The following is a 230,686-nucleotide window of genomic DNA, read 5'->3' as shown; positions in this document are numbered from 1 at the left end:
CCCCGGATCCCATATCGGGGGCAGGAATATCTTTATCAGGCCCTATAATATCGTCGAAGTACTGTACGTATTTCTTACATATTAAGTTCAGTTCCTTCACTGTATAATCACGGGGATTGATTTCCAATCCGCCTTTCCCACCTCCGAAAGGTACTTCATGCAGGGCGTTCTTAAGAGTCATCAGTTTAGAAAAGTCGGAGACCTCATCTTCCGTGACACTCGGGTGGAAACGGATGCCGCCTTTATAAGGTCCGAGTACATCATTGTGCTGGACGCGAAACGCAGGTATTCTCTCTACGGTTCCGTCTTCCATCGTCACCCTGAGGAACGACTTATGTATATGGTTCGGCGTTGTTAAAATAGAAACGAGAGACTCATAAGCCTGCTCCCTCGTCTGAGCTTTCAGATCGGGAAGAAACTCTTTATCATCCATAATAGCTTTCAGTGAATTCTCTATGATTGTACTCTGTTTATCCAAGTTCATCTCCTCCTTCTTTCATACTTCTTCCCTACTTTTCCATTAGAAAACCACCCTGCGAAATTTTATCTAGTCTTTCCTGATTTTTTTTGATACTCTTTAAGAAGAGATTGGAAATTTGTTACGTAAAATTGCAGCAGAGGTGAACATACAATGACTGAACTATTAATACTGGGCGGAGGATATGGAGGGTTCAAAGTTCTTTATGATGCTTTGGAAAACGGCATTCCGGATGATGTGCATATCACGATGGTAAACCGGAACCCTTACCACGCCATGAAAACGGAATATTATGCTATAGCCGCCGGAACGACGTCCGACAGAAGCGTTCGTGTTGATTTTCCTATCCATGAAAAGATTTCCTATATTTTTGACGAGGCCACCAGGATAGACGCGGAAGAGGACCGGGTCTTTCTTGCCGGACGGGAAGAGCCGCTCGCTTTCGATCAGCTGGTAATAGCTCTTGGGTGTGAGGACAACTACCACGGAATCGAAGGAGCCGAAGAATTCACTGAAAGTGTGCAGACGATGTCCAGCGCCCGTCATGCCGGGTACAAAATCAACGATCTGAAAGCCTACGGTAACGTGACTATTGTAGGAGCAGGTCTCAGCGGAATCGAAGTGGCCGCAGAGACGAGGGAGAGCCGCCCCGATTTGAATATCCGCCTGCTTGACCGCGGGAACACGGTCCTTAAAGCGTTCGATGAAAAGATCCAGAAACACGTAGCAGACTGGTTCAGAGAAAATGAAGTGAACGTCATTCATGAAGCCAAAGTCGAATATGTAGAAAAAGACGGCGTCTGTAACAACGGTATCTGTTACATGAATGATGTTACAGTGTGGACAGCCGGCGTACTTCCACATCACCTTGCCCGGGAACTCCCATTCAAAAAAGACCGGGAGGAGAAACTGATCGCTAATGACTTCTATCAGATTCCCGAGAAGACGAACATTTATGTGGTAGGCGACTGCGTTTCGTCGGAGCTTTCTCCGAGCGGACAACTCGCCGGCGAGCAGGGAGAACGGATCGCCGAGGTTCTTAAGTATGTATGGCGCGGCCAGCAACCCAAAAAACCGAGCTCGATCAAATTAAAAGGTACCCTCGGCTCCCTCGGTAAAAGTGATGGTTTCGGTAACATGATGAACCAGCCGCTAACAGGGAAGATTCCACGTATTGCGAAGTCCGGAGTGCTATGGCTTCACAAACGTCATTAATACCCTATTATTAAAAAAGAAGTGAATCGGCTGTTATCAGCTGATTCACTTCTTTTCGTACAGATTGCTTCTCATTTCTTCACAATCGCTTCCATCTCCACTTTTGCCCCTTTTGGTAACTTAGCTGCTTCTATTGCAGCCCGCGCAGGGTAAGGTTCACTCAGAAATCCGGCATAAATTTCGTTGACTGTCTGGAAATCATCCATGGAATCCAGGAAGATTCCCATTTTCACGATGTCCGTATATTCTTTCCCGGCTTCTTCGAGAATGGCACCTATGTTTCTCATTACCTGTTTCGTCTGTTCTTCCACACTATCAGCCACGAACTGCTGCGTTTCCGGATCAAGACCGATCTGCCCGGAAATGAATATAAGGTCTCCCGCGTCCACTGCCTGAGAGTAAGGACCTACTGCTTTAGGAGCCTTGTCTGTTTCGATTACTTTCGTCATACTGAATCCTCCTTTGAATGTGTGACGTCTCTCCAAGGATACAATCATCTAAAAAAAAGCACAAGCCGCGGAGGCTTGTGCGATTAATCTTCGTCCTTTATGACAGGGTCTGCAGGAACAGGTTCGCTCAGAAACTGCTGAATCTGCTGCTGATATTGCTCCAGTTGCTCCCAGTACAGATTGAACTGATCCGCATTAACAAGGAACTGTTCCCCGTCATGGACTGCCCTTATCTTTCCTGATACAATGCATGAATATACATAATCTTCCGGAAGCTCCAGATACCGGGCCGTCTCTTCAATTGTACGGTACATGGAAATCCACTCCTTAATGGATAAATGTATATCTCTTTTTATAATTATAACATAGCAGAATCATGGTTGGCTCGTCTTTACTATTTTATTCTGCTCAAAAGTGATGTTGGCGGAACGTTCTTCCATGCGCTGAAGGGCTTCCTTCTCGTCAGGAGCCGGCATGATCCGGTCGTTACGGATCTGCATCGGTATGAAAGAAGGGTGGATCTCATCCTCTTTCAGCCGGACTTTCAAATACCCGGTATAAGCTGTTTCCCCGTCCACGTAATCCGGGAAAAGAAAGTTTCCTAAGGAATAGGCGATAAAACCATCTTTATAATATTCGAACCCTTGCAGAACGTGAGGGTGATGCCCGACGATCACATCCGCTCCCGCATCTATAAGACGATGTGCAATCTGCTGTTCTCCGGGCTGGAATTGGGTCTGACGTTCATCTCCCCAATGCATCTGCACAATGACGTGGTCACTCGAAGCTTCTGCTTTTTTAATTATTCTTTCCATTCTTTCCACCTGATAACCGCTTGCAATACCCGGGCGGTCCTCTTCTGCATACCAGCTCACTTTGGGTAAAACTGCGGAGAAAGCCAGAAAGTGGATGCTCCTCCCCTCCTTCTCTGTTTTCCATCCACGATAGGCTTCTTCTTTGTTACGGCCCGCACCGATAAAAGGAATCTCTCTTTTTTCCAATGCGTGCAAGGTGTCTTCAAGACCGGTGATACCGTAATCCAGAGTGTGATTATTAGCCAGTGATACAGCGTCGATTCCCGCCTTCTTCAGACCGTCGAGTGCTTTGTCCTCCGAACGGAAATTGTATATCTTATCTTCCCGCACTCCTCTGGTCGTAATAGGGGTTTCCAGGTTAACGAAAGTAATATCGTCACTCTGAAACTCTTCATTTACGTAGTGGAAAGGGTAAGCATACCCCTCGTCCGCGACCGTCTGTTTCGTAGACTTTTCAAAAAGCACGTCTCCGGTGAAAGTAAGATCCACTTCCTCATTGAAAGTTCCGTCTTTCACAGACTCTCTCCCCACATTTTCTTTCGTTTCCTCTGCACTGTTACCTTCTGTCTTATTCTCATCATTCTTCTTTCTATCTTTCCCCGCATCTGCTGCGTTCTTTTCCAGATCTCCGGCTTTAATATCCTCAGGAGCGGACTCGTATATAACAAAGAACAAAACTGAGCCAAAAACAAGTATCATAATCATAGTCAATGTAACCAACAGCTTCGCCATACAGTATTGTGCTCCTTTTTTATATTTGTTTTTATTATGTCACTACTCCTGAAGAAATACTACTTACTTTTCGCATATTCCCCCTCCTTTTTTCGTATATAAGAAAGGATCCGGACATCAATGTCCGGATCCTTTCGTGAACCATTCTGCGTTAAGACCGATGTCACTCGAGAAGGTACTCAAGCTCACTTATATTTTCATGGTTTCCTGTCACAATCAGCCGGTCTTCGAGCTGTAATTCCGTGTCCCCATGAGGAATAATCGATTCGTTACCCCGGTAAATTCTTACGATGATCGTATCACCGAAGAATGGGAAGTCCCGAAGCTTCATACCATGAAACTCCTGATTTGTAAGCGGTACTTCCATCAGTCCTTCTTCTCTTGTCGCGAAAATATCAGCGATGTACGGAGAGGCGATCATCGCTTTCATCATTGCCCGGGAAGAAAAGATAGTAGAAAACACGTTTATCCCTTTCTCTTTCAGCATAGCCTGATTGGTCGGCGCTTCCACTTTAGTGATGATATTCTCGATTTCCGAATCCGCAGCCTCGAGCGCAATATTCGTATTCAGTTCATCATCATTTGTGGAGATTACGAGTACTTCCGAATCAAATACGCCGTGGCTCTGAAGTTCCTCTATCGCATAACTTTCCAGTTTTTCCACAGTAAAATCAGGCGATCCCGGAAGTTCCCCACTGTGATTGGGACGAGCGTGATAAAGGTAGACCTCATATCCCTCTTCTGCAAATTCTTTCGTTAAAGGCATGGTGATCTGATTGGCACCGATGATTTTCAAACGCTTCTTCTCTTCTGCATTTTGGGCAATCGGAAAGAATTGCTTAAAAAGCACAGGAGTGAAAATACAGGCTATAATGGCAAGCAATATTAAGGAAGAAGCCATCTCCCCGTCAATCACCCCTATCCTTTCTCCTATTTTTGCAGCTGCTATTACGAGCGACAGGGTGGAAGTAAGCAGGAATCCGGAGCCTGCCACCGTCCGCCAGTCGTACCATTTCTTCAGCACAACCACCGGGATGAGCTTGGATAGCAGGAGACCGAGGAACAGCAGCGGAATAAGCAGGACGACGGATGGATTACTGAAAAGACCCCAGATGTCCAGTTCCACTCCAATCATTACGAAGAAAATAGGAATTAGAAAACCGTATCCGAAGGAATCAAGCTGCTGGACCATTTCTTTATTAGGCGAAAGCAGGGAAACAAGGACCCCGGCCAGAAAAGCGCCCAGAATGTTTTCTGCTCCAAGAGACTCGGAAAGTCCGACAAGGATCATTATCAGAGTAAAGACAGCTCTCATTCCAATTTGAACCGTACCCGTCGAAAGAGTCTCGAAAAATGTCTGATTCTTGAAGAATTTGCCCAGGAAATAAAGGCCGATGCCTGCCACAAAAAGCAGGAGCAGCAGCCACATGTTTCCACCCTTTTCATAGAAGGATACGAAAACTGCCAAAAGAATCATCGTGACAAGATCAGCAATTACAGCTACAAGCAGTATAATCTGACCGATTGTAGATCTCATGAGCTCTGATTCTTTCAGCGTAGGCACTACAATGCCGAGAGATATAGTGGAAATGACGAGCGTCATAAAGAAAGCATTTTCTACAAGACCTGCCAGGGAAAGAGCAAGAGAAATAAGGTAAGATAAAACCAGAATAAATATGAATATAATGACAGCCACGCCGAAACGGTGGGGTTCCGGCTTACCGTTCATCAGTTTTTTCCTTTTTCCCGATTTAAAAATGGAAAAGTCTATTTCCAGACCGCTCAGAAACATCAGGAATATAAATCCGAGCGTGGATAGTATATCCAGCCATTCGTTCGGTTCTATCAGATTGAAGCCGCTTTGTCCGATGATGAGTCCCACAATAATTTCCGCCACTACGACCGGCAGAAAATGGAGGTGGAACCTTTTAAGTAAAATCGGAGTTAAAAAAGCAGCTACGAGGACGACAATCAGTGAGGTAACAGAAATGTGATCTTCCATAAAAAACTGCCCCTTTCTTCTATATTACACAGAAAGCCCTCCTATTATCGTCGGTGATTACCTTAACGTCAAGAACTTTTTACCAACGGGAATCATTCAAAATAATAAGGAAAATGAAAACGGCAGCCGGCATTGAAAGGATGAGCGCAATACGGGCATTCCGTCTGTTCTTTATACACCTCCACAGCCATCTCCTTCCTGCAGTTCCCACAGTAGATACCTGACTCCCCCTGTCGTTCGGAAGGCCAGACCTCCACCTCATGTTCAGTCATTTCCTCGTGACATTTGATACAGGCGTAATATTCCCCGCAGCAGTAAAATTTTATCGCAACGACATCTTCGTAATTGTGATAATGGCGACACCTCGTTTTATCATCCAGCCGGATTCCGTGTATATCCATAAGTCCAGACCCCCTTCGATTTCTTTCTATTGTAACAATCGCAGCTTACATATAATATTAAATTATACTGTACATAGGAAGGAGCAATAAATAATGTCTTATTTCCCCGCGAAGGACAAAGGTCCGGACCGCTCTCTCGGAATTTTAAAAGACGGGTATAACTTCGCCCGGAAACGTCTGCAGAAACAGCACCTGGACGTATATGAAACGAAACTGCTGGGCGAAAGAGCTGCACTCCTTGGTGGCGAAAAAGGAGCAGAACTCTTTTATGATAACGATAAAATGAAACGGGGCGGCGCTATGCCCGCTTTCATACTGAAAACCCTGTTCGGGGAAAACGGAATCCAGACGATGGACGGCAATCCTTTCGAACACAGAAAGAGGCTGTTCCTTTCTCTCATGACCCCGGAAGCGCTTGATCGACTCTTCCAAATTACTGCAGAGTACTGGGAACGTGCTTCAGAATTCTGGGAAAAGAAACGGAAAGTCGTTTTGTACAATGAGATGCTCACTCTTCTAATGAAAATTTCCTGCGAATGGGCGGGCGTCCCGCTTAAGGATAAAGAAGTTAAAAAGAGAGCCGATGATTTCGCGCTCATGATCGACGGGTTCGGCTCTATCGGCCCTAAACATCTTCAAAGCAGAAAAGCACGGCAGCGTTCCGAACAGTGGTTTGAAAACCTTATACTCGACGTCCGGGAAGGTAAGCTTGAAGCTCAGGAAGGCACTGCAATTTTTGAAATGGCGATGCACCGTGATCTCAACGGCAACCACCTGGATGCACGAATGGCCGCTATTGAATTGCTGAACATCGTGCGTCCGACGGTGGCTGTCAGTAAATTCATCACTTTTGGCGCCCTGGCTATGGAAGAATTTCCGGAAGAGAAAGAAAAGGTCGCCGCCAGTGAAGATTACCTGTACTATTTCGCTCAGGAAGTGCGGCGCTTCTATCCATTCGTTCCTTACCTGCCGGCACGTACGAAAAAAGAATTTGCGTGGCAGGGATATAACTTCTCCGAAGGGCAGCTCGTGCTCATAGACGTTTACGGTAATAATCACGACCCGCGCATCTGGGAAGAGCCGGAAACTTTCAATCCGGAACGCTTCCGCAATTGGAACGGAGGACTATTCGATCTGATTCCTCAGGGAGGCGGCGATTACGAGAAGAACCACCGCTGTCCCGGAGAATGGTCGACTCTTGAAATTCTGAAAGCCAGTTTCCAGTATATAGCCCGGCATCTGGACTACAAACTTCCGAAACAGGATTTAAGTTACAGTCTGAATAAGATGCCTGCTTTACCGAAAGACGGCTTTATTATGAAAAGCATAAAGAAAAAATGAGACTTTTCTCAGCCCTGTCCGTTTGTTAAACAATTCAGCTTAAACTGACAAAAATAAAAGCGTCGACCTTTCGCGGTCGACGCTTTTTCAATTCTTCACTTTTTCATAATTCCCTGATTGATAGCCATTTCCTTCGCTACACGCGGGGCAAGCCAAATCATAGGAAGCAGAAGGAACGAAACGGGTACTGCGGTAACTACGATGAAGTTCTGCAGTGCTCCTACTCCGCCGTTACCGATGATAAGGAGTATTGCTGCAACAGTTCCCATGAGGAGAGACCAGAATATGCGCACCCATGGCTTCGGATCTCCTTCACCGGTCACAGCCATCGCAATTGTATACGACATCGAGTCACTCGTCGTAACAACAAACAGAATAGTCAGTATGAGAAACAGCGGTGATATGATGACTGCCAGCGGAAACTGTTCCGTGATAGCAAACATCGCTGCCGCGTTACCTGCTTCTGCGAGAGGACCGGAAATAACACCCGGGTTTTCCAGTTCAAAGTGGATCCCGGAACCTCCGAGTACTGTGAACCAGAAAGCGGATATGACCGGAGCCAGCACAGATATGGACAAAATGATCTGGCGGATGGACCGTCCTCTTGAAATACGGCTGACCAGAATCGCCATCATCGGGCCATAACCGATGAACCATCCCCAGAAGAACACAGTCCACGCACCGAGCCATCCTCTATCATCACGGTAGGTCGACATCTCCAGGAATTGCTGAAGATAGTGACCGAACCCTGCTACATACTGGTTGATGATAAACAGACCGGGACCGAAAATAAGAACAAAAAATATCAGTCCAATAGCCAGTCGAACGTTAAAGTTACTAAGCTTCTGAATACCTTTATACAGTCCGGTGACGGCTGAAATGGTAGAGATGAGAACTACGGCACCAATAACTCCGAGCTGCGAATAGAAGTTGTTCGGTATATTGAATATAGTCTGCAGACCATAGCTTGCCTGTGTTCCGAGGAAGCCGATCGGACCGATCGTACCTGCTGCAACTGCAATAATGGAGAAAGCATCTACAATCGTCGCGAACCACCCTGTACGTATTTTTTCCCCGAAAATCGGATAGAGAAGCGTCCGCGGTTTAAGAGGCATACCTTTCTGATAATGACCATACATCATCACTACTGCACTTACCGTACCGAGGATCGCCCATGCCAGAAAGCCCCAGTGCATGAAACTCTGAGCCAGAGCCGGAGCGATTGCTTCCCTCGTACCTGCATCAAGATCCCCCTGGGAAGGCGGGACAGTCAAAAAGTGGGTAATCGGTTCGGCAGCCGCCCAGAATACGCCACCTCCGGCGAGAAGAGTCGCCATAATAATGGATAACCATTTGTACAAACCTAATTCAGGTTCATCAAGGTTCCCCATTTTCACGTTTCCATATTTGGAAAGCGCAAGGTACAGCCCGACTATAAATGTAGCAAGCATAAGAAACTGCCAAAAAGCACCAAAATATTTAGCAGCCCAAGCGAATCCTGTGTTTACAAATTCGGTCACACTGTTAATATCGATAATTGCAAATATCACGAATAAGAGGAGTGCCCCTCCGCTTATACCAAATACGGGCCAGTCAACGCGACCCTGTTTATTCTGTAGCATAACAAACTCCTTTTGAGGTTTATTTTTTTACACAATTAAATATGCTACCACTACCTTAATTACGTGTAAAGCGGAAAAATCGAAGTATCTCCTACTTCTGTAAATCCTGCTTTATTTTTTCCCTGTCTGCCCTAATTGCTTTATAAAAAGCGTAAACCATCAGAAGCATAATCACGGAAAACGGAAGAGCGGCTATAATAAGGGCATTTTGTAATGCCTGCAGTCCCCCTGTATAAAGCAGTACAGCTGCAACGGTCGACTGGGCGATTCCCCAGGCGAACTTAACCGTCTTCGGAGGGTTCAGTGAGCCATTGGTCGTCTGCATACCAAGCACGAAAGTTGCCGAATCTGCAGAAGTGATAAAGAAAGTACCGATTAAAAGCATAGCGATGATAGACATAACGATCCCCAGCGGAAACTCATTGAATACTCCGAAAAGAACCTGAGTATCTGCAAGGCTTGCTACTTCGGAACCGTTCTGCTGAGTCTGGATCCCTGTAGCTCCGAATACCGTAAACCACAAAAAGCTTACAAGGGAAGGGATGAGGAGCACACCGCTCAAAAATTCGCGGATGGTACGTCCCTTGGAGACCCGGGCAATGAATATACCGACAAAAGGCGCCCAAGCTATCCACCACGCCCAGAAGAAGACGGTCCAGTCCATGACCCAGGCGCGCTCCTCTTCACTGTTCGGAGCCAGACGCAGGCTTTCGTAAGCGAAATTCTGTATATATGCTCCCAGAGAATCGATGAATGTATTTGCAATGTAAACGGTGGGCCCCACTATAATCATGATGCCGAAGAGCAGAGCAGCCAGCACCATGTTGGCATTACTTAAAAGCTTAATCCCCTTGCTGAGCCCGGTATAGGCGGAAATCATGAACAGGACAGTTACCACTGCAATAATGATCAGCTGCAGGGAAAAGCTTTCGTCCCACTGCAGAAGATATGTAAGACCCCCGTTGATTTGGGCAGCGCCGAAACCGAGCGTCGTGGCAACCCCTACTATCGTTGCAAAAACGGCAACAACATCAATCGCTTTCCCCCAGGGACCGTACATTTTATCACCGAATATCGGTTCCAGAGTGGCACTGATGAGACCGGGCTTCCCGTGACGGAATTTAAAGTACGCAAGTACAAGAGCCACTATCGCATATATCCCCCAGGCATGCACTCCGTAATGAAAAAAAGAAAGGCGCATAGCGTCACGAAGCGCTTCCCTCGTGCCGGGTTCTGCCAGTGGGGGTGTGTTTATGTAATGTGATACCGGGGATGCTGCCCCGTAGAATACAAGACCGATTCCCATACCCGCGCTGAACAGCATGGAAAACCACGTCGGATAACTATAGTCAGGCCGGTCTTCAGCGCTCCCAAGCCTTATCTTTCCGTAAGGACTGAAAATGAGATAAATACAGAAAACTACGAAAAACGTAACTATGAGCAAGTAATACCAGCCGAAATTCGATGATATGTAGCTCATTATAGTTCCGGTAGTCGCTTCAAAGTTACCCGGAGCGAAAATTCCCCATACGGAAGCTGCGATAGTAATGGCTAATGTTATCCAAAAAACTTCTGTCAATTTTTTCATGATGTCCTCCTTTGAATTGTACATATAAAAGTTATATACCCATCGCTCATTCCAATAAACAGTTTAGCAAAACTCTTATGTTTCATGAAACCCTTTTCCGGCTATGAGAATAAGAGCATTTATTAAGGAGGAATAACCGATGGAAAAATTCCAGTCACTGGTGCTCGAAGAAGATAAAAACCTGCATCTCCGCTCTCGGACGGAAGACGACCTTTCCGAAGGGGATGTCACGATAGAAGTAGCCTATTCCAGTATCAATTATAAAGATGCCCTTGTAGGGAACCAGAATCAGATAGTAAAACACTATCCCCTCGTTCCGGGCATCGACCTTTCCGGAACTGTAATAGAATCCAGGGACGGTTCTTTCAAAAAAGGACAGGAAGTCATCGTTACAAGCTACGACCTCGGCACCGGACACGACGGAGGGTTCAGCCAGATTGCGAGAGTACCGAAAGAATGGGTGGTACCTCTTCCTGAAAATATGAGTTTAAAAGAAGCGATGATTCTCGGAACTGCGGGTCTTACCGCCGCTTTGTCCATTCAGAGACTTGAAGATAACGGGCTCACTCCGGAAAAGGGTGAAGTTCTCGTTGCCGGTGCAACCGGCGGTGTCGGAAGTGTCGCCGTAAATATTCTTGCCCAGAATGGTTACAGTGTTACGGCAGCTACCGGAAAAGATTCCGAGCATGACTATCTGAAAAAACTGGGAGCGTCCTCTATCATTCACAGAGATGAAATCATGGATACGGACGGTACCCCTACACGGAAAAAACGCTGGGCCGGTGCGGTTGACCCGGTAGGTGGCAATACCCTTCAGTATATTTTGAGCACGCTTGAAAACAGCGGTTCCGTCTCCACCAGCGGACTTGTAGGCGGCATCCAGATTTCCACCACTGTCCTGCCCTTTATCGGCCGGGGGATAAACTGGCTCGGCATCGATTCCGTCACCTGCCCTATGCACGAACGTAAAAAAGTATGGCAGAAACTTGCGGATGAATGGAAACCTTCCATGCTTCAGGAGGATATGCTGAACGAAGTCAGCCTCGAAGAAGTACCGGGCGTCCTTGATAAAATTCTGCGTGGTGAAGTTCGCGGAAGAACCATTGTAAAACTCTGAGCCGCCTGTACGTGCAGGACACCAGATGATTGTAAACGCAACGAAAACAACCCCGGCGCTGCCGGGGTTGTTTCATTCAGATTCTGCGTACGTCTGTATACCTTTATGCCACGTTTCCGTAACTTTAATATCTTTCAGCCGGCCTGGCGGGCTCTCGAGTGGATGCTGGTCCAGCAAAACGAAATCCGCCTGATACCCCGGGCTCACTTTCCCTTTTCGATATTCTTTGAATTCAAGGTAGGCAGGAGCATGGCCCATTCCATAAAAACTTTCATCCACTGTCAATTTCTCCCCGGGCATCCATCCGCCCTCGGGCTGATCTTCCAGGTCCTGCCGTGTAACAGCCGTTCCTACTGTTACCATAGGATTGATCGAACCGATAGGCAAATCCGAGCTTAAAGTAAGCGGGATCCCTGCTTTCTTCATACTCTTGTAGGGATCCGAAAAAGGTACAAGCTCTTCCGGTACCCATTTCTCTTTCTTATCCCATTCTCCGAGAAGAAAAGAAGGCTGCGTCTCCACGTAGGCATGGCTGGCAGAAATGCGCTCAATCAAGTCCGGCGCCAGAGTCTGGGCATGTATGAGCCGGTGACGCAAATCTTTCGTACAGGCTTCTTCCTGCTCCAAAGCTGTCACTGCCTGTTCCACAGCCCGGTCCCCGATCGCATGCATCGCTACCTGCATCTGGTTTTGTGCGGCGTAGCGTACCATCTCGTTCACTTCTTTTTGATTGTAAATGAGCGGACCGCTTTTTGACGGTTCATCCGGGTACGGGTTTCTCATCGAAGCAGTATGAAGCCGCTGGGTTCCATCGAGAAACAGTTTAACAGCCCCCACCGTTACGCTAGCGGTACCATCTCCTGTGCGCATCGTTTCTTTTTCAACAAATTCCGTAATATCATCTTTGTGAAAAACATAATGGTGAAGCTGCACATCAATCGGCAGGTTCCCTTCCTGCTCCAGATCGGTGTACGCCTCATAAAGCCTCGCAAAACTACCGATAAAACTGCGGTCGTCCGTATGTACACTCGTTATACCATAGCTGCTCAGACGGGGAAGGGCCGCTTTAATAGCATTTTTAGCCTCTTCCTTATCACGTCCCCAGAACCTGTGATTGATGAAATGAACCGCAGTGTCTTTAAAACGTCCATTCATCTGCCCTGAAGTATCTCTCTCCTTAAAGGATTCAGGTATGCGGGAAAACTCCTTTTCTTCCTTTAAGAGGTCCAGAGCATTTTCACTGATGACACACTCATGTCCGTCCTCATGAATAAGATAAATGTAGGCATTCACCTGGATATCGTTTAAATCTTTTGCTGTCAACGGGCGTTCCAGATCCTCAAATCCGGCGTCATTGAAACCTTTACCGAATATCCATTGCCCTTCTTCAAGCACCCCGTAATGTTTTTGTATCATCTCTTTCATCTCCTTGAAACTGTCCGCCTCCCGGAGATCCAGCTCTTTCACCAGCAATCCGTACCTCAGCAGATGCATATGTGAATCATTGAATCCCGGCGCAAGCACCCTGCTTTCCCCGTCGATGACCGGCCCCTCTCCCTGGTAAGGACTCGGGTACACTGCTTTAATGTATTCTCCTTCGAATTCCACTGCGTACAGTTCTTCCGGCTTTTCTTCACCGGACGGCTGGTAAATCCGCACATTATCTATAATCATTTTTGTGACTCCTTTTAATAAATTTCCTGCATCCGTCTCCGGATGCAGGAACATCATTACTGTTTGTCATTTTTGTACTGCATATACACAACCTGTGTCACAAGGAAATCTTCTACGCCGTGTTTGCCGTCGGTACCGCCAAGCCCCGACTGACGCATTCCGGCATGATAACCCTGCACAGCTTCGAAATTCTCGCGGTTTACATACGTCTCTCCGAAACGAAGCTCGTTAGCCACGCGCATCGCCTGGTTGACGTCGTCGGTGTATACCGAGGAGGACAGACCATATTCGGTGTCATTTCCTTTTTCAATCGCTTCATCAAGTGTTTTGTATGTCGAAATTGGAATAACCGGACCGAATATTTCTTCCGTCATGATTTCCGATTCATGGGAAATATCGGTCAGAATGGTCGGTTTAAAGAAATAACCGGAATCAAGATCCGCTCTTTCTCCTCCTGTAACAACAGTAGCACCATCAGCGACAGCATTGTTCACCATTTCTTCGACTTCTTCCAGGCGTTCTTTGCTGACAAGAGGGCCGACGTCCACTTCTTTATCTTCTTTCGGATTTCCTATTTTCATACCTTCAAAGGACTCTTTCAATTTCTCAATAAGCTCTTCTTTTTTACTTTCGTGTACGTAGACACGCTCTGCGTTCGTACAGGCCTGCCCGTTGTTTGCAAGCCGGGACGTAACGATACTTTCCGCTGCTATATCGAGGTCGGCTTTATCCGTGACGATAGCCGGTGCTTTCCCTCCGAGTTCCAGATTCACTTTCGTAATATTCTGCGCTGCCGCTTCCATCACTTTTGTGCCGGCGGGGACGCTTCCGGTCATCGTGATCATCTCAACGTCTTTGTGGGAAGCCATAGCGTTTCCGAGTTCGGATCCTGTGCCGGTAATGAAGTTATAAACCCCTTTAGGAATATCTTCCATCTTATCGATGATTTTTGTGAATTCGGCAGCCGTATTCGGGGTCTGCTGACTAGGCTTCAGAACGATTGTACAGCCGGTTACGAGAGCAGTGGCAACTTTACGTGCCAGAATGAATACCGGGAAGTTCCATGGTACGATACCGCCCACGACTCCTATCGGTTTCTTATAAACGAAGATGTTCTCGTTCTCTCTGTCACTCGGTACAATTTCACCTTCTATGCGTCTTGCCCACTCGGACATATAGCGGAAGTAATCAATAGCCAGGTCCACTTCCCCGCTGGCCAGTCCGTAGTCTTTCCCCTGTTCTTCCTGCAGGAGATCAATGAACGTATCGCGGTTGGCTTCGATTTCGTCCCCGAGACGACGGACGATTTTTCCTCTTTCAACATTCGGTGTGAGCTCCCAGCCTTTTTGAGCCTGTTTCGCTGCTTCCACCGCTTTATTCACGTCCTCTTCGGTACCTCTTGGAGTTTTGGAAATAATCTTACCCGTAGCCGGGTTTTCGATCTCTATCCAATCATCTCCACTGGACTCTGTGTATTCACCATTAATGTATAACTTGTGTTCAATCACTTTATCATCCTCCTGTAGTTGTACAGAGAATGTTCCACTAACTGTACACCTTTAAACAAATGATCCGGATAAGAAAAAACGCAGCCCTGACTTATAGGCTGCGACTGTTCCCTTATGAAATTCACCTCACCTGACTATTTTTTTGACTGAGTTCTTCAGACTGTTGAACGGGTGCAGGATCAGTAAAGCCGCTAAAGGAGAGCGGGAAAATAACTTTATGTTGAACAATTTAACAAAAGTATAATGCTGCATGTGGTGGTACTTTTTCCAGAACGAAAAATCAAGATACTCAGATGTCTGCCAGCCCGGAATGCTTTCATTCAGGTACCTTTCCATTTCCATGAATTCACGTTTTCTTTCGGAAAATGATACATCTCTTGAAGAGTACATTCTGTTAAAAAGAAAAGTATTGATTAAAAGAGGTTCCAGCCCCTTTCTTACTTCTCCACCTTCTCTGAAGTAATCCACAAGGCAGTTACATGCTATATACATATGATCGTAAAGTTTCTCGTTTTTACTTACATTCGTCTCGTGACTCAAATCATATACATACAAGGGAGTATTTAAATAATTAACGTGGTCAGCTTCGTGAAGTACTTTAGGTATAGTCGCATGATCCTCGAATCTGAATTTCTTTTCCGGAAAACGGATGACGTCGAAAAGTTTTCTTCTGAAAATTTTGTTGCATGGAAAGTGATCAGTGAGCATCAATTCCCTGTAATCCAAATACTTAAGTTTTAAAGCGACATTTTTCATTTCAGTTCGCGATTTTTTTACAGTGTAATCAAAAATCAGAATGTCCCATTCATTCGTGTCGAGAATTCCTTTCACTTTCCGGCGGGCACCCTCCACTAACAGATCATCCGAATCGACAAACCAGACATATTCCGTCACTGCATGGTCAAGACCCAGATTTCTTGCTACACCCTGCCCCTGATTTTCCTGATGCAGAATGATAAAACGGGTATCTTCCTTATAGGTTTCCATCAAGTATTCGTAAGTCCCGTCGCTTCCCCCGTCATCCACAATAATCACTTTATCCCCTTTTACCGTCTCGGGAAGTAAAGTATGCAGACATTTTTTCAGCAGGTCCACATTGTTAAAAGTGGGGATAATGTAAGAAATATCAGCCACCTGATCACCTTCTTTGTAGTTTTCCACTTCATTTTTGATTTCTTTCGTCGGGTCATGAAGATGTAAAGAGATAAAATCGCTGCCATATTCCCTGCGTCCTGATTTCTATGATGTTCCTTTAAGTATATGGTACCCCTCCCGCAATAACAAGACGAAAAAATGAGCGTATGCAGAAGGTTGCATACGCTTAAGAAAGTGCGTTCAGATATCTGTGATAGTAGGAGTCCACGTTGTTAACGAGGAGCAGTTCCATATAGAGATGGGCTTTCATATTGAAATCCTGGAAATCTATGGACGTAAGCTCCTGAATCTGTTTAATCCGGTAGTTCAGCGTATTCGGATGGATATACAACTCGCTTGCCGTCTGTTTCCCTTTCGTATTGTTGGCGAGGTACATTTCAAGCGTACGCAGCAGGTCTGTCTGTTTTTCCCTGTCGTTTTTGATCAGTTTCAAAAGATCTCCACTGTAATAATCGTCGGCACTATTCTTTTCGTAAAGAGCAGCAAGATAGCGATACGTGCCCATCTTCGAGAATTCCCGCGGCATCGTCTCCGGACGGGGCTTAAGAAAACTTGCAACTTCAATCACTTCGAGTGACTCCAGGAAACTTTTCCGTATTTCCCGGAGGGTGTCATACTCTTTTCCGACACCTATCAGAAAACAATAAAATTCCTCTTCTCCGACTTCCGTCTTCACTCTCGAAATAAAAGTGCGGGCTTTACGTAAAGACTCCCCTTCCGATTCTGCTTCCATCAGCAGAACCAGCTGATATTCCGATTTCAGAAAGTACATACGATATTCCTGCTTATACGTCCGCACGATCCGCTCGAGGTAATCCAGCATATACCGGTACCTGCTTTCCGTTACGGAAAAAACTATGACAGAAGCGCGTTCCGGCAGGGAAATTTTGACGAGAGCGGCATCTTTCTTCAGCTGACTTTCAGAAGAATACTCGTGATTGAGCAATTTCCACAATACTTCATCTTTCCGGTTATCTTTTTCGCTCGTCGTTTTATGAAGATCATAGATCATCTTACCGATATAAGGAGTGATGTCGCGGAGAAATTCCATGTCCTCCTCTTCCATCCAGTCGTCCGATTCCTGTATCCACACATATCCTACCGTCTGCCCCATATGCTTTGCTGCAATGACTACCCGCTGTCGGAACCCTATATCTTCGATCGGATGAACGCGAACCGGATGACTGGTACGCTCCAGACGCTGCACGATCCCCTCTTTTTTCAGATGATCTATAATAAACACCGGGCATTTCTTCGATAGTATAGTCTTCTGCTGTGTCTGATCGAATCCATCGAAGGAGGAACTGTAGGATACAAGTTCAAAACTCTTATTTTCGATAATTACAGGCTTCTTCAGCTTCGTACTGATGATTTCGGTTGCCTTGTGAATATCTTCCACCTGCATCAGAAGTTCTTTCCATTCCATTTATTTCTATCCTTTCCCGAACAAGGTTTCGCTCGGTATCATTATACCTATTTTCAAGTGTCAGAAACAAGAAAAGTGCTGATTGTTCAGGAAAATTCCATTTGTCAAAAAATATATCATAAAAAAAGCACCACCCTTTTACAAGGATGGTACTTTCCTTAGTGATACTAGAACATTTCCGAAACTGTTTTAGCCTGCATATGCAGCATAATATAGTCAGGTCCACCGGCTTTAGAATCCGTACCGGACATTTTGAATCCGCCGAACGGCTGGTAGCCGACGATGGCGCCTGTGCAGTTACGGTTGAAGTAAAGGTTTCCGACGTGGAAGTCGTACTTCGCTTTTTCAAGATGAGCACGGTTATTGGAAATGACGGCACCTGTCAATCCGTATTCCGTATTATTCGCTATGTCGATAGCTTCATCGAAATCACGGGCTTTTGTGAAGCAGACGACAGGCCCAAAAATCTCTTCCTGCTGCATGCGGGAATCCGGAGCCAGGTCAGCGAAAATTGTAGGCTCGATGAAATACCCTTTAGAGTTGTCCCCTTTACCGCCTGTAACCAGTCGGCCTTCTTCTTTACCGATGTCGATGTAACTCATCACTTTGTCATAGGCGCTCTGATCCACTACAGGGCCCATGTAGACGTTATCTTCTGTAGCATTCCCTACGGTAAGTTTCTCTGTACGTTCTTTCACCATTTCCAGCACTTCATCATAGACATCTTCATGAACGACAGCACGGGAACCGGAAGAACATTTCTGTCCGGAGAAACCGTAGGCGGAAACGACGATAGCTTCGGCAGCCGTTTCAAGATCGGCTTCTTTATCCACGACCACCGTATCTTTACCACCCATTTCGGCAATAACCTGTTTCAGATGATTTTGGCCTTCCTGGACTTTTGAAGCACGTTCAATGATGCTCGTACCGACAGCACGGGAGCCTGTGAAGGAAATGAGACCGACTTTCGGGTGGTCCACAATCGCATTCCCTACTTCTCCACCGCTGCCCGGAATGAAGTTCAGAACACCTTTTGGAAGTCCGGCTTCTTCAAGCACTTCAACAAATTTGGCTGCGATTACTGCACTGTTGGAAGCAGGTTTCATAACTACAGTATTACCTGCAACCAGTGGTGCTACTGTCGTACCTGCCATAATAGCGAGCGCCAGGTTCCACGGTGGAATAACAGCTGTCACGCCGATAGGCTGATAAATATACTGATTGTGTTCGCCTTCGCGGCTTTCCACGTGTTTCCCTTTTTTCAGTTCTACAGCCTGGCGGGCATAATACTCAAGGAAATCAATCGCTTCTGCCGTGTCGGCATCCGCTTCTTTCCATGGTTTACCTACTTCATAAGCAAGATAGGAAGAAAATTCGTGCTTGCGGCGACGGATGATGGCAGCTGCACGGAAAAGAATTCCGGCACGTGCTTCCGGGTCCCATTTTCTCCAGTCTTCGAAAGCTTCCGATGCAGACTCCACCGCTTTTTCGGCAAGTTCTTTATTCGCTTTGGATACGACCCCTACCACTTCTTTCGTGTTCGCAGGGTTCGTCGATTCTATTTTTGCATCTGTACGGATACGCTCGCCGTCAATTAGAAGATCATGCTGCTTTCCGAGTTCCCCTTTTACATACTTAAGAGCCCCCTCGAAAGCTTCCTTGTTTTCTTTGACTGTAAAATCCGTAAATGGTTCGTGTTTGTATGGCGCTACCATGATACATTCCCCTTTCGATTTATATTATCGTGAAAAGATTCCTTTTACTGCAAAGGCTATATTTGCAGGGCGTTCTGCCAGACGTCTCATATAATAACCATACCATTCCATTCCGTATGGCATATAGACGCGCACAGTGTACCCTTCTTTCGCTAAATCATGCTGCAATTTATTTCTCATGCCGTAAAGCATTTGAAATTCGAAACGGTCTTTTGAAATACCGTGTTCCCTGGCCAGCTCTTTCGTGAAGTTGATGACTTCTTCATCATGACTCCCGACGGCTGTATAGTTGCCGTTAAGCATGTGTTTCTTGACCAGTTGTTTCAAGTTCTTATCTACCATATCTTTATCCTGGAATGCGACAGTTCCGGGCTCCTTGTAAGCACCTTTCACGAGTCGCACGTACGGATCGTATTTGTCCAGTTCGTCCAGATCTCTGTCCGACCGATATAGATAGGACTGGATGACGAGTCCGACGTTCGGATACTTCGCCCGCAGTTCTTTGAAGACATCTATAGTTGCCTGACATCGACCGGAGTCCTCCATATCGATCTGTAAAGTGATGCCGAGTTCCTGAGCTTTATCCAGAATTCGTTCCATATTCCGGATCACCAGTTCGCGGCTTATGTCTAGACCGAGTGATGTCAGCTTCACGGACATCTCACAGGCCAGGTTATGATCAAACATTGTCTGCACCGTTTCCACAGCTTCCCCGGCACGTTCTTTCGCTTCCTCTTCGGAATCCACGAATTCCCCGAGATGATCCACGGTTACTACTAACCCTTCATCATTCAGCTGTCTGATGACCGGAACTGCCTGAGAAAAAGTTTCTCCTCCGACCAGCTTATCGACACCGAATCGGGTTCCGTACTGTTTTGCCAAACGATCGAGTGTTTTATTATTTGATAGAAACAAGAAAAAATTCTTCGTGATGGCTTGCAAATTCAACACACCCTTTCTTTCCTTACCTCCCTGAACTCATGAAGAGTTAGTAGCAGATCTGTTTGAACTGTTAAGAAAATTATAATTCTTGAAAGCGCATTCCTCAACGTGTGCGGACCACAAACATCCGGTGGAGGTTTCATAGTTTAACCACAATAAAACGTATTATGCCGGGAAAGGACAACGGATTGTGAACTTTTTCAATTAATAAGGACAGTCGTTGACTGAAACGCTTATGATAAAATGAAAGAAAGCTGAAGGAGGCGGTAAATAATGGCCAGGTCAGAAGTAACAGGGAAAGGACACAGCAACAGAATAACGGATGTAGAGGGTGTTCTCGTAGGACATGAAACATTGAGCGAAGGATCTGTGCAGACCGGAGTTACAGCTGTACTCCCGCATGGAGGTAATGTATTCCGGGAAAAAGTCACTGCTGCTTCTCACGTAATAAACGGCTACGGGAAAACGTCCGGAATGATGCAGCTGGAGGAGCTTGGAGAACTTGAGACACCCCTTCTGCTAACCAATACATTGGGAGTCGGAAGTTGTTTGAATGCTCTTTTGGACCATGCTCTGGAAGAGAATGAAGAAATCGGGAGAACATCAGGAACAGTCAACCCTGTGGTCGGGGAGTGCAACGATATGTTTCTGAATGATATCAGAAGCAGAAGCATCACTACCGAACACGCCCGAAGAGCAATCCGCGCAGCCGGCAGAGAGTTCCGGGAAGGATCCGTCGGGGCCGGGCGCGGGATGCTGTGCTACTCCATGAAAGGAGGTATCGGCTCTTCCTCCCGTCTCATCTCAGTCGACAAGGTCACCTACACTCTCGGAGTTCTCGTTCTGACAAACTTCGGAGTAATGAGCGATTTGACGTTCCACGGGAAACAGATCGGGAAGTATTGGGCCGACAAAGTAAAAGCCGAACCCCATGAGGATAAAGGCTCCATTATGATAATCGTCGCAACGGACCTTCCTGTTACCCACAGACAACTTACGCGCATACTGAAACGATCCGTCACCGGACTCTCCCGGACAGGGTCATTTATCGGCAACGGAAGCGGGGATGTAGTCATCGGCTTTACGACCGCGAAGAATCAACCCCGTCTCCCAGATCATCTTCTGGACGGAGCGTTCCGTGCTGTCGGGGAAGCTGTGGAAGAAGCTATATTCCGTTCCCTGCAGGAAGCGGAACCGGTGACCGGAAGAAACGGTTTCCGCCCTCCGACCTGGAGTGAACTCATGGGGAAATATCCGATTTAATATTTACTGCCGGTCATCGAGTGACGCAGGTGATCACTGAAATCTTTTAATTGTGCAAGCGTGGCGATGTCTTCTTCATAAAGCGGGATCTCGACAAGGTGCTGGTTACGGAAAGTTTCCCGGAGCTCTTTCAGATGTTCTTTTTCCACTTCCCGGCGTTTTTGAAGAAAAGTGCCGTCAGCGTAATCCGGCAGCACTTTATTCACGAAAATATCGCGGATGTGAAAATGGTGCTGATGCAACTGTTTAATGGCCTGTTCGGTTTCAAGGATAGAGAGGCGTTCGGGGATCATGACGAATACGAAGTTCGTTTTCTCCTCGTCGAGAACGATTTCCCGTACAGCTTCAAACTTCTCCCGTCGTTCCTGGAGGACATCATAAATAGGATCTTCGACAGGCTCACCGTCATTGAGCAACTGTGTATAATTATCGTTCGTTTTTTTACGCTTCTCAAGCATCCCGTCAATCCATACAGTCATCATTTCGGGGAGGGTCAGCAGCCGAAGGGTATGGCCGGTCGGCGCTGTATCAAAAATGATATGATCGAATTGTTCGTTCTCCTCCAGGATAATTGCCGTAATCCGGTCGAAAAGAGCCGCTTCTTCCGCACCAGGCGAGGCACTCGCCATGTCAATCTGTCTGTGCACTTCTTCGACCATCTTTGATTTCACAAGCCCTTCCAGGTTTTTCTTGACCCCTTCGATATAGCGGGCGGATTCTTCATGGGCATCCACTTCCATCCCCCACAGGTTGTCGGTCAGTTTCTTCTTCTCGTGATTAAGCTTCGTATGGAAAATATCTCCGAGGTTGTGGGCAGGATCGGTGGACACGATAAGTGTTTTCTTTCCCTCTTCCGCTCTCACCAGAGCAAGAGCCGCACTCGTCGTCGACTTCCCGACTCCGCCTTTTCCACCGATAAATACAATTTTCTCTTTCATACATCATTCTCCTTCAGCAGCAGCGTATTCCCTCAAGGGGGGATTTTTCCATTCCCATCCGTAAATGCCAGTCGTGATACTTATCAATAATATACGGGTACAGTTCCAGAGTATAGTAGAACGCCGGGTTCGGTATACCAAGCATATCGGAATACAGAAGCAGCAGGAAAAGATCATCCTCGTCCCTTAATTCCCGGGCTATTTCCGTTCGATGCGGCATACTGAGCACTTCTTCGTAGTAATCCACGAGACGTTTGATCATCGATTTACGATCAGGCATAAAATTCTCCTTTCTTTGACTAGCAGAGTTTCGTGCATATCGACATCATTCCCTGATTCTTTGGTCCACACCTTTGTATCATCACTTGCAAATCAAAGAGGAGTCACAAAAGTATTGTGCTCCCCTTCTTTCTGTTATCGATCAGTTACTTTTTTCGACTTTACCTCCATCTTCTTTCATCAGAACAGAGATGGCAGTAATCGTTATCCATATGGCGAATACCATAATAAGAGCGCCGAACGTAAACAGAAGCCAGTCAGATCCTTCCACCCACGGTGCCCAGTCGGTGAGTACCTGAGAAATCATGGCCCAGAGGGTCATGAACATCAGGAAAATCATCGGAATCATCGCCGGCCAGTAATTTCGGCCGAGCCGCTTCAGCCATACGGAAATAAGTAACAGACTGATACCTGCAAGCAGCTGGTTCGACGTACCGAACAGCGGCCATAACAGATATCCTCCGGAACCGAAACCTTTCGGACCTTCCGGAATAAGTGTAAGAGCAGCACTGGAAACGACAGCGACTGTAGTAGCAACATGAGTCTTTGTCAGCGCCGGAACATTATATTCCGTACCCAGTTCGGAGATGATATAACGCATCAGACGCACCGATGAATCGAGTGTCGTAGCCGCAAAGCTTACAACGATTACCGATACGATGGTAGCTGCAGCCTGGGCAGGGATGCCAAGTCCGGTCGCCAGCTGGGCTGCGCCCTGAACGAAAACCCCGAGACCCGCTCCGCTTGCTTCCGCAAAGCCGCTGTACGTGTTTGTGAAATCTCCCGCTGTAGGAAAGAAAGTTACTACGGCTATGATGGAAATCAAAGCGAGCGCCCCTTCCCCTACAGCACCAAGATATCCGACGAACCGGGCATCCGTTTCTTTATCCAGCTGCTTGGATGAGGTGCCGGAAGACACAAGACCGTGGAAGCCGGAAATCGCCCCGCAGGCGATGGTTATAAACAGCAAAGGGAACCAGGATGTATCTGCCGTTCCGTTATTTACCGGCGCAGTGACCTCCGGGTTCGAAAACAGAAGACCCAGATAAAGGATGGCAAGTCCGACAACCAGCTGATGGGAGTTGATAAAATCCCTCGGCTGCAGAAGTTTCCATACCGGCATCGTCGAAGCTATATACACATAAACCATCAGGATAATGATCCAGACGAAGAAAGCCATAGATGTAGCCGAAGCTCCGAAAAGAGAAGTACTGCCTTCCCCGCCGAAATAGCTGACCAGGTCAATCTGCAGAGCCGGAACATAACTGGCGACGATGGCCGTCAGATACATAACCGCAAGAGCTGCCAGAGACGGCAGAAGCATACTTCCCTGCTTTTTGTATACCGTATAACCAATCCATATGGCCAGCGGTATCTGGATGAATACAGACAGCACCGCGGACGGATTTGTGATGAACAGGTTTGCTATAACCCAGGCGAATACAGCGTTGACCATGAGCACCAGGATAAGAATAATGAATAAAAACAGTATTTTGGCGCGTTGACCGATCAGCGTATTCGCGAGCGTCCCTACTGACTGCCCTTTATGCCGTACAGACAGAACGAGTGTACCGAAGTCATGGACACCTGCCGCAAAAACGGTACCGAGAAGCACCCACAAAAGAGCCGGAAGCCATCCCCAGTACACAGCGATAGCAGGGCCGAGAATCGGAGCAGCTCCCGCAACAGACGTGAAGTGATGTCCCCATAAAACCCACTTATTCGTCGGAACGAAGTCCACACCGTCTTTATATTTATGAGCCGGTGTCGTGTAGTTCGGGTCAAGTTTGTAAATCTTTTCTGCCAAGAATTTAGAATAATACCGATAACCAAGTGCCAGGACAATAATACCGAAAACCGCAAGCCAAATCCCGTTCATCAGCCTTCCCCCTTTAATCATCTTCCGCATCTTTATGTATTCGTTTTCAATATGGATTTAATTATACTACCTTTCCTGAAGAGCTTCAATCTATATTACTGATTTTTCTAAACATTCTTACATAATTTTTCAAACAGCAGACTATCCCCTTTTCCTCTGTTAAAAATATGGCAGAAACAACGAATTAACGATTCCGGCTCATAGGCAACAGAGGAATCTTCATGCTATAGTAGTAAAAGTAAATCAATGGAAAGAAGGATACATAATGAACAACCGTAAATTCTATACTGCCCTGCTCATCCTCGGTATTGTACTCGTGTCGTTTAACCTGCGGCCGGCCATCACTTCAGTCGGCCCCGTGATTGGTCTTATCAGGGAAGATCTGAGTCTTGCCAACTGGAGCGCGGGCCTTTTAACGACGTTACCTCTTGTCGCTTTCGCTTTCACTTCCCCGGTCACCCCGAGAATCAGCGCCAGATTCACAAATGAAATCGTACTGGTCGCCGGAACATTTCTGATATTCGCAGGGGTTGCTGTACGGCTGATTCCGAATACGGCTGTTTTGTTCGCAGGTACTCTGCTTGCAGGTATCGGTATCGCCGTCTGTAACGTTCTGCTGCCGGGAATAGTGAAAGAGAAATTTCCTGACAGAGTCGCTCTCATGACCGGAGTCTACGTTACAACAATGGGAGTATTTGCCTCGGTGGCTTCAGGCGTAAGCATTCCCGTAGCTACAGGACTCGGGTGGGGGTGGACGAATGCCCTGGCGATCTGGGCCGTACCCGCTTTTCTGGCAATGGTCCTGTGGATTTATCTGATTGGGAAAGAACGTAACACCCCACGTAACGGGGAATATTTCGAACTCGACCAGACCAATGTGTGGACGTCCCCGCTGGCATGGAAAATCGCATCATTCATGGGACTGCAGTCGTTTCTCTTCTACGTCACGGTAGCCTGGCTTCCCGAAATTCTGAATGCCGGGGGCGTCAGCATAGCAACTGCAGGATGGATGACTTCTGCCGCCCTTTTCATCGGACTACCTGCGAGCTTCATCGTTCCGGTTATAGCCGAGAAATTCAACGACCAGCGGAAAATGGTGCTTATCCTCGGCACTTTTTCTCTCGCCGGTTATTTTATTTTGTGGATCGGTAACTCTTTTGCTCTGTTGATGGTAAGTATTATATGCATCGGTATCGCCCTGAGCGGCAATTTTGCTCTCGCTCTCGCTTTTCTTGGCATGAGAACGAAGTCGGCCCGGCAGGCGGCAGCACTGTCCGGCATGGCGCAGGCTTTCGGTTATACGCTTGCAGCAGCCGGACCGATGCTCATCGGCCTTCTCTATGATCTGAGCAGCAGCTGGATGCTGCCTGTACTCACTCTTCTGCTCGTTTCTGCAGGAGTCATTCTTTTTGGTATGGAAGCGGGAAGAAACCGATACGTCGAAGAATCTTAACGAGAAGGGAGGGATGACGTTGTCTCTGCAGCAACCCTATACACCCAAGGACAAGAGTTTTTGGCAGATAACACTGAGCCTCACTCTTGCATCCTTTTTTATTTTTGCAAGTATGTATGCCGTCCAGCCGCTGTTTCCCGTCTATGTGGAAGAATTCAATATAAGTATCTCGGCAGCCAGTCTGTCACTTTCCCTGACAATCACCGGGCTGATTGTAGGACTGATCGTTCTCGGTTTCTTTTCGGACCGGCACGGGCGGACGTCGTTCATAAAAGCCTCCGTTGCCGGTGCGACTATTCCTTTTCTGATTATTCCATGGACAGATTCTTTTTTTCTGCTCATCTGTCTGCGGTTTATTCAGGGGGTGGCTCTCGCCGGACTCCCGGCCGCCGCTCTTGCCTATCTGCACGAAGAAATCGACAGCGGCAGTGTTCACGTAGCCACCGCTCTTTACATATCGAGCAACGCCCTCGGAGGGATGGTCGGACGGGTGATGGCAGGAACGATGACCGATTTCTTTTCCTGGCACACGTATTTTTATATGCTCGGGGGCCTTGGTACGGTTATGTTTCTGCTAATGCTCCGTCTTCTCCCCACCTCCCGTTTCTTTGAATCAAGCGAGCTTTCTTTCCGCCACGATCTGCATGGTTTCTCTTATCATCTGAGAAACCCTCGGCTGCTCCTTATTTTTGGTCTTGGAATCATTTTTCAGACGAGTTTCACCGGGGTATGGACTTACCTACCGTTCCATCTGCAGGAAGCCCCATTTTTCCTGTCGCTTGCAAGTATTTCTCTGTTTTATTTCGCTTATGGTCTTGGTGTTGTCGGCTCGCCTCTAGCTGGATGGCTCGCCGGACATTTTCCTCTGAGCAGCGTGCGGCTCACCGGGATTCTTGTACTCTGTATCGGTATTTCCCTTATGCTTTTCGACGCTGTATGGATTATTTCTATAGGCCTTGCCCTTCTCTGCCTTGGGTTCTTTACCGCACACTCCCTGACCGCCTCCTCTATCGGGGATCTCGTCACACATCACAAGGGCAGTGCCTCCAGCCTTTATCTTGTTTCTTACTATATAGGCGTCGTGACCGGAAGTTCAATGCTCGGCCCCCTTTACAATTCACAGGGGTGGCCGGGACTGATGATTTTTCTCGCCCTCCTTCCGCTCATCTATATCGTTATCGTACGAAGCACGGTAAAGATCGGAAATTAGCGGCATGACAAAAAGAAGAAGCATAGAGCGTACACTCCATGCTTCTTCTTTATTTACATCATCGTTATTTAATTTGGATTCTTGAGCATTTCCGGTACTTCGGTCAAATCGATGCCCCATGCCACAGGAAGCCAGAAATAAACGGCGAGGGTTACGATAATGACCCCTACAAAGTTCAAAGCGATACCGGCTTTGGCCATGTCCGGTATGCGGAGATATCCGGAACCGAATACGACGGCGTTCGGAGGAGTAGCCACCGGCAGCATAAATGCCGAAGAGGAAGCTACGCCGGCAGCGATCATAACAGCATAAGGGTGCACCCCGAGCGCTACCGCAAGTGACGCCATGATCGGATACATCATATTCGCCGTCGCCGTATTCGAAGTGATTTCGGTAAGGAAGATCACCATCACCGTCACGGCCAGCAGGACGACGAACAGATTGACGCCTTCAAGTATAGTAAGCTGATTCCCGAGCCACTCGGAGAGGCCCGATGCACTGAATCCTCCGGCGATAGCCAGTCCTCCGCCGAACAGAAGCAGAATGCCCCACGGCAGTTTCACTGCAGTGTCCCAGTCCAAAATCCTTCCTCCCTTTTCGTTCTTCGCGGGAATGAGGAACAGAATGACGGAAGCAGTAAGGGCAATGACAGCATCATTTATGTTTTCGTTCACGAACTCCTGCAGCAGGAAGGAACGGGTGATCCAGGAGAAAGCAGCCAGTATGAATACGACTAGGATCACTTTCTCCTCAAAGCCCGCTCTTCCTATCGCATCTTTCTCTTTCTTAATAACATCCCGGCCTCCCGGTAATGTTTTCAGCTTCAGCGGGTAGGCTACTTTAATCAGGTAAAACCACGCAATGAAAAGGAAGGTCCACGCTACCGGCACACCGAACAGCATCCAGCGTGCGAAGGATATTTCCACGCCGTATAAATCGCCGGCAATAGCAGCGAAAGCTGTGTTCGGAGGCGTCCCGATGAGAGTACTCACTCCCCCGATCGAAGCGGAGTAGGCAATACCGAGCATAAGTGCTTTCCCGAACCCGAAGTTCTCCTTCGATGTATCGATGGAGTCATCGTCTTTCAACTGTTCCGATACCTGGTAAATGATAGCGAGACCTATCGGCACCATCATCATGGCGGTCGCCGTATTGGAAATCCACATGGACAGAAAGCCTGTGGCTACCATAAACCCGAGTATAATCCGCTCCGTATTTGTTCCTATTACGAGAATAATACTTAGAGCGATCCGCTTGTGTAAGTTCCATTTTTCCATGGCGAGAGCTATCATGAACCCTCCCATGAATAAAAAGATCGTATCGTCCCCGTAGGAAGACGCCGTCTCGTCCATCCCGAGACCTCCGGTAAGCGGAAACAGAATGATTGGAAGGAGAGAAGTAAGCGGTATGGGAGCCGCTTCCGTCATCCACCAGCTCGCTACCCAGAGCGTACTTGCGAGTACCGCCTGGGCGTCATCCGACATGCCTTCAGGCTGGAAAAACAAAAGTGTAAGTACAAACAAAAGCGGGCCGATGATCAGACCAATCCATTGAACCTTTGAGTAACTTGGACCCCCATTATCGTCATCCGGCCTTGCACTTCGTTCTGAATCGGTCGCTTTCCCGGTGGAGGTGCCACTGTTATTCGGCTTAACGAAAAAACTGAGAAGTTCCTTGGCCTGGTCGTGCTTTTCCCACAGCCAGTTCCACGTTGCTGATATCATATATTGTCCTCCCATTCCTTTATGTATGCGTTATCATTTGACGATTATATCAGAAAGTTGCCTCTTTTTGTTCTTTTTTTTACTTTTAAGTAAAACATTCCCGGCGCTTTAAACAGGTAATCTTCTGCGAAAAGGAGTATAATAGAATTACAAATCTATAGTGAGGTGACTGTAATGAGCCGGATAGTGACCATGATCTTCATGACTGTGCTGCTCGTTTTCGGTTCTTTCTCTACTGTCTCTGCTGCAAGTTCCGCGTTCATTATGAAAGGGGACATTTCCTCAAAAACTGTAGCTCTCACTTTCGACGACGGTTCGGACGGTACCAACATCTCTTCCATTCTCAATGTCCTGGACAGGGAGAACGTCACCGCTACCTTCTTTTTGACCGGTTCCGGAGCGAAAAATCACCCCTCCTCCATACGGAGTATCACGCGTGCCGGTCATGAAATTGCCAACCATTCCTACTCCCATCCCGACTTCACTACTATTTCTTCTTCTCAGATGAGAAATGAACTTTCCCGTACGGAAAGTGCTGTTGAATCCATCACCGGCCAGTCTCTTTCTCCTATTTTCCGGGCCCCGTTCGGAGCCGTTAACAGCCGGGTTCTGAACACTGTTGGCAATGCCGGGTATACCCATACTATCCACTGGGATATCGACACTTTGGACTGGAAAGGCTACTCTTCTTCCCGGATATACGACCGTATTATGTCGAATGTCCAGCCCGGTTCTATCATTCTCATGCATACGGGTGCCGGGGCTTCCGGAACGACGAAAGCTATTTCCCGCGCCATCCCTGCTTTAAAACAGAAGGGATACAGTTTCACGACGGTCTCGCAACTGCTCGGCACGACGACAGCTTCCACCCACCGCGTGCAGGCAGGAGACACGCTCTACTCTCTGGCCAGAAGATACGGGACCACTGTGGATGCTCTGATGAAAAACAATAACATTTCGGATGCACGTATGCTTCGTATCGGTCAGGTTCTGCATCTCTCCGGTTCCGGAAACGGAACTGTGGACCCGCCTGCCTCTCAGACTTCCTATACGATAAAACGTGGCGACACGCTTTACAGTATTGCGAGAAGATATAACGTGTCGGTGTCAAACCTTGCTTCTCACAACAACATCTCCAACCCGGCTTATATCCGCACCGGTCAGGTACTGAAAATCCCGGGTACCGCTCAAGTATCCAAAACGCATACAGTCAAGTCAGGGGATACCATGTACCGGATCGCCCTGAACAACCGTGTCACTGTGTCCGCTCTTGCCGCCGCCAACTCCATCTCTTCGCCGTATATCATTTATCCGGGACAGGTGCTGAACATTCCGCGTTAAAAAATAAGTGTGTCCCCCGGTTCACGGGCGGCACACTGTACATATTCTTCATCCTTCAGTTTCCAGAAATTTTTCGACGGCATGAATGAGTCTCGGGTAATACGCGTTGCCGTGAGGTACAAAGTCGTTTTCTTTCAATACCCGCCCTCTCGCTGAATTCACTTCACCCTTATGCCCCTGAAACAGAGCTTTGAAATCCTCCCAGCGTATCCGGTCCATTTCCTTGACCTCTTCCTTCTGCAGGGAGAACTGGGAGAGAGAATGACTGCAGACATAAACATGTTCATGAGCGAATTCCCGGTCGATTCCGATCCACGTATCGAGTACCGCTATTTTTTCCAGGTTTTCATAAGGGATATCAAGACCTATTTCTTCCTTCACTTCCCTTACGCCGTCCGACACAGACTCTTCCGCTTCCAGATGTCCCGCTGCCGTGATGTCATAAAGACCGGGGTAATCCTTTTTTGATGGGCTTCTCCATTGAACGTATACATAGATATCACCTTCGCAGTAACTTAAAAGCCAGCAGTGAAAAACTTCATGCCACTCCCCGGAAGCGTGAGCCTTTTCTCTGTCCATTATTCCTTTGTATTCATAATCGTCCGTAAATACTTTTATGTATTCCATCGTTCTCTCCTCTTACGCTTATTAAACAATTGTTTTTAACTAAAGGCCGGCCGCTTACTGCTTAAAATAAACAGCCGGGCCTCCTCCCGCTACGCCCCTGGAGCTTTCATACTTATGTCGTTCTCCTCCAGAAACTTCCGGATGGAGCGGGTGAAATCCACCGCTTCGCTGTTGTCGCCGTGCACACATACAGAGTCCGCCTGTATGTCGATCGTCGTTCCGTCTCCGGTTCTCACCCTTTGGTGGAGCACCATATCACGGACCTGTTCTAGAGCCTGCTCTCTATCCGTAATTACTGCGCCCTTTTCCTTTCGCGGAGTAAGTGTACCGTCAGGCTGATACAGACGATCCGCAAACACTTCACTAACTACGGGAAGACCGGTATTCTTCCCGGCTTTTAACAGCTCACTTCCGGCGAGGCCGTAAAGCATCATGCCGCCGGCGTCCCGCACGGCTTCCGCTATCGCCTGTGCCAGTTCCGCGTCTTTGGCGGCCGTATTATAAAGAGCCCCGTGCGGCTTTACGTGCTGGAGGCGAGTACCTTCAGCTTCTGCGAATGCCCCCAGTGCTCCTGTCTGGTACAGCACGAAATCATAAGCGTCCTCGGGAGTTATATCCATCTTCCTTCTTCCGAACCCGGCCAGGTCCGGAAGTCCTGGGTGAGCTCCGACAGCCACATTTCTTTCTGCCGCCATACGCACCGTTTCTTTCATTAAGCGTGAATCTCCGGCGTGAAACCCGCAGGCTATGTTGGCCGAGGTCACATGATCCAGCACTTCCCGGTCTCTCCCTTTATTATACACTCCGAACCCTTCGCCCATATCGCAATTCAAATCGACAGCCATTCTGTTATCCCTCCATTATTTTTCGTTTGACGGATTGTTCACACAGGGCCAGCCGGTTTTCGACGGTCAATAACAGTTGCTCAGCCTCCGGGTGAGTGATCATACGGAAACTGACAGCCTCTCCCGGACGCAGCTGTGCTGCTTTCGAGCAGTCCACACTGATGATCTGGGCTATTTTCGGGTAACCGCCCGTCGTCTGCCGGTCGGCAAGCAGAATGATCGGTTCGCCATTCGACGGCACCTGGACGGTTCCGAATGTTACCGGTTCTGACAGAATGTCCTGTGGCTCCCGGAGCGTCAGCGTAACTCCGTCCAGTCTCACACCCATCCGGTCGGACTTGCTCCCGGCTTTGTACCTTTCTGTTTCAAAAGCTTCTTTACTTCCGGCATCAAATAATTCATAGTGCCTCCCCGGAAATGCACGCAGTTCTCCGGGACTACCTTCCCGAAAATGCCCGGGCCCGGGGACTCTCCAGGCCGGGTAAGTAAACCCTTTCTCTCTGGAGGACCGACTCAGCCAGTCTTTCACCTCTTCGTTCAGATGACTGGGTTCATTTACCGAAAGCACGTCTCCTTTTTCGAGTTTCCTTCCTTGGTGCCCACCGGCTTTCATACTCAGATAGGTAGAGAAGCTGCCGAGAAAGTTCTCTCCGACAAAACCTCCCGCTATCGCTACATACGTCCGGATTCCCCTGGCAGCGTTGGAAAAATGGAGAGTCTCCCCTCTATCTATATACACCGGTCGCCACATCGGTACACGTTCCCCGTTTATTTCCGGTTTCATATCCGCTCCGGTGATGGAGATAACGGCCGGTTCCTCAAACAGTAACACGTCTCCCTGAAGAGTCATCTCCAGTACAGCTGCGCCGGCCTCGTTTCCGACTGCAATATTGGCCAACCGGTAAGCGAATGTGTCCGCCGCGCCTCCCGGACTTGCCCCGTATTTCTGATAGCCTCTGCGGCCTGCGTCCTGTATTGTCGTCAAAAGACCCGCTTTCTGCACCTGTATCATTCTTCTCCCTCCAGACGGTTATATTCTTCAGGAGAGACAGGATAAAATTTCACCCGGTCCCCCGGCTGAACGTAGGAAGGAGATTCCCTGTCCGGATTGAACAGCTTAAAAGGTGTTCTGCCGATAAGCTGCCATCCTCCGGGAGACACTACCGGATACACTCCGGTCTGTGAACCGGCTATCCCGACTGAACCGGCCGGCAAGCTGGTTCTCGGAGAATCCTTACGGGAGGTCGCGATCCTTTCGTCCATACCTCCGAGAAAAGGAAACCCGGGAGCGAATCCAAGCATGTATACCAGATATTCGTTTTCGGAGTGAAGCTTTATGACTTCCTCTTCCGTCAGCCCGTTCTCCCCGGCTACTATAGAAAGATCCGGACCGAATTCGCCTCCGTAACAGACAGGGATCTCCACGGTGCGATGTTCGCTCTTTTCCCGTGGCTCCGTCGTGTCCACGACCTTCTTCAGCATCTCCGCCACCTGTTCATAAGGGGAAGAATACTCAGGGTAAAATGCCAGGGCATCATAATAGACGGCCAGTCCGGTATAAGAAGGTACGATTTCAGATAGCCAGGACCACTCATCTTTCTCCAGCCGGGCTGCGACTGCCTGCACGGACTCATGCGTGTCAGGATCGATTTCATCTCCTAAAGTAATGAACAGGGACTGGTCTCCAAGCGGTTCAATCGTATGTTTCATCGTGAGCTTCCTCTCCCTTCCCTATCATGCTCTCCGTTTTTGAAAAACTCCCGTACCGTTTTCCCAGAGCGCAAGAAGCATGGACAGTTTCGGGGAGAAGCGCGGCTTCGTCGCTTTCCCTTTCCCCATCCTGTGCAGCTGCTGACTGTACCACATCACTTCCATCATTCCGGCTTTGTCTACCGGGGGAATTCCGGTCTTAATGGAGGGGATCATAATGTCATCCATCTCCCCGTGTAAAATTTTACGCGGGATATCCGGATCGACCGCAAGGGGACGGGCCAGACCGATCATATCGGCAGAGCCCGAACGAACTGCTTCGATCATTCCCTCCTTCGTACGAAAGCCGCCGGTCACTGCTACCGGAAGGCGAGTCTGATTCTTTAAAGTATCGGCGTATTCCAGAAAGTAGGCTTCACGCTTCGATTTTTCCGACTGTTTCCCTGTCATTACCGCCTTCTCATAAGTGCCTCCGGAAATTTCAATGAGGTCTACACCCAGGTCTTCAAGAGTCCGTATTACGTAGACGGACTCCTCCTCTGTAAACCCGGCCTTCATGAAGTCGGCACTATTGATTTTCACTCCAATCGGGTAATCCTCACCGACTTCCGCCCGCACGGCGCGATAAATCTCTTTTAAGAAACGGGAGCGGTTCTCGATGGACCCTCCCCATTCGTCCTCCCTGATATTATGTCTCGGCGAGAGGAACTGACTGATGAGATAACCATGAGCAGCATGAATCTGTACTCCGGTGAATCCCGCTTCCTTCGCCAGAGCTGCTGTTCTTTTAAAACGATAGATAATTTCTTCGATACCTGCTTTAGTCAATGCCCGTGACGGGGCGAAAAATTTCTGGAAACCCGCCGGAAACGGAACAGCAGATGGAGCCTGTCCTTCTTTCACAAGCCCCCTCACTACCTGTTTCCCGGGATGATTGATCTGCATCCAGAACTCGTTCCCTTCTTTTTTCCCGGCTTTTGCCCAGCGGCGGAAAACGTCCATACTCCCTGAATCTTCCAGCACCACATTCCCCGGTTCCCCGAGCGCATCGCGTGTAACCATCACGTTTCCCGAGACTATAAGGCCGGCACCTCCTTCGGACCAGCGTTCATACAGTCTTATAAGATCTTCCGTAGGGGCGTTCAACCGGGAAGCCATACCTTCACTCATAGCCGACTTCATGAAGCGGTTCCTGATAGTAACTCCTCTGTTTTCAAGAAGCAGGGGCTCCTGTAAATAGTGGATCATGCGTTCCTCTCCTTCTTTCAGACGGATCGATTTTTTGATTCCTGATACATCTGGAAATATCTGTAGAAGTTATAAAGCAGCACTTTGATCACGGAATAGAGCGGTACAGCGATAACCATTCCTATGAATCCTCCGAGCGGAGCGGCTACGATAAGCAGAAAGATGATTGTCAGCGGGTGGATATGCAGACGTTCTCCAAGAACCACCGGGGCTACAATATTCCCTTCCAGCTGCTGCACAATTATCAGTGCGACAAGTACGTAAATGACCATTATCGGAGCCTGTGCCAGCGCCACAACAATCGCCGGTATTACACCCAGTATCGGTCCGAAGAACGGTATAATGGCCGTGACGACCACAAACAGACCGAGAATGAGAGCGTAATCAAGACCGATAATCAGATAACTGATATACATAAGAACCCCGTCCACGAAGGCGACGGTCGCCTGACCGATAATGTACGCGGCCACGGTGTCATCCAGTCTCCGGAACAGCCTGGTCGCTTCTTCCCTCTTTTCCCCGGAAAAAGGACTGGTAAGAAAAGGGACGAGTTTCCTTCCATCTTTCAAGAAGAAAAACAGAACAAAAGGAATAATGATAATCACAGTCGCTGCTCCTGCTACTGTTGAAAACGTTTCGGCAAAATGTTCACCTATATCCTGTCCAAGGCTGCTGGCGTATTTGCTGACCTGCTGTTTCAGGGAGTTCGTCGAGAGCATCCCCATGTCTTTACCTTCGAGGCCCTGCCTTGCTTCTTCCGCAGTTTTACTCAGCTGATCCGGCAGCTTCGAGATGTTCTTCGCCTGTTCCTCAATAGTGGATGCAAGCAGACTAACACCGGCTGCAAGCAATCCTCCGACTGCTGCGAACAGAATAAGAATGGAGGCGAGAAGCGGTATCGATAATTTCCTCGACAGCCATTCCACCACCGGTCTGGTAAGATAGAACAGAAACCCGGCGATCAGTATCGGATAAAACAGCGTCTGGAATAATGTAAGAAACGGACTGAATATGTTTAAAAGCTGCATAAAATAAATAGTGATCAACAATAAAATAAAAGCCGTAATGTATTTGAAATAAGGGTGTTTCCACCACATACGTATCACTCCTTCCTCTTAAATTTTCACTAAATTGTATTTCGTTAAACCGGAAAAGCCCGGCTTTTTCGCCGGGGTGTCCCGTACGGTTATAATTGTTCGCACCCGAACCGGGAAAAGAGTTGCAAGTTTCTCTGTCGGATGAGTTTTCTAAACGACTGAATAAGTGTAATATTCCTAAAGAGAGGTGAAAAAATATGCAAAGAATTTACTATGGAGAAGATATATACCAGTACGGGGAGCTCATGCTTCCGGAAACGCCCGCCCCTCACCCGGTGGTCGTCATTATACATGGAGGGTTCTGGAAGGCCGATTTCGATCTCGACCTCACCCGGGAAATAGCGATGGACCTGACCGCTGCCGGGTGGGCGACGTGGAACATCGAATACAACAGAATCGGTCAGGATGGTGGAGGATGGCCCGGAAGTTTCCGGGACGTAGCGGACGCTATGGACCACTTGAGTCACATGGAACATGAATACCACCTGGATCTGGATCGAATCGTAACACTCGGTCACTCCGCCGGAGGCCATTTCGCTCTCTGGCTCGCAGGCCGGCACAGGCTTACGGAGACGAGCGACCTTTACAAAGAAAACTTCCTGACACCTGGAGCTGCTGTCAGCCTTGCCGGTATCAGCGATTTGTCCATGATGCATATGATTCATGCTTTCCGTGACCAGGAACTCGCGAAACCTGCGGATAATCCGACTGCGGAACTTATGGGCGGAAGTCCTCTGGAAGTGCCGGAACGTTACCGGGAAGGTTCACCAAAAGAACTCCTTCCTCTTTCTACCGCACACATTCTCTTCCACGGATCCCTCGATGTGAACGTCCCCGTCGGTATGAGTGATGACTATTACGAATGGGCGGAAAACATCGGAGACCCTGTTAAATATATCAGGCTTACGGATACGGAACACTTTATGTTTACGGACCCCTCCACGAGAGCCTGGAAGAAAGTGAAAGAAGAAATGGAATTACTGTTGAAACACCTGTAAGGAGGGGATTCTATGGCAGAACTGCTGACGATTCTTCTGGACATTCTCCTCCCTGTCTTCATTATCATGGGAATCGGTTTTATACTTGAGAAAAAATTCGATCTGGATTTGAACACGTTGGCAAAATTGAATATATACTTTCTCGTTCCGGGTTTCATATTCGTAAAATTATATGAAACGGAATTCGCCCCGGGGAAATTTCTTGGCGTCATCGGCTTCATCGGCCTGTACGTATTGCTGCTTTTTGTCATTACGAGAGTATTCACCCGACTGCAGGGGATGGACGGAGCGAGGGCGACGACAGTATCCAACAGCGTCATCTTCTTCAACTCCGGCAATTACGGCGTGCCGGTGAATGACCTCGTTTTCAAAGGAGATCCATTCGCCATGTCGATTCAGGTCGTCGTTCTGACGATGCAGAACGTAATCACCTTTTCCTACGGCATCTTCGCTCTGCAGTCCATTCACATCGGGAAATGGAGATCGATGGCCGGATATTTCAAAATGCCCGTCCTCTATGCTCTTCTTGCAGGCATTCTTCTAAACGCCGGAAACATCGCCGTACCTTCCTTTCTCTGGGTACCATCCACCTACATAGCCGATGCGATGATAGCGATCGCTCTCGTCATGCTAGGGGCTCAGGTCGCAAAAATTAAATGGACCACAAATTTCTCTTCCGTCTATCCGAGTCTGTTCCTGCGTCTTCTCGCAGGACCGCTCCTCGCTCTTGGTATGATTTACGTATTCGGGCTTAATGGCGTGACAGCCCAGGCGCTTTTCATCGCTTCCGCCATGCCTACCGCCGTCAATAGTGCCGTCATCGCCCAGGAATACGAGAATTATCCCGAGTTCGCGGCCCAGATCGTCCTTTTGTCCACTCTCTGTTCAGCGGTGACGGTCACCTTCGTTATTTATGTGTCCCGGATTATCTGGGGATAAAAAAAGCAGGAAGAAGAACCGGGATATACGTTCTTCTTCCTGCTTTTTACGCATTAATGCTCAATTTTGGCGGACCACACGCCGAGGATCCCCCCCAATATAGCACCGCCCAGCACTTCCAGGGGCTGATGACCGAGAAGTTCTTTCAATTCTTTCTCTCTTTCCACGAATTCAAGACTCGGGATATCCTCCGATATTTTGGAGAAACTGTCTTCCAGTTCATTCACGAGTTTGGCGATTTCACCGGTGTGACGGCGTATGCCCTGAGCGTCATACATAACGATGACTCCAAAAACGACGGCCAAAGCCGTTTCTGTGTGCCGTGACCCTTTATTGGCAGCTATGTAGGAAGCTATAGAAGCCACTCCTGCCGAGTGCGAACTCGGCATCCCCCCGGTCGCAGCCACCTGTTTCACGTCCCATTCCCCGGTCTTTCTGTAGTACGTCCATATCTTTGCTGCCTGTGCAAGACCTATGGAACCGAGAGCCGTAATGATTCCTCTGTTCATATCTTCCATCGTTCTCAACTCCTTCCTTAGTCCCTGTTACCCTTAACGTCTTGCCGTTATGCTTTGAAAAGGATAATTTACTACGAAAATGAAACTTACTATGTAAGCCCTGCGTACAGATAATGAAAAAGGAGGGATGAAAATGAAACCCGTCACAAAAAAACGTACGTACGCCGTGCTTATCGACATTGCGTTCTCCGGTATCATCAATGCTGCAGCAGAGAATCTTCTCAGAAAAAAAGTGAAAAACGAAGCTTTCCTCACACTCGTTTTGCCGACACTCATTACCTGGGGGATGGAGTACGGGCAACTGAAGTACAGCGGACAGACGCTCGGCTATAAACTGATGGAACTGAGACTTGAAAGTGGAGACGGCTCTCCTCTCACTTCCGGTCAAATCCTCAAACGGATAGCTCACCGGGATTTCGCAAGCAGCGTTGCCTACATGAGAGACAGAAAGAACTTCTCGAGAGACGAGGGCAGGAGCCTTGCCCAGGACCGGTTCGCAGGAACGATCGTCACGACGAAAAGCACCTGAATCTTCAGGTGCTTCCTGTTTTTTAATACAATTTCCTTACCATACCTTCCACGGTCGGAGGATCCACCTCGTGATCCTTTTTTCCCCAACGGAAAAAAACGAAGACAAGCATCAGACCTCCAAGCACCTGCACAACTCTCGCGTATACGGACACCTCTGCCGGCACTCCGTACTCGTCCAGACCCATCGTGTAGAATCCCCACAGTGTCATGTGGACAATAAGGTACACGGCTGTCCTTGCGAACGTAAGGCGATAAAAACGCCGGAATCCTTTTTCAAAGAACATGCGGAAGAGACAGAGAGCCGTTCCGAACACAAGCAGGGATACAGGCATCGTAATCAGGAGGGAAAACTCCTGAAGCCATACATAATCAAACAGGACACCTGTACCAAAAAACAGGAAAAGGACGAGCAGTGTGTTCCGGTTAAAATGGTCCAGTTTCCTTATAAGGTAGTGGAACCAGTACTCTTTTCTGTTCACCCAAAGCACGAAGCCCGCAGGCAGAATAATCTGCAGAAATCCTTTGCCGATAATGCTTGCGAACAGCGAATAATGGCCGGCAGCACCGGCTGAGAATACGAAAAAGACCAGCAGGAGTAACATCTTCTTCATCCAATCCCTCCACGTTCATGGAATACAGAACAACGAAAAAGTCCACCTTTTAGTTACTTTAAATATATTCCTCTTCCCATACTCCGTCAACCGGATCCTTATTCTTACCACAGCCTTTAATTGTTGGAAAACAAAAAACCTCCCCTGTTCCCAGAGAAGGGTTCATGTAAGTGAAGTATAACGGGCTTGAACCGGATACGCTGAAAGAATATTCTCCCGTTTAAATGATCTAACCTGCTTCCTCCAATAGCAATACGCAAAAATGGTGTCTTTCCTTATAACGGTTATACGAACAAACCGCTGGGTTATCCTGCCTTCGCTATCTATATAGACTATTTCAACTTTTTGTTTATTAGAAAGAGCTCTTTCAAGAACTCCATCCATAGTTATCTCTCCCCTCTCAAAAACAGGAACGTTTGTTCTCATTATACCACCTAGGGGGCAAATTAAACAAAAATAAGCAGCCTAATCCAAATCGGAAAGACTGCTTATTTTTATGGTTCCGTTATTTGATTATCGCCTTATTAATAAAAGAAGATGAGGGGAACCTTTTCGCCGTTACCAAACTTCTCACCATAACAAAAACCCCTTGCATAGCAAGGGGTTACATAGTGGAGCATAGCGGACTCGAACCGCTGACCTCTTGTCTGCCAGACAAGCGCTCTCCCAACTGAGCTAATGCCCCGTAGTTAAAATCCGACAATAATCATTATAACCAAACCTTTTTCATTTAACAAGAGGGAATTTTTATTTTTTCATCAAAAAGGGACATATGTCCTTTATCATAATAGATAAATGTTATTTACTGTTATAAGATGAGAAGGAGGAACGTTTTATGAAAGGTATTCTGTTTGCAGTCATCGCAGGTTTAAGCATCACGATGCAGGGAGTTTTCAATTCCAGTATGAATCAGGTGATCAGCGGCTGGCACACGACGGTCATTGTTCACCTCGTAGGTTTCGTAATCGCACTCACATTCTATTTGACCAAAAGAGACGGAGATATACGCCGCCTCCCCTCCGTCCGACCTCTCTATATCACCGGCGGGACGTTCGGAGTAGTCGTCATCTTCTCGGAACTCTACGCTTTCAATGAGCTCGGGCCTGCCTCCGCTATAGCGATTCTTCTCGTAGCGCAGCTGCTTACTGCTTTCATCGTGGAGCTGAAAGGCTGGTTTGAAGAAAAGAAAGTCGCGGTGAAAGGGTATCAGCTTCTCGGTGTCGCCTTAATGATTACGGGCGTCGTTCTATTCAAACTGTAAAGGAGTGTCCATAGTGAGAAAACTGTCCGACCCTACCCTTTTCCGGGAGTACGCAACCGCATTCGACTTCGACAACATTTTTTCCTCCGCTTCTTTTGATGCGCTGGAACTGTACGAAATGAAGCAGGGAGAGGTGCTGTGGGAGAAGAATGATACGCTCGACCATCTTTATTTCCTCGTCGATGGAAAAATAAAAATCCACACCAGCTCAGCGGGAGGGAACGGTCTCATACTCCGCTTCAAAAATCCCCTGGCTGTCATCGGAGATGTCGAATACGTGAAAGGGACGGACGTGTTTCATACGGTAGAAGCTGTTACAGACGGGCACCTTATGAAGATCCCCTTCGCCAGGCTCAGACAGGAAGAAAAGGAAAACACAGCTTTTCTCCACTTTCTCCTGGAAGTCATCACCCACAAATTTTACACAGAAGCCCACGCTTCCACTCTTAACATGCTTTATAATACGGACGTGCGTCTGGCGAGCTATCTCTTAAGCCTTACCGATGACGGAAAAGGATCACTGTTCCATGAAGAGATGCGTCCGGAAACGTTGAAAGAGACAGCGGAAGTCATCGGTACCAGTTACCGCCACCTGAACAGGGTGCTTCGTGACTTCGAAGACGAAGGGATTCTTGAAAAACATAGAGGCATCATCAAAATCACTGATATCGATTTACTTCGCCAAAAAGCAGAAGGAAACATTTATGAATAAGGAGCTGTTTTTTTGATAGGTATATTTTTCTCCATTCTCGCCGGTGTCATGATCAGTACACAAAATATATTCAATACCCGAATGAGCGGTAAAATCGGCTCGTGGGGATCGACGACCGTCGTTCTCGGGCTCGGTCTCATCGCTTCGCTCATCGTATTTACGATTGTCGAGGATACTCCTCTTTTCGCTTTAAGCGGCATCAATCCGATTTTCCTTTTGAGCGGCGTATTCGGGGTGACGCTCGTCTACTGCCTGATGCGGGGTATGGCTATTCTCGGGCCGGCCTACACGGTATCGATCACGATGGTCTCTCAGCTTGCCGTCGCTTCCACCATCGATACGTTCGGGCTGTTTCATTTCGAACCGGTTCCGTTCACCTGGACGAAAGCTCTCGGTCTCTCCATCCTTATGGCAGGTATCCTCATCTTCAAGCTCGGGCACCGGATTCCCGTTCTTCACAGACAGGAGAAACCGAAAGAAACCTATGCACAGGAAGCGAAGTGACCTCACTACGCTTCCTGTTTTTCTTTAGAGAGAAGTCCGCGTTCCACGCAGGTTTCAAGCAGCAGTTCCTTATACCCTGCTTCTTCAAAGTGAATGACGATAAGCCCTTCTTTATATTCCATGACGGTGCCCCGCCCGAACGCCTGATGAACCACTTTCGTTCCCGGGTCCATCCCTTCGAGTGCCGAGGTATCCACACGGCTCGCAACTTCCCGGTGATTCGTTTTTTTCGTAGAGCCCGCAATGGTACGCACGTTGTGCAGAAAGGTGGATTCCTTCACCCGCTCTTTCCCGAGGTAGTGGTACGTCAACAGCTCGAGACGGACCCGGGCCCGGGTCATTCCGACGTAAAACAGGCGTGCCGCTTCTTCCATCGCTTCTCTCTCCCCGTCCCGGTAATCCTCAATGTCGTCATTCGAGGGAATGATGCCGTCGACGAGATCGATCATGTAAACGGCATCGAACTCAAGCCCTTTGGCACTGTGAAACGTCGTAAGCGTAAGGGAGCTCTCCCTCACGTGGGCGTTCTTCACAATCTCCTCGAGTTCTTTCAGACGGAAAGCGAAATCTTTCAGAGAATCACAGCTCTCGGCAATACGGATGAGTACATCGAGGGTACCGAAAAGCTGATCCGCCCGGAACCCGAACTTGTCCACCATCTTCCGTAACACACGGTCATAGCCGAGTTTTTCCCTGATCGTCACTATCGCCTCGTCGGGCCTCATATTGTTGATGTCATGGAAGGTCTGTTTCACTTTCGGAATCGATTTCTTCTGGTACTCCTGAACATCGAGCTGAAGCAGCTGATCGAACAGAGACCTCTTCGTGTTTCTTCCCTTCAACAGGTCCATCTGTTTTTTCGAAATATACGCATTGAATTTCGTATGGATTCTTTCCAGAATATCGATTCTGCTGTCGTTATAGGAGAAACGGAGAAAGTTCAGAACGTCCTCGACGATCCAGTGTCTGAAGAATTTAGCCTCCGAGTCTTTCATGTAGAAATCGATGCCGGCACGGTCCAGCTGATCGACGAGCGGGATCACGGAAGCGTGATTGCGGTAAAGCACCGCCGTCTCCTCTTTGCTTTTCTCCTGTATCTGCTGTACTACGTAGTCGAGCTGTTTCTCGTCATTCTGGAAAGCATGGATTTCCACGTCCTGCATGGATCCGTTCGGGGTAGTCATCTCTTTTTCGTAACGATCGATATTCCGCTTAATGAACCGGTTGGCTACGTGGACGATTTCTTCGGAGGAACGGTAATTCTCCGTCATCGTAAGGACGGTCGCTTCCGGATACGTCTCCTGAAACCGAAGAAGTTTATCGACTTCCGCTCCGCGCCACCCGAAAATTGACTGATCGTCATCCGCGACGAGACAGAGATTATTCGAAGGGGCCGCCAGCATCTCCACGATTTCATGCTGAACGATGGAATTGTCCTGACTTTCATCGGTGAGGACGTAATCGAACTGCTGCTGATAAACAGAAAGGACATCCGGGTTTTCTCTCAGTATTTCGTGACAGAACGTAAGCATATCGTCGAAATCGAGAAGAGTGACCTCCGCTTCCGACTGCTTGAACGATTCGTACGCCTGGAAGACTTCCGAGGCAGCTTTCGCCTGGCACGGTACCCGCTCCAGTTCTCTCCCCTCAAGCATCCGGTTCTTCACGAGACTGATGTAACTCATCAGATCCTCCATCTCCTCCTCAGTCGCCTGCGTCCCGTTCACATCTTCGTACACTTTTTTCAAAATGAATGTTTTCTGAAGAGGGAGACCGCCCGGCATCCGGCCTTTCTGCCCTCCCCCTTCAATCAGCTGGTAGGGGATGTTCTCTTTTCTCATGAACTCCCGCACTACTTTATAGGCGAAACTGTGGATGGTGGAAAACGGTACTTTCACACTACTCCAGCCGGAGAAATAGTCGTCGAAACGCCGGGACATATCGCGGGCGGAAGCTTTACTGAACGTAACTGCCATAATCCTTTCCGGTGCCACCTTCTTCTCGAACAACAGATAGGCGATCTTCATATTAAGCGTAGTCGTCTTCCCGGAACCCGGTGACGCCAGCAGAAGAAGAGGACCTTCCGTATGAAGGACCGCCTGCTTCTGGGCCCCATTCAATTCTATTCCTGTTTCTGTACTCATCCTGTTGAAAAATGTTTCAGACATACTGTTTCTCCTTTATTTTCTGCATTTGAAAAATGACTTCACCGACACTCACTATCGTCTATCATATCACGTCCGGAAAATGGAGATATACCACCGGCTCTGCTTCTTTCCCCTGTTCCTCTGTCCGTTTAGATTCCCATGGAGACGGGAAGGCAAAATGTAGTTGTCACCTTTATTCCAATAATAAAGTGCAATTTCTTGAAAAATAGACCGCCGATTATACGCAGAATCATTCCCTAAGGAGGAATATCATACTATGAGTAAAACGATTTTTATCACCGGAGCCGGTACGGGTCTTGGAAAAGGTACGGCTATCGGTCTTGCTAAAAAAGGACATCACGTCATTGCCGCCGTTGAAATTATGGCCCAGATTACGAGTCTCCGGGAAGAAGCCGAAGCAGCAGGTGTCACCCTCGAAGTGATCAAACTGGATATCACTAATGAACGGGATCAGCAGTTGATAGACGAGTACGACTATGACATTTTCGTCGCGAACGCGGCTATCGGCGAAGGTGGACCGATTGCCGAAATACCGGTCGACCGGGTCCGCGATATTTTTGAGACGAACGTATTCAGTACGCTTGAAAATGCCCAAATTGCTGCCAACAAATTCATGAAGAAAGAAAAAGGCAAAATCGTCTTCCTCAGCTCCGTCGCCGGTCTGGTAGGCATGCCTTACCTCGCCGCGTACGCTTCCTCAAAACACGCAATCGAAGCTTTTGCCAAGGCTATGAAAGCGGAACTTGAAGAATTCAACGTGCAGGTAGCTACCATCAACCCCGGTCCGTTCAACACCGGTTTCAACGACCGGATGTTTGAAGAGAAGTGGAAATGGTACAATCCTAACAAGAACCTGACTCCCGAGAAATCCATGAGTAACATGGAACAGCTGCTCGAGAACCAGTACGATCCCGAGGACATGATCACAAAAATGGTCGAAGTGATCGAAGCGGATCATCACGCTTTCCGTACGGCTTACCCGCAGGAGATCGAAGACCAGATGAAAGACGAAGAACAGAAAACCTGGGACGCACGTGTTTAAAACGTAGTTTTCCAGAGACTGGTGCCGAAGAATATTTTTCGGCTCCAGTTTTTTTATTCCCTTATCGGAGTTACTCCCATTTTCTCTTCTTTTTCTTTATTTAACTTCTCGGTCCGAATTTTTCTTTCCAGGAAGAGGAATCTCGGTTATGGTTAAATAAGTAAAACCTAGTCTTGTGCTGACAGGACTGCCTCTCCCAGCCGGAGACTTTAAATACAAAGGAGTTTGAGAAACGATTATGGCATACATATTACTGCTCGCCGGCTTCGGATTATTGATTAAGGGAGCCGATTTCTTCGTTGATGGATCTTCGAATATCGCCAGACTTCTCCGCGTTCCGCCTATCCTGATAGGACTTACGATTGTAGCGTTCGGCACAAGTTCCCCTGAGGCGACCGTCAGTATCATCGCCGCTTTACAGGGAAATGCTGAAGTGTCTCTCGGGAACGTTGTCGGCAGTAACATTTTCAACATTACGTTAGTTGTAGGTGCAGCAGCTTTTCTTTACCCGTTAGCGGTCGAAAGTTCGACGGTCAAAAAGGAGATACCGTTCACTTTGCTGGCCAGCGTAGCACTGCTGGTACTTATCAGTGACATGATACTGCAGGGATTTAATGATAACCTGCTTACACGCAGTGATGGTGTAATCTTCTTATTGTTCCTCTCCATTTTTATGTACTACGTCATCGAAATCGGTCTGAAAAGTCGGAAAGATACGAAACATGAGCCCCCGACGACAGGGATCAAATGGGGCAAAAATGTCGTTTTGACGTTAGTCGGTTTAGCAGCGATTATTTTCGGAGGAAACTTGGTGGTGAATAACGGCACAGAAATCGCCTACGCCCTCGGAATGAGTGAAACTTTGGTAGGATTGACTATCATTGCAATCGGGACCTCCCTGCCTGAGCTGGTCACGTCCATCTCTGCCGCACTGAAGAAAGAAAGCGGAATCGCCCTCGGGAACATTGTAGGGAGTAATATATTCAATATCTGGTTTGTACTCGGTACTTCCGCCGTGATTACGCCGTTACCTGTGGCCGGCAAAATTTTCACTGATGTCTTGATTATGATTGTACTTAGTGTGTTATTATTCTTATTTTCGAGGAGTGGATACACTGTCGGGAAGAGAGAAGGTCTTTTTCTTATACTGGTGTATGTCGCTTATTTTGTTTATATCATATTAAGGAACTAAAAAGCAGGCTCCCCTGCTTTTTAGTTTAATTTCCGGTCTTTCCGTTCTCTTGGGTCACCTTTTTCAAAAGATAGATTTGTCTTCCGCCATACCATCCAAATCCTAACATAACTAAAACATAACTTAACCAATGAAGAAATGTTTCGAGAGCGGGATACAGAAGGTAAGTTGACATCCCTATTATGACAAGCACCCATACTATCTTATTAACAATGTTCGCTTTCTCATTTTTAAACATAGAATTTCTCCTTATGAACAAGTGCTTACTTGTGATGTTAACATTCCTACAAGTGACGCAACACATCCATCATTCAAGTCGTTATGTCATAAAGATGGAGTTCTGCATAACAACTAAATCCAGCAGGAAACATAACAGTCTTAGAGGACTGGAGCAGCAATCACCTTTTTGAGGAAAATTATGTGAGAACCTTCTGTTTTCTATAGTTATAATATTTCTCCAACCATATATCTCACCACATCCTCTGATTCCAAACTAACTTTCCTTATTTCCGTCTATTCAAGTGAAAAAGATAAAGGAGCTTGTGTGTTTTTTATGCCAACTTTTCTGATACTCCAACAAATATTGTAGAGCCAAAAGAATAGAAAAAAGCTCAAGCCATATTTCAGCTTGAGCCAATTGGTATAATTCATTATTTTTTCACCAGCCACGTCACACATTCTATGTGATTCGTCTGCGGGAACTGATCCACCGGCTGTACTTCTTTCGTTTCATACCCGCCGTCTTCAAGAATGCGCAAGTCCCGGGCTAAGGTAGAAGGGTTACAGGAGACGTAGACGATCCGCTCCGGCTCCATCTCAAGCATTGAGGTAAGGAGGGCTTCCTCACACCCTTTTCTTGGTGGATCGACGACGATGACGTCCGGACGGAGCCCCTGACCGCGCCACCACGGCATCACTTCTTCCGCTTTCCCTTTATAAAATTCGACGTTATCGATGTAATTGAGACGGGCATTCTTCTTTGCATCTTTCACTGCTTCGCCGACGACTTCCACTCCGTACACTTTCTTCGCGGCTTTCGCCATAAACAGAGAAATGGTGCCGATACCGCAATAAGCGTCAACGACCGTTTCCCCGCCCCGCAGGTCCGCATACTCCAGTGCTTTGTCATACAGTGCTTTCGTCTGGGTGGGATTGACCTGATAAAACGATTGTGCGGAAATCATGAAGCGTATGTCTCCGATGGAATCATAAATATACTCATCTCCATACACGACAGTCGTCTCTTTTCCGAGAATGACATTCGTCTTTTCCCGGTTCACGTTGTGGACGATCGACTTCACTCCCGGGTACGCTTCTTTAATCTGTTCAATCAGTTCATCCTTATGTGGCAGTTCCTTCGTCCGGGTGATAAGGACGACCATAATATCACCGGTGACCTGGCCGGTCCGGACCATAATATGACGCAGTACCCCCCGGTGAGATTCTTCATCATAGGCTTCGATGCCGAGATCCGTCGCGATTTCACGGACGGCTGCCACCATTCCGTCGTTCGTTTCATCCTGGATCAGGCACGATTCCATATCAATGATGTTGTGACTCCGTTTCTGATAGAACCCGGTTTTCAATTCTCCGTTTTCTTTTTCGCCGACAGGAATCTGGATCTTATTCCGGTATCTCCACGGCTCCTCCATACCGATCGGTTTGTGGACAGGAACGTGTTCCAGATGACCGATTTTCTTCATGACGTTTTCGACCTGATTCTTTTTCATCGTAAGCTGACGGCTGTAGCTCATATGCTGAAGCTGGCAGCCGCCACACTGGTAATAGACGGGACACGGGGGCGTAACCCGGTCTAAGCTCTCTTCTTCCACATCCATAAGTTTTCCGAACCCGAAATTCTTTTTCACTTTGACCACTTTCACCCGGGCTTTCTCTCCCGGCAGGCCGTACGGGACGAATAGCGGATACCCGTCCACTTTTCCTACCCCGTCCCCTTCATGCGTCAAATCCTCGAACGTGACAGTGACGGTTTCGTTTTTCTTTACGGGCGGTGTCTGTTTCGGCATAATGATCCTCCTCTCTCTGTTTCAGTGATTTTCTGAAGATACAAGGCCATATACATAAGTAGAACTACGTTCGATACCATAGGGCTACTTATGTATATGAAGCCGTAAGGAAGCACCGTTTCATTTGCAGAAGCGGCTACTTCCCTTTAGCTTCAGGCATAAAAAACTCGATATGACGGTACAGGTTGGTGAACTCTCCCGGGAGCAGCCCCCCATATTCTCCGTCGATGTTCAACTGCATTTTCTCCTCTGTCTTCACACTGATTTTTGCGGCAGTCATGTGGAGAAATTTCGGATGATTAAGATGGGTCCCCTGGATGGCCATAGTTGCGAGACGGATGAATTCCGCGACGTTCATCTTTTCGATGATCATAAGATTGAACACGCCGTCATCCATTTTCGCTTCAGGCGCAAGCTTCTCCAGCCCCCCGACGGAATTCGTATTCGAAACGAGAAAGAGCATAATCTCCCCTTCATACACCTTGCCGTCGTAATCGATTTCGACATATGTCGGACGTATCGAAGGCAGCATTTCCATTCCTTTCAGGTAGTAAGCCAGCTGACCGAGCATCGTTTTCATCTTGCTCGGGACTTCATACGTCAGCTCGGTGATTTTACCGCCGCCGGCGATGTTGATGAAATACTTATTATTTACCCGCCCGATATCAAGAGCGGATACTTCATTACGCAGGATAACATCGAGTGCCTTATTGATATCGTTGCGGGGGATGCGGAGAGCACGCGCAAAATCATTCGTCGTTCCGGTCGGAATGATCCCGACTCTCGGACGATGCGGCTGTTCGGCCAGTCCCGCTATGACTTCATTAATCGTACCGTCGCCTCCGGCGGCCACTACGATATCAAACTTCCGTTCCGAAGCGATCCTTGCGGCTTTGATCGCGTCCCCGGCACAAGTCGTTGCGTGGGTGGAAGTTTCATAACCGTCCTGTTCGAGACGTTTCAAAATGTCCGGGAGCATCTTTCTGATCAATTCTCTTCCGGAGGTCGGATTGTATATGATTCGGGCCCGTTGCATCAAAATCTCCTCCATCTTATCGTTCGTATTTTCAGAGAGAAAAGCACGCATCCCCTGCGTGCCCTCCCTCCTTACCTTTTGCTGATTTCTTCAATCAGCAGTTCATTGACCATCTTCGGATTCGCCTGCCCTTTCGTTTCTTTCATAATCTGGCCGACGAGGAAACCGATAGCTTTGTCTTTCCCGTTCTTATAATCGGTGATCGACTGTTCGTTCTGATCAAGAATATTCGTTACGATATCACGAAGCTGCCCTTCGTCGGAAATCTGGACGAGACCGCGGTCTTTCACGATTTTCTCGGGGTCGCCGCCTTTTTCCACGAGATCCGGCAGGATTTTCTTCGCTATTTTGGAAGAAATTGTCTCTTCTTCCAGAAGTACGGTCAGTTTAGCCAGAGCATCCGGAGTGAGTTCCAGATCCTTCAGTTCTTTCTGCTGCTTGTTCATATACGCAGAAATATCTCCCATCAGCCAGTTGGAAGCCTGCTTGATGTCGCCGCCTTTTTCAAGAGTCTCTTCAAAAAAGTCGGAGAGTTCCTTGTTGTTCGTCAGAACGGCTGCATCGTATTCAGGGAGTCCGAGCTCTTCGATGTACCGTTTCTTACGCGCTTCCGGGAGTTCAGGAATTTCAGCTTTGATGCGTTCTTTCCACGCTTCATCGATGTAAAGAGGGACAAGGTCCGGTTCCGGGAAGTAACGGTAATCGTCCGACCCTTCTTTAATTCGCATAAGAATCGTTTCTTTCGTCTTCTCGTCGAAGCGGCGCGTCTCCTGAAGGATTTCTCCGCCCTGCTTCAGCACTTCTTCCTGACGTTTCTCCTCAAATTCAAGACCTTTCTGCACAAAGGAGAAGGAGTTGAGGTTCTTCAGCTCCGTTTTCACACCGAACTCTTCCTGTCCGACAGGCCGGAGGGAGAGGTTCGCATCACAACGGAGGGACCCCTCTTCCATCTTACAGTCGGAGACGCCAGTATACTGGATGATATTTTTAAGTGCTTCCAGATAAGCGTATGCCTCTTCCGGAGAGCGGATATCCGGTTCCGAAACGATTTCCACCAGTGGCGTACCCTGACGGTTATAGTCTACGAGCGAATATCCGTCGTCTTTATGGGTGAGCTTACCTGCGTCCTCCTCCATATGAAGACGAGTGATGCCGATGCGCTTCTTCTTCCCGTCCACTTCAATATCAATGTACCCGTTCTCTCCGATCGGCTGATCGAACTGGGAAATCTGATACGCTTTCGAGTTATCCGGATAAAAATAGTTTTTCCGGTCGAATTTCGTATGGGAAGCGATATCGCAGTTCAACGCAAGGGCAGCCTTCATCGAATAATTCACCGCTTCTTCGTTCAATACGGGCAGAACGCCCGGGTAACCGAGATCGATCGGGTTCACGTTCGAGTTCGGCTCATCTCCGAACATGTTCGGAGACGGGCTGAAAATTTTCGATTCTGTCTTCAGCTCGACGTGGACTTCAAGTCCAATGACTGTTTCGAAGTTCATTTTGTGTTTCCTCCTAACTCAGGACGCTGCTTATGGTAATTCGTCGCCTGTTCAAAAGCATGAGCTGCACGGTAGACCGTACTCTCATCGAAATGTTTCCCGATGATCTGCAGGCCGATCGGAAGCCCTTTCTCCGAAAAGCCGCATGGAATGGATATTCCCGGCACGCCTGCAAGGTTCACAGGAATCGTGAGGATGTCGTTCGCATACATCGTCAGAGGATTTTCCATCTGCTCTCCTACTTTAAAGGCAGGTGTCGGCGCGGTCGGTCCGATGACGACATCATATTCCTCGAAAATCTTGTCGAAATCGTTTTTGATCAGCGTACGTACCTGCTGGGCTTTTTTATAATACGCATCGTAATATCCGGAACTGAGGGCGAATGTTCCAAGCATAATCCGGCGCTTCACTTCGTCTCCGAAACCTTCGGAACGGGAGTTTTTGAACATATCGATCATCGTTTCCGCATTTTCGGAGCGGCGTCCGTACCGCACGCCGTCGAAGCGGGCCAGGTTGGCCGACGCTTCGGAGGACGCGATCAGGTAGTAGGTGGAGAGCGCATACTTCGAATGAGGAAGAGACACTTCCTCCCATTCTGCTCCGAGTTCTTCATACTTCCTGAGCGCCTGTCTGACGGAAGCTTTCACTTCCTCGTTGACCCCTTCCTGGAAATACTCCTTCGGTACAGCAATCTTCAAATCGCTGATATTTCCGGTCAGTGCTTCTGTATAAGCAGGGACTTCCACGTTTGCTGATGTGGAATCCATTTCGTCATGGCCGGCGATCGTTTCGAGCACGTAAGCATTATCTTCTACGCTTCTTGTAATAGGACCAATCTGGTCAAGCGAAGAAGCGAAGGCGATAAGTCCGAAGCGGGATACCCGGCCGTATGTCGGTTTCAGACCTACGACACCGCAGTAGGAAGCCGGCTGGCGGATCGATCCGCCGGTATCCGTTCCAAGAGAAAACGGCACTTCTCCGGCCGCAACAGCCGCTGCCGAACCGCCGCTCGAACCGCCCGGGACGTGATCGGTGTTCCACGGGTTACGCGTCGCCTGGAAGCTTGAGTTTTCGTTGGAGGATCCCATAGCGAACTCATCCATGTTCAATTTACCGATGGTTACCGCTTTTTCCTTCTGCAGTTTCCTGACAACCGTCGCATCATAAAGCGGATCATCAAGGTTGCTGAGAATCTGACTTGCAGCTGTTGTACGCAGTCCTTTCGTCACGATATTGTCCTTGATTCCGATCGGAAGACCGAAAAGACTTGCACCTTTGTCCCCTGCTTCATCCAGTTCCCTGGCAGCAGCACGGGCATTCTCTTCATCAAGCGTCAGAAACGCCTGAACTTCCCCGTCCACTTCTTCAATTCTGGCGTAGGATTCTTCCACCAGATCAGTGACTGTAATCTCATTATCATTCAGCTTCCGCGTAAGTTCTTTCAATGAATGTTCAAATAAAGACACGAATGGTCCCTCCTATTCCAAAATTGACGGTACTTTGAACTGACCGTCCTGCTGATCCGGTGCGTTTTTGAGCGCATCCTCTTTTTTGATCCACTCTTTCGGTTCGTCTTTTCTCATTACGTTTTTCAGATCGAGCACATGTGTCGTCGGTTCCACTCCTTCGGTATCCAGTTCGTTCAGCTGCTCGGCATAGGTGATGATGTCATCGAGCTGTTTTGTGAACATTTCTGCTTCTTCGTCCGTAACAACAAGGCGGGCCAGGTTCGCCACGTGTTTCACCTGATCTTCACTAATTCTGGACATAACCGTTCCTCCTCTATGGAAATAACATATTTCATTATCATATCAAACATTACTTTTGCATACCACACAACCTCCATAATAGCATAAACCCTCAAAAAATAGGAAGCATCAGCCAAAAGACAGACTTCCGCGCTCAGGGGGTCACTTATAGAATTATTCACAAAAAAACAGCATCTCCTTCTGAAACAGAAGAAGATGCTGCATCCTTATTTATCATTTTTTGACAGCTGCATCGAACTCGGCTTCCACTTCAGGTGAAGGCTTGCCGAACATACTGACGACGACGATCAGTATAGTACTGAGAAGGAACCCTGGTACGATTTCGTAAAGGTCGAAGATACCTCCGGAAAGGAAATCTCCCCATACGACCACCGTAACGGCTCCAGCTATAAGACCGGTAACAGCCCCTGCTGTCGTAACACCTCTCCAGAACAGGGAAAGCAGCATAATCGGACCGAATGCAGCACCGAAACCTGCCCACGCATAGGAAACGAGGTCCAGAACAGAGCTTTCCGGGTTCTGAGCGATCAGCACGGCAATAAGAGCAATGCCCGCAACGGCGAAACGACCGATCCATACGAGTTCTTTCTCACTCGCATTACGACGGAAGATCGCTTTGTAGAAGTCCTCTGCAAGCGCTGAAGACGACACGAGCAGTTGAGAGTCAATCGTACTCATAATCGCTGAAAGAATAGCAGCTAACAGAATACCCGAAATGACCGGGTGGAAAAGAATCTGGGAGAGGGAAATGAAAATCTTCTCTCCATCAGCCAGCACCTGCATGCCGCCCTCACTGTTCACGACAGCACCGATCGACTCAAGGGTCGCCTGATCGGCAGCGTTAATGTAGGCAAGACCGAACAGACCGGTGAATACCGCCCCGTACAGGCCTACGATCATCCAGCCCATACCGATGAAGCGGGCTTTCGGCACATCTTTAGCCGAACGGAGGGCCATGAAGCGCACCAGAATGTGGGGCTGACCGAAATAACCGAGACCCCAGGCGAGCGAGGAGATAATCGAGATAGCCCCTACGCCCTGCACCATATTTAAGTAAGACGGATCGATATTCCCTACAGCATCCACAGCGGAACTCCATCCGCCAAGTTCACTGACAGCTACGACCGGTACGGCGATAAGGGCGAGGAACATAAGAATCCCCTGCACAAAGTCCGTCCAGCTTACGGCGAGGAAACCGCCGAGGAACGTATAGGAAATGGTTACAATAGCACCGATCCATAGAGCTGCGGAGTAGCTCAGATCAAAGGACGATTCAAACAGTTTCGCTCCTCCGACCATTCCTGAAGAAGTATAGAAGGTAAAGAATAAAAGGATTACTATTGCGGATACGACACGCAGGATGCGTGATTTGTCGTGAAAACGGTTCTCAAGGTAATCGGGAATCGTAATGGAGTCGTTCGCAACTTCCGTGTAATTACGAAGACGTCTGGCAACAAACTGCCAGTTCAGATAGGCTCCGATCGAGAGACCTACAGCAAGCCATGCGCCTCCGAATCCTCCGGCGTACACGGCTCCCGGTAATCCGAGCAACAGCCAGCTGCTCATGTCAGATGCCCCGGCACTGAGTGCTGCTACTCCGGGTCCGAGCCGGCGTCCGCCCAATACATAGTCGGACAGGTTACTGGTAAGCCGGTAGGCCGCAAGACCGATTCCGAGCATACCTAAGAGATATACTATAAAAGTTATTAACGTCGCTGTATCCATCTCGGTTATTTACTCCCCTCTGTAAATAGTGTAATAAGTGACAAAATGATCAGAAGCGGCATAGGTACGAACATCCAGAACCACGTGCCCCCTGATAAACTGTGGGATGAAGCTGATAGTAATACATCAACCAATCCTTCCACCTCCAAATAAATAAATTATGCACCTGCTATACACCCTCTCGGTCCATCATTTTCTGTGAAAAAAGATGATACATAAAAAGATTGCTGAAAACAGGAGGATAATTAAGGGTACCCTCTGGAAATATCCTCCTGTTCATGATTGAAGCGAGAGGTTATATAGAACACAGGTGCAACTATATCATACTATAATATTACGAACATTACAAAAATTCCTACTAATTTCTCACTATGTATTTTTATTCACAATTTATGCACATACATCATATATAGTATGAAATTTTTGATAACTATTCACTATAATAAATAAAAAAAAGTTTCACTTACCTCTCAATTGAACTTTCCAGACAGAAAAAGACCGTCCTGTAAGCAGACGGCCTTCCTCTTAATCATATATATATACGTATGGGGTTTCTTCCCCTTTCTCTCTGACTATAAGACTTTCCTGGCGATTGAGGCTATTGATACGCACTTCTATCCCGTAGTGCTGCGGGAACATTTCTTTCACGAGACTGTGCACGTACTGCGTAAACCCGTCTATTTCGGCCTGGGAATTAAATTCGACGGGGATATCCATCTTCACCTTATTCAATTCACCATTTACATAGAACCCTTTTCCTATGACGCCTACAAAATCCGGGAAATAATCGGATATGCTCGTGCGAAACTCAGAAAAGATCTGGGAGTCATCGAAATGGTTTTCGGTAGCTTCCGTGGAAGGGAAGAGCACATAATTTTCATCGATGGATTTGAATTTACCGAGATTATCATCTTCTGTATAAGCCTTTGCTATGAAGTTACCGGGAACGCTCGAAGCATTCGTTTCTTCTTCATACAAGGCAAAAGCCACCGGCACGTCCGGGATGTCCTCAGACTTACGGAGGCGCTTCAGTATAGTCGATGCGTACTGTTTACCCTTTTTCTTCAGTTCCTTCGTAGTGTGGTTTTCGGTCTTCTCTTTTCCGTCCACCGTAAAGTTATATTCGGAACGAAGAGCGATTCCAATCGTGATTCCTTTTATCTCTACTGAGTCGTCATCGTTCCGGACCAGATAGTTCTGCTCCACGATGTTTGAAATATACCGCGGGGAATTGCGGAACTCTTTCTCTGTAGCAGACTCTTCGTCGAGTTCCGGGTTCAGCCCCTTGCCGTCTTCGCCGGTGGATCGGCCGAGCCATTCATAAAGGGTTTCGCTGTCCAGATATTGACCGAGCTGAAAGAAGTACTCGTCTGTCGGAAAATATTCTTTGGAGTGACGCTTTAACCCATTTTCGAACTCTGAAATATCCACCCGATTATTCATCTGGTTCGTCGTAACTCCACGACTGGCAGAAGTTTTGGGGGAGTTTTCATTAAGGACCACCCTGTACTCTCCCTCATCTTTCGTAAAGCCCGGGATGATCGCAGATTCCCCGTCCGATTCTTCCGTCGTTTCTTGAGTAACTTCATCAGTACGCTCATAAACGGGAGTGCAGCCTGTTGCAAACAGTAAAACAATCCCCATACCTATCAGCCATTTTTTCATTTTGCTCACTCCTGGTTCTGTAAAGCTTCAGCGAACTGACTCTCGCTCCAAATTTCCACACCCAGCTCTTCTGCTTTCGTGTACTTACTTCCGGCATCCTCCCCGGCAACAAGCAAGTCCGTATTTTTGCTTACGCTCCCCGTCACTTTCGCTCCAAGCTCTTCCACTCTCTTTTTCGCTTCGGATCTTGAGTAAATTTCCATTTTACCGGTCAGCACTACAGTTTTTCCGTTAAACGGAGAAGTAGCGGCTTCGGCAGATACTCTTCTTCCTTTGTATTCCATGTTAAGCCCCAGTTCCGATAATTCCCGCAGAAGAACCCTCACTTCCTCACGTTGAAAATAACTGTGAATGGACTCCGCCATCTTTTCCCCGATCTCCGGAATCGACTCCAGCTCCTCGGAAGAAGCCTTCTGCAGAGCCTGCATAGAGCCGAAATGGTTCGAGAGCGTAGTGGCGGCTTTCGTTCCTACGTACCGGACGCCGAGGCCGAATAACAGTTTCTCCATAGAATTCTCTTTTGACTGCTCAATGGCAGTAAGCAGGTTGTTGACCGATTTCTCTGCCATACGGTCAAGCTGAAGCAGTTCTTCTTTACGCAGCTTGTATATATCTGCAATGTTGTGGATCAGCTCTTCGCGGAACAGCTGGGTGATCACTTTCTCCCCGAGTCCTTCGATATCCATCGCATTCCGTGATACGAAATGAATGAGTGCTTCTCTCAACTGTGCCGGACAATTCGGATTGATGCAGCGGAGAGCCACTTCCTCCTCCAGACGTACAAGGTCGCTCCCGCACTCAGGACACGTCTTTGGCATAGTGAACGGTTCTTCATTTCCCGTGCGCTCTTCCTCAATCACCCGCAGCACTTCCGGAATAATATCTCCCGCCTTTTTTATAACCACTGTGTCCCCGATACGGATATCCCTTTCTTTAATGAGGTCCTCGTTATGGAGAGAGGCACGCTGGACGGTAGTGCCCGCTACGCGCACGGGTTCGAGAAGTGCCGTAGGCGTAACGACGCCGGTCCGTCCGACCGTCAGATGGATGTCTTTCATTCTGGTCACCACTTCTTCTGCAGGGAATTTATAAGCAGTCGCCCAGCGCGGACTTTTGGCAGTGAAGCCGAGTGTCTCCTGCTCGTCCAGCTGATCGACTTTTATGACGATACCGTCGATTTCGTAATCCAGACTGTTCCGGTTGTCCACCCAGCTCTTCACATAATCGATCACTTCCTCGATATCTTTGAGAGCACGCCACTCCGGGTTCGTCTTCAGCCCGAGTTCTTCAAGATATTCAAGACGGGCGCTGTGCGTATCTTTCAGATCGTCTTCCCACATCCCCACGCCGTAAAGAAAAATATCCAGATTCCGGCTGGCCGCTATCTTCGGGTCGAGTTGACGAAGGGAGCCGGCTGCTGCATTTCTCGGGTTTGCGAAAGGGGCTTCCTCCTTCTCCTCTTTCTCTTCATTCAGAGCGGAGAACGATTTCTTCGGCATGTACGCCTCTCCGCGAACTTCGATCGTCTCCGGATGGGATAGGCGGAGAGGTATGCTCCGGATTGTACGTAGATTCGAAGTGATATCCTCCCCCACTGTTCCGTCTCCGCGGGTAGCTCCGCGAACGAGAACTCCTTCTTCATACAAAAGGGAAACAGCGAGCCCGTCGATTTTCAGTTCACAGACGTAGGAAACTTCCCCCTCCGCTCCCTCACGGACTCTCCGGTCAAAATCCCGGAGCTCCTGTTCATTAAAAGCGTTCCCGAGGCTGAGCATCGGAATCTCATGCCGTACTTTTCTGAATGAGTCCAGCGGCTCTGCGCCGACCCGCTGCGTCGGAGAATCGGAAGTGATCAGTTCGGGATATTCTTCTTCGATTTCCGTTATCTCCCGCAGCTTTTTATCGTACTCGGCATCCGGAACCGTAGGCGCATCAAGCACGTAGTATTCATGGCTGTACTTCTCCAGAAGTTTCTTCAGTTGTTCATGACGCCGTGCCGCTGCTTCTTTTTCCATACATCGTCACCTCTTTCATACCTTGGTAATGGGAGCGAATTTCGCAAGGACACGCTTCACGCCTTCCGGTGCAGGAAATGCGATATCAAGCTCCATATCTTTTCCTTCACCCTGGACTCTGACGACCGTACCTTCGCCCCATTTTTTATGGTTTGCTTTATCCCCCGGTTTCCAGGAAGCATTTTCGGCTCCGGAAGCTCCGGTTGCTTTCTTGGCTTTTCTCTTCTCCACAGGCCGGTCCGACTGGATGGACTGTTTCTTATTCGCAAAAGGAAGAGGCTCTCTGTCTTCTTTTCCTTCAAGGAAATCTCCGGGAATTTCACTTATGAACCGGCTGACCGGATTCATGTTCGTCTTTCCGAACAGAGTACGCATCTTGGCATTTGTCATAAACAGTTTCTTCTCGGCACGCGTAATCCCTACGTAAGCGAGCCGTCTTTCTTCCTCCATTTCCTCTTCATCCATGATAGAGCGGCTGTGAGGGAAGATATTCTCTTCAAGGCCTATAAGAAAGACTACCGGAAACTCAAGACCTTTGGCTGAGTGGAGTGTCATCATCGTAACCGAATGCTCGTGCTCTTCCTCGTCCGCCTTATCGATATCGGCGATCAGTGCAAGATCCGTCAGAAAAGCTACAAGAGTCTTGTCTTCGCTGTACTGTTCAAAGTTCATCGTGACCGATTTGAACTCCTCGATGTTCTCGAGGCGCGACTGAGCTTCGAGAGTCTTATCCGTGCGAAGCATTTCCTCATACCCGGTTGTTTCCAGCACTTCATCCACGAGATCCGTAGCGGAAAGGAATTCCTGCTGCTTCGTCCAGTTATCTATCATCCTCCGGAAATTGACGACCGCTTTGGCAGCTTTGGCGCTTATACCGGTAAAGTCTGCTTCGGCAGCTGCATCAAAAAGCGAGATGTCGTGTGCAGCAGCATAACTCTGCAGTTTTTCGATACTCGTTTTGCCGATCCCGCGTTTCGGTTCATTGATCACACGTTCGAAACTGAGATCATCATTAGGATTGGAGATCAGACGCAGATAGGCAAGAAGGTCCTTGATTTCTTTACGATCATAGAATTTGGTCCCTCCGATCATCTGATAGGGGATATTCGCCTTCACAAATGTTTCCTCCACCGTACGGGACTGGGCGTTTGTACGGTACAGTATCGCCATGTCACTGTAGGTGAAACTGCCCTGCTTCACCAGATCCTCGATTTTATCTGCAATGAAAAAGCTTTCTTCTCTCTCTGTCCCGGCTTCGTGATAATGGATCTTTTCCCCTCCGTAGTTATCCGTCCAGAGCTTCTTCGGTTTCCGTCCGGTGTTGTGATCGATGACGTGGTTCGCGGCATCGAGAATCACTTCTGTGGACCGGTAGTTCTGTTCAAGGAGAATGGTGACAGCGTCCGGGTAATCCTCCTCAAAAGTCAGGATGTTCGTAATGTCCGCTCCGCGCCAGCGATAAATGGACTGGTCGGAGTCTCCGACGACGCAGAGGTTTTTGAATTTCTCCGCCAGTTTCTGCACCAGCTGATACTGGGCATGGTTGGTGTCCTGATACTCATCAACGTGTACGTACTGGAAGCGCCGCTGGTAATATTCGAGCACTTCCGGTACCTGCTCGAACAGCACCAGCGTTTTCATAATAAGATCATCGAAGTCGAGAGACTGGTTTTTAGAAAGTTTCTTCTGATAACCGCGGTAAATCTGGGCCACCTGTTCCTCACGATACCCGGAAACCCGACTTTCGTACATGTCCGGGCTCAGCAGTTCGTTTTTAGCATTACTGATTGCTCCGAGCATCGTCCTCGGGTTCCAGTTTTTCGGATCAAGATTAAGTTCCTTCAGCACCTGCTTGATCACTGTAAGCTGATCACTGGCATCGAGAATGGAGAAGTTCCTGTCCATACCGATGCGGTCTATATCTCTGCGCAGAATCCGCACGCACATGGAGTGGAACGTCGACATCCATATACTTTCCGCACCCGGTCCGACGAGCAGTTCCACCCTTTCCTTCATTTCACGGGCTGCTTTATTCGTGAAGGTTATCGCAAGAATATTCCAAGGGTTTACCCCTTTTTCCTGTATGAGATACGCAATACGGTGGGTAAGTACCCGGGTCTTCCCACTTCCTGCCCCGGCCATTACGAGAAGAGGGCCTTCCGTGTGAGCTACCGCTTTCTGCTGCGGTTCATTCATTCCTTTCAGCAACGCATGAATCGACTGCGTCATAAATCTATCATCCTTTCTTTTACTCAGGTACGGTCTGAAGCGCAGTTTCGAAATCTTCGTAGATTATATTACCGACGATCATCGTATCCACCATGCCCTGTATTTCTTCAGCTTCCTCTCTGGACTGGATGCCGCCTCCATAAAAAAACTGGGTACGGGATAATTCCTCTGACACTTTTCGGATCAGGGACGTATCCCCCTTCTTGCCGCTGTACTCCAGATAAAAAATCGGGAGCGGGAACAACTGCTCCACCAGGCGGGCGTAAGCGAGGATATCCTCTTCCGTCACCGGAAAACAGTTCGTCTTACGGAAAGCCTTCGCTTCTTCGTTCACTATACAGTAGCCTTCCGAGAAGATAAGCTGTTCTTCCACCATATCCCCGTACAGCTTCATCGCCTGATGCTGCATATCGAGCACCCAGGTTTTGTCTTTACTGTTCAGTACTGCGGGCACGAAATAATAATCGAACCCGGGGACTACCGCTTCCATGTCGGATATTTCAAGTACGAGCGGCACATCATACGGCTCGATCTGTTCGAACAGATTCCAGACGTTATCGAACGTCACCCCGTCTGTCCCGCCGACGATGACGGCATCGGTCCCCGACTCACAGACTCTGCGGATTTCTTCTTCCGTTATATCTTTATTCGGATCCAATTTAAACGCATGCTTCCAATTTTTCATTCGCTACACCTCTTTACTCCATTTTATTATTATACCAAAAAAAGCACGGAACCACAGTGGCAGCCTACGTATTTACCGGACCATTTTTCTAAAAGGAAGATTCGTTCCTGGTTATTATGTAACTTTCTGATCATGATTTCTCTGCCTTGAAGTCATGAAGATGACCCCGGCATCACGCCGGGGTCATTTTTCGATCCTATATTCGTCTTATAGTCCTTTATTTTGTTTTGTAACTTTGGACGCGGTCCAGTACTTCCGTGTACATATCATTTCCGTAATTCAGGGCGCGTTTCACCCTTGAAATAGTGGCAGTAGACGCTCCGCTATCCGTTTCGATTTTATGATACGTATGACCCTCTTCGAGCATGCGGGCTACTTCCAGACGCTGTGCCAGTGACTGTACTTCGTTCATCGTGGCGAGGTCATCAAAAAAGCGGTAGCACTCTTCGGTGTCCTGCAGGGAAAGAATGGCTTCGAACAGCTGATCGAGCGTCTTTCCTCTTAGTTTATCTATCTGCATTACTTTCATCCCTCCTCCGTTTGAATTTCTTTTACCATTTTAACGCATTATTGCAGGAAAGAGTACCTCTTTCTTTTTCACATCCATCAGCCCGCGCGGGGTAATCCGTACGTAAGGCAGGTGGGTTGAACTGAGAAAGAACAGGGTATATACCGGGTCCCCGAAGCAATAGCCGTACTCACAGAGTTTCTCTTTCAGCACGCTTTCCTGCTCCATCAGTTCCTCAAAAGGTTCCCTGGACATCATACCACCGTAAGCAAGCGGCATTTCAAACACGACTTTTTTATCGTGCACCAGCACAATACCTCCGCCTATTTCTTCCATACGCTCAAATGCCAGCACCATATCTTCTTTTGATTTCCCGAGCAGAATAATATCGCCGGTCGTCGAATAAGAACTTGAAAGGGCGCCAAGACTCGAAGTGAATCCTCGTAAAAGCGTATTGACCTTCCAGGTACCTTCCCTGTCCAGTAGTGTAAGGAACGCTTCATTGGTCGTCTCCGGCAGTTGTTCGACGGACGTGTTGGATTCGACAGCATATGGTTTCATAATAACATCATTCACCATATCCATTCCAACCGGCATCGAAAACTGGAGTTCTTCGATGTCCAGCGACCAGTCGAGAGAAAGAGGCACGATTTCCGCACTCGCCCAGTCAAGCTTCACTTTCGTGTGGACATCCTTTTCTCTCTTCTTCACCCATTCCCCTTTGGCAAGCACAGAGTGAGGAGAAGGCCGGTCTTTACTGTCAAGCAGGTTCACATGTGCGATATGGCCGGGCGCAAGAGCTCCAAGCCGCTCATCCAGTCCGAAATGCCGTGCCGGATAGATCGTTGCCATCAGGTACGCTTCTATCTCCGGTATGCCTGCTTTCAAAGCTATATCTATACAGTTATCTATGACGCCGTCTTTATAGAATCCCGGGGTCGACCCGTCCGTCGTATACATCAGCCGGTCGAAAGCCTGGAAGTCCTTCTCCACCAGCCCTTCCATTATCTGCGGAAGGTCCGGCCGGATCGAGGAGTGACGGACACCTGTCTCATAACCGAGTTCCACTCTCTTCACGACGTCATCAGCGGTCATACTTTCATGATCCCCGTCGAGCCCGAGAAGTTTCATTTTGGTGAGTGTGTTTTCCGATGCTCCCGGGAGATGACCTTCCACCCGTTTTCTCGCTTTTCTCACTTCCTGCATCCAGTGCAGAATCTGATCGTCTTTTCCATACAGAAGTTCCGGCCAGGCTGTCAGTTCGCCGCCCTGTACAACCGCATCATGAGTAAACCATTCAGGGAGCTGTTCCTCCAGCTTCTCCTGCTTTTCTTCCCGCAGCGTAGTCTGAAAATCGAAGCGTCCCCACCAGAACATGGAGACCGGCAGTTTCATACATTCCTCCAGTAAAGAAAACGCTTTCTTTTTGTCCGTTAAAAATAACCACATCAGATTATCATTGATAACTGTGGTAGTGCCTGTCCAGGCCGCATATTCCGCCAGCGACTGGGGATTGTAAAGCTGAAACGGGTGAGCGTGGGGCTCTATGTAACCGGGCACGGCATAATCTCCGTCACCTTCAATGATTTCCGTTCCCTCAAGATTCGGAGGCATCTTTGTTCCGACGTAAACGATACGATCTTCAAAAATCCATATGTTTCCTGTCATCCACTGTTTCAGAAATACGTTCAAATACGTTATATGTTTAAGCACCTTCGTAGGCGCCAGGTTTCCATCAATTACATCCGCGTGGTCGCGTAACTGCTTGTTCCTCCAGCGGAACCGTTGTTCGTTCACTGACATCGCCTCCTGCTATTTTTTTCATAATAACACACACTTCTCCTTATTTACTAAACGAAACGTGACAAAACACTGAAAATATAAAAGAGCAGGGCTTTTCCGAGGACATCGCGCTCCCGGGGAAGTTTTCGTTACTTTCAAACGCCTCCTCCGCTTACGAAAGGCACGATAATACGAAAATCGTTACCTTCACATTCATATATCCCTCCCCATCGTCACGATAACGGGAAAATCGTTACCTTCACGCGGAGATTACGGGGGTGAACGGCACGAAAAAAACCTCCACAACGTGTGGAGGCGATAATTTATATATGTTCCGCTATATCTTTCCGGTAATAAAAGCAGTCACTGGCATCAAACGGCTCCATAGCTTTCTGTACCGCCTGTCTGGCTTCCTTCAAATCAGCGCCTGTCGCTCCGGCCATCAGAACCCGTCCGCCATGTCCGCGGAAAATTTCTCCTTCTCTTGTAACGCCGGCATAGGTGAAATGACTGCCTTCACAACCGTGCCCTGGGAGCTTTTTGCCTTTTTCGTAAGTACCCGGATAGCCGGCAGAGGCGAGCACTACTCCGACAGAACACGAATCTTTCCACTCGAGGGACGGGTCCTTCCCTGCCGTAACGTCAGTAATTACCCGGGCCAGATCATTTTCAAGAAGAGGCAGGACGACCTGTGTCTCGGGATCACCGAACCGGGCGTTAAATTCAATCACTTTCACCCCGTCCGCCGTTTCTATCAGGCCCGCGTACAGAATCCCCTGGAACGGCCGGCCTTCCTCCACCATTGCGTCCGCTGCAGGCTGCAGTATCTGTCCGACAGCTTCCTGCACTTTCGCATCCGTCACACCGGGGACAGGCGAGAATGCGCCCATGCCTCCCGTGTTAGGACCTTCATCCCCGTCAAAAGCTTTCTTATGATCACGGGCCGGAAGCATCGGATAGACGCGGTCGCCTTCGACAAACGCCATGAGGGAAAATTCTTTCCCTTCCAGATACTCTTCGACCACCACTTCACGACCTGCTTCTCCGAACTCCTCATCTTCCAGCATGGAACGGACCGCTTCTTCCGCTTCCCGTACAGTCTCAGCTATGATGACACCTTTACCTGCTGCAAGACCGTCGGCTTTCACTACGATGGGCGCTCCCTGTTCCCTGATGTACCTGTGAGCTTCATCCACATCCGTAAAAGCTCCGTAAGCAGCCGTCGGTATGCCATGCTTGTTCATCAGCTGTTTGGCGAAATGTTTGCTTCCTTCGATAACGGCCGCCGACTGATCGGGGCCGAATACTTTCTGTCCTTTTTCCCTGAACACATCCACGATCCCCGCTGACAAAGGAGCTTCCGGGCCGATAATGGTCCAGTCGATATTCTCCTCTTCTGCGTAACGCGCCAGGCTTTCAAAATCCGTCTCCGGAATATCCACACGTTTTGCCTCTTCCATGCCGTCATTCCCCGGAGCTGCGTGTACTGTGTGCTGATGCCGGGCCAGTTTCTGGACAATACTGTGTTCCCTGCCGCCACTGCCTACGATTAAAAAGTTCATAGAAGCCTCCTTCACCTAGTGCTTGAAATGACGCATTCCGGTAAATACCATAGCTATTCCGTGTTCATTACAGGCATCGATGGAATCCTGATCCCTTTTCGAACCACCCGGCTGGATGATCGCCTTAATACCGGCCTTTGCCGCTGTCTCGACAGTATCCGGCATCGGAAAGAAGGCATCAGATGCCATCACTGCTCCCCGTGCCTTCTCGCCGGCCTGACCGAGCGCGATGGCTGCAGCACCGACGCGGTTCATCTGCCCCGCACCGACACCTAACGTCCGGTCCTCTCCGGCAATAACAATGGCATTTGATTTCACGTGTTTCACCACCTGCCACGACAGAAGCAGATCTTCCAGTTCCTTATCCGTCGGTGCCCGTTCCGTAACTGTACGGAGGTCCGTTACAGCCACTTTTCCTTCATCTTTATCCTGTACAAGCAGACCGCCCCGGACGCTCACCAGTTTCTCGCCGGTCGTTTCTGTAATGGAAGGGTCCACTTTGATGATCCGTACGTTTTTCTTTTTCGCCAGGATGCCGAACGCTTCTTCGTCGTACTCCGGAGCCATGATGATTTCAAGAAAAATGCCGGAGAGCTGTTCAGCCGTATCTTTATTTACTTTCCGGTTCAAAGCAACGATTCCTCCGAATATGGAAACGGGGTCTGCTTCATATGCTTTGGCAAAAGCTTGTGACAGGTCATCGGCCGTGCCGACGCCGCAAGGGTTCATATGTTTGACTGCAACCGCGGCAGGATTCGTGAATTCAGCCGCCACTTCGAGCGCCGCATTCGCATCCTGAATGTTATTGTAGGACAATTCCTTTCCGTGCAGCTGTTCAGCATACGCCAGTGATCCTCTGTCCTCTTTGACTTCCCTGTAGAAAGAAGCGGACTGGTGAGGATTCTCCCCGTACCTCAGACTCTGCACGTGTTCATACGTCTTCGTAATGGTCTCCGGAGCTTCCTCACCGCTGAGACCTGTGAAATATTCGGCGATCAGCGCATCATAGTGGGCCGTGTGACGGAACACTTTTGCAGCGAGACTGCGCCGGAATTCATAAGTAAGGTCTCCACGTTTCAGTCCTTCCACGATTTCATCGTAGTCCGCGGGATCCGTCACGACCGTTACGTTTTCAAAATTTTTGGCTGCTGAGCGGAGCATCGTCGGTCCGCCTATATCAACATTTTCAATCGCTTCTCTTTCCGTTACATCTTCTTTTGCGATCGTTTCTTTAAACGGATATAAATTCACGGCCACGAGGTCGATCGGTCCGAAACCAAGCTCCTGGAGCTGTTTCATATCTTCCCCGTTATCCCGTCTGGCCAGCAGACCGCTGTGCACGGCAGGATGCAGAGTTTTCACACGCCCGTCCATGATCTCGGGAAATTCCGTAATCTCCGAGATGGAGCGTACTTCTATCCCCGCCTCTTCTATCGTCCGTTTCGTTCCTCCGGTGGAAATGAGTTCATACCCGAGAGATATAAGTTCTTGTGCAAAATCACTCAGCCCCTGTTTATTTGAAACGCTCAAAAGCGCCCGCTTTGTCATACGATTTCTCTCCTTTCACGAGCCGTTCCACCACTTTCGGATAGAGAACGTGCTCGACCTTCTGTATTTTTCGTTCCACATCCCCGATTGTATCTTCCGCTTCAATCGCCACTTCTTCCTGCTCAAGGATCGGCCCGGTATCCATGCCCTCATCCACGATATGAACGGTCACGCCGGTGACAGCGACTCCCTGGTCAAAGGCCTGTTGGACGGCATGTTTGCCAGGAAACCTTGGCAGCAGGGATGGGTGGACATTTACGATTCTTCCTTCAAAAGGTGTAAGCAGAGTCGAACCGATCAGCCGCATATATCCGGCGAGGACGATCCATTCTATTCCATGTTCCCGGCAGGCTCCGAGAATCACTTGTTCGTAGCCCGCTTTTCCCTGAAAATCGGCAGGATGAAAAGAGAGGACTTCAATGCCGCGCGCTTCCGCTTTATGTACCACTTCCGCGGAAGGGCGGTCACTGACGAGCAGCGATACTTCTCCCCACGCCTCCTTGCGCTCCATCGAGGCAAGAAGTGCATCGAAATTCGTTCCGGTTCCGGAAGCGAATACAGCTATTTTCGTCATATAATTCCCACGTCCTCTCCGGCTGTGACTTCTCCGATAATGACAGCCCCGTCCACCGCACCGCAGGCCGCCCCTGCCTCTTCTTCAGAAAGGGCGATTACCATACCGATACCCATGTTGAAGGTGCTGTACATATCCTGATCACTAAGCTCCCCATATTCTTTAAGGAAAGAAAAAATCTCAGGAACAGAAAAAAGTGATGCGTTTATTTTAGCACCAAGACCGGGCGGAAGCATGCGCGGAATGTTTTCATAAAAACCGCCTCCCGTAATATGGGCGATGCCGTGCAGTTCCACCGCTTCTCTCAACTTCTGTATGTCTTTGACATAAATAGAAGTGGGGGTAAGCAGTACTTCCTTTAAAGGGGCCGGAAGAGTATAAGATTCTTCGAGAGAGAGATTATGCTGGTCCAGAATGCTGCGGACGAGCGAGAAGCCGTTGGAATGGACACCGGAGGACGGGAGTCCGATAAGTACGTCCCCCTCTTTCACTTTATCTCCGGTAAGAACGTCCTGTTTCCCGGCCATGCCGACTGTGAACCCGGCCAGGTCGTATTCCGATTGTTTGTACATCCCCGGCATTTCCGCCGTTTCGCCTCCGATGAGCGCACATCCCGCTTCCCGGCAGCCTGCAGCAATTCCCTGAACGATCGCTTCAATCACTTCGGGATCATTCTTTCCACACCCGATATAATCGAGAAACAGCAGAGGGTCCGCTCCCTGAGCCGCAATATCGTTCACACACATGGCTACGAGGTCCACTCCTACCGTATCGTGTTTTCCGGTTTCAAAGGCTAGCTTAAGCTTCGTCCCTACCCCGTCCGTTCCGGTGACGAGTACGGGTTCCTCATAACGGTGTCCGCTTATATCAAAGAGCCCCCCGAAAGAACCGAGCTCTCCCATAACCTCAGGACGATACGTGGAAGACACGTGCTTTTTCATTCTTGCTACTGCTTCGTAACCGGCTTCGACATCGACGCCGGCTTTCTTGTACGCTTCACTCATATCAGCTACTCCTTTTCATAAGGGGGTATCGTGGAAGGGAAGATTTCGGTCGGATAATTTCCCGTAAAACAGGCCTGACAGCTCCCGTGCTCAAGCGATTGTTCACCTTCATGAATTGATGACTCCAGCCCATCGGTACTAAGAAAATGCAGCGAGTCCGCTCCGATTTCCTCTTTCATTTCCTCCAAAGTACGGGTCGCAGCCAGTAACTCGCCGGAGGTCGACGTATCAATGCCGTAGTAGCACGGGTTTTTGATGGGCGGGGAGGCGATACGCACATGTACTTCGGTCGCTCCTGCATCTTTCAGCATCTGGACGATCCGCCGGCTTGTCGTTCCCCGGACAATGGAGTCATCGACCATTACGACCCGCTTCCCTTCGACGATACCGCGGACGGCCGACAGCTTCATTTTCACTCCCTGTTCCCGCAGTTCCTGGGAAGGCTGAATGAACGTCCGCCCGACATACCGGTTTTTGATCAGACCGAGCTCGTATGGAAGGGACGCTTCCTCGGCATAGCCGATAGCGGCAGAAATACTGGAATCAGGCACTCCGGTTACAACGTCCGCTTCCACAAAGGACTCCTCCGCAAGCTTCCGTCCCATCGTTTTTCGGGAGGCGTGGACGTTTTTGCCATCCAGATCACTGTCCGGTCTCGAGAAATATACGTATTCCATGGAACAGAGGGTGCGCTGAATTTTGGAGGTGAATCGTCTCGATTTCATTCCATCTTCATCAATTTTGATCAGTTCACCGGGTTTCACTTCCCGGACGTGGGTCGCCCCGATGACATCAAAGGCGCATGTCTCTGAGGAGACAATGTAGGCATCCCCCAGTTTTCCGATCGATAACGGCCTCAGTCCCCGCGGGTCCATAGCCACGTACATACAGGTTTCCGTAAGGATCGCCAGCGAATACGCTCCCTTTACCATGGACAGAGCCTGCGCAATCGCTTCTTCTTTGTATACGTTCCCGGCCCGCTGGATCAGGTGGGCGATCACTTCTGTATCCGACGTCGTCTGAAGGATACTTCCCTGTGCTTCCAGCTGATTCTTCAGCCCTTGAGCGTTTACGAGATTCCCGTTGTGAGCGAGAGCCATACTTTCCTTCTGTGTACGGAACAGAAGAGGCTGAATGTTTTCATATCCTCCGTCTCCGGCCGTCGCGTACCGTACGTGACCGACGCTCGCGTATCCGACCAGTTCCACCAGCTGATTCTCCGAGAATACTTCATTGACGAGACCGTGCCCTTTGACGGCATGCACATTTTCCCCGTCCGTCGTTACCACACCGGCTCCTTCCTGGCCCCGGTGCTGCAGGGCGTGAAGCCCGTAGTACGTAAGCTGGGCCGCTTCCGGATGTCCGAACACTCCGAACACTCCACATTCTTCGTTCAGCCCTCTGATTTCACCAGGCATGGAATAGCTCCTTTCCAATCCGCTTTCAGCGTTTGTATAGGTTCATCGATGATCGTGGCGCCGTTTTTGATAACATGGAACCTTCCGTGTGCCGCCGCTTTTCCGAGGAAACGGGCCTCCGGAATAAGTTCCTCTATTTCGGTCTGCTTCTCCCGTCTGATTGATATAAGAAAACGGGACTGGGTTTCGGCAAACAGTTCTGTTACGGTTTCTCCTTCGATTTCCACTTCGCACCCGAGTTCTTCCGCGAATAGACTTTCGGCCAGAGCGACAGCCAGCCCCCCTTCCGATATATCGTGCGCGGAAGAAACGGCACCTTTCCTGATCGCTTCCAGCACCTGCTGCTGTCTTCTTTGTTCCGTCTCAAGATTTATGTGCGGAGCCCGGCCAAAGTGCTTTCCTTCCAGCATTCCCTGGAGTTCACTTCCGCCGAACTCTCTTTCCGCTCCCCCTACTACATAGAGGAGGTCCTCCGCATTTTTTACGTCGGAGGTAGTGATGTGGGAGGCTTCTTTCACAAGTCCCACCATCCCCACTACGGGTGTCGGGTAAATCGCCTGACCTCCCGCAGCTTCATTGTACAGGGAGACGTTTCCGCTGATGACCGGGGTGCCCAGAACGCTGCAGGCTCCGCTCATCCCCCGGACCGCCCCCTGCATCTGCCAGTACACTTCGGGGTTCTCCGGAGAGCCGAAATTCAGCCCATCCGTAATCGCAAGAGGTTCTCCTCCGGAAGCGATGATATTCCTGGCAGCTTCGGCCACCGCTATCTTCCCGCCGGTTTCAGGATCGAGATAAATGTACCTCGAGTTTCCGTCCGTCGTCATTGCCACCGCTTTATCCGTCCCTTTAACACGAAGCACTGCGGCATCGGATCCGGGCTTCACTACCGTGTTCGTCTGAACCATCGTGTCGTACTGATCGTAGACCCATTCTTTACTGGCAATGGTCGGCTGTTTCAGCAGGGCCCGCAGAACATTTCTCGGATTCCGTACCTCCGGAACGTAGTCGGTTTTCCTGAATTCTTCATAATAGCCGGGTTCCCGTGCTTCCGGCTGATACACCGGAGCATCCTCTGCCAGACTGTCCACCGGGACATCGGCCACGGTTACCCCTTTATGCTCGAGGACGAATCTTTTATCTTCCGTTACTTCACCGACAGTCACTGCCTCCAGTCCATACTTTTCAAACACCTTCGCAATTTCTTCCTCCCGCCCTCTTTCAACGACGAGAAGCATGCGTTCCTGGGATTCGGAGAGCATCATTTCGTAAGGGGTCATCCCCATTTCCCGCTGAGGGACGAAATCCAGGTTCATCCGGAGGCCCGTTCCTGCTTTACTTGCCATTTCACTGGCAGATGACGTCAGCCCTGCCGCCCCCATGTCCTGGATACCGACGAGCGCCTCGTGATGGATGACCTCAAGACAGGCTTCTATCAGGAGTTTCTCCATGAACGGGTCCCCCACCTGTACGGACGGACGCTTCGATTCGCTGTCCTCACTCAGCTCTTCGGAGGCGAATGTGGCCCCGTGGATTCCGTCTCTTCCCGTTTTCGCTCCGGCATACATGACGGAGTTCCCGGTCCCTTTCGCTACCCCCTGCTGGACGTCTTCATGGTTAATGAGACCGACACACATCGCATTGACGAGCGGGTTTCCGTTATAGGCATCATCAAACTGTACCTCACCGCCCACTGTCGGCACGCCGACACAGTTTCCATATCCCGATATCCCATGCACTACTTCCCTGAACAGGTATTTCACCCTGGACCGCTCGAGGGAGCCGAAACGGAGAGAGTTGAGGAGGGCGATCGGTTTCGCCCCCATGGAAAATACGTCACGCAAAATTCCGCCGACGCCTGTCGCAGCTCCCTGGTACGGTTCGACAGCAGACGGGTGGTTATGGCTTTCAATCTTGAAAACGACAGCCTGTCCGTCACCGATATCAACCACTCCCGCTCCTTCGCCGGGACCTTGCAACACGTGTTTTCCATCCGTCGGGAATTGTTTCAGAAGCGTCTTTGAGTGCTTATAACTGCAGTGTTCCGACCACATAACGGAAAAAAGTCCAAGTTCCGTGTAATTCGGCGCACGCCCGAGCACCCTTTTGATGTAGGCGAACTCTCCGTCAGTCACTCCAACTTCCTTATATACCTGTTCCGTTTCGATGATTTCCGGTGTCCATTCAGTTATTAACGACATGTACGTCCCTCCAGTGGGTCAGAATCGATTCGAAAATTCGAAGACCATCATCATTTCCGAGCAGCTCCTCGACGGCCCTCTCCGGGTGGGGCATCATACCAAGAACGTTCCCCGCTTCGTTCGTGATTCCGGCAATATTTCCGGTGGATCCGTTCGGGTTATTTTTATAAGTGAAAGCGATCTGACGGTTCTCTCTCAGTTTCTCAAGCACAGCTTCATCACAGTAATAGTTCCCTTCCCCGTGGGCGACCGGTAACGAAATCGTCTCCCCTTCTTCATAGCGGGACGTGAACATAGTATCCGTCTGCTCCACGGTCAGGCTTTCTTCCCGGCAGATGAATTTCAGGTCTCTGTTCTTGAGCATAGCCCCCGGCAGCTCTCCCATTTCAAGAAGTACCTGAAAGCCGTTGCATACACCCAGTACAGGTTTTCCTGCCGCGATGAACTCCCTTACCTGAGCGATCACTTTGGAAACGGAAGCCACGGCTCCCGACCGGAGATAATCGCCATAGGAGAACCCGCCCGGCAGCAGTACACCGTCATATTTATCGAGATCCGCCTCTTCAAACCAGACCATTTCCGCTTCTTCCTGAAGAACTTCGGAAACAGCATGGTACATATCCTCATCACAGTTCGAACCGGGAAACACTATAACCGCAAATTTCACTCAGACAACCTCCTCAATCGTATACGTGTAGTCCTCGATGACCGGGTTCGCCAGCAGACGGTTGCACATATCCTCGATTTTCTTCTCCGCATTTTCCCGGTCGGCCAGTTCCACCTGCAGATACTTACCGGTACGAACGTCCCGCACTCCATCGTATTCCAGGTCTTTCAAAGACTGGGATATGACTTTTCCCTGCGGGTCAAGAACCGCTTCTTTCAGCGTGATATAAATATTTACTTTGCACATGTAGCACCCTCCAGGCGTTGCAGAATATTTTCATATACAGGAACAAGTTCTCCGGTTCCCTCACGGAATACATCCTTATCCATCTTCGCGCCGGTCTGTTTATCCCGGAGCCTGCATGTATCAGGGGATACCTCATCGGATAGAAGGAGATCTCCGCCTTCTGTTCTTCCGAATTCGAGTTTAAAATCAACGAGAGATAAGTCGCAATCTTCAAAAATTTCAAGCAGTACGTCGTTCACTTTTAAAGCTTCTTCCTTGATAGCCATCAGTTCCTTATGTGTTACATCAGCAAGAAGCAGAGCGTGACGGTCATTGATCAGCGGGTCATCAAGGTCATCGTTTTTATAAAAAAGTTCAATAAGCGGCGGATGGAGGGACATTTCATCCTCGATACCGATTCTCCGGACCAGACTTCCGGCAGCTTTATTACGGACGACCACTTCAAGCGGAATGATGGATGTTCTCGTGACCAGCTGTTCGGTATCACTGAGCTCTTTCAGAAAATGAGTGGGGGTCCCTTTTTCTTCAAGCAGGGTGAAAATCTTCGAGGATATTTTGTTATTCAGTTCTCCTTTACCCCGGAACGATTCTTTTTTCTTTCCGTTAAAAGCAGTGGCGTCATCCTTGTATTCGAGTAAAAGTTCTTCCGGTTCTTCCGTACAAAAAACTTTCTTCGCTTTTCCTTCGTACAGCAACTCTTTCATCCGCTCACTCCTGTTCATGAATAATGGAAGGGCATCCGGAAGCCACCGGATGCCTCTGTTTTGTTAAGCAAGACCGATCCGTTCAAAAATACGATCGACGTTTTTCAAATGGTGCCGGTAATCGAAGCATGCTTCCAGCTGCTCTCCGGAAAGGACGGACGTTATCCTGTCGTCGGATTCAATCAGCTCCCGGAACGGCACACCGCGCTCCCAGGCTTCCATCGCTTTCGGCTGGACAAGGTCATAAGCTTCCTCCCTTACCATTCCTTCATCGATAAGTGTAAGAAGCACACGCTGAGAGAAGATCAGTCCGTAGGTTTTCTCCATATTTTCCTTCATCCGTTCGGGAAAGACCGTCAAGTTTTTCACGATATTGCCGAAACGGTTCAGCATGTAGTTCAGCCCGATTGTCACATCGGGAAGGATGATCCGCTCCGCCGACGAATGGGAAATGTCCCTCTCATGCCACAACGCCACGTTTTCATGAGCCGTCACCATATCTCCGCGAAGAACACGGGCCATCCCCGTCATATTCTCGGATCCGATCGGGTTCCGTTTGTGCGGCATAGCGGAAGAACCTTTCTGTCCCTTGGCGAAAAACTCCTCCACTTCCCGTGTCTCCGTCTTCTGCAGGCCACGGATTTCCACTGATATTTTTTCAATGGAAGCAGCAATCAGAGCAAGGGTCGAGACGTAGTTCGCATGACGGTCCCGCTGTAGCGTCTGCGTGGATACAGGTGCCGCTTCAAGGCCGAGCTTTTCGCACACATACTCTTCCACATATGGATCGATGTTGGCATAAGTCCCGACGGCTCCCGACAGTTTCCCTACTTCGATCTGCCGTTTCGCCAGGTCGAACCGTTCCAGATGCCGCTTCATCTCTTCGTAGTACAGAGCCATTTTCAGACCGAAAGTCGTCGGCTCCGCATGCACCCCGTGCGTACGTCCCATCATCACCGTATGTTTATGCTCTTTCGCTTTTTCTCCGAGAATTTCAATGAAGTTGACGAGATCTTTACGTAAAATATCGTTAGCTTGTTTCAAAACGTAAGACAGGGCCGTATCCACAACGTCTGTAGACGTAAGACCGTAGTGCACCCACTTCCGTTCCTCTCCAAGCGTCTCTGAAACCGCGCGGGTGAAAGCTACGACATCATGTCTCGTTTCCGCTTCTATCTCCTGAATACGGGATACATCGAAACCGGCGTTCTCCCGAATCTTTTTCACATCCTCCCGGGGGATGACCCCGAGCTCACTCCAGGCTTCACAAGCCAGAATCTCCACTTCCAGCCAGGCCTTGAAACGATTCTCCTCTTCCCAGATATTTCCCATCTCTTCCCTCGTATAGCGTTCAATCATTCCGTTTCCTCCTTACCAGCTTTTCGACCAGGCAGGTTCGCCCAGTTTTATATCGTCCGGAGACGACCCTATTATCGTAACATGACCCATTTTCCTTTGGGGGCGGGATTCGTGTTTTCCGTAATCATGCACGTGAACCTGTTCACTGCCGAGAGACTGGAAAAGATCATCACGGTGTCTGCCCAGAACATTGATCATTTTGGCAGCCGGAAATGTATGGACCGGAAGCAGCGGCAAGCCACAGATGGCCCGTATGTGCTGCTCGAACTGGGAGACACTGCAGGCTTCAATCGTGTAGTGTCCCGAATTGTGGGGACGGGGTGCCATTTCATTGAAGTAAACGTCTTCCCCGCTTACAAACCATTCAACTGCAAACGTTCCTACCACTCCGAGCTCTTCTGCAAGAGCCTCCGTCCGCTTTCGTATCTCCCGGGTTTCATTATCACTTATGGAAGCAGGAACCGTCGTTGTGAACAGTACCTGGTCTTTGTGTACATTTTCCGCTACCGGAAAAAAAGAAATATCACCCGCGCTATCCCGGGTGAAGACCTGGGAGACTTCTTTGTCGATATCTACCCATTTCTCCACAATATACTTTCCATCATACTTTCCATCCCAGATATCCTCGCGGGCGCTACTGCAGTCTTCCGGACTCCGGAGCAGATACTGACCCTTGCCATCATACCCCCCGCTCACTGTTTTCATGACAGCAGGAAGGCCGATGTCGGTCACAGCCCGGTCGAACTCTTCCCCGGTCTGTATCAACCGGTAGGCGGGCACGTGAATACCCGCTTTTTTCGCAAATTCTTTCTCTTTCCCGCGGTTTTGCGAAACAGCAAGAGGAAGAGTCCCCTGAGGCAGTTTCCCTTCGTTCTCAAAAAATTGCGATACGCGCTCATCCACGTTTTCGAACTCGTACGTAACGACGTCGGAGTGCAGGCCGAGTTCCCCGGCAGCCTCGAGATCGTCGTACTTCCCTTTCACATGTATATCCGCCACCTGAGCCGCCGGACAGTCCTCGGCAGGATCCAGCACGGCGATCCGGTATCCCATATGTTTTGCCGCTGTCGCCATCATCCGTCCGAGCTGTCCGCCGCCGAGAATACCGATCGTTCCACCGGGTTCAATCACGTTCATGCAGTTCCCTCCTCATGTCTTCCACTTTGTCTTTCAGTCCCTGTTTATATAATTCCAGAGCCCGCGCAGTCGCTTCATCAAAACTGCTGATTATTTCAGCTGCCAGGATACCCGCGTTTTTCGCCCCGGCTTTTCCGATGGAAACGGTGGCCACCGGTACGCCTCCAGGCATCTGAGCGATAGAAAGCAGAGAATCGATTCCGTTCAGCGATTTGGATTCCACCGGTACCCCGATGACCGGGAGAGTGGTTTTTGATGCAACCATCCCGGGCAGATGCGCTGCTCCGCCGGCGCCTGCGATGATCACCTTGAGACCCTTTCCCCTCGCTTCCTCCGCGTATACAAACATATCCTCCGGAGTTCTGTGGGCGGAAATAATCTCTTTTTCATAAGAGACTCCGAGTTCCCCGAGTACTGTGCACGCTTCTTCCATAATCGTCCAGTCCGTAATGCTTCCCATAATTACACCGACTTCAGCCATTCCTGTGCCCCCTGAATAAAAAGTTCGAAACTGTGATTTCCGGCATAAAAATATCCTGCGGCTCTCCCCCATCCGACTTGAGAGGAGTGCCCGCAGGACATACGTATCCCGGGTGTCTCCCCTCATAGTCCGGTCATTTACGGCGACCAGGTAGAGACGAACGATCCTTATTATCGCTCTATATGAGGTTCGTTTTATGCTTTTTTCTACTCGAATCATAACAGTATTTTTCGATTCATGTCAATAAAATACGAATTATTGATTGAATTTAAATTTTAACGTTCGTTTTTCAGGTTATTTTCTTAGCTTCAAAGACGATTTCTCTTCCTGCTACCTGCATTTCACCGTCTTTCTCTTCGAATACCGGTTCCTCCATGCGGCGTACCGGTACGAACCCTTCAAGCCGGATTCGTTCCAGGCAATCTTCAATCGATTCACCGGCTCCGACTTCGAAGCGTTTTTTATTACTTTCTTTCTTCTTCTTCGCCATTTTCATCTTCTCCTTCTTCGCTTTCTTTCACCCAGTATACAACTTGTGAAAAGTTAAGCCAAAAAGATGAAGTAAAGAATGAAGATGACGAACAGGCCGTACATAATCGGATGAATCTCTTTCACTCTGCCTTTCAGGGCCATCGTAAGCGGGTAAAAAATGAAGCCCATTGCTATCCCCGTGGCGATACTGTACGTCAGCGGCATAGCCGTAATGACGAGAAAAGCGGGCACAGCTATCTCAAACTGATCCCACTCGATGGCCCGCAGCGACGAGGCCATCAGTACTCCGACGATGATCAGAGCCGGGGCTGTCACTTCTGCCGTAATGATACCGAGCAGAGGAGAGAAGAACAGAGCCAGCAGGAAAAATAGAGCGGTAACGACCGAGGTGAACCCGGTCCGTCCGCCTGCCCCTACCCCGGCGGTGGATTCTATATAGGAAGTCGTTGTAGAAGTTCCCATAACCGCCCCGGCAACCGTGGCTGCCGAATCGGAAAACAGAGCACGGCCCGCTCTCGGCAATTTATTATCTTTCATAAATCCGGCCTGGGAAGCTACGGCGACAAGCGTCCCCGCTGTGTCAAAGAAATCGACGAAAAGGAATGTAAGAATGACTCCGAGCATCTGCATCGTGAAAATATCATCCAGGTGCAGAAATGCTTCTCCGAATGTAGGAGCGAGACTCGGTGCAGGACTTACTACATCCCCGAGTGCCGCAGGAGCCGCAATCAACCCCGTTACCATACCGGCGATTGCGGTCAGGATCATTCCATAGAAAATACCTCCCTGAAACCCGAGCGCAAGGAAAATCACCGAAATGAAAATTCCGAAAACCGCAAGCAGCGTCGTCGGTTCCAGAATATTACCAAGCTGTACCAGAGTAGCGTCACTATTTTCGACGATACCGGCATTCTGGAAACCGATGAATGCGATGTACAAACCGATACCTGCTCCCACTGCCAGTTTCAGGTTGGGTGGTATGGCGTTGATGATCGTCTGGCGCAGACCGGTGACGGTTAAAACGATAAAAATAAGTCCGGAAGCAAGTACACCTGCAAGCGCCGTTTCCCATGGAATACCAAAACCGAGCACGACCGTATAGGCAAAGAAGGCATTGAGCCCCATACCGGGAGCGAGGGCAATCGGATATTTGGCGAACAAGCCCATAACGAGCGTACCGATGGCGGCGGACAGAGCAGTGGCCGTGAACACGGCTCCTTTATCTATTCTCGTAACTCCTTCCGGCAGCTGTTCAATACCGTCGAGAGCGAGCGTCGAAGGGTTGACGAAAAGGATGTAGGCCATCGCCAGAAACGTGGTAAGGCCGGCGATAAACTCCGTACGGTAATTCGTTTTGTTTTTTTCAAACTGGAAGTATTTTTTCATTGTTGTCCTCTTTTCTATCCTGTATTTTCTCTTCACTGAATGTATTCTTCCATATAAAAAACCCCCGGCATAACCGGGGGTTTCCACACTTCAGCTCTTAAACCGGAGACAAATGCCCCCGGTGTTCAGAACGTAGTCGGACAATTCACGGTCGTCCGGTAGAAACTTATGGGCCTTATCCCCAAGATTATACGTTAGTTGCTTATTTACTTTTTTATTCCCATTCGATCGTAGCCGGCGGCTTACTCGTAACATCATACACGACCCGGTTAATATGACTTACTTCATTCACCAGTCTCGTCGACACCTTCTCAAGAACGTGCCACGGAATCCGTGCCCAGTCCGAAGTCATTCCGTCGATGGAAGTGACGGCCCGGATGCCTATCGTGTGATCGTACGTACGCTCGTCCCCCATGACTCCGACTGACTTAATGTTAGGAAGGACGGTGAAGTACTGCCAGATGTCGCGGTCCAGTCCCGCTTCCTTGATCTCATCTCGCAGAATCGCATCGGATTCCCTGACAATCTCAAGCTTTTCCTCATCTACAGCACCGAGGATACGTATAGACAGTCCCGGTCCCGGGAACGGCTGGCGCCACACGATATGTTCCGGTATACCAAGCTCGGTCCCGAGTTCGCGCACCTCATCTTTAAATAACGTGTTCAGAGGCTCTATCAGCTTCAGCTCCATGTCCTCCGGCAGACCGCCGACGTTATGGTGGGACTTGATCGTCTGGGCCGTCTCGGTTCCGCTTTCGATAATATCGGTGTAAAGGGTCCCCTGAGCAAGGTAGTCCACATTTTCAAGCTTCTCCGCTTCTTCATCGAAAACTTCAATGAATTCGTTACCGATGATTTTCCTTTTCTGTTCCGGGTCCTCGACGCCCGCAAGCTTCGTCAGGAAACGGTCTTTCGCGTCCACGCGGATAATGTTCATGTTAAATCCATCGCCGAGAAAACGCATGACGTCGTCCCCTTCGTCTTTCCTTAGAAGACCGTGATCGACGAAAATGCAGGTAAGCTGATCTCCGATGGCCCGGTGAATAAGACCGGCCACTACCGAAGAGTCCACTCCACCGCTTAACCCGCAAAGGACGTTTCTGTCTCCTACTTCCGCCCGAATCTTCTCTACTTCCAGTTCGATGAAGTGTTCCATCGTCCAGTCCGCTTCCGCTTCACAAACGTCAAAAACGAAACTTCTCAACAGATCGTTACCGTATTCGGAATGGCGGACTTCCGGATGAAACTGTACGCCGTACATACGACGTTCCCTGTCGCTGATGGCCGCCACAGGGCAGGAAGGACTGACAGCATCCACCTGAAACCCTTCCGGAGCGGCGATCACTTTATCACTATGACTCATCCACACGTTCTGTTCGACCGGCGTTTTCTGAAAGAGCAGGGAATCGTTTTTAACGGAAATTTCCGCTTTCCCGTACTGCCGTTCCGGGGTCCGTTCCACCTGACCCCCAAACTGATGGGTGATCAGCTGCATACCGTAACAGATGCCGAGAATCGGTATATCGAGGTCAAAAATGTCCGTATCGCAGCGGAAGCTGTTTTCTCCGTATACACTGTTCGGCCCTCCGGAGAGAACGATACCGCTCGGGTTCAATTCTTTTATCTCTTCTGCGGTCATTTTGTGGGAATGAAGCTCACTGTACACTCCAAACTCACGGATACGCCTTGTGATCAGCTGATTATACTGACTCCCGAAATCCAGAACGAGAATCATGCCTTTTACTTTTTCCATCACGTTTCCCTCTCTCCCGACTGTTTATTTCTTGCTTGACTAATCATTGAACAGGCCCTATAAAAAACTGCCTCCCCGGTTTAAGATCAGAGAAGGCAGGAGTAAGCACATACGTCACCGTTCCTGCCTTCATAGTCAGAACATTTACGGTGTTCCGGTAGATACTTTCGGCCCGTATCGCCGAGGATATATGAAGGCTTATTCGATTGCTACCCATTCTAACAATCGAACCTGTGAGAATCAAGACAATGCTTTTTTAATTAAATTTTCCCATAATTCTGATAGACCGGCACGCTGTAGACGCTGCTCTTTGCGGTACACGAGTCGTTCGTACTGAGTGGTAAGATGCTGCATGTCGACCGTTTCGAATCTGTGGTCAATCGCTTTCGCATACGTCCGTAACGTCTCGCCTTCCCCCCGTTTTTGCACTTTTTTATCGAGTACGACGAGCAGATGACGGTAAGCCGCCTGAAAGGAATCCGGCGTTTCGTTTTTTGCAAGGCGTCTCCCATGGTACCAGCTCAGCCAGCGGAGCCGCGTCACGTACATGACTGCGGGAAGCACTAGAATAACAGCCGGCACGATCCACCACAGGAGGTTACGGAGAAAACCTTCTCCTCTCCCATTCTCCGCACTTCCTTCTGCTCCCTCCTCTTCGCCGATCTGCTGCGGATTCCCTTCCTGCTGCTGATCGGGAGCTTCCACTTCGGGACTTTCCTCACTTCTTTCGGGCTCTCCGGAATCCGTATCCGTGCCACTGGTGAAATCCGCGTTGTTGGTGAAACCCTGCGTAGGTTCGAATGGTACCCATCCGACATCCGGGAAGTACACCTCCACCCAGGAGTGTGCGTTCGCACTCGTAATGTCGTATGCATTCAAATTTTCGCCGAACAGTTCCGCGTCCGTCTCTTTAATTTCTCCTCCGGTAAAACCTTTCACCCACCGTGCAGGTATACCCTCCGCCCGCAGCATGACGACCATGGACGTCGAGTAGTTATCACAGTATCCTTTTTTCGTCTCGAAGACGAACTGATCGACGTAATCCTCGTCCCCTTCCGGCACCTCCACGTCCGTAGTGGAATACTCGAAGCCGTTCGAGCTGAAATAGGATTCGACCGCTTTCGCTTTATCATAGCGATTGCCGTATTCCGAAACGACATCAGATGCAAGTTCTTTCGTCCTTTCCGTCACGGAGGAAGGCAGTTGCAAATATTTTTCCCTTACAGAGACCGGGTCTTCCCCACTGGCTTCTCTCAGCTGACGCAAATCGAAAGCGGGAGCGCCGTAGTCGAAAGAATAACTGGCCGGCTGCACGGCATCTCCTCCGCTTCTCGTCTCCATCTCCCCGGTTTGTGTATGCAACTCTATTTCCAGCGGATTTTCGAGGTTCCCTATCGCCGTCATCCCGTATGGATAGAGGAGTTTGCCGAAGTCGGCTTCTTCCGTGAAATCGATGAAACCTTGAGAAGGATCCGTTTCCACTCCCTCTTCGAAAAGGGAGTATCCGATATCACCCGGGTCCCTTCCTGTCACCGGTTCCTCAAGCGTATCCTCCCAGCCTTTGCCCGTATACTGATCTTTGGACTCCGCCCTCCAGTACTGTCGATCCTCGACGATAGCCTGAAATACGAGCGTATCATCCTGGACGAACGCCCCTCCGAGACGTGAATCATTTTCTCCGTAGCCCACTTTCTGCACGCCACCTTCTCCGCCTCCTGTTCCTGCACCTCCGGTAACGTTTTCCAGATAAGGGACCGGGTCGGGCCATTGCGGCGAAAACTTCGGAAGAGCCGCACCGGCGGCTACAGCGAGAAGAACGGCACATACAAGCGGAACCAGAGCCAGGATCGCCGTTTTCCATTTGATTTCTTTCCTGTCGTCGCTCACCTCTTTCTCCAACTGCAGCAGCCCAAGGACGAAGGCAGCAAGAATAAATGTCCTTATAATGGCTCCCTGAGCCTCATAAGGCGTGAACGTATCAATGACAGTGATATATATAAAGGTAAGGATAATGAAAAAAAGTGCTTTTCGGGCAATTACGAGCCAATAATGCAGCAGGTAACTGACGAGCCACAGCAGCACGAGAAAGAGAAGACTCCGGAAAAAAGCGGTAAAATCCCACCATTCCTGTGCCCACACCGCTTCCGCGTTGAACATGAGCTGTTCATAAAGAATACTCCACCAGCCGCTGCTGAAAATCCGTTCCGGAATAAATAAACCATCAAGAACAAAAATAAGTCCCAGTAATTTCAGCGGAACTGCTATGTACCAGCGGACCTGCATAAATGCTAAAAAGAAACAAAAAGCTGCGTACAAGTAAAAAACCCCGGCATTTTGGGTATTCGTAAGGATGCCTAACGGCCATAACCATTCAAGGAGAAGGAAAAACCCACCGATGTAAATCAGCGACAGCAACAGTTTCTTCATACTTCCACCTCAAATTCCGGTCTCTTCCAGGCTTTTTCGGTCAGCACCTGCACCCGGACCCCGTACTCTTTCAACTCCCTGACATGCTTCTGCTTCGTAAAATCCCATTCCTTATGAAACATAATCACAAAAAGCACTACGTTCCTTCCCGAGGGAGACAGTCGCAATAGACTGTTCTTTATCGAATCATCGAGGTCCGTGCTTATGATCATCAGGGTTGCCTGAGCCGGAAGCCGGCCGTGCCCTTTGGCCATTTCTTCTTCAAAATTACCTGTCTCATCCGGATATACTTCAGCCAGATGATACCGGATCATCTCCTGCTGGCGCCGTGAATGGATGGAAGCTACGTATTTTCCTGCTTTTCCTAAAGAAAGGAAAGAGAGTTGCCGGGTCTCCCGGCGCGTGAGCTTAAGCATAAGAGAATAAGCGAACTCCACCGCCCCTTCGAACTCGGCAGTATTCGCCGGGGACGATAATGTACTCAGCACAAGTACGGATTCCGAGCTCTTTTCCTGTTCAAATTCTTTCGTCATCATTTTGTTTTTACGGGCCGTCGCTTTCCAGTCCACCCAGGAAATCCGATCTCCCGGTGCGTACTCCCTTAATCCGGCTACCATATTCGAGTGACGTTCTTTCACGTTCGCAGCAGCCGACTTCCCCTGACCGAACCCTTTCGAACCGAACGACAAAGTTACGTTCCGGCTCGGAGGATAAACCGTGAAGCGGCCTCCTGCATTAATTGCCGCTTCTTTTTTCACGAAACCAAAGAAATCCCCTGTACGGATATACATCTCCCCCAGCTGATGACTCCCTCTCGGCAGATGGTCGAGGCGGTAGTGAAAGCGGACTTTCCGGCGGAACCACGGGAAAATCATTCTTTCCACCGTTTTCTCCTCCCTGTCAACGGTCGCAACACCCTCTCCGGTCCGGACTTTCAGGTGCAGCGTTTCCGGATAGCTCTCTTTCACCTTCATAAAGTATAAAGGGAACGGAATCGTACGCCTGAGTTCGACCTCGATGTCGACCGCTTCCCCGGATTCTATAAGTCCCGAAGAGAGAGTCCTGGCGCCCGTCCAGTCGTCGAGCGGGTAAAAAAGAAGCCCTCCCATATAAACCAGAAAAGGCAGAAATGAATAGAAAAGGAACCAGCTGACGAATCCCCCCTGGAACATTGCGTAAGAAAACAGGATGGCAAACAGAATAAAGAGAAGCCCGACTTTTCCTGCTCTGAAAAGTTTACGCTTCATTCACTCACATTCCTCTGTACGGGAACACGTGTCGCCTCAATCAGCTCTTCAATTATGTCATCCGCAGTCTTCCCTTCGAAGTTTGCCTCCGAAGTCAGGATGAGACGATGCGGCAGCACGAAACGGGCTACGTACTGTACATCGTCCGGCACTGTATAATCGCGGTCATATATATAAGCGTAGGCTTTAGCTGCCTTCATAAGGGCCATGGACCCTCTCGGACTTACCCCGAGATAAACATCCGGATGTTCCCGTGTCGCGGAAGTCAGTGAAACGATGTACTGTTCAATAGTACGATCCACATAGACTTCCCGCACGCTTTCCTGCGCCTGAGCGAGCTCCTCGAGCGTCATGACGGGGTCCAGGGAATCGATCGGATGCGTGCCGGATGTACGGGCGAGCATCTCCATTTCTTCCTGATAGGACGGGTATCCCATCTTCAGCTTAAGAAGGAAACGATCCAGCTGCGCTTCCGGAAGCGGGTACGTCCCTTCATACTCAATCGGGTTCTGGGTGGCCATAACGAAGAAAGGGTGCTTAAGAGGAACGGTACGGCCATCCACGGTGATATTCGCTTCCTCCATTCCTTCAAGTAAGGAAGACTGCGTTTTAGGGGAAGTGCGGTTTATTTCATCTGCCAGAACGATATTACCGAGAATCGGTCCGGGGCGGAATTCGAATTCCGTCGTTTTCGGGTTATAAATGGAGACACCCGTCACGTCCGAAGGCAAAAGATCCGGAGTGAACTGAATTCTTCTGAATTCACAGTTCATCGATTTCGCAAGCGTACGTACCAGCATCGTCTTACCGACTCCCGGCACGTCCTCAAGCAGCACATGACCTTTCGCAAGAAGTGCCACCATGCTTAAAATGACTGCATCCTCTTTTCCTACTATCACTTTATTAATATTTTTAATGACCTCGGCGATTTTACTGTTCAGCATAAAAGACGACTGCGACATCTGGTGCTGCCCCTCTCTGTATTTCCGAATTTTTAGATACTTCTATTTATTTTAAACTATACTACAAGGGGCCATCTTGAGCAAAAAGGACATCACGGCTTCAACCGGGTGTACAGACGGCCGAGACGTTCCGCCGCTTCCCGGAGTACCTTTTCGTCAGCAAGAAGCCCGACGCGGACGTACCCTTCCCCTTCCGAACCGAAACCGTTCCCCGGGGCGGTCACCACTCCCGCCTGCTCGATGGCGTATTCGGAGAAACCTTCCGACGTGAATCCGTCCGGCACCGGCACCCAGCAGAAAAATGTACCCTTCGGAAGAACTGCAGGGTAGCCGAAGGAAGCAAGTGTCCGGATGAAAACGTCGCGACGGCGTTCATACATTGCTACCAGTTCCCGTACCTCACTCTGGTCACCGGTCAGAGCCTCGGCAGCCGCTTCCTGCACGGCCCCGAACAGACTGACATACATGTGATCCTGAAGCTTGTTGATCTGTTCAATCACTTTTTCGTTCCCGGCTGCAAATCCGACTCTCCATCCGGCCATGTTGTAACTTTTCGAAAGCGTGAATATCTCCACCCCTACGTCCTTCGCTCCTTCTGTTTCGAGGTAACTCACGGGTTTCTCCCCGTCATATCCGATCGCCCCGTATGCAAAATCATGGACCACTCCTATCCCGTTCTCCCGGGCCACCTTTACCGTATCTTCGAAAAAAGCGGGCGTGGCGATGCCTGCAGTAGGATTGTTAGGGTAGTTCAGGAACATCAGCCGGGCCGCTTTGAGACTTTCCTTATCCAGTTTTGAATAATCCGGGCGGAAGCCGTTCTCTTCCCGGAGCGGCATGAAGACGTTACGGGCTGCAGATAGAGCGGTACCGGACATATAATCCGGATAGCCGGGATCCGGGAGTAGCACCGTATCTCCCGGGTTCAAAAAGCACTGACTGATTTCCACAAGTCCCGCTTTCGCCCCGAACAGTACTGCAATCTCCTTTTCGGGATCAAGCTCCACCTGATGTTCGCGCCGGTAGTAATCCGCTGCCGCCTGCTTGAATTCCGGCAGTCCGCGAAAGTTGATATACCCATGATTCGCAGGTTTTTTCGCAGCCTCTTCCAGCTTATGTACAATACTCTCCGGTGTCGGGCGATCCGGGTTCCCCTGACCGAGATTAATGATATCTCTTCCTTCTTTCTTCAGCTGTATTACACGTTTCGTCAGTTTGGCGAAAAACTGTTCCGGTAGTCTCTCCATCGCCTCGGACGGTTTGAATATATCCATTATTATTCCCCCTGCCATATGAAACTTCTTCTATTGTAAATAATTTTTAGAAAATTTACAAAGCTGTAAAGAAAACCGTCTCTTTAGGTCTCTTAAAGAAAAAGAGACGGAAAAGACGGTCTTCTGTCAGGAAAACACGATGGTTTTATTTTGATGAACGAGGATCCGATCCGCCAGGTGCCACTTTACAGCCCGGGCCAATACGCTCCGTTCAATAGTCTGACCGATTTTTTTCATGTCCTCGGCATGATCTCTGTGATCGACGCGACCGATATCCTGTTCGATGATAGGCCCTTCGTCCAGATCGTTCGTCACGTAGTGGGAAGTCGCTCCGATCATTTTCACTCCCCGTTCATAAGCACGTTCATAGGGCCTTGCTCCGACGAATGCCGGGAGGAACGAATGATGGATGTTAATGATCCGGTTACGGTAGGACTCCACGAATTCCGGAGTAAGAATCTGCATATATCTTGCCAGCACGATAAGATCGACTTCGTACTCTTCGAGAAGTTCTTTATGTCTCTGTTCTGCTTCCTTACGCATTTCTTTATTGGAAGGAACATGGTAGAAAGGAATACCGAGCGACTCCACCATCTCTCTTGTATCCTCGTGATTACTGATGACAAGAGCGAGATTCGCCATCAGGTCCCCGCTCTGCCATTCCCACAGCAGTTCCAGAAGACAATGAGGCTGTTTTGAAACGAAGATGGCCACGTTTTTCAATTCGCTGACAGCTGCCATCTTCCAGTTCATTTGAAAGTCAGCGGCAACAGGCTGAAAATCGGCTTCTATCTGACTGAACTTCGTTTCCAGTCCCGGGCAGTCAAATTCGATTCTGATGAAGAACTCCCCTCCCTCGGGATCTGTGGAATACTGATGGGAAGCGACTATATTAGCTCCGTACGTATAGAGGAAATCCGATACGCGGGAGATGATACCGGGCTGGTCCGGACAGTGGATCAGCAATCTCGCTCTGTCTTTATGTTTTTCTTTATAGTTGTGCAGTTTGTCTTCCACATAGCTTGTCATGCTTTTACATCTCCATTCAAATAACGATTAGCTATTACTTTATGGCATTTTTCCGGATTGTTCAAGAAACTCCGGACCTTTTTCCGGAAGCGCCAATTTTAGAAATATTCTTGATGTATTACGCTTCTTCAAGAAGAGCAGCATCGTTATTTGCAGGAGTATTCACCCGCTTGGATACCGGGTACATTGTGAGGGCACCATCCGGCAGCGGAGTCAGGAGGTTTTTAGCTTCTTCCTTCCCTTCAAACCATGCATCGTAATCGTTCCGCTGCAGGATTACCGGCATCCGGTGGTGAAGATTACTCATTTCTTCGTTCGCTTCCGTCGTCAGAATCGTGCAGGTAAATACGTTTTCCCCGTCTTTATTTTTCCACTTCTCCCACAGCCCGGCAAGGCCGAATAAGCCCTGGTCCTTCATCTGAATCCGATACGGCTGTTTCTCCTCCGCTTCGTCTTTTTTCCATTCATAGAAACTGTCCGCCGGGATAATGCAACGCTGCTGTTCAAAAGGTTTACGGAAACTTTTCTTCTCCTCCACCGTTTCCGACCTGGCATTGATCATTTTGAACCCTATCTTCTCGTCATCTGCCCAGGGCGGTATCAGTCCCCAGCGTAAATACCCCATCCGTTTTTCTCCGTCGCTCCGGATAACGGCAGGTATATATTGCGAAGGAGCAACGTTGTAACTGTTCATCCAATTATCAAGCTTCACTTTATCCAGCTTGAATTCTTCCCTTACGTCTTCCAGCTCAGCGATGAGCGTAAATCTGCCACACATAAGTGAACGCCTCCTTTGTTTTACCATATACCTGTTTCAAAACGTTTGAAACTTGTGCAGCCACACGTGTGATTTGTTGAAAACAAAAAAATCCCCGCGCTCGCAATGAACGCGGGAATTTCCTATAGCAACGAACAATTATTTTTGAACGTTAGCAGCTTGTGGTCCACGGTTACCTTCGACGATTTCGAAAGATACTGTTTGACCTTCTTCAAGTGTTTTGAAGCCTTCGTCTTGAATAGCGGAGAAGTGTACGAATACATCGTCCTGACCTTCTACTTCGATGAAGCCATAACCTTTTTCTGCGTTGAACCATTTCACGTTACCTTGTAACATATTGTTTCCTCCTGCGGTGATTCTTGATCACCAATGTATTACTATTCTTGCTCACGACGTGCATTCAAGACGACAAGCTTTCACACTCATGCTCGTTGCTTTCGTTCCGAACAACAATAAGTTAATTACTACTATATCACCGTTATTATCAAATAGCAACCCCTTTTCAAATATATTTAAGCTAATGCACGATCATTGTCAGCAGAGCGACGGCGGTACCGATACTTCCGCAAACAATTGTAAAGGGGAGGTTTTTCCAGACGATACGGTAAGGATTCATCTGAAAGTTGACGGAAGTGATGGTGACGATCAGTCCATAAGGAGCAGAAGGGACGGTAGCGATCGCCGAACTTGATAACAGGACAGCCAGAGTGACAGGAGGCAGAGCTTCCATAAGGAGTCCGCTGATCCCTCCGAATATCCCCATAGTAGCCAGCGGGTGAACGCCAACAAGTGTCATAAGCAGAAAAGTCAGCTGAATGATGAGCATAATAACTACAGGAGAATCACTATAGGCGATGACCGGCTGCTGCAGCAGTTTAAGATATGGAGAGGCGTTCAGCGTCTCTGTTAAAACGGAAAGACTCAGTAAGAGCACTATAAAGTTATCAAGATGATTCGTGTGCCGCTTCCAGGCCGACCATCCGATTAACCAGAAACTTTTCCGTCTTTTCAAAATCGTACTCCACAGAAAAGCAAAAGGTACGATGGCAATAGTTACAGAGAAAAGAAATTCAAAATCTATGACATTCGCAAGAAAAACTACCGTACTCAGAAACAGGACGAGCGCCAGGATGAACTCTTTCAACTTCCCTCTCCCATAACTGTTTTTCTGTTTTGTTTCCTTCTGCAGTTCATAATTCCCGAACTTCCGGCGACCCGCCAGTGTATCCAGAAAAAAACCGGCCAAAGAAATGAGCAGCATCCACGGGAGCACCTGCAGATAATCTGCTCCGGTAATGAAAATAGAGGTTGCCAGTAAAATTTCAAGCGGACTCCACAGCAGTGCGAGAGAGTAGCCGCGTAACGTAGCCATAGAAACGAAGCTGTTCCTCACGTCCGGGCTGAACCTGCCTAACTGTTCTTTCAATAGGTCCTGGGAGATCGTGGCCGAGGAAAGATTAAGAAAAGCAGCCAGCGACACCATCGTCGCTTCGCTTCTTCCGTAAAGCTGCCCGAGTGTCCCTGCCCCTGACTGCAGCAGGCCCTTAAGCAATTTGTTGTAGCGTCCCGCTTTCACGGCACTGTTCATCCACGGCAGCACGGATAAGAGAAGCAGCAGTCCGACGTTTCCGGCGAATAACCCCGGTATATCCCCAAGTGAAAGAGAGCCCGAAAGGAAGAAAAATCCTCCGGCTGTAAGCAGTACCGTGCCGAGAACCCGAAACACCCGTGATGCTCTCGGAAATGCAAGTAAAATCATCAGAATACTCAAAACGCCGATAACGAAATAAAGCGCGTCGTTTTCGGTGAATGTATGTATGATATTCAGTAAAAATACTGCCGAATAAAAAATGTACAGGCGGCTATATAAAAATTCTCTCATATGCTCCCCCTTCTGCCCGGACTTTACATCCGAAAGCTGCCCCGTCTGTAAAAAGCCTTTATTTACAGCAAAAGTGTCACAGAACCGCCGGCTTTATAAAAACTCCCCGATACCTTTGAAGTATCGGGGAGACGCTGCCTCATTTTCTTATATTATACTTGAATGCCTCGTCTTCGTTCATCATTTTTATAGCTGCCCAGATGAGAATGAACTGGATGACTATAATAGGGAGTCCCATCAGACCGGAGACGACTTCGAGCGGCGGCAGACCGCCGATACGCATCAATACTAAAGCTACTACGGTAATGATCGCAGCTATGATGATACGCAGTGTTTTCGGCGGTTCGAATTTACTCATATCGCGCGTACTTGTATAAGCCGCTACGGTATAAGTCGTGGAGTCCAGCGTCGTCGTAAGGAAAATCAGGGCAACAATCATGAAAAGAGTGATAGCAAGCCAGCCAAGAGGCAGAGTGGACAGTATTTCGGGAATCGCTGCCATTCTCTCTTCGTTCTGGACGAGCTTCAGAATGTTCATATCCTTTTTCAGGTATTGATACACTCCAAGACCACCGAGTATGCCGGTAGCTATCCATGAGATCAGGGTCGGTGCCAGGAAATAGGTAAGAATCATTTCCTTGACCGTACGACCGCGTGAGATTTTAGCTGCAAACACGCCGTGCAGCATCGCCCACGTTGCACTGTAGGCAAAGAAGAAAACAGTATTACTCTGCACGTGGGACATTCCTCCCTCATGCACGGAGTCCGTATTCAGCGAAAGATTGACGTAATTCGAGATCAGGAAAGACACGCTGTCAGAGAAATAGTTAAGAATGAATATCCCGGGGCCTGCAAAGATAATAAACAGACCTAATGCTCCGGCAAGATACATGTTGAGCGTACTGAGCCTCTTGATCCCTTTCTCGATACCTGCATAGGCACTGAGGGAGAATAAAAACACCCAGACGATAGTAACGATAAGCGTTAATGTGAACGTAATTTCAATATTCATAAGGTGGGCCAGGTTATACGTCACAATCGGAGCTCCGAGACCGAGAGTAACAGCAGCGCCGGATAGAATACTGATCAGGAACAGTATGTCGAATATTTTTCCGCCTATTCCGTCTGAGAATTTATCTCCGAATAAAGACCGGCATGCTTCCGATACACGCATAAGCGGACGCTTACGCACGTGCAGAATGTAGCCCATGGCAGGGGCGATCAGAACGAATATCGCAAATACCTGGAATCCCCATAGAAACATACTGTAAGCATTTCCCCACAGTATCGCTTCCGGAGACCCGGCTTCCACTCCGGCGGGCGGATCGTTGGCTACCGACGTCCACTGAAGCATACCGGTACGCATGATAGTGGAACCGAGTCCCATGGCGATAAGTATGGAAGAATACTCGAACAACGAGAACCGTGGTTTCTCTTTGGGGTCACCAAGAACTACCTTTCCGTATTTTGAAAATGACAAATACAAACCTGCTACAACTAATATAATTCCGTACCACAGATATCCCCATGTAAATGATGTGACGATTGAATCAAAAATGGAGTTCAAAAGCTCCAGTGATTTTGCTTCGTACATGGCAAAAGGGATACTAATGGCGATTACAATCAATAAGGCGGGTATAAATATTTTGTAATCAATAAGACCTTTCTTTCCCATTCGAATCCTCCTAATATATATTTTCGTTACTTAATTTAAGCAGAACGACTATACAATCCCCTCTCATTTACATGTTTAAACATATTTTCTAACAAAAGGGTTTTCAAGCAGGAGATCTCCTGGATAAAAAAGCCTCAGGAATCCACCTGAGGCTGAATCTATTAACCTGGAGAGCTTCTACTTACTGATACTGCCGCTCCAGTCGCGCATGCCACCTTTCAATACCTGGGCCTGTATCCCGTTTTCTGTAAGGATATCTGCAGCCTGGGTACTGCGGGGGCCTGCAGCACACACTGTTACGTACTCTTTGTTGTTATTCAGCTCACTCAGCCTGCTTTCCACCTCATCCAAAGGAAAGTGAATAGCTCCCGGAATCATCCCTTCTTTCACTTCCTCATCCGTACGGACATCAAGCACTTCCACATTTTTGTGGTTGTGTTTCTGTTTCAGTGCTTCTTCACCAATTTCTATAGCCATGCAGGAACCTCCTTTTGTGATTCAATCTTTGTTCCCTGTTTACCTCAGCAGTACGTCGAAAAAACATTATCCGAAACTTTTTATTTCTCAATTATCTCTTCGTCCACTTTTGTACCGAGGTGCCTGCCAGGCTCATCTGCAATAGCGAGAATTTCCTGCCCGGTTTTAAGTTCCAGTAAAGGGTATTCCCCTTTTTCTTTTTCACTGACGTATACACTGGCCGATTTCTGTAAAGTAGCCGAGATGAGCTTTTCCCCGTCCGTACATTCCACTCGTAAAAGCGGCCGTTTTTCTATTTTCACGCGGCCGAGAGCGATCATCCGCTCTTTTTCCCCATCCGTAACGCTGACCTCCTCGCCCGCCTGGCACTCATGGAGGTATTTCGTCTGTTCACCCTGGCGAACGTACTGATGCAGCGCTCCTGCATTGATCCGGAAGGGACGCGCGGGGTAACCTTCCGACTCTCTATTCTCTGCGAGAACTTTAATATATCCGTGCCCCGTATTGCCTACAAACACACCGTCAGAAGGCTTCAGTATATCCACGAAGTCCAGACATACCCTCATCCCTTCTCCGATTTCTTCGATTTTGGTGACTTTCATATATTTTTCATAATCCATACTGCATTCTCCTTTGGTTGATTTCCAACTTATCCTTCTTCTATAATATTAGTATTACTATAAACGAAAAGAGGATTCTGATGAGAGTAGCCATTTTCGATTTTGACCGTACTTTGTTTCCGGAAGAAACCTTCCCGCTCATGATGACCCATCTAAAGACACACCCGATGCATCATAGAAAATACAATACTTTCATGAGAAAGATAGCTCCTATGTATACTGCTTACAAACTGAAACTTTATCCCGAAAGAAAAATGAAGGAAGACTCCATGAGAAGTTATATCTCTTCTTTTAAGAAGACATCCCGTGAAGACGTGGACAAATTTTTCGCACAGCTGGCGAATCAGATGAAAAAAAGACTGAACCGGGAAGTACTCGACCGTCTGGAGTGGCACAAAAACCGGGGAGACTATACAGTACTTGTATCCGGTGCCTTTGAACCGATGCTTGAAACGATTACAGACGATCTGCCTTTTGATCTCGTGCTCGGCACAGAAGTTCCCTACAAAGAAGGTTACCTCGACCATAAAAAACGGATCCAGCACGTGAACGGGGACCGGAAAATGAAAAAAGTGATGGAACATCTCCGCTCGGCCGTCATCGACTGGGACGGCAGTTATGCGTACGGAGACAGTTTTTCCGACCTCGACGTTCTTGAGGCCGTAGGGAATCCGGTCGCGGTACAGCCGGAACCGAGACTAAAAAAAGTGGCCGATCAGCTGAACTGGGAGACTATACCCGTCGAACAGACATGATTATTTCCGGGGAAATATTGTGCAGGGGGTTCTTCCAGGTTTACCCCCCACTATACAAAAAAGAGTGATTTTCTTTAACGACACAAGAAAATCACTCTTTTTTTATCAGGTCCCTCCTGCCTTTTCGAGGCGAAGGGACCGTTTCCCGGATGTTACTTTTGAGGGTACCCGAGAATGGTTTTCACTTCCAGGTACTCTTCAATACCATGGTCGCCCCATTCTCTGCCGATTCCTGAGTGTTTATAGCCACCGAATGGTGCGGCAAAGTCCGCTTTCGTATCATTGACTTTAACACGGCCGGCGCGTATGCCTGCGGAAGCTTTTCTTAATTTCTCTTCGTCTTTTCCGTATACATAACCGGCAAGACCGTATTCCGTATCGTTGGCGATTTCGATAGCTTCATCAAGGGAGTCATACGTGAGAACACACATGACGGGTCCAAAGATTTCTTCACGTGCAATGACCATGTCATTGTCTACATCCGTGAAGACAGTCGGCTTCGCGTAGTATCCCTGCTCAAGACCTTCGGGTTTCCCCGGGCCGCCGACGAGAAGAGTGGCGCCCTCCTCTGTCCCTTTTTCCATATAGGACTGGACGGTGTCCCATTGCTTCTGAGATACGATCGGTCCCATATGATTTCCTTCATGCGGGTCTCCTACTTTAAATTCAGGCAGCACATCTTTGATCGCCTGCTCAAATTCGTCCTTCATCGAAGAAGGAATAAGGGTCCTTGTAGCTGCTGAACATACCTGACCGGTATTATTCGTGATGTGTGTAAGAGCCGTACGGGCGGCATCTTTCACATCTGCGTCATCAAGCACGATCAGTGGAGATTTCCCTCCAAGCTCAAGCGCTATATTCGTAATGTTTTCTGCCGCATTTTTCATAATCTTCTCACCCGTGGCTCCCGACCCGGTGAAGGAAACGAAGTCGATATCCTTATGAGAACTTATACCGTCCCCGATAACTTCCCCGGTACCATTCACCAGGTTGAACACACCTTTTGGAACGCCCACTTTATCGAATATTTCTGTAAGGATAAAAGCTGCAAAAGGCGTCTGTTCCGCCGGCTTCAATACAACGGGGCTGCCTGCAGCAAAAGCGCTGGCAATCTTCGTCGATGTCTGGTTTGTCGGGAAGTTCCAAGGAGTGATCAGGCCACTGACACCACTCGCTTCTTTCATCCTCGTATGTCCTTCATATTCTTCAATGAACGGAAAATCCTTCAGCGACTCCGCTGCCTGGGCAAAGTGGTTGTACCCCATCATGAAGTGGACTTTTTCCGAAACTTCAACAGGAGAACCGAGTTCTTCCGTAATCGTGTCTATAATGTCGTCTTTGCGGTTGTTATACTCCTCGGCAATATCCTCAAGCATTTTCACTCTTTCCTCTTTAGGCATTTGTGAAAAGTGAGGGAAAGCATCGCGTGCAGCCTGCACCGCTTTGTCCAGATCTTCTTTCGTTCCGAGACTTATCTCTCCGAATGCTTCTTCGGTAGCAGGGTTGATGACTTCTGTCGTTTCAGAACCGGTGGACTCCACCCATTCTCCGTTAATATAATGTTTAAGATATCGTTTCATAACGAAAGTCTCCTTTATTTTTCACTGAATGTATTGTCTTTATCTATACAAGAGAGTCTTTCCTATTTCTGCAAATGTTAAACATCAGGCACCCTTCGTACCGGAGAGAGCTACCTCCGGGTTATGCTTTTTTCCAGGTAAAAAACCGTCTCCGCATCAGTGGATGCAGGGTAATGATATTCCTGCTGATACGATTCCTCCCCCTTACCGGTAATTACCACCCAGTCTTTCTCTCCGCTCCTTATCAGAGCTTCTTCGATAGCCAGCGTACGATCGGGGATAACCTCCCCATTCTCCCGTCCATACCGGCGCTGAAGTTCATAAAGGGTCTGTTCCATCTCTTCTTTCGAAATCGAATTAAGGTCGTCGAGAGTCAGGATATACTGATCACTCATTCTGGCGGAAACTGTAATCATCTCTTCTCTTTTCTCCTCGTCTCTGTCCCCCCGGAAACCGAACAGATGGATAAATTTACCAGAGCACTGACTTCTGACTGTTTCCAGGGAATGATACAGGGCATCCGGGGTGTGGGCGTAATCGACCGCTACTGTACGATCTCCGGATAAATAGTGGACTGAAAACCTGCCCTCCACTCCTTTGAAGCCGGCAACCGCCCGAGCGACTGTCTCCTCCTCTATTCCCATCAGCTTCACGGTACTATACGCCATAGCTATGTTATACATGTTGTGGATACCGGCAACCGATGGTTCCAGAAAGATTCCCTTTCCGTTATGACGAAGGTGCAGTTCCCCTGCCTCGCCGTCATATTCACTGATGCTCACATCACTGTCTTCTCCGGCACCGACAGACACGATGGAAGTATTCTCTTTCCTCAGTTCACCGGCAAGCTTCTCTCCCCATTCATTCTGCGTGTTGATTACCCCTTTCCCATTCTTTTTCAGCATACGGAACAGCTTCTTTTTAGCAGCGAAGTAATTATCCATGGAACCGTGGTAATCGAGATGGTCGTGGGAAAGGTTGGTGAACAGGGCATAATCGAACACAAGACCTTCCACTCTGTGCTGCGTCAGAGCATGGGAAGACACTTCCACAATTACAACTTCATCATCACTTACCGCAAGGAGCCTGTTGATTTCCAGCAATGTAGGAGTTGTGTTCCCTGCCGGGTGCTTTTCTTTGTTGACGATATTACCCGTACTGCCGAAAAGGGCACAGGAAACCCCGCCTTCTTCAAACATACTTTTTAAAAGGTGCCCTGTCGTAGTCTTGCCGTTGGTGCCCGTTACTCCGATTACCGTCTTGTCTGCTGCCGGGAAGCCGTAATAATAATCGCTGATTATGCTTAATGCTCTCCGGCCATCAGCCACCTGAATATAAGGGACGGAAACTTCCACGTCCTCCTGTTCTCCTATAACGGCAACCGCACCTTTCCCGACTGCGTCCTGGATATATTCGTGGCCATCTCTCTGATATCCTTCGATTGCAAAGAAAAGGTACCCGGCCTTCACTTCCTGCGAGTTATAAGTTATTCCTTTAATCGTTACATTAGGCAATCCGTCCAGGAGCGCCACTGCTTCTTCTTTCAATATATGGTTTATCCGATCAAGTTTCATAGCTGGACTCCTTTTATAAATCGTTGAATGGGTTTCTGCTCTGCTGCCAAAATCCGATTTTGTTATGTACTGGACTATTACGTAAGTGAACAGAAAAAACACAAGCCCGGACGACTGCCCTGACTTGTATCCCTCCTTTTATTTCTCGAGGCCGGCCACCCCGAAACCACCAGGACCGGAGTGTGTGGAGATCATACCTCCTGCCTGAATCCATCTGATGTTTCGAAAACCGTAATCTTCAGCTGTCTCTTCCATCAATTGCTTAATTTCTTCGTCCAGACCGACAGAGTAAATGAAATACAGCTGATCAGAATCCAGGTTGTATTCACCGAAATAATCGTGGAGCAGTTTCTTTCCGGCTCCTCTCATTTTCCCCCGGTACTTCTTCGTTGAAATCAATTTTCCGTCTCTCAGATCTATCCGGGGTTTTATTTTCAACAGCGTTCCAATCAGTGACCCTGCATTGCTCACCCGGCCGCCTGCTTTCAGAAACTCAAGACTCCCCGGGATAAATGACAGTCTGGCTTTGGGTACCGTCTGTTCTATCCTTTCAATCAGCTGTTCTACTTCAATTTCCGGCTCCTTCTTCACTATTTCTGCAGCACAAAGTACGACTGCAGCAAGCCCTCCTGTTACATTCAAAGCGTCGATGAGGTGTATGTCCTCAAATTCTTCCGCGGCAATAACGGCGTTCTGAAAAGAGGAAGATGCCTTTGAGGTGTAACCGATATGAATAATCTCGCACCCCGGATGTGCCTTCCGGATTGCAGTGAAAAGCTCTTCATATTCATGTACGTTCGTAGCCGTAGTGGATGGAATTCTTTTCGTGCGTTCATAATAGCTGTAGATCTCCTCCACGGGGAGAGAACCGTCCGGATAATCCTTATCATCCATAATAATGTGCATAGGAACTGTGTAAAGATTGTATTTTACTCTTAAATCCTCTGGCAGGTCGGCACCGCTTTCGGTGGATAAGATGATTTCTTTCATGCTTTTTCCTCCCGGTTCGCAGTTGAAAAATCTCCTGCGGAATTATAGTGCTGTACGTCGGATTACGAGAACTCCCTGTCCTTCTTCCTTTTCCTCGCAGCAGAACTTTTTAATAGTGTTTGTCAGGACACCCGCTCAAGCACTTCCTCCACTTTCCGGTTAACAGGCTGAAAATCAGGAGAAGGCGTCTGTTCCCCGGTAATCTGATATTTCTCCTTCAAGTCTGCGATGCGTGCGACGCTCTCATTTATTCTTGCTTCCGACAGCTCCCCGTTCTCGACAGCTGTTTTCAGTTCGTTAAAAACAGTGGAAATCAGGTTGGAATCATGTGCCATAAGAAGCAGGTCCCCTCCGGCTTTCACCGTCTCCACGGCCGCATCTTCCACACTGTATTCATTCGTAATAGCCCCCATCGTTAAATCATCCGTAATGACTACACCTTCAAAACCGAGATCGTCTCTCAGAACGTCCGTAATCACCGCTTCAGACATCGAAGCCGGGTACTGTTCATCGAAGGCCGGAAGCAGAATGTGGGAGGTCATCGTGACGTCCGCTCCCGCTTTGATAGCCTGTTTGAACGGTACAAGCTCCATCTGTTTCAATTCTTCATAACTTTTCGTGACTTTCGGAAGGTTCAGATGGGAATCTACACTCGTGTCTCCGTGCCCCGGGAAGTGCTTGATGACAGGAATCACTTCCTGCTCTTCAATTCCTTTCATTACCTGAATACCCAGTTCGCTTACGGTCTCCGGATCGCTGCTGAAGGAGCGGTCTCCGATGACAGGGTTGTCCGGGTTACTGTTCACATCCAGAACGGGGGCGAAATCCAGATTAAAGCCGAGCTCATTCATCTGCGCCCCGAGAATCTCACCGGTTTTAAAAGCGAGATCAGGGTCGTCCAGTTCTCCTATCTCCCCGCCCGGCGGAAGTTTAGTGACTTCCGGAGGCATACGTGACACCCGTCCGCCCTCTTCGTCCACTCCGAGCAGAAGCGGGTAAGGATTGTTTTCATTAACCTGCTTCATCTCATTTAAAAAATCGACGGTCTGTGGGGCACTCGTAATGTTATTGCCGAACAGAATAAGACCGCCCACGTGATATTTTTCAATAACTTCCTGCGTTTCCTCATTCATTTCGGTACCGCTGACGCCGCCGAAGATCATTTGACCGATCTTTTCATCAAGACTCATGTTACTGATTTTCGCATCGTCCGCTCCTAGTGTCCCCGCACTCAGCGTCACGTAGTCCACTTCTGTGTCCTCCGCTTCATCGTCCGCCCGGAGAAAAACAAATTCCAGCACCCGTCCTTCGGAAAGCGTATAGACAAGTGTCCGATCCTCTTCGATTTCCTTCTCTTCCGTACGGTCGGGCTTTTTGTGCGAGTTAAGCTCGTCGATGCCGAAGGAAGTCTCTTCTTTCCTATCCGATTTAAGCATAGTCACCATATCCCCGCTAAGGCCGATTTCCACGTTGCGGGAAGAATAGTCCAGTACAGTCTCCCCTTTTTCCTCGGACGTCTCTTCCGGTTCCCCCCACTTCTCCCGCACTTCTTCACGATTCGTTTCGCCGACTGTGAACGGCACCCCGGGCACCTCTCCTTCTTCAGCCCGGGAAAAGATTTCCACCGGACGAACACCGGATTCCTCATTTTCGTTTTCGGAAGTATCTTTCTCTTCCTGCGTGCCGTTCTCACTTTCCGGGTTACCGAAAATCAGAAACGCACTAAAAGCAAGAATGATAATTCCAAAAATAATTCCCATCCTTTTCCGCATACTATTCCTCCGCTCTCCCCCGCTCCCATCTCGTTTTATGAAGCAGGACAATTACTGTGACTACATTATACATGAAATCGTGAAATATTCAGTATTACGGGTAGATTTTCCAGCGCTCCACCGTTGCAAACCGATCATTTGAATGTGCCAGGAAGATAACGTAGACTGTGCTCCATTCCTTGTGCAACACTTGGAATTACACCCTCATCACAAAAAGGAGTCCGATACTGATGGAACTTTTCAACAATACAGGAAAAACAGCAATCGTAACCGGTGGAGGCAGCGGAATCGGGAAAACTGTAGCAGAAGGTCTTTCCGAAAGCGGAGCCACCGTAGCTATCGTAGGCCGTACGCTCGAGAAGACAGAAGCAGCTGCCAGAGAGATTCATGACAAAACCGGTAATACCGTAAAGGGATATCAGGGAGACGTCACCGACTCCGGGGGCATCCAAAAGTTCCTCAGTAATATATACGACGATTTCGGTCAAATAGACATCCTCGTAAACAACGCAGGGACATTAGTTCCCGGGACTGTGGAAGACCTCGACGAACAGGGATGGGACCAGGTAATGGAAACGAACGCGAAATCCATATTCTTCACAACTCAAGCCGTCCTTCCCTACATGAAAGAACAAAACTATGGACGTATCATCAATACCGCTTCCGTAGCCGGAGAAGTGAGTTTATCTTTCAGTTCCGTTTACGGTACGAGTAAAGCGGCCGTCATTCACCAGACGAAACAGCTCTCTTTAGAGCTCGCTCCTTATAACATTACGGTGAACGCAGTGAGTCCATGGTTCTTCGAAACTGAATTCAACGAAAGTGACCTTGCGGACGAAGACTTCCGTAAGGCGGTGGAAAACCGCTCCCCTATGAAGAGGCTGGGTCAGCTCGAAGAACTGAAATCTCCTTACCTCTTCTTCGCATCAGCCGCTTCCGGTTATGTAAGTGCTCAGAATATATTTGTTGACGGCGGCATGACCGTTTACGGCTTGTAATACCCAGTCCGGGATAAATACTGAACAGCCCCCCCTGAAAACCGGAAAGTAGCATCCGGCCCTCAGAGGGGCTTTTATTCAATAATAATGACAAAAGAGGAAATGCCTCATTTTATTTTCGGAGGGCTTTCAACTCTTGCAGGACCTCTGATGGTTCAGCACGGTCTTTGTAGTCCGATTTTGTATATTCATAGGCGATTGTGCCGTCGGTATCAATGATATACGTAGCCGAAACCGGCAGTTTCCACCTGTCATCCCCGTTGTGCTCATCGACATTAAGCCCTTTCTCCTTGTAAACGTCCACTAAATAATCAGGCAGCTGATAAACCAGATTGAACTGACCGGCCACTTCGTTACCTTTGTCGCTCAGCACGACATATTCGAGATCGTGCTTTTCCTGTGTGGTAAGAGACTGATCCGGAGTTTCAGGACTGACAGCAATCAGCTCCGCACCCTCTTCATGAATCTCATTCACGATTTGCTGATAAGCTCTCAGTTCCATATTGCAGTACGGGCACCACGACCCGCGGTAAAATGTCACGATTACAGGGCCCTGTTTCAGCTTTTCATAAAGTCGTACGTTCGTCCCGTCAGCGGCGGGCAAAGTGAAATCAGGTGCTTTCGTTCCTTTGGATAAGCCGTTTCCTTCTTCGGAAGCTTCCAGCTCTTCAATTGCCTGCGCCATCTTATTCTGTACATCTTCGGAAGCCGAGGTTTTGAATTTCCCAAGATACTGTTCAAACTGTTGAGTCATTTCTGTTTTCATAAATGAATTGCCCCTTTTATAAGTATAGTACTTATTGTAAATGAAAATCCCATAATTCAAACTGTTCTGTTTTTGATGTTTTTAAGAAAAGGGGGACTCCCGCTCATGTTTCAGCAGAAAATGCAAAGGGTAAAATTTACACATGAAGATAACGAACGGCAAAGGAGGCAGAAACATGAAAGATGACATGCAATACGGAGAAGACTATAAAAATATCCCGGCAACTTCCAAAGAAAGCGGGAAATTCGAAAAGCTTGCGGATCACGTTTGGTATCATACTGTGCAAATTGTGAATTTATGCTACGTTGCAAATGAATCAAATAACGTCTGGGTACTGGTCGATGCCGGTATGCCGAATTCGTCCGGGGAAATTATCAGTAAAGCAGAGGAAACTTTCGGTAAAGATAATCCCCCTGAAGCTATCGTACTGACTCACGGACACTTTGATCACGTAGGTTCCATCGTGGAGCTTGTCGAGCATTGGAATGTTCCTGTATACGCTCACGAACGGGAGCTTCCTTTCCTGCGCGGAGAAAAAGCTTATATGAAGCCGGATCCATCCGTACAGGGAGGAGCTGTAGCTAAATTGTCCGGTCTTTTCCCCAAAGACCCTGTAAATCTCGGAGATATGGTCTATCCTCTTCCGGATGACGGCAGCGTGCCATTCCTAGAAGAGTGGAAGTGGATCCACACTCCCGGTCATACTCCCGGCCACGTTTCCCTGTGGAGAGAAAAAGATCAGACACTGATTGCCGGGGACGCGTTCACTACAGTGAAACAGGAGAACCTGATGGATGTAACCTTACAGAAGAAGGACATCAGCGGTCCTCCCCGTTATTTTACTCCTGACTGGAAAGCCTCCCATACCTCCGTCCGGAAGTTAAGGGACCTGAACCCTGTACGCGCTATTACGGGACACGGGCTCCCGATGGAAAATAACGAACTCAGTAAAAACCTCAGTTATTTGACCGATAACTTCGAAGAAATTGCCGTACCCGATTATGGCCGGCACGTGGAGAATGAGGAATAATCAACTCTTACGAAAACAACCCGCGACTTTAAAGTCACGGGTTGTTTTTCATGTCGAGCCAACTTCATTTCTTCATGCCGATCTTCTTAAGTATTTCATCCGTATGTTCCCCGAGTTTTGGTGCACGGGAGTGGATGATCCCAGGAGTGCCCGATAATTTTACAGGAATCCCTATTTGCCTTATAGAACCGAGCGTATCGTGCTCGAACGTCCGGATCATCTCTCTCGCAGTTATCTGTGGATCTTTTATCATTTCTTCAAAGGTAAGCAGCGGCGTGACGCAGGCTTCCACTTCACGGAAGACTTCCATCCATTCCGAAGAAGTTTTCGTCAATACGATACCGCTGATCTGCGACTTCATCTTCTCCTGTACTTCCGGAGGAGAATTGATGTGTGAAATCAAATCTTCACGGCCGATGGCTTCGCAGAAGTTTTTCCAGAACTTCGGTTCCAGCGCTCCCACCGAGAGCCATTTTCCGTCTTTCGCTTGATACACTTCATAACAGGCCAGCCCGCCGTTCAGCATCTGTTCTCCGCGCTTCGGTTCCTCTTCTTCCTTAAAAAAAGCAGGGAGCAGCAGCTGCATCCACGATACGACTCCGTCAAGCATGGAAATATCGACGAACTGCCCTGTTCCGGATTTTTCGCGCTCCAGCAGAGCAAGCAGAATACCGACAGCAGCGGGCAATGCCCCTCCGCCGATATCGGCAATCTGGGCCGAAGGGATAATCGGCTTCCCTTCTTTCTCTCCTGTCAGATTCAACAGCCCGGCATAGCTTATGTAATTCACATCATGGCCGGGCTGATTACGGTAAGGGCCGGTCTGCCCATACCCGGTGATTGCGCAATAGATCAGGCGGTCATTCACTTTCTTCAGCTGTTCATAGTCAAGACCGAGCCTCTCCATCACTCCCGGCCGGTAAGATTCTACAACAACGTCTGCCTGTTTCACCAGTTCCAGGAAATACCCTTTCCCTTCTTCCGTTTTCAAATCCAGGCAGATACTCTTCTTGTTCCGATTCAGTGAATGAAAAAAAGCGCTATCCTGATCAAGATTCGGCTCATACCCTCTGGCATAGTCCCCATTGTATGGATTTTCCACCTTGATTACTTCTGCTCCGAAGTCTGCAAGCATCAGCGTACAGTAAGGTCCGGGCAGTAAGCGCGTCAAATCCAGCACTCGCACCGATTCAAGCGGCAGCGACATCTCCATTTCCCCTTTCATCAGCCGGCGTCTGTTCCAGGTCGCGGCTGAGACTCATTATTACGAAGAAAAATCATCCCTGAAATCCTGTTCTTGCAAAGGAAGAACCAGCAGCTTCGACAGCGCCAGGACCCCCGTAACCAAAAAAATCAGTTTATAGGCGGCGAACGTTAACATCCAAAAGCGGCCGGACCCATGATAGCGCCTACATTCAATATTATCACACAAATGCTGAACCCCTGGGCAGGTATTTTCGGAAATACACGTGCACTCCAAATAGGCAGATAAGCGGCGTAAAGCATAAACGAAGCACCGAAGACGAAGGCGGAGGTCAGGACGACTGGCCATCCTTCAGAGAAATAAAGTACTGTAATGCTGAGGGAATAAAAGAAAATAGTAACTATGAAACTTTTCCTCATCCCGAGTCTGCTGACCATATCGCCTCCCCAGATACCGGCGATACCGCCCGCCCCCGCCCCAAGAAAAAGGATAGCGTTGGCATCCGGGACGGTAAAATTTTCGGTAACGAAATCTGCCGAGTACGTCCAGTACGTCGATTCGGTCACTCCGAACAAGAAAGAGGCCAGATAAAACGGGACAGAGGCTTTCGTGAATAAAGGGCGGAGATCCTCCATTTTAATAGCGGTCTTCCTCCCCTCCCTGCGTTGATAAGGGACGGATTTGTAAGCCCAGAGGAAAAGGAGATAACCGACCACTGCCGCTCCTCCCCATGTCCATCTCCACTCTCCGCTAAGAAGTATGTACAAAAGAGAAAGAAGCACCAGGCCTATCGCGGACCCGGTACTGATGAAGGAAAGCGTCCTCTTTTGTACGCTCTGCTTTACGTTCTCGCTCACACTTTCGGAAAAGGAAGTCCAGGTGAGCCCCGGGCTGAAGCCGGCTATCAGGCAGGCAACAGCGAAAACCGGCCAGCTATTCGTAAGTGCCGCTACTAAGAGACCGGTGGAGGCGGTCAATATACCACCGAGGATCATAAATCTCGCTCCTGATTTAGAAATGAAGATGATTACAGCAAGTGCTCCCACCAGAAAAGTTATAAAAGTCAAACTGGAAATTACACCAAGCGCGGAAGCAGACAGACCGAAAGACTCCCGGAAATCAGGGAGGAGAAGACCGTATCCATACCGGAACCCTCCGAAAATGATAGCTAAAGTCAAAAGCCCGATAATAGAAATGGGAGGGATTTTTGTCCGTTCCATCTTTGTCCTCCTCTCCTTGCGTTTGTAATGGAGTATGGTTTCCCTCGTCGTAAGAAAGGAAAACTTCTTTCATTCAATACGGAGCATAAAAAACGTTTTGTCCATTCTTTTGGAATGAACAAAACGTTTGGCGAAAATCGTCTTTTAGAGAGGGATACCGGGCTTGCCGAAGGACAATTTCCCGATTCACTGTGCCTCCTCAACTCCCGTATATCACTACTTGTTGAGCCATTCTTTCGCTTTGCGCGCTACGTCTTCTGTAAGCGTATGTCCCTGCACCCAGGCAGTCGTGACGTCAGCTCCTCTTTCCTCAAAAAGGTTGATGACTCTTTCACTTTCGGATTCAGGAACAATCGGGTCCCCTTTGCCAAGAGACAGAAAGACTTCTACTTCGCTGAAATCCTGCTTCTCTTCTACGTCTGCCGGATAGAGAGGCGCAAACAGCGCAGCCTTCTTGAATGCTTCCGGATGTTTGAGCATCATCTGGATAGCAATGTTGGAGCCGTTCGAGAAGCCGACAGGTACTGCATCTTCCAGTTTAAAACCATATTCCTCAGCCTTCTGTGTAATGAATTCGTACAGTTCATTACCACGGAATTCGAGATCCTCCCAGTCATACTTCCCTTCTCCGTGACGTTTGAAGTACCTGTTCATACCGTTTTCCTGAACGTTCCCCCGGATGCCTAAAATGTTGTAATCAGGATTCAGCAGCTGAGCTACAGGAACGAGATCGTTTTCTGTACCACCTGTACCGTGCAGCAGTATAAATACCGGGGCGCCTTTTTTATTTTCCTTATAAATGTGTTCCATTTGTAAACAACTCCCTTTTAAAAGAAATGTTTATATTTCCGTTTGCCTGTTCAGGAACGTTTCGTGTTGAAAGGGCGGACCTTCGCTTCGATCTGTTCACGCTGTGACTCCAGGAATGGTGGAAGGGACAGACTTTCTCCCAGCGTTTCGTAAGGTTCGTCACCCATAAATCCGGGACCGTCCGTGGAAAGTTCCACAAGAATGTCTCCGATGCGTGTATAAAGGGCTTCGAAATAAAAGCGGTTCACATTTCCGGAGTGCCCCATGCCGAGTTCATTATACTTCTCTTCCCACTGTTTCAAAGTATCGTGGTCTTTCACTCTGAAGGAGACGTGGTGGACTTCGCCGTACCCCTGACGTGCAGGTGATGTTTCATCTTTCCGCAGGATAACCTGACCGCCGTTACCGCCTTCGCCCACTTCCAGAAGCGTTACGTCCTCTTCCTCGCGGATCGGCTTCATTTTGTATACGTCACCGAGCAATTTTTTGAAATCATCGAAATAGCTTACAGTGATTTCAATCGGACCAAGACCGTATACGGCTTTTTTTTCCGGAACCGGACCGTTCTTCCATGGCGTGCCTGGCGCTACGCCATTATCGTTTTCATCGGAAAACAACTGGAATCTCTGACCGTCAGCTTCTTCGAATGGAAGAACTTTTTTTTCGAATAATTCCTGGATGCCGTCATTTTTTACACCGAACTCTTCAAACCGATCCTGATAATACTCAAGTGCCGCATCGTCAGGTACGCGCAAACCGATTCTCGAGATCGAGTTCGTGCCGCGTCTTCCTTTCGGAATGTTCGGAAAGTCGAAAAACGTGACGTCTGTACCCGGAGAGCCTACGTCATCTGCAAAAAACGTATGGTACGTCTGAATGTCGTCCTGGTTCACCGTTTTTTTAACCAGTCTCATACCAAGTACTTCTGTAAAAAATTTATAGTTCCTTGCTGCATCGTCCGTAATCGCTGTTACGTGGTGAATTCCTAATAAACCGTCTGTCATGTGTTACAACTCCTTTAATTGATAGTTTTCATCTGCATATTCAAATGTCTGAGGTTTTTTATCTCGATTTCAAGATAATTATATCTTAAAATAAGTCACCTTATATGTCAACATTTATACATTTGATACTGTCGCCATTCTGTCACCGGAGGTGCACGAAAAATGCACATAGAAAAGGTACCATATACGTGACATTAATGATTCAGGAGGGATTAATAAATGAAAAAGAAAATTATCTTCGGTGTAATGGCTCTCTTTTTGGCCGCATTACTCGCTGCATGCGGGAATTCCGCAGAAGAAACAGAAAGTTCGGGTGACAAAAAAGAACAGGAAGAACAAAAAGAAGACACTAAAGAACAGAAAGAAGACACTGAGGGAGGAATGGGACACTCAGCGGAAGAGATGTCCAGTGACGGCTCCGTACCGGCTGGTCTGAAAAAAGCGGAAGACCCTGAATTTGCAATCGGTGACAAAGCTGAAATCAAAGCCGAACATATGAAAGGGATGAAGGGTGCGGAAAGTACAATTTCCGGCGCTTTTAACACAACGGTCTATACTGTTTCCTATACACCTACGAACGGGGGAGACCCGGTAAAGAACCATAAATGGGTGATCCATGAGGAATTTGAAAATCCGGGAGAAGCTCCGATGAAAGAAGGCGAAGAAGCGGTAATGACTGCTACTCATATGAAAGGCATGGAAGGAGCCACAGCCACTATCGACTCTGCGAAGGAAACTACCGTATATATGGTCGATTTCACGACAACCGATACGGAAGAACAAGTGGAGAACCACAAGTGGGTAACGGAAGAAGAGCTGGCTCCTGTGGAGCAATAAGATTCTAACGTTAAAAAGGGAGCCGACTGAAACAGCGGCTCCCTTTTTTTACACTCTAATTATTCTTATATCTGTCACCGGCCGACGGTCCAGCCGCCGTCGACTTTCAATTCCGCACCCTGCATATAGTCTGACTCATCCGATGCAAGAAAGACAGCCGCTGCAGCAATTTCCTCCGGTTTCCCGGCTCTTCCGGCAGGAATATCTTTCAGCCTCTCATCATCGATGCCTTTCGTCATAGGTGTATCAATGAATCCTGGAGCAATCAGATTCGCTTTGATGCCTTTGCTGCCGAAGTCGTACGCCAGCTGTTTTGTAAATCCGTGTATGGCGTGTTTACTCGTAACGTAAGTGTTGCCGCCCGCTCCGGCAACGAACGTGGATTGAGAACCGATGTTTATAATCGTTCCCTTACCTTTTTCCAGGAATATCGGCACCGCGGCGTTAGCTGCCAGGTACGGCCCCTTCACATTCACGTTCATCAATTTATCGAACGTATCTTCATCCGTTTCCACTACGTTTTTATAAGCGTCGTGCACTCCGGCGCCGTTGTAAAGTACGTCCACCGTGCCAAACTGTTCCACGGTTTTGTTTATCCCGTTCTGCACAGACTCGCGATCTGTAACGTCCATCTGTACAAAAACGGCTTCTCCCTTCGCCTTTCTGATCTCTTTGACGATTGCTTCCCCTTTCTCTTCTTCCAGACCGACGACTGCCACGCGGGCGCCTTCTTCTGCAAACTTTTTCGAAGTCGCCTCTCCGAGACCGGAAGTACCGCCGATGACTATTGCTGTTTTATTATCCAATCTTCCCATTTCAAAAATCCTCCTTTTAATTTCTTATTTTAATTTAAAGATTACCTCTCAGAAAGATAAACGTTGCTGCTTCGAGAATCTCACTGTATTACTTTTCATATGACAAATTTTGAAGGTTTTCTTTTATCAAATTTAAAAATGTACTGGAACCCTGCTTCTTTAGCTATTTTCCTCGCTTCTTTAAAATGACCCCCCACTGACTTTGCGTCGTGAGAATCAGAACCGATTGTGAGTATTTCCCCGCCCAGAGATTTATACATCGCTAAGATATCCATGCCGGGAAACGCTTCATTAATTTTTTCATTTCTTAACCCGGAGGTATTAATTTCAAGACCGATATTCCGTTCAATAGCTTTGGTCAAAATTCGTTCTATAATATCACGATGCTTTAAAAAGTTATAATTTCCTATTGAGGTCATCCCATAACGTTTCATTAAATCAAAATGGGCTATAACATCTATATCAGAGTACGAAACCAAACGATAAACCTCTTCAAAGAAGTCGTTATAAACTTCTTCAGGGGTTTTATGATACATATAGCTCCTAAGCTTCTCTTCATTTATGTTGTGCACGGAACCTAAAATAAAATCCAGTTCTATACCGCTCAACTTATCAGTGTAGGTATCTTTCATCAAATGAGGCTCGCACAATTCAATTCCAGCTTTTATAATTATTTCATTTTTAAACTTAACCCTGCACTGCTGAATGCTATAAAAATAGTCTTCGAAATTCATATGGCCATATGTTGGCAACTTGGTATTAACCGAATAATGTTCCGTAAAACATACTTCAGCGACACCTTTCCTTATCGCTTCCCTACAAACCTCCTCCATTGAAGCTTTAGAATCAAAAGAATGATTTGTGTGAAGGTGGTAATCTATCCATTCCATTCCCAAAACCTCCCTATAGAAAAAGGCAACCTGAAAGGCCGCCTTCTTCTACTTATTAACTTAAAAGTTTTTTAAATCGTTTCACTACATTTTCTACAGTAAAACCGAATTGCTCTATTACTTCTTCGCCAGGGCCGGAAGAACCGAATGTGTCCAGACACATTACTTCTCCCCTTTCACCCGCATATTCTCTCCATCCTAATTTTGAACCCATCTCTACCACAAGACGATTTTTCAAATGACTCGGGAGTACACTTTCTTTATACTCTTTAGACTGAATTTCAAAAAGTTCCCATGAAGGCATACTGACCACGTTTACATATACACTCTCTTTTTCCAGTTCTTTTTGTGAACTGATAGCCAGACTCACTTCAGAACCCGCTGCGATCAATATCCCTTCCGCCGGTTTTGAAGACTCTGAAATAATATAAGCTCCTCTTTGCACACCTCTTTGGGCAAGTTCGTTTGTTCCTTGCAGTGTAGGTAAACCTTGTCTACCCAGCACAAGCATTGTAGGACCTCCCGTTTGAGAGTAAGCTAATTTCCAGGCCTCTTTCGTTTCATTAGCATCCGCCGGGCGAATTACATTAAGGCCTGGCATAGCTCTGAAAGATGCCAATTGTTCTATAGGCTGATGAGTAGGACCATCTTGTCCTACTGCTATAGAGTCATGAGTAAAAACATACGTAACAGGCAATTTCATAAGCGAGGCTAGACGGATAGCCGGCCTCATATAGTCAGAAAACACGAAGAAAGTACTGACGAAAGGTCTCAAATGATGACGAGCCATCCCATTAGCAATCGCACCCATAGCAAATTCACGGACTCCGAACCAAATATTACGTCCTGAATAGTTATCACTATTCAAATCAGCATATTTCTTTAATCTTGTTTTCGTCGAGGAGTCTAAATCTGCAGATCCTCCAACCAGTTCGGGCACTTTGTCAGCCAGCGCATTTAACACTTCACTGGCAGAGGCTCTTGTAGCCAAAACTTCACCCTCTTCAAAGTTTGGAAGGTCTGCCTCCCATTGCTCTGCAAGTTCACCTTGTATAACGCGTTGGAACTCGTTATACAACTCAGGATGTTCATTTTTATATTCAGCAAGCAATTGATTCCATTCTTTTTCTTTTCGTTCCCCATTTTCTTTTATTACACTGAAGTCATCATACACTTCCTGAGGAACATGAAAAGCTTCCGTATAATCCCATTTGTAGAAAGCTTTTGCTTTTTTGATTTCTTCTGAACCTATAGGGTCACTATGGGCATCACTTGTACCTTCTATAGAAGGAGCGCCGTAACCAATCATAGTTTTAATTTCGACTATAGTAGGCCGGCTTTCATCAGCTTTTGCTTCATTCAGAGCTTTTTCAACAGCGTTAACGTTTTTCCCATCTTCTACAAACAAATATTGCCAGCCACAAGATTCGAACCGTTTTTTGATGTTCTCCGAAAATGACTGTTCAAGATCTCCATCCAGACTTACATCATTCGAGTCATATAAAACTATCAGACGTCCCAATTTCATATTTCCTGCAAATGAAGCAGCCTCGTAAGACACCCCTTCCATCAAATCTCCATCTCCGCAAATTGTATACGTATAATGATCGACTATAGGATAGCCATCCCGGTTATATTTTTCAGCCAGGTGTCTCTCAGACAACGCCAACCCCACACTGGCCGGTATACCCTGACCTAATGGGCCTGTAGTTATTTCCACTCCCGGAGTCTCACCTAATTCCGGATGACCGGGTGTTTTACTGCCATACGTTCTGAACTTTTTCAATTCCTCTAGTGGCAAGTCATACCCTGCCAGATGTAACAGACTATATTGCAGCATAGAACCATGACCAGCTGATAAGACAAATCTGTCTCTGTTGAACCAATCAGGGTTTTCAGGATTCATGTTCATAACGTTTTTCCATAAGCTGTAAGCCATTGGTGCTGCACCCATAGGCATACCAGGATGCCCGTGCTGTGCTTTTTCCACACTGTCTATGGTTAGTGTTCGAATTGTATTAATAGACAGGTCAGATATTTTTTCGCTCGTTGTGTTCATCAAAATCTCTCCCTTAATAATTTTCGATTACTCACTCAATAAATTGCTGTCACATAACTTACCTTGTAACATGACAGAATAGCAAAAGGTTCAAGCGATTTTGAAAATGTCACTCTTTGTATTAGCTTTATTACTGCTGAACTTTCTTTTTCTTTCCAAAAGGGATGGCCATCAGTGCAAGAATTACGACCAAACTGATTACAATCGCTATTGGTCCAGCATAGTTGGCCAAGGTACCGAAGAATATACCTGATACACCAAAGTCAGCGTCAGAGAAAGTGGTATTAGCAAACCCTAGTTCTCCCAGTACCGGAAGCAGGAAAATAGGCAGGAAAGATATAATTATACCGTTCACAAACGATCCCGCTATCGAACCCCTTACCCCTCCAGTAGCATTGCCCAGGACACCAGCTGCAGCCCCGGTAAAGAAGTGAGGCACAACGCCGGGAAGAATAATCGTCGATCCTGCGAAAGTCATAACTACCAGACTAAATACGCCTCCCATAAAACTGGAAAAGAAACCGATCAAAACAGCGTTAGGTGCGTAGGTGAAGATAATCGGGACATCCAGAGCCGGCTTTGCATTTGGAACAAGCTTCGTCGAAATCCCTTTGAAAGCTGGTACAATTTCCGCAAGAACCAGACGTACTCCGGAAAGAATGATGAATACACCGGCAGCAAAGTTACCTGCCTCAATAAAAGAGTAAACTAAGAAATTTGTACCTTCACTCAGTTCTCCTTCAATGAACGTTGGTCCTGCAAACAAAGCTACAATGATGTACATCACAGTCATAGTTAAAGCGATACTCACAGTACTGTCGCGTAAGAAGCCAAGACCTTTAGGAAAGTCAATTTTTTCTGTAGAAGTTATTTCTTTTTTACCTTTCACTGCTTTACCGACAAGTCCACTGATAGCATAACCAACAGCACTGAAGTGACCCAACGCTACGTTGTCGTTTCCTGTCAACTTGCGGATGAACGGTTGTACAATAGCTGGAGATAACGTCATAATAATACCTAGCGCTACTGCACCGACTGCTATCAGCCCGACGCTCTTGAAACCGGCTACCGCCATGATTATTGCTAGCATACAAGCCATATAAAGCGTATGGTGCCCTGTGAGAAATATATATTTAAATCTTGTGAATCTGGCTATTAGGATGTTTACCACCATACCGAAAAACATTATTAAAGCTGTATTGGAACCATACTCTGTTAGTGCTAATGCTACAATAGCTTCATTATTTGGAACGACTCCCGTCATATTGAAGGCTTCCTGGAACATGGCTCCGAATGGAGAAAGAGCTCTCTCCAATAGTCCTGCACCTGCAGCAATAACGAGGAAACCGACAAAGGTTTTGGTCGTTCCTTTCATGGTATCTGATAAGTTTTTTCTTTGAGCAAGCAGTCCTACCAGAGCTATTGAAGCTACAAGGATAGCTGGCTCGCTCATAACATCCACTAATAAACTTAAAATACCTTCCATCTCAATCATTCCCTCCTGGATAAAGCTTCGTTTATATTAAATTTTTCTCTTCAGCCAGTTGCTTAACTTTCTCCCTTAATTCCTCCATGTCAATAATATTATCGAGGACCACTATTTCTCCCAGATGTGCCCCACCTTCAGCAATATCTTTAGCTAAAAAGAAAACGTCTGCATCTTGAGGAGTGGCAGAGCTTAAATCTGAATGAGATACCTCTACACCTGTTACACCCAATTCTTTCAAAACCTGTTCAATATTCATTTCTACCATAAAACTTGTGCCCAACCCCGAACCACATACCGCTAATATTTTCATTCTTTTTCCTCTCCTTCTTTTATTATTTCTATCACCTGTTGAGAACTTTCGGCTGCTTTTAATGCTTCCAATTTTACGTCGTCACCCAGTAGTCTGGTCAATTGTGCTAAAGCTCTTAAATGAGCGTCACTATCAATAGCTGCTAAACAAATAAAGATATCAATTTTATGGTCTTCTTTTCCTAACAGCTTTACTGGAGTTCTTGTTCTTAGAAAAGACATCCCCAGGTTGTTCACGCCTGCTTCAGGTCTTGCATGTGGTATTGCTATACCTTTCCCTATGTGGATATACGTACCAATTTCCTCTACGTTTTTAATCATCGCTTCCACATAATCATTCTGAATTTTATTAGTCTTAACTAACGGATAAGATACTTTTCTGATTGACTCTCTCCATTCTAACTCCTCGTCGGTGAAATGAATCATATCTTCTGTTAATAGCGTAGAAAGCATTGGTTTATAACTCCCTCTTTCTATATTGTTTGAATAAAGTAAATTCGTTAATTCAGAGAAAAGCTCGTGCTCGTTTTTCACATCGGCGTGTTTATTTATGATTTCCATTATCTGATTTACAGGAATAGTTCTGTTTTCCAACATCGGGAATTTTGATAGTAGCATTTGGATAAGATATTTTTTCTCGATTTTGGAGAGAAGCGGTTTAATCTTAAAAACCGGTTTCGCTGACACTACATCGATCGTCGAAAAAACCATATCGAATGTTTCAGAGGTGATCTTGTTGAATTCCTGAACTGTATGAACGCTTGAAAAACGAATATCCGGAAACATTTCTCGTAACTGTGCCTTGATCATAATAGAAGAGCTTAATCCGTTAGAACAGATAATTACTGCTTTCAACTTGATAGACTCAGTCTTTTTAGTTCTTTCAAGATAACCACCAAACAATAGTGTAAAGAAACCGACTTCGTCCTCGTTAATTGTTTTTCCGGTCCACATAGACAACGGCGCTAAAGATTTCTTCACGAATTGAAATAGTTCTGGATAATCAGCTTTAATTCTCGGAGTCATAATGTTAACTATTGGCATTTCAAACATTATTCTGAAAAATGCAGGAACTAGGTGGTTATATATACTTCGTTCAAAAAAATCTTTGCTTTTAATCGGTAGTAAAGTGTTTTTTTCGAACTCATTAATTAATTGTTGAGATAATTCTTGAAGAAAAGGGTTTTCGTTATTGAAAACTTCTTGTTGAGACACTAACAGTTGTATTGTTACAAAGTAACTCTCATTTTCGCTGCAATCTTCTCCAAAAATTCTTTGAGCCAGCATTACTCCCTTCTGATATAGGGACTGTCGCTGTATAAGCTGCTTTTCAAAATCCGAAAAAGCTAAACCTTCACTTTTACTTCGAACGTACACAAAAACAAGGTGAAAGACAGCTTCATTTTTACGGCTCTTCACAAGATCAATGCTGTGCTCTTCCAAGTAGGAGTCAATCATTTCCTGCATGAAAACTAGATTATTTTCTTGTCCCCATGATTTAAGGGCGAGTATAATAATCTCTTTTCCTAGAGGCTGAGAGAGTAAATAATCAATACAATAAAAAGCTATCCTTCGCTTGTCCAATTCACTTCCATTAAGGTGATAACCTGCGTTTCTTGTGTATACTAAGGATACCCGCCACTTTTCACAGAATGTTTTGAGCTTTTTAACATCTGCCAAAGCAGTGTTTTTACTCACACCAAGCAACCACTGATAGTGATAATTTGATAAATTACCTTGCCTGATAAAAGTGTACAAATAAATCAACAGTTCTCTGTCTCCCTCAGAAATGATAAACTGCTTCGTATCAATATCGGGAAACAACTCCGAAGGAAGAAATTTTCTTGCAGCCTCACTCATATTGAATGATTGATCCTGGAGTTCAATCGGATCTAATTCCATTCCAGTCAATGTGTCGTTTATCTTCTCTAAATCATACTGAAGCTGCCTCTCCGTCAAATTCAGGTACTGCATCACTTCCGACTTTGTCATTCGTTCGTGATTAACTAATTCCACGAAAAGTTTATATGATCTCTGATCAAGCAATGGGAGCCCTCCATTTCTTAACTTAATTTTAGAAGGTTCAACTGCAGTTTACAATTCAATTAGAGCCCAAACTTTGTAACCGTTTCCAAAAGTAAATTGGGTTGTTCCTTCCCTTGTTTTACTATTAAGTTATCCTTATACTTCATCTAAATGATAAGCGAATCATCAAATGAGAATAATTGTAAATGGGAAGGGATTTTTAAATGAAAATCAAAACTTTGGTTTTAGATATGGATGGCACACTGCTTAATGGGGAAAATGTAGTTGATCCAAATTTGATAATTCTATTAGAAAAATTAAGATCTGAGCACAATATAAAATTTTTTATAGCTACCGGACGTTCAATGGACGAGATAAAAGATGTCCTCCCTGTCAATTTTTGTGCAGACGGGTATATAACGGCTAATGGCATGATCAATTACAATAAAGAGAATATGATAAATTATCATATTTTGGATTCTGATTTAATTGAAACCGTTATAACTAAAGCTCGTGAAAGCAAAATCTATTATGAATTACACCCCTTGGAAGGTAGTCGTTTTGCATTAGAGGAGGATTTTCAAGTTTTTACTGCAGAATTGCATAAAAAGAAGTCTGCTACTCTTACGGAAAATGAGTATAAAGCTCGGATCGATGCGATGAAAAAGGATATTAACTGGGTTGAAAAACTTAACTTTGAAGATCTTATAAAAGTTTATTTTTTTAGTATGAATGCTGAAGTAATCAAAAATTGGAAAATGTATTTGGAAGAATTAAAAGAAGAGATTAACTTTACCACTTCTTCTTCCTCTCAACACAATGTAGAAATAATGGTCGATGAAGTTTCAAAAGCCACAGGTGTTCAACGGCTTCTTCAGGAATATGATCTTTCACACGAAAATTTAATGGCTATTGGGGATGCAGAAAACGATTTATCCATGTTGAAACTGGCTGCATATTCAGTTGCCATGGAGAATGCTTCAGAAGTTGTGAAACAAGAAGCAGACGATATTACAAATTATTCTCATAAAGAACAAGGACTCTACTTGTACTTGTCTGAAAAGTTCAAGATATAAAGAAACAATATTATCCCATATATTTAGTTAAAGATAGTACTGTTAATTAATGACTACGGTGTTTAACCGTGGTCATTTTTCTTTAGCTTCACTCTGACTTTCATTCTTCTTATTATTTCAATTGCTCTTCATTTTAAGTAACTCACCCTCTACAGAGAAATTAAGAAGAAAGTCCTTCTCTTTATTTGTTTCATCTTCCGTAACAAAGGCTACAGTGAATAATAAGGTTTCTAAAATCTCAGAAGAAAAGGTTGAGATGCATATGAAGAAGTTGCTTCCTGTACTGATTATGTTATTTCTCACAGGCTGTAACGTCCGGACGCTTAATCCTGTAAGTGAGACAGGAGCTGACCAGGCTTTCCTGATTAAACTGAGTTTTGGAATTATGATGTTTGTCGTTGCGGTTGTATGTGTCCTTTTCATCATTTTTACAGTGAAATACCACGAGAATGATTTAAACAGAAAAGATATTCCAAAACATGAAGAGGGCAGTCGTGTATTGGAAATTCTCTGGACGACCATACCTTTCGTTCTGCTTGCCATTCTGGCTGTCCCTACCGTGATGTATACGTTCCAGGCTTCAAATACGGAAGCTGGCTCCGAAGACACGCTGCATGTAGACGTAATAGCCGAGCAGTGGAACTGGACGTTTGCGTATGAAAATGGAAAAGAAACACATAAGGAACTTGTTCTGCCGGTCGACCGTGAAGTAGTTCTCCATCTGAAGTCCACCGATGTTATCCATTCCTTTTGGGTGCCGCGCCTGATCGGCAAAAGGGATACGATTCCGGGGGAGGAAAACGAGCTCAAGGTGACCCCGGATCAGACAGGCACGTACCAGGGAAAATGTGCGGAATTCTGCGGTCTGGGCCATACCGATATGAGGTTTGATACCGAAGTCATACCGGCAGAGGAATTCGAAGAATGGTTGAGTGAAGAAAAATAGACAGTTAAAGAGGTGAGACTATGGAATTCTCGTTTAACGGAAAATCTGTATTCGTACCCACGGACGTCATCGCCGGGTGGCTAAGCGTACTTATAATCACACCTATTGTTCTATATATCATCATTAAAAACCGGTACTGGTCGACGATTTTGGATTATACCACGACGACCAATCACAGAAAAATCGGTACCCTGTACATTCTTTTTTCCATGCTTTTCTTTTTAAGAGCAGGTGTGGACGCTTTATTTATGAGGACCCAGCTTCTCACCCCGGAAAACGAATTCTGGGTCTTTCAAGGTGAAAAATATAATGAACTGTTCACAACTCACGGAACCATGATGATATTTTTCGTGGCCACCCCTATTCTAATCGGGCTGATGAACGTTGCTGTACCGCTTCAGATCGGCGCTAACGATCTGGCTTTTCCATATTTGAACCTGGTCGGGTTCTATCTGTTTTTAACGGGAGGAACGATTTTCTTCCTCGCCTTCTTTTTCAATGCTGCGCCGAACATGGGGTGGACTGCTTACGCTCCGCTTTCGACCGATTCTTATACGCCCGGGCCCAACAACAATTTCTACATATTCGGGCTTCAGGTTTCCGGGCTTGGCACGATATTTGCAGCGATCAACATGATGGCTACCATTATTCGCCTGCGGGCACCAGGGCTTACGTTATCGAGGATGCCGCTTTTCCCCTGGGCTACGCTGATTACTTCTTTCTTAATTTTGATCGCTTTTCCTGTGCTGGCGATTGCTTTACTGCTGCTTCAGTTCGACCGGCTTTACGACGCCACTTTCTTCCTCGGGGAACTCGGCCATCCGGTCTACTGGCAGCACCTGTTCTGGATATTCGGGCACCCGGAAGTTTATATTATCGCTCTTCCGGCTTTCGGAATCTTTTCGGACATCATCTCCAACTTTTCAAGAAAAAATGTGTTCGGCTATACGTCCATGGTCATTTCCCTGACGCTAATCGGCCTTCTTGCCTTAATGGTATGGGTCCACCACATGTTCACCGTGGGGCTCGGGGCATTTTCGAACACCTTCTTCGCAATCACTTCCATGCTTATCGCCGTGCCGACAGGAATTAAAGTGTTCAACTGGCTCTTCACGATGAGACGCGGCGTCATAAGTATGAAAGCTCCTATGATGTTCGCTTTGGGCTTCATTCCCACCTTTGTCATGGGCGGGGTGACCGGGGTGATGCTCAGTTCGGCAGCTGCGGATATGCAGTTCCATGATTCCTACTTCGTAGTCGCCCATCTGCACTACGTTATCATCGGCTCCACCATACTGGCAGCATTCGCCGCTATTTACTACTGGTATCCGATCATGACCGGGAAAATACTGGACGACACACTCGGGAAGTGGCATTTCTGGCTGTTTCTTATCGGCTTCCACCTCACTTTCTTCCTGCAGCACTTAGCCGGCCTCGACGGTATGCCGAGACGTGTCTATGAATACACCCAGGAAGACGGAGTGTGGTCCTACAATTTCATCAGCAGTATCGGAGCCTATCTTATGGCTGTATCTATGCTGTTTTTCCTTTGGAATATCATTAAGACCCATCGCAGCGGCGCCAAAGCCGGAGACGACCCGTGGGACGGACGGACCCTGGAGTGGAGCGTCCCTTCCCCTCCTCCGGAACACCCGTTTGAAAGAATGCCGGTCATCGACCGCAGAGACATGTTCTGGTGGTCGAAAATCAATAACAAGCCGTTACCGGTCGCAAAAAACCCCCGTCCTTCTCCCATTGCGAGAAGAACGTTCCAGCCGATGTTTCTTGCCGGGAGCTTATTCATCTTAAGTTTCGGCTTCATTTACGGATGGGTGTGGGTGCAGATCCTCGGCGGCATCCTGTCGTTAAGCACTTTCGTCATCAGAGCGTTTTCCGATGAACGCACGGAGGCATATAAGAGAGAGGAGGAGGAAAATGAGCAGTAAGCTAATGTCCGAAGAGTTATTTGCCGACAAAAAAACGGGTTTCTTCATATATCTCTTTGTGGAAGCGATTATGTTCACGACACTGTTCGCCACTTACCTCATTTACACTCCACCGCAGACAGGGCCGTACCCGGGTGAACTGTTCGAATGGCAGACGACACTGTTCGCTTCTCTCTTCCTGATATCGAGCAGTGGCACTCTGCTCCTCTCGGAAAAAGGACTGAAGGAGAGGAAGATGAAGTTGATAGTGGCAGGTGTGGTCATCACGTTTCTGCTCGGAGCCGGCTTCATGTACTTCGAGATAGAAGAATTCCGCAAATTCATTACCGATGGACACGTCGTCTCAACGAACAACTTCCTGTCTGCATACTATGTATTAGTCGGTCTTCACGCCGTCCATGTAACGTTCGGGCTGGGCTGGATGATCGTACTCCTTGTTCAGGGCAGACTTCTGCCTTTCAACCTGTTTAAGGAGAAACATAAAATATTCAATTACTACTGGCATTTCGTAGACGCCATCTGGATAATCATTCTGCTCGTTGTTTATATTCCCTACCTCTTCTGATCCTTAAAATGAGTACAGAAAGGCAACTAAAAAATCTTCGCCGGCTTACTATTCCCAGTAAACGGCGAAGATTTTCTTTCCTCTAAATATTCACGCCTCCCTGCCAAGGTATTCATTCTTCACTTTCTGTAACAAATCCGCTGAGCATAACAACTCGACTCCTGTCAGAGCCAACGCTTTCGCTCCTTTCAATAAGGCTGCGTCACCTTCTCCCGAGCGGGCTGCTTCCCTGAATTCCTTCGTATGAGGAACGAGGTCCTCTTCACCGATTTTGATGTAAGGATGGATAGTCGGTACCACCTGGCTGATGTTCCCGGCGTCCGTGGAGCCGAGTCCTTTCTTCAGCGGCCGATAATCTTCCCCGAGCCCTTCGATCTTTTCTTTGAAAATCTCCTCAAACGCAGGCGTCACGTTGAAGTTATCCACCCCGTTCTGAATTCTCGTCATAGTATAGGAAGAACCTGTTGCCGCAGCAGCCCCTTCAGCGACCTTTTTTACTCTGGCGGTAAGCCGGTCACAGTCCTCTCTCGTCTTCGCCCTTAAGTAAAACCGGGCCCTTGCGTATTCCGGTACTATGTTCGGGGCTTCTCCCCCGTCCAGAATCACTCCGTGCATCCGTACGTCTTCAGATACGTGCTGCCTGAGAGCATTAATGCCGTTGAATAACTGAAGCACAGCGTCCAGAGCATTGATCCCATCTTCCGGGTTACTGGCAGCATGGGCAGCTGCCCCGAAAAACTCAAAATCCACCGGATCCACCGCCAGCGTCGGGGCGGAACCTGAAGTAGTTCCGAGCGGATGGACCATCATACAGACGTCTATGTCCCGGAGGTACCCATGTCTTACAAACGTACCCTTAGCGCTTCCGTTCGGCCCTCCTTCCTCTGCCGGAGTTCCGAGAACTACCACTTCCCCACCTGTTTCCTCTATCACTTCTCCGAGAGCAATCGCTGCCGCTGTTGATGCCGTACCGATGATATTGTGCCCGCACGCATGCCCAAGGCCGGGAAGGGCATCGTATTCCGCTAAATATCCGATAACAGGGCCCGGCCGGCTCGATTTCTTACGTGCCAAAAAGGCGGTTTCGTGGTCCGGAATTTGCCTGTCAATAGTGAACCCGGCTTCTTCAAGGAGAGAAGTAAGCAACCCTGAAGCGAAAAATTCTTCATTTCCTGTTTCCGGATTGTCATGAATCGCATGACTCGTCGTAATATAAGTTTCTTTCCTGTTTTCAATAAAACTGGCGATGTGTTCCTGTAAGTCGTGTGCTGTGGTCAAAGTCATAATTACTCTCCTTTACCATCCTATTTTTTCGAGAGGGACGAACGTCGGTATCAATGAATCATCGAATACTTCACGAATGTGTTCTGCCACATCTTCCTGCTGGTATATATCGACAATTTTCTGATACACTTCTTTATCCGCTTCCTCGGCCTGCGCTGCGATAATGTTTATATAAGGTTCAGCTGTCTCATCTTCTATGAAAATAGCGTCGTCCACCGGAACAAACCCTGCCTCTACGGCTACCCCGTTGTTGATAACAGACGCTGCTACATCAGTCAGTACACGCGGCGTCTGGGCAGCTGCGACCGGTTCAAATTGCAGATTCTTAGGATTGTCCGTTATTTTATCCAGCGAACCGTTCCCGTCAAAATCTTCCGGCAGACCGATCAGTTCTGCTTTCTCCAGCAGAAGAAGGGCACGCCCCATATTTGTAGCTTCTTTCGGTAAGGCAATAGAACTCCCTTCCGGAATATTTTTTACATCTTCATATTCTTCCGAGTACACACCCATCGGCGCAATGATTGTAGTAGCGATAGGTTCGAGATCGAGGTTCCGTTCTTCAATAAAAGAGTCGAAGTAGGAAACGGTCTGAAAGGCATTCAAATCGATATCCCCGTCCGCCAGAGCCATGTTGGGACGAACGTAATCCGAAAACTCCACGAGCTCTATTTCAATTCCTTCTTCGGCTGCTTTTTCCTTCACTTTCTCCCAGATAGGTACGCCGGATCCATTCAGACCTACTTTAACGACTTCGTCACTTCCCGAAGCCCCACTTTCCTTACTGCATCCTGCGAATAATGTCCCGGCCGCTATTACCAGACCAAGTAGTACAATTAATTTTCTCATTTTAATAAATCCTCCCGCCTATTGTCTTCTCATTTTTTTGGATAACACGTTGCCCAATGTCTGCACGATTTGTACAAGCAGTACGAGCAGCAGAACCGTAACGATCATAATATCCGTTTCGAACCGCTGATATCCGTAGGCTATCGCCAGGTCTCCAAGACCTCCTCCTCCGACGAAGCCGGCCATGGCAGATGCCCCAACTAAGCCGATCGTCGCTATCGTCAGGTTCAGCACGATGGAACTCAAGGCTTCCGGTACATATACGCGTAATATAATCTGCCAAGGAGAGGCTCCCATCGCTTCTGCCGCCTCCACGACGCCGGGTTTCACTTCCATAAGACTGCTTTCCACCAGCCTTGCTATATAAGGTCCTGAAAATAGTACGAGCGGTACGACAGCCGCTGCAGTCCCAATAGACGTGCCGACCAAAAACCTTGTAAGAGGGAGGATCGCTACAAGAAGAATAATGAACGGGATGGATCGAAAGAAGTTGATCACTACGCTTAACCCTTTGAAAAATGCGCTATTTTGGAGAAGCCCGCCGTGTCTCGTAACGACAAGTGCGATTCCAAGCGGGATACCGATGAGTGCCGCTACCACCAGTGACACCCCTACCATAATCAATGTTTCGTTGATGGCCTGCAAAATCTTTGGCCAGAATTCCAGTAAATTAACCTGCATCAGCTTCCACCTCCTGGACGCTTACTGTCCGCTGTATATAATCCAGTGCTCTGACAATCTCCCTGTCTTCCCCCAGCAGTTCCACTACCAGCTGGCCAAACGGGATTCCCTGCAGTTCCGTAATTTGTCCGAAAAGAACGTTCACTTCGACCTGATAGTTTTTGGCTACCTGTGAAAAGATGGGCTGAGCAGCCTTCTCCCGGACGAATGTGACCCGGTATACGTGACGTCCTCCCCCGCGTTCTTCAATACCCGAGAGGATGGAAGGCGGGATATCGCTCTCCATCACCGACTGGATAAAGTTTTTCGTCGTCGGGTGCTGAGGATTCGAGAACAGTTCGAAAATGGACCCCTGTTCAATGACCTGGCCGTTTTCCATGACAGCGACACGGTCGCACACTTCCCGGACTGCGTTCATTTCGTGGGTAATCATCAATATCGTAAGGTTATACTCGTCGCGTACTCTTTTCAGTAACTGAAGGATCGACTTCGTCGTCTCAGGATCAAGTGCCGAAGTCGCTTCGTCACATAATAAAATGTCCGGTGATGTAACAAGCGCCCGGGCAATACCTACCCGCTGTTTCTGACCACCCGAGAGTTCTTCCGGATACTGATGTGCTTTATCCGAAAGTCCTACGAAATCAAGAACCTCTTCCACTCTGGCTTTTATTTTTTTCTTGGGAGTGCCGGAAATGATCAGCGGGAAGGCGACATTATGTAAAACCGTTTTAGACTCCAGTAAGTTAAAGTGCTGGAAGATCATCCCGATACGCTTGCGCATTTTCCTGAGTCCGGGCTTGGACAACCGGGACAAATCATCCTCCTCCACTAATATATTGCCCCCGGAAGGCTGCTCCAGCAGATTCACCAACCGGACAAGCGTACTTTTCCCGGCTCCACTGAACCCGATCACTCCGAAAATTTCACCTTTCTCGATCGATATGTCTACGCCATCCACCGCCCGCAACTCTTTTCCGTTGTGCTCATACACTTTCGAAACGTTCTCGAACTGAATCATGCTCCATCCTCCTTACTTAAACGAAAAAACCCCTCTTCCAGAAAAATGGAAGAGGGGTCTTCTAATAAAATTTAGAAAACCGTCTCTTCTCATCTTTCAAGTGCGATGCACCTGCTGGAATTGGCACGGTTTTCGATGGAATTCCATCAGTTCCGCTGCCGAGGTTTCAAAGGGCCAGTCCCTCCACCTCTCTGGATAAGAAGATACGTTTATAGTTTTTTTGTGATGTGAACTATCTTAATACAATCATGACTTTGTCGTCAATCAGTTTTTTGAAAATTATATTAAATAAGTCACTGAACGTGCAGGTGAAGCTCATTATAAAACCCTCCCGAAAAGTTCGAGAGGGTCACTTCGATTGAACGTCAGTACGCCAGCCACCCGGCATCTGCTCTGATCACTTCACCATTGACAAAAGCTGAGTCTTCACTGGCCAGAAACAGTGCGATTCTGGCTACTTCTTCCGCTTCGCCATTCCTCGGGTTATTCCCGGACCCGGACAAAGCCCTTTCCATACCGAATTCATCCGGTTCTGACATGGTCGTTCCAATATTCGTAGCCACTCCGCCCGGAGCAATAGCATTGCAACGGATTCCGTGATTCGCATATTGGAAACCCACGTTTTTTGTATAACCGGCCAGAGCATGCTTGGAAGCTGTATATGCAGCTCCGGCTCTGGAACCTGCAAGGCTGGCGGATGAGCCCATGTTGACAATAACACCACGGCCCTTCTCCAAAAAAATCGGAAGGGCTTTACGAGTAGCTCTCATAGGTCCCGTTGTATTTACCGCCAGCACCTTTTCCCATAATTCATCGGTTACCTCGGCAGCAGGCATCATGTTATCCATCATCCCGGCATTATTAACCAGAATATCCAGCGTTCCATACGTGTCGACAGCTGTGTCGATCAAACGCTGGACATCTGATTCTTTCGTCACGTCCGCCAAGACCGCTGTAGCAGTTCCATTATTCTTTTCAATTTCCTCGACCGTTTCCTGCGAGCCTTTTTCATTAACGTCAGAAACGATGACCTTCGCACCTTCTTGTGCATATAATATAGCGATTTGTCTCCCCATTCCTGAACCAGCTCCGGTTACCACAGCTACCTGACTTTCAAGTTTCATAAAGCAGTTCTCCCTCCTGAAAGATAGTTGAACCCTTTTAGAATCGAAAGCTGACCTGAAGATAAGACAACCTATCTTTATCTTATCACTTCATATAAAAAATTCAAAATAAAGAACATTTATCCTTAAAAAGAAATGAAATCTATTGCACTCCACTTTCCAGAATGGAAAAAGTCTTTTCACTGCAATTAATTTCCGCTTGCGCTCCATAAGGAAGGAGAAATTTCGGCTCCGTATGGCCAAAATTCAAGTTGTACAGCACAGGCAAATCCACGAGACCATACTCCTTCATTACCCGGGAAATAACTTCTTTGTATTCCTCATAGTAAGCTTCATCTTTCGGCTTACCGAATACGATGCACGCAGCCTTCTGCAGAATCCCCTGGGTCGCGTAGTTACGAAGCCAGCGTTTTATATCCTCAGGCGGAGTTTTTTCTTCAGACGTTTCAAAGAAAATAATTCCGCCCTTCCACGCTTCCTTCTCCGGCCAGAGTGTCGTCCCTTTCACCATTTCCAGAACATCGATACAGCCGCCGATGAGTCTGCCTCGTGCTATACCGGAACCCTGGAGAACTTCATAACCTGAGTTCGCCTGCATCGTACGGCGGGTGTTTTTGTTCGACTCTTCCCACTCCAGATGTTCACTCGTCCACTCTTTGGCAGGAGGAATGTTACCGATAGCTTCTCCTGAAAAAAGTGTGCGGTTCAGCATATTTACTGTATACGGATCCATTTCCACATTTTCCGCAAAATCCGTTAAGACCGCCGGACCATAAAAAGAAGAGAGACCTGCCTTGTGGCAAAAGAGATGGGAAACCGTAACGTCTGAGTATCCCATAAAAACTTTGGGATTATCGCGGATCACATCAAAGTCGATGTACGGCAGCAGGCGGACACTGTCGTCCCCGCCTATATTGGCAATGATGCCTTTAATCGACTCGTCTTTAAACGCGTTCATCAGATCTTCCGCACGCGCTTCCGGATGCTCGTAAATGAAGTCCGATCCTTTCAGGCTATTGGACATCGACACTATTTCCAGGTTAAACACTTCCTGAAGTCTGCTCACACCCTGCTCATACCGCCATCGGATGCCAGGATCCCCGGCTAACCCTGAGGAAGGGCTTACTGTTGCCACTTTGTCTCCTGCTTTCAGTTTTTGCGGTTTGATTAACAACGAAAACGCTCCTTTTATTACTTTATTTCTTACCTTATCAGAGCTTACTCTATATCAGGAATCAAAATTTCCTTTAGGGTTATCTTTAGTGGGAAGATCCCCGACGAAAGGGAACAGTTCTTCTTCCGCTACCTGATGAACTCTGTACAGCTCCTTCACAGGGTCAGGGTGCTCATCAACCCGAAGGTCGACTAAAGGGTACTCTTCAGTGTCCGAAACGCGGACGGCGGCTGACTGCCGGCCACGCTTGTCCCCTCCCTCATCCTGACCGGCCTGCAAAGCCATAATAAGCCTTTCGGATAGTGGTTTACCTTCGGTTTCCAGAAAAGAGTCATACATCGCCTGAATCGTCTCGGGTCCGGTGAGCATATTCCCCGCTACCGCAAAATGATCTCCTTCCCGGTGTCCATACCATCCTTCGCATTCGTCCCCTGAAAAAGCGGCACTGTTTCCATCCTTGTCCACGATACAGAACTGCCGGATGGCTGGTTGTGCGTCTTCTTTTAAAACCTTTTCTTTCACTTTCTCTGCGGAAAATCCTTCACTTAGATAACGGACACCGTTAATTCCTATATAAGGATTGACGAAAGACTGAGTAGCCACGGCTCCCGCCTTTGGTGCAGTAAAAGGACAGAGCGCTCCTACCGCCGGTACTTTGGTGGAGACCGCCACTCCAAACTGACCGGTCTCTTTGCATTTTGCTGTAATCGAAAAAGTCATATCAGCATTTCTCCTCTCGTTCTGTAAACGTTTCTGTCGATTATGTATCCCGTACCTACTGTACTTTCGGCTCTCCGACTTCGTTTTTCATTCTATTGAGTTTAAAGACCTGCTGATTTCCAAATGGAGCAGCAGGTCCTGTAACATAAACTATTTCATAAATTTCAGGTGAGTTTATTCAGAATTAACACCTGTTTAACAATTTACCTGAGTTCAGGCTTCTTCCCCTGCATCGGAGCTGTTTTTTCGAAAGCATATCCTGCATTAAGGATTCTTCCTTCTTTAAATGCCGGCCCGATGATTTGCATGCCTACCGGCAACCCCTGACTTAGTCCGCAGGGCACGGATAATGCCGGAAGACCGGTTAAGTTTTCCGGCCCCATGAACCGGATAATATTATCTATTACATCCACTTTTTCTCCATTCAAATAGGCAAAGTCTTCCCCAATATTGTTCGGAAGTACAGGCAGTGTCGGAGCCATAATGACGTCAACCTTATTGAATGCTTTCTGGAAATCCTGTTTCAGCTGTCTTCTTACCTGTTGAGCCTGAAGATAATCGACAGCAGAAGGGAGTTCGCCAAGTTCAAACAGCAGACGTATGTCACTTCCGAAGTCCTGCGGTCTGCTCTGTAAATCGCTATGGTGTATGGCGGATGCTTCCGAGAGGGAGGTGATCAGTTCCGCCCAATCCGAATACTGAAGAGAAGGGATCTTGACTTCCTGCACTTTAGCACCCTGGTCGACCAATTTTTGAATTCCGTTGCGTACCAGTTTTTCCACTCCTGAATCTACGCCTTTAAAAAAGAAATCTTCGTTGACACCTATAACGAGATCTTTCACGTTCCCTGTCACGGCCCCTACGTAGTCATCCACAGGGACATTGATTGAAGTCGGATCCTTTTTATCAAATCCTGCAATAATTTGAAGCAACCCAGCTGCATCTTTTACTGTTTTCGTCATCGGGCCGACGTGATCGAGCGTCCATGCCAGTGGATAAACCCCATATTTACTGACTCTTCCGTAAGTCTGTTTTAAACCGACGGTCCCGCAGGCAGAGGAAGGGATCCGTATGGAACCGGCGGTATCCGTACCGAGAGAGGCTATCGTGGCATCCGAAGCAAGTGCTGCGCCGGATCCTCCACTCGAGCCTCCCGGTATTTTATTCGTGTTCCATGGATTGCGTACTGCACCATAGTGCGGGTTGTTATTCGTCACACCCCAGGCATATTCATGCAGGCTCAATTTACCGGTGAAGACGACCCCTGCTTCTTTTAATTTGGATACCACTGTCGCATCGTGATCGGAGACAAAGTCTTTGTGGATTTTCGACCCCATCGTAGTCACTTTGTCTTTCATATAAATGATATCTTTTATAGCCATAGGAATACCATGGAACATGCCCCGGTACTGCCCACTGCTGATTTCTTTTTCCGCTTTCTCCGCTTCTTTCAAAGCATCTTCCCTGTATATTTCAATATGGGAATTAATCGTTTCCTGCGTAGCCTCTGCCCGGTCCAGAACCGAATTTGTGATATCTACCGGAGATATTTCCCCTTTTTTCAAAAGCGGTGCAAGTTGTTCGACTGATTGTGATGCCAGTTCTTTACTCAGAATGATCACCTCCGGGAACGTTTCTTAAACTGATGTCGGCATCATCCACATTCACAGTTTCAAGATTCCCTCGCGCTGCTTTAAGCCCTGCCCACCGGTTCTCTAAAATTTCCAGGTGTTCTTCTTTAGGATCTATACCTTTTTGTTCCAATAGTTCTTTAACGGAAAGAGCCATTTTCATCACCTTCCCTGTTTTATTAGAGTACTGCCAAGATTATCATCCGGGAGTTTCTCACATTCCGAATAAACGCCTATACAACGCTGTATTGAAAACGCTTACAGTAAACTTATTGAAAGATTAACAATTTTTTGAATATAAGTCAATCAGGAAGATAGATAATACCTTCTGCTTAATGCTCAATATCCTATAATGGCAGTTTGGACTTCCTTTACCACCTTTTCGGAAATCCTGTTAATATCCAGCAGGTAGACATTATTCAAACGCGGATTAAATACCCCCAGCTTTTCAATCTTTGCGAACTCCGGATGTATGGACTGCTCTCCCATCAGGTAGTAAACGAGGAGTTGTAACGTATGCTTTCCGGTCGGCCTTGATTTCGAAACCTTGAAGTCCCACAAGGTATCTGCGGTCAGGAAGTCCCCGTCTCCGCTGTGGATAAGATCCGTATATCCACCCTGAAAGGTGAAACCGTCTTTCACTACCGGCCCGTAGATATCAAAAAACGTAAGGGCTCTCTGGACCATCACTCGTATATTCCCGATCGTATCTTTTTCAGGTTCGATCAATCTAACCGGCTTATAACCTTGTACCCCCGCACGAACAATCACATCGTATCCGGAAAGTTTACAGGCGTTTATAACGGAAGTGTCATCCGTACCGTTTATTCCTTTGACCAGGTTCGCTGCTCTCTCCTTCTCCCGTATACGTGCGGCTCCCAGCAGAGAAATACTGAATACCTCTTCAGCCGGTGTACCGGTTTTACACCGCGTTAAGTAATCTACCGCCAGTCCTGTAAGACTTGGATGTAGATTCTCTTTTTCCTTAAGGTCACATTCATCCGGCAGAGAAGTGACGGCGAATTCACCCGGGTTTACGTATCCTCCCCGAGGTTGCCTGATTTCTGAAATTCTTTGCGTAACTGATACCATGCGACCCCTTCTTTCCTGCTCAAGTCGTAATCTCCGGAGGCATTATTTTTCAGGTTTAAGAATCGTCCTTTGGAGAGGCACACCGCCCATGGAAACATTCTGCTCCATAAAAATGTAGGACCGGCCATCTATGATAAACTTCCGGTTACCTTTATAACTGACTTGCCTTCCCTGTGAGGCGAGTTCCTGTTTTATAGCTTCTACGTATTTCTTATTATTTACATATCTATCGTCAAAATCGATCGTGATGTTACCTTTTTTGTAACCCATAAGCCGGTTAAAACCGAAAAGTAGAAGTATTGCAATAATTAATATCAAAAACACTTCCATATAGCCTGAGCCTCCCCTGTGAGAAAACGCTTTTCTTAGCATACGATTAAAAAGAGGACGCGTTTCAATTTATTTAAAGCTCATTATTTTCGATTTTTATTTGCCTGTCATAATCTTTCGCGGACCACTCTACCAGTAAATAAATCAAAAAAGCGGCACATGCGCTCGCTACGTTCTCTGTCCACGAAACCACCGGTTGGAAACTCCACTGCCATATGGTGGGCACCAGGAAAAAGATTATACTGAACCGCAGGCTTTTTCTCAGCATCGGTGCTCCCCCCTATCGTCGTATACTTTCTAAGTTACTTTCCTATACTTTTCAACCACTCATGAAGACGTGCTTTCGGGTAGTAAATTTTATTGTTGATCGTAACGTGCGGAATGTCCGGGTACTCCTGCAGCAGCGCTTTCGTATCTTCTTTTGATACACCTATGTAGTAATGTACATCTTTTTCCTTTATTAACTTGTAGTCTTCTTCCTCCCTGAAGATTTCACTGAACGAATCACCGGCCTCGGGATTTTTGAAGTTTTTAAGACCTTCCCCGATAAAATATCCGGCAAAGGCTATCCCCACTGCTATCCAGAAAAAATCGAATTCCATTTTCGTTCCTCTCCTTTCTTCCTCCAGCTTTTTCATTAGTTACAATTATTTCAAATGAACAGGAGAAACTCAATTTCTTTTTCAAGAACCCCCCTGACTTTTGTAGGAATCGAAACAAAGCCCGGGATTTATTGTTTAAAATACCCATAAAAAGTAAAAACTTCTAAGTGGAAAGCGAATTATTCAATCAGAAAGGTGGAGGAATCATGCCAGAACTTAAGAATTATATGAATACCGAGGTAGTAGCTTGTGAGGCATCCGACACTTTGACAACTATAGCGAAACGGATGAAAGATAAAGAAGTAGGCTTTGTCGTCATTACAGAGCAGGATAAGTACGCAGGTGTAATTACGGATCGTGACATCGTAGTGAACGGCTTGGCTAAAGGATCCGCGGAAAATGTAAAAGCTTCAGACATTATGACGGACAAAGTCGTTACGGCTACTTCCGATATGGAAGTACAGGAAGCGGCGCGTCTGATGCAGGATCACCAAATCCGCCGCCTTCTTGTAGTAGATGAAGATAAAGTGAGCGGTGTCGTAAGTATAGGTGATATCGGTCTGCAGGGGTCCGATGAGATTGCAGGCTATATTATGGGTGAACTATCCAAAGGCTCCGCCAACAACTGAGTTCAAACGAAAAGCTGAGACAGGGATCCCCCCCTCGTCTCAGCTTTTTTACGTCTGCATCCGGCGTTTTGCTTCCCAGTACAGCATCTGAATAAATTTCTTCGTATCGACTCTTATTCTGTATCTCTTCTCTTTCTCAAGCTCCATCATTTTCTTCCGTACCTGTTCATAGTCAAAAAATGTCGAAGCGTATTTACTGAACACAGGATTGCTGAAATCATCCAGTCCGACCGAGGCGATGTGCGAAATACCCTGATGTACAGCCCTCCGGACGCGCTGTTCCGCCGCTTTCACTTCCCGCTGCAGACCTGGCTGCTTCGCTCCTTCTTTCATCTTGTCGGCAGCCGTCTTCTGATAGACATTCTTCAGGGAAGTTATTTCCTCTCCCCCCGTCATATTATTCTGATCCAGATAATAGATGATATCCAGCAGATCCCTGGAGCCGTTCTCCCCGACCATTCCGAGTTCCACCAGTACTTTGTATCCTTCTTCCTTAATGCTTCTGGAAGCAGCCGCACTCCCGGTTCCGGCGCTTTTTCCCGTTACCGCCTGCAGAGACTGCTGAATATTTTCTATGGATCGCTCCAGCACCAGTCTTTCCTTAACTTTTTTCAGAATGTTGACCACCTCGATCCGGTTCAACGGTTTCGTAATGTAGTATTCGATACCGAGTGAGTACGCTTCCCCTATCAGATCTTTACTTTCCATCTGGGATATCATCACCGTTTTTCCCGTATAGCTTCCGCTGATCTCCCGCATCGTCTCTATGCCGTCTCTTTCCTGCATTAAAAGATCAATCAGCAGGATATCCACCTGATGAGCCTCAAGCAGTGCAGCATCCACTTCCCGGCCGTCGGTTCTTTCTCCGGCCACCGTTCCGAGATCCGCATCCTCTATCATCTCGGCGAGCATGGCCCTCACCGATATATCATCATCCACGATGAAGTAATTCATTGTCACTCCCCATTTCCATTAATTTTTCCTCTGGAATCCGAATTAAAAAAGAAGCTCCCTGTACTGACGGAAGCAGCCGGATTCTCCCGTCCATTTTTTTCACGACTTCCCGTACATAGGACAGCCCTATCCCTGTAGACGGAGCGCCGGCAGAATCGAACTTGGACGTATAGCCTTCTTCAAAAACGACCTCCTCCATCCTTTCAGGAATCCCCGGACCATCATCGGAAACAGTCACTTCCAGATGTCTCCCTTTCCTTTCCACTATCAATTCCACGTTGCCTTCTGCGTCAATTGCTTCTACGGCATTAGAGATAAGGTTGTTCAGTACGGAAAGGAGTACGTAGGTCGGATAACGATTTTCCCCCGTTTTATTACGGAGCGTGAAACGTACGTCTTTCCGAAGAAGCTCAGCATAAGCTGCATTGGCCTTTTCCAGTATACTCCCTATCTCTTCCATACTCAGCCAGGAAGTGTCACTTTCCCTTGAAATCACGTTCGATAACCCGGCGTAGATCCGCTGGTTATCTTTTTTTATTTCGTGCACTTTATTCGCTATGACAAGCAGAGAGGAAGACTCCTCCCTCCCGCTTTCCTCTTTCATATTCCGGTAAAGCTCGTAACTCTCTTTCGTAACCGTTTCGGCATCCCGCATCGTTTTGGACAGATGAACGGCCTCCGTGTACAGACCGGACAGCACCATCATCATATGCTCCTTCTGCTTTTTCTGCTGCAGTTCTTCCGTTTTCGCCTGTTTATACAGCAGGATGTTGAAAAAACCAAGGACGAAAAAACTGCGGATAAAAGCGACCTCCAGCAACAGCCCTATCGTTCCGAAATTCACCGGCTGGTCCATGACTCCGCTTCGCAGCAATATCTCGGCCGTACTTGCCATAATCTCCAGGGAAACTCCTAACAGCCCGACCAGGACAGGTTTATGGTAGTACTTTGAAACCTTCAGGAAACGGAACAGCAGTCCGTAGGTGAGGTAATAAAAGAATACCGGAAAGTGGGTGGAGAACGCTTCCTCAAGCGGCACGGAACTTCCGTACACATCCAGTCCCGTCCGGAACAGCACGACCGACGTCGCTACTGCCAGTGTCAGGGTGACCTGGCGCAGATTCGCCCTCCATAGCAGAAAAAAGAAAAACAGGGGGGTGCCGAAACTTACCCGGAAGCTTCCCTCGAACGGATAAAATTTGAGCTCTCCGGCCAGCGGCACCATCACAATAACCATTATAACAATCAGCAGTTTCTTTTTAATCATCAGGGTCTCTCCTTCAAAAATTCACGGATTTAATTGTATGTATGCGTAGATTTCTGTATGTATCCGTAGGTATGCGCTTACATTGTGTATTACATATTGACTGGAGGGTTGTTATGAAAAATAATCTCGTATTCCAAATATTCATCGCTTTCTTTTTAGCAATTGTTCTCGGCATTTTCGTCGGACCTGACATACAAGTAGTACAGCCGCTCGGAGATCTTTTCCTCAGGCTTATTAAATTTATCATTGTTCCCCTCGTTCTGTCTTCCCTGGTAGTCGGAGTTGCCAGCACCGGGGATCTGAAAGAGCTCGGGAACCTGAGTTTCAAAACAGTTTCCTACTACATGGTGACGACAGCGGTCGCCATCTCCATCGGGCTTCTGAGCGGAAATCTGTTCTCTCCCGGAACCGGAGTTGATATTGAAGTTCCGGAAGGTGAACAGGTCGCTGCCCAGGAAACTCCCGGAATTAAAGAGACGCTGCTGAACATTGTGCCGACCAACCCGATTGCCGCACTTACGGAAGGTAACATGCTGCAGGTCATCTTCTTTGCCATCTTCCTCGGCATCGGTATCACGATGGCAGGTGAAAAAGCACGTACACTTTATCAAATATTCGATCAGCTGGCGGAAGTCATGTATAAAATCACCGGTGTCGTAATGAGATTCGCCCCCATCGGTATATTCGGCCTTATCGCACCTACCGTCGGGGAATACGGGGTGTCCGTACTGTGGCCTTTATTCAAGGTCATTCTCGCGCTGCTCGTCGGCTCACTCGTGCACGTTCTGCTCGTCTACTCGTTTTCCGTGAAAGTTTTCGGCAAGATGAGCCCCGTCACTTTCTTCAAGGAACTGATACCGGTCATTATGGTGGCTTTCAGTACGTCCAGCAGCTCGGGAACTTTACCTATGACGATCAAGTATTCCGAAGAAAAATTGAAAGTACCGCAAAAGATCAGCAGTTTCGTACTGCCGCTCGGCGCGACCATCAACATGAACGGTACAGCCCTGTATCAGGGGGTCTGCGTGCTGTTCGTCGCTCAGTACTTTGGAATGGAACTGACCTTCATCGATCAGCTTACCGTCGTGCTGACCGCTACACTGGCTTCCATCGGAACCGCCGGCGTCCCGAGTGCCGGACTTATTATGCTGTCGATGGTTATGACTTCCATCGGTCTGCCACTCGAAGGTATAGCACTGCTCGCAGGAATCGACCGTATTCTGGATATGATCAGAACTTCCGTGAACGTTCTCGGGGATGCATCAGCCGCAGTCGTTGTCAGCTCGTCTGACAGGAACCACCCCGATGTTCTGGAAGACGAAGAAAACTACACAACCGCCCACTACGGGTAATAAGAATCCACAGGGAAAGGAAAGATACCATGAACCGTTTATATCGTACAGAAACAGACTCTATCGGAGAAAAAGAGATTCCCGCCGAAGCTTACTACGGAATCCAGACACTGCGTGCCAAAGAAAACTTCCCGATTACAGGGTACAACCTCGATGATTCCATGATTACGGCCGTGGCTATGGTCAAAAAAGCGGCAGCTATGGCGAACAGGGACGCCGGCCACCTCCCTCTTCACATAAGCGAAGCTATCATCGGGGCTGCCGATGAACTGCTGGAAGGCTATTACCATGACCAGTTTCTTGTAGATCCTATCCAGGGCGGAGCCGGTACTTCCGTGAATATGAATGCGAACGAAGTTATCGCAAATCGGGCTCTTGAAATCGCAGGACGGGACAAAGGCGACTACGATTATATCAATCCGAATAACCATGTGAATATGGCACAGTCGACCAACGACGTCTTCCCTACCACAATGCATATCGCTGCTGTAACCGGGATGACCCGGCTGGAACAGACGATGGAAACGATGGCTGATACATTCGGTAAAAAGGCGGCTGATTTCGATCACATCATCAAAGTCGGACGTACGCACCTGCAGGACGCCGTTCCGATCCGGCTCGGACAGGAACTGAAAAGCTACCAGCGTGTGATCGAACGCGACCTCAACCGGATTAGACGCTCCAAAGATAATCTGTTCGAAATCAACATGGGGGCAACAGCGGTCGGTACCGGTCTGAACGCCGATCCGGTATACACGAAGCTCGTAGTGGAGTATCTGGCTGACATCAGCGGACTTCCGCTCAGGGCAGCAGAGAACCTGGTAGACACTACCCAGAACACCGATGCTTACACGGAAGTTTCTTCCGCTTTGAAAAACACTATGACGAGCATGTCCAAAATAGCGAATGATTTTCGTCTGATGGCCTCCGGGCCGAGAACCGGACTGAGCGAAATCACTCTCCCGGCCCGACAGCCGGGCTCGTCCATTATGCCCGGGAAAGTGAACCCGGTCATGCCGGAAGTTATTAACCAGATCGCTTTTCAAGTTATGGGAAACGACCACACGGTGAGCATGGCTTCAGAAGCCGGACAGTTGGAGCTGAACGTCATGGAACCGGTCATGATTTTCAATCTGCTTGAATCCATCACTGTTATGAACAACGGGTTCGGCGTTTTCACGGATCTGTGCCTGAAAGATCTGCAGGCGAACGAAGAAGTACTCCGGGAGAACGTGGAGAAAAGCCTTGGAATCATTACGGCTTTAAGCCCGCACATCGGTTACGAACGCTCTTCACAAATCGCCCAGGAAGGCATAAGAACGGGCAAAACGGTGCGTACCCTCTGTATGGAGTATGAGGTTTTGAATTATGAAGACCTGGAAATTATTCTCGACAGTTATGAAATGACCTACCCGGGTATTGCAGGAGCACACCTGAAGGAAGAAATGACAGTCTGATACAGCAGCTTTAAAGGGACGCCCTTCGGCTTCCCTTTTTTTGAGAACGAAATACAGTCCTGTCTTTTCTATTTTTCGAAATTTCTAAAAAATCATTGACATTCCTTTTCTTCCCCCGGTAGAATGAACGTTAATTTCATACACATCTTATCAAGAGCGGTGGAGGAATCTGGTCCTGTGATCCCGCGGCAACCTGTTCGTAAAGAACAAGGTGCTTCTTCCAGCAGACACTATCTGTCTGAAAGATAAGAGCAGGGACGTTCAGGAGAACCCTTCTATTTTTCTTACGGAAAAGTGGAAGGGTTCTTTTTGTATGTACAGATATGTAAAGGAGGAGAGGAAATGAATTCTTACGGAGTATGGGTTATTTCACTGGCGCTGTTATATACGCTCGCGTTAATCATCGTCGGCAACGTGGCAAAGCGGAAAGCCGGCCGGGGCGAGCAATATTTTATAGGGGGACGGACGTTCCGGTGGTGGACGGTCGCTTTCTGTATTACAGGTCTTTTTTCGGGTTCAACGTACATATCGATTGTGGAGCTTTCGTATCTTACGGGGATCTCAGCTATATGGTACGGGGTCGCAGAAACACTGCAGGTTCTCCTGATCGCCCTTCTGCTTATAAAATCGTTCCGGGAGAAATTGATCGTCACCATCACCGGATTGATCGGTGATCAGTTCGGCAGACGTGCCAAAGCTTTATCCGGCGCCATTACGGCCTTCGCTTTCCCGATGTGGTCGGTGGCCACGGCCATTGCATTCGCTTCTGCCTTCCACGTCTTCACCGGCGTGTCTCTGTCTTTATCCGTGGCGTTCACAGCCCTTCTTTTATTCGTCTATTTACAGTCGGGCGGCATGTGGGCGGTCGCCTTTACACAAACGATGAACACTATCATTTTCGCCCTCATGTTCATAATCGGTGCAGCAGCGTTCTTCATTAAACCCGGCATTTCCGGTCTGCAGCAGCTGGCAGTCGAACAGCCCGGGATGTTCGACTGGGACGGAGCCGGTCTTCAGGTCATTCTCGTATGGTTTGCCACATTTCTTGTGAACGTCATTTTAGCTCAGGCTGCTTTCCAGATGGCTCTGTCCTGCAGAACACCGGAAGAAGGGCAAAAAGGACTGATTGTGGCAGAAGTGATGAGCATCCCCTTCATTCTTTTCGGGATCCTCTTCGGCCTCTCGGCGGCTGCGGTTGTCCCCGATGCAAGTCTCGGTCTCATAGCACTGCCCCGGTACCTGATGGGAGTCCTCCCCGCTCCGCTGGTCGGGATGTTCTTCCTCGGTATCTGGGCCTGTGCTCTCGGGTGGGGTGCCCCGTGTCAGTTCTCAGGCGCTACAAGTCTCGGAAAAGATGTGGGGAGCGCTATCTTCCCTGACGCTTCTCCCGAAAAGCTGGTCACGTATACGAAATGGTCACTGCTGCTCCTTACAGGCCTGATGATTGTCTTCGGCTTCCTGCGTACGGAACAGTCGGCCTGGTGGAACGTACTCGCCTGGACGATGAGAAATTCCGCAACCTTCGCTCCTGTAGTTGCTGCGCTGTTCTGGCCGCTCGTTACAAAAAGAGCTGTTCTCGGTTCTCTGTTCGGAGGCTTCACAGCAGGCTTGCTCTGGTATCATTTGAGCAACTGGCACCCGTCGGATTTCTTTCTCAATATCCATCCGGTCTGGGTGGGGATGAGCGTCAATATTCTTACCATGATAGTATTCACTGTCGTTTTCAGTTACGGCACCTGGAAAATATCTGCTGCCACCCCTGTAAAAAGCAGTATAATACTCGGAACAGTCGTCGTCCTTTTGGCAGTTAACGGTTATTTTTACGAGACGCTTCACGCCGCCGGAGTCATCGGACTTACGTTATTTCTGAATGTATTAGCCGTGTTCATCGGGAGTATCATGTTCATTAAACCGAAATCGGCCACAATGGTTACTAAGAAGGAAGTGGTATCTTAAAAATCATTGAGACCTTCGTCGTCACTAAACAGAAACATCTTCCGATACGAACAAAATCCCCGTCCCGAGTCAACGCTCCGGGCGGGGATTCTCTGCTTTCAGAAAAATGATCGTATCTAGTTCGAATTTTCGTCGAAATGGACGGTGTCTTTCAGTTTATTCTTGTCGTCCATGGAATTGCTGCTGGCCATCTTTTTCACGAATTCTTTAACGGTTTTGACGTTCACACCTGCTTCCCAGTATTCAGCAACGTCAGGAGTCACTTTTACAAGCACAACGTTCGGGTCTTCGGCAGAAGCGTTCAGTACTTTTTCGACAATTTTATTCCAGTACTCTTTCTTCTTCTCCACGTCCTGCACGAATTCAGCCGTTCCACTGATAGACACGTAGGAACTGCCGGCGTAGGCCAGGTTCACCGAAGGGTTATTACCGATATCCCTGTATTTATCTGTATCTTTCTCCGTGATAAACCAGAATTCTTCCTCGTCCAGCAATACTTCCTGGGTGTGCATCGGACGGGAACTCAGTCTGCCCTCCGGAGATACGGTCGTCAGCATCGCCACTTTTTCATCTTTGATGAGTTCTTTGATCTGCTTAAGGGTTTCTTCATTTTCCGAATGTTTATCAGTCATAATATCTTCCTCCTTCTGGTGCCAGGCATGTTTTGATATCCACCCTTACTATTCCCTGTTGTAGAAGCAGTTACACTTGCTGCCCGAACTTGTACATTACGCTTTTACAGCTTCGGTATGTGAAAGCTATGAAAAACAGGAGTAACTATAAAAATGAATGTTAAAAAACACACTGTTGACAATACTTGTACAAATGTTAGAATTTTACTTACAATTTAATATAAATCACTAGGGGTGCCTTTTCAAAAGGCTGAGATCAGAGTAATCGACTTTGAGACCCTCGGAACCTGATACGGTTGATACCGGCGAAGGGAAGTGTGCGGACGATATTTTTGCTATTTTTTGTTTAATCATACGTTCAAAGTCACTTTTCTTTTACCAGGAAAGTGACTTTTTTAATTTCAAAAAACGATAAAGGGGGGTCTCAGTGAAACTTGAGCAACCAGGTCAGGACAGTATAGGAAAACTTCATGTCATCTCCACTGGTCAGCAGCCTGGTGAAGAGCTGATGAGAATAATAGGTCAGGTGCTCCCCTATGTGGATTCTGTACATCTCCGGGAAAAAGAATGGAGCGATAGACAGATGATATGTTTTACCCAGCAGCTTTATTCCGTGGGAATGCCCATGCATAAACTTATTCTTAACCACCGGGCGACCATCGCCGACAAGGTAAAGGCTAAAGGGGTACAACTCACTCATGCAAGCATGAATCAGGTGAAAGTTCGTCGCCTTTATCCGGATTTGACGATCGGCTGCTCCGTACACTCCGTACAGGAAGCCGTCAGAGCCTGGCACGATGGCGCTGATTATTTAATCTTCGGTCACGTTTTCACCAGCAGTTCGAAACCCGGATTGTCCCCTAAAGGTATAAGAGAACTGAAAAAAGTCGTGCAGCATGTAAGAGTGCCTGTTTTAGCAATTGGTGGAATTACTCCGGAAAATACCAACGTCGTGATGGAAGCCGGTGCCAGTGGAGTTGCCGTTCTGTCCGGTGTGCTGCTAGCTGATGATCCCGTTGAAAAAGCTGTGGCCTACAGAGAAGCGATACGCAAAGGAGGCGCAGGAAATGTATGACGTTATTATTGCAGGCGGAGGTGTTATCGGTAGCTCGATCGCTTTTCAACTCTCTAAAAGAAACTATCGCGTGCTCATAATAGAAAAGGAGGAAATCGGACAAAAAGCCTCCAGAGCTGCAGCCGGAATGCTGGGGGCGCAGAACGAAGTGGGTCCTGACAGCCCGCTCTCCCGGCTCGCTCGTGAAAGCAGAGAAATGTTCCCTTCTTTAGCAGAAGAACTGGAATCTGTCAGCGGCATAGACATTGAACTGATTCAGAATGGCATAGTCAGAGTCGCCCGTACCGAAGAAGAAGCGAAACAGTTAAAACGGGAGAATGAACGTCAGCAACGTTCGGGAGATTGTTCGGAATGGCTTTCACGAAGCCGGTTACAGGAGAGAGAACCCCGTCTTTCCCACCTCTCCGTTACAGGGGGACTCTACATGCCCGGAGACGGCCAGGTCAATGCCCCATCGTTAACAAAAGCACTGGCACATGCATCCGTTGAATTCAGTACAGAGATTATGGAACATACGGAAGTGCTGGATGTTCTGACCGAAAACAGACACGTAACCGGAGTCAAAACAACCTCCGGAAATATTTTGGCACAAACGGTCATTTCTGCTGGTGGGACGTGGAGCCGGGAGCTTTTCGAAAAAACGGGCTACACATTGAACATGTATCCGGTAAAAGGCGAGTGTTTCTCCGTTTATCATAAAGAACATCTGACGACGGCAAGCATATTTTCACCTGGCTGTTATATCGTACCGAAGGCCGGCGGCAGGTTCATTGTCGGCGCTACACAAAAACCTGATGACCCGAATAATTCTGTAAGCATCGGAGGTCTGCGTTCTCTGATGGAACGTGCTATCCGTTTAATTCCTGACCTGCAGCATGCGGAATGGGGCGAAGCTTGGAGCGGGCACAGGCCCAAGACACAGACAGGCCTCCCCTATATGGGGGAACACCCGGAAATCGATGGGTTGTGGGTAGCGGCCGGCCATTTTCGCAACGGTATTTTATTAGCTCCGATCACCGGGTCGCTCATGGCGGATTATATTGAAGGAAAACCTGTATATGAATCCTTTAAGATTCAGTGATAGATACGTTAAGGAGGCGATTCTATGGAACTTTTGATTAATGGTACAACGGTGCAATTATCAAATAACATTACAACTGTTTCCGACGTCATCGATTATTTCATACCCGACCGGCCGGCGGTCGTCGTTGAACACAACGGAAACATTCTGACTAAAGAAAATCACTCGACCGTAAATGTTAAAGACGGCGACAAAATAGAACTGGTTAATTTTGTAGGAGGTGGTTGACATGCTAACTATCGGTAATAAATCTTTTCACTCCCGCTTACTGCTCGGAACCGGCAAATATCCGGATGTCAATGTACAAAAACAGGCGGTAGATGCATCCGAAACAGAAATACTGACTTTCTCTGTCCGCCGAATGGATATTTTTGAATCTTCCCAACCCAATCTTTTGGAAAAAATCAGCATCAGCAACTACGACCTTTTACCGAACACGGCAGGGGCATATACAGCCGAAGAAGCTGTACGAACGGCCAAGTTGGCTTATGCCTCCGGTCTTTGTGACATGATTAAAGTGGAAGTGATCGGGGACAAAAAATCGCTGTTGCCGGACCCGGTGGAAACACTGAAAGCTACCGAAGAACTTTTGAAGGAAGGATTTATTGTCCTCCCTTATACATCCGACGATGTCGTTTTAGCCAGGAAGCTGGAAGAACTCGGGGCTCACGCTATCATGCCGGGAGCGTCACCAATCGGATCGGGGCAAGGCATTATCAACCCTCTGAACCTGAGTTTGATCATTGAGCAGTCACACGTACCGGTGATTGTGGATGCAGGTATAAGGTCTCCACAGGACGTGGTCACGGCTATGGAACTCGGAGCGGACGGTATTTTGCTGAACACAGCTGTATCTGGCTCTCCAGACCCCGTAAAAATGGCTGAGGCGATGAAACTGGCCGTGCAGTCAGGAAGACTCGGATTCGAGGCCGGAAAAATACCAAAAAAACGGTACGCTACCGCCAGCAGTCCGGAAGAGGGAATCAGTTTCTGATGGAACAGCGTTACTCGAGACAAACATTATTTTCCCCCATCGGCACTGACGGACAAAGAAAATTACAGCACGCCCATATCCTAATTATAGGGGCCGGGGCTCTCGGGACCAGTACAGCGGAAATGTTTACCCGTGCCGGTGCCGGCAAAATAACGATTGCAGATAGAGATTACGTGGAATGGAGCAATCTTCAGCGACAACAGCTGTACACTGAAGAAGATGCACAGAACCGCCTTCCAAAAGCTATTGCACTGAAGGAGAAGTTGGAAGCTATTAATCAGGATGTGAGAATCAAAGCTCACGTTACGGACGTGACGCCCTGGAATTTGGAAGAGCTCATCGGCGGAGTGGATCTGATGCTCGATGCTACAGACAATTTCGAAATCCGTATGATTATGAATGATATTTCCCAGAAGCACAATATCCCCTGGATTTATGGGGCAGTCGTCGGAAGTTACGGTATCAGTTACACGATTATCCCCGGGGAGACCCCATGCCTCCACTGCATGATGGAACAGGTTCCGCTCGGCGGTTTAACTTGTGATACGGCCGGTATCATCAGCCCCATCGTTCAACTGGTAACGGCACATCAGGGGGCAGAGGCACTGAAGATTTTAACCGGGAACCGGGATGCGTTACGTGAGAATCTCGTTTCTTTCGATCTATGGAGCAATCAGCACTCTTCTATTGATGTGCAAATGCTTAAAAACGATAATTGTTCATCGTGCGGCGCCTCCCCTTCCTATCCGTTCCTGGATTATCAAAACCAGACCAGGACAGCTGTTCTGTGTGGGAGGGATACAGTCCAGATCCGTCCCTCCTCCACACGTAAACCGGATCTGAAGCGAACGGCCGAAGACCTTTCTCCATTAGGTGAGGTCGAACAAAACCCGTTTCTCCTTTCTTTCTCCACTGGTGCTAACCGGCTTGTCCTGTTTCAGGACGGACGCGTACTGGTGCATGGTACCAGTGATATTGCGGAAGCCAGGTCCCTGTATCACCGATATTTTGGTTAAAGTGGTGTAATGCCCGCTCTGTTAATCGAGTTCTTAGCAGTAACCTTACAGGTTTATCTGTAACGCTCCATGGTTTGGGGTGTATCACCCCCCAGACTTTTTCATTTGGATAGTACGTATCGTTCTTATTATTTCAACTTTTGAATACGCAAATTCCTGTTCCGGATTACGCAAGTGGCAGATGGATTTTTCTTTCTTTGTTATAAATATCAAGCCAATTTTCTGTTTCCTCTTCGATCCAGTTCCCAAAACAATCCAGAAACTTCTTTATTTCTCCAGAATCGGATGAAGGATTTATTGCATACCAAAGAGCCGTCCTCATTTCTTTCTATTTCTCGGGATAATGCTTCGAAAACAATTCATATGCCGGATACAAATCTCTCGTATACGCCTCTTCCTGAATTATAACAAGCGCTCCGCCGGCTCTCACTATGATCCGCATAATCCATGAACAGCAATCTTCAATATCCTCTGTATCTTCATTCCCTTCAAGCTCGCGTCTGGCTCTGTCGATCAAAGTGGACAGATGAAAGAGATGTTCGTTAGCAAGAGAGCTGTCGGGTTTGTAATCGGGAAGCTGACTGATAAGGTTTTCCCCGTACACACAGACCCCGTAAGTTTTTAAAATGAACGGTATCATAGAGCAGTACTCGTATTCTTTCACTTCCCTGAGGGAACTGAATCCCAGCTCAACACCATTGATAAAAGGATATATCTGATCGATAAACCGGGTCGCCTCTTCCGTCCACCCCAAATCAAGGTTTTCAGGATCGGATTGAGTTACGATGATTACGTCTACATCCGACACACCTTCCACCTCTGCCCCTCTTGGCACGGATCCTCTCAAATAAATACTGTGGACTTCCCCCGGCAAAGCGGACAGACAGCTTTTGTTAATAAGCTCGATGATTTCCTGGAATTTACTATCGATACATGTAAAATCGGCCTGGTTGATGATGTAGCCTTGAGTATCCAGAGGACACAACGTTCCTATTTTTTTGATTTCATTCATTTGTAATTATTACCCCCATCTTTTTTTCTTCCCCATATTTCATTTATTCTTTCCCTCCCCGAATACTCCTGCCCCCTTTACCTGGAAAATCATTTATTCTTCATCAAAGCGGAAAGATATACAAACGGGTTTCAAAAGCTTAAAATATATAAGTCGTTACTTTAGAAAGAGGAGACTGGATTGTACATGTTAAAAGCTTATTCCTGGCTGGTTTTCTGCGTCGTCGTATGGGGCAGCAATTTCGTTTTCGGGAAAATACTGCTGCAGAGTTTCTCCCCGGCATTACTGACGTCTTTGCGGCTTTTCTTTATTGTGTTGCTGTTGCTCGGTCTGGCGTCCTTCACAAAGAAACGTGTGAATCGTTTAGGTAAAACAGAATGGATAGCGATTTCCGTCTTAGGGGTTATTGGTGTATTTATCAACCAATGGTCTTTTTTTGTTGGACTGGAAACGGCAGACCCGACAACGTCCGCTCTCATTCTTGCCACGACGCCTATTTTAGCCGGCGTTCTGGGGGCCACATTCCTGAAAGAGAGATTGACGGTCCGTATGCTGCTCGGGTCGGTAATTGCGATTACCGGTATCTTTCTCGTGGTTACGAAAGGAAGTTTTACGGTTTTACAGGTGGATAGAGGACTATTATGGATAGTAGTGACAATGATAACCTTCGCCATAATGATCATAATGACACGCGTGCTCTCGAAGCGCATAGACTCGCTCCCTATCACTCTCTATTCCAATATTATCGGCTTTCTCATATCCATCCCTTTCGTCTTTATGTGGGATGAGCCGATACGAGTCGGTGTCACGGCTTTCGACTGGGCTTTCCTGATCGGAACTGCGATTACCGTTCACGGAATAGCTACGCTCATATGGAATACGAACATCCGGCAGGTGGATGCCTCCAAAGCTTCCATCTTATCGAACCTGGAGCCGTTCGTGGCCATGATTACAGGACTCGTGCTGCTTCATAAACCCGTTACGGATGTGGAAATAGCCGGAGCTCTTCTGATAGTGGGCGGTGTTATATTCTCAACCTATCAGCGCAGGCGGCGTGTCGCCGCCCGGAATGTTGCAGTTTCCAGAAAATAAATGAGCGTGTATCCTGATTACAGATGCACGCTCACAGCTTTTATGAATTATTTTTTTTATGCTCTTCGACCTTTTCATGCAACTTCTTCTCCACTTTCTCTACTTTGTCATCGCGTACTTTACGTCTGGGTTTTGGATGGAACCACTCTAACTTCCCATCGCGGACGATCCCTTTAAATTCTTCATCCTCTATCTTCAGCCTGAACTGATGAGCTTCATGGGATTGATCTTCAAGAAAAGGTTTCACTTCAATTTCATCGGTTTCATCAGTCTCTTCCTCATTCAACAAACGGTGAACTTCTCCTTCGATCCATTCCAGCTGATCCGGGTCCACGTCCTGTTTAGGATGAGGATGGAGCCACTGAATTTCATTATCATAGAAATTCCCTTTGAATTCTTTGCCATCCAGAGAGAAGCTGAAGCGTTGACGTTCGTGAACTCTTTCTTTGTACACTTTTTCCACGTTAAAATCATCGAACAAAATAAACACCTCACAAGTATGACTTAGTTACCGCTTTCCCGAAACCTTCTCTTATTATGCATTATTTATTATTGTTTTCTGACATTTTCCTCGAAGTTTATGATGCGGTCACTCACTTGTTGCAGCAGGCAGTAATCGTGACTGATTGCAAGGAGACCTATATTTCTTCGTTTAGTCAGTCGCAGCACAGCTTCCCATATTTGTGCCTGTGTAATAGCATCGAGCATAGTAGTGATTTCATCAGCTATCAGATATTCAGTATCGGCACCCAGGGCCCGCGCAAGACAGAAACGCTGCAGCTCACCACCGGACAATTCACTCGGGTAGCGATCCAGCCATTCATTCTTAATCCCGAGTCCCTCTAACAATTCGCTATCCAGCGCGCCGCTTTCGGCTAACACCTGCCTCATCCGCCATCTTGGATTAACCGCTTTTTCCGGATGCTGCCATATTAACTGTACTGGTGATGCGACTGACAGGGAGAGATCCTTTCCGTCAATTTCCACGGTCCCGGCATGCGGCTTCAAGTATCCGGCAATAATTTGTGCGACTGTCGTTTTTCCGGAACCGCTACACCCCGACAAACCCACAACCTCTCCCGGGCTAACGCTAAGGTCGAAATCTTCAAAAAGAGAAGGACCATTCGTGTATTGATATTTCAACCCTCTCACTGTAAGCTGATGATTTTCCGCTTGGCCCTCTTTTTCCCCCGAAGTGTTCACTGAGATGAATTCATTTTGCGGAAGCGCCTTCCACAATGCCTTCGTGTAGTCCTCTCTCAAATGTTCCCCGGCCCCTGTAAAATGCTCAGCAGCCGCAGTCTCGATTGTTTCCCCTTCATTCATGACTACAACGCGGTCGGCCACCTTTAATGCTGTAGGGACATCGTGAGTAATTAACATGATTCCCTTCCCTTCGTCCGCCAGTTCTCTGATATATCCCCTCAATTCCTGAAGAGACATCGGGTCCAGCCCCGGGGTCGGTTCATCAGCAATGATCAGTTCCGGGTCATCCATAATTGCCGTGGCCGTCAGAACCCTTCTGGCCATACCGCCGGACAATTCAAACGGGTATTTCTTCTCCGCTTGCGGCGGCAAGCCCATCCGCTCAAAAATAGTACGTTGAGAAGCTTTGCTTTTGACACCCCCGCCGGCTTTTCGTACCTGTTTCCCAGCTTTCATCAATGGGTTGAGGGCATTGACGGACTGGGGAATCAGGGAAATCTCTTTTCCCCTGAGCTGCTTTTGCCGGTCATCGGTCAGAATTTCTTTTTTGTAGTACAACTTGCCATCGCACATGGCATTTTCCGGGAGAATAGCGAGTATGGCGTCCGCCAGCAGACTTTTTCCGGAACCGCTTGCCCCGATTACAGCAACAACTTCTCCTCTGTGGATTGTTATATTTAATTTATGGATCACCTGCATCCTCTGTTCACGCAGACCTTTTTTATATACACGAAAAGAAAGCGAAAAATCCTCCACTTCCAACAGAGGAGCTACTTTTGTTTCTGAATTCGTTGAGTTCAATTCTTTATACTCCTTTCTGTCCGTGGAAAGGATCCGCCCACTTGCGTAAATTCCTTCCAAGTATATCGAAAAGCGCCACCATCAGGAGGAGGGACAAACCCGGAAAAACAGCCAGCCACCACATTCCAGTGGATAAATATAGCATGGATTCCGATAAAATGATTCCGATGGCAGGCTGCTCCGGCGGAAGACCGAAGCCAAGAAACGTAATGGCCGCTTCATGCAGAATTGCATGGGGAAAGAGAAGAACGAATCCGATGAAAAGTTGCGGGCGGAGGTGTGGGATTATATGATGCCTGGCAATCCAGAGGCGTGATTTCCCGAGTTTCCGGGAAACACTCACGTATTCAGCATTCTTCACCTGCAGCATTTCAGCTCGGAGCACGCGTGTCAGGCTCGGCCAGTGGGTAAAGGCAAGACCGACGACCACACCCTGAAATCCCCCGCCCATTGCAAAGGAAATCAGGAGCAGCAAAACGATATGAGGTACACTGAGAAACAAATCGATCAGCCAGGTCACTACCCGGTCCGCCTTACCGTTTACGGAAGCAAGAAGACTGAATACAAGCGCGATCACCGTACTGGAGAAGGCCGCAAGTATGCCGACACCGAAACTTATGGTCACCCCTTTGAATGTACGGGTGAGCATATCCCTGCCCAACCAATCCGTTCCGAATAGGTGATGGAGCGAAGGTGCCTCGTTCATGTCCTCCGGCTGAATTTCCAACTGTTCCTCTCCGATCCATAGACCTGAAAGGACCATTATCAAAAGAAGCAGGAAAGATACGACTATGGAAGTGATGGTCCGCTGCCTGAAACCCATTTTCAAAATTTTTCCGGCCATCATACCTCACCTCTTCGCATACGTGGGTCGATTGTTTTGTACAGAACGTCCGCCGCTGTATTTCCGGCAAACACAAAAACTGTACTGCACAAAACAATTCCGAGTAGCAGAGGTACGTCCCCTCCAAGGCCTGCTTCTACAACAGCCTGACCAAGACCCGGATATGAAAAGACCTGCTCGGCAAGCACCGCACCGCCGAACAATTCACCGAATGAAGCAAAATGAAGGGAGATGGCAGGAAGTGAAATATTGCGCAGGCCATGACGCCGGAGGAGCGTGAGGCCGTCTTCCCCTTTTGCTCTGGCAAAACGTACGTACTCACTGTTCATCACTTCAACAAGTTTCTGCCTCGTATGCAGAGCGATATTGGCAAGGCCGACGATGCTTAACGTCAGCCCAGGCAGGATTAAATGCCTGAGCCGGTCCGAAAACGTAACCTCCTCCGCCAGGATTCCGGCGGGGGTCCCGAAGCCGATTGGAAGCCAACCGAGCCACACTGAGAATAACATCAGCAATAAAAGTCCGAGCCAGAATGCAGGCGTGGAGGCCAGGGTGAAACAGTAACCCTTGATCAGCTTATCCATCCACGAGCCTTCGTTCATCCCGGCAATTACTCCGAACGTAAAACCAAACAGTCCCGAAAGCACCCAGGCCACACTCATTAATGCGAGCGATGCCAGAAAACGCTCGGCAATCACCCCGGCAACCGGATCACGGTAAATGAGAGAAGTACCCATATCTCCTTGCAGCAGATTCTTCCCCCATTGAAAAAGCTGTTGCACGGGAGGCTCATTCAGCCCCCAGTATTCGGCAATATTCGCACGCTGCTCCGGGCTGACTTTTGTCATGTCTGCACCGATATAAGACTGCACTGGATCGATTGGTGAATTGTTCACCAGGATATAAGAGAAAGCACTTACAGCCACCAGTAAAACTGCAAGTCTCATACACTTTCCGAAAAAATACGAAACCATCCGTTTAACCTGCAACGTCTACCCTTCTTTCTATTTCTCTTCTTTCCAGTGCCATTGCTGAATAGAGTCTGTTATCGGCCATCCGTGTCCGTGCGGCTGAATTTTCTGTTTACCGATTTCAAGATCTTCATTTATAAAATATAAGTGACTGAGGTTGACGAGCCACGCCCACGGTGCATCGCCCCTTGCGGAAAATCCTGTTTCACCGTCCCACTGCGCTTTCTTCCAGTAGCTGTTCGCCTCTTCCTGAGAGGTCGCCCGCAGAGCCTGATTCATATAGTCATCCACGACAGGGTTGGAGTAATAGTTGATATTGTAATACCCTTCCCCTCTTGTCTCACTGCTGTATAAATTGTAAATTTCCAAAGGGTTATAGCTTCCCCACCCCATCATTACAGGATTAGAATACATCAGTTTCTCAAGCTCGTTCCAACTTTTTCCTTTCGTTTCCACTTTTATTCCCAGAGGCTCTATCATATCTGCGAAAGCAATGGATAAAGACTGACGGGTCTGATCCCCGGAAGGGTAATAAAGCGTAAATTCAGCAGCAAGTCCATCTTTCTCACGTACGCCATTCCCGTTCGTTATCCAGCCAGCATCTTTGAGCATTTTTTTTGCGTCTTTCATTCTTCCGTCTTCAATGACAGTTTCCGGATTCCACCAGGGTAACTTGTCGGCAACGGAATAGGCGGGAGTGCCGCTCCCCTGTAAAACTCCATCCACTAAAGCCTGGCGATCGACTCCTATGTTAATCGCTTTTCGAATAGCTTTATCCGCAGTGACGTCATTTCCAATCGGTGCTCCCTCTTCCGTTTCATTTCCTTCCGGCACGAACGGAAACATAACGCCCCGATTGTCCACGCTTTCCAGTTCAACCAGATTCATACCCTCTACATCTTCTTCAGCAAGGGAAGGCGTTACCGATGCTACATCAACTTCCCCCGATTTTGCAGCAGCAAACGCGGCATCTTCCGAAAGAAATAAGAACGTCAATTTCTCGTACTCCGGCTTTTTTCCGTAGTAATGCGGGTTAACCGTCACGATAATCTGCTGCCCTTTGTCCCACTGTTTCAACTGGAACGGCCCGGACCCGATCGGATTCTCATTATAGTTGTCGTCATAAGCATGTTTCGGAACGATACCAGTGGAAACCAGCAGATCGATGAAGGTAGATTGAGGTTTCTTCAATGTGAATCGCACCGTGTACTTATCGCTCGCCTCTACGCTTTCCATATTACTAAGATCTATTACAGAATCGCTATTTTTTGCTGTTTCATATGTAAATACAATATCTTCTGCAGTTAAAACTTCTCCATCTGAAAATTTGGCATCTTTCCGAAGATCCACTGTCCATACCAGACCGTCATTGCTGACTTCATACTGCTCAGCCAGATCATGTTCGATATTGAAATTCTTATCATACTTTAAAATAGTGCTTTGAAAAAGCGGAGAGCCGTAACGTCCCCACCCTGTCGTCGGGTCAAAACCTTCTTTCGGCTCCCCGCCGATGGCAAGAACCAGACTTTCTCCTTTACGTTCAGGGTTTTCCTTTTTTTCGGCTTTCTCTTCCTCACTTCCTCCACAGGCACTTAACAGAATAACGATAGCTGCAAGCAGTACTATAAATATTTTTTTCATTTAATGGTGTCTCCTGTTCTCCGTTTATCATGGTAGTTAAAACATAGCAGAAATGATAAAGCCCGACAATGCATAGTTTGTCGGACTTTACCGTCAGTATTTCCTCAATGAGCCCGGCTTTGTCTGAAACCATTCCTGGCTTATAAGATGGTGGACTTTGGTAATGATCCGCTCTATCACCTGGGTGTAGTTAGCCAGTATGCGAATGGTGAAACCCGGGACAGCAAGCTGTGAGATGCCGATGGTAACATCTTCGTCCTCCTGCTGGATCAAGTCATATATCCGATCGGTCAGCCCGGGCTCTACCTTGTCGCTTATAACGATGAACGAGCCCAGGTGGGTATAACCTTCCATGAAACCCATCCCGGTGATGGGCTGTTCACCTGGATTCAATTTAATATGATCGTAAGAAATCAGCTTACCTTCCATGTAAAACTCATTGATGAGACGGAGGCAGTCATAACTGAAATCTTCTCTTTCCGGAGACCACCCCGGTGTAAGAATATCCGAGTATAAAAAGGTGGAGCCTTTTGACATATGGACAATGTTCTTCTGCAGGTAGCGGGCATCCTTATATGCTATTAGCGGGTCGGGCAGATACTCGAGGTAACTCCCTTCTCCGAGATAAAACTCAGCCTCCTGATAGGCCTGTGTATTCGGTGTTTTGTATACTTTGGTGGCTGATTGGGTCGTCAGGGTAAGGCCGGCATTTGTACCTGCCGTTATCTTCATCCGGTAGGTGTCTCCGTCCAGGTAGCCGCCACCCGGATTCAGAATATAGTAGCTCGGGTGCCCGGAGTGATGACTGTAAACAGGGCGCATAATTTTGAATGCGCCCTGAAAGTAAAGATTTTCGGTGATTGTTTTATCCTGAATTCTTTCCGTATCGAGCTCAAGCTCGCCCGTCCATTCAGACATCCTGATGCAGTCCTTTAAGCAGTACATCCTGTCTGATCCAGTCGATTACTTCATCGAGCCCCGTGTTGTCCTTCAGGTTCGTGAACACATACGGCTTGTTTTTACGGAAAATCTTCGTATCCGATTCCATTCTGCTGAGATCCGCTCCTACATACGGAGCCAGATCGGTTTTGTTGATTACAAACAGGTCAGATTTAATCATTCCCTGCCCGCCTTTACGCGGAATCTTCTCTCCCTGGGCCACGTCGATGATATAAATCGAAAAGTCGACAAGTTCCGGGCTGAAGGTAGCCGCCAAATTATCGCCACCGCTTTCAATAAATATCAGTTCAATGTCCGGGTGCCTTTCCTGCAACTCTTCTACCGCTTCCGCATTCATCGAAACATCTTCGCGTATGGCTGTGTGCGGGCACCCTCCTGTTTCCACTCCTATAATTCTGCTTTCCGGCAGGACGCCGTTCTGATTCAATATTTTAGCGTCTTCTTTCGTATAAATATCGTTGGTGATGACGCCCAAACTGATTTCCTCGTTCAGCTCGCGGGTGATTTTTTCCGCCAGTTCCGTTTTTCCAGCCCCTACGGGACCACCTATACCTATTTTAATCGGTTCCATTTATAATCCCGTCCCTTTCATTGTAAGAAATTGGTCGATGGTATCCACCGCCCTCCGTTGACTAGGACATGAAGATACGTACGTTCACACGCTCATGCTGCATTTGTGATAATTCTATACCGGGCGACACGGCTCCGAAATCAATGTCTTCCAATGTTTCAACAGTTTCGACTGCTGCTTCCAGTTTTGGTTGAAACGCATAAATGATTTTCTGGCCGGCCGTCTGTCCGAGTGGAATTGCCCGTACGGCATTTTGCACAAGGTTAGCGATTGCCGAATACAAATAATATAAAACGGTAGTCTGTTTCGGTACACCAAGATAATGTCCGACCATTGTAAACACTATGGCAGAGTGACCGAATGACTGTTTCTGTCTGATACGTTCCCTGTACATGGAAAGCATGGGAGCGTCATAGATGGAATCTGCAATTTTGACCATGTGCTTTCCCATTTGCTGCGTGCCATCGCGTGTTTCCCGGGCGATGTTCTGAACCGTCAACAAACGGTCCATTTCCCAGATGACATCGAAGTCCTCATTTTCCAAAGCGTCATAAACAATTCTGGCGGCCAGCCCGTCAGAATATACCAGCTGTTCCATGAGATATACTTCCAGCCATTCGGCAAACGTTGCCTGGTCGTGTACTTTATCTTCCTGGATGTAGGTTTCGAGGCCGAACGAGTGGCTGAAAGCACCGGTAGGGAAGTTGGAATCACACAGTTGGAACAACGAGAGCAGCTTATTATTCATGACTGTGCCCTATGTGGCGAAACGCCTGTTTCACTTTTCTTTCTTCGCGAGCAAAAGGAATGCCAAGCTGCTTCAGTAATTCTTCCACAAGATAATCATACTGCACGAGCATTTCGTCACCTTCAAATTGTGCCGGAAGGTGGCGATTACCCAGCTGGTGGGCAATCGTTCCCATTTCATTGATATCGCGAGGTCTGATAATTAACAGGTCGTCACTCATGACTTCTACAGCGATGATATTTTCTTCGTCCATATAGAGTATGTCACCGGCTTCCAAATCACGCGGGTTTTTAAGGCGGATCCCCATCTCTCTCCCATGATCGGTTTCGACGCGTTGAATCCGCTTCACTAAATCAGCACTTTCCAGATGGACTTTTTCAATGTGCCGCTTGCTGCGTTCTTCCGGACTGATATCGTTCATATTCATTACAACTTCTTCAATAATCATTTCATTCACCTCAAAACAAGAAATAACGCTGACCCATCGGAACCGTATCGACCGGGTCGCAGGTAATGTGTTCTCCATTTATTCTCACTTCATATGTCTGTGGATCGACTTCAATATCCGGTGTTTCGGAATTCAGCTTCATATCCTTCTTCTCCAGTTGACGGATGCCGTGCACCGGTAGCACGATTTTTTCAAGACCCAGCTCTTCCTTGATGTTGTTATCATAGGCAGCCTGGGAAACGAAAGTGAAGGAACTGTTTGTCAATCCCTTACCGACCGCGCCGAACATTTGACGGTAAATCATCGGCTGCGGCGTCGGAATCGAGGCGTTCGGATCTCCCATCAGTGCGCTTACGGCCATTCCGTTCTTAATCGTCATCTCCGGCTTAACCCCGAAAAATTTAGGATCCCAGAGCACAAGATCTGCCGCTTTCCCTACTTCCACAGAACCGACGTAGTCCGATATTCCGTGAGCAATAGCGGGGTTGATGGTGTATTTCGCTACGTATCGTTTCGCCCGATTATTGTCTGCGTATTTCTCATCACCGCTCATCGTACCGCGCTGCTTTTTCATCTTATCTGCAGTCTGCCAGGTTCTGAGCGCAACTTCACCGACCCGTCCCATCGCCTGTGCATCCGAACTTGCAACACTGAATACGCCCATGTCCTGCAGTACGTCTTCTGCTGCAATCGTTTCGGAACGGATACGTGAATCGGCGAAAGCGATATCTTCAGGGACCGACGGGTTCAAGTTATGAGCCACCATTACCATGTCCAGATGCTCATCGACCGTGTTCACGGTATACGGCAAAGTCGGGTTCGTGGACGCCGGCAGAATATTTTCCATCCCGGCGGATTTTATTAAATCCGGAGCGTGGCCGCCACCGGCACCTTCCGTATGGTACATATGGATTCCTCTGCCGTTTATAGCTCTCATCGTATCTTCGTAAAAACCGCTTTCATTGAGCGTATCCGCATGAAGAGTGATCTGGACGTCATATTTATCAGCGACTCTCAGAGCATGATCGATGACAGAAGGCGTGGCTCCCCAGTCCTCGTGGATTTTCAGACCGAGTGCTCCAGCCAAAATCTGCTCTGATAAAGGTCCTTCTGCAGCCGCATGGCCTTTCCCTGTAAATCCGACGTTGATAGGTAATCCTTCAAATGCGGAAATCATCCGCTTGATATGCCATGGGCCGGGTGTCGCCGTAGTGGCTTTCGATCCGGCGCCGGGACCTGCGCCGCCGCCGATTAATGTAGTCGTTCCGTTCGTGAGGGCAACGTCTACTTGATCCGGGTTGATGAAATGGACGTGGGTATCTATTGCTCCGGCAGTAAGAATCTTCCCTTCTCCGGAAATCACCTCTGTTCCTGCCCCGATAATAATATCCACATCATTCTGTATTAACGGGTTCCCCGCTTTTCCTATGCCTGATATATTTCCATCACGCATACCTACATCAGCTTTATAGATACCGGTGTAATCAAGTACAAGAGCATTTGTAATAACCGTATCCGGCACGCGCTCGTCTTCGTCGCGCGTAATGAGCGGATGCTGACCCATCCCGTCACGAATGACTTTACCGCCGCCGAACACGACTTCTTCGCCGTAGGTAGAGTAATCCTTTTCAACCCGTATAAACAAATCCGTGTCGGCTAAGCGGACAGAATCTCCTGTCGTTGGTCCGTACATCTGAGCATACTGGTCTCTTGGAATCTTGAAACTCATTATTTATACCCGCCTTCCAATGGTCCATCCACCATATTATTGAAACCATGCACTTCGTTCTTTCTGGCATAGTCTATTAACTCCACTTCTTTCTCATCTCCGGGTTCGAAACGTACAGCCGCCCCCGCCGGAACGTTCAATCGTTTCCCGTAAGCCGCTTCCCGTTCGAACTCAAGTGAATTGTTCACTTCATAGAAATGATAATGCGAACCCACCTGAATCGGCCTGTCCCCGATGTTTATTACATTAACCTTTGAAGCGGACAGCCCTGCATTACACTCAATCTCTTCATCTTTGAAAATATACTCTCCTGGAATCATTCAGATCAAGCTCCTCTCCTGGTCCCGGACCACGTACCGGGTTATATCCGTCCGGACGACACCATTAAGGGAATCACTCGCCCCTATGGACGTTTTCTCACATCTCAACGAATCGGGTCATGCACGGTCACCAGTTTGGTACCGTCCTTGAAAGTGGCTTCCACCTGAATATCGTCGATCATTTCAGGAACCCCTTCCATAACGTCATCCCGTGTCAGAATTTTAGCTCCATACTCCATCAGTTCAGCGACCGACTTGCCGTCCCTGGCACCTTCTATGACTTCGTATGTAATTAAAGCCATGGCTTCCGGATGATTCAACTTCAAGCCTCTCTGCTTCCTTCTCTTTGCAAGATCTGCTGCAACGACAATCATTAATTTGTCTGTTTCACGCGGTGATAATTGCATGCATCAACTCTCCTCAATCGTTTTCGTAGTTAAATTGTTCCCATTCGCTAAAGCAGGAAAACGCTTTTACCCCAAAAAAATCGAATTATCTGAATATTATTGAGACAGCCGGTTAAACGGGGACATAAGTAAGGTCCAACTGATTAATTCAAAGGTAGCAGTAATGAGATAATATATCAACCTTAGCACACCGGGGGTTCAGAGAATCACTGAACTTATAGATGTGCATCCGCATCCCCCGGTCTCGGAAGTCCTCCAAAAGAAGCAAGGAGACCCCCTACAGGACAGGGGTCTCCTTGCCTCCACTTTTCTGCTATCGCTCGTGATTCACTAACGAAGCCGTTCACGTTACCGATCTTTTCACTCTGCTCTCCAGCTCCTCCTCAACTTCAGGCTCATCCTCTCCTCTCACCGGTTTCTTCGACCAGAAGGTGGCCAGAATGGGCCCTGAGATATTATGCCACACGGCCGCGACCACATTCGGTAAAGCTGCGAGAGGTCCGAAGTGTGCCGTAGCAAGCGCTACGCCTAGTCCGGAGTTTTGCATGCCCACTTCAATGGATATGGCACGCCGTTTACTTTCATCGAGTCGCATCAACACAGCCGCTCCGTAGCCGAGGATAAGGCCAATCAGATTGTGCAGCATCACAGCTGCAAAGATCTGCAGTCCGGAACTTGTAATACTCTCGACGTTTGCAGCTACTACCGCACAGACGATGGTGATGATAGCCAGTACGGAAATGAGCGGCACAGCCGTGGCGCTTTTGTCCACCGTTTCCGGAAACAGTTTCCTGACGAGAAGTCCAAGCGTAATAGGAACGATGATGACCTGCACGATTGACAGAAACATGGACACAGGATCCACCGGCAGCCACTGGCCTGCAAGCATCAGTAAGATGGCAGGCGTCAGAATCGGGGCCAGCAGTGTAGAGAAAGAAGTCATCGCGACAGACAATGCCAGGTTCCCTTTGGCGAGATATACCATGACGTTCGACGCCGTGCCTCCCGGAACAGAACCGAGCAGGACCAGACCGGCCGCCAGTTCCGCAGGCAAGTTGAGCAAATAAGCGATTCCGAGTGCCGTCAGCGGCATAAGTACGTACTGGGCCGCCACACCGGCAATCACCGGGAGCGGTTTTTTCATGACCAGTTTAAAATCGACCGGCTGCATCGTAAGACCGATACCGAACATGACTACTCCAAGCAGAATGGTTATATACGCCCCTAGACCGAGAAAGACTTCCGGTACAAAAAAAGATATAAGAGCGGCTGCTATGACCCACAGCGCAAAATATTTTCCGGCGACGCGACTGACGGATTCGATCACCTTCATTGTCCGTTCCCCCTTCCGTTATGAATAAGCTTACCGGGATTCATAATTCCTTTAGGATCGAGCGCTGCTTTAATCGCCTGCATGACAGGAAGGGCTTTTCCGTGCTCTCTTTCCTGATACTTCATTTTCCCTTTTCCGACGCCGTGCTCGCCCGTACAGGTGCCTCCGCGAGCCAGAGCGTATTCCACAATCTCTTCATTGAACATTTCAGCTTTTCTGTGTTCCTCCTCTTTTTCCATATCAAGCATAAGGAGGGCGTGATAGTTTCCGTCGCCGACATGACCGAGGATTCCTCCATCAAGACCCAGCTCCGTCATCTTCTCTCTGCCGTGCCGGATGGCTCCGCCGAGTTCCGATATCGGCAGACAGACGTCCGTAACCATCATCTTTTTGCCCGGGCTGTCATGGATGTAGGCATAGGCGAGATTGTGACGCGCTTCCCAGAGCTTCACGCGGGCGGCATTATCTTTCTCGAAATCAATGGCTTCACACTTATGACTCGATACGATCTCTTCCATGAAGGCGACGTCCTCCTGCAATCCTGCTTCGTTTCCGTGGAATTCAAGGAATAGTGTCGCCTTTTCTATGTAATCCGTGTCATTGAACCGGTTCACCTGCCGTATCGATGCTTCATCCAGCAGTTCCACACGGGCGACCGGGACCCCTGCCTGCAACATGGAAATCACTGCTCCCACCGCATAGTCGATAGTCGGGAAAGAAGCTCTCGCAGCCATGACATGTTCAGGGATGCCGTACACTCTGAGTGTAAGCTCCGTAATACAGCCAAGTGTCCCTTCGGAGCCTACATAAAGACTGGAGAGATCATAGCCGGACGAAGATTTTCTGGCAAGGCTTCCGGTATGAATGATATCTCCGCCCGGTGTAACGACTTCAAGACTCTGGATCTGGTCTTTCATCACCCCGTATTTCACGGAAGTCGTCCCGCTTGCGTTCGTGGCGGCCATCCCGCCGAGCGTAGCATCGGCTCCCGGGTCCACAGAGAAGAACAGACCGTATTTCTTCAGTTCTTTATTCAGCTGCGACCTCGTCACCCCGGGCTGCACTTTCACGAGGAAGTCCTTATCCCGCACTTCCGTTACTCTATTCATGGAGGAAAAGTCGATCGTAATCCCCTTATCATAAGCGATCACATTCCCCTCAAGACTCGAGCCCAGTCCGAACGGAATGACCGGAACTCCTGAAGTTTCAGCTGCTTTCATAATTTGACTAACTTCCTCCGCGTTCTCCGGAAAAACGACGAGATCAGGGGTGCTCCCCTCGTGGTAAGATTCATCTTTGCTATGATTGGCGAGCACGGTATCGTTCGCACTCACCTGATCATTCCTCAAAAATTTCAGCAGCTCTTCCTGCAGCGTTGCCGGGTATGTAGTCATGTTCTCAGGCTCCTTTCACATTTTCAGATTAAACTGTTACATCAGATTATCATAATTATCTGAAAAAAGGAATGACACGATTATACTTTCCCAAGGTTTCAGTATAATGCTGGAAATTCCTTAATTTTTTCCACAAAAAAACTTCCCATTCATAAAAAAATGAATGGGAAGTCTTCCTGTTCGTTTCAATAACCCACAGAACTGTATTACTTTTTACGTCTGATACCGATTACCCGTCCGGCTTCTTCGGGGGCCTCGGAAGGCGTGTGATATTCTGCGAATACCTTAAGCTGTGCAGACACCGCTTCCGGAAAAGGAGCTGGCCGTCCTTCACTCTGATCCATTCCCATCAGCATCTGCTCACTCGTAGCGGCTCTTTTGCCATTTTCCCCGTAAAGCTCGAGGAACGCATGCACACGCTTCGCATCGTAATCCAGAATATACATCTTCACCTCGTACGCTTCCTCATGATGCATTTCGTCGAGATAACATACGTGATTTTCCAGTGTATATATCGTATATTGATGCTTCCCGCGGGCTTCTTCGTCCAGCCCGATTGTACTCATGAACTCATCCACACCGATACTGAAAGCACGAACGTAGTCGGCATCGTTCATGTGACCATTGTAGTCGATCCAGTCGGCAGGTACTTTTGACGTAATGAGGGTTTTGGCTTCACTCATGTCTTATCGCCTCCCTGCACGGCTTCTTTGCTGTCGCCGGTCGTTAAGTTGGCGCCCGGCCAGTATTTTTCCAGCAGCTGCTGAAGTTCCACGAGGAAGTCATCCCGACGCTCTTCCATTTTCTGCATATCCACACCCTCCGTCTGCGCTTCACAGCCGGTGATGACTTTCTCTGCCAGCTCATCCGTGAGTTCCGGCGCCTCCAGTTTGGTCCACGGTAGTTTCAAGGCCGGACCGAACTGATGCAGGAGATGACGCATACCGGCCTTGCCGCCTCCCATATGGAGAGTCATGAACGGGCCCATCAGCGCCCAGCGAAGACCTGGACCGTAAACGATGGAGGCGTCCACTTCTTCGGTCGTCGCCACACCGTCATTAACGATATGCAGAGATTCACGCCAGACCGCTTCCATCAGACGATCGGCAATGTGTCCTTCAATTTCCTGATGAACGATGAGAGGTTTCATACCAAGACCTTCATAAAATTCCTGGGCTTTGTCAACGAAACTGTCTTCCGTTTTATTGCCGCCCACCAGTTCGACGAGTGGCATGAGATATACCGGGTTGAAAGGATGCCCGACGATGACCCTTTCCGGGTGATGTGCACAGTCCGCCTGAAGTACCGTCGGTAAAATCCCTGACGTGCTGGAAGAAATGACTGCATGCTTCGGTGCATGTTCGTCGATGGAGGCGATAACGCTCCTTTTCAGCTCTTCCCGTTCCGGCACGTTTTCCTGGACGAAGTCCGCATGAGCCAGAGCTTTCCCGAGATCCTCTTCAAACGTAAGGTTCTCCTCTGAAGCACCTTCTTTCAGTCCCAGCTTTCCGGCATAGTCCCAGGCACTACGCACCGCTTCCCTCGTTTTTTCCTCTGCACCGGGAGCAGGATCATAGGCCGTCACCTTATAGCCGTTAGTCAGGAAACGGGTGATCCAGCCGTTGCCGATGACACCTGTTCCTACAATTGTAATATTTGTGATCGATGATGACATTCCCGTTACCCCCTCTTCGCATACGGATCAAGCAGATTAAGTTCTTTACGTGCTTCAGCCGGTGTCATCAAATCAGCACCGAGTGTTTCCACGATTCCCGCTGCTTTATCGACAAGCTGTTCGTTCGTCGCAAGCTGACCCTTTTTCAAATACATGTTGTCTTCCAGGCCGACACGGATGTGTCCTCCCTGCAATACAGACTCGGCGACCATAGGCATCTGCATCCGGCCTATACCAAAGGAAGCCCAGCGGCTGTTCTCCGGTATACGACTCTTCATGTACGCGAGCGTTTCCGCATCGGCTTCTGCGCCCCACGGGATACCCAGGCAGAACTGGAATAATGGATCTCCATCAATCAGTCCTTCCTTGATCAACTGGTTGGCAAAGCGCACGTGACCGGTGTCGAAACATTCAAGCTCAGGCTTCACACCGCTCTCCTGTACGAGTTTGGCCTGACGGCGCAGCCAGTCTGTCGGACCAACGTACAGCATGTTTCCGAAGTTGGTACTTCCGCAGTCCAGAGTGCACATTTCCGGAAGAAGTTTACCGATCGGCTCATGACGTTCTTCCGGCGTCTGCATATCCGTCCCTTCTCCACCACGGGTCGGATCTGCATCACTCGGCACCCAGTCACCGCCGCCGCCGGAAGTGAGGTTGATGATAATATCCGTTTCCGATTCACGGATGCGTTCCACCGTTTCGCGGAACAGCTCCACATCATGACTGAGAGCTCCCGTTTTCGGATCACGCACGTGAATATGGGCTATAGTAGCCCCGGCTTTCGCCGATTCAATCGCCGAATCCGCAATTTCTTTTGGAGTTACGGGTACGGAAGGATTTTTCCCGGGAGTATCTCCTGCTCCTGTCAGTGCACACGACATCATAACTTTACGACTCATTTACATCGCCTCCTGTTGTTTTTGGTACATGTTTAAATATTTCGCCACTTTCGAAAAAGTAAGTAACACGACGGATCCAGTCATAATATTCGGTCCATCGATGAAGTTCTTCCAATAACTCATTGATCGCTTTTTCGTCATCTTCAGTCAGGTCGGACTGCTCCCGTATTTCTTCTATCTTCCTGTTGATCCGCTCCTCAAAATGGCGGCTTCGGGTACTGGCTTTCTGCCAGGTCGAGGTGAAAATCGAAATGAATGTTTCATAGTAGTCTTCTTCGACCTGGTACAAATCTTTGCGTACCCCTTTCTGGAAGACCCGTTCCGCAATGTTCATGTCTATCATTTCGCGGACCACCTGACTCATCCTCGTCTTGCTCATCCCCATTTCCGCCGACAGTTCATCAAGCGTCATCGGTTCGTGATTCATATAGATAATTCCAAGCACACGACCAAGACTTGTCGGGGCACCGAAAGCATTCATATTATCAGCTATCTTTTCAACGAACTGTGTTCTTATTTCCTCTATTTTCTTATTCTCGTTCTCCATTTTCCATCCACCCTTTTCACCTGTGTTAACTGAACAATACCACAGCCGGTGCCGTTTCCAAACAGATGCCGGTACCTGTTTAACGTTCAACAGGTAAATAGATGGCTGAAGCTCTTTCCGGCCCGCTATATATGAACTCGGTCGCCTTTTCCCCGTGGACGGCGGTCCTTGTCGTCTGACCGTTATTCAGATTTACGTCGTAATGAGGGGCGTTCGAGGCTGACAGGTCGATCCGTAACCGGTGCCCTGCCTTCACCTCATGAGCTGTGACCCCGACGCTCAGATTCATTTCGGCCGGTTCACGTGGTACGACGCGCTCCCGGTGATACGTCTCGGTGATATTCCAGGCCCGCCCTGACTCATCCACTTCGGACAGACGGATGAACACATCGAATAATTCGGAAGGTGCTTCTCCCCACAGTCGCGCTTCGACCTCTCCCATAATAAGCTTTTTCTCTTTAAGAGGTTCGCTCGTGTAAACGAGAACGTCCGGCCTTGTCTGCAGTCCGGAGATATCGAACATTCCGGACTCGTTGCCGGCAACGAGAGCACTCCCCCCGTAAGTGGGGACGGGCGCCCCGGGATCCAGAAGCATATGATGAGGAAGGGGCTGCTGGTCTTTCTCCTTACCAAGTCCGCCTCCCCCTTCAGCCGCTGACAGTTCATGAGATCCTTTCAGAAAAAATATTTCTGCCTCTCTGCCATGCGGCATGGATGGAAAAGATCGCCACTTGTTGCTGCCCGTAATGTACAGATGTACCTTATCTTCCACTCCGGAAGGCTTCGATTTAAGCCAGTGATCGAACCATTTGATATGAAGCTCCGTCGTATCCTTAATAAGCTCAGTTCCGATTTCTGTTTCCGCTCCTTCAAAAAAGACCTCACCGGCCCTTCCCGTCATCTCTTCGTGTGTCCAAGGGCCAATCCAGAACGATTTTTCTCCGTTATAGACCCGATAAGCCGAAAGAGTCGACGGAAGAAGGGCGTCATACCAGCCGCCCATGAATAAAGCGGGTACCGTAGCCGACTGCAGAGTCTGTCGCAGGTCAGCTTCCTTTACTACCCTGGACGGGACACGACGCTGCATTACTTCAAAAAAATACGAGTCCGGATCAAGATCCTGCACGGGTCCCCATGTGTCAGCAGGGAAGTCATACAGATAATCCGGCAGGTTATCGAGATAATGCTGAAGTTTTTCTTCATCCAGTGTACCTTTACGTTTTAGATGGTCCTCTATCATTGAACCGAGCACCCAGGTCTCGAATTTTCCGGTCGCGGACACTGTATCCGAATCATTCAGAAGCCCCTCCCAAGGGTCAGCCATCGTCATGACCGGGGCTATCGCCCGCAAGGACGGAGGATGCTGGGAAGCCGCCGCCAGTTGCGTGTAACCGTGATAAGACATCCCGAACATTCCCACCCGGCCGTCGGAGAAAGGGAGGCGTGCCGCCCATTCCACCGCATCATATCCGTCTTTTCCTTCATGGACGAACGGGTAGAACTCTCCGCCGGAGGCGAATCGGCCGCGCACATCCTGCAGAATCACGACATACCCTGACTCCACCATTCGGGGTACAGACAAATATTCTTCAAAATACCTCGGCGTCTCTTTGTCATAGGGGAGGCGCATCATCAATACGGGATGCCGCTCCTCATCGTCAGGCCGGTAAACGTCGGCCCGCAGTACTTCCCCGTCCGAAAGCGTACATGCTGCGTTCTTCTCAATAATCATTGTCCGCCTCCTCACACTGCTTTTTTTCTCTATGAACCGTTCAAACTTCCGGGATCAATTGTTATTAGCCGGTTGAAGTTTCCGCTCGATTCCTCCGAGAATCAGGTCGGCTACGATGGCCATAACAGCTGTCGGTACAGCCCCGGCGAGAATGATCGCAGTGCCGTTGGTGGCGTTGGTTCCTGTAAGGATGATGGCTCCGAGGCCCCCGGCTCCTACGAAAGCTCCGATAGCTGCAATTCCGATACCGATGACGAGAGCCGTCCGGAGACCGGCCATAATCACACTGATCGCCAGTGGCAGTTCGACCATTCGCAGCAGCTGAAAACGGGTCATACCGGAAGCATACCCGGCCTCGATGACTGTCTGATCGACATCTTTAATACCGACATATGTATTCTGGGTAATCGGCAGAATAGAATAAAGCATCAGCGTTACGATCGCAGTGTTAGTTCCAAGTCCCATAAAAATCATGAGAACCGCCATAGCCCCGAGTGCCGGAATGGTCTGGATCATACTGCCGACAGCCAGCACCCAGCTGCTGAGCCTGCCGTACCTGGCAATCAGAATGCCAAGAGGGATGGAGAAAATTGCCGCAAACAGAACACCGTAGGCCGCCATCAGAAAGTGACGGTAAAACTGGGTCCAGATATATCCACTGTTCTGCAGAGTATAATTGATGAATTCAACAATCGTTTCCATATCAGTTCTCCTCCTTTGCCGCATCTTCAAAGTAATTGTTGTTTTCGAGGAACTGACGGGCAACTTTTCTCGGATTCACGTGTTCAACGGCCGCATTAAAGTTGAGCTCCTGCATTTTTTCCGTAGTAATCTGTCCGGACAGTTTTTCCGTGATGGTCTTTATCTCCGGATACTTTTCCAGTGTATCGTTCGCGATTACCGGGGAAGCATCATAAGGCGGGAAGAACTGTTCGTTGTCCTCGAGCACTTTCAAATCGAAATCCTTGATGCGTCCGTCCGAGGAATAAGCCAGCACGACATCCATATGACCGCTTGCAGCGGCTTCATATACGAGACCGGTGTCCATCGGGAATACATCTCCGAAGGAAAAATAGGTTTCCTGAAAACCGTCATACCCGTCCCCTTTCCGGTTGACCCAGGCGTTATCCACCCCGAAGCGCAGTTCATCGGCGTACGGCTCGAGGTCTGAGACATTTTCTATATTGTTTTCTTCCGCAAACTCTTTCGTCACAGCAACAGAGTAGCTGTTTTCAAATCCATAGCTTGGAGCCCACGTCTGATCGAAACGTTCCGGAAATTTTTCCTTCACGGTTTTCAGTGCTTTCTCCGGATCTTTGATGGGATCCATACCGAGGGCCCCGGCAATGTCCGTCCCGGTATAACGGGTTGCAGAAATATCGATGTCTCCGCGTTCCATTCCCTGGTGCTGGACGATGGAGGAGCCCAGTTTACTGACAAGCTCCGTTCTCGCCTCCGTATTGCGTTCAATCATAATCGACAGCATCTCCGCCAGAATTTCCGATTCCGACGTAGCCAGCGAACTGATTTTAATCGTATCTTTCCCTCCGCTGGCAAGCCCGGGCAGCGTACAGCCCGTAAGCATTACCAGAACAACTGCAATCAGCAGCAGTTTGGTCGTTTTCTCCTTCACGTGCAGTCACCTCCAAAATTTAAGCAGCTTTATACGAGTCTTTCAGTCCATCCGAGGTCAATTTTCCTTCTGCAAAAGCCAGTCCACGATCAGCGATAATGGCCAGGATCGTAGCCGGAACGGTACCGGCGACAATCAGCACAGGCTGATACAGGTTCAGGCCGTCAAAGATGAAGTCACCGAGACCGCCACCGCCGATGAAGGCTGCCAGCGTAGCCCAGCCGATAAGATAGACAGTGGACAGTCGTACGCCCGCCAAAATCACGGGTACCGCCAGCGGCAGTTCCACTTTCACGATGGACTGCCAGTTACTCATACCCATCCCGGATCCGGCTTCGAGTACGTTTTTGTCGACATCACGAAGTCCGATGTATGTGTTACGCAAAATCGGCAGCAGTGAATATACGAACAAAGCAATGATCGCCGGCACTTTCCCGATACCTACGAGCGGAATGAAAAACGCCAGTATGGCGAGACTCGGAATCGTCTGCAAAACCCCGATCACCGAGATGAATTTATCCGCAAACTTAGGCATTCTCGAGAAAAGAATCCCCAGTGGAATGGCGACCAGTACCCCGAGTACGACCGCGGTGAACGATATATATAAGTGCTCCCACGTCTTCACGAGTAATTCTGTTCCGTGTTCAGTAAAAAATGTCTGCATCATTTCCTCCCCCTATCATGTAGTAGCAGTCAGACTGTCGAGCTCCTGACCTTCTCCCCAGATGGTGTCGTATACGATATTCGCCATCGTGGCCCGGGTAACGATTCCGGTAAGGTGATGATTCCCATCGGTAACGGGGATGTATTTGGCACCGCGACGCAGAATCTTATGCGTAGTATCCTTCAGAAGGCTGTCTTCGGACACGGAAAACAGGTCCGTTTCCATAACGTCCTCCACGTAAGCCGCTTTTTTATAATTGAGGTTGATCGCCTCCACATCAAGGAATCCCCGAAGCGTACCGTCACGATCGACGACAAGCAGGGTATCGACGTGGCGCTCGCGCATCGTTGCGATAGCGTCCTTGAGGCTGGTACCGCAAGTCACCGTAATCGGATCCGTGTCCATGATCTGACCCACCGTCGTGACGTCCGGACGTGCCTGGATGAGTCGATCTTTACCGAGGAACGTTTCCACGAACTCATTGGCCGGGTTGCGCAGAATTTCTTCTGGTGTATCTGCCTGCACCACTTCCCCGTCTTTCATAATGACTATCCGATCTCCGAGTTTCAGAGCTTCATCCATATCGTGAGTAACGAATACGATCGTCTTATTCAATTCCTTCTGAAGTTTTTTGAACTCTTCCTGCAGGGAGTCACGCGTGATCGGGTCCAGCGCTCCGAAAGGTTCATCCATTAGAATCAACGGCGGATTGGCTGCCAGAGCACGAAGTACGCCGATCCTCTGCTGCTGCCCGCCGCTTAACTCGTGAGGGTACTTATCAAGGTACTCCTCCGGCATGTCGACGAGTGCCAGAAGTTCTTTAGCGCGTTTCTCTTTACGGTCGGAAGGCCACTTCAGCAGCGTTCCTACAAGAGAAATATTTTCCTTGATCGTCATATGCGGCATCAGCCCTACCTGCTGGATGACGTATCCGATCGAACGCCTCAGTTCCACAGCGTTCTGGGACTTTATATCTTTACCGTTTATGTAAATCGTTCCTTCCGTAATATCAATCAGTCTGTTGACCATCTTCATCGTCGTAGTCTTTCCGCAGCCGCTCGGCCCGATGAAACAGACGAATTCCCCTTCCTCAATGTTCAGATTCAGATTACTGACAGCAGGCGTCCCGTCAGCGTACTTCTTCATTACACGTTCAAATTGCAACAAACTCGCCACCTCCAAATTTTTCTCTCCTTCAATCTGTGTGAAAGTATAAGCTCTGGCAGCTGATAAACAAACTTCCAAATAAACGCGTAAACCTTTAAATTTCTATACAATTTAAATTGCATAAAGTTTACGTTCGTATATCGTACAATTCCTTCGTTATAATGACTTATCTGATGGTTGCTAAATTTCATTGAAGGGTCCCACGTGATTCTGCCGGGGTTACACACACTTTCTTCTTTTATCCTTTGGGCTGTATAATCCTTCACATTTCACTTTCGCCGATGAGAAGATTTAATCGATTAGTTGAATGAAATATAGTAAAAAGGGTGTACGGGTTGGATATCAGAACTTTCAAAGATATCATTTATTACAAGTTCTCCCGGTTCAGTAAATATCGAAGAGCTCGGAGGCAGTCGATTTGTTCTCCATAAAATCCTTAGACGCAGACCGGACTACTGATATCTTTCTTTTGCGTGAAGACTTCATTACAGAATCAGAAGAGATCGACAGGAAAGTGGCGGCTTATTGCCGGGGCCGCAGCAGAATCCGGCCGGTCGTAAAAGAAATTTTCATGCACGAATATAGATATATGGACTCCGATGCAGTTTTGAAAAGGAGAGGAGAAGCGTGGAAAAAGTTCAGGTAGGAATCAGATAAAACATTGTGCAATTTGTAATGCTCGTAATCATTAACCTGTTCGTCGGGTCTATGGTCGGTCTGGAAAGAACCGTGCTTCCGATGATAGGAGAAGAGCGTTTCGGCCTGCTGTCGACCAGTGCTGCGCTCTCCTTTATCGTCAGCTTCGGTTTCTCGAAAGCTCTGGTCAATTTATTCGCAGGAAACTTGGCGGATCGTGCCGGCAGAAAAAGAGTCCTCCTGTTCGGCTGGGGCATCGGTTTATTCGTACCGATCATGGTCATCTTCGCCCAAGCCTGGTGGATGATCATCGTCGCGAACGTCTTTCTTGGCGTTAACCAGGGGCTCACCTGGTCGATGACGGTCAATATGAAAGTAGATCTAGCAAAGTCAACGCAGCAGGGACTGGCTGTAGGTTTCAACGAATTCGCAGGGTACCTCGGACTTGCAGTTATGGCCTCGGTTTCCGGGTACGTGGCTTCCACTTACTCCCTCAGCCCGGAACCTTTTTATATAGGAATTGTACTCGTCGTCCTCGGGTTCCTCCTCTCTCTTGCCGTACGGAATACGGAAGAACATGTAAAAACCCAGTCCAACGAACAGGGGGATGCGGAGCGCGTGTCCGGGTGGGAGATTTTTAAACGTACCTCCTGGAAAAATCCTGACCTCGCAAGCGGCAGCTTCGCCGGGCTGACGACCAACTTAAAAGACGGAATGGCCTGGGGGCTGTTCCCCATTTTTCTTACGGCCGGAGGATTGAGTGTCGCACAGACCGGTACGGTCGTGGCAGTATATCCGGCAGCGTGGGGAATATTCCAGTTATTCACCGGAGTGTGGAGCGACAAAATAGGACGGAAAAAACTGATCGTACCCGGTATGATTGTTCAGGCTTTATCCTTATGGTTCATCTTGCTCGTGGATACCTACCCACTATGGATAGCCGGAGCGGCTCTGCTCGGAATAGGGACCGCCATGGTCTACCCGACCATCCTTGCTTCCATAAGCGATGTCGCCCACCCCGAATGGCGGGCAACGTCCATGGGCATCTACCGGTTCTTCAGAGACAGCGGCTACGCCTTCGGAGCCTTGATTGCAGGTATTTTAGCAGATATCTTAAGCGTTACCTGGGCCATCGGTCTCGTCGCGTTCCTTCCGCTTTTGTCCGGTATCATCGTCTGGGTGAAAATGAAAGAAACCCTGCAGCCGGACCGCACTTAGGAAAGCAGAAAGCTCCCGCATCAGAATGTGCGGGAGCTTTCTTTTAATACGGATTTCCAAATTTGTGAAAATGGTATAGTATAAACTGTATCTGCTTCATAATTCAGCTTCAGAAACATGGGGTGACTGTATGATTTTAAAAGAGTTAACGTCTAACCTGGCCATTTTGATCACCTGCCTGTTCATTTACTCCCAGCTTACCAACGATTCCTCATTGAGGACCTCCTCTTCGTTAAGAAAAAAAGTTATTGCCGGGGCACTCGCAGGAGTTTTAAGTAATATTTTAATGCAGTACAGTATGCATTTCGATCAGACTATCATCGACCTGAGGCATATCCCTCTCGTTCTCGTTACATACTACGGGGGTGGTATTCCGAGTCTCGTAGCCTTATTGTTCATTATAATCGGCCGCTTCTTCATCAGTTTCGGTGAATCGTCCCTGCTGGCGATCATTTTCATCGTGCTTATCGCTCTCGCTGCGCTTGGCGCGAGAAAACTTAATAGAGGGAGACGGGTCAAGATATTTCTGTCCCTCACCGCTTCCAACATACTGTTTACTATGCTGATCCTTTATCTGATCAGTGATACGGGTATCCTTCTCCCGATGATCCCTTCTTACTGGATCATTTCCTATATAGCGGGCTTCAGCTCCTTCTATGTCATTGAGTACGCCCGGGAAAATCAAAGGATGATGATTCAGTTCAAGGCCGAATCTTCCACTGATGCATTGACCGGGCTGAACAACGTCAGGAAATTTGACCAGATCTTCAATTCGGTAAGCGAAGAAGCACGAAAGAAAGACGAAAGACTTTCTTTTCTCTTCATTGATATCGACCATTTCAAAAGCATTAATGACACGTACGGTCATAAAGAAGGAGACGAGGTATTAATAGAGCTTGGCAATTTGTTGAAAAATGCGGTGCGTTCTTTTGATATCGTGAGCCGGAACGGCGGGGAGGAATTCACGGTGATTCTTCTCGACTGTCCTACCGACCGTGCCGTACAAATAGGAGAAAGAATCCGCGAAAGCGTCGAGAATCATTCCTTTTTACTGACCACCGGTGAAACCATCAGTGTAACCGTCTCTGTCGGTGTCGCCTGTTATGGAGAAACGACCAAATCACCCGAAGCGCTTCTGAACGATGCAGACGAAGCGCTTTACGAAGCTAAACGGACGGGAAGAAACAAAGTATGCGTAGCATAAAAAGAGGGAGGTCCTTCCGATTTAAACAGGACCTCCCTCTTTTTTAATACAGCAGGATTGTGCAACCGAGTTTTGACGTGAATAACCCCTCTACACTTATAGGTAAGAAAACTCCAAACTAACGGAACAGGTTACTGTATATTCAATTTTTTTGCTTTTTTATAAATCGTTTCTCCTTCTTTAATAGTTTCTTCCACCTGAATATCTCTTAACTCCATGGGATCAATCTCCAAAGGATTACGGTCAAGAATAACCAGATCCGCCCACTTCCCTTCTTTGATACTCCCTTTTGTGTCTTCCTCCCCGTATTGATAAGCAGCGTGAATCGTGACGGCCTGGAGTGCCTCCTTCACACTGATCCGCTGCTCCGGACCGATTATTACTCCTCCTCTTGTCTGCCGGTTCACCGCACTCCAGATCGTCTGAAGCATGTCCGGCCTGATCACTGGAGAATCCTGATGCAGATTAACCGGCAGCCCTCTGTCTATAGCGGATCTGGCAGGGCTGATTCTGCTTCCCCGCGCTTCTCCGAGATTTCTTAAGTGGACATCTCCCCAGTAATACGTATGATCGACGAATATAGAAGGAATCATCTGTATTTCCTTCATTACATCCAGCTGGTCATCACGAACTGTCTGACAGTGAATCATAACCGGACGCAACTCTTCTTTCCCGGACTGCTGTGGTTCTTCCATGGACTTCTTATAATTTCTGAGCAGCTGATCCGCGGCAGCGTCTCCGTTGCAGTGGGTCAATAGTTGAATATTATTCCGAACAGCCTCATCCGTCACTTTTCTCACCTTTTCGTCTTTGTACCAGGACGTTCCTCTGTACTCCTCGTCTCCTTCGTAAGGTTCGGTGAGCCATGCCGTTTTTCCCTGAGGAGTCCCGTCCAACAGCATTTTGTATCCACCGAGTTTGAATCTGTTATGATACCGTTTTACATAAGGCGCATTCGCTTCAAATATTTTCCCCGGGTCATTATCGACTAGCGAGTATGAGATAACGTCGACATTCAGCTTACCTTGTTCGGCCAGGGCTTTGCACAGTTCCACCGTCTCAAGAGACGCCGCCCCATCCTGGACAGTCGTTATTCCATTCTGTACATATACTTCCTGACCTTCTTCCAGTAACTTTAAGTATTCACGTTCCGATCCACCTGCTATGTACTGCTGGACGAGCGAGAGGCACGTTTCTTCCAGATAGCCGTCCGGTTCCATACTGCCCGTCATTCTTCCTATCGTTCCGCCTTCCACCTCTTCCGTACGGGAGTCGATACCCGCCATGTCCAGAAGGGCATCATTAGCGCATCCCATATGGGCGGACGCATGGAACACGAAGAGAGGGCGATCGGTTATTTCGTTCAGCACCTCTTTTACAGGGTGACGCTGTTCTTTCAGCATCGTATGATCGTACCCGAATCCGAGGACCACTTCGTTTTTTTCAAACTCATTCCGTTCCAGGTACTTACGAAGAACGTCTGCAACCTCCTCGAAACTTCCGCATCCACTCAAGTCCGCCATACGGGACACCGGCCCTACGAAGGGGAAGTGACTGTGAGGATCAATAAAAGAAGGCATAAGCGTTTTCCCGTTCAGATGTACTTGTTCTGTGCCCTTTGTTTCGGCTGCCGCTTCCACCTCCTGCAGATTCCCCTTCTTCTTAATAACACCGTCTTCCACCAGAATGGCTTCTACGGGAACCTCCTCTCCTTCCATTGTGAGAATGTCCCCACACCATAGTAGATGGTCTGCATAGTAATTACTCCCTTCATTAAAATAATTTCTAACTTCACTATGTACACACGAACCATTTTTTTCCTATTCAAAGAAAAACCTATCGTAACATTTGAAAGGAACTCCATAAAAATGTTTACATTCCAACAGGGGACTGACCAGCAGAGAATAAGTCCCGGAAATTGCCGGTACACAGACCTATAGCAGGAAGAATCAGGTCAGGTTCAGCGGTGAAAATTTGGTCACGTTCCGTCACAATTTTGTCTAATTTTTTCCTGTGCGTTTTGTGTGACATTGCACAGAACAATATGTAAGATAGATATGGTATGACCTTTACTATTACTATTTAGGAGGATATTAAATGTCTTTAATCGGAAAAGAAATAGCACCATTCAGCGCACAAGCTTTCAGAGAAGGCGATGATTTTATCGAGGTTACTGATGAGGATCTGAAAGGGAAATGGAACATCGTCTGCTTCTACCCTGCGGACTTTTCTTTCGTATGCCCGACAGAACTCGAAGACCTGCAAAATCAGTACGCTAAACTTCAGGAGCTTGGAGTGGAAGTATACTCTGTATCTACAGATACTCATTTCGTTCACAAAGCATGGCACGATCATTCAGAAGCCATCAATAAAATTACCTACACAATGATCGGGGACCCTTCCCACGAAATTTCCCGTAACTTCGACGTTCTTATCGAAGAAAAAGGTGTAGCGGACCGCGGTACATTCATCATCGATCCTGACGGTGTCGTACAGGCTGCCGAAATCAACGCAGACGGTATCGGACGTGACGCAAGTACGCTTATCGATAAAGTGAAAGCTGCTCAGTACGTTCGTAAAAACCCTGGTGAAGTTTGCCCGGCCAAATGGGAAGAAGGCGAAGAAACGCTTAAACCAAGCCTTGATCTTGTAGGTAAAATTTAAGGAGTAGGATAAAATATGCTAGACAAAGATATTAAAGCACAGCTTGAACAATATCTTCAGCTGCTTGAAGGCGATATTGTCCTGAAAGTAAGTGCAGGCTCGGATAATGTATCCAAAGAGATGCTCGAGCTGGTGGACGAACTGTCCACTATGTCTCCCCGCATCAGCATAGAAAAGACAGAACTGAAGCGGACGCCAAGTTTCAGCGTCAACCGTCCAGATGAAGAGACCGGCATCACGTTTGCCGGGGTTCCTCTCGGTCACGAATTCACCTCTCTCGTCATGGCGCTCGTTCAGGTGAGCGGACGCCCTCCGAAAGTGGAGCAGAGCGTAATCGACCGCATCAAAGCGATTGATGAAGACTATCATTTCGAAACGTACGTCAGCTTAAGCTGTAACAACTGTCCTGTCGTCGTTCAGGCATTGAACATCATGAGCGTGGTCAACCCGCGTATTTCCCACACCATGATCGAAGGTGGCGCTTTCAAGGACGAAGTCGACAGCAAAAATATTATGGGCGTTCCGACCGTCTTCCTGAACAATGAAGAATGGGGCGGCGGCCGCATGGAGCTGGAAGAGATTCTTTCTGCTCTCGGAAGCGGTCCTGACTCCTCTGAATTCGAAGGGAAAGACCCGTTTGATGTTCTTGTCGTAGGCGGAGGCCCGGCCGGCGGAAGTGCCGCTATCTATGCTGCACGTAAAGGCATCCGTACAGGACTGCTTACCGACCGTGTCGGCGGCCAGGTTCTCGATACGAACGCTATCGAAAACTTTATCAGCGTCCAGGAAACAGACGGACCGAAGCTTTCCTCCAATCTTCACGAACACGTCGGAGGCTACAATGTGGACGTTATGAATCAGGTAAAAGCTGCGAATATCGAACGCAAAGATAACCACATCGAAGTGGAACTGGAAAACGGAGCTGTTCTGCAAAGTAAAACAGCCATCCTCTCCACAGGCGCCCGCTGGCGTAATATCGGTGTTCCTGGCGAACAGGAATTCAAGAACAAAGGAGTAGCCTATTGCCCGCACTGTGACGGACCGATGTTCGAAGGAAAAGACATTGCGGTCATCGGCGGCGGCAACTCCGGTGTGGAGGCAGCCATCGACCTTGCAGGCGTGGTTAAACACGTCACGGTCCTTGAGTTCTCTTCCGCATCGAAAGCGGACTCCGTACTGCTGGATCGTCTTCACAGTCTTCCGAACGTAACGTTTATTACAAACGCACAGACGACGGAAATTACAGGAGACGAGACAGTGAACGGCCTGACTTACACAGACCGCGTAAGCGGGGGAGAACACCACTTGGAACTCGAAGGTGTCTTCGTCCAGATCGGTCTCGTACCGAACACCGAATGGCTCGATGATTCCATTGAGCGTACGAAAACCGGTGAAATCGTAGTCGATAAAAAAGGTGCAACAAACGTACCCGGAATTTTTGCGGCAGGCGACTGTACAGACAGTGCCTATAAGCAGATCATCATTTCCATGGGTCAGGGTGCAACATCTGCCCTCGGTGCCTTCGACTATCTGATTCGCAACACGGCTCCTGCCGAAAGCGAAGCAGTCACTTCATAAACATTCAAAAAAGCCGCTTTACCATTTATGGTAAGGCGGCTTTTGTTATGGCAGACGAAAGCTATTGCCCGCTCTGCTGCTTATCGTATTCTTCTCCGTAATGACGTCGTGCATGGAACTCGTGGACGAGACGGATCGAAGGTCTGAGAAGAAATTGAAAACTCCCCACCACGAATAGAGTAACCCCTATTACACGCCAGGGCTCCTCAAAATAAAAACAGACACTCCCGAGGAAAAACCACAGCCCCAGCAGAAAATCGTTGATCGTATATAGGGTATGGTATATTTTCCTGAAAAATGGCGAGTGTTTCTGCATCCGGTCGTTAATGTATTCTTCTCTGGAAGAACCCCTCCCCTTAGTATCGTTCGCTTCTGTTGTATCAACGGCCATAGTCATACTCCTTTCCTTCCGGCAAATATTTTGTGAAATAGGCCCCCGTAAGTAATAACAATACAGTAAGGACCCAGGACACGATTCCCATTAAACCGAACCAGTAGGCCACGAGATTCGTCACGGTGATAAGATAGAAACAAATGGAAGTCAGGGCACTTTTGATTCCGCCAGCGCCCTTTTTCCTTCTTTTACTGACAGTAATTAGTATGGAAACGATAAGAGCTGCTGTCATAATAATAGATAAGATCGTTAACCCACTCACGTTATTCCCCCCCCCTTCCCCTCTTCGAAACATCGCATTCTGCTTTATATCCTCTAATGAAAAATTTTCATTCCAGTGCACAAAATGTCCGCCTTCAACAGCGTGCCAGGTTACAGGAAAAGAACGGTTCCGAAGCTTTTTTAAATGATGTTCCGTTTTTCTCCGTTCTCTATCATCCAGATCGGCGAATGTTGCATAGTATACATGGGTGGGCACAGTAATATTATTAAGGAGACCGGGGATATCAAGGTTGTAGTACCCGAACATCAAGTTCAGCCCACGGGCGGAAAAGTCGGTTTGAGATCGTAAAGCCGTACGCACGTACCGAGTTTCTTCTATATTTACATGTTCACAAAAATTGGTGACCTGTCTATCAAAATCGCCCTCTCCACTCCCTTTAAAAAATGTTGCCAGTCTTTTTAACAGATGCTCTCCGAACAGCCTTACTCCTACATTAAGGAATGGGAAAGCGTAAGCGAAAATTCCGAATTCCGAAGTCGGCACTTTCGGGAAAGGTTTATGTCCCTGATCCAATAAAATCAGGGTACGCACCCGCTCTGGATAGTGTCTGGCGAAAGACAAAGCGACAGCCCCGCCTAACGAGTGTCCGATTACCACCGCGTTCTTCATTTCCCTCCGGTCCATGTATTCTTTCACCCAGTCCGCCAGCACAATGGATGTCACCTTTCCACTGATGCCGCTGCTTCTGCCGATACCCGGCAAATCAATCATATGAGTCTCAAAATCAACCTGTAGGTATTCGGCTATATTCAAACCTTCATTACCGGAAAATCCTCCGGCAGGAAGAAAAATCACCGGTTCCCCTGCCCCGACTTTTTCTGCGAAGTATTCATAAGTAGTGCTGAGCATTTTACTCACCTCTTTGCTGCAGACAATTTAAAAAGACGTACCTTCTGTTCAGTCTCTATTGACTAATCCTCTTAGTTGATTCCTGCTAAGCACAGTTTTTTTCTTATGAACTATATTATCACATTACATTTTTTGATTTTCTGAGCTTTTCAAAAAATACTTCAAAAAGACACAAAAATTACTATCAGCTAACATGACCTGATATGAAACAAATAAGGCTTCATGTTAAAATATGGTTGTGCTATTCGCGAACTATTTGGAAAATACCTACTGCGATTTTTTTCAGCAGCAAAGGAGGTCGGCATTATGAAACGAAGAGTGGTCATTACAGGAACAGGGACCATCTCCCCTCTCGGAAATGATACGGAGACCCTGTGGAATAACATTAAACACGGAAATTCCGGGATTCAACAACTTACTTCGAGCGATTTCGATCAGGTAAACACACGTATTGCAGGCTGTGTGGAAGATTTCCAGGGTGACGAATATCTTGAACCCAAAGAAACGAAGCGACACGATTTATTCGTTCAGTATGCCTACGCGGCAGCCGTACAGGCCCTGGAAGAGTCGGACCTGCCGCTTCAACAGTTGGATAAGGACCGCGCGGGCATCTATATAGGCTCCGGTGCCGGCGGATTGAATACTTTAATGGAGAACTATCAAACGATGCTTGATAAGGGAGCGAAACGCGTCTCCCCTTTCATGCTGCCCACTTCCATCACTAATATGGCGAGCGGTCTGACTGCAATCAAAACAGGCTTTACAGGGCCAAGTTTCTCCCCGTCCTCCGCCTGCGCCACAGGTAACCATGCCATTGGAGAGGCTTACCACACCATTGCTCACGGCTATGCGGACGTTATGCTTGCTGGTGGATCAGAGGCACCGATCAACCCGCTTTATTTTGCCGGTTTTGCAAAAATGGGGGCCATGTCCACGAAAAACGAAACACCCGGACAGGCTTCTCAGCCGTTCAACCGGGACCGGGACGGATTCGTTATGGCTGAAGGAGCCGGGGTATTGCTCCTGGAAGATTACGACCACGCTAAACAGCGCGGCGCAGAAATTGTCGGCGAAATCATCGGGTACGGAAGTACAACAGATGCTTACCATATGACCAGCCCTTCTCCACTCGGTGCACAAAAAGCTATGAAACTTGCACTGGAGCGGTCCGGTCTCTCTACAAAAGATGTCGATTACATCAACGCCCACGGAACGGGGACTCCTACGGGTGACATATCTGAAACAGAAGCTATCCAGGGACTTTTCGGTAACGATGCAGGCGGGTTGAAAGTAAGCTCTACCAAATCGATGACTGGACACTTGTTCGGAGCGGCTGGTGGTGTTGAGAGTATCATCACACTAAAAAGTCTGCAGAACGATACTTTTCCTCCCACAATTAATCTGCATCACCCCGATCCCGACTGTACGTTGAATTATGTATCGAACGAAGCAGAGAAAGGATCAGTGGAAGTGGCTTTATCCAACGGTTTTGGTTTCGGTGGTCATAATGCCGTATTAGCTTTCAAGAAATATCATTAACGGAGTACTTCGGACAGAGGAAGGAGAATCATTTTGACAAATTCTATAGCGGAACGTGTGGAAGAACGCAGAAATCGAATCGAAGAACAATTACCTGTATGGCCCCGGGACACCGTAGCCCGCCATTTTGAGAAAGCGGTTCATACCTATGCCGACCGTCCCTACCTGTACATTCACGATAATGAATATACATACCGGGAGATATGGGAGCAGGCGCTCACTTATGCGAAAGGGTTCCTGAACCTGGGAGTCAAACGAAGAGAGCATATAGCTGTTTTAATGGACAATAATGAACACTTTCCTTCGCTTATGATCGCCACATCCATGATTGGTGCTGTACTTATCCCGATCAATTCTATGTTAACCAAAAACGAACTGGGGTACATTTTAACACAGTCGGACTCCCATTATTTAATTGTTCAGGAGAAGATTAAAGACAAGCACCACGGCGAGGCCGTGAAAGAACTATTCTCTACTCCTTCTTTTAAAAAACAGAGCAGTCTTAAACAAGTCATCAGTTTCGGCCCGGAACGAGAAGAACCGGTCGATGAACACTTCCTGTCCTGGGGTGATTTTTTGGAAGGCGTCGGGACGGTGACCACTTCGGCACTGAGTAAACAACGGGCGTTATCCCTCTCTCCCGATGAAGTAGCTATTATTATGTACACCTCAGGGTCCACTGGGAATCCTAAAGGAGTTATGCTGACAGACGACATGCTCCTCCGGTGTTCCTACGGCACTGTTTTAAGTCGGGCCATCGAGAATGGAAGAGTTACTTTTGCTCCCCTGCCGTTCTATCATTGTTTTGCGATTATCGAAGCTTTGTTCGCTATGTCTTTTGTCGGCGGCTCTATTGTTTCCGCATTAGGGGCCTCCCCTTTACGTTCACTGGAATTAATGGAAAAGTACAGGGCCAACGATTATCTCTGCGTTCCTTCGATGCTGACACCCGTATTGAACCATCCACAGGTGGAAGAATTTGATCTGTCTTCATTATTTGCTATGTGGTGTGGAGCAGCCGCTGCTCCCGTGTCGACGTGGCAACAAGCCGTGGATGTACTCGATATCACTGAAATAATTACGGGTTACGGTCAGACGGAAGTCGTCTCTTCAGGCGTAACTACTGAAATCGGAGACCCTCTGGAGCGTGTTGCCACTCGCGTCGGCCGTCCCAAACTAAACGGTGTGAGCGGACTTCCCGAATTTAACGGGAGCAGCGTTCAGTATAAAACCGTTCACCGGGACACGGGGGAAGATTTACCCCACGGGGAAATGGGAGAACTGGCGGTCAGAGGCGCCACCGTGACCCACGGCTATTACAAGAAACCCGAGGAAACAGCACAGGCCATCGACAAAGACGGCTGGCTGAAAACGGGAGACGTCGGGAAAATCGATGAGAACGGTTATATCCAAATGCTTGGCAGAAGCAAGGAAATGTTTAAAGTCTCCGGGGAACTCGTTTCTCCGAGAGAAGTGGAAATTGCAATTTCCCATCTATCGGAAGTGAAAGAAGTACAGGTCGTCGGCGTTAAAGATAAACTCACAACGGAAGCCGGAGCGGCTTTCGTCGAATTAAAGGAAGGGGCAACATTGAGAAGGAAAGATATTACCCGCTGGTGTGCCGAACGACTCGCTAAATTTAAAGTACCGCGACACGTCTTTTTTATCGATTCGTCGGAATGGCCTATGACCAGTACGGGGAAAGTCCAGAAATTCCGCCTTCAGGAATTGGCAAAAGAGCGGTTGGATCATAAGTAACAGGGCACCAGATAAAGGAAGGGAGGTCATCCATTGACCGCGCAATGGCATAAGACAAATTACCGTGTCCCTTACAAGGACACAGACCGGATGGGAGTAGTCCATCACGGAAATTACATCAACTGGTTTGAAATCGCCCGCACTGAATTCATGCGACATTACGGCATCGCCTATAAAGAAATTGAATCCAAAGGCTTCTCGCTACCTGTGGCAAATGTAGATTGCCGATATAAAAGTTCCGCTACTTTTGATGATTGTATCGTCCTTTTCACTAAAATTGCGGACTATTCCCCGCTGAAACTGAAATTCGTCTACGAAGCGCGGAAAGTATCGGAAGAAGCAGAGAGTGATCATCTGGACAAAATTGTTTCCCGTCCCAGTGGTGAACTCATTGCCTCCGGAAGTACGGAACATACATGGGTCAACGAAAACTTTAAGCCAACCCGCCTTAACCGATCAGCTCCCGATATTTATGAAATCATCAGGGAATACGGGGAACAGGAATAAGAAGAAACCCCGGCAATCCAAAGATGAACGTTTCCATAACCCGTAACCTTTGTGGGAGCTGGAAACGTTTTTCAAAGTGCCGGGGGCTTTTATATATTATCAGTTGTATCACTTAGATACTGTCCCCTGGTGAAAATATAGTTGCCATCTGTCGTTTATCCGTTTCCATATTGAACTCCTCAAGGTATTTCTTCCTCTCGTTTCATCCTTGATGTAGTAAGTGGCAAGAACAACGTCAGGAGCTAACTGTTCCACCTCATAATTATGTATACTCATTTCTGATAAGACTACACCGTCCACCAGACAATCTTCTTTATCGAACATCGTTCCTGAACTTCCTATTTCTCGAAAGTCATCAGCCAGAATTTGACCAAGTCTTTCTGCATATGCTCTTACTTCGATATTCACATGGGCTTCTTCCAACTTTCTCAGCTCCGCTTTAAGATTTTCAGTCATATTCTCCCTCCCTCTATAAAGCCGCTTTGGTTATAAATAGCGTATCCATGGTTAAAATTTTGTCGTAAATATCTTGAATTTTACTGGCAATTTTAATTAAAGTAGCCTTCATAACTGCGGCAAGCGACCTTTACACTAATGGCAAGTTTGATTCCACCGTTATTGAAAACGATTTCCATTCCTGCTATGGTATTAAAAACTGCAGCTATGCCTTCTTAATCCATAAAACAAATCGAGAGGTGAGACAATTGCAAACATCCTTAATCTCCCCGGATAATACGTGGGCCCTCTGGGCGTTTCTTACGGGCTGGGCGGCCATAAGTATCTATCTGGAACAGAAATATACGTGGGCATCGAAAATCTCCGGTGCCATCATCGCGCTGATCGGAGCGATGGCCCTGGCCAACTTCAACGTCATCCCTCTGGAATCAAGTGTGTACGACGCTGTCTGGAGTTACGTAGTACCTCTTGCCATTCCCCTGCTGTTATTCCAGGCCAACATCAAAAAAATCTGGCAGGAAAGCAGACGGATGCTGGCAATTTTTCTTCTTAGCACTATCGGTACAGTGGCCGGCACTATTCTTTCATTTATGTTGCTGAAAGATGTGATTCCGCATCTGGACAAAATCGGTGCGATGATGGCAGGTTCCTATACGGGCGGCGGCGTGAACTTCGCAGCCATGTCCGCTAAATTCGAAGCTCCCGGCGATCTCGTGTCGGCCACGGTCGTGGCTGATAATGCCATGATGGCTCTTTTCTTCTTTGTCCTGATGGGGATCCCTGCTGTTAACTTCTTTCGGAAGAACTATAAAACGCCTCACATGGAAGAAGTCGAGAAAAATGCCACCGGGGATGACGAAACCCAGGCGGCCTCTTTCTGGAAACGAAAAGAGATTTCTTTGAAAGACATCGCTTCCAGTATTGCGACGGCATTCGTCCTCGTCGCCGTCTCGTTCCAGTTGGCGGACTTCTTTGCTGGAGTTATCCCGAGCGGGGAAAACGCAAATATATTTTATGATTTGCTCAGAGGCATTATTGGTGATCAGTATCTCATGCTTACTACGTTGACCGTCATCGCCGTGCTTCTGGCTCCCGATTATTTCGAAAATCTTCAAGGGACCCAGGAGCTCGGAACGTTCCTGATTTATTTATTTTTCGTAGTCATCGGAGTACCGGCTTCCATCGCGCTAGTGGTCACAACCTCGCCGCTCCTACTCATTTTCGTACTCATTATTGTATTAATGAACCTGTTCTTCTCCCTCATACTTGGAAAACTGTTCAAGTTCAACCTGGAGGAGATACTGCTTGCCAGCAACGCCAACCTCGGAGGCCCGACAACAGCTGCAGCAATGGCAATCGCCAAAGGCTGGAACAGACTGATCGTTCCTATTCTGCTCGTCGGTACGCTTGGCTATATTGTCGGAAATTACATCGGTACAGGGCTTGGCGCCTTGTTTCAGACATTATTGTAAACCTCCAGCTCTCATTAATGAATAACCTATAAAGTCTTTCTATATCAGTAAAGAAATCTAACGACTGGAATAAGAGCCGAAAAAACTCTTGAATGAATGGAGCGCTGCGGCACGATTCACAGCTGCTATAGAAGTTGTTATTGGAATCCCTTTAGGACATACCTTTACACAGTTCTGGGAATTTCCACACCCTTGAAGCCCGCCTTTACCCATAAAGGCTTCCGTACGTTCATCTTTATCCATTTCACCTGTGGGGTGAACATTTTTTAAACGGATTTGTGAAAAAACGAACGGTCCGAGAAAATCGCTCTTGTCGTTAACGTTGGGGCATGCATCCTGGCAAACTCCACAAGTAAAACATTTGGAAAGTTCATATGCCATTTCCCGTTTGTTTTCATCCATTCGTGGACCAGGACCAATATCGTACGTACCATCAATAGGGATCCACGCTTTTATTTTCTTTAGTGCGTCAAACATTTTTTCTCTGTCAATAATGAGATCTCTCACAACGGGGTAGGTTCTCATGGGACGTAATCTAATTGGATGCTCCAGTTGATCAACCAAAGCAGTACAGGCCTGGCGTGGTGTTCCGTTTATCACCATGGAACAGACACCACATACTTCTTCCAGACAACTCATTTCCCACTGGACAGGAGTCGTTTTTCTCCCGTCCTTCGTTACGGGATTCTTTTGGGTATGCATCAGGGCAGTAATGACATTCATATTAGGGCGGTACGGTACGGCAAACTCTTCTTCATAAGGGGCGGAATCAGGATCGTCTTGTCTCTCGATAATCAGGGTTATCTCTTCCATTTTCTCTCCTCCTCATTTATAAAGCTTGTTCTGCTATGAAGGTGTAACTTCAGAATCCTTTACTATTGAAAATTCCTATTCTCTCAAAGAATTCCGTACCCTTGCGTTCAACTGTCCTGTAATGCTTTTATGTTCTTATTATTATAGTAACAAATTCCAGTGAATAAGTCTGATTTTTTTGTCTAATCAGACTTTTACGAAGAGGTTATCATTCGCTGAATCAATATACTTAATTTCTTCCTATAAAAAACTTCATAAAAAACACACTAAATTATGCCTGGATAATTTAGTGTGTTCGTCCACTTTACTTCTGAGCGAGAAGGGATCAATCAAATTTTTCCTCATTAATTCCCGTGATGGGGTCCAACGCCCTGCTCTCCCTGTAATTCAAGCAGCTGGGACACAGTAACCATCTGATACCCCTGCTCTTCCAGTGAATCCAGCAGTTGCGGCAGCGCATCGGCTGTCGATGAATGAATGTCGTGCAGCAATACGATGGACCCTTCCGTAACATTGGACATCACTTTCTCATTCACTGCCTGAGCATCACGGCTCTTCCAGTCAAGGGAATCTACGGACCACATAATCATCGACTGCCCCAGTTCCGAGGTGACCTGCTCCACGTCCCCGTTGGACGCCCCGTACGGAGGACGCAATAGAGTCGGCGCGTGACCAATAGCACCTTCGATGATGCTGCTCGATTCCTGCATCTCTTCACGAATCTGCTCTCTCCCGAGCACCGTCAGATCCTGATGGTTCATCGTGTGGTTCCCGATTTCATGGCCTTCTTCCTCCACTCTGTTGGCAAGCGACGGGTAATATTCCACCTGACTTCCCAGCATGAAAAAGGTCGCTTTGGCCCCATGCTTGTCCAGTGTATCAAGAATGCGCGGTGTCACATCGGGGTGGGGACCGTCATCAAATGTCAGTGCAACATATTTTCCATCCGGATCAAGTTCCGCTTTCTCCTCTGAATGCTCTGTCTCTTCCTTACGTTTTTCCTTCTCGGGAATTGTCACATCCAGCCGATCCGCAAAATCATCCTGCAGATATGGTTTGATTTCCTCCATCGGAATTTCCGCTTTGACCGAACCTGCTGCACCCGCCGCAATTTCATATTCATCAAAGTAAAAAATCACGTGATCCCGGCTGATGGACCACTTCCATTTGTCAAGGTTCTTCAAAGCGTCCTGTACCATATCTTCGAAGAGGTAAGGGCTGACTTCATCATTATTGGAAAGCGACTCCCTGATCAGGTGCTGGATATTTCCGATTGTTTCTTCATTTAACCGGAAAACATCTTCAAGCTGCACATGCCTATCCTTATTCAGGTCGATGACGAAGGACTTCGTTTTCGTCATACCATTTGCCCCGCCTGTAATCTGATAGGACTCGAATTCGAGTGTGTAAAGCTTTTCAGCTATTTCTTCCGTCTCCACCTGAATGTTCAAGTGGGCACGAAAACCGTTTTCCTCAAGGGTACGTTTCGATTTTTGTACTTCACTGGTGAATTCTTTCTTCTGGGCCTCCACCCATTCGTTTATCGGTTTATTAACCTGTTCATGATCGGTGTACGGAAGACTGATTGATGAAGTATACAAGTCTGCTTCTTCCGTCTTCGTTTCAATGTTCAGACCCGGGTAGATGCTGGAGTCCTCGACTTCCTTCTCCGGACCATTTATTTCTGAGTCTCCTTCAAAAGCCTGACTGAGTAACTGATTCATTCCAAAAGTAACCCCTACAAGCAATAGAATAATTACAATCCAACCTGGCAATTTAATACGTTTCTTCATGGCAACTCATTTCCTCTGCTAATTTTTTCAAATATATATATTACCATAGAAATGAGTTTTGTAACAAAAAAGTTACATACCCTGGTGCGGCGGCGCGCTTAACAGGACACGTCTTCTCCCTTCCTCCAGGCCTCGATAGTCGCTCTCACAAATTCTTCAAGGCCGCTCTCGTTCAAATCGACCGATTTCTTAATACGGATGCATCCTTTCCCGTAATCCAGACCTTTCAAAGACTGTGTGGCTGCTCCCGTGATTTTTTTGATATCTCCTACGTAAAGACTTACATAAGATTTCTGGGCATTTAAATGAAAAACAACGGATGATTCCGATCCAAAGCTCAGCATTTTGTACTGGATGCCTTCCTTCAATTCCGGACCATGCGTTAAAATATATTCTCTTACTTTCAATAATTTTTCTTTTCTCCAGTCTTCCTCCATCGCTTTGTAGTAGTCCTCCGGGGTTTCAACATCATATTGCATGATTGTTCCTCCTTTCTATTCATGATCAATCGATTCATTCGTTTATGTAATACGCTGCCACGGATGCTTAAGGTTTCTAGTGAACCTCCTTAATCCCCTCATTCACCGGACCAAAACTGTGTGCTGATTTTTCCATTGTTAAGACTAATCATGCACTATTCCTTCTATAGCAGCTTCAAAGCTTATGTTTCTTTCTTCTTCCACATATAATAGTTGTAAACGAATTGAATAATTAATACCATAAGCAAAAATGACGCGACCATTATTTTTGTAAACAAATCTAAGTCCGGGAGGTATAATACCCCGGTAATAGCTAATAGCATAAAGGGCGAGGTCATTAATGTTCTTATCATTTTTCTCCTATAAGATAAACTGAAATAATTTACTTTAAACCCCTCATCGACTTTCTGCTTATTTTTATAAGCAAAAGAGAACATGGTTATCACAACTACGGTCGAGATTATTGGAATTATGATATTCATCAAAGTTACCTCCTTTTACCAAGCCCTGGTCACCTCTCTGTTTAATCAGCTGATCTTTTTAAGTATTTTTTACTAAATCCATTATTAAACTGAATATTCCTGCAACTGAAAAAAATACTCCAAATATATACAAATCAGGATAATCAGCTATTACTAAATACCCTCCATATATAATAATCACAATTGATAAAAATACATTTAAGTAATCTATTTCCTGCATGCATACCTCACCCCAATTAAAACAACTGCAAGACCCTAGCTTGCAAATAGGAAATGAACCCGATATAAAACCCGGTATTTTATGCTGACATACCCTTCCGTTCCACTCCATGCATTGACTATATCCTCTTACATAAATCCTTCGCCTTATTGGACTCTTTTTATTACATACGATTCCAACTTAGTTCCGTTTCGAAATAGTACAGAATGTTTCGATTTTGCATTCTGCATTCACTTCCTATAATAAAAAAAGCGATCGTTCGCATTGAACCATCGCCTCATCCGTATGATAAGTTGTTATAAACAAAGCGTGTCCCGGCTGTAAGCCACATCGTTCCTGCACGATTAACACTTATCCCGTACAAAAGAGACAAACTTTTCGGACTACGCTTCATCCTTCTGTTTTTTAGCTGCCTTGTCACGTGAAGGCTTCATATACTTAATGTTGTAGTACCTGTCGGCGCCCAGGCCACCCTCATTGATCATCGTCGAGATCTCTTTTGTTCGGGTCTGTTTTTTCTTGTTTACAGTGAATTTTTTCTGTTTGTCCATTAGTTCGCCCTCCTTTCCAATCGTTTTCTTCACTTATATAATACCATGATTCAGCAAATATGTCTGAATATTCGATTTATTAAGACGTGTTATCTCCTCACTTAATTCATAAAGAAAAACTTTTTTCCCCAAGCAAGCTAAGCTATAGAGAAAGGGTCTTCTATATGTTCGCCGGAAAGATCTATATATCCTTAAACATCTCCTCCACTTTCTGATGTCTATACCTGAATATTTCCTCCAGCTTCTTCCTTATACTCAATCGATGAGCTATTCTGCCGGCTTTAGAGAAAGGAAGTGCGTAGTGAACAATATCCGTCATCTCCACACCGTTTTCCACCTTTTTAAAATGATGCTGGTGATGCCAGAACTGGAATGGACCATGACGCTGTTCATCCACGAACATCTTATTCTCCTCCACATGAGTGATTTCCGTCATCCAGCTGAGTGTAATCCCGAGCACCGGCTGCAGATGATATGTTGCAATCATTCCGGGATACATATGTTCAGGGAGCTCCCCGGTGACTTCAAATTTCATCCATGGGGGAGTAATTCTTGATAAGTTTCCTGCACTTGAAAAGAACGACCACGCCTCACTTAAGCTGATTGGAAGCTGCTGAGTTCTTTCTATCTTATATATTTTCAATAGCTTTCACCTCTGAATAGTCCTTTCCTCTTTTTATTGCAAGTTAATCCCTCTCCGTAATTTTTCAGGTAACCTGGGCTGCTATCATTCACTTTAAATGGTTTCTGAACTTCTCTCCTGAACTAATTACTTTCCAGAAGAATATGCGATTGCGAACCGTTTCCACATGGAAATTAACGTATGTCCCCGTACCACCGAAGCGCTTTTCTTTCTAAATCTTTAACAAACTGGTTTTTCCCATCCGCATAGCCGCTGATATCTTCAGGAAATTTCTTTGCGAGTCTCTCTTTCAAATCTCCGTAACGCTCTGCTTCTTCCTTGTGCGCACAGAAATAGTCTCTGACAGCTAAATGACGTTTAATATCCTGTTCATTATCTGTCTGGAAGATGTACACTTGATGTGTTCTGTGCTCCTTGTCTTTTCTGAAATATCGTCTACCCTCTATACCGAAAGCCCCCATGGGTTCATAACCAATCTTTTCCATCTGTTCGTAGAAAACCGCTACTTTTTCAATATTCCTTACTATCGGCATAATATCTATGATCGGCTTAGCTTTTAAACCGAAGACGGAAGTACTGCCGATGTGATGAATGTTGAAAAGTTCTTCCCCAAAAATAGCTTCAATCCTCCGTGATTCCTCTTCGAACAGTTCCTTCCATCGTTCATCGTATCTTCTCACTTCGACTCTCATACCAATTCCACCTTTTCGAACGTTATATAACCTCATAATACTATCCCTAAGATCCCTATGAAAAGCACAACTGATCCAATTTCTTCTTTGGAACGTATTCTGGATAACTAATGAAAATGAGGTGTTACTTATGAATAAAAGAATGGAATGGGGTCTGCTCGCAGGAAGAATCGTCCTCGGAGTTATTATGCTCGCACATGGTCTCCAGAAAGCTGGAGCGATAGACAACACGATCGCTACGTTCGACCAAATCGGCCAGCCGGCACTGCTTGCCTATATTACTGTATTGATTGAAATCGATGGAGGTCTGGCCCTAATACTCGGGATATTCGTCGTGCCATCCGCTATTCTGCTCGGATTAACGATGATAGGAGCTATTGTATTGGCGAAGTTGCCTGCAGGACTCATTGGAGGTTTCGAATTCCCTCTTTCCCTGCTTGCTCTATCCATCGTACTGGCCGCAACAGGAAGCAGGAAATTGGCAATCTCCGAAGTGATTACGAAATACAGAAAGAACTGGATCTGAGTTACCGAATAATCACTTGGGTTCACCTTCCAATTTCCGACCAAAAAAGCTTTCCTTTTCACTTTAGTCCACACCCCTCGAAACAGGCGCCGAAAACCTTTGGCAACAAAGTCTGTTTCAAGGGGTGTATTTTATTTTTAACGGATTATTCATTCAATCATTTACGTTTAGGGAAAGAATGATGTTCGTGTAAGAAAACCCTTTCCGTAATGTGAATTTCAATCTTCTTTAACGCCTCCTCCTTCTCCACTTTCCTCCAGAATTTATCAAATAAAAAACGAACACCCTTCACCGGTGTCCGTTCAACTCATCGTTACACTGCTCATAAAACCAAAATATAAACTTACTATCATCATTAAACTTACGAAGAAAGTTCCTGCCCCAGAATTCCGCTTGACCATCATCCCTGTAAACAGAAGAAAAACAAAGGCTAGCCCCAATAGGGAGATGCTGCTTACATTCGGCGCGAGGGTCAGGGGACCGACTCCCTCCACCGTAGTGAATATACGAAACAGGGCAGAAGGTTCCTGTTGTTCCAGTGTCTGCGTTATATTGTGCGGTGTCTCCTGTTCCGTCATATAGCCTGTGATCGTGTAAATAAAAACGATAAGGAGACTTTCCACCTTCCACCAGCGTTTGGGGGAAAAGTTTTTATTCTCCGCTACTAAACGTTTGATAAGAAAACCATTCACGAAAGCAAACAGCAAAAGTACGATGAACAGAAGATGCTTGACCAGCAATGCCTGTCCGTAAGAGAGCATCCAGGAACCTACGATGCTTTCTGTTAACGTCAGACTCATAACAACACCTGTCAACGTAATCCATATCATGCATCCTATCGCTATCTTTGTGAACCAGTCGACGAATGAGCCCCACTGGCTTTCCTTTTCGGACAGAAAACTCATAACGAGCAGAATACCCGACCATACTCCCACCGCGATGAAATGAATCGTGTGGAAAAGTGCTCCCTGAGCAGAATTGATACTCGCGGAGTGTCCCGTAACACTCTGAATGAGAATCATCCCGACAATAAATAGTAAGCTGAATGAGTATACGACTTTTGGTCTTCGAATCGTCTTGAGTACAACCACCTGGAGGATAGACAAGCCCAACAGAAGAAGCCACGCCTGCCCTCCTTTTAACTGCGTAAGCACATGGAAAAAACTGGACAGAAAGCCTCCTTCCCGGTATTCCTGAAGACTGAACGACAGCTCTATAACTGGATACAGGGCTAAAACAGGTACAGCTAATGCGAAGAGCGCCCACGTATTTCTGCGATGAGCCAGCTCTTCATTGAACATGGAGAGAAGGCTGGCGCCAATAAGAATGGAGAGACAGGCGTAGAGCCCTCCATTCGTTAAAGCATAGATCATGCTTTTTTCCTTAAGCTAAAGAATACGGCTATGGCAGTAAGTAAAATCCCGAAGACGATGACCGGTACAACCCAGCCGCCGGAGTCACTTTCTTCGTTCGATGCTTTCGTCTGCTGTTCCGTAGATTCTTGTTCTGTTTGCTCCTCTGTGGAATCTTGTTTTTCAGTCTCAGAGGTTTCATTTCCCTCTGTTTCCGTATCTCCTTCAGATGTAGATGCCTCTTTTTCCGCTTCATATTCAAATAACAACTGGTTCTCCATCACGTGCCCGTCTTCACCGATGATGCTGTAAAAGACCTCAATCTCACCACTGCCGACACCTTCCGGAATAGTGAACTCCACAACATTTTCAGGGGAGTGGGTATACTCCTCTATCTCGAACTCTTTCCCTTCTTCATCTGTAACCATCAATGATGTAGGTTCCTGAACATTGGAGTCAAAGGTGAGTGTGATTCCCGGGTTTTCTGATGTTAAGGAACCACCCGCTTCAGGTTCCGAACTTTCAAGATGTGTGTGGGCTTCTGCCGTCATCGGCAGGGCGAATGCCATAAGTAAACAAAACATAGTGATATATTTCATAGTCCAACTCTCCTTCTCTTTTATAAAGACTACGAATAAAAAGGAATAATGGTTCACTCCTTCTTCTAATTTAATCAAAACAGATAGAGGAATAACAGAGTATAGGATGGACAATTCAGTGACCAAACGTCCTGAAGTCGCCTTAGCAGAAAGATATGAGAATACAGGAGGAACCAATGCCTTCCCCTGACTTAAGGGGAGACACTTTGGGGTGGCCGCTCAGACTATTCCACTGATCTCCGAAAACATCGCTTTCGAAGAAACGGCTGCCCCGCTGACATCCAAGGTGCATATTGTTCAACCTTTCGACTCACAAAATAAAGAAAACAGCAATGGTCACCCATTACTGCTCTCCATCAGATTATTATTCAAGATTAGCATGTTTGCCGTACATCTTATCCGTGTCCAGCCCCTTTTTCTCCATGACTCTAAGAATTATAGCGTCGTAAAAGAGTAGCAGGGTCTGCTCAAACAGGGAGCCCATCGGCTGGATAGTCGAATAGTTGCTATCGCTTCTGTCCTTTGTGGCACCAGGCAGGGTGACCGTGAAATCAGCGATTTTGCCGATTGTGGACTCCGGAACCAGCGTAACAGCAGCGATGACTCCATCGATACTTCTTGCTTTTTCGGCGACAGAAACCAATCCCTTCGTTTCCCCCGAACCTGAACCGATGATCAGAATGTCATCGGCTTCAAAATTCGGTGTCACTGTCTCTCCTAAAACGTAAGCATCGATTCCCATGTGCATCAGTCGCATAGCGAAGGATTTTGCCATAAATCCGGATCTTCCGGCTCCGGTTACGAAAACCTTTCCGGCTGCCAGAATCTCCTCTGCTGCTCTTTCCGCTTCCTCATCCGGAATTACATCGGCGGAGTGCTGTAATTCCTGGATGATCTGTTGCAAAAATTCTACAGTTCTCAAGCTGTAGACCCCTGACGGATCATTTCCTGCATTTTTGCAGCGACAGCTTTTTTATCTTCCTGACCGGCAATTCCGCCGCCTACGATGACTAGATCCGGCTGAACTTTGATTACCTCTTCCAGCTGATCCAGTTTAATTCCGCCGGCGATGGCTGTCTTCGCATTTTTAACTACGTTTTTGATCGTCTGCAGGTCTTCGAAAGAGTTCTTTCCGACAGCCTGAAGATCGTAGCCCGTGTGTACGCAGATGTAGTCCACGTCCAGTTCATCAAGTTCTTTGGCACGCGTTTCTATATCCTTCACCGCAATCAGATCGACTAGTACTTCTTTCCCCTGGTTCCGCGCTTCTTCCACGGCCCCTTTGATGGACTCGTCTTCAGCCGCACCGAGTACTGTTACGATATCAGCATTCGCTTCGGATGCTTTTTGTACTTCATATGCTGCCGCATCCATCGTTTTCAGGTCAGCCAGCACCTCAAGATTCGGAAACGCTTCTTTCATTTCCCGTACTGCTTTCAGTCCTTCTATTTTTATGATCGGGGTGCCGATTTCCACCACATCAATGTGGTCTTCTACTTCTTTCACCAATTCCTTCGCTTCCGGGATATTTACAAGGTCCAGTGCTAATTGTAATTTCATTAAAAATTCCTCCTGCTGTTAGTCTGATTTTTCTCCTGTGTACAGAGAATGAATCTTTCTGCTTCACCCGTAATAGTAAAGGGGAATCCTATTTTATGTAAGTAGGCACTTTTTTCTGATATAGTATCCTAAAACAGACTAATGCGTGAAAGAGGGATAGAATGATCACTAAAAATCTCAAAGGATTTTATCCTGAAAAAGAAATAACGCTGGCCGTGCTCGAAGGAAAGTGGAAGCTCACTCTTTTATGTCACCTCGGGTTACAGGGAACGAAACGCTTCGGGGAGCTGAAACAACTGACCCCCGGGATCACCCAGCAGATGCTGACGAACCAGCTCAAAGAATTGGAAGAACACGGGCTTGTGCACCGGGAAGTGTATCGTGTAGTGCCGCCGAAAGTGGAATATTCCCTGACTGCGGAAGGGGAAAGTCTCTTGCCTATTCTGGATATGCTATATGAGTGGGGGAGTAACCATCCGGTACATGCGGACGCAGAGCAGAGTATGTATGCGGAGAAATTTCGGACCCTTTCTGTAATCGAAGGGAAATGGAAGCTCATTATTTTGTGCCACGTCGGTTTGAAAGGGACGAAACGTTTCGGGGAACTGAGAAAACTGATTCCGTCCATCACGAAAAAAATGCTGGCGGCTCAGCTCAGAGAAATGGAAGAAGACGGGCTTATGCACCGGGAAGTGTATCCCGTCGTCCCTCCCAAAGTGGAGTATTCACTGACGGACCAGGGGATGAGCCTGTTTCCGATCTTGACGGCACTAGAAGATTGGGGCAGCCGCTATATAGCCCGGCACGGTGAGTCATAAAAATTGTCGCTTCGAGTGACAGGGTTATTCATTTTTAAGGGAATAAAATAGTAAGGCATCTAACAATTCAAACATAAACTCCAAAAAACCTGTTGCTTCAGTAAACAACAGGTTCTTTTATTAAAATTTTCTTTTTTACGCTTACGCTATTATTATTCCAAACATTTTCCAACGAAACGAGCATTAAAAAAAAGGCCTACCAACGTTCACGGTAGACCATTACGTATATTCCCCCTGTTAATTAGTTTGGTAATTGTGTCAAAGTATTGCTAACAGAAATTAACGTAACAACTATGGCAATAATTATTCCTCCCAAATAAGGATTCAAGCTTGCTTTGAAAATCTTCCTTGAGATTATCGCAGCCACAGGTAATATGACTAGAAAACTAATCAGCCAAATACCTACAATAGCAGATACGTTTTCAAAAAATACATGTCCCGTAACAAAGAAAGTGGTGTATTGGATAGCGAGCACAACTATCGGCCCGAGTGCGTTAAAAAGAGCTAGCAAAGCAGTGTTTACCCACTCTTTTTTTCCATTCCTATAATAGTTGAAACTGTTTACTACTATGGAATTGGCTACGAAATATATCAAGAAAAACGGCAGGTATTTTATTCCAATAATGAGTTTATCCGGCGTAAAGTCCGTAACCGCCAGGAACCAGATTCGAAAGTCTGTATTAAATAAATAGTCGCTTACAAAAACTAAACCAAATGCAGCAGCACTTACAATGAGAGCCAACAACGCCGTTTTACCAAGCGTTCTTAGGCTAATAGATACTCCTACATCCTTTAACTTGGATTTGCACTCACTATCTGTAAATTTGCGGGACAGGAACACTAACAATATAGCAAATAATCCATTTAATGCTGCCCATGTCCCCACATAAAATGTATATGCCTGAGGAAAGAAATCCGGGCGATTCACCGCTGTCCAGTTAAACAAGGCGATATAAGAAACTCCTGAAAAGACAGCACTTGCTACAAGCCCTCCCCAAAACCACGCTTTTTGCTTCTTCGTTGCTAATTCAGCTGGCGATGGCACTTGTGGTGCACGTAGTTCTGAAAATGGTCCTGTAAACAATAGCACCTTCGTGAAACTTACGAGAAACATCCCAAAACCGATAAGGCCTAATAAGTTGAAAAATTCTTTGAACTGCCACACTTGTTCCTCTGCCGGTATATCTTCCGGGTTCCCCAATGTTTCATCAAAAAAATTTATACTCTGTGTCGCTACATGACCAGAAAAATGGTTCCACGGATGTGTCTGAGACGGATTGTAAATTACACGTGTAGTCGATTCTCCATTAATTTCTTTTTCGTACATTTCATAACTGGAACGAGTAGATTCAATATTTTCAGGTGATTCACCGAAATGTAGAAACGACTGGGCGTTATCCGTATCTATAAAATCTCTCGGGGCAGTCATTGTACCATCAGGATTTTCAGTTCGGAAAAAGAATTCATCATATTGAGCTGCCACGATCCCCACGTCTCTGTTCCCGTATTTATTATAATATTCCTCAGTGTCCGGATTTATATAGTCCGCGTCGTTTGCTACCAATAGTACTGAATCTATCAATTGGTTCTCTTTTTCATTGTCCAGGTCAATAGACCAATTGGCAGCTCGAGCGCCGTTAGAATGACCTGTTATTCCAATCCTGGAAGTGTCTATGTATGGTAGGTCTGTCATTAATTCTACAGCATCATACATGCCTGTCCCTCGTTCTGGCCACTCATCGGGACTGACAGCTTCAGATTCTCCATGGCCATACATATCTATGGACATAACAACATATCCTCTTCTGGAATATTCAACGAAGTTCATATCCTGCATTTCTTTGTTATTATACCAGCCATGACTAGTAACTATACCTGGCGCAGGGTTATCTTCAGAAACACCTTCAGGCGTAAACAAAAACGCACTCATCGTATGGCCAGAAGGCGTCTCCCATTTAATTTCTTTAACCTCCACTTCACCACCAGAAGTCTGGACCAAAGATGCACCGATAACACCAACGACTACTAATATTAATGATATTAGTAAGTATAACTTAGATTTTCTTTTTGTATTTTTCATGTTACTCTTCTCCCCTCCCATTTGTAATTAAGCCTACACCCCCCCGACCATGCAAACGTGAGCCACCTCTCTTTCATTTAATTGCTATATAATCAAACAGGTATGTAAAAACACAAAAACCCACACTGTAATAGACATACTTCACTGAAGAAGTACTATTCCAGCATGGGTCTCCATTTCTCCACCACTACTTTAACTTGTTAAATCGATTATAATGGTTCATGAAAGCGTTGTCAAATTATAGTAAAATTAAGCGTTATATTTTATAATTCAATAATGTTTCTTTTCGCATCACTAAGCATTATGTATGTATCAGTTATCTTCGGTTGATAGACATTTATCAAGGTTTCTTCCGGTGCCCCTTCGATCAAAAGCTCTTCCTCCAAGGATTTACCGTTTGAATAATAAATGTTTTCTCCCCATTGGTAAACCGCTCCATTTTCAAGAGGGATGATTTCTGTCCATTTAGTATAGGGAATGTCATAGTTTCTTTAATCAACTAACTCTAAAGAATTACTGTAATCCCTACTCTCTAACCCGTCAGCAGTAAAATAAGAAAAATCATAGTCTCCGTTAGCCCTTCGTTTCGATAGAATATCGGATTGAACAGGTGTAGTAGCAAGCTCTATCTCTCTAGCCCACGAATCAGAAGGCACAGCTTTTGCATCTTTATAGTTGTTAAATACAAGTATAGAAAACCCCACCATTAATATTACTGCAGGAAGAATCCAGTGCATTTTTTTTCAGGATTAACCCCCTCCTTCACCACACTATTATTTCAAAATTCACAAATTAAAACAATCTTTTTTAAACTACATCAACCACCAGAAATCTGCCTCTATACCATAGGTATACATTCCGCCACTCCTTCAGTAATAGAATTCAAATACGTGAAACAGGTCACCGTTTTTTCCGAAATTCAGTGACCATCCTTCCTTTTTTCAGAACAGAAATGTAAACGCTTTCCGTGCTGAGTAGATTTATCGAACTAACAAGTTCTTTTGATTAAGTAAAAGGAATATCTGGCGAAAACAATCGATATCTCTATCACATATTCAGCCGCTTATTCGCCGTGTTGTTATATCGCTTGAGCAATCTTCCGAACGTCTCCTGTTCCTCTTCCGTCCATCCCTCGAGCATCTCGTTCAGACGCTGGAACCGTTCACGCCGATTGCTTTCGAGTTCTTCCGATCCGAGTTCGGTGATTTTGTAAAAATACGACCGTTTATCATCCGGATTCGGAAGTTTCTCTACGTAATTTTTCTCCACTAAGGAAGAAGCCTGGCGACTCACAGTAGAAATGTCCAACTGAAGGTGATTTGCCAGTGCTTTCACTCCGGCCGGACCGTATGTAGAGAGTTGTCTCAATAAAATATAAGCCGAGCGTTCCATTCGCCCTTCTCTCTGTTCCGTCATCACTATTCTTCGTACAAAATCTGTTATTTGTCTCTCGATCAATTCAACAGAGTCTTCCTTCATTCTGTACACCTCCCTCTGCCTGCTTTTTCGTTCAAGCATAACATATTCCCGCACTCGTCTTGACATGAAAAAGATTATAGTTGTATTATACAAGTTATTGATTGTACAATACAAACAGTTTAAAGGAGAATGCCTGATGTCTACAAAACCGAACCCGGTTCCTCCGATTACGATTACTGAAGAACCGGGTATTTTAAAACAACCGAAAGCCGTTTGGGCGGTCTTTTTCGCCTGTATCATCGCCTTTATGGGACTCGGCCTGGTAGATCCGATCCTTCCAGCCATTGCCACCCAGCTTGATGCGGCTCCAAGCGAAGTGACACTCCTGTTCACCAGCTACAATGCCGTCATGGCCGTGGCGATGCTTGTGACTGGAGTAATCACATCCCGGATCGGTATGAAAAAAACGCTTCTATCCGGTATTGTGATCATCGCCCTGTTTTCCGGACTCGGCGGACTGTCGAATGGCATCTGGGAGCTGATCTTCCTCCGTGGAGGCTGGGGTCTCGGCAACGCCTTGTTCGTAGCGACTGCCCTCACTGCCATCGTCACGCTTTCCAACAGCGGTAATGCTAAAGCAATTATTTTATACGAAGCAGCAATCGGCCTCGGCATCTCCGTCGGCCCACTTCTCGGTGGGTGGCTCGGTGCTATCTCCTGGAGAGGACCCTTTCTCGGTGTGGCCGTTCTCATGGTGATCGCTTTCGTCGGTCTTATGACAATGACGCCAAAAGCACCGGCGAGCAGTCAGGTAAACAATAAGAAAGCCTCACTCGTCGACCCGTTCCGTGCTTTAAAACACCGACCTTTATTCGTACTGGGCTTCACAGCTGCTCTCTATAATTACGGATTTTTCACCCTGTTGGCCTTTTCCCCGTTCGTCCTCGGACTGGACGAACACGGACTCGGAGTGGTTTTCCTCGGCTGGGGGATTTTACTTGCAGTTACATCCGTCTTTACAGCACCGAAACTTCAGAAGTGGTTCGGTACGGTCAAAGCTATAGCTCTAATGCTAGTACTTTTCGCACTAGCCTTGGCCGCAATGGGCATCTGGACATCTACCCAGTGGGTCGTCATCACTGCCGTCGTCATCGCCGGAGCTTTACTTGGCAACAACAACACGCTGATTACGACAGCCGTCATGAATTCCACCCCCGTCAACAGATCGACAGCATCCGCCGCCTACAGTTTTCTGCGCTTCCTTGGTGGTGCACTTGCCCCCTTCCTCGCAGGGAAATTGTCCGAAATCTATAATCCAAGCGTCCCTTTCTATACGGGTGCTACGGTTGTTCTTCTATCCGTGGTGTTTATACTGATGAATCAGAAGCATATTCATCATGTGGATGAAGCAGAAGGTCACTGAAGCTGATATTATCTGATAGCGAACGGATGCGTCATTTTTTTCACAAAACAGAGAGAAAATTCGTAGTGATAGGGTATAATAATGTTATCTCTGAATCATTATATTTATTCCTCATTCTGTGCTTTATATAAACAATGACGGAAGGTGGGTTCTGGTGAACAGCATTTTTGAAGCCGCACATGCAGATAAAATACTAAACCGTATAGATAAGTTAACCACTAATTCACAACCACTATGGGGAAAGATGAATGTATCGCAGATGCTCGCCCATTGCTCCTCTTTTCAGGATGTAGCAATGGGTTACTCAACCCCCTCAAGAAGCTGGTCAGGTATATTCTTCGGCAGATTTGCAAAACCCCTTTTTTATAACGACAAACCTTTGAGCCGAAATATGCCTACAATTCCTGATATATTGATCACCAGTCAAAAAGATTTTGAAACAGAGAAGGAAAATCTTAAAGAAAAACTGATAATATTTCAGAAAAAGGGCCCAACGGCTTGTACAGAGCGACCGCACCCTTTTTTCGGAAAGCTCACACCCGAGCAATGGGGGAAAGGGATATACAAGCATCTGGACCACCACTTGCAACAATTTGGTGTATAAGTACTTAGTTTATCAATAGCACGTACAAGCTATGGTTCGTTCTCTAACCGCCCGACTACATCAGCCCCCAGAAATTCGTCGTCGCTAATGTGACGTATAATATTATAGCGAACACGGTGTTACTGATTGTCACTTTATACGCGTTATGGTTTTCAGCATACTTATACTGCATGAAAGCTCTCACTATTTCCCCGATAAAAAGAAAGAATAAACCGATAAACCACGGCTGCAGAAACCAATACCACTCTAAAGGAGGTCTCGTTGAATTTATCGCAAACCCTGCCAATATACTGAAGATAGATAAACTTCTGAGGAACCAATCGATTTCTTTATGTCTTTCATTGACATAAGTATTGGTTAAGATTTTACCCCTTCTTACCTTCCACCATTTTCTCGCCACTGTACCGAAAGCGAATAACAGCAGGGAAAAGATAGCTATCAAAAGAAGTAATCTCCACCAGAAATCTGCCTCCAGGCCATAGGTATACATCCCGCCACTCCTTCAGCAAATAAATTTAGATACGTGTAACAGTTACCATTTTTCCAACATCCAACGATATTCCTTCCTTTTTACAGACCAAAAATCTAACGACGCTTCTCACAATGATTATTATAGATTTGTCGACCTCTCAAGTGCTTTTGATTAAGCAAAATCCTTTTTGTATAATGTCATCGCATAAATCGCCCCAATTAAAAATACGAACCCTTGGAGAAAAAGGAATATTTGGCGAAAATATTCAATATCACTGACAACAAATAAAATGAAGATAGCATTCATAATTAGTTGGGCCGAAAACATAAAGGAAAGGATTTTCAATTTAATCGTTTTTGTTCGTTCATCGGGTTCCCCGAATTTTTTCATAATGGAAAATAGTAACAACACCGAACCTATCGTAATTACTGTCGTTAATCCCACTACAATATTGAAGTTTTGCGAACTTTCCAGCATCCAATCATTTAACATATCAACCATCATCCTCATCCTTTCTTACATATGAAAATATTTCATCCACGTCCGCTTCAAAAAAATCGGCTATCCGAAAAGCTAAAATAAGAGACGGGGAATAATTATTCTTCTCCATAACAAATATAGTCTGCTTGGAGACGCCAACAGCATTTGCTAAATCCTGTTGTGTCATTCTTTTTAACACCCGGTATTCATACACCTTATTCTGAATGTGATCTTCAAACTTTTTCTTCAAGTTCAGCACCTTCCTCAATTAACTATACTTATATATTAAACTACAGTTATCTTTAAGTAAAGTAAAGTTATACAATATATATAAATAATTATATTTATCTAGCTAATAAGACCGCCAGCCCTTTTCCTAACGACAAAAAAACTCCGACCATCTTTTGTGATGATCGGAGTTTTTTGATGAAACCGGTTTGCATAACCTTCCATTATCCGATTGACTCACTAATAGTGAATAGGAGAACCTGGTCCGAGGTCTATGCCAAGCAGCATCCAGACGATTAGCATAATGGTCCACGATACAAGGAAGAAGATCGTGTACGGGAACATAACAGAAATCAGCGTTCCGATTCCCATGTTTTTATCGTATTTCTGAGCGAACGCAATGATGATAGCGAAATAAGTCATTAGAGGCGTAATGATATTCGTTGTGGAATCTGCCACACGATAGGCCATCTGCGTCAATTCAGGTGAATAGCCGAGCTGCATCAGGATCGGTACAAATACCGGTGCCATCATTGCCCATTTTGCAGACGCACTTCCTATAAACAGGTTGATAAAAGCGGCTACCAGAATAAATCCTAAGATTAGCGGAATCCCTGATAAGTTGGCCGATCCCAATAACTCCGCTCCGTACACACCGATCACAAGCCCCATATTCGTTTCCGAAAAGTAGGCTACGAATTGACCGGCAGTGAAAGCAAGTACAATGAACATCCCCATGGAAGCCATCGTTTCGGACAGCTGATTGGCGACGTCTTTATCATTCTTGATGTTTTTGACGGCAATACCGTAAAAGACTCCGGGAATAAAGAACAGAATAGTGATGACCGGCACGAGTGAGCTCATGAACGGTGACCGTATAATGCCCCCATCTTCCCCTCTTAAAGGAGCTCCGGATGGAAGAATCAATAGAGCGATAAGTACGGTCGCTATAACGACAGAGATACCTGCCCAAAGAAGCCCTTTCTTTTCTGCAGCATCCAGCCCTTCCAATTTTTCACGGAATTCGCCTTTGTATTCTCCGAGACGGGGTTCGACGATTTTCTCCGTAACCCATCCCCCTACAAACGTCAGCAGGAATACAGAAACGAAGATGAAATAGTAGTTCATCGCTATAGTCATAGTCTCCGCATAGGCGGGATCGATGATAGCTGCAGCATCAATCGTCAACTCTCCCAGTAATGGATCCGTCGCAGATAAGAACAGGTTGGCACTGAACCCTGCAGACACACCGGCAAATGCTCCGGCGAGTCCCGCTAACGGGTGACGGCCGAGCGCTGCGAAGATGACGGCACCGAGTGGAGGCAGCACTACATAACCGGCATCAGAAGCGACACTGGACATGATACCTGCGAACACAAGTCCGTATGTAATTAATGATTTAGGAACAGAGAGCACAAAGCCGCGCAGGCATGCACTGATTAACCCTGTTCTCTCGGCTATTCCGATCCCGAGCATCGTCACCAGCACAACCCCTAACGGAGCAAACCCGATAAAGTTCTCAGTCATACTGGAGAAAATATATTCAATACCATCCGCACTGAGAAGGTTGTTTACTTCAACCATTTTCCCTTCTTCCCCGGGATGCTCGACACTCAGCCCGAAACTGGAAACGATCGCAGACAGCACGACCACCAGTAGTGCCAGAATCGCAAACAGCGTAATCGGATGGGGCAGCTTGTTTCCTATGTATTCAATACCATCCAAACCTTTTTGAAACATTCCCTGGCGTTTTTCAGCCATTTCTATTTCCCCCTCTCTTGTTATATAGATAAAACCGGAAGTGAGCACTCCTGTTGAAAACGTTTTCATCTATTGCCATAGTTTTCAGTATAAAGCATACGGGAGACAAATGTAGGTGTTACTAAAAATACGTAAAATTGATATTATTCTGACAAGAATCAGAAAATATATAAAATTCCCTTTTTTTGTTAAATTTTTCTGATACCCCAACAAATATTGTAGAGCCAGTAAAAAGGAAGAAGCACCGAGTGATCGTCTCTCAGTGCTTCTTCCTTTTTGATTCGATAGACCGTTGTATGAAGGTAGGGAGCATGGTAAGTTATATCATTCATTCACTTAAAACCCTGTTAACACTAGAAATTTACGTATAGACTATATAAACTATTCCCACCGTTACAATCCCGGTAAGAAAAGTAAGGGGCATCCCGGCTCGCAGATAATCCCGGAAGCGGTAGCCTCCAGGACCGAAAACAATCAGGTTCGTCTGGTAACCAATTGGTGACAGGAAGCTTGCAGAAGCTGCTATCGCTACGAAGATCGCCATACCGAGCGGTTCCACCCCGATTTGTTCGGAAATCTGATAGGCGACAGGGAACACGATGACAGCTGCCGCATTATTCGTCACGATTTCTGTCAGAAGAGTAGTCATTCCATATAATACGACAAGCAGAAGGATGACTCCGTAGGGTTCCATAGCTTGCGTAAGCTCCTGTGCCATCCAGTCCGCCGCTTTTGATTCGATGATGACGTTACCTATTCCGAGGGCTCCCGCAATGAGGAGAAGCACCCGGAACTGGATCATCTCCCGTGCCTCTTCAGGGGAAACGAGGCGAAAAGCGAGCATCAGACCGACAGCCAGCGCCATCGCTTTGAAAATACTAAGAATTCCGCTGACGACACAAAGGACAGCTCCTATGAAAATGACCAGAGCACTCCACCCGGTACGATCATCTTCAAAAAATTTCTCTTTTCCTTCAGGAGATGTAACGTAAAAGTCACGATGTCTCTTCACACGTTGATCAAACGACTCGCCCGCGACCATCAGCAATACATCCCCCGCCTTCGGTTCGATTTCACCGATTTTCCCCTCTATCCGTTCTTCGTTACGATGGATGGCTACAACAGCCGCATCATAGGCTTCTCGAAATCGATTTTCTTTTACGGTACGCCCGAGCAGGGAGGATTGATGAGAGACCACCCCTTCTCTCAGTTTATTCGTCCCTTTCTTCAGATCGGCAACACTTAAATCTGTGCCTGTATCAACGACCAACCCTCGGCGTTTTCCAAGTTCAGCAATCGATGAAATGACCCCTGTGAAAAAGAGTCGATCTCCGTTGTAAATCTCGGTATCTCCGGAAACGGGAGAGATTCTCTCTTTCCCGCGTCTGATTTCTATCAGGTATAAACCTTCTAGATTACGGAGGCCTGCTTCTTTTACTGTTTTCCCGACGTGCGGAAAATCCGCCTGGATCCGAAGTTCACTCAGGAAGTCTCTCGGACGCTCTTCCTCTTCTCCCTCTCCTCTCCCGTACCCAGGGAGCAGACGCGGGGCGAAAAGAAGAAGATAAATAAGCCCGACCACCGTAATCGGAAGTCCTACAATCAGAAGCTCGAAGAAACGAAAGCCCTGTTCCCCGAAGTCAAGCAACAGCCCGTGGATCACAAGGTTCGTCGATGTCCCCATCAGTGTCATTGTTCCACCCAGGATGGTCGCATACGACATGGGCAGAAGAAATTTGGAAGGGGATAACTTATGGACTTCGCACCATTTCCGGACGACCGGTGTAAGCGTGACGACGAGCGGGGTATTGTTCAGAAATCCTGACATGCCGGCCAAGGGAATCAGCAGACGTCCTCTGGCTTCCTCTTCTGATGCTGCACCTGAAAGGATTCGAGAAACGAGCTTCTCCGCAAGTCCGCTTTTTTCGAACACTCCCCCGATAATGAACAACAGCCCGATCGTCAGCATTCCCTGGTTGGAAAAACCTGCAAGCCCCTCTTCCGGAGAAATGAAACCGAACACGATGAACACGAAGAGCGTCGTGAGTACCAGCAGCTCCGGCCGTACCACGTCCATAACAAGACCGATCAGCATCAGCCCGACAATTCCTAAAACCATCCCCATCTCCATCGTCATATACATCTTGGCCCCTTTTACCTTTTCATTACGGCTGACCCAGGTACCTTCTGATTTCTTTCAGCACGTAGTCTGTCGCTTCTTCAAGCGAAAGATCGGTTGTATCGACTTCTACGTCCGGATCCGCCGGTGCCTCATAAGGAGCAGTCACGCCCGTGAAACCGGAAATCTTACCTTTTCTCGCCTTTTGGTATAATCCTTTTACGTCCCTCTCTTCGCAAACCTCCAGAGGTGTATTGACAAAAATTTCGATAAATCCTTCTCCGATGACCCTCTTCGCTTTCTCTCTGTCCGTCTGATACGGGGAGATGAAAGAGGTGAGCGTAATCAGGCCGGCATCGTTCATAAGACGCGATACTTCCGCTATCCGGCGGATATTTTCGAAACGGTCTCCTGCATTGAAACCCAGATCTCCGTTCAATCCGTGTCGGACGTTGTCTCCGTCCAAAAGCATCGTATGGTACCCCTCGCGGAAAAGTCTCGCTTCCACTTCAATCGCAAGAGTCGATTTCCCGGACCCCGACAGGCCGGTGAACCAGAGAGTGATCGGCTTCTGCCCTTTCTGACCGGCTCGGAATTCCCGGGTAATCGACGTATCTTCCCAAACGGTATTCGGAGACTTGGTCATCGTCTCCTCGATGACACCACTTGCCGCCGTGCTGTTCGTCACGCGGTCGATTAGAATGAATGCCCCCAATGTCTCATTATTTCGGAAGCTGTCGAACACACTCTTCTCCGCCGTAACCACCTCCACAGTAAGCAGCTCATTCTTCACTCCGCGAGATACATCCACCTGGTCCCCGGTGTTGATATCCGTTTTATGATGAATAGCGGCTACTGTACCCGGAATCGTCTTGGTACCAGCTTTCACGAGAAAGTTTTTCCCTTCCCTCAGCGGTTCATCGTCCATCCAGAGAAGACTCGCAGTGAAGCGGTCCGTAACCGGAAGATCTGAATCAGTGAGCACGTTTCCGCGAGATACATCCACTTCCCTGTCCAGTTGCACGGTCACCGGCTGTCCGGTATCTCCCCAGTTCACTTCCCGATCGGTCACGAGAAAGTTTTTGACGGTTGCCCGTTCTCTGCTCGGTAATGCCAGGACTTCATCTCCCGGATGGATTCGACCGGACTCGATCTGTCCCTGAAATCCACGGAAGTGGTGCCCCGGTCGGGAGACCCGCTGTACCGGCATGATGAAAGGCGCTTCCTCTTCTTCTTTTGTAACGTCGGCATGCTCGAGATATGTAAGCAATGGCGGTCCATCATACCAGGGTGTATTCGTGGAATTCGATGTAATATTGTCCCCTTCCGTGGCGGATACGGGAATCACCGTCGTCTCTACGTCCACAAAAGAAGAGATGAGTGTTTCGAAGTCACGATTGATTTTCCTGAACGCATCTTCGTCATAGTCGATGAGGTCCATTTTATTGACGGCCAAAACCATATGACGGATCCCCATGAGAGAGCAGATTCTCGCATGACGTTTCGTCTGAGTGATGACCCCTTTCGTCGCATCGACAAGGATGACCGCAAGATCCGCAAAAGAAGCTCCTACCGCCATGTTTCTCGTGTACTGTTCATGCCCCGGCGTATCGGCTACGATGAACGAACGGGCATCCGTCGTAAAATATCGGTAAGCCACATCGATCGTTATCCCCTGCTCCCGTTCAGCCATCAGCCCGTCAAGAAGCAGAGAATAGTCGATATCTCCTCCCCGGCTTCCGACTTTGCTGTCGAGCTCGAGCGCCTTCTCCTGATCGGCGAATAGTAGCTTCGCCTCATATAACATGTGACCGATGAGCGTGGACTTACCGTCATCCACGCTCCCGCACGTAATGAATTTCAACAGACTTTCCATACTAGAAGTACCCCTCTCTCTTCCGACGTTCCATGCTTCCGGCCGCTTCCTGGTCGATCACCCGGCTGGTCCGTTCCGATGATACTGCTCCGAGCGTTTCCTCGATGATTTCATCCAATGTTTCCGCTTCCGATTCCACCCCGCCGGTCAGCGGATAACACCCGAGCGTACGGAAACGGACTTTGCGATGGACAACCTTCTCTCCCGGCTCGAAACGCATCCGGTCATCATCGACCATCACGATGTTGTCTTCGCGATAGACCACCGGACGTTCTTTCGCATAATAAAGCGGAACGATATCGATATTTTCCTTTCGGATATACTGCCAAATATCCTTCTCCGTCCAATTGGATAAAGGGAAGACGCGCATGCTTTCCCCTTTATTGATCCGCGTATTATACAGCTTCCACATCTCCGGCTTCTGATTCTTCGGGTCCCAGGCGTGGTTCTTGTTACGGAACGAAAACACCCGTTCTTTGGCACGTGACTTCTCCTCGTCCCTGCGTCCCCCACCGAAGGCAGCATCGAACCCGTACTTATCGAGTCCTTCTTTCAGTGCCTGGGTTTTCATGATGTCCGTATAATTCGCTCCGTGGTCGAACGGATTGATCCCTTCCTTCGCTGCCTGTTCATTGGTATGAACAATCATGTCGATGCCGAGCTCTCTCGCTTTCCTGTCCCGAAACTCGATCATTTCTTTGAATTTCCACGTCGTGTCGATATGCATGAACGGGAAGGGAGGCTTTTCGGGATAAAAAGCCTTCATCGCAAGGTGAAGCATCACTGAGCTGTCTTTGCCGATCGAATACAGCATGACCGGATTCTCGCACTCTGCAGCCACTTCCCGGATGATATAGATGGCTTCTGCCTCGAGCCGATCCAGGTGCGTAAGCCCGGCTCCCTGTTTTTTCTCTTCCGTGTTCACCTTCATACGTTCACCTCCGAATGAAAATCGAGACCTGACTGCACAGCTTTTACATGCCCGGCCCGAATAACGAAATCGCCGAAATGTTCTCCTTCTTCTCTTTCCGTCGCGTATTCGATGAAGAGAGGACGGAGTGTATCAAGAATCTCTCCTTCTCCGATGTTTTCGCGGTATAGTCGATTCAATCTGTTTCCTGTGAATCCTCCACCAAGGTACATGTTGTATTTGCCCGGCGCTTTGCCGATGAACGCGATTTCCGCGAGAGCCGGCCTGGAGCAGCCATTTGGGCAGCCGGACATCCGTATGACGATTTCTTCCTCCCGGAGACCCGCTTCGTCCAGAATATCTTCGAGCTTATCGACGAGCGTCGGAAGGTATCTCTCTGACTCCGCCATCGCAAGCCCACATGTCGGCATTGCAACACAGGCCATCGAATTCCTTCTGAGCGCCGAATGGGACCTGCCATCCGTCAAACCGTACTTTTCAATCAGTGCTTCAATCTCTTCTTTTTTCGCATCCGTCACCCTTGCGATGACGAGATTCTGGTTCGGACTCAGCCGGAACTCCCCTTCATGGACTTTGGCAATTTCTCGGAGACCAGTCATGAGGGGATAATTGTCTTCATCTTTAATCCGGCCGTTCTGGACGAACAGAGTGAAGTGCCATTCGCCGTTCCCCTCGATCCAGCCATACCGATCCCCGTTATGATCGAAGTGGAAGTCACGCTCTTCCTCGAGTTCATAGCCGAGGCGCTGTTCGAGCTCTTCTTTTACCCACGGGAGACCACGCTTATCGATGGTATATTTGAATCTTGCATTCTTCCGATCGGACCGGTTTCCGTAATCGCGCTGGATGGTGATAATTTTCTCTGCCACGTCTACGATATTTTCAGGCTTGCAGAAGCCGATGACGCGAGCAAGCTGAGGATACGTGTTCGTATCCCCGTGTGTCATGCCCATCCCGCCCCCGACGGCAACGTTGAATCCGAGCAGCCTCCCATTTTCTACGATAGCGATGAATCCGAGGTCTTGCGAATAGACATCCACGTCATTCGATGGAGGCACGGCGATCCCAATCTTGAACTTCCTCGGAAGATAGAATTTCCCGTACATCGGTTCGATCTCTTCTTCCGACCTGGTGTCGACAATTTTTTCTTCATCCAGCCATATTTCATGATACGCATTGGTACGGGGGGATAAGTAATCGCTCAATTCTTTTGACCATTCGTACACTTCCCCGTGTACCTCCGACTGGTAAGGGTTGGCACCGGCCATCACGTTCCTGTTCACATCTCCGCAGGCTGCGAGTGTATCCATAAGCGCCTCATTGATTTCTTGGATTTGAGGCTTCATTTTCCATTTCAGTACCCCATGTGTCTGAAACGCCTGTCGCGTTGTAAGCTTGAGCGTCTCATTTCCATATTTATTCGCTATGTCATCCATGACGAGCCACTGTTCCGGTGTCGCCACCCCTCCTGGAGCCCGAACTCTCGTCATAAACTGATAGGCAGGCTCGAGTTTCTGCTGTTTCCTTTCCAGACGAAGATCACGGTCATCCTGCATATAGCTGCCGTGGAACTTCAGTATTTTTGCATCCCCTTCTGGAATACTCGCCGTCAACGGTTCTTGAAAGCTCTCGACGAGGGACCCTCTCAAGTAATCACTTTTTTCCTTCAGTTTTTCCATTTCGCTTGGTGGTCCCGGCTGTTTATCGGTCATATCTCTCTCCCCTTCTTTCTACAGCGGTTCAGTACACGTCCCGCAGGTATCGTTTTTCTGTTCGTAGTGCTTTTATATAATCAGACGCTTCCTCAGAAGAGAGACTCCCTTCCGATGCCACGATTTCTGTAAGTGTCCGCTCCACATCCTTCGCCATTCGGGATTCATCGCCGCATACGTATACATACGCGCCATCTTGAAGCCAGCGGAACACTTCTTTTCGCTGCTCCCACAAACGGTTCTGCACGTAAATTTTCTCCGAAGTGTCCCTCGAGAAAGCAACATCCATCCGGCTGAGCAGGCCGTCTTTTTTCCAACGCTGCCATTCCGTCTGATAAAGAAAATCGGTAACGAAGTGTTGCTCTCCGAAAAAGAGCCAGTTCTCTCCCTCGTCTTCCCTTTCTTCGCGTTCTTCGAGAAATGCCCGGTACGGAGCTACGCCGGTACCAGCTCCGATCATGATGACCTTTGAATCGCCTGATTCTGGCAGGCGGAAATTACGGTTTTTTTGGACAAAGACAGGCAGTGTACTCCCTGCTTCCGCCCGCTCTGCACATTGTACCGAGCAGACGCCGTTGCGCTGACGACCGTTCGCTTCATAGCGCAAAGCTCCGATCGTCAGGTGGACTTCATCCGGATTCGCAGAGCTGCTACTGGCAATCGAATAAAGACGAGCGGGAAGTTTGCGAAGAATCGCTAGGAATTCTTCGGCTGGTACGTTCCACGGGCCGAAATCGCGGACAAAATCCAGTAAGTCGCGTCCGTAGATATAGGATTTCACTGCCTCCGTGTCTTCGATGAGCGTTTTCAGGTCCTCGTTTTCCGTCAGGGAAGAGGCTTTTTCAAGCAGCGGCTTCGTCAGCACGGTCGTTTCGTAGACGGACAGGAGCGCTTCCCGCACCGAACGGATTTCTCCATCTTTCGTTATGGTGACCGACGTTCCCCCGTCCCAGCCCATTTCCTGGATCAGTTCATCCGTGAGCGTCTCCTCATTTTCCGGTAAAATACCGATACTGTCGCCCGGCTCGTAGTCGAGTCCCGAGCCTTCTAAATCCAACTCGATGTGGCGGATTTCCTTGTTAGATCCACGCCCGTTCAGGTTGATATTCTCGAGTATCTCCGCCCGGAACGGATTCGCTTTGGAGTAGACGGGGCCGACCACCGTTTCCTTCGCCTCCATCACACCTTCAACCTGAGCGGAGGGGCTCTGTTCCTCGAGCTTTTCCAGCACCCCTTCCTTCCATGTTTCTGCCGGCTCTTCAAAGTCGAGATCGCAGTCTACCCTTTCATACAAGCGCTCTGCGCCCAGCTCTTCAAGCCTCGCATCGATGTCTTTTCCTGTCTGGCAAAAGAACTCATACGAACTATCTCCAAGAGCAAGTACGGAGTACCGCACGTCTTTCAATTCCGGCGCGCGTTTACTGAAGAGGAACTCATAAAAGGTCATAGCATTATCCGGCGGGTCTCCATCTCCGTGCGTACTCGTCAGCACGAGTAGGTCCTCCGTTTTCTTCAGGTTCTTCGTCTTGAAATCATCCATGGAAGAGACCGTCACCTGGAAATCTTTTTCCTTCAGGTTCTTTGATAATTGCTCTGCAAGTTCTTCACAGTTCCCGGTATGGGAGCCGTACAGAACCGTGATCGTCCGCTTTGCTGCCTCCGTCTTTTCAAATTCTCCTCCTGATTGTGAGACCGGTGTCTTCGGTGCAAGAGCCGGGGCACTCGCCAGGTAACCACTCAGCCAAATTTTCTGATTTTCCGTCATCGAAGACAGCAGCTGATTCAAAAGGTCGGCCTGTTTTTCATTGAACGGGCTGTTCATCACTTTCAGTTGCACCGTCTTCTCCTCCTGATTGTCATGCATGTTTCTCTTCCCCCTTGTCATTTCTTGCATCAAAGTAGCGGGCCATCTCTACAACCATCGCTCCCATTTTCTGATTTTGCGGGTACAGTACTTCCTGCACATCGAAATTCCTGAGTTCCTCTGCCGTCACCTTTCCTGTGGCGACTGCTTTCACTCTATTATTCAGTGAACGGACAAGCCGGTCGTCTGCTTCTTCTTCAAACAAATTTCTTACCTGCGTTTTGCTGGTGAACAGGACAGCCTGGACTTCAGCATTCGTAATTCTTTTGATTAACGTCTTCCTGATATCTATTGAAGGTCGTTTGTATTCATAAGGACGGGAGAGGTACACGTAGGAAAAAGACTTCTCGAATGATTCTTTCCATGAGGCATCATCGACGCTGTATGCCTGAAGAAAGGCTGTTTCCCGTTCTTTTTCAAGCTTCTCCATCAGCCCTTTCATCGTCCCATCTTCAGAGACGACTTCAGCCGTAAGTTCATGTTCAAGGAGCCACCCGAGCGCCTTTTTACCGCGGATGGCGAGCTTCGCATTCTGCAATTTTTCAAGGAAGGCATCACGCATCCCTTCTTGCTGTGCTGCCTCTTTGAGGGTTCGCACACCGATGCCTGTCGTTAAAATGATCCATTCGAAATCTTCTTCCAACAAAGTGTGCACGTCTCTGATACTCCGCTTTTCATGCAGTTGCTGTTCTCCCTGAAGGGGCGTATATACAGGAGTACCACCGAAATTTTCAATGAGCGCTCCCATTTCTTTGCTACGCCTGTCAGCCGCTATTGCTATTCTTTTTCCATTCAAGCTGTTCACTCGATCCCCTCCAACCATGCGACCATACGAGCCTGCTCTTTTTCCTCTTCGTATTCTTCATCGAGCAGCTTTTTGATCGCTTCTTTCTTCTTTTCCTTTGAGAGACCGGATGTTTTAATTGTCGTTCGGCAAACGTGCAAAAAGTCGAGGTAAGCGCCATAATCTTCGTCATAATCTTCTTCGAGACGGCTCTTGATACGCGCGGCAAGAGCCGGACTAGCACCGCCGGTGGATACGGCAATGGACAATCGGCCGCGGGAGAAGTGAGCAGGGAAGTGTATGTTCCCGGCATCTGCTTCTCCGGCAATATTTACAAGCGGCACATTTTCTCCAGCTTTCTTCACTTCTTCATCCACCTGCCGATTACCGGTAGCAGCTATTAAGAGAAACACCCCTTCTATATCCCTTGGCTCAAACGTTCTTCGTTTCCAATAAAAACGTTCTTCTCCCGCCAGATACTCTAGGTCCGGCGTTACTTCGGGACTCACTATCGTAATCGAAGCTTCTGCATCCAGAAGTTTTTTCGCCCGTTTTTCAGCGACAGGACCTCCTCCTACAATGACGACCATCTTCCCCTTCATGTCAACGGTGAGCGGCAGATGACTCATGGTCTGTGCCCTCCTCTATCAAGGGAGCATACGGTTCTTTTACCAAAGCTTCCTGCACCCGGCGCCGGAGGAGTTCGATGATGAAGGGGTGGTTATCGAGGTAATGAGCTGTGTGAACATTACAACCTTCCTCTTTCAACGTCTCCACTTCCTTTTCGATGTGACGAATCAGTCTGCCGGTAAACCAGAGACAGGGGAGTACGATAAGGCCTACCGGATACTTTTTAACTGCGTCCGCCAGCCCCTGTTCAAACGTCGGTTCCAGGACAGCAAGATAGCAAACCTCCCCATGCCTGCTCCCGGTTTTCGCTACCAGGCGTTCCCTGATGGTTTCCATCGCCTGTACCGTTGCAGGATTCCTGCTTCCTCTTGCTACAAGAAGAAATCCATCCGTCGATCCTTTTTCGCTGAACCTGTCGGCGAGTGCATCAATCAAAGCCTCCTGTACACCTAGAGGTTCTCCGTATGTAAAGGTGACATTCGGATATTTCTTCTGAAGATTCGCCAATTCATCAGGAATATCTGAATAATAGTGACCGGCACTGAATAGAAGCATGGGAACAATAGCTATCCGCTCTGCACCTTCCGCTATCAGTTCCCAGGTCCCTTCTTCGATGCTGGGAGAAGCGATCTCCAAGTAGCACAGCTTGTGAAGCGCAATATCAATACCCTTGTGCGCTTCTTCCACGACCCGCTCCACTTCCGCCTTCGTCTCCTCGATTCTACTTCCGTGACTGACATATAATACTCCCTGCATCTTATCCTGAGACCTCCATTTCTTTCGCTTCCGGGAGCTTTTCGAACCACTGGATGGATTCCCTGCACCGAACCACCTCTCCGACGACAATCATGGCCGGATTTTTTATGTGTTCCGCCTTTTCTACAATCGTGTCGATCTCTCCTGTAACTGTCTCCTGCCATTCCGTCGTTCCCCAACCGACCAGAGCAATCGGCGTCGTACCTGGTCTTCCATGACGGAGGAGCCTTTCACAAATATCCGGCAGTTTCCGCACGCCCATGTAAATGCAGAGAGTATCCATACTTTTCACGACATGTTCCCAGTACACTTCATCCTCCATCCCGAGTTTGCTTACGCCTGAGATAAATGCGACCGAAGAACTGTGCTCTCTATGAGTGACTGGAATTCCCGCGTAAGCTGGAGCTGCAATACCTGCGGTGATGCCTGGTACGATTTCAAAAGGGATACCGCGTGCGGCCAACACTTCCGCTTCTTCCCCGCCACGTCCGAATACGAATGGATCACCGCCTTTCAGCCTGGTGACTGTCAGCCCTTGTGCATGGAAATCACAAAGCAGCGTGTTGATCTCTTCCTGTGTCAATGAATGATGATCCGGACTCTTTCCGCAGTAGACAAGACGGGTATCGCTACCTGCTTCTTCCAGCAGATCCTGGTTCACGAGCCGATCGTACAAAAGCACGTTTGCCTGCTGGATCGCCTTTAATCCCTTGATAGTGATCAGATCCGCGTCTCCTGGACCTGCACCTACGATATAAACTTTACTCATTTCCCCACTCTCCCTCATCACGATTGACCGCCTGTATGGAGTCCACACTCCGTTTTCTCCATCCCTTTCCATCTACCATCACGACCTCCACTTTCCGCTTTAAATGTGCACGGAATGCATCCGATACTCGGATACCCTTCGTCATGTAAACCATTGTAATCCAACCTATTTAATCGGATATAAGACCAAACGTCATCCCACGTCCAGTGAATAAGGGGACATACCTTTATCGATTGGAAACGCTCATCTTTGTTGACGAAGTCCGTATTGCCTCTACTGAGCGACTGCTCTCTTCTCAGCCCTGACACCCACGCCTCTGCTCCATCAAGAGCTTCTTCGAGAGGTTTGATTTTACGGATAAAGCAGCACTGATCCGGGTTTCTTTTCCAAAGAGCGGACCCGTGTTCCTCCGCTTGTTCCTCCAGTGTCAGTTCCGGCTTTTTCAATTCGATTTGAAGCGCCGGATATCTCTTCTTCACTTTTTCGATAAGGTCATATGTCTCCTGAAAGTGTATACCGGTATCGAGAAATACGATTTTTGCATCCTTTTTCACTTTTTCGATCAGATCTATGAGCACGATCCCCTCCGCTCCAAAACTGCAGGCATACGTGATAGAGTCATACTCTTCGTAAGCCCATCGGAGAACCTCGAGAGCTCCTTTTGTTTGATCATCAGCGGATAGATCACTGAACGGATCTCCAGTGAAATTGTCATAGGTAACGGCTGTATTAGTCATAGTCGACCCCTTTCTATAAAAAACCTCTCTTCCAAATAAGAAGAGAGGTTTAGAAATCATTCATCCCACTCTCTTATCTTTCTTGGAATTGGCACAGTCTCTACATGAGCCGCTGCCGAAGCTTCATCGGGCCAAGCCCCTCCACCTCTCTCGATAAGATATGCACTTAAAGCATATAATGTTTATAAAACTTACCTATTTACTATGTTTTAATTAAGATAACACGATAAATTCCTCCACACAACCTAAAATTTGAAAATTTATGAAATAAAAAAACGAGTTAATAGAACCATGGATGACTAATAAAAAAGGAAGAAGTACCGAGTAAGTCTATGCTCTCGATACTTCTTCCTTTTGATTCGATAGACCGTTGTACGAATATTAGATGCATGATACGATACATCATCTATCCACTTCAAAGCGTAAGGAGGTGTTCCCAAAAGCAATCAAGCGTTCCTTCTTCAAACTGGTAGCATTCTTCACATCCGATGTCTTCTGGACATGCCTCACACGTCTCTCCGTCATCCTATCTCTTGTTTCTTTTGGAATTTCAACCATCGACTCCGTCAGCATTAAGATTCATGTCTGTTGGACGTTCGTCTTTGACGTCGTCCCACCCGATAAGTACGGATAAAGCTTATTTCTTATATGCAAGCTCCCTATTACCAGTCTTTTATTATGCACTTGTTTCAATCGTTCGGAAGATTCAGTTGCCAGGATACTCCAAACTGATCATTGATCCAGCCGAATTACCTCTGTTTTGGCAATCTAACAAATACATTTTGATATGGTGGCTGGTAACTTCCTCTACATTAAGCACTTCTATCTCCTGAAGATAATTCACGAATTCACCAAGTAATACTTTATAATTTTTGATATTAGCTGGGGTCGTGTTCCGAAATTTACAATCTTCAAGAAATTCCTGAAAAGCAAATTTAACTAACACAAAAAAGACTACCTCCTTTAGATTAGGAAGTAGTCTTTTACATACTAACTGTTTACACATTGGACAGCTTCTCAAAAAGCTAGGGGAAGTGTAAGGAGAAACCTTACATCATGCCGCCCATTCCGCCCATGCCACCCATGTCTGGCATGCCGCCACCGCTGTTATCTTCTTCAGCGACGTCTGCAACGACTGCTTCTGTAGTCAGGAACATAGCTGCGACGGATCCGGCGTTCTGAAGGGCGGAACGTGTTACTTTGGTAGGGTCTACGATACCTGCTTCTACCATGTTCACCCATTCGCCTGCTGCTGCGTTGTAGCCGACGCCTACGTCCTGCGTCTTCAGTTTCTCTACGATGATCGATCCTTCAAGACCTGCGTTGTGAACGATCTGGCGTACCGGCTCTTCGAGAGCACGAAGAACGATGCTTGCGCCTGTCGCTTCGTCATCGGAGAGGTCGAGGTTCTCAACAGCCGAGATAATGTTGACGAGTGCTGTTCCACCACCGGCGACGATTCCTTCTTCCACTGCTGCACGAGTGGAGTTCAGGGCGTCTTCGATGCGCAGTTTACGCTCTTTCAGTTCTGTTTCTGTCGCTGCTCCGACTTTGATGACGGCTACGCCACCTGCCAGTTTCGCGAGACGTTCCTGAAGCTTCTCTTTGTCGAAGTCGGATGTCGTTTCTTCCGCCTGCGCACGGATTTGTGCTACGCGGGAAGCCATCTGTTCGGAGTCGCCTTTTCCTTCGACGATCGTTGTGTTTTCTTTCGTAATGACCGCTTTGGACGCACGGCCAAGCTGATCTATAGTCGTATTCTTCAGATCAAGACCGAGGTCTTCGGTGATGACCTGACCGCCTGTCATGATTGCAATGTCTTCAAGCATAGCTTTACGACGGTCGCCGAAGCCTGGTGCTTTTACGCTTACCGCGTTGAACGTTCCGCGGAGTTTGTTGACGACGAGTGTCGCGAGCGCTTCGCCTTCCATGTCTTCGGAGATGATGAGAAGCGGCTTGGACTGCTGTACGACCTGCTCGAGTACCGGCAGTACTTCCTGAATGTTGTTGATCTTCTTATCCGTAATAAGGATGTACGGATCTTCAAGTTCCGCTTCCATCTTATCCTGGTCGTTCACCATGTAAGGGGAAGCATAGCCGCGGTCGAACTGCATGCCTTCCACTACTTCAAGTTCCGTGTTGAAGCCTTTCGATTCTTCGATCGTGATGACGCCGTCGTTTCCGACACGCTCCATCGCTTCTGCAATCAGCTGTCCCACTTCGTTGTCGGAAGAGGAAATGGAAGCGACCTGTGCGATCGATTCGCGTCCTTCGATCGGGTTGGAGATTTTGCGGAGTTCGTCTGTCGCTACCTCCACGGCTTTTTCGATACCGCGACGGATGCCGACAGGGTTCGCTCCGGATGTAACGTTCTTCAGCCCTTCACGGATCATGGACTGGGCGAGTACGGTCGCTGTCGTCGTACCGTCCCCGGCTACGTCGTTCGTTTTGGAAGCTACTTCGGATACGAGTTGGGCTCCCATGTTTTCGTAGCTGTCTTTCAGTTCGATTTCTTTTGCGATAGTTACACCATCATTAGTGATAAGTGGGGACCCGTATTTCTTATCGAGGACGACGTTACGTCCTTTCGGTCCGAGTGTCACTTTTACTGCATCTGCTAATGTATCAACACCGCGAAGCATCGCTCTGCGGCCTTCTTCGCTGAATTTCAGTTCTTTCGCCATTTATAATGCCCTCCTTGTTTCTCTGTTTCGTATGTTTTTATTGAACGACAGCCAATACGTCGCTTTCGCGCAATACGAGATAGTCTTTCCCGTCATAGCTTACTTCCGTACCGGCGAACTTGGAATAGATCACCTGGTCTCCTTCAGCTACCTCCGGAGTGACTGTCTGTCCGCTGTCGGTTACGCGGCCCGACCCTACGGCTACGACTTTGCCTTCCTGCGGCTTCTCTTTCGCCGAATCAGGCAGGACGATTCCGCTTTTGGTCGTTTCTTCCTGCTCAAGCACTTCAATAACAATACGATCTCCAAGTGGTTTTAACAATTAGGACACCCTCCTCGAATTCATTCATATTCTTGTATTTAGTCGATTATTAGCACTCGTCATCAGTGAGTGCTAATACCAATTATTATAATAATCAATCCCGCTTCGTTTTTCAAGTAGTAGGACTATATTTTTTTCAATATTTTTATAGCAATCGTTCTGTTTCCTTCTCCAATTCCAACTATGGTAAAATTGAAACTATCAGTATGAAAAAAGGAGATTCTTATGCCCAGACGCTATTGGTATATCATCATCATTTACTTAGCCACCCAGCTCAGCGGCATTGTCGGTGCCCCGATCCTTCTCGCTTTCGGCATGGGGCAGACGGATGCGATCGCTGTCTGGTCGATTATCAGCTTCACCATTGCGACCGTGTGGATGCTGCTGTTACTTAGACCGGAACTTGAGGAGAAGTCGGACCGTTCCAAATCAGGCGTCATTATTCTGTGGGGGATCGCCGGGTTCTTCCTCGCTCTGTTTGCCCAGAACATCGCCGGTATGATTGAAATGTACTTATTCAATTCGTCTCCGGAATCGGAGAACACGGAAATGCTGACGAACATTGCCAGCCAGTCCCCGATTTTCATTCTTCTCCCGGTTATATTCGCACCGATTACGGAGGAGATCATTTTCCGGAAGATCATTTTCGGCTCCATCTATAAACGGACGAACTTCCTGTTGGCGGTGTTCATTTCTTCCCTTGCGTTCGCCGCGTTCCACTTCGACTTTACGCACCTGCTCGTCTACTTCGCAGCGGGCTCTGTGTTCGCTTTCCTCTACGTGAGGACGAAGTCGATCATTACGCCGATGATCACCCATATGATTCTGAACAGCCTGGTCATGGTCGTCCAGCTCTACCGGGAGGATCTGGAGAACTATATGGAACAGATGGAAACGATACTGTTGGGAGGGTTTTTCTGATATGAAAGCATCCCCCTTGCTGATGGCCTACCTGTACCTGTTCATCGGTGCCGGTTTCGTCTTCGTCGCCGTTCAGTCGATTGAAGGGTCGATCTGGAATACGACGACGATGATTCTCGCACTGATTTCCACGTTCAACATCGGCGTCGGTATCCGCTTGATTGCTCTTCATTTCTACTTAAAGAATAACTCGAATAAAAAATAAGGCCGGGCATCATCAGCCGGCGGCTTCAAGTATAGAAAAAGCGTTATGTCGGCACTGGCATAACGCTTTTTCATTTAGATTGTATATGGAGGGTCCTCGTCTTTAAAATCCTGTAGGCCAGTTCGCCAACCATCTTTTACTCATAGAGCCGTTTTTTGCGCAGGCGAATTCAAGTGTCTGACTTAAAAATGTCCTCGTTTCCCGCGGATCGATTACGTCATCAATCAAATGCTTACCGGCCGCTTTATACGGAGAACTGTCGAATCCCCACGTTTCCAGTAATTCCGAGCGCTTTTCCTCTATGTTCTCCGCATTTTTCAGCTCATTTCCGTACACAACGTTAATACCTACTTCCGGGCCGGTGAAATTGATTTCCGCTGTCGGCCAGGCCACCACAAAATCTGCTCCCATCGTCGGGCCGCACATGTTCCCGTAGGCGGCTCCGACACTTTTACGGATAACGATTGAAATTTTCGGTACCGTCGATTGAGCCAGTGCCTGGTTCCACATCATGATTTTCGTCGGCATCTTCAGCTTTTCGGCGTCGCTCGATACACGGAAACCGGGAATGTCATGCAGAAACACGAGTGGTATATGGTAGGAATCACAAAGGCAAATAAAGTCGGCAGCTTTCTCGCATTCTTTCGCGCCGGCGGCCCCGGCGAATTGCATCGGCTGGTTCGCAATCACCCCGACCACTCTTCCGTCTATTCTCGCGAGGACCGTAATCAATGCTTTGCCGTACTCCGCTTTCATTTCGAAGTAATCCTCTTCGTCGACGATCAGTCTGATCACTTTTTTCATGTCATAAGCACGCTTCGTCCTCGTCGGCACAATGTCCACAACTTCATCTAATTTACGATGTGGGTCGTCCGTCGTTTCCCTGTGTGCCGGTGCTTCCTCTGAATTTTGAGGCATATAGTCCAGGAATCGCTTCATATTGTCGATCGCTTCGTCTTCTGTTTCGGAGAAATGGTCCGCCTGTCCCGTATATTCGGCATGAACCTCCCATCCTCCCAGTTCTTCATTCGACACTTTTTCTCCTGTGGCCACTTCCAGCATCCGGGGTCCGGCTACTGCCATCGCCGTCCCTTTGACCTGGCTTACGAAATCCGAAGAAACGGCTGTCCACGTCGGCCCGCCAAAACTGTCACCGAGAATGGATGTGATCAGCGGCACCTGCCGGTGATGCTGTAGTAACTCTTGAGGAAACAGCATTTGACTTATTCCATCCGACCCCATTCCGTCCGGCATCCGGAGCCCTCCACCTTCCATCAGGTTAAACATGGGCAGTCCGCGCCTGACGGCCAGATTGTGCAGAGCCTGAGTTTTGCGGAAGTAGACCATCCCCTCCGTACCTGCGAACACTGTTTTATCGGCAGCCTGCACTGCAACGGGACGGCCGTTCACTTTCGCCAAGCCCGTAACGACTCCGTCCCCGGCACTGCCTTCTTCTTTCCCTTCCTGATCCGAATGTGCCAGTTGACCAAGTTCCAAAAATGAACCCTCATCCACCAGTTTTTCAATCCGCTCCCTGGCCGTATAGGCCCCCAGTTCATGCTGTTTCTCTATTTTCCGGGGTCCTCCTCCAAGTTTTGCTTTATCTTTTTTCTTTAACAGTTCGTCGATTATTTTATTCATTCCGGATCTCCTTCAAAGCTATGTTGGTTCGGTCATCCTACAATTTTTACTCTTTCAGGAATCTTCGCAGCACTTTCCCTGAGCTGGTAGACGGCATTTCCTCAATGAATTCAATTGCTCTCGGATATTTGTAAGCCGCCATTTTATCTCTGGCCCACTCCACTAATTCTTTTTCACTGATCGAGGTTTCGTATGAAGGGTTCAGCACGACGAACGCTTTCACAACCTCTCCTTTCTCAGCGTCCGGGACTCCGACACACGCAACCTGAGCCACCGCTTCGTGCTCACTCATCATCGCTTCCACGTCTCCCGGGAACACACTGAATCCTGAGGATTTAATCATTTCTTTCACCCGGCCGATAAAGTATAAATAACCATCCTCGTCGATCTTTCCGATGTCCCCCGTGAATACCCACCCTTCCCGGAGGGTTTCGTCCGTCTCCTCGGGCCGGTTAAGGTACCCTTTGAATACGCCCGGGTTTTTAACCGCGATTTCTCCCTGTTCCCCCGGCGGCAGGTCTTCCCCGGTTTCCGTGTCCACAATCCGGAACGACGTATCATATGTGGCGATGCCGCACGTGCCGAATTTAATATGTTCAATCGGCATGAACGTATCACACGTATGCGTTTCGCTTAACCCGTACGAAGCCTCAAGCAGGATGCATCCTTCTGTGATACGCTTCCATTTTTCCGCTAACGATTCATCCACCTGCATTCCGAAACTGGTGGCGAAATTAAGTTCAAGAGAGTTCAAATCTCTTTTTTCGATATCCGGGTAGTTTAAAATAGCGGCATTCATCATCGCAATCGTATACAATTTGTTGATTTTGTATTTCTCGATGGCCTGGATGGCCGCTTCCGGCTCGAAACGGGTAAGCAGAACGCTCTGGAGCGCACTGTAGACCGGGATATTCACTCCCATGACCATGCCCGCAATATGACTTAACGGGGCCGAAGCCAGCGTCCTGTCCTCCTGTTCCAGTCGGTAGCCTTGAGCCGTAGCGGCTGTTTTGAATAACGCATTCCCGTAGGTGAGCAGGGCTGCTTTAGGTCGGCCTGTGGTTCCCGAAGTGAACACCATAAGCCCTACGTCATTCCAAATATCGATCGGCTCGGTCTCGGGAAGAGGTTCGGCCGTTTCAGTCACTTCCTTCATGTCATAAGCCGTTCCGATGTTTTTTTCCATTAATAATTCAGCCGGTACAGGAAGCGTCGGCGAGTCCGGGAGATAATCTGCGTAATTGGTCGTGATTGAAAACTGCAAAGAAGGTGTAGTATCGCTCACGTTCTCAATCCGCTGATACAGTTCATCGCCTGAGACGATTGCTTTGATACCGGCTTCGTTGATGAAGTACTCCAGTTCACTTTCTTTATACATCGGGTTCAGGGGCACAACGACGGTTCCAAGCATTTGGGCGGCATAATGGGTAATAAGGTACTGCGGGCAATTTTGCATAAATACCCCGACGCATTCTCCTTTAGCTATCCCTTTGCTTTTAAGAAAGCCCGCAAAACGACGAGTGTCATATTCCAAGTCTTTCCATGTAATCGTGTTTCCATAGTATATATACGCAGGTTCCTCGGGCATTTCTTCGGCATTCTGAATCAGGTATTCATGCAGGGGTCGTTCGCCTGAACGATATTCCAGTTTCTTCGAAAGTCCTTCAGGCCAATTCTTCCTCAACACTTCTTCCATTACTTAACCTCCCTGGTATAGTGACCCGTTATTGTCCCGCTCCACACGGGGACTCAATTTCCTTTGAATTTCGGTGTCCGCTTTTCTTTAAACGCCTGCACCCCTTCTTTATGATCCTCCGTCGATACCATCGTTGCCTGTGTGGTCCGTTCCCGTTCGAGAATCGTTGCCAGATCGGCATCAAGCGCCTGATCGACGATTTTCTTCATGAAGCCGTAGGTTACCGCAGGACCGGACGCCAGCTTCACCGCGAATTCATGCACGTTTTTCTGCATCTCTTCCAGCCGATACACGTGATTGACGATGCCGAGCTCGTGGGCTTTCGTCACAGATAACGGTTCGGCGCTGAACAGAAGCTCTTTCGTACGGTAGGGACCGATGAGCTTCGAGAGGAAGTAGTGACCGCCCCCGTCAGAGACCAGTCCCACTTTTGAAAAACTCAAAATGAAATTAGTGTCTTCGGCAGCAAGAATGATGTCACAGGCGAGAGCCAGATTGAACCCGGCCCCTGCTGCGAAACCGTGGACTGCCGCAATAATCGGTTTGTCCAGTTTTTTCATCGAAAGAATCAGCTCGTTCAGTTCCCCTATGTGCTCATAGATATTGAGAGGTGCGTTATCTCCCATCGTTTTGACGTCCCCGCCGGCACTGAACGCTCGTCCCGCTCCGGAGAGAACGACCGTGCGTACGTCCGCGTCATGCTGAGCCTTCCCGAGTGCTCCTTTCAGCCCCTGCATCATCGTCGGACTGAAGGCGTTCAGGCTGTCCGGACGGTTCATGGTAAGGTACAGCACCCCTTCCTTCGTCTCTGCCAGTACGTGTTCATTTCCTTCTATCGTCATAGTTCTTCCCCCTTCTATTTTTTCATTTTATATAGACTGCCCGACTTTCACATTCCCTTTCAACAGGTTGCGGGAGATGATCAGCCGCTGGATTTCGTCGGTGCCGTCGTAAATCCTCCATAAACGCGCTTCGCGGTACCATCGTTCAATCGGCAGTTCCCTCGTGTAGCCCATGCCGCCATGGATCTGCAGGACGCGGTCCACGACCCGGTTGCCCATGTTCGACCCATACAGTTTAGCCATGGACGCCTGATGCCGATTATCCTCACCCTCGTCCAGCGTAAAGGCGGCGTTCAGCACGAGCCATTTCGCAGCTTCAATTTCGACAGCGGAGTCCGCGATCTGCCACTGAATCGCCTGTCTGTCAGCAATCGGCCGGCCGAACGTTTCCCGTTCTTTCGAATAATCAATCGCCATCTGCAGCAGACGTTCGGAAGCGCCCACCGCCGTGGCTCCGACTACCCACCTGGCGAAGCCGATCCACTCAAGACCGAGTTCATATCCTCCGTCCACTTCGCCTAAAATATTCTCCTCCGGTACCCGGACGTTGTCGAAGACGAGGCTGGCCGGCCCCCATTCGCCCATCGTGTCGATGTACTCCGAGGTCCAGCCCATCTCCCTTTCCGCGATGAAACACGTCACGCCGTCCCTGCCTGACTTTTTGTGTTTCTCTTTATCGGTAAGAGCGATCACCATGACGAAATCCGCTTCGTTGCCGCCGGTGATGAACGTTTTCTCTCCGTTGATAATCCACTCATCGCCGTCTTTCACCGCAGTCGTCCGTATGTTCTGCGTATCGGAACCGGCACCCGGTTCGGTCATCGCGAAACAGGATTTCTTCTCGCCGTTGATGGTGGGAATCAAATACTTCTCTTTCTGCTCTTCGTTTCCGTAGTACAGAATGTTGTCCGCAAAGCCCCCGAACTGGAACGGTACGAAAGTCTTCGACACTTCCATCAGTACGATCGCAAGCATCATCTGTCCGATATCAGCACCTCCGTATTCACTCGGAGTATTGATGCCCCAGAATCCGGCTTCCTTCGCTTTGGCCTGAAGCTCTTCCATTTTTTCAGGGGGGAGGCTCGGTTTCCCGGCCCGTTCGTTCCGCAGCACTTCATTTTCAAGAGGCATGAGCTCCCGTTCCACAAATCTCCTGATTGTCGCCTGTACCATTTTCTGTTCTTCCGTCAAACGTAAATGCATTCCATCCACTCCTCTGGATCAGTTTCCGTACCCCGGTTCTATACCGGTGCACAGGTCGCGCCTTTTATTTCTTCACTTTTTTGTTTCCGGAATACTCATACCAGCCTCTGCCGGTCTTTCGCCCGAGATTCCCCGCTTTCACTTTCTCCTCCACCGATTTGGCCGGTTTATCTTTCGGATCCCCTGTTTCCTCATACAGCTGCTTGTTCGCATAATAGCCGACGTCGATGCCTGATAGATCCATCAGTTCGAACGGGCCGAGCGGATGACCGAGCGCCTTCTTCGTAATAATATCGATATCTTCAAAATCGGCGTAGCCGTTTTCGTATAAGTAGAGCGCCTCGTTCGAAATGGCGAATAACAGACGGTTGGCGATGAAGCCGTAAATTTCTTTCTCCAACAGGACGGCCGTACGTCCGAGCTGTTCACAAAATTTCACAGCCGCGTTGGCTGTTTCATCGGATGTCTGATCGCTTTTCACCACTTCCACACAGTCCATGACGAGCGGCGGAAAGAAGAAATGCATATTGACGACCTTTTCGGGCCGCTCCGTCACCTCGGCAACTTTGGAGTTTACGATCGAGGAGCTGTTCGTCGCCAGAATGGTTTCTTTCGGAGCCAGTTTATCCAGTTCCGCAAATACTTCCTGCTTCACATCCAATTTTTCCACTACTGCTTCAATCACAATGTCCGCATTCTCTACCGCTTCTTTCAGATTTGTGGTCATTTGAAGTTTGTCGAAGGCGGCCTGTTTTATTTCCCCGGAAATCTTTTCTTTTTTCACCCAGTCGTCCATGCGTGCTTCAAGCGACTGTCCGGCTTTAGAGAGCGATTCTCCGTCAATGTCCTGCAAATACGTCGTGAAACCTCCAAGAGCAGAGAGCATGGCAATCTGCTGCCCCATCGACCCGGCGCCGAGAACGGCTACGTTTTGAATACTGTTTGTTTCCATATATAATTCCTCCCTGTTAACTGACTGTACTGTATGTTTGAATCATGCACTTTCAAAGATAGCGCTTACATTATCGCTTTTACATACTCCGATTGCACCCACTCCCTCCTTGTTCTCATTTTTCCTGTGCCTTCAAAATTTATGTAGGGTACGATGAATCAGGAAATGGATAACATTTCATTATACCTACTGGTCAGTATGTTCAAAATATTAAGATAATTGTAACAGAATATTGAAGTTTTTCAAGTTAAAAGTCACCATCCGAAAACTGATTTATGGAAATTCTCTCCATAAAAAATAAGGTGACTCCGCCGTGCTGGCGAAATCATCTTATGCAGGTATATTCTTAATCATCCTGTACGCCTTTCATGAAGAATGCGAACGGAAGAGCTATGAACAGTACGGCAGAAGAGACGAGGAACGCTTCATTCAGCGTCTGCAGTGTCGCTTCCTGCATGTTCGTACCGACAGCAATCTGAGCCCGGCGCACCTCATAATAAATCGAGAAGAATACGATACCGAGCGAAGAGGCGATCTGCCGGATAATGTTGTTCATGGCGGACCCCTGGGCGACGTATTCATCAGGAATCGCGTTCATCCCGGTCGTCGTAGCAGGCATGTTACTCATGCCCATCCCGGCTCCGCGGATCGCATTCAGAAGTAGGATCCACCAGAACGGACTGGACGTCTCGAGCATCCCGAGTCCGACGGTTGAAATTCCCATGATCGCAAGACCCGGAGGAAGAACATATTTCGGCCCTTTTTTATCAAGGAGTCTCCCCCCGAAGGACATAAACACCCCGCTCATGGCTGCCGCCGGTAAGAACAGGAGCCCCGTCCATACTTCGTTCAGACCGTATACGTTCTGTATGAGAAGCGGCAGCAGAAAAATGCCCGAGAAGAGACCGATGGAAGCCGACGACGTAATCAGTATCGATATGGCGTACGTCGGCACTTTGAACACCGACAGATTCAAAAGCGGCTGTTCCTGACGTATTTCATACCGGACGAACACGAATATCAGAATCAGCCCGGTTGCGACAATACCCAGGTTCAGCGGTTCAAAAAGAATCTCCGGTGTACGTCCCCGTCCGAGGGCGAACAGTATCCCCCCGATTCCGGAAGTGACGAGCAGAAATCCGATGAGATCGAACCGTTTCTCCGGATCGCTCTCGGTCTGTTGCAGAAACTTCACAGACAGGACAAGCCCGATGAGACCGAACGGTATATTCACCGCAAACAGCCACGGCCAGTCCAGCACCTGGATGAGCAGTCCGCCGACGGTCGGCCCGATCGCCGGCGCCACCATGGCCGCAACGCCGTAAATTCCGACGGCCAGTCCCCGCTCGTTTCTCGGGAACGAGTTGAATATAAGCGCCATCGCAATCGGCATCATAAGACCCCCGGCAGAGCCCTGGATCGCCCGGGAAGCGATGACCATGCCGAGGGAGCTGCTGAAGAAACCGGAAGTGGAACCGACGAGGAACAGAGTGAGACCGACGAGATAGACTTTCTTCTTCCCGAACCGGTCTCCGAAATAGCCGGTTAGCGGCATCGTCATACCCATCGACACCATGAAAATCGTCAATATCCACCCGGCTCCCACGGCGGTCGTATCGAATATTTCGATGAAGCGCGGCAGAACCGGATTCAACATACTATTGTTCAAAATGACGGTGAACGTCCCGAATAATACGGAGACGACGACCAGCCATTTTTCAGGTATTTTCGCCATAGTTTATCCTGACCTTTCGAATATCGAATTATTATTGACTATACCCTGCGTTTCACGAAAAGAAACTCTTCCAGGAAACGATAATAAAAAGCCCGGGGGAAGCCCCGGACCTCTCAATAGAGTGGTTGGTTACAGCGGATAATGCTTCAGAAAATAAGCAAGTGACTGCAGTTCGACAGACAAATCGATGTGATGCACGCGTACGGTAGGAGGAACGGAAATTCGCGCCGGTGTAAAGTTCAGAATCCCGGACACGCCCCGCTCCACCAGCCGATCCGTAATCCCCTGAGCTTCCTGGGACGGGACCGTCAGAATGGCCACCGACACGTTTCCCATCTTTTCTTCCAGATCATCGATATGAGCGACCGGCACACCGCCGATTTCCGTGCCGACGAGCCGGTCGTTCGCATCAAAAGCTACCACTATTTTCGTGTTGTTGTTTTTCATGAAGTTGTAGTTCAGAAACGCCGTTCCGAGATTCCCTACCCCGATCAGCGCGACTTCGGTCGTCTCATCCTGGTCGAGCGTTCTTCTGAAAAACTGCAGCAGATGTTCCACATTGTAGCCGTAGCCTTTTTTGCCGAGCGCTCCGAAATAAGAAAAATCCCGGCGTATCGTCGCAGAGTCCACTTTGACCGCGTCGCTCAGTTCCTTTGAAGAGACCCGCAGTTTCCCCTGTAAGTATAAGTTATTGATGAACCGGTAATATAAAGGCAGGCGTTTCGCCGTAGCCTGGGGGATCTTCATTTCATCACCCATGTCTCCTCCTCCTTCTTTCTCCTACTCTATAGTTTATCAAAAAACGTGATGGATTTCACAAAGTTAGCACCTTTTGTTGCCCCTTCTGCTTTGTATGAGATACACTAAATAAGTCGAGGTGAAAAATTATGATACTAATGCAGCTGAATCAATTAACGAAGCGTTTTGGAGCTGAGTTAATTTTATCCGATATCGATTTGGAAGTACAAACAAACGACCGCATCGCCATCGTCGGAAGAAACGGAGCGGGGAAATCCACCCTGCTTAAAGTGATGGCCGGAGAGATGGGATATGAAGAGGGGAACATTTTCCAGTCCAAGGAGACAAGCGTCGGCTATCTGGAACAGCATAGCGGACTCGAGTCGAACGGAACGATCTGGGAGGAGTTCTCCCGCGTTTTCGATCATCTGAAGAATATGGAAGACAAACTGAGAAAAATGGAAAGTGAGATGGCGGACCCCGATCATTTCGCTTCTCCGGAGGAATACCAGGACTTTCTCGAAGAATACGACCGCAGGCAGAACGAATTCCAGATGGCCGGAGGGTACCGGTATGAAGCGGACATGAAAGCCGTACTGCAGGGACTCAGTTTCCCCGAATCCATGTGGGACCAGTCCATCACTACGCTGAGCGGCGGACAGAAGACGAGACTGGCACTCGGAAAACACCTGCTCACGAAACCGGACGTCCTCATTCTGGATGAGCCGACGAACCACCTGGATATCGACACGCTCACGTGGCTCGAGAACTATTTATCCTCCTACCCGGGTGCTGTCGTCATAGTCTCCCACGACCGCTATTTTCTCGATAAAATCGTAAACACTGTATACGAAGTCGCCCTACAGCGGGTGAAGAAATACACCGGCAACTACAGCGACTATCTGAAGCAGAAGGAAGCGGACTTCGAACAGGAAATGAAGCAGTACGAGAAACAGCAGGGTGAAATCAAGAAGATGGAAGATTTCATTCAGAAGAATATCGTCCGGGCGACGACCAGTAAGCGGGCGCAGAGCCGGCGCAAACAACTCGAGAAAATGGAGAAAGTCGAAAAGCCGAAAGATGACGCGAAGTCGGCGAAATTCACTTTTCAGATCGACAGACGGAGCGGAAATGATGTACTGAAAACGGATAATCTCGGTTTCGGTTATCCGGACAGCGATTATCTGTTCCGTGACGTGAGTCTGGACGTTTCCCGCGGGGATTCCATCGCTCTGATCGGCCCGAACGGCGTCGGAAAATCGACGCTTCTCAAACTTCTTACGGAAAAACTCGGCCCGAGCCACGGCGATATCATGCTCGGTGCGAATGTACAGATCGGCTACTATGATCAGGAACAGAGCGAACTGAACCGGAAGAAGATGGTGCTCCATGAACTGTGGGACGACTATCCGATGGAAGATGAGAAGGATATCCGCACCATTCTCGGGAACTTCCTGTTCACGGGAGAGGACGTGCTGAAACCGGTGACCGCTTTGAGCGGCGGGGAAAAAGCCCGCCTGTCTCTCGCAAAACTTATGATGCAGAAAGCGAACCTGCTGATTCTCGACGAGCCGACGAACCACCTGGATCTCGACAGTAAAGAGGTCCTCGAAGCCGCTCTCGTCGACTATCCCGGAACGCTTATCTTCGTCTCTCACGACCGTTATTTCATCAACAAAATCGCCACGCAGATCGTGGAGATGCAGCCGGAGGAGACGCGCACGTTCCTCGGGGACTATGACTACTATCAGGAGAAAAAACGCGAGGAAGCGGAACTGAAGGCTATTGAAGAAAGAGAAAAAGGGAAACCGGAAGCAGCCGCTCCCACGGAAGGGAAACGCTCCTTTCAGGAAGACAAAGCCGCTAAACGGGAAGAACGGAAGCGCCTCCGCCGTATTGAAGAGATAGAAACTGAAATCGAGAGCTGGGAACAGAAAATCTCGGACAACGATGACGAGCTCTGCAAACCCGAAGTATATCAGGATTCCGAGAAATCAGGAGAACTGACGGAAGAAAACAGACAAGCGGAGCAAAAAATTGAAGCACTTATGGAAGAATGGGAAGAATTGCAGATCGAAGAATAAAACAGGCACCTGGGGAGAATTCCTGACTGATTCTCAACAGGTGCTTTTATTTTATGAATAACTTTATCCCGAATGTTATCCACAGATAAACAGTATTTACACCAGTTTTCAACAGGTTTATCAACACTATCCACAGGAAAAACGACAGTTACCCACATTTTTTATCCACGTCACCATTCCCGATTTTACGGTTTTCCACTTCATTCATCCACACTTTTGCCACATTCCTGTGTATAAGTGTGCGGTCTATACGAAAAAACCTGCAGAAACGTAGTGTCTCTGCAGGCAGACGGTTTTCTTCAGTTCCGTCCTCTTTTCCCGTATTCCTCAAGGTCCAGCCCCGGATGAGCGTTCAGATCCCACCCGGCCCGGTGCCCCTGTCTGTAAGCGACAGCCCCGGCCGCAGCGATCATCGCCGCATTATCCGTACAGAACTTCAACGGAGGGATAAGCAATTCCTGACCCGTCTCCTGGAATGTTTCCAAAAGTCGTGCGCGGAGGCCGCTGTTGGCAGCCACCCCTCCGGCTACGATCACCTGTTTCACTCCGTAGGCTGCGGCTGCTTTTTTCGTTTTTGTGGATAACACTTCTACCACACTTTCCTGAAAGCTGGCTGCTACATCCTCCGGTCGAAATTCCTCACCTTTCTGGCCTGCATTGTGAAGCTTGTTGGTTACTGCAGACTTCAGACCGCTGAAACTGAAATCGAAAGACCCCTCTTCCAGCCAGGCTCTCGGGAAATCGATGACCGGCTCCCCGGCAGCTGCCAGTTTGTCGATTTCAGGACCCCCGGGATAAGAGAGCTTCAAAAGACGGGCCACTTTGTCGTATGCTTCCCCGGCAGCGTCGTCCCTTGTCTCACCGATGACTTCGAAGTCGTTATGCCCTTTCATAAGGACGAGTTCAGTATGCCCCCCGGATACGACGAGTGCAAGCAGAGGGAATTCGAACTCTTTTTCAAGCCTGCTGGCATAAATATGACCGGCGATATGATGGACACCGACGAGCGGCTTCTGTCTGGCGAAAGCGATGCCTTTGGCCGCGTTCACTCCAACGAGAAGTGCACCCACGAGACCCGGGCCTTCCGTCACTCCGATCGCATCCATATCATCAAGAGTCATTCCGGCCTCCTGCAGTGCCTCCTCGAGGGTTACCGTAATCTGTTCAATATGATGCCTCGAAGCGATCTCAGGGACTACACCGCCGAAACGTTTATGACTTTCAATTTGGGAAGCCACCACGTTTGCCACGAGTTCTGTTTCATTTTTGATGACGGCTACTGCCGTTTCGTCACAGCTTGTTTCAATAGCCAGCAAATACTGATCGTTATTCATAATTTCACCCACATAACTAAAGCATCTTCCCCGTTATCCGGGTAATAGCTTTTTTTTATTGCGCCCGGTTTAAAACCGAAGCGGCGGTACATATGCTGAGCAGTAGTGTTCGTCACACGCACTTCAAGCGTAATTTGAAGGACTCCCGCCTGTTTTGCGTGGGCCATGACTTCTGCAAACAGTCTCTGCCCATATCTCTTCCCGCGGGACTCCGGATGAATGGCCAGGTTTGTAATGTGTGCTTCTTCATAAACGAGCCATATCCCGCAGTAGCCGATTACTTTTCCCTTATCCTCTATAAGAAAGTATACGGCGTAAGGATTGTATTCCAGTTCTTCCAAAAACGTATCTTCCGGCCACGGGTCCGGAAAAGTCGCCCGTTCCACCTGCACCACCCGACTTATGTCCTCCGTCGTCATTCTTCTGACGCCACCCACCTGCTACTTCTCCTTTTGTCTGAGCCATTTCTGTTCAGCTTCCGGCAGGCGCAGGTAGTTGGGCATAAGTGTATGGAGCGAAGAGGCCGGTTTTTTCATGGCTGACAGAGCCAGATACGACGGTCTCGCATAGCGGTGGGCCGCTCCCGGAAAAACAGCCCGTTCTCCGAGCTCCTGTTCAATCATTTCACGAAAAGCAGATTCGTCCTGACTGATGAAAAGAACGGACTGTTTCATGTCGTGCAGCCGTTCAAGCCACGTCTTCATATCTATATTCTCTTCTTCCATCACTACATTCATCTCTTCATCATAAAGTCCCGTATACACACGACCCCGTCTGGCGTCAAAGAACGGGCAGATAAGGCCTTTGAAAAAGGTCCCCTGCCTTGCCAGTACTTCAAGACTGGAAACGCCGACGACCGGGATATTGAGAGCAAAAGCCATCGATTTAGCTGTAGCCATCCCGATGCGCACGCCAGTGAAAGACCCCGGCCCGTGCGCTACGGCAATCTGATCCAGTTCATCCGGAGACGTGTCCGTTTCCCTCATCATCTGCTCAATTGCAGGCATAAGCCGTACGGAGTGATTCTTTTTCACGTTCGTCACCCATTCACCCACGACTTCGCGGTTTTTGATGACCGCTACTCCAAGCACGTAGTTCGAAGTATCAATCGCTAATATATTCATTAGTTATCTCCTCACAAATCGTTTCAAAATGGGAAGAGCGCGGGGTGAAGAAAAAGGATCGTGCGTCTTCCCCTTCATAACTGACTCTGATCTCCAGCCGCTCTTCGGGTAAAAAATCTTCTATATAGGAAGCCCATTCCACTACGGTTACGCCGGAGCCGAAAAAGTACTCCTCAAATCCGAGGTCCTCTTCCGTATCCTCCAGACGGTAAGCGTCCATGTGATAAAAAGGAAGGTCCCCGGCATATTCTTTAATAATGGTAAACGTCGGACTGTTAATTGTTTTTGTCACACCGAGAGCTGCTCCGAGAGCCTTAGTAAACGTCGTTTTTCCGGCACCGAGATCTCCTTCCAATGTGAGCACGTCCCCGGGCTGAAGTTTCCCCGCGAGAAAAGCAGCGAGTTCGCCCGTCGTTTCCGGGCTGTTCGATGTTATTTTCATAACCGTTTCCTTCTTTCCTTCAAATGAGTATAGCCTGTCGGCTGCAGCGTTTCTGTACCCTGAGGGCTGTGGAGAAGAACTTCCGGAAGGTCAGAAGCACTCACTGTACCGATGAACGTAAGGCGGATATCCAGTTCCCGGGCTTTCTCGAGGAGTGCTTCTTTCTCCCCGGGTGCCACCGTTCCAAGCAGTTCAAAGTCTTCACCGCCGCTAAGTGCCCATTCTCCCGCCTGGTCCGGATACCGATTACTGAGTTCCTCACTCACCGGAACCTTTTCTTTCTGAAGGTGCAGTCTTACCCCGGAAGCAGTTGCAATTTCATTCGCCTCACTCGCTATCCCATCGCTGATATCGTTGAGACAGAGTCTGGAAAGAGAAGTGAGGCCAGCTGCAAATTCGGCTTTCGGTTCCGGATATCGATGGCGGTCGATAAGATGGCCGGACACGGATTCTCCGGGGTTCATCAGTTCTTCCAGTCCTCCGCGCGAGTCTCCGAGCGTCCCGGTGACGAAGATCACATCCCCGTCCTTCGCATCAGACCGGTAACGTCCTTTGTCCGGCGGAAGGTAGCCGTGAGCCGTAATAGCGACCACTGTCTGTGAGCCGCTCACCGTATCACCTCCGACCAGGTCCATGCTATGCTTTTCGGCAAGCTGTTCCATACCGTCATAGAGGGCGAGGATCTCCTCATCCGTCCAATCCGGTGTCAGTACCAGCGAAACACTGTAAAATGCCGGACGGCTCCCCATTGCGGCGAGATCCGACACGTTCGCAGCCAGCGCCCGGTACCCGACGGCGTGCGTATCCATCGTTTTTCTGGAGAAATGGACCTCTTCCACCATCGTATCAGTAGTAAATACGATATCCTCCGAAGAACGGAAGACGAAAGCGTCATCGCCTACCCCTTTCACTACAGATGGCTGTCTGTAATACTTGGGAGTAATTTTTCGTATCAGTTCAAATTCTTCCATCGCTGCTCACCCGTCTTTTGTGGTTTATGTCGTTGTTTCATTATAACAGGGAGCTGTAAAAAAGAGAAAAAATCAGTAAAAAAACCCCGGGCACGCAGCTCGGGGCATTTACATATACAGTCATTTATTTATTTAAAAAATGGCGGTCCGGACGGGACTCGAACCCGCGACCTCCTGCGTGACAGGCAGGCATTCTAACCAACTGAACTACCGGACCAGAATTGGTTGCGGGAGCAGGATTTGAACCTGCGACCTCCGGGTTATGAGCCCGACGAGCTACCAGACTGCTCCATCCCGCGCTGATAAAAAAACGATGTGGCAGCGCCCTACTCTTGCGGGGGGTAACCCCGACTACCATCGGCGCGGAAGAACTTAACTTCTGTGTTCGGCATGGGAACAGGTGTGACCTCTTCGCTATTGCCACCACATCTAGGAAGGAATGAACCTTCAAAACTGGATAAGAAACATACGACCAACGTATAGAGAAGATCTCGATGGATTAGTATCCGTCTGCTGCACGTGTCGCCACGCTTCCACACCGGACCTATCAACCTCTTCGTCTCAGAGGCATCTCTA

Annotated in this window: 217 protein-coding genes, 3 tRNA genes, 2 rRNA genes, 2 pseudogenes and 7 riboswitches (1 of these 231 cut by a window edge); of the genes and pseudogenes, 49 read left to right on the top strand and 175 right to left on the bottom strand. The window is 47.9% G+C overall.

Features of this window, described 5'->3' with window-relative positions:
- Positions 1 to 478, bottom strand: the 5' portion of a protein-coding gene (locus BLU03_RS10750; protein ID WP_008588347.1) for a Glu/Leu/Phe/Val family dehydrogenase. Its footprint begins 899 nt before the window's first position; the window shows 478 of its 1,377 coding nt (coding positions 1-478); it begins with the start codon at positions 476 to 478; the stop codon falls past the left edge of the window.
- Positions 479 to 631: 153 nt separating this feature from the next.
- Between BLU03_RS10750 and BLU03_RS10745 the strand changes: the two genes are divergently transcribed.
- Positions 632 to 1,693, top strand: a complete 1,062-nt coding sequence (locus BLU03_RS10745) for an NAD(P)/FAD-dependent oxidoreductase (RefSeq protein ID WP_008588345.1) — start codon at positions 632 to 634, stop codon at positions 1,691 to 1,693.
- Positions 1,694 to 1,764: 71 nt separating this feature from the next.
- On the opposite strand, the gene BLU03_RS10740 is transcribed toward BLU03_RS10745, so the two are convergent.
- From BLU03_RS10740 to BLU03_RS10720, 5 genes are all read right to left on the bottom strand, one after another.
- Positions 1,765 to 2,142 carry a RidA family protein gene (locus BLU03_RS10740; protein WP_008588344.1) on the bottom strand — a complete coding sequence of 126 codons (378 nt, stop codon included), beginning with the start codon at positions 2,140 to 2,142 and terminating at the stop codon, positions 1,765 to 1,767.
- A gap of 83 nt (positions 2,143 to 2,225) precedes the next feature.
- The gene (locus BLU03_RS10735) at positions 2,226 to 2,456 is read right to left on the bottom strand and encodes an excisionase family DNA-binding protein (RefSeq protein WP_008588341.1); all 231 of its coding nucleotides are present in this window, start codon (positions 2,454 to 2,456) and stop codon (positions 2,226 to 2,228) included.
- 60 nt (positions 2,457 to 2,516) lie between these two features.
- Positions 2,517 to 3,689: a CapA family protein gene (locus BLU03_RS10730; protein ID WP_093107746.1), complete on the bottom strand. Its 1,173-nt coding sequence runs from the start codon at positions 3,687 to 3,689 to the stop codon at positions 2,517 to 2,519.
- 163 nt (positions 3,690 to 3,852) lie between these two features.
- The gene (locus BLU03_RS10725; protein ID WP_093107744.1) at positions 3,853 to 5,691 is read right to left on the bottom strand and encodes a monovalent cation:proton antiporter family protein; all 1,839 of its coding nucleotides are present in this window, start codon (positions 5,689 to 5,691) and stop codon (positions 3,853 to 3,855) included.
- A gap of 92 nt (positions 5,692 to 5,783) precedes the next feature.
- On the bottom strand, positions 5,784 to 6,092 hold the full coding sequence (locus BLU03_RS10720; protein WP_008588334.1) for a CHY zinc finger protein: 309 nt from the start codon (positions 6,090 to 6,092) through the stop codon (positions 5,784 to 5,786).
- Positions 6,093 to 6,185: 93 nt separating this feature from the next.
- On the opposite strand from BLU03_RS10720, the gene BLU03_RS10715 reads away from it, so the two are divergent.
- Complete coding sequence (locus tag BLU03_RS10715; RefSeq protein WP_093107742.1) at positions 6,186 to 7,433, top strand: cytochrome P450; 1,248 nt, start codon at positions 6,186 to 6,188, stop codon at positions 7,431 to 7,433.
- Positions 7,434 to 7,528: 95 nt separating this feature from the next.
- On the opposite strand, the gene BLU03_RS10710 is transcribed toward BLU03_RS10715, so the two are convergent.
- A complete protein-coding gene (locus BLU03_RS10710; RefSeq protein WP_093107740.1) occupies positions 7,529 to 9,055 on the bottom strand; it encodes a BCCT family transporter in 1,527 nt (508 codons plus the stop codon).
- A 91-nt stretch (positions 9,056 to 9,146) separates the two neighbouring features.
- Entirely contained in the window at positions 9,147 to 10,643 is a 1,497-nt protein-coding gene (locus tag BLU03_RS10705; protein WP_093107738.1) for a glycine betaine uptake BCCT transporter, read from the bottom strand.
- Between the two features lie 139 nt (positions 10,644 to 10,782).
- Between BLU03_RS10705 and BLU03_RS10700 the strand changes: the two genes are divergently transcribed.
- Entirely contained in the window at positions 10,783 to 11,760 is a 978-nt protein-coding gene (locus BLU03_RS10700; protein ID WP_093107736.1) for an acrylyl-CoA reductase family protein, read from the top strand.
- A gap of 72 nt (positions 11,761 to 11,832) precedes the next feature.
- On the opposite strand, the gene BLU03_RS10695 is transcribed toward BLU03_RS10700, so the two are convergent.
- The 6 genes from BLU03_RS10695 to BLU03_RS10670 form a co-directional block, all read right to left on the bottom strand.
- Positions 11,833 to 13,434, bottom strand: a complete 1,602-nt coding sequence (locus BLU03_RS10695; protein ID WP_245698827.1) for an amidohydrolase — start codon at positions 13,432 to 13,434, stop codon at positions 11,833 to 11,835.
- A gap of 56 nt (positions 13,435 to 13,490) precedes the next feature.
- A complete protein-coding gene (aldA, locus tag BLU03_RS10690; protein ID WP_008588318.1) occupies positions 13,491 to 14,942 on the bottom strand; it encodes an aldehyde dehydrogenase in 1,452 nt (483 codons plus the stop codon).
- 126 nt (positions 14,943 to 15,068) lie between these two features.
- Positions 15,069 to 16,076 (bottom strand): glycosyltransferase family 2 protein, encoded by a 1,008-nt coding sequence (locus tag BLU03_RS10685; RefSeq protein WP_176765461.1) that lies wholly within the window; start codon positions 16,074 to 16,076, stop codon positions 15,069 to 15,071.
- A 187-nt stretch (positions 16,077 to 16,263) separates the two neighbouring features.
- A complete protein-coding gene (locus tag BLU03_RS10680) occupies positions 16,264 to 17,523 on the bottom strand; it encodes a PucR family transcriptional regulator (RefSeq protein ID WP_008588313.1) in 1,260 nt (419 codons plus the stop codon).
- 167 nt (positions 17,524 to 17,690) lie between these two features.
- A complete protein-coding gene (gene pruA / locus BLU03_RS10675) occupies positions 17,691 to 19,238 on the bottom strand; it encodes an L-glutamate gamma-semialdehyde dehydrogenase (RefSeq protein WP_008588312.1) in 1,548 nt (515 codons plus the stop codon).
- A gap of 24 nt (positions 19,239 to 19,262) precedes the next feature.
- Complete coding sequence (locus tag BLU03_RS10670) at positions 19,263 to 20,180, bottom strand: proline dehydrogenase family protein (protein ID WP_076571444.1); 918 nt, start codon at positions 20,178 to 20,180, stop codon at positions 19,263 to 19,265.
- A gap of 273 nt (positions 20,181 to 20,453) precedes the next feature.
- Between BLU03_RS10670 and BLU03_RS10665 the strand changes: the two genes are divergently transcribed.
- A complete protein-coding gene (locus tag BLU03_RS10665; RefSeq protein ID WP_093107730.1) occupies positions 20,454 to 21,443 on the top strand; it encodes a DmpA family aminopeptidase in 990 nt (329 codons plus the stop codon).
- On the opposite strand, the gene BLU03_RS10660 is transcribed toward BLU03_RS10665, so the two are convergent.
- The 3 genes from BLU03_RS10660 to BLU03_RS10650 form a co-directional block, all read right to left on the bottom strand.
- A complete protein-coding gene (locus tag BLU03_RS10660) occupies positions 21,440 to 22,381 on the bottom strand; it encodes an ArsA family ATPase (RefSeq protein WP_093107728.1) in 942 nt (313 codons plus the stop codon). The genes BLU03_RS10665 and BLU03_RS10660 overlap by 4 nt on opposite strands.
- Positions 22,382 to 22,394: 13 nt before the next feature.
- Positions 22,395 to 22,661: a cory-CC-star protein gene (locus BLU03_RS10655; protein WP_008588302.1), complete on the bottom strand. Its 267-nt coding sequence runs from the start codon at positions 22,659 to 22,661 to the stop codon at positions 22,395 to 22,397.
- 141 nt (positions 22,662 to 22,802) lie between these two features.
- A complete protein-coding gene (locus BLU03_RS10650; RefSeq protein WP_008588300.1) occupies positions 22,803 to 24,539 on the bottom strand; it encodes a carbon starvation CstA family protein in 1,737 nt (578 codons plus the stop codon).
- A 265-nt stretch (positions 24,540 to 24,804) separates the two neighbouring features.
- On the opposite strand from BLU03_RS10650, the gene BLU03_RS10645 reads away from it, so the two are divergent.
- Positions 24,805 to 25,992 (top strand): CynX/NimT family MFS transporter, encoded by a 1,188-nt coding sequence (locus BLU03_RS10645; protein WP_093107726.1) that lies wholly within the window; start codon positions 24,805 to 24,807, stop codon positions 25,990 to 25,992.
- Positions 25,949 to 27,202 carry an MFS transporter gene (locus tag BLU03_RS10640; protein WP_084193879.1) on the top strand — a complete coding sequence of 418 codons (1,254 nt, stop codon included), beginning with the start codon at positions 25,949 to 25,951 and terminating at the stop codon, positions 27,200 to 27,202. Before BLU03_RS10645 ends, BLU03_RS10640 begins: the two co-directional genes overlap by 44 nt.
- 68 nt (positions 27,203 to 27,270) lie before the next feature.
- On the opposite strand, the gene BLU03_RS10635 is transcribed toward BLU03_RS10640, so the two are convergent.
- On the bottom strand, positions 27,271 to 28,926 hold the full coding sequence (locus BLU03_RS10635) for an SLC13 family permease (protein WP_076571314.1): 1,656 nt from the start codon (positions 28,924 to 28,926) through the stop codon (positions 27,271 to 27,273).
- A gap of 174 nt (positions 28,927 to 29,100) precedes the next feature.
- Between BLU03_RS10635 and BLU03_RS10630 the strand changes: the two genes are divergently transcribed.
- Positions 29,101 to 30,267, top strand: a complete 1,167-nt coding sequence (locus tag BLU03_RS10630; protein ID WP_093107724.1) for a LysM peptidoglycan-binding domain-containing protein — start codon at positions 29,101 to 29,103, stop codon at positions 30,265 to 30,267.
- Between the two features lie 48 nt (positions 30,268 to 30,315).
- On the opposite strand, the gene BLU03_RS10625 is transcribed toward BLU03_RS10630, so the two are convergent.
- The 6 genes from BLU03_RS10625 to BLU03_RS10600 all read right to left on the bottom strand — a co-directional run bounded on the left by BLU03_RS10625 (position 30,316) and on the right by BLU03_RS10600 (position 35,794).
- On the bottom strand, positions 30,316 to 30,894 hold the full coding sequence (locus BLU03_RS10625; RefSeq protein ID WP_093107722.1) for an NUDIX hydrolase: 579 nt from the start codon (positions 30,892 to 30,894) through the stop codon (positions 30,316 to 30,318).
- Between the two features lie 89 nt (positions 30,895 to 30,983).
- On the bottom strand, positions 30,984 to 31,739 hold the full coding sequence (locus BLU03_RS10620) for a LamB/YcsF family protein (protein WP_093107720.1): 756 nt from the start codon (positions 31,737 to 31,739) through the stop codon (positions 30,984 to 30,986).
- Between the two features lie 4 nt (positions 31,740 to 31,743).
- Positions 31,744 to 32,751: a 5-oxoprolinase subunit C family protein gene (locus BLU03_RS10615; protein ID WP_093107718.1), complete on the bottom strand. Its 1,008-nt coding sequence runs from the start codon at positions 32,749 to 32,751 to the stop codon at positions 31,744 to 31,746.
- Positions 32,748 to 33,449 (bottom strand): 5-oxoprolinase subunit PxpB, encoded by a 702-nt coding sequence (pxpB, locus tag BLU03_RS10610; protein ID WP_093107716.1) that lies wholly within the window; start codon positions 33,447 to 33,449, stop codon positions 32,748 to 32,750. Before pxpB ends, BLU03_RS10615 begins: the two co-directional genes overlap by 4 nt.
- A 24-nt stretch (positions 33,450 to 33,473) precedes the next feature.
- The gene (locus BLU03_RS10605; protein WP_093107714.1) at positions 33,474 to 34,697 is read right to left on the bottom strand and encodes an NADH:flavin oxidoreductase/NADH oxidase family protein; all 1,224 of its coding nucleotides are present in this window, start codon (positions 34,695 to 34,697) and stop codon (positions 33,474 to 33,476) included.
- Between the two features lie 17 nt (positions 34,698 to 34,714).
- A complete protein-coding gene (locus BLU03_RS10600; RefSeq protein ID WP_093107712.1) occupies positions 34,715 to 35,794 on the bottom strand; it encodes an AI-2E family transporter in 1,080 nt (359 codons plus the stop codon).
- 197 nt (positions 35,795 to 35,991) lie between these two features.
- Between BLU03_RS10600 and BLU03_RS10595 the strand changes: the two genes are divergently transcribed.
- Together BLU03_RS10595 and BLU03_RS10590 are read left to right on the top strand one after the other, a co-directional pair.
- Entirely contained in the window at positions 35,992 to 36,792 is an 801-nt protein-coding gene (locus BLU03_RS10595) for an alpha/beta hydrolase family protein (RefSeq protein WP_093107710.1), read from the top strand.
- Positions 36,793 to 36,804: 12 nt separating this feature from the next.
- Entirely contained in the window at positions 36,805 to 37,731 is a 927-nt protein-coding gene (locus BLU03_RS10590) for an AEC family transporter (protein ID WP_093107708.1), read from the top strand.
- A gap of 53 nt (positions 37,732 to 37,784) precedes the next feature.
- Here the strand turns inward: BLU03_RS10590 and BLU03_RS10585 are convergent, their stop codons facing one another.
- Positions 37,785 to 38,249, bottom strand: coding sequence for a divergent PAP2 family protein (locus BLU03_RS10585; RefSeq protein WP_093107706.1), 465 nt, complete (start codon positions 38,247 to 38,249; stop codon positions 37,785 to 37,787).
- A gap of 133 nt (positions 38,250 to 38,382) precedes the next feature.
- On the opposite strand from BLU03_RS10585, the gene BLU03_RS10580 reads away from it, so the two are divergent.
- On the top strand, positions 38,383 to 38,778 hold the full coding sequence (locus BLU03_RS10580; protein WP_093107704.1) for an RDD family protein: 396 nt from the start codon (positions 38,383 to 38,385) through the stop codon (positions 38,776 to 38,778).
- 22 nt (positions 38,779 to 38,800) lie between these two features.
- Here the strand turns inward: BLU03_RS10580 and BLU03_RS10575 are convergent, their stop codons facing one another.
- The 3 genes from BLU03_RS10575 to BLU03_RS10565 form a co-directional block, all read right to left on the bottom strand.
- Positions 38,801 to 39,391 (bottom strand): hypothetical protein, encoded by a 591-nt coding sequence (locus BLU03_RS10575; protein WP_093107702.1) that lies wholly within the window; start codon positions 39,389 to 39,391, stop codon positions 38,801 to 38,803.
- Positions 39,392 to 39,553: 162 nt separating this feature from the next.
- A complete protein-coding gene (locus BLU03_RS10570) occupies positions 39,554 to 39,817 on the bottom strand; it encodes a hypothetical protein (protein WP_245698826.1) in 264 nt (87 codons plus the stop codon).
- Between the two features lie 186 nt (positions 39,818 to 40,003).
- Positions 40,004 to 40,076: transfer RNA gene (locus tag BLU03_RS10565), tRNA-Ala, on the bottom strand.
- Positions 40,077 to 40,226: 150 nt separating this feature from the next.
- Between BLU03_RS10565 and BLU03_RS10560 the strand changes: the two genes are divergently transcribed.
- From BLU03_RS10560 to BLU03_RS10550, 3 genes are read left to right on the top strand one after another with little or no spacing between them, the layout of a single operon-like run.
- Positions 40,227 to 40,652, top strand: a complete 426-nt coding sequence (locus BLU03_RS10560; protein WP_093107700.1) for a DMT family transporter — start codon at positions 40,227 to 40,229, stop codon at positions 40,650 to 40,652.
- 13 nt (positions 40,653 to 40,665) lie between these two features.
- A complete protein-coding gene (locus BLU03_RS10555) occupies positions 40,666 to 41,364 on the top strand; it encodes a Crp/Fnr family transcriptional regulator (RefSeq protein ID WP_093107698.1) in 699 nt (232 codons plus the stop codon).
- 12 nt (positions 41,365 to 41,376) lie between these two features.
- Complete coding sequence (locus tag BLU03_RS10550; RefSeq protein WP_093107696.1) at positions 41,377 to 41,868, top strand: DMT family transporter; 492 nt, start codon at positions 41,377 to 41,379, stop codon at positions 41,866 to 41,868.
- A 5-nt stretch (positions 41,869 to 41,873) separates the two neighbouring features.
- Here BLU03_RS10550 and BLU03_RS10545 read toward each other — a convergent pair whose 3' ends face one another.
- Positions 41,874 to 44,036, bottom strand: coding sequence for an ATP-dependent helicase (locus BLU03_RS10545; RefSeq protein ID WP_093107694.1), 2,163 nt, complete (start codon positions 44,034 to 44,036; stop codon positions 41,874 to 41,876).
- A gap of 256 nt (positions 44,037 to 44,292) precedes the next feature.
- On the opposite strand from BLU03_RS10545, the gene BLU03_RS10540 reads away from it, so the two are divergent.
- Positions 44,293 to 45,078: an SDR family oxidoreductase gene (locus tag BLU03_RS10540; protein ID WP_093107692.1), complete on the top strand. Its 786-nt coding sequence runs from the start codon at positions 44,293 to 44,295 to the stop codon at positions 45,076 to 45,078.
- Positions 45,079 to 45,316: 238 nt separating this feature from the next.
- Positions 45,317 to 46,270: a calcium/sodium antiporter gene (locus BLU03_RS10535; RefSeq protein ID WP_093107690.1), complete on the top strand. Its 954-nt coding sequence runs from the start codon at positions 45,317 to 45,319 to the stop codon at positions 46,268 to 46,270.
- A gap of 650 nt (positions 46,271 to 46,920) precedes the next feature.
- Here the strand turns inward: BLU03_RS10535 and rlmD are convergent.
- The 39 genes from rlmD to BLU03_RS10340 all read right to left on the bottom strand — a co-directional run bounded on the left by rlmD (position 46,921) and on the right by BLU03_RS10340 (position 92,116).
- On the bottom strand, positions 46,921 to 48,297 hold the full coding sequence (gene rlmD, locus BLU03_RS10525) for a 23S rRNA (uracil(1939)-C(5))-methyltransferase RlmD (RefSeq protein WP_093107686.1): 1,377 nt from the start codon (positions 48,295 to 48,297) through the stop codon (positions 46,921 to 46,923).
- Positions 48,298 to 48,433: 136 nt separating this feature from the next.
- Positions 48,434 to 49,333 (bottom strand): diacylglycerol kinase, encoded by a 900-nt coding sequence (locus BLU03_RS10520; RefSeq protein ID WP_008588252.1) that lies wholly within the window; start codon positions 49,331 to 49,333, stop codon positions 48,434 to 48,436.
- A 71-nt stretch (positions 49,334 to 49,404) separates the two neighbouring features.
- Entirely contained in the window at positions 49,405 to 50,835 is a 1,431-nt protein-coding gene (gene gatB / locus BLU03_RS10515) for an Asp-tRNA(Asn)/Glu-tRNA(Gln) amidotransferase subunit GatB (RefSeq protein WP_093107684.1), read from the bottom strand.
- Positions 50,832 to 52,301 (bottom strand): Asp-tRNA(Asn)/Glu-tRNA(Gln) amidotransferase subunit GatA, encoded by a 1,470-nt coding sequence (gene gatA, locus BLU03_RS10510; protein ID WP_008588247.1) that lies wholly within the window; start codon positions 52,299 to 52,301, stop codon positions 50,832 to 50,834. The genes gatB and gatA overlap by 4 nt, the downstream gene beginning before the upstream one ends.
- A gap of 12 nt (positions 52,302 to 52,313) precedes the next feature.
- Complete coding sequence (gene gatC / locus BLU03_RS10505; RefSeq protein ID WP_008588245.1) at positions 52,314 to 52,604, bottom strand: Asp-tRNA(Asn)/Glu-tRNA(Gln) amidotransferase subunit GatC; 291 nt, start codon at positions 52,602 to 52,604, stop codon at positions 52,314 to 52,316.
- Between the two features lie 213 nt (positions 52,605 to 52,817).
- Positions 52,818 to 54,329: a sodium/proline symporter PutP gene (gene putP, locus BLU03_RS10500; protein ID WP_076571275.1), complete on the bottom strand. Its 1,512-nt coding sequence runs from the start codon at positions 54,327 to 54,329 to the stop codon at positions 52,818 to 52,820.
- Between the two features lie 5 nt (positions 54,330 to 54,334).
- Positions 54,335 to 54,463, bottom strand: coding sequence for a hypothetical protein (locus BLU03_RS13835; protein ID WP_268794163.1), 129 nt, complete (start codon positions 54,461 to 54,463; stop codon positions 54,335 to 54,337).
- Between the two features lie 391 nt (positions 54,464 to 54,854).
- Positions 54,855 to 55,994: a CamS family sex pheromone protein gene (locus BLU03_RS10495; RefSeq protein ID WP_093107682.1), complete on the bottom strand. Its 1,140-nt coding sequence runs from the start codon at positions 55,992 to 55,994 to the stop codon at positions 54,855 to 54,857.
- Between the two features lie 5 nt (positions 55,995 to 55,999).
- On the bottom strand, positions 56,000 to 58,009 hold the full coding sequence (gene ligA / locus BLU03_RS10490; RefSeq protein WP_008588236.1) for an NAD-dependent DNA ligase LigA: 2,010 nt from the start codon (positions 58,007 to 58,009) through the stop codon (positions 56,000 to 56,002).
- 15 nt (positions 58,010 to 58,024) lie between these two features.
- Positions 58,025 to 60,238: a DNA helicase PcrA gene (gene pcrA, locus BLU03_RS10485; protein WP_008588234.1), complete on the bottom strand. Its 2,214-nt coding sequence runs from the start codon at positions 60,236 to 60,238 to the stop codon at positions 58,025 to 58,027.
- A 19-nt stretch (positions 60,239 to 60,257) separates the two neighbouring features.
- The gene (gene pcrB / locus BLU03_RS10480) at positions 60,258 to 60,923 is read right to left on the bottom strand and encodes a heptaprenylglyceryl phosphate synthase (RefSeq protein WP_076571271.1); all 666 of its coding nucleotides are present in this window, start codon (positions 60,921 to 60,923) and stop codon (positions 60,258 to 60,260) included.
- A 217-nt stretch (positions 60,924 to 61,140) separates the two neighbouring features.
- Positions 61,141 to 61,443 (bottom strand): YerC/YecD family TrpR-related protein, encoded by a 303-nt coding sequence (locus BLU03_RS10475; RefSeq protein ID WP_093107680.1) that lies wholly within the window; start codon positions 61,441 to 61,443, stop codon positions 61,141 to 61,143.
- Positions 61,444 to 61,482: 39 nt separating this feature from the next.
- Positions 61,483 to 63,234, bottom strand: coding sequence for an adenine deaminase C-terminal domain-containing protein (locus tag BLU03_RS10470; RefSeq protein WP_093107678.1), 1,752 nt, complete (start codon positions 63,232 to 63,234; stop codon positions 61,483 to 61,485).
- Positions 63,235 to 63,536: 302 nt separating this feature from the next.
- Positions 63,537 to 64,775 carry a phosphoribosylamine--glycine ligase gene (gene purD, locus BLU03_RS10465; RefSeq protein WP_093107676.1) on the bottom strand — a complete coding sequence of 413 codons (1,239 nt, stop codon included), beginning with the start codon at positions 64,773 to 64,775 and terminating at the stop codon, positions 63,537 to 63,539.
- A gap of 15 nt (positions 64,776 to 64,790) precedes the next feature.
- A complete protein-coding gene (gene purH, locus BLU03_RS10460) occupies positions 64,791 to 66,323 on the bottom strand; it encodes a bifunctional phosphoribosylaminoimidazolecarboxamide formyltransferase/IMP cyclohydrolase (RefSeq protein ID WP_093107674.1) in 1,533 nt (510 codons plus the stop codon).
- On the bottom strand, positions 66,289 to 66,897 hold the full coding sequence (gene purN / locus BLU03_RS10455; RefSeq protein ID WP_093107672.1) for a phosphoribosylglycinamide formyltransferase: 609 nt from the start codon (positions 66,895 to 66,897) through the stop codon (positions 66,289 to 66,291). The genes purH and purN overlap by 35 nt, the downstream gene beginning before the upstream one ends.
- Positions 66,894 to 67,901 (bottom strand): phosphoribosylformylglycinamidine cyclo-ligase, encoded by a 1,008-nt coding sequence (gene purM / locus BLU03_RS10450; protein ID WP_093107670.1) that lies wholly within the window; start codon positions 67,899 to 67,901, stop codon positions 66,894 to 66,896. Before purM ends, purN begins: the two co-directional genes overlap by 4 nt.
- A gap of 5 nt (positions 67,902 to 67,906) precedes the next feature.
- Entirely contained in the window at positions 67,907 to 69,319 is a 1,413-nt protein-coding gene (gene purF, locus BLU03_RS10445; protein WP_093107668.1) for an amidophosphoribosyltransferase, read from the bottom strand.
- Entirely contained in the window at positions 69,295 to 71,520 is a 2,226-nt protein-coding gene (gene purL / locus BLU03_RS10440) for a phosphoribosylformylglycinamidine synthase subunit PurL (protein WP_093107666.1), read from the bottom strand. The genes purF and purL overlap by 25 nt, the downstream gene beginning before the upstream one ends.
- Positions 71,504 to 72,187, bottom strand: coding sequence for a phosphoribosylformylglycinamidine synthase subunit PurQ (gene purQ / locus BLU03_RS10435; RefSeq protein ID WP_076571260.1), 684 nt, complete (start codon positions 72,185 to 72,187; stop codon positions 71,504 to 71,506). Before purQ ends, purL begins: the two co-directional genes overlap by 17 nt.
- Entirely contained in the window at positions 72,188 to 72,433 is a 246-nt protein-coding gene (gene purS / locus BLU03_RS10430; RefSeq protein WP_008588212.1) for a phosphoribosylformylglycinamidine synthase subunit PurS, read from the bottom strand.
- On the bottom strand, positions 72,421 to 73,137 hold the full coding sequence (gene purC, locus BLU03_RS10425) for a phosphoribosylaminoimidazolesuccinocarboxamide synthase (protein ID WP_093107664.1): 717 nt from the start codon (positions 73,135 to 73,137) through the stop codon (positions 72,421 to 72,423). The genes purS and purC overlap by 13 nt, the downstream gene beginning before the upstream one ends.
- 63 nt (positions 73,138 to 73,200) lie before the next feature.
- The gene (gene purB, locus BLU03_RS10420) at positions 73,201 to 74,496 is read right to left on the bottom strand and encodes an adenylosuccinate lyase (protein WP_076571256.1); all 1,296 of its coding nucleotides are present in this window, start codon (positions 74,494 to 74,496) and stop codon (positions 73,201 to 73,203) included.
- 12 nt (positions 74,497 to 74,508) lie between these two features.
- On the bottom strand, positions 74,509 to 75,633 hold the full coding sequence (gene purK / locus BLU03_RS10415) for a 5-(carboxyamino)imidazole ribonucleotide synthase (protein ID WP_093107662.1): 1,125 nt from the start codon (positions 75,631 to 75,633) through the stop codon (positions 74,509 to 74,511).
- Positions 75,620 to 76,114, bottom strand: coding sequence for a 5-(carboxyamino)imidazole ribonucleotide mutase (purE, locus tag BLU03_RS10410; RefSeq protein ID WP_093107660.1), 495 nt, complete (start codon positions 76,112 to 76,114; stop codon positions 75,620 to 75,622). Before purE ends, purK begins: the two co-directional genes overlap by 14 nt.
- A gap of 105 nt (positions 76,115 to 76,219) precedes the next feature.
- A riboswitch (purine riboswitch) is annotated at positions 76,220 to 76,320 on the bottom strand.
- Positions 76,321 to 76,403: 83 nt separating this feature from the next.
- Positions 76,404 to 76,604: an NETI motif-containing protein gene (locus BLU03_RS10405; RefSeq protein WP_076571251.1), complete on the bottom strand. Its 201-nt coding sequence runs from the start codon at positions 76,602 to 76,604 to the stop codon at positions 76,404 to 76,406.
- Positions 76,605 to 76,657: 53 nt separating this feature from the next.
- Positions 76,658 to 77,992, bottom strand: a complete 1,335-nt coding sequence (locus BLU03_RS10400) for an NCS2 family permease (RefSeq protein WP_093107658.1) — start codon at positions 77,990 to 77,992, stop codon at positions 76,658 to 76,660.
- 113 nt (positions 77,993 to 78,105) lie between these two features.
- Positions 78,106 to 78,207: riboswitch (purine riboswitch) on the bottom strand.
- Entirely contained in the window at positions 78,207 to 79,745 is a 1,539-nt protein-coding gene (gene guaA, locus BLU03_RS10395; RefSeq protein ID WP_093107656.1) for a glutamine-hydrolyzing GMP synthase, read from the bottom strand. Its footprint overlaps the riboswitch before it by 1 nt.
- Positions 79,746 to 79,857: 112 nt before the next feature.
- Positions 79,858 to 79,959, bottom strand: a riboswitch (purine riboswitch).
- A gap of 26 nt (positions 79,960 to 79,985) precedes the next feature.
- Positions 79,986 to 82,172, bottom strand: coding sequence for a transglutaminaseTgpA domain-containing protein (locus BLU03_RS10390; RefSeq protein ID WP_093107654.1), 2,187 nt, complete (start codon positions 82,170 to 82,172; stop codon positions 79,986 to 79,988).
- Positions 82,169 to 83,419: a DUF58 domain-containing protein gene (locus BLU03_RS10385; protein WP_093107652.1), complete on the bottom strand. Its 1,251-nt coding sequence runs from the start codon at positions 83,417 to 83,419 to the stop codon at positions 82,169 to 82,171. The genes BLU03_RS10390 and BLU03_RS10385 overlap by 4 nt, the downstream gene beginning before the upstream one ends.
- Positions 83,416 to 84,381, bottom strand: a complete 966-nt coding sequence (locus BLU03_RS10380; RefSeq protein ID WP_093107650.1) for an AAA family ATPase — start codon at positions 84,379 to 84,381, stop codon at positions 83,416 to 83,418. The genes BLU03_RS10385 and BLU03_RS10380 overlap by 4 nt, the downstream gene beginning before the upstream one ends.
- 92 nt (positions 84,382 to 84,473) lie before the next feature.
- Positions 84,474 to 85,655, bottom strand: a complete 1,182-nt coding sequence (locus BLU03_RS10375) for a pyridoxal phosphate-dependent aminotransferase (RefSeq protein ID WP_093107648.1) — start codon at positions 85,653 to 85,655, stop codon at positions 84,474 to 84,476.
- Between the two features lie 126 nt (positions 85,656 to 85,781).
- On the bottom strand, positions 85,782 to 86,684 hold the full coding sequence (gene purU, locus BLU03_RS10370) for a formyltetrahydrofolate deformylase (RefSeq protein ID WP_093107646.1): 903 nt from the start codon (positions 86,682 to 86,684) through the stop codon (positions 85,782 to 85,784).
- A 118-nt stretch (positions 86,685 to 86,802) separates the two neighbouring features.
- Complete coding sequence (locus tag BLU03_RS10365) at positions 86,803 to 87,462, bottom strand: SOS response-associated peptidase (protein ID WP_093107644.1); 660 nt, start codon at positions 87,460 to 87,462, stop codon at positions 86,803 to 86,805.
- 138 nt (positions 87,463 to 87,600) lie between these two features.
- Positions 87,601 to 87,798, bottom strand: coding sequence for a cold-shock protein (locus BLU03_RS10360; protein WP_008588184.1), 198 nt, complete (start codon positions 87,796 to 87,798; stop codon positions 87,601 to 87,603).
- 181 nt (positions 87,799 to 87,979) lie between these two features.
- Positions 87,980 to 89,344, bottom strand: coding sequence for a hypothetical protein (locus tag BLU03_RS10355; protein WP_093107642.1), 1,365 nt, complete (start codon positions 89,342 to 89,344; stop codon positions 87,980 to 87,982).
- Positions 89,345 to 89,483: 139 nt separating this feature from the next.
- Positions 89,484 to 91,019, bottom strand: coding sequence for a BCCT family transporter (locus BLU03_RS10350; RefSeq protein ID WP_093107640.1), 1,536 nt, complete (start codon positions 91,017 to 91,019; stop codon positions 89,484 to 89,486).
- A 177-nt stretch (positions 91,020 to 91,196) separates the two neighbouring features.
- Entirely contained in the window at positions 91,197 to 91,496 is a 300-nt protein-coding gene (locus tag BLU03_RS10345) for a rhodanese-like domain-containing protein (RefSeq protein ID WP_093107638.1), read from the bottom strand.
- Positions 91,497 to 91,576: 80 nt separating this feature from the next.
- Positions 91,577 to 92,116, bottom strand: a complete 540-nt coding sequence (locus tag BLU03_RS10340; RefSeq protein ID WP_093107636.1) for a 3-dehydroquinate synthase II — start codon at positions 92,114 to 92,116, stop codon at positions 91,577 to 91,579.
- Positions 92,117 to 92,196: 80 nt separating this feature from the next.
- Here BLU03_RS10340 and BLU03_RS10335 point away from each other — a divergent pair, with 80 nt between their 5' ends.
- Positions 92,197 to 92,871 (top strand): HAD family hydrolase, encoded by a 675-nt coding sequence (locus BLU03_RS10335; RefSeq protein ID WP_093107634.1) that lies wholly within the window; start codon positions 92,197 to 92,199, stop codon positions 92,869 to 92,871.
- 152 nt (positions 92,872 to 93,023) lie between these two features.
- Here the strand turns inward: BLU03_RS10335 and BLU03_RS10330 are convergent, their stop codons facing one another.
- From BLU03_RS10330 to nagZ, 4 genes are all read right to left on the bottom strand, one after another.
- A complete protein-coding gene (locus BLU03_RS10330) occupies positions 93,024 to 94,451 on the bottom strand; it encodes an aldehyde dehydrogenase family protein (protein ID WP_076571229.1) in 1,428 nt (475 codons plus the stop codon).
- A gap of 110 nt (positions 94,452 to 94,561) precedes the next feature.
- Positions 94,562 to 96,025 (bottom strand): UDP-N-acetylmuramoyl-L-alanyl-D-glutamate--2,6-diaminopimelate ligase, encoded by a 1,464-nt coding sequence (locus tag BLU03_RS10325; RefSeq protein ID WP_093107632.1) that lies wholly within the window; start codon positions 96,023 to 96,025, stop codon positions 94,562 to 94,564.
- A 138-nt stretch (positions 96,026 to 96,163) separates the two neighbouring features.
- Complete coding sequence (locus BLU03_RS10320) at positions 96,164 to 97,015, bottom strand: DegV family protein (RefSeq protein WP_076571225.1); 852 nt, start codon at positions 97,013 to 97,015, stop codon at positions 96,164 to 96,166.
- 122 nt (positions 97,016 to 97,137) lie between these two features.
- On the bottom strand, positions 97,138 to 98,787 hold the full coding sequence (nagZ, locus tag BLU03_RS10315) for a beta-N-acetylhexosaminidase (protein WP_093107630.1): 1,650 nt from the start codon (positions 98,785 to 98,787) through the stop codon (positions 97,138 to 97,140).
- 230 nt (positions 98,788 to 99,017) lie between these two features.
- Here nagZ and BLU03_RS10310 point away from each other — a divergent pair, with 230 nt between their 5' ends.
- On the top strand, positions 99,018 to 99,785 hold the full coding sequence (locus BLU03_RS10310; RefSeq protein ID WP_093107628.1) for an SDR family NAD(P)-dependent oxidoreductase: 768 nt from the start codon (positions 99,018 to 99,020) through the stop codon (positions 99,783 to 99,785).
- 112 nt (positions 99,786 to 99,897) lie between these two features.
- Here BLU03_RS10310 and BLU03_RS10305 read toward each other — a convergent pair whose 3' ends face one another.
- Positions 99,898 to 100,551 (bottom strand): peroxiredoxin-like family protein, encoded by a 654-nt coding sequence (locus BLU03_RS10305; RefSeq protein WP_093107626.1) that lies wholly within the window; start codon positions 100,549 to 100,551, stop codon positions 99,898 to 99,900.
- A 175-nt stretch (positions 100,552 to 100,726) separates the two neighbouring features.
- Here BLU03_RS10305 and BLU03_RS10300 point away from each other — a divergent pair, with 175 nt between their 5' ends.
- Entirely contained in the window at positions 100,727 to 101,581 is an 855-nt protein-coding gene (locus tag BLU03_RS10300) for an MBL fold metallo-hydrolase (protein WP_093107624.1), read from the top strand.
- 64 nt (positions 101,582 to 101,645) lie between these two features.
- Here BLU03_RS10300 and BLU03_RS10295 read toward each other — a convergent pair whose 3' ends face one another.
- From BLU03_RS10295 to mhqE, 4 genes are all read right to left on the bottom strand, one after another.
- Positions 101,646 to 102,788 (bottom strand): CaiB/BaiF CoA transferase family protein, encoded by a 1,143-nt coding sequence (locus tag BLU03_RS10295; RefSeq protein WP_093107622.1) that lies wholly within the window; start codon positions 102,786 to 102,788, stop codon positions 101,646 to 101,648.
- Between the two features lie 167 nt (positions 102,789 to 102,955).
- A complete protein-coding gene (locus BLU03_RS10290) occupies positions 102,956 to 104,005 on the bottom strand; it encodes an MFS transporter (RefSeq protein WP_093107620.1) in 1,050 nt (349 codons plus the stop codon).
- A 216-nt stretch (positions 104,006 to 104,221) separates the two neighbouring features.
- Positions 104,222 to 104,815 (bottom strand): alpha/beta hydrolase, encoded by a 594-nt coding sequence (locus BLU03_RS10285; protein WP_076571215.1) that lies wholly within the window; start codon positions 104,813 to 104,815, stop codon positions 104,222 to 104,224.
- A gap of 50 nt (positions 104,816 to 104,865) precedes the next feature.
- Positions 104,866 to 105,819 (bottom strand): ring-cleaving dioxygenase MhqE, encoded by a 954-nt coding sequence (gene mhqE, locus BLU03_RS10280; protein WP_093107618.1) that lies wholly within the window; start codon positions 105,817 to 105,819, stop codon positions 104,866 to 104,868.
- A 219-nt stretch (positions 105,820 to 106,038) separates the two neighbouring features.
- On the opposite strand from mhqE, the gene BLU03_RS10275 reads away from it, so the two are divergent.
- The gene (locus BLU03_RS10275; protein WP_093107616.1) at positions 106,039 to 106,656 is read left to right on the top strand and encodes a YdhK family protein; all 618 of its coding nucleotides are present in this window, start codon (positions 106,039 to 106,041) and stop codon (positions 106,654 to 106,656) included.
- Positions 106,657 to 106,730: 74 nt separating this feature from the next.
- Here the strand turns inward: BLU03_RS10275 and BLU03_RS10270 are convergent, their stop codons facing one another.
- From BLU03_RS10270 to BLU03_RS10245, 6 genes are all read right to left on the bottom strand, one after another.
- Complete coding sequence (locus BLU03_RS10270) at positions 106,731 to 107,471, bottom strand: SDR family NAD(P)-dependent oxidoreductase (protein WP_093107614.1); 741 nt, start codon at positions 107,469 to 107,471, stop codon at positions 106,731 to 106,733.
- A gap of 95 nt (positions 107,472 to 107,566) precedes the next feature.
- On the bottom strand, positions 107,567 to 108,361 hold the full coding sequence (locus BLU03_RS10265; RefSeq protein ID WP_093107612.1) for a histidinol-phosphatase HisJ family protein: 795 nt from the start codon (positions 108,359 to 108,361) through the stop codon (positions 107,567 to 107,569).
- A 55-nt stretch (positions 108,362 to 108,416) separates the two neighbouring features.
- Entirely contained in the window at positions 108,417 to 110,420 is a 2,004-nt protein-coding gene (gene tkt, locus BLU03_RS10260; protein WP_093107610.1) for a transketolase, read from the bottom strand.
- A 130-nt stretch (positions 110,421 to 110,550) separates the two neighbouring features.
- Entirely contained in the window at positions 110,551 to 111,906 is a 1,356-nt protein-coding gene (locus BLU03_RS10255; protein ID WP_093107608.1) for a PTS ascorbate transporter subunit IIC, read from the bottom strand.
- Between the two features lie 31 nt (positions 111,907 to 111,937).
- Positions 111,938 to 112,219, bottom strand: a complete 282-nt coding sequence (locus tag BLU03_RS10250) for a PTS sugar transporter subunit IIB (protein ID WP_093107606.1) — start codon at positions 112,217 to 112,219, stop codon at positions 111,938 to 111,940.
- Positions 112,216 to 114,264 carry a BglG family transcription antiterminator gene (locus tag BLU03_RS10245; RefSeq protein ID WP_093107604.1) on the bottom strand — a complete coding sequence of 683 codons (2,049 nt, stop codon included), beginning with the start codon at positions 114,262 to 114,264 and terminating at the stop codon, positions 112,216 to 112,218. Before BLU03_RS10245 ends, BLU03_RS10250 begins: the two co-directional genes overlap by 4 nt.
- 203 nt (positions 114,265 to 114,467) lie before the next feature.
- Between BLU03_RS10245 and BLU03_RS10240 the strand changes: the two genes are divergently transcribed.
- From BLU03_RS10240 to BLU03_RS10225, 4 genes are all read left to right on the top strand, one after another.
- The gene (locus BLU03_RS10240) at positions 114,468 to 115,319 is read left to right on the top strand and encodes a Cof-type HAD-IIB family hydrolase (protein WP_093107602.1); all 852 of its coding nucleotides are present in this window, start codon (positions 114,468 to 114,470) and stop codon (positions 115,317 to 115,319) included.
- A 262-nt stretch (positions 115,320 to 115,581) separates the two neighbouring features.
- A complete protein-coding gene (gene coxB / locus BLU03_RS10235; RefSeq protein ID WP_176765459.1) occupies positions 115,582 to 116,265 on the top strand; it encodes a cytochrome c oxidase subunit II in 684 nt (227 codons plus the stop codon).
- Positions 116,266 to 116,285: 20 nt separating this feature from the next.
- The gene (locus tag BLU03_RS10230) at positions 116,286 to 118,211 is read left to right on the top strand and encodes a cytochrome c oxidase subunit I (RefSeq protein WP_245698824.1); all 1,926 of its coding nucleotides are present in this window, start codon (positions 116,286 to 116,288) and stop codon (positions 118,209 to 118,211) included.
- Positions 118,201 to 118,776, top strand: a complete 576-nt coding sequence (locus BLU03_RS10225) for a cytochrome c oxidase subunit 3 (RefSeq protein ID WP_076571210.1) — start codon at positions 118,201 to 118,203, stop codon at positions 118,774 to 118,776. The genes BLU03_RS10230 and BLU03_RS10225 overlap by 11 nt, the downstream gene beginning before the upstream one ends.
- 90 nt (positions 118,777 to 118,866) lie before the next feature.
- Here BLU03_RS10225 and BLU03_RS10220 read toward each other — a convergent pair whose 3' ends face one another.
- The 13 genes from BLU03_RS10220 to BLU03_RS10160 all read right to left on the bottom strand — a co-directional run bounded on the left by BLU03_RS10220 (position 118,867) and on the right by BLU03_RS10160 (position 129,278).
- Positions 118,867 to 120,060 (bottom strand): M20 family metallopeptidase, encoded by a 1,194-nt coding sequence (locus BLU03_RS10220; protein ID WP_093107598.1) that lies wholly within the window; start codon positions 120,058 to 120,060, stop codon positions 118,867 to 118,869.
- A gap of 12 nt (positions 120,061 to 120,072) precedes the next feature.
- The gene (locus BLU03_RS10215; protein WP_008588144.1) at positions 120,073 to 120,906 is read right to left on the bottom strand and encodes a MetQ/NlpA family ABC transporter substrate-binding protein; all 834 of its coding nucleotides are present in this window, start codon (positions 120,904 to 120,906) and stop codon (positions 120,073 to 120,075) included.
- A gap of 18 nt (positions 120,907 to 120,924) precedes the next feature.
- Positions 120,925 to 121,587, bottom strand: a complete 663-nt coding sequence (locus tag BLU03_RS10210) for a methionine ABC transporter permease (protein ID WP_093107596.1) — start codon at positions 121,585 to 121,587, stop codon at positions 120,925 to 120,927.
- Positions 121,577 to 122,605, bottom strand: a complete 1,029-nt coding sequence (locus BLU03_RS10205) for a methionine ABC transporter ATP-binding protein (RefSeq protein ID WP_008588141.1) — start codon at positions 122,603 to 122,605, stop codon at positions 121,577 to 121,579. Before BLU03_RS10205 ends, BLU03_RS10210 begins: the two co-directional genes overlap by 11 nt.
- 86 nt (positions 122,606 to 122,691) lie before the next feature.
- Positions 122,692 to 122,807, bottom strand: a riboswitch (SAM riboswitch).
- A gap of 163 nt (positions 122,808 to 122,970) precedes the next feature.
- Positions 122,971 to 123,729: an SDR family oxidoreductase gene (locus BLU03_RS10200; protein WP_076571200.1), complete on the bottom strand. Its 759-nt coding sequence runs from the start codon at positions 123,727 to 123,729 to the stop codon at positions 122,971 to 122,973.
- A 142-nt stretch (positions 123,730 to 123,871) separates the two neighbouring features.
- Positions 123,872 to 124,903, bottom strand: coding sequence for a S66 family peptidase (locus tag BLU03_RS10195; RefSeq protein WP_093107594.1), 1,032 nt, complete (start codon positions 124,901 to 124,903; stop codon positions 123,872 to 123,874).
- A gap of 54 nt (positions 124,904 to 124,957) precedes the next feature.
- Positions 124,958 to 125,623, bottom strand: a complete 666-nt coding sequence (locus BLU03_RS10190) for a DUF1028 domain-containing protein (RefSeq protein ID WP_093107592.1) — start codon at positions 125,621 to 125,623, stop codon at positions 124,958 to 124,960.
- A gap of 203 nt (positions 125,624 to 125,826) precedes the next feature.
- Positions 125,827 to 127,236 carry an amidase gene (locus tag BLU03_RS10185; protein WP_093107843.1) on the bottom strand — a complete coding sequence of 470 codons (1,410 nt, stop codon included), beginning with the start codon at positions 127,234 to 127,236 and terminating at the stop codon, positions 125,827 to 125,829.
- Positions 127,229 to 127,417: a hypothetical protein gene (locus BLU03_RS10180; RefSeq protein ID WP_245698823.1), complete on the bottom strand. Its 189-nt coding sequence runs from the start codon at positions 127,415 to 127,417 to the stop codon at positions 127,229 to 127,231. The genes BLU03_RS10185 and BLU03_RS10180 overlap by 8 nt, the downstream gene beginning before the upstream one ends.
- 176 nt (positions 127,418 to 127,593) lie before the next feature.
- A complete protein-coding gene (locus tag BLU03_RS10175) occupies positions 127,594 to 128,346 on the bottom strand; it encodes a hypothetical protein (RefSeq protein ID WP_093107590.1) in 753 nt (250 codons plus the stop codon).
- A 42-nt stretch (positions 128,347 to 128,388) separates the two neighbouring features.
- Positions 128,389 to 128,676: a hypothetical protein gene (locus BLU03_RS10170; RefSeq protein ID WP_076571188.1), complete on the bottom strand. Its 288-nt coding sequence runs from the start codon at positions 128,674 to 128,676 to the stop codon at positions 128,389 to 128,391.
- 73 nt (positions 128,677 to 128,749) lie between these two features.
- Entirely contained in the window at positions 128,750 to 128,944 is a 195-nt protein-coding gene (locus tag BLU03_RS10165; RefSeq protein WP_076571186.1) for a hypothetical protein, read from the bottom strand.
- 34 nt (positions 128,945 to 128,978) lie between these two features.
- A complete protein-coding gene (locus tag BLU03_RS10160; RefSeq protein ID WP_076571184.1) occupies positions 128,979 to 129,278 on the bottom strand; it encodes a DNA-binding protein in 300 nt (99 codons plus the stop codon).
- Between the two features lie 206 nt (positions 129,279 to 129,484).
- On the opposite strand from BLU03_RS10160, the gene BLU03_RS10155 reads away from it, so the two are divergent.
- Positions 129,485 to 129,907: a CBS domain-containing protein gene (locus BLU03_RS10155; RefSeq protein ID WP_093107588.1), complete on the top strand. Its 423-nt coding sequence runs from the start codon at positions 129,485 to 129,487 to the stop codon at positions 129,905 to 129,907.
- Positions 129,908 to 129,955: 48 nt separating this feature from the next.
- Here the strand turns inward: BLU03_RS10155 and BLU03_RS10150 are convergent, their stop codons facing one another.
- Positions 129,956 to 130,861, bottom strand: coding sequence for a response regulator (locus BLU03_RS10150; RefSeq protein ID WP_093107586.1), 906 nt, complete (start codon positions 130,859 to 130,861; stop codon positions 129,956 to 129,958).
- Positions 130,839 to 132,128 carry an ATP-binding protein gene (locus BLU03_RS10145; RefSeq protein WP_093107584.1) on the bottom strand — a complete coding sequence of 430 codons (1,290 nt, stop codon included), beginning with the start codon at positions 132,126 to 132,128 and terminating at the stop codon, positions 130,839 to 130,841. Before BLU03_RS10145 ends, BLU03_RS10150 begins: the two co-directional genes overlap by 23 nt.
- Positions 132,129 to 132,241: 113 nt before the next feature.
- On the opposite strand from BLU03_RS10145, the gene BLU03_RS10140 reads away from it, so the two are divergent.
- The 3 genes from BLU03_RS10140 (at position 132,242) to BLU03_RS10130 (ending at position 136,893) form a co-directional block, all read left to right on the top strand.
- Complete coding sequence (locus BLU03_RS10140) at positions 132,242 to 133,480, top strand: dicarboxylate/amino acid:cation symporter (RefSeq protein ID WP_093107582.1); 1,239 nt, start codon at positions 132,242 to 132,244, stop codon at positions 133,478 to 133,480.
- A 29-nt stretch (positions 133,481 to 133,509) separates the two neighbouring features.
- Positions 133,510 to 134,937 (top strand): aspartate ammonia-lyase, encoded by a 1,428-nt coding sequence (gene aspA / locus BLU03_RS10135; protein WP_008588120.1) that lies wholly within the window; start codon positions 133,510 to 133,512, stop codon positions 134,935 to 134,937.
- Positions 134,938 to 135,081: 144 nt separating this feature from the next.
- A riboswitch (SAM riboswitch) is annotated at positions 135,082 to 135,189 on the top strand.
- Positions 135,190 to 135,279: 90 nt separating this feature from the next.
- Entirely contained in the window at positions 135,280 to 136,893 is a 1,614-nt protein-coding gene (locus BLU03_RS10130) for a sodium:solute symporter family protein (protein ID WP_093107580.1), read from the top strand.
- A 116-nt stretch (positions 136,894 to 137,009) separates the two neighbouring features.
- On the opposite strand, the gene BLU03_RS10125 is transcribed toward BLU03_RS10130, so the two are convergent.
- Positions 137,010 to 137,525 (bottom strand): pyridoxamine 5'-phosphate oxidase family protein, encoded by a 516-nt coding sequence (locus tag BLU03_RS10125; protein WP_008588118.1) that lies wholly within the window; start codon positions 137,523 to 137,525, stop codon positions 137,010 to 137,012.
- A 220-nt stretch (positions 137,526 to 137,745) separates the two neighbouring features.
- Positions 137,746 to 137,856: riboswitch (TPP riboswitch) on the top strand.
- A 96-nt stretch (positions 137,857 to 137,952) separates the two neighbouring features.
- Here BLU03_RS10125 and BLU03_RS10120 point away from each other — a divergent pair.
- The 5 genes from BLU03_RS10120 to BLU03_RS10100 are packed head-to-tail and all read left to right on the top strand — an operon-like array spanning position 137,953 to position 141,691.
- Positions 137,953 to 138,600, top strand: coding sequence for a thiamine phosphate synthase (locus BLU03_RS10120; protein ID WP_008588115.1), 648 nt, complete (start codon positions 137,953 to 137,955; stop codon positions 138,598 to 138,600).
- Positions 138,593 to 139,681, top strand: a complete 1,089-nt coding sequence (gene thiO, locus BLU03_RS10115) for a glycine oxidase ThiO (protein WP_008588113.1) — start codon at positions 138,593 to 138,595, stop codon at positions 139,679 to 139,681. Before BLU03_RS10120 ends, thiO begins: the two co-directional genes overlap by 8 nt.
- Positions 139,682 to 139,705: 24 nt before the next feature.
- On the top strand, positions 139,706 to 139,909 hold the full coding sequence (thiS, locus tag BLU03_RS10110) for a sulfur carrier protein ThiS (RefSeq protein WP_008588111.1): 204 nt from the start codon (positions 139,706 to 139,708) through the stop codon (positions 139,907 to 139,909).
- Position 139,910: 1 nt separating this feature from the next.
- A complete protein-coding gene (locus BLU03_RS10105) occupies positions 139,911 to 140,675 on the top strand; it encodes a thiazole synthase (protein WP_093107578.1) in 765 nt (254 codons plus the stop codon).
- Positions 140,675 to 141,691 (top strand): thiazole biosynthesis adenylyltransferase ThiF, encoded by a 1,017-nt coding sequence (locus BLU03_RS10100; protein WP_093107576.1) that lies wholly within the window; start codon positions 140,675 to 140,677, stop codon positions 141,689 to 141,691. Before BLU03_RS10105 ends, BLU03_RS10100 begins: the two co-directional genes overlap by 1 nt.
- A gap of 328 nt (positions 141,692 to 142,019) precedes the next feature.
- Here the strand turns inward: BLU03_RS10100 and BLU03_RS10095 are convergent, their stop codons facing one another.
- Entirely contained in the window at positions 142,020 to 142,703 is a 684-nt protein-coding gene (locus BLU03_RS10095) for a nucleotidyltransferase domain-containing protein (RefSeq protein WP_093107574.1), read from the bottom strand.
- A 186-nt stretch (positions 142,704 to 142,889) separates the two neighbouring features.
- Here BLU03_RS10095 and BLU03_RS10090 point away from each other — a divergent pair, with 186 nt between their 5' ends.
- A complete protein-coding gene (locus BLU03_RS10090; protein ID WP_093107572.1) occupies positions 142,890 to 143,795 on the top strand; it encodes a DMT family transporter in 906 nt (301 codons plus the stop codon).
- 40 nt (positions 143,796 to 143,835) lie between these two features.
- Here BLU03_RS10090 and BLU03_RS10085 read toward each other — a convergent pair whose 3' ends face one another.
- From BLU03_RS10085 to BLU03_RS09975, 23 genes are all read right to left on the bottom strand, one after another.
- On the bottom strand, positions 143,836 to 144,276 hold the full coding sequence (locus BLU03_RS10085; RefSeq protein ID WP_093107570.1) for a hypothetical protein: 441 nt from the start codon (positions 144,274 to 144,276) through the stop codon (positions 143,836 to 143,838).
- A 68-nt stretch (positions 144,277 to 144,344) separates the two neighbouring features.
- Complete coding sequence (locus BLU03_RS10080; protein ID WP_093107568.1) at positions 144,345 to 145,802, bottom strand: ABC transporter ATP-binding protein; 1,458 nt, start codon at positions 145,800 to 145,802, stop codon at positions 144,345 to 144,347.
- Positions 145,803 to 145,806: 4 nt separating this feature from the next.
- A complete protein-coding gene (locus BLU03_RS10075; RefSeq protein WP_245698821.1) occupies positions 145,807 to 146,649 on the bottom strand; it encodes an ABC transporter permease in 843 nt (280 codons plus the stop codon).
- Complete coding sequence (locus tag BLU03_RS10070; RefSeq protein WP_093107839.1) at positions 146,646 to 147,620, bottom strand: ABC transporter permease; 975 nt, start codon at positions 147,618 to 147,620, stop codon at positions 146,646 to 146,648. The genes BLU03_RS10075 and BLU03_RS10070 overlap by 4 nt, the downstream gene beginning before the upstream one ends.
- Positions 147,621 to 147,650: 30 nt before the next feature.
- The gene (locus BLU03_RS10065; protein WP_093107566.1) at positions 147,651 to 149,258 is read right to left on the bottom strand and encodes an ABC transporter substrate-binding protein; all 1,608 of its coding nucleotides are present in this window, start codon (positions 149,256 to 149,258) and stop codon (positions 147,651 to 147,653) included.
- A 93-nt stretch (positions 149,259 to 149,351) separates the two neighbouring features.
- Positions 149,352 to 150,176: an urease accessory protein UreD gene (locus BLU03_RS10060; RefSeq protein ID WP_093107564.1), complete on the bottom strand. Its 825-nt coding sequence runs from the start codon at positions 150,174 to 150,176 to the stop codon at positions 149,352 to 149,354.
- Positions 150,169 to 150,789, bottom strand: a complete 621-nt coding sequence (gene ureG / locus BLU03_RS10055; RefSeq protein WP_093107562.1) for an urease accessory protein UreG — start codon at positions 150,787 to 150,789, stop codon at positions 150,169 to 150,171. The genes BLU03_RS10060 and ureG overlap by 8 nt, the downstream gene beginning before the upstream one ends.
- A gap of 61 nt (positions 150,790 to 150,850) precedes the next feature.
- Positions 150,851 to 151,537, bottom strand: a complete 687-nt coding sequence (locus BLU03_RS10050) for an urease accessory protein UreF (protein WP_093107560.1) — start codon at positions 151,535 to 151,537, stop codon at positions 150,851 to 150,853.
- The gene (gene ureE, locus BLU03_RS10045; RefSeq protein ID WP_093107558.1) at positions 151,530 to 151,985 is read right to left on the bottom strand and encodes an urease accessory protein UreE; all 456 of its coding nucleotides are present in this window, start codon (positions 151,983 to 151,985) and stop codon (positions 151,530 to 151,532) included. The genes BLU03_RS10050 and ureE overlap by 8 nt, the downstream gene beginning before the upstream one ends.
- Before the next feature lie 10 nt (positions 151,986 to 151,995).
- A complete protein-coding gene (ureC, locus tag BLU03_RS10040) occupies positions 151,996 to 153,714 on the bottom strand; it encodes an urease subunit alpha (RefSeq protein ID WP_093107556.1) in 1,719 nt (572 codons plus the stop codon).
- A complete protein-coding gene (locus BLU03_RS10035; RefSeq protein ID WP_093107554.1) occupies positions 153,714 to 154,034 on the bottom strand; it encodes an urease subunit beta in 321 nt (106 codons plus the stop codon). Before BLU03_RS10035 ends, ureC begins: the two co-directional genes overlap by 1 nt.
- Positions 154,035 to 154,138: 104 nt before the next feature.
- A complete protein-coding gene (locus BLU03_RS10030; protein WP_093107552.1) occupies positions 154,139 to 154,441 on the bottom strand; it encodes an urease subunit gamma in 303 nt (100 codons plus the stop codon).
- Positions 154,442 to 154,784: 343 nt separating this feature from the next.
- Complete coding sequence (locus BLU03_RS10025) at positions 154,785 to 155,774, bottom strand: bile acid:sodium symporter family protein (RefSeq protein ID WP_093107550.1); 990 nt, start codon at positions 155,772 to 155,774, stop codon at positions 154,785 to 154,787.
- Positions 155,771 to 157,168: an FAD-binding oxidoreductase gene (locus tag BLU03_RS10020; protein WP_093107548.1), complete on the bottom strand. Its 1,398-nt coding sequence runs from the start codon at positions 157,166 to 157,168 to the stop codon at positions 155,771 to 155,773. Before BLU03_RS10020 ends, BLU03_RS10025 begins: the two co-directional genes overlap by 4 nt.
- Positions 157,169 to 157,374: 206 nt before the next feature.
- On the bottom strand, positions 157,375 to 157,851 hold the full coding sequence (locus BLU03_RS10015) for a thioesterase family protein (RefSeq protein ID WP_076571155.1): 477 nt from the start codon (positions 157,849 to 157,851) through the stop codon (positions 157,375 to 157,377).
- Positions 157,848 to 158,843, bottom strand: coding sequence for a 3-hydroxyacyl-CoA dehydrogenase NAD-binding domain-containing protein (locus BLU03_RS10010; RefSeq protein WP_093107546.1), 996 nt, complete (start codon positions 158,841 to 158,843; stop codon positions 157,848 to 157,850). Before BLU03_RS10010 ends, BLU03_RS10015 begins: the two co-directional genes overlap by 4 nt.
- Positions 158,844 to 158,848: 5 nt before the next feature.
- Positions 158,849 to 159,742 carry a BKACE family enzyme gene (locus BLU03_RS10005; RefSeq protein WP_008588089.1) on the bottom strand — a complete coding sequence of 298 codons (894 nt, stop codon included), beginning with the start codon at positions 159,740 to 159,742 and terminating at the stop codon, positions 158,849 to 158,851.
- Entirely contained in the window at positions 159,732 to 160,289 is a 558-nt protein-coding gene (locus tag BLU03_RS10000; RefSeq protein ID WP_008588087.1) for a GbsR/MarR family transcriptional regulator, read from the bottom strand. The genes BLU03_RS10005 and BLU03_RS10000 overlap by 11 nt, the downstream gene beginning before the upstream one ends.
- A 79-nt stretch (positions 160,290 to 160,368) precedes the next feature.
- Complete coding sequence (locus BLU03_RS09995) at positions 160,369 to 162,021, bottom strand: CocE/NonD family hydrolase (RefSeq protein ID WP_093107544.1); 1,653 nt, start codon at positions 162,019 to 162,021, stop codon at positions 160,369 to 160,371.
- A 54-nt stretch (positions 162,022 to 162,075) separates the two neighbouring features.
- Positions 162,076 to 162,723: an ABC transporter permease gene (locus tag BLU03_RS09990; RefSeq protein WP_076571147.1), complete on the bottom strand. Its 648-nt coding sequence runs from the start codon at positions 162,721 to 162,723 to the stop codon at positions 162,076 to 162,078.
- 1 nt (position 162,724) lies between these two features.
- On the bottom strand, positions 162,725 to 163,606 hold the full coding sequence (locus BLU03_RS09985) for an osmoprotectant ABC transporter substrate-binding protein (protein WP_176765466.1): 882 nt from the start codon (positions 163,604 to 163,606) through the stop codon (positions 162,725 to 162,727).
- A gap of 67 nt (positions 163,607 to 163,673) precedes the next feature.
- Positions 163,674 to 164,318: an ABC transporter permease gene (locus BLU03_RS09980; RefSeq protein WP_008588078.1), complete on the bottom strand. Its 645-nt coding sequence runs from the start codon at positions 164,316 to 164,318 to the stop codon at positions 163,674 to 163,676.
- A 15-nt stretch (positions 164,319 to 164,333) separates the two neighbouring features.
- Positions 164,334 to 165,485, bottom strand: coding sequence for a betaine/proline/choline family ABC transporter ATP-binding protein (locus BLU03_RS09975; protein WP_076571432.1), 1,152 nt, complete (start codon positions 165,483 to 165,485; stop codon positions 164,334 to 164,336).
- 675 nt (positions 165,486 to 166,160) lie between these two features.
- Between BLU03_RS09975 and BLU03_RS09965 the strand changes: the two genes are divergently transcribed.
- Both BLU03_RS09965 and BLU03_RS09960 read left to right on the top strand, forming a co-directional pair.
- The gene (locus BLU03_RS09965; protein ID WP_245698840.1) at positions 166,161 to 167,339 is read left to right on the top strand and encodes an MFS transporter; all 1,179 of its coding nucleotides are present in this window, start codon (positions 166,161 to 166,163) and stop codon (positions 167,337 to 167,339) included.
- Between the two features lie 130 nt (positions 167,340 to 167,469).
- Positions 167,470 to 168,543, top strand: a complete 1,074-nt coding sequence (locus tag BLU03_RS09960; protein WP_245698816.1) for a GGDEF domain-containing protein — start codon at positions 167,470 to 167,472, stop codon at positions 168,541 to 168,543.
- 131 nt (positions 168,544 to 168,674) lie between these two features.
- On the opposite strand, the gene BLU03_RS09955 is transcribed toward BLU03_RS09960, so the two are convergent.
- A complete protein-coding gene (locus BLU03_RS09955; RefSeq protein WP_143023836.1) occupies positions 168,675 to 170,261 on the bottom strand; it encodes an amidohydrolase in 1,587 nt (528 codons plus the stop codon).
- A 379-nt stretch (positions 170,262 to 170,640) separates the two neighbouring features.
- Between BLU03_RS09955 and ahpC the strand changes: the two genes are divergently transcribed.
- Entirely contained in the window at positions 170,641 to 171,207 is a 567-nt protein-coding gene (gene ahpC, locus BLU03_RS09950) for an alkyl hydroperoxide reductase subunit C (RefSeq protein WP_093107536.1), read from the top strand.
- A gap of 15 nt (positions 171,208 to 171,222) precedes the next feature.
- Positions 171,223 to 172,785, top strand: a complete 1,563-nt coding sequence (ahpF, locus tag BLU03_RS09945; protein ID WP_093107534.1) for an alkyl hydroperoxide reductase subunit F — start codon at positions 171,223 to 171,225, stop codon at positions 172,783 to 172,785.
- Between the two features lie 61 nt (positions 172,786 to 172,846).
- Here ahpF and BLU03_RS09940 read toward each other — a convergent pair whose 3' ends face one another.
- The 3 genes and pseudogenes from BLU03_RS09940 to BLU03_RS09930 all read right to left on the bottom strand — a co-directional run.
- Complete coding sequence (locus BLU03_RS09940; RefSeq protein ID WP_093107532.1) at positions 172,847 to 173,176, bottom strand: YrhK family protein; 330 nt, start codon at positions 173,174 to 173,176, stop codon at positions 172,847 to 172,849.
- Positions 173,166 to 173,474 (bottom strand): hypothetical protein, encoded by a 309-nt coding sequence (locus BLU03_RS13895; protein ID WP_407690273.1) that lies wholly within the window; start codon positions 173,472 to 173,474, stop codon positions 173,166 to 173,168. The genes BLU03_RS09940 and BLU03_RS13895 overlap by 11 nt, the downstream gene beginning before the upstream one ends.
- A 48-nt stretch (positions 173,475 to 173,522) precedes the next feature.
- Positions 173,523 to 174,311: pseudogene (locus tag BLU03_RS09930) on the bottom strand (alpha/beta hydrolase); the annotation flags it as partial.
- A 306-nt stretch (positions 174,312 to 174,617) separates the two neighbouring features.
- Here BLU03_RS09930 and fabF point away from each other — a divergent pair.
- The 3 genes from fabF to BLU03_RS09915 are packed head-to-tail and all read left to right on the top strand — an operon-like array spanning position 174,618 to position 178,115.
- Entirely contained in the window at positions 174,618 to 175,850 is a 1,233-nt protein-coding gene (gene fabF, locus BLU03_RS09925) for a beta-ketoacyl-ACP synthase II (protein ID WP_093107530.1), read from the top strand.
- Positions 175,851 to 175,883: 33 nt separating this feature from the next.
- Entirely contained in the window at positions 175,884 to 177,608 is a 1,725-nt protein-coding gene (locus tag BLU03_RS09920; protein WP_093107528.1) for a class I adenylate-forming enzyme family protein, read from the top strand.
- 33 nt (positions 177,609 to 177,641) lie between these two features.
- Positions 177,642 to 178,115 carry an acyl-CoA thioesterase gene (locus BLU03_RS09915; RefSeq protein ID WP_093107526.1) on the top strand — a complete coding sequence of 158 codons (474 nt, stop codon included), beginning with the start codon at positions 177,642 to 177,644 and terminating at the stop codon, positions 178,113 to 178,115.
- 108 nt (positions 178,116 to 178,223) lie between these two features.
- Here BLU03_RS09915 and BLU03_RS09910 read toward each other — a convergent pair whose 3' ends face one another.
- Complete coding sequence (locus tag BLU03_RS09910) at positions 178,224 to 178,571, bottom strand: nuclear transport factor 2 family protein (RefSeq protein WP_093107524.1); 348 nt, start codon at positions 178,569 to 178,571, stop codon at positions 178,224 to 178,226.
- A 248-nt stretch (positions 178,572 to 178,819) separates the two neighbouring features.
- Between BLU03_RS09910 and BLU03_RS09905 the strand changes: the two genes are divergently transcribed.
- Complete coding sequence (locus BLU03_RS09905) at positions 178,820 to 180,043, top strand: DUF819 family protein (protein WP_093107522.1); 1,224 nt, start codon at positions 178,820 to 178,822, stop codon at positions 180,041 to 180,043.
- Positions 180,044 to 180,100: 57 nt separating this feature from the next.
- On the opposite strand, the gene sdhB is transcribed toward BLU03_RS09905, so the two are convergent.
- From sdhB to BLU03_RS09875, 8 genes are all read right to left on the bottom strand, one after another.
- Entirely contained in the window at positions 180,101 to 180,856 is a 756-nt protein-coding gene (sdhB, locus tag BLU03_RS09900; protein WP_093107520.1) for a succinate dehydrogenase iron-sulfur subunit, read from the bottom strand.
- A 344-nt stretch (positions 180,857 to 181,200) separates the two neighbouring features.
- Complete coding sequence (locus BLU03_RS09895; protein WP_093107518.1) at positions 181,201 to 182,649, bottom strand: polysaccharide deacetylase family protein; 1,449 nt, start codon at positions 182,647 to 182,649, stop codon at positions 181,201 to 181,203.
- Between the two features lie 98 nt (positions 182,650 to 182,747).
- A complete protein-coding gene (locus BLU03_RS09890; RefSeq protein WP_093107516.1) occupies positions 182,748 to 183,128 on the bottom strand; it encodes an iron chaperone in 381 nt (126 codons plus the stop codon).
- Positions 183,129 to 183,310: 182 nt separating this feature from the next.
- Positions 183,311 to 183,610 (bottom strand): hypothetical protein, encoded by a 300-nt coding sequence (locus tag BLU03_RS09885; RefSeq protein WP_076572802.1) that lies wholly within the window; start codon positions 183,608 to 183,610, stop codon positions 183,311 to 183,313.
- A gap of 58 nt (positions 183,611 to 183,668) precedes the next feature.
- Positions 183,669 to 183,830, bottom strand: coding sequence for a hypothetical protein (locus tag BLU03_RS13710; protein WP_156330848.1), 162 nt, complete (start codon positions 183,828 to 183,830; stop codon positions 183,669 to 183,671).
- A gap of 383 nt (positions 183,831 to 184,213) precedes the next feature.
- Complete coding sequence (locus BLU03_RS13705; RefSeq protein ID WP_159435721.1) at positions 184,214 to 184,381, bottom strand: hypothetical protein; 168 nt, start codon at positions 184,379 to 184,381, stop codon at positions 184,214 to 184,216.
- A gap of 181 nt (positions 184,382 to 184,562) precedes the next feature.
- Entirely contained in the window at positions 184,563 to 185,024 is a 462-nt protein-coding gene (locus BLU03_RS09880; RefSeq protein ID WP_076572804.1) for an SRPBCC family protein, read from the bottom strand.
- 173 nt (positions 185,025 to 185,197) lie between these two features.
- Positions 185,198 to 185,716 (bottom strand): GrpB family protein, encoded by a 519-nt coding sequence (locus BLU03_RS09875; protein ID WP_093107514.1) that lies wholly within the window; start codon positions 185,714 to 185,716, stop codon positions 185,198 to 185,200.
- Between the two features lie 130 nt (positions 185,717 to 185,846).
- On the opposite strand from BLU03_RS09875, the gene BLU03_RS09870 reads away from it, so the two are divergent.
- Positions 185,847 to 186,242 (top strand): DoxX family protein, encoded by a 396-nt coding sequence (locus BLU03_RS09870; RefSeq protein ID WP_093107512.1) that lies wholly within the window; start codon positions 185,847 to 185,849, stop codon positions 186,240 to 186,242.
- 302 nt (positions 186,243 to 186,544) lie between these two features.
- On the opposite strand, the gene BLU03_RS09865 is transcribed toward BLU03_RS09870, so the two are convergent.
- The 4 genes from BLU03_RS09865 to hxlA all read right to left on the bottom strand — a co-directional run bounded on the left by BLU03_RS09865 (position 186,545) and on the right by hxlA (position 189,753).
- Complete coding sequence (locus BLU03_RS09865; protein ID WP_093107510.1) at positions 186,545 to 187,615, bottom strand: copper resistance D family protein; 1,071 nt, start codon at positions 187,613 to 187,615, stop codon at positions 186,545 to 186,547.
- Positions 187,612 to 188,193, bottom strand: a complete 582-nt coding sequence (locus tag BLU03_RS09860) for a copper resistance CopC family protein (protein WP_093107508.1) — start codon at positions 188,191 to 188,193, stop codon at positions 187,612 to 187,614. The genes BLU03_RS09865 and BLU03_RS09860 overlap by 4 nt, the downstream gene beginning before the upstream one ends.
- Positions 188,194 to 188,557: 364 nt before the next feature.
- The gene (hxlB, locus tag BLU03_RS09855; protein ID WP_093107506.1) at positions 188,558 to 189,115 is read right to left on the bottom strand and encodes a 6-phospho-3-hexuloisomerase; all 558 of its coding nucleotides are present in this window, start codon (positions 189,113 to 189,115) and stop codon (positions 188,558 to 188,560) included.
- Complete coding sequence (hxlA, locus tag BLU03_RS09850; protein ID WP_093107503.1) at positions 189,112 to 189,753, bottom strand: 3-hexulose-6-phosphate synthase; 642 nt, start codon at positions 189,751 to 189,753, stop codon at positions 189,112 to 189,114. The genes hxlB and hxlA overlap by 4 nt, the downstream gene beginning before the upstream one ends.
- Before the next feature lie 161 nt (positions 189,754 to 189,914).
- On the opposite strand from hxlA, the pseudogene BLU03_RS13785 reads away from it, so the two are divergent.
- Both BLU03_RS13785 and BLU03_RS13780 read left to right on the top strand, forming a co-directional pair.
- Positions 189,915 to 190,229 (top strand): annotated as a pseudogene (locus BLU03_RS13785) (winged helix-turn-helix transcriptional regulator); the annotation flags it as partial.
- A 27-nt stretch (positions 190,230 to 190,256) separates the two neighbouring features.
- Positions 190,257 to 190,571, top strand: a complete 315-nt coding sequence (locus tag BLU03_RS13780; protein WP_245698837.1) for a winged helix-turn-helix transcriptional regulator — start codon at positions 190,257 to 190,259, stop codon at positions 190,569 to 190,571.
- A gap of 241 nt (positions 190,572 to 190,812) precedes the next feature.
- Here the strand turns inward: BLU03_RS13780 and BLU03_RS09840 are convergent, their stop codons facing one another.
- Together BLU03_RS09840 and BLU03_RS09830 are read right to left on the bottom strand one after the other, a co-directional pair.
- Positions 190,813 to 192,651, bottom strand: a complete 1,839-nt coding sequence (locus BLU03_RS09840; protein ID WP_093107499.1) for an alpha/beta hydrolase family protein — start codon at positions 192,649 to 192,651, stop codon at positions 190,813 to 190,815.
- Between the two features lie 1,047 nt (positions 192,652 to 193,698).
- Positions 193,699 to 194,130: a MarR family winged helix-turn-helix transcriptional regulator gene (locus BLU03_RS09830; RefSeq protein ID WP_093107495.1), complete on the bottom strand. Its 432-nt coding sequence runs from the start codon at positions 194,128 to 194,130 to the stop codon at positions 193,699 to 193,701.
- 136 nt (positions 194,131 to 194,266) lie between these two features.
- Here BLU03_RS09830 and BLU03_RS09825 point away from each other — a divergent pair, with 136 nt between their 5' ends.
- Positions 194,267 to 195,493 (top strand): MFS transporter, encoded by a 1,227-nt coding sequence (locus BLU03_RS09825; protein ID WP_093107493.1) that lies wholly within the window; start codon positions 194,267 to 194,269, stop codon positions 195,491 to 195,493.
- Between the two features lie 154 nt (positions 195,494 to 195,647).
- Positions 195,648 to 196,097: a DUF1569 domain-containing protein gene (locus BLU03_RS09820; protein WP_093107491.1), complete on the top strand. Its 450-nt coding sequence runs from the start codon at positions 195,648 to 195,650 to the stop codon at positions 196,095 to 196,097.
- Between the two features lie 55 nt (positions 196,098 to 196,152).
- Here the strand turns inward: BLU03_RS09820 and BLU03_RS09815 are convergent, their stop codons facing one another.
- The 17 genes from BLU03_RS09815 to groES form a co-directional block, all read right to left on the bottom strand.
- Positions 196,153 to 196,587, bottom strand: coding sequence for a DUF4181 domain-containing protein (locus BLU03_RS09815; protein WP_093107489.1), 435 nt, complete (start codon positions 196,585 to 196,587; stop codon positions 196,153 to 196,155).
- Positions 196,588 to 196,740: 153 nt separating this feature from the next.
- On the bottom strand, positions 196,741 to 197,070 hold the full coding sequence (locus BLU03_RS09810; RefSeq protein WP_093107487.1) for a 6-aminohexanoate hydrolase: 330 nt from the start codon (positions 197,068 to 197,070) through the stop codon (positions 196,741 to 196,743).
- Positions 197,063 to 197,299 (bottom strand): helix-turn-helix transcriptional regulator, encoded by a 237-nt coding sequence (locus tag BLU03_RS09805; RefSeq protein ID WP_093107485.1) that lies wholly within the window; start codon positions 197,297 to 197,299, stop codon positions 197,063 to 197,065. The genes BLU03_RS09810 and BLU03_RS09805 overlap by 8 nt, the downstream gene beginning before the upstream one ends.
- Positions 197,300 to 197,517: 218 nt before the next feature.
- On the bottom strand, positions 197,518 to 199,038 hold the full coding sequence (locus tag BLU03_RS09800) for an AbgT family transporter (protein WP_093107483.1): 1,521 nt from the start codon (positions 199,036 to 199,038) through the stop codon (positions 197,518 to 197,520).
- A gap of 361 nt (positions 199,039 to 199,399) precedes the next feature.
- On the bottom strand, positions 199,400 to 201,175 hold the full coding sequence (locus BLU03_RS09795) for an SLC13 family permease (protein WP_093107833.1): 1,776 nt from the start codon (positions 201,173 to 201,175) through the stop codon (positions 199,400 to 199,402).
- 28 nt (positions 201,176 to 201,203) lie between these two features.
- Positions 201,204 to 203,033, bottom strand: a complete 1,830-nt coding sequence (gene cysC / locus BLU03_RS09790; RefSeq protein WP_093107481.1) for an adenylyl-sulfate kinase — start codon at positions 203,031 to 203,033, stop codon at positions 201,204 to 201,206.
- A gap of 1 nt (position 203,034) precedes the next feature.
- Positions 203,035 to 203,964 (bottom strand): sulfate adenylyltransferase subunit CysD, encoded by a 930-nt coding sequence (gene cysD / locus BLU03_RS09785; protein WP_093107479.1) that lies wholly within the window; start codon positions 203,962 to 203,964, stop codon positions 203,035 to 203,037.
- Positions 203,961 to 205,676: an assimilatory sulfite reductase (NADPH) hemoprotein subunit gene (gene cysI / locus BLU03_RS09780; RefSeq protein WP_093107477.1), complete on the bottom strand. Its 1,716-nt coding sequence runs from the start codon at positions 205,674 to 205,676 to the stop codon at positions 203,961 to 203,963. Before cysI ends, cysD begins: the two co-directional genes overlap by 4 nt.
- A gap of 28 nt (positions 205,677 to 205,704) precedes the next feature.
- Positions 205,705 to 207,513: an assimilatory sulfite reductase (NADPH) flavoprotein subunit gene (locus BLU03_RS09775; protein ID WP_093107831.1), complete on the bottom strand. Its 1,809-nt coding sequence runs from the start codon at positions 207,511 to 207,513 to the stop codon at positions 205,705 to 205,707.
- A 19-nt stretch (positions 207,514 to 207,532) separates the two neighbouring features.
- Positions 207,533 to 208,345, bottom strand: a complete 813-nt coding sequence (locus BLU03_RS09770; protein WP_176765458.1) for a uroporphyrinogen-III synthase — start codon at positions 208,343 to 208,345, stop codon at positions 207,533 to 207,535.
- Positions 208,342 to 208,953: an NAD(P)-binding protein gene (locus BLU03_RS09765; RefSeq protein WP_093107473.1), complete on the bottom strand. Its 612-nt coding sequence runs from the start codon at positions 208,951 to 208,953 to the stop codon at positions 208,342 to 208,344. Before BLU03_RS09765 ends, BLU03_RS09770 begins: the two co-directional genes overlap by 4 nt.
- Complete coding sequence (locus BLU03_RS09760; RefSeq protein WP_093107471.1) at positions 208,928 to 209,710, bottom strand: sirohydrochlorin chelatase; 783 nt, start codon at positions 209,708 to 209,710, stop codon at positions 208,928 to 208,930. The genes BLU03_RS09765 and BLU03_RS09760 overlap by 26 nt, the downstream gene beginning before the upstream one ends.
- A 1-nt stretch (position 209,711) precedes the next feature.
- Positions 209,712 to 210,479 (bottom strand): uroporphyrinogen-III C-methyltransferase, encoded by a 768-nt coding sequence (gene cobA, locus BLU03_RS09755; protein WP_093107829.1) that lies wholly within the window; start codon positions 210,477 to 210,479, stop codon positions 209,712 to 209,714.
- Between the two features lie 17 nt (positions 210,480 to 210,496).
- On the bottom strand, positions 210,497 to 211,216 hold the full coding sequence (locus BLU03_RS09750; RefSeq protein ID WP_093107469.1) for a phosphoadenylyl-sulfate reductase: 720 nt from the start codon (positions 211,214 to 211,216) through the stop codon (positions 210,497 to 210,499).
- A gap of 70 nt (positions 211,217 to 211,286) precedes the next feature.
- Positions 211,287 to 211,376: riboswitch (SAM riboswitch) on the bottom strand.
- A 546-nt stretch (positions 211,377 to 211,922) separates the two neighbouring features.
- Positions 211,923 to 212,222, bottom strand: coding sequence for a phage integrase N-terminal SAM-like domain-containing protein (locus BLU03_RS09745; protein WP_245698812.1), 300 nt, complete (start codon positions 212,220 to 212,222; stop codon positions 211,923 to 211,925).
- A gap of 43 nt (positions 212,223 to 212,265) precedes the next feature.
- A complete protein-coding gene (gene groL, locus BLU03_RS09740; RefSeq protein ID WP_093107465.1) occupies positions 212,266 to 213,900 on the bottom strand; it encodes a chaperonin GroEL in 1,635 nt (544 codons plus the stop codon).
- Between the two features lie 37 nt (positions 213,901 to 213,937).
- Complete coding sequence (gene groES, locus BLU03_RS09735) at positions 213,938 to 214,222, bottom strand: co-chaperone GroES (RefSeq protein WP_008590633.1); 285 nt, start codon at positions 214,220 to 214,222, stop codon at positions 213,938 to 213,940.
- Positions 214,223 to 214,447: 225 nt separating this feature from the next.
- Here groES and BLU03_RS09730 point away from each other — a divergent pair, with 225 nt between their 5' ends.
- Positions 214,448 to 215,143: a CPBP family intramembrane glutamic endopeptidase gene (locus BLU03_RS09730; protein ID WP_093107463.1), complete on the top strand. Its 696-nt coding sequence runs from the start codon at positions 214,448 to 214,450 to the stop codon at positions 215,141 to 215,143.
- Position 215,144: 1 nt separating this feature from the next.
- On the top strand, positions 215,145 to 215,348 hold the full coding sequence (locus BLU03_RS09725; RefSeq protein WP_076572762.1) for a YdiK family protein: 204 nt from the start codon (positions 215,145 to 215,147) through the stop codon (positions 215,346 to 215,348).
- A gap of 102 nt (positions 215,349 to 215,450) precedes the next feature.
- Here BLU03_RS09725 and BLU03_RS09720 read toward each other — a convergent pair whose 3' ends face one another.
- The 7 genes from BLU03_RS09720 to BLU03_RS09690 all read right to left on the bottom strand — a co-directional run bounded on the left by BLU03_RS09720 (position 215,451) and on the right by BLU03_RS09690 (position 224,176).
- Positions 215,451 to 216,989, bottom strand: a complete 1,539-nt coding sequence (locus BLU03_RS09720; protein ID WP_076572760.1) for an acyl-CoA carboxylase subunit beta — start codon at positions 216,987 to 216,989, stop codon at positions 215,451 to 215,453.
- Between the two features lie 46 nt (positions 216,990 to 217,035).
- On the bottom strand, positions 217,036 to 218,685 hold the full coding sequence (locus tag BLU03_RS09715) for a class I adenylate-forming enzyme family protein (protein ID WP_008590641.1): 1,650 nt from the start codon (positions 218,683 to 218,685) through the stop codon (positions 217,036 to 217,038).
- 53 nt (positions 218,686 to 218,738) lie between these two features.
- The gene (locus BLU03_RS09710; RefSeq protein ID WP_093107461.1) at positions 218,739 to 219,527 is read right to left on the bottom strand and encodes an enoyl-CoA hydratase/isomerase family protein; all 789 of its coding nucleotides are present in this window, start codon (positions 219,525 to 219,527) and stop codon (positions 218,739 to 218,741) included.
- A 27-nt stretch (positions 219,528 to 219,554) separates the two neighbouring features.
- Positions 219,555 to 220,730, bottom strand: a complete 1,176-nt coding sequence (locus BLU03_RS09705) for an acyl-CoA dehydrogenase family protein (RefSeq protein ID WP_008590645.1) — start codon at positions 220,728 to 220,730, stop codon at positions 219,555 to 219,557.
- A 64-nt stretch (positions 220,731 to 220,794) separates the two neighbouring features.
- On the bottom strand, positions 220,795 to 221,682 hold the full coding sequence (locus BLU03_RS09700) for a 3-hydroxyacyl-CoA dehydrogenase family protein (protein ID WP_093107459.1): 888 nt from the start codon (positions 221,680 to 221,682) through the stop codon (positions 220,795 to 220,797).
- Between the two features lie 346 nt (positions 221,683 to 222,028).
- On the bottom strand, positions 222,029 to 223,417 hold the full coding sequence (locus BLU03_RS09695; protein WP_093107456.1) for an MDR family MFS transporter: 1,389 nt from the start codon (positions 223,415 to 223,417) through the stop codon (positions 222,029 to 222,031).
- Positions 223,418 to 223,546: 129 nt separating this feature from the next.
- Positions 223,547 to 224,176: a redox-sensing transcriptional repressor Rex gene (locus BLU03_RS09690; protein WP_008590655.1), complete on the bottom strand. Its 630-nt coding sequence runs from the start codon at positions 224,174 to 224,176 to the stop codon at positions 223,547 to 223,549.
- Positions 224,177 to 224,304: 128 nt separating this feature from the next.
- On the opposite strand from BLU03_RS09690, the gene BLU03_RS09685 reads away from it, so the two are divergent.
- A complete protein-coding gene (locus tag BLU03_RS09685; protein ID WP_093107454.1) occupies positions 224,305 to 226,239 on the top strand; it encodes an ABC-F family ATP-binding cassette domain-containing protein in 1,935 nt (644 codons plus the stop codon).
- A 299-nt stretch (positions 226,240 to 226,538) separates the two neighbouring features.
- On the opposite strand, the gene tsaD is transcribed toward BLU03_RS09685, so the two are convergent.
- From tsaD to BLU03_RS09640, 9 genes are all read right to left on the bottom strand, one after another.
- Positions 226,539 to 227,573 (bottom strand): tRNA (adenosine(37)-N6)-threonylcarbamoyltransferase complex transferase subunit TsaD, encoded by a 1,035-nt coding sequence (gene tsaD / locus BLU03_RS09680; RefSeq protein WP_093107452.1) that lies wholly within the window; start codon positions 227,571 to 227,573, stop codon positions 226,539 to 226,541.
- Positions 227,570 to 228,010, bottom strand: coding sequence for a ribosomal protein S18-alanine N-acetyltransferase (gene rimI, locus BLU03_RS09675; RefSeq protein ID WP_093107450.1), 441 nt, complete (start codon positions 228,008 to 228,010; stop codon positions 227,570 to 227,572). Before rimI ends, tsaD begins: the two co-directional genes overlap by 4 nt.
- Before the next feature lie 3 nt (positions 228,011 to 228,013).
- Positions 228,014 to 228,697, bottom strand: coding sequence for a tRNA (adenosine(37)-N6)-threonylcarbamoyltransferase complex dimerization subunit type 1 TsaB (gene tsaB, locus BLU03_RS09670; protein WP_076572738.1), 684 nt, complete (start codon positions 228,695 to 228,697; stop codon positions 228,014 to 228,016).
- Positions 228,678 to 229,139, bottom strand: a complete 462-nt coding sequence (gene tsaE / locus BLU03_RS09665) for a tRNA (adenosine(37)-N6)-threonylcarbamoyltransferase complex ATPase subunit type 1 TsaE (RefSeq protein ID WP_093107448.1) — start codon at positions 229,137 to 229,139, stop codon at positions 228,678 to 228,680. The genes tsaB and tsaE overlap by 20 nt, the downstream gene beginning before the upstream one ends.
- Positions 229,136 to 230,110, bottom strand: a complete 975-nt coding sequence (gene thiL / locus BLU03_RS09660; RefSeq protein ID WP_093107446.1) for a thiamine-phosphate kinase — start codon at positions 230,108 to 230,110, stop codon at positions 229,136 to 229,138. The genes tsaE and thiL overlap by 4 nt, the downstream gene beginning before the upstream one ends.
- 140 nt (positions 230,111 to 230,250) lie before the next feature.
- Positions 230,251 to 230,327 (bottom strand) — tRNA-Asp (locus tag BLU03_RS09655).
- Between the two features lie 5 nt (positions 230,328 to 230,332).
- Positions 230,333 to 230,409, bottom strand: a tRNA-Met gene (locus tag BLU03_RS09650).
- A gap of 14 nt (positions 230,410 to 230,423) precedes the next feature.
- Positions 230,424 to 230,538: ribosomal RNA gene (rrf, locus tag BLU03_RS09645) — 5S ribosomal RNA — on the bottom strand.
- Positions 230,539 to 230,589: 51 nt separating this feature from the next.
- A 23S ribosomal RNA gene (locus tag BLU03_RS09640) occupies positions 230,590 to 230,686 on the bottom strand; the annotation flags it as partial.

Source organism: Salimicrobium album (genome assembly GCF_900107115.1).
GTDB classification, from domain to species: Bacteria; Bacillota; Bacilli; order Bacillales; family Halobacillaceae; genus Salimicrobium; species Salimicrobium album.
This window is presented reverse-complemented; position numbering and strand designations above follow the sequence as displayed.

What these genes read in the sequence shown, in the direction of transcription:
- pruA (WP_008588312.1), bottom strand. Translation starts at nt 19,238, where the DNA reads ATGGTAGCGCCATACAAACACGAACCATTTACGGATTTTACAGTCAAA.
- BLU03_RS10100 (WP_093107576.1), top strand. Translation starts at nt 140,675, where the DNA reads ATGGAACAGCGTTACTCGAGACAAACATTATTTTCCCCCATCGGCACT.
- BLU03_RS10655 (WP_008588302.1), bottom strand. Translation starts at nt 22,661, where the DNA reads ATGCCTGATCGTAAATCGATGATCAAACGTCTCGTGGATTACTACGAA.
- purH (WP_093107674.1), bottom strand. Translation starts at nt 66,323, where the DNA reads ATGACAAAGCGGGCGCTTTTGAGCGTTTCAAATAAACAGGGGCTGAGT.
- BLU03_RS10725 (WP_093107744.1), bottom strand. Translation starts at nt 5,691, where the DNA reads ATGGAAGATCACATTTCTGTTACCTCACTGATTGTCGTCCTCGTAGCT.
- BLU03_RS10150 (WP_093107586.1), bottom strand. Translation starts at nt 130,861, where the DNA reads ATGAATTACTTCATCGTGGATGATGATATATCGGTGAGGGCCATGCTC.
- purK (WP_093107662.1), bottom strand. Translation starts at nt 75,633, where the DNA reads ATGAACGTGATTGAACCCGGTGGAACGATCGGTATTCTCGGCGGCGGA.
- BLU03_RS10160 (WP_076571184.1), bottom strand. Translation starts at nt 129,278, where the DNA reads ATGGAATTCGATTTTTTCTGGATAGCAGTGGGGATAGCCTTTGCCGGA.
- BLU03_RS09995 (WP_093107544.1), bottom strand. Translation starts at nt 162,021, where the DNA reads ATGATTATTGAGAAGAACGCAGCATGTACGCTTTCGGACGGGGAAGTA.
- BLU03_RS10310 (WP_093107628.1), top strand. Translation starts at nt 99,018, where the DNA reads ATGGAACTTTTCAACAATACAGGAAAAACAGCAATCGTAACCGGTGGA.
- BLU03_RS10000 (WP_008588087.1), bottom strand. Translation starts at nt 160,289, where the DNA reads ATGGAGAACGAGAATAAGAAAATAGAGGAAATAAGAACACAGTTCGTT.
- BLU03_RS10010 (WP_093107546.1), bottom strand. Translation starts at nt 158,843, where the DNA reads ATGTCATCATCGATCACAAATATTACAATTGTAGGAACAGGTGTCATC.
- ureE (WP_093107558.1), bottom strand. Translation starts at nt 151,985, where the DNA reads ATGATTATTGAAGAAGTTGTAATGAATATGAACGATATCAGTCCGGAA.
- purL (WP_093107666.1), bottom strand. Translation starts at nt 71,520, where the DNA reads ATGTCGTTAATAACTGAATGGACACCGGAAATCATCGAAACGGAACAG.
- BLU03_RS09840 (WP_093107499.1), bottom strand. Translation starts at nt 192,651, where the DNA reads ATGAAAAATACAAAAAGAAAATCTAAGTTATACTTACTAATATCATTA.
- BLU03_RS10155 (WP_093107588.1), top strand. Translation starts at nt 129,485, where the DNA reads ATGCCAGAACTTAAGAATTATATGAATACCGAGGTAGTAGCTTGTGAG.
- BLU03_RS10295 (WP_093107622.1), bottom strand. Translation starts at nt 102,788, where the DNA reads ATGTCGCTGCCGCTTGAATCGGTGCGAGTGCTGGATTTGACGCGCTTA.
- BLU03_RS10360 (WP_008588184.1), bottom strand. Translation starts at nt 87,798, where the DNA reads ATGTTACAAGGTAACGTGAAATGGTTCAACGCAGAAAAAGGTTATGGC.
- BLU03_RS09720 (WP_076572760.1), bottom strand. Translation starts at nt 216,989, where the DNA reads ATGAATAAAATAATCGACGAACTGTTAAAGAAAAAAGATAAAGCAAAA.
- BLU03_RS10230 (WP_245698824.1), top strand. Translation starts at nt 116,286, where the DNA reads ATGGAATTCTCGTTTAACGGAAAATCTGTATTCGTACCCACGGACGTC.
- BLU03_RS10165 (WP_076571186.1), bottom strand. Translation starts at nt 128,944, where the DNA reads ATGCTGAGAAAAAGCCTGCGGTTCAGTATAATCTTTTTCCTGGTGCCC.
- BLU03_RS10250 (WP_093107606.1), bottom strand. Translation starts at nt 112,219, where the DNA reads ATGAAAATATTAGCGGTATGTGGTTCGGGGTTGGGCACAAGTTTTATG.
- BLU03_RS10635 (WP_076571314.1), bottom strand. Translation starts at nt 28,926, where the DNA reads ATGATATCAGCAACGTGGAACTGGCTGTGGGAAAAGCACGACCAGGCC.
- BLU03_RS09705 (WP_008590645.1), bottom strand. Translation starts at nt 220,730, where the DNA reads ATGCATTTACGTTTGACGGAAGAACAGAAAATGGTACAGGCGACAATC.
- BLU03_RS10735 (WP_008588341.1), bottom strand. Translation starts at nt 2,456, where the DNA reads ATGTACCGTACAATTGAAGAGACGGCCCGGTATCTGGAGCTTCCGGAA.
- mhqE (WP_093107618.1), bottom strand. Translation starts at nt 105,819, where the DNA reads ATGACAGACGGTTTATTAGGAATTCACCACGTAACAGCGATTACGGAC.
- nagZ (WP_093107630.1), bottom strand. Translation starts at nt 98,787, where the DNA reads ATGCGGAAAAGGATGGGAATTATTTTTGGAATTATCATTCTTGCTTTT.
- BLU03_RS09940 (WP_093107532.1), bottom strand. Translation starts at nt 173,176, where the DNA reads ATGGCCGTTGATACAACAGAAGCGAACGATACTAAGGGGAGGGGTTCT.
- cysC (WP_093107481.1), bottom strand. Translation starts at nt 203,033, where the DNA reads ATGGAAAGTCTGTTGAAATTCATTACGTGCGGGAGCGTGGATGACGGT.
- BLU03_RS10630 (WP_093107724.1), top strand. Translation starts at nt 29,101, where the DNA reads ATGAGCCGGATAGTGACCATGATCTTCATGACTGTGCTGCTCGTTTTC.
- BLU03_RS10215 (WP_008588144.1), bottom strand. Translation starts at nt 120,906, where the DNA reads ATGAGAAAATTAATTGTACTACTTGGTCTGGTAATAGCGGCCGGGACA.
- BLU03_RS09990 (WP_076571147.1), bottom strand. Translation starts at nt 162,723, where the DNA reads ATGGAAACGATTGTTGAATTCATCAATTATACTCTGCAGAACAGTGGA.
- ahpC (WP_093107536.1), top strand. Translation starts at nt 170,641, where the DNA reads ATGTCTTTAATCGGAAAAGAAATAGCACCATTCAGCGCACAAGCTTTC.
- BLU03_RS10030 (WP_093107552.1), bottom strand. Translation starts at nt 154,441, where the DNA reads ATGCAATTATCACCGCGTGAAACAGACAAATTAATGATTGTCGTTGCA.
- BLU03_RS10590 (WP_093107708.1), top strand. Translation starts at nt 36,805, where the DNA reads ATGGCAGAACTGCTGACGATTCTTCTGGACATTCTCCTCCCTGTCTTC.
- BLU03_RS09980 (WP_008588078.1), bottom strand. Translation starts at nt 164,318, where the DNA reads ATGCAGACATTTTTTACTGAACACGGAACAGAATTACTCGTGAAGACG.
- BLU03_RS10025 (WP_093107550.1), bottom strand. Translation starts at nt 155,774, where the DNA reads ATGAAGGTGATCGAATCCGTCAGTCGCGTCGCCGGAAAATATTTTGCG.
- groL (WP_093107465.1), bottom strand. Translation starts at nt 213,900, where the DNA reads ATGGCGAAAGAACTGAAATTCAGCGAAGAAGGCCGCAGAGCGATGCTT.
- guaA (WP_093107656.1), bottom strand. Translation starts at nt 79,745, where the DNA reads ATGGAAAAAGTAAAAGGCATGATTCTCGTTCTGGATTTCGGGAGTCAG.
- BLU03_RS10190 (WP_093107592.1), bottom strand. Translation starts at nt 125,623, where the DNA reads ATGACTTTTTCGATTACAGCAAAATGCAAAGAGACCGGTCAGTTTGGA.
- BLU03_RS10715 (WP_093107742.1), top strand. Translation starts at nt 6,186, where the DNA reads ATGTCTTATTTCCCCGCGAAGGACAAAGGTCCGGACCGCTCTCTCGGA.
- sdhB (WP_093107520.1), bottom strand. Translation starts at nt 180,856, where the DNA reads ATGGAAGAGATAACCCTGATTATCGAGAGACAAGACGATCCTGATTCC.
- BLU03_RS10305 (WP_093107626.1), bottom strand. Translation starts at nt 100,551, where the DNA reads ATGAAAACAGAAATGACTCAACAGTTTGAACAGTATCTTGGGAAATTC.
- BLU03_RS10140 (WP_093107582.1), top strand. Translation starts at nt 132,242, where the DNA reads ATGAAAAATAATCTCGTATTCCAAATATTCATCGCTTTCTTTTTAGCA.
- BLU03_RS09795 (WP_093107833.1), bottom strand. Translation starts at nt 201,175, where the DNA reads ATGACGATGGAGATGGGGATGGTTTTAGGAATTGTCGGGCTGATGCTG.
- BLU03_RS10300 (WP_093107624.1), top strand. Translation starts at nt 100,727, where the DNA reads ATGAAAGATGACATGCAATACGGAGAAGACTATAAAAATATCCCGGCA.
- BLU03_RS10385 (WP_093107652.1), bottom strand. Translation starts at nt 83,419, where the DNA reads ATGAAGCGTAAACTTTTCAGAGCAGGAAAAGTCGGGCTTCTCTTTATT.
- gatC (WP_008588245.1), bottom strand. Translation starts at nt 52,604, where the DNA reads ATGTCCAGAATTAGTGAAGATCAGGTGAAACACGTGGCGAACCTGGCC.
- BLU03_RS10625 (WP_093107722.1), bottom strand. Translation starts at nt 30,894, where the DNA reads ATGGAATACATAAAAGTATTTACGGACGATTATGAATACAAAGGAATA.
- BLU03_RS10365 (WP_093107644.1), bottom strand. Translation starts at nt 87,462, where the DNA reads ATGTGTGGCAGATTTACGCTCATCGCTGAGCTGGAAGACGTAAGGGAA.
- ahpF (WP_093107534.1), top strand. Translation starts at nt 171,223, where the DNA reads ATGCTAGACAAAGATATTAAAGCACAGCTTGAACAATATCTTCAGCTG.
- BLU03_RS09825 (WP_093107493.1), top strand. Translation starts at nt 194,267, where the DNA reads ATGTCTACAAAACCGAACCCGGTTCCTCCGATTACGATTACTGAAGAA.
- BLU03_RS10595 (WP_093107710.1), top strand. Translation starts at nt 35,992, where the DNA reads ATGCAAAGAATTTACTATGGAGAAGATATATACCAGTACGGGGAGCTC.
- BLU03_RS09860 (WP_093107508.1), bottom strand. Translation starts at nt 188,193, where the DNA reads ATGAAATATATCACTATGTTTTGTTTACTTATGGCATTCGCCCTGCCG.
- aspA (WP_008588120.1), top strand. Translation starts at nt 133,510, where the DNA reads ATGAACCGTTTATATCGTACAGAAACAGACTCTATCGGAGAAAAAGAG.
- tsaB (WP_076572738.1), bottom strand. Translation starts at nt 228,697, where the DNA reads ATGAATATATTAGCGATTGATACTTCGAACTACGTGCTTGGAGTAGCG.
- cysI (WP_093107477.1), bottom strand. Translation starts at nt 205,676, where the DNA reads ATGACCGATAAACAGCCGGGACCACCAAGCGAAATGGAAAAACTGAAG.
- BLU03_RS10705 (WP_093107738.1), bottom strand. Translation starts at nt 10,643, where the DNA reads ATGAAAAAATTGACAGAAGTTTTTTGGATAACATTAGCCATTACTATC.
- BLU03_RS10540 (WP_093107692.1), top strand. Translation starts at nt 44,293, where the DNA reads ATGAGTAAAACGATTTTTATCACCGGAGCCGGTACGGGTCTTGGAAAA.
- ureC (WP_093107556.1), bottom strand. Translation starts at nt 153,714, where the DNA reads ATGAGTTTCAAGATTCCAAGAGACCAGTATGCTCAGATGTACGGACCA.
- BLU03_RS10020 (WP_093107548.1), bottom strand. Translation starts at nt 157,168, where the DNA reads ATGACTACATACCCGGCAACGCTGCAGGAAGAGCTGCTGAAATTTTTG.
- BLU03_RS10600 (WP_093107712.1), bottom strand. Translation starts at nt 35,794, where the DNA reads ATGTGGTGGAAACACCCTTATTTCAAATACATTACGGCTTTTATTTTA.
- BLU03_RS10620 (WP_093107720.1), bottom strand. Translation starts at nt 31,739, where the DNA reads ATGGCTGTCGATTTGAATTGCGATATGGGCGAAGGGTTCGGAGTGTAT.
- BLU03_RS09700 (WP_093107459.1), bottom strand. Translation starts at nt 221,682, where the DNA reads ATGGAAACAAACAGTATTCAAAACGTAGCCGTTCTCGGCGCCGGGTCG.
- BLU03_RS10105 (WP_093107578.1), top strand. Translation starts at nt 139,911, where the DNA reads ATGCTAACTATCGGTAATAAATCTTTTCACTCCCGCTTACTGCTCGGA.
- BLU03_RS10005 (WP_008588089.1), bottom strand. Translation starts at nt 159,742, where the DNA reads ATGAGTCGTAAAGTTATGATGTCGTGTGCACTGACAGGAGCAGGAGAT.
- BLU03_RS10175 (WP_093107590.1), bottom strand. Translation starts at nt 128,346, where the DNA reads ATGGTATCAGTTACGCAAAGAATTTCAGAAATCAGGCAACCTCGGGGA.
- BLU03_RS09960 (WP_245698816.1), top strand. Translation starts at nt 167,470, where the DNA reads ATGATTTTAAAAGAGTTAACGTCTAACCTGGCCATTTTGATCACCTGC.
- thiO (WP_008588113.1), top strand. Translation starts at nt 138,593, where the DNA reads ATGTATGACGTTATTATTGCAGGCGGAGGTGTTATCGGTAGCTCGATC.
- BLU03_RS09890 (WP_093107516.1), bottom strand. Translation starts at nt 183,128, where the DNA reads ATGCAATATGATGTTGAAACCCCGGAGGACTACTACAAAGCGATGGAG.
- BLU03_RS10665 (WP_093107730.1), top strand. Translation starts at nt 20,454, where the DNA reads ATGGCCAGGTCAGAAGTAACAGGGAAAGGACACAGCAACAGAATAACG.
- purC (WP_093107664.1), bottom strand. Translation starts at nt 73,137, where the DNA reads ATGAAAGAGTTGCTGTACGAAGGAAAAGCGAAGAAAGTTTTTTGTACG.
- BLU03_RS10275 (WP_093107616.1), top strand. Translation starts at nt 106,039, where the DNA reads ATGAAAAAGAAAATTATCTTCGGTGTAATGGCTCTCTTTTTGGCCGCA.
- BLU03_RS09830 (WP_093107495.1), bottom strand. Translation starts at nt 194,130, where the DNA reads ATGAAGGAAGACTCTGTTGAATTGATCGAGAGACAAATAACAGATTTT.
- BLU03_RS10570 (WP_245698826.1), bottom strand. Translation starts at nt 39,817, where the DNA reads ATGAGAACAAACGTTCCTGTTTTTGAGAGGGGAGAGATAACTATGGAT.
- BLU03_RS10320 (WP_076571225.1), bottom strand. Translation starts at nt 97,015, where the DNA reads ATGAAAGAAATCATCTTATCCACCGAAAGCGGTGCCGACCTGCCAGAG.
- BLU03_RS09690 (WP_008590655.1), bottom strand. Translation starts at nt 224,176, where the DNA reads ATGGGTGATGAAATGAAGATCCCCCAGGCTACGGCGAAACGCCTGCCT.
- BLU03_RS10290 (WP_093107620.1), bottom strand. Translation starts at nt 104,005, where the DNA reads ATGGAACGGACAAAAATCCCTCCCATTTCTATTATCGGGCTTTTGACT.
- BLU03_RS10375 (WP_093107648.1), bottom strand. Translation starts at nt 85,655, where the DNA reads ATGGATATATTCAAACCGTCCGAGGCGATGGAGAGACTACCGGAACAG.
- BLU03_RS10380 (WP_093107650.1), bottom strand. Translation starts at nt 84,381, where the DNA reads ATGTCGCAGTCGTCTTTTATGCTGAACAGTAAAATCGCCGAGGTCATT.
- BLU03_RS10090 (WP_093107572.1), top strand. Translation starts at nt 142,890, where the DNA reads ATGTTAAAAGCTTATTCCTGGCTGGTTTTCTGCGTCGTCGTATGGGGC.
- BLU03_RS09800 (WP_093107483.1), bottom strand. Translation starts at nt 199,038, where the DNA reads ATGGCTGAAAAACGCCAGGGAATGTTTCAAAAAGGTTTGGATGGTATT.
- BLU03_RS10210 (WP_093107596.1), bottom strand. Translation starts at nt 121,587, where the DNA reads ATGCAGGTTAATTTACTGGAATTCTGGCCAAAGATTTTGCAGGCCATC.
- purM (WP_093107670.1), bottom strand. Translation starts at nt 67,901, where the DNA reads ATGAGTGAAGCGTACAAGAAAGCCGGCGTCGATGTCGAAGCCGGTTAC.
- BLU03_RS10700 (WP_093107736.1), top strand. Translation starts at nt 10,783, where the DNA reads ATGGAAAAATTCCAGTCACTGGTGCTCGAAGAAGATAAAAACCTGCAT.
- BLU03_RS09725 (WP_076572762.1), top strand. Translation starts at nt 215,145, where the DNA reads ATGAAAGCATCCCCCTTGCTGATGGCCTACCTGTACCTGTTCATCGGT.
- tsaE (WP_093107448.1), bottom strand. Translation starts at nt 229,139, where the DNA reads ATGAAAATAACATCGAACAGCCCGGAAACGACGGGCGAACTCGCTGCT.
- BLU03_RS10285 (WP_076571215.1), bottom strand. Translation starts at nt 104,815, where the DNA reads ATGGAACACATTTATAAGGAAAATAAAAAAGGCGCCCCGGTATTTATA.
- BLU03_RS13780 (WP_245698837.1), top strand. Translation starts at nt 190,257, where the DNA reads ATGTATGCGGAGAAATTTCGGACCCTTTCTGTAATCGAAGGGAAATGG.
- BLU03_RS10205 (WP_008588141.1), bottom strand. Translation starts at nt 122,605, where the DNA reads ATGATTCAGTTCGAGAACGTTTCGAAAGTGTATGAGCACAACGGAAAA.
- purE (WP_093107660.1), bottom strand. Translation starts at nt 76,114, where the DNA reads ATGGCTGAAGTCGGTGTAATTATGGGAAGCATTACGGACTGGACGATT.
- BLU03_RS10130 (WP_093107580.1), top strand. Translation starts at nt 135,280, where the DNA reads ATGAATTCTTACGGAGTATGGGTTATTTCACTGGCGCTGTTATATACG.
- BLU03_RS10345 (WP_093107638.1), bottom strand. Translation starts at nt 91,496, where the DNA reads ATGGCTATAGAAATTGGTGAAGAAGCACTGAAACAGAAACACAACCAC.
- BLU03_RS10390 (WP_093107654.1), bottom strand. Translation starts at nt 82,172, where the DNA reads ATGAAGAAACTGTTGCTGTCGCTGATTTACATCGGTGGGTTTTTCCTT.
- purU (WP_093107646.1), bottom strand. Translation starts at nt 86,684, where the DNA reads ATGACAAGCTATGTGGAAGACAAACTGCACAACTATAAAGAAAAACAT.
- BLU03_RS09710 (WP_093107461.1), bottom strand. Translation starts at nt 219,527, where the DNA reads ATGACGATAGAAGGAAATGAACACGTACTGGCAGAGACGAAGGAAGGG.
- purF (WP_093107668.1), bottom strand. Translation starts at nt 69,319, where the DNA reads ATGCCTGGTGAAATCAGAGGGCTGAACGAAGAATGTGGAGTGTTCGGA.
- BLU03_RS13705 (WP_159435721.1), bottom strand. Translation starts at nt 184,381, where the DNA reads ATGGACAAACAGAAAAAATTCACTGTAAACAAGAAAAAACAGACCCGA.
- thiS (WP_008588111.1), top strand. Translation starts at nt 139,706, where the DNA reads ATGGAACTTTTGATTAATGGTACAACGGTGCAATTATCAAATAACATT.
- purD (WP_093107676.1), bottom strand. Translation starts at nt 64,775, where the DNA reads ATGAACTTTTTAATCGTAGGCAGTGGCGGCAGGGAACACAGTATTGTC.
- BLU03_RS10535 (WP_093107690.1), top strand. Translation starts at nt 45,317, where the DNA reads ATGGCATACATATTACTGCTCGCCGGCTTCGGATTATTGATTAAGGGA.
- BLU03_RS10745 (WP_008588345.1), top strand. Translation starts at nt 632, where the DNA reads ATGACTGAACTATTAATACTGGGCGGAGGATATGGAGGGTTCAAAGTT.
- BLU03_RS10730 (WP_093107746.1), bottom strand. Translation starts at nt 3,689, where the DNA reads ATGGCGAAGCTGTTGGTTACATTGACTATGATTATGATACTTGTTTTT.
- ligA (WP_008588236.1), bottom strand. Translation starts at nt 58,009, where the DNA reads ATGGAAAAAGAAGCAGCGGCACGGCGTCATGAACAACTGAAGAAACTT.
- BLU03_RS10615 (WP_093107718.1), bottom strand. Translation starts at nt 32,751, where the DNA reads ATGATACAGGTGCAGAAAGCGGGTCTTTTGACGACAATACAGGACGCA.
- BLU03_RS10475 (WP_093107680.1), bottom strand. Translation starts at nt 61,443, where the DNA reads ATGCAGATAGATAAACTAAGAGGAAAGACGCTCGATCAGCTGTTCGAA.
- tkt (WP_093107610.1), bottom strand. Translation starts at nt 110,420, where the DNA reads ATGAACACAACGAGCGAAAAAATATCTGACCTGTCTATTAATACAATT.
- BLU03_RS10355 (WP_093107642.1), bottom strand. Translation starts at nt 89,344, where the DNA reads ATGAGAGAATTTTTATATAGCCGCCTGTACATTTTTTATTCGGCAGTA.
- purN (WP_093107672.1), bottom strand. Translation starts at nt 66,897, where the DNA reads ATGACGAAAATAGCTGTATTCGCTTCCGGAACCGGAACGAATTTCGAT.
- thiL (WP_093107446.1), bottom strand. Translation starts at nt 230,110, where the DNA reads ATGGAAGAATTTGAACTGATACGAAAAATTACTCCCAAGTATTACAGA.
- BLU03_RS10560 (WP_093107700.1), top strand. Translation starts at nt 40,227, where the DNA reads ATGAAAGGTATTCTGTTTGCAGTCATCGCAGGTTTAAGCATCACGATG.
- BLU03_RS10330 (WP_076571229.1), bottom strand. Translation starts at nt 94,451, where the DNA reads ATGAAACGATATCTTAAACATTATATTAACGGAGAATGGGTGGAGTCC.
- BLU03_RS10495 (WP_093107682.1), bottom strand. Translation starts at nt 55,994, where the DNA reads ATGAAAAAATGGCTGATAGGTATGGGGATTGTTTTACTGTTTGCAACA.
- BLU03_RS10650 (WP_008588300.1), bottom strand. Translation starts at nt 24,539, where the DNA reads ATGAACGGGATTTGGCTTGCGGTTTTCGGTATTATTGTCCTGGCACTT.
- BLU03_RS10270 (WP_093107614.1), bottom strand. Translation starts at nt 107,471, where the DNA reads ATGGGAAGATTGGATAATAAAACAGCAATAGTCATCGGCGGTACTTCC.
- cobA (WP_093107829.1), bottom strand. Translation starts at nt 210,479, where the DNA reads ATGAGTAAAGTTTATATCGTAGGTGCAGGTCCAGGAGACGCGGATCTG.
- BLU03_RS10180 (WP_245698823.1), bottom strand. Translation starts at nt 127,417, where the DNA reads ATGAAAATGGCTCTTTCCGTTAAAGAACTATTGGAACAAAAAGGTATA.
- cysD (WP_093107479.1), bottom strand. Translation starts at nt 203,964, where the DNA reads ATGAAGGTGAACACGGAAGAGAAAAAACAGGGAGCCGGGCTTACGCAC.
- BLU03_RS10660 (WP_093107728.1), bottom strand. Translation starts at nt 22,381, where the DNA reads ATGAAAGAGAAAATTGTATTTATCGGTGGAAAAGGCGGAGTCGGGAAG.
- purB (WP_076571256.1), bottom strand. Translation starts at nt 74,496, where the DNA reads ATGATTGAACGCTATACGAGGGAAGAGATGGGAAATATCTGGGAAGAG.
- BLU03_RS10070 (WP_093107839.1), bottom strand. Translation starts at nt 147,620, where the DNA reads ATGGTTTCGTATTTTTTCGGAAAGTGTATGAGACTTGCAGTTTTACTG.
- putP (WP_076571275.1), bottom strand. Translation starts at nt 54,329, where the DNA reads ATGGATACAGCGACGTTAATAACTTTTATAGTATATCTCTTAGGTATG.
- fabF (WP_093107530.1), top strand. Translation starts at nt 174,618, where the DNA reads ATGAAACGAAGAGTGGTCATTACAGGAACAGGGACCATCTCCCCTCTC.
- BLU03_RS10200 (WP_076571200.1), bottom strand. Translation starts at nt 123,729, where the DNA reads ATGAAACTTGAAAGTCAGGTAGCTGTGGTAACCGGAGCTGGTTCAGGA.
- BLU03_RS10545 (WP_093107694.1), bottom strand. Translation starts at nt 44,036, where the DNA reads ATGTCTGAAACATTTTTCAACAGGATGAGTACAGAAACAGGAATAGAA.
- BLU03_RS10740 (WP_008588344.1), bottom strand. Translation starts at nt 2,142, where the DNA reads ATGACGAAAGTAATCGAAACAGACAAGGCTCCTAAAGCAGTAGGTCCT.
- BLU03_RS10585 (WP_093107706.1), bottom strand. Translation starts at nt 38,249, where the DNA reads ATGGAAGATATGAACAGAGGAATCATTACGGCTCTCGGTTCCATAGGT.
- BLU03_RS10580 (WP_093107704.1), top strand. Translation starts at nt 38,383, where the DNA reads ATGAAACCCGTCACAAAAAAACGTACGTACGCCGTGCTTATCGACATT.
- BLU03_RS10035 (WP_093107554.1), bottom strand. Translation starts at nt 154,034, where the DNA reads ATGATTCCAGGAGAGTATATTTTCAAAGATGAAGAGATTGAGTGTAAT.
- BLU03_RS09965 (WP_245698840.1), top strand. Translation starts at nt 166,161, where the DNA reads ATGCTCGTAATCATTAACCTGTTCGTCGGGTCTATGGTCGGTCTGGAA.
- purS (WP_008588212.1), bottom strand. Translation starts at nt 72,433, where the DNA reads ATGTGCAAAGTAAATATTTATATCACGCTGAAAGAAGCGGTTCTTGAC.
- BLU03_RS10520 (WP_008588252.1), bottom strand. Translation starts at nt 49,333, where the DNA reads ATGCAACGGGCCCGAATCATATACAATCCGACCTCCGGAAGAGAATTG.
- BLU03_RS10170 (WP_076571188.1), bottom strand. Translation starts at nt 128,676, where the DNA reads ATGGAAGTGTTTTTGATATTAATTATTGCAATACTTCTACTTTTCGGT.
- BLU03_RS09870 (WP_093107512.1), top strand. Translation starts at nt 185,847, where the DNA reads ATGAATAAAAGAATGGAATGGGGTCTGCTCGCAGGAAGAATCGTCCTC.
- BLU03_RS10710 (WP_093107740.1), bottom strand. Translation starts at nt 9,055, where the DNA reads ATGCTACAGAATAAACAGGGTCGCGTTGACTGGCCCGTATTTGGTATA.
- BLU03_RS09865 (WP_093107510.1), bottom strand. Translation starts at nt 187,615, where the DNA reads ATGATCTATGCTTTAACGAATGGAGGGCTCTACGCCTGTCTCTCCATT.
- hxlA (WP_093107503.1), bottom strand. Translation starts at nt 189,753, where the DNA reads ATGAAATTACAATTAGCACTGGACCTTGTAAATATCCCGGAAGCGAAG.
- BLU03_RS10015 (WP_076571155.1), bottom strand. Translation starts at nt 157,851, where the DNA reads ATGAGTGAAGCCAAAACCCTCATTACGTCAAAAGTACCTGCCGACTGG.
- ureG (WP_093107562.1), bottom strand. Translation starts at nt 150,789, where the DNA reads ATGGAACCGATTAAAATAGGTATAGGTGGTCCCGTAGGGGCTGGAAAA.
- BLU03_RS09715 (WP_008590641.1), bottom strand. Translation starts at nt 218,685, where the DNA reads ATGGAAGAAGTGTTGAGGAAGAATTGGCCTGAAGGACTTTCGAAGAAA.
- BLU03_RS10680 (WP_008588313.1), bottom strand. Translation starts at nt 17,523, where the DNA reads ATGGAATGGAAAGAACTTCTGATGCAGGTGGAAGATATTCACAAGGCA.
- BLU03_RS10125 (WP_008588118.1), bottom strand. Translation starts at nt 137,525, where the DNA reads ATGACTGATAAACATTCGGAAAATGAAGAAACCCTTAAGCAGATCAAA.
- BLU03_RS09885 (WP_076572802.1), bottom strand. Translation starts at nt 183,610, where the DNA reads ATGAATATCATAATTCCAATAATCTCGACCGTAGTTGTGATAACCATG.
- BLU03_RS10325 (WP_093107632.1), bottom strand. Translation starts at nt 96,025, where the DNA reads ATGAAACTTGATCGGATAAACCATATATTGAAAGAAGAAGCAGTGGCG.
- BLU03_RS13710 (WP_156330848.1), bottom strand. Translation starts at nt 183,830, where the DNA reads ATGCAGGAAATAGATTACTTAAATGTATTTTTATCAATTGTGATTATT.
- BLU03_RS10400 (WP_093107658.1), bottom strand. Translation starts at nt 77,992, where the DNA reads ATGAAAAAATACTTCCAGTTTGAAAAAAACAAAACGAATTACCGTACG.
- BLU03_RS10220 (WP_093107598.1), bottom strand. Translation starts at nt 120,060, where the DNA reads ATGACTTTGACCACAGCACACGACTTACAGGAACACATCGCCAGTTTT.
- BLU03_RS13895 (WP_407690273.1), bottom strand. Translation starts at nt 173,474, where the DNA reads ATGTTTCGAAGAGGGGAAGGGGGGGGGAATAACGTGAGTGGGTTAACG.
- BLU03_RS10695 (WP_245698827.1), bottom strand. Translation starts at nt 13,434, where the DNA reads ATGATTATAGATAATGTGCGGATTTACCAGCCGTCCGGTGAAGAAAAG.
- BLU03_RS09875 (WP_093107514.1), bottom strand. Translation starts at nt 185,716, where the DNA reads ATGAGAGTCGAAGTGAGAAGATACGATGAACGATGGAAGGAACTGTTC.
- BLU03_RS09760 (WP_093107471.1), bottom strand. Translation starts at nt 209,710, where the DNA reads ATGCAGGGAGTATTATATGTCAGTCACGGAAGTAGAATCGAGGAGACG.
- BLU03_RS10405 (WP_076571251.1), bottom strand. Translation starts at nt 76,604, where the DNA reads ATGGCGAAGAAGAAGAAAGAAAGTAATAAAAAACGCTTCGAAGTCGGA.
- BLU03_RS10265 (WP_093107612.1), bottom strand. Translation starts at nt 108,361, where the DNA reads ATGGAATGGATAGATTACCACCTTCACACAAATCATTCTTTTGATTCT.
- rlmD (WP_093107686.1), bottom strand. Translation starts at nt 48,297, where the DNA reads ATGCCGAAACAGACACCGCCCGTAAAGAAAAACGAAACCGTCACTGTC.
- BLU03_RS09955 (WP_143023836.1), bottom strand. Translation starts at nt 170,261, where the DNA reads ATGGAAGGAGAGGAGGTTCCCGTAGAAGCCATTCTGGTGGAAGACGGT.
- gatB (WP_093107684.1), bottom strand. Translation starts at nt 50,835, where the DNA reads ATGAACTTCGAAACAGTCATTGGACTTGAAGTCCACGTCGAGCTGAAG.
- BLU03_RS10065 (WP_093107566.1), bottom strand. Translation starts at nt 149,258, where the DNA reads ATGAAAAAAATATTTATAGTACTGCTTGCAGCTATCGTTATTCTGTTA.
- BLU03_RS10075 (WP_245698821.1), bottom strand. Translation starts at nt 146,649, where the DNA reads ATGATGGCCGGAAAAATTTTGAAAATGGGTTTCAGGCAGCGGACCATC.
- BLU03_RS09745 (WP_245698812.1), bottom strand. Translation starts at nt 212,222, where the DNA reads ATGTGTAAACAGTTAGTATGTAAAAGACTACTTCCTAATCTAAAGGAG.
- BLU03_RS10225 (WP_076571210.1), top strand. Translation starts at nt 118,201, where the DNA reads ATGAGCAGTAAGCTAATGTCCGAAGAGTTATTTGCCGACAAAAAAACG.
- BLU03_RS10350 (WP_093107640.1), bottom strand. Translation starts at nt 91,019, where the DNA reads ATGGGAAAGAAAGGTCTTATTGATTACAAAATATTTATACCCGCCTTA.
- BLU03_RS10095 (WP_093107574.1), bottom strand. Translation starts at nt 142,703, where the DNA reads ATGAATGAAATCAAAAAAATAGGAACGTTGTGTCCTCTGGATACTCAA.
- BLU03_RS09815 (WP_093107489.1), bottom strand. Translation starts at nt 196,587, where the DNA reads ATGTATACCTATGGCCTGGAGGCAGATTTCTGGTGGAGATTACTTCTT.
- BLU03_RS09810 (WP_093107487.1), bottom strand. Translation starts at nt 197,070, where the DNA reads ATGGTTGATATGTTAAATGATTGGATGCTGGAAAGTTCGCAAAACTTC.
- BLU03_RS09750 (WP_093107469.1), bottom strand. Translation starts at nt 211,216, where the DNA reads ATGACTAATACAGCCGTTACCTATGACAATTTCACTGGAGATCCGTTC.
- pxpB (WP_093107716.1), bottom strand. Translation starts at nt 33,449, where the DNA reads ATGAAACATACGATTGAACCGCTTGGAGACCAGTCCCTGTTCATTACT.
- BLU03_RS09685 (WP_093107454.1), top strand. Translation starts at nt 224,305, where the DNA reads ATGATACTAATGCAGCTGAATCAATTAACGAAGCGTTTTGGAGCTGAG.
- BLU03_RS09985 (WP_176765466.1), bottom strand. Translation starts at nt 163,606, where the DNA reads ATGCTTACGGGCTGTACGCTGCCCGGGCTTGCCAGCGGAGGGAAAGAT.
- BLU03_RS10240 (WP_093107602.1), top strand. Translation starts at nt 114,468, where the DNA reads ATGAAAATCAAAACTTTGGTTTTAGATATGGATGGCACACTGCTTAAT.
- BLU03_RS10255 (WP_093107608.1), bottom strand. Translation starts at nt 111,906, where the DNA reads ATGGAAGGTATTTTAAGTTTATTAGTGGATGTTATGAGCGAGCCAGCT.
- tsaD (WP_093107452.1), bottom strand. Translation starts at nt 227,573, where the DNA reads ATGAATAACGATCAGTATTTGCTGGCTATTGAAACAAGCTGTGACGAA.
- BLU03_RS10340 (WP_093107636.1), bottom strand. Translation starts at nt 92,116, where the DNA reads ATGGATTATGAAAAATATATGAAAGTCACCAAAATCGAAGAAATCGGA.
- BLU03_RS10645 (WP_093107726.1), top strand. Translation starts at nt 24,805, where the DNA reads ATGAACAACCGTAAATTCTATACTGCCCTGCTCATCCTCGGTATTGTA.
- BLU03_RS09765 (WP_093107473.1), bottom strand. Translation starts at nt 208,953, where the DNA reads ATGAGTCATCTGCCGCTCACCGTTGACATGAAGGGGAAGATGGTCGTC.
- BLU03_RS10050 (WP_093107560.1), bottom strand. Translation starts at nt 151,537, where the DNA reads ATGAATAATAAGCTGCTCTCGTTGTTCCAACTGTGTGATTCCAACTTC.
- BLU03_RS09895 (WP_093107518.1), bottom strand. Translation starts at nt 182,649, where the DNA reads ATGAAGAAACGTATTAAATTGCCAGGTTGGATTGTAATTATTCTATTG.
- BLU03_RS10575 (WP_093107702.1), bottom strand. Translation starts at nt 39,391, where the DNA reads ATGAAGAAGATGTTACTCCTGCTGGTCTTTTTCGTATTCTCAGCCGGT.
- BLU03_RS09910 (WP_093107524.1), bottom strand. Translation starts at nt 178,571, where the DNA reads ATGACTGAAAATCTTAAAGCGGAGCTGAGAAAGTTGGAAGAAGCCCAT.
- BLU03_RS09695 (WP_093107456.1), bottom strand. Translation starts at nt 223,417, where the DNA reads ATGGCGAAAATACCTGAAAAATGGCTGGTCGTCGTCTCCGTATTATTC.
- pcrA (WP_008588234.1), bottom strand. Translation starts at nt 60,238, where the DNA reads ATGACGCAGTCGATTCATGCGTTGCTGAAAGGAATGAATGAACCGCAG.
- BLU03_RS10720 (WP_008588334.1), bottom strand. Translation starts at nt 6,092, where the DNA reads ATGGATATACACGGAATCCGGCTGGATGATAAAACGAGGTGTCGCCAT.
- BLU03_RS10470 (WP_093107678.1), bottom strand. Translation starts at nt 63,234, where the DNA reads ATGTCAGTGAACGAACAACGGTTCCGCTGGAGGAACAAGCAGTTACGC.
- BLU03_RS10060 (WP_093107564.1), bottom strand. Translation starts at nt 150,176, where the DNA reads ATGTCTGAATGGACGGGCGAGCTTGAGCTCGATACGGAAAGAATTCAG.
- coxB (WP_176765459.1), top strand. Translation starts at nt 115,582, where the DNA reads ATGAAGAAGTTGCTTCCTGTACTGATTATGTTATTTCTCACAGGCTGT.
- BLU03_RS10145 (WP_093107584.1), bottom strand. Translation starts at nt 132,128, where the DNA reads ATGATTAAAAAGAAACTGCTGATTGTTATAATGGTTATTGTGATGGTG.
- BLU03_RS10335 (WP_093107634.1), top strand. Translation starts at nt 92,197, where the DNA reads ATGAGAGTAGCCATTTTCGATTTTGACCGTACTTTGTTTCCGGAAGAA.
- BLU03_RS10605 (WP_093107714.1), bottom strand. Translation starts at nt 34,697, where the DNA reads ATGATCCACTATTTACAGGAGCCCCTGCTTCTTGAAAACAGAGGAGTT.
- BLU03_RS09730 (WP_093107463.1), top strand. Translation starts at nt 214,448, where the DNA reads ATGCCCAGACGCTATTGGTATATCATCATCATTTACTTAGCCACCCAG.
- pcrB (WP_076571271.1), bottom strand. Translation starts at nt 60,923, where the DNA reads ATGAAAAATTGGAAGCATGCGTTTAAATTGGATCCGAATAAAGATATA.